The sequence below is a fragment of the Paenibacillus sp. 2TAB23 genome, from assembly GCF_052115165.1.
Lineage (GTDB): Bacteria > Bacillota > Bacilli > Paenibacillales > Paenibacillaceae > Pristimantibacillus.
Genome location: NZ_JBFRGD010000017.1, coordinates 1 through 169,594 on the forward strand (window position 1 = coordinate 1; position 169,594 = coordinate 169,594).

Genomic DNA, 169,594 nt, shown 5'->3' on the forward strand with positions numbered 1-169,594 from the left:
AGGTTACCCACGTGTTACTCACCCGTCCGCCGCTAACCTTGTCCCGAAGGACAAGATCCGCTCGACTTGCATGTATTAGGCACGCCGCCAGCGTTCGTCCTGAGCCAGGATCAAACTCTCCAAATTGGTGTTTGACTTGCTCATTACTTAACTAGCTATTGTAAAACATTATCGGATCGACGTGATCCATTTGTTCAGTTTTCAAAGAACTTGTTTGTCACATTTTGTCGTGACAAGAAATCATACTATCATCTTCACTCGACGCTGTCAACAGCTTGTTTCACTTTTTCAGTAATTCAATCAGTTGTTTTGGTGTGTCTCAGAAGCGACAAGAAATAATATATCACTTGCGCAAACATAAAACAAGTTGAAATATTTTACAAATGCCTAGCAACTCAAATATAACGGCCTCGCACTAATTGATAATCACTCTCAATGACTTTAACATGTTTGAAGAAGCGCAACTATACGATCTGTATTGATATCAACGAAGGGAGTGTAATACCTCTATCGCTCTCCCCTCAAGGTATCGAAAGAGCTTATGGACCATTAATCATCCTTTTGTCTGCTGCTTTAATCATAAGCACTGCACTATACGCGGTTCGCAAGCAAGCGCGCACCCCATTGCTTCATTCAGGCAACAAAATCCTTTTCAACCATATGAACCTTCATATCGCGTCTTAGTGGAGACGAATTCATCGTTTTGCTCGTTGACTCTGAGGCGGAATCCGCCATGCATCACGCAGAGTACATCCGGAATGCAATTGCCAAGCCAAGAAGAAGACCTTTTCGAGACGATTCAAACCATTCTGGCAGAGAACAGGCTGCCTCCGTACCTGCTTGAGCTTGAAATTACAGAAAGCATCGGTCTCCAGGGAACCGATCAGGTCATTCAAAAGCTGACTAAACTGAAAACACTAGGCGTACGTATCGCGATCGATGATTTTGGGACAGGGTATAGCTCGCTTCATTATTTGCAGAAGCTGCCGCTGGATACGTTAAAAATGGATAAGTCGTTCATTAAAGAAATCTCGAATGAAAAAGCAGGAAGTTCCATCGTGCATCCGATTATCGAGCTTGCGCATAGCTTGCAGCTTGACGTGCTTGCCGAAGGCGTAGAAACGGATTCACAGCATCAAAAACTCGTGTTATTTGGCTGCAATCGGCTGCAAGGCTATTTATTCTCACCACCCGTTTCTGCCAAAGAAGCCCAAAGGCTGCTCACTGCCTCCTAACAAAACAAAAAAAGGTCTGATCCTGAGGTCAATCCCTCCGTATCAGACCCTTTTCATTTACTAGAAGCAATCGCTATTACTCGACCGTTTCACCTAACAAACGAAGCAGCTCCGCTTCCTCTTCAATGACTGTAATACCAAGCTCACGCGCCTTCGTCAGCTTACTACCCGCACTTTCGCCAGCAACGACAAAATCCGTTTTCTTCGACACACTGCCGGAAATTTTGGCTCCGCAGGCTTCAAGAAGCTTTGCCGCCTCATCTCTGGACATCGTGGGCAGTGTTCCGGTAAGCACAACGGTTTTCCCGCTGAACACACTGTCGTTTCTGGCTATTAGTTGCTGCTCCGCCTCTGCCTTAACACCAAGCTCACGCATTCTCGCTATGCTGGCCATAATAATCGGATCCTGGAAGAAGCCGACGATGCTCTCTGCCACGATACCTCCAACGTCCGGCAGCGTAATAAGCTCCGATGCCTCAACCTGCATAATGGCATCTAAATTGCCATAATGCTCGGCAAGCATTTTGGTCGTCGCTTTGCCAGTGTTCGGTATCCCAAGCGCAAATAGGAATGAAGCCAGCTCTCTATCCTTGGATTTCTCGAAAGCGGCAAGCAGCTTAAGAGCCTTTTTCTCCCCGAAGCGTTCAAGTTTAATAAGGTCATCATAGGTCAAGGCATATAGATCGGCTGGATCCCGCACCTCGCAATCCTTGTACAGCTGATCTGCTGTCATAACGCTGAACGTATCGATATCCATCGCATCACGCGAAGCAAAGTGTGTGATGCGTCCAATAATTTGCGGTTGGCAGCCTAGTTTATTGTTGCAGAACAGATGAGCACCGCGCTGCTCCAATTCCGTCCCACAGGATGGGCATACCGTTGGAAATACGATCTCTTGCCCCGGCTCTTCGTCCGCTTTCCCGAGAATTTCTGGGATAACGTCATTGGAGCGGCGAATTGTAACTAGCGTCCCCAAAGCGAACTTGAGGTTTTTGCGCTCAATATCGCCTATATTGTTAAGCGTACAGTTCTGAACCGTTACACCCGCAAGCTCGACCGCTTCCACACGTGCCACTGGCGTTATTTTACCCGTACGGCCAACCTCCCACGATACAGCCTCAAGCACCGTTGCCGCTTCCTCCGCTTCAAACTTGAACGCTACTGCCCAGCGAGGAAATTTATCCGTGTATCCCAGCGCCTCTCGCGTCCGCATATCCACTACCTTGATAACAGCACCATCGATCAGGAAATCCAGCTTCTCGCGCTGTTCCGTAACGCGGAGCAGTTCATCCTGCACTTCTTCAATCGTATCCAAATAGGTCACGTAAGGATTTACTTTGAAACGATTATCATTGAGAAACTGCTGCATTTCGCGATGGTTCTCAAACGCAACACCGTCGGCAAAGCCCACGTTATAAAAGAACGCATTTAGCTTTCGCTCCGCCGTAACCTTTGGATTAAGATTGCGCAGCGCTCCAGCTGCTGCATTACGGGCATTCTTAAGCGGCTCAGCAGCAGTCTGATTGTACTTAGCCAGAACAGAAAGCTGCATAATGCCTTCACCCTGTACCTCAACGATGCCATCGTTAAACGGAATGGACAGCGGAATCGACCGAATCGTGCGTACCTGCTGCAAAATGCCTTCACCAACGGTGCCGTTCCCGCGAGTCGCTGCCTGTACAAGTTGCCCGTCTTCATAAGTAAGGTTAAGCGTCAAGCCGTCAAACTTCAGCTCTACGACATACGTTGGCTGGGGCAGCGGCTGTTCATCTGGATTCTTGGCGTTATAATCAGCCACTGCTTTCAGCAGCCGCGTATTCCAGGTAAGAAGATCCTCGACGTTTTGCGCTTTATCGAGACTCCATAAACGGGAACGATGCTTGTAAGGCTCGAACCCTTTCAGCAGATCACCACCTACCCGCTGCGTTGGAGATTCAGGCAGGATCATGCCCAGTTCAGATTCGAGCGCAATCAACTCATCGTAAAGCTTGTCGTAATCCGCATCGTTAATGGATGGCTGGTCCAACGTGTAATACCGATAATTATGGTCTGTAATGACCGCGACAAGCTGTTGCATCCTCTCTAATTGAGCGTTCACGGAATGCTCCTCCTTCTAATCGTTCAGAATAACGGACAAGGCTTATACTTTCGTTATTGGCGCATATCCCGCAAGCAGCCGTTTAATACCGACAGGCGCCGGAAAAGCAATATTAAGCTCCATGTCTTTGCCTGTACCTTTCACCGAGACAATGACGCCGATCCCCCATTTGCCATGGGAAACCCGCTCACCTGAAGCGAAGTCGCCCGAAGCAGCAGTTCCTGCTGCCCCGCCGCTTTGCTGCGCCGTGCGTGCCGCATCCTGCAGCGGCGTGCTTACCCGCACGCCGCCTCGTCCGCCGGCTGCCGGGCTTGCTCCGCGCATGCCGGGTGCTGCAGCACCGGAGCCGCCGACCCCATTGCGACCCGGTGTGCCGCGGCTTCCATTACCAGTGCTTCCCGTTCCGCCCGTAACGCTAACCCCGCTTCGAACACCGCCAGCGCGAGAATATCCACCGCTGCCGCTGGATGCGCCTTCTCTGACGCTCTCCGGTATTTCCTGCAAAAATCTCGAAGGCAGATTCGAGCTCGTTCGGCCAAACAGCGTACGCATGCGAGCACAGGTAAGATACAGCCTTTTCTCGGCACGCGTAATCCCTACATAAGCAAGCCTCCGTTCCTCCTCCAGCTCTTCATTATCGGCAAGCGCCCGGCTGTGCGGAAATACGCTTTCCTCCATTCCGATAATGAACACCACAGGAAACTCTAGTCCTTTGGCGCTGTGCATCGTCATGAGCGTTACGGCATCCTTGTTTTTCTCTGCTTCTTCCTCATCCTTGTTCAAGGAATCAATATCCGCAATGAGAGCTAGGTCGGTTAGAAACGCTACGAGCGTACGATCATCGTTTCTTTTCTCGAAATCCATCGTTACAGATAAAAACTCATCAATATTTTCTAGCCGAGCCTTCGACTCCAGTGTATTTTCCTGATGAAGCTCAAGCCGATATTGAGAAAGCTCAAGCACCTTCTCCGTCAGCTCCGTAACGGACAAATATTCAACCATTCGCGTGAGATTGTCGATGATCTCATAAAACTCCCGCAGCAGCGTGCGCGTGCGTCCGTTAACCTCAACCTCGCCTAGATTGTTCAGCACGCGATATATGGATGTGCCTCTCCGCGCCGCTTCATCCGCCAGCTTGCCGACGGTCGTATCGCCAATTCCCCGCTTCGGCACATTGATGATCCGCACCAGGCTGATATCATCATCCGGGTTCGAAACAAGCTTCAAATAACCGAGCAGGTCCTTGATCTCTTTGCGATCATAGAACTTTATGCCGCCGACGATCTGATAAGGAATATCCGATTTAATCAGTATTTCCTCTATTACCCGTGATTGCGCATTGGTACGATACAAGATCGCATGATCGGCAAATTTATGGCTTTTATTTATGTTCTTACGAATCTCGCCTGTTACGAAATATCCCTCGTCGTGCTCCGTATCCGCTTGGTACAGCGCGATAAGGTCGCCAGCGCCTTGGTCTGTCCACAGCTTCTTCGGCTTGCGGCCGGTATTCAGCTTAATGACCGCATTGGCTGCATCCAAGATATTCGCGGTTGAACGATAGTTTTGCTCAAGCATAATCGTACGCGCTTCGGGATAGTCGCCTTCGAAATTCAAAATATTCGTAATATCCGCACCGCGCCAACGGTATATGGACTGGTCGCTGTCGCCGACAACGCAAATGTTATGATGCTTATCGGCTAGCATCCGCGTCAGCATGTATTGCGCCCTGTTCGTATCCTGATACTCATCCACATGAATATAGCGGAACTTATTCTGGTAGAATTCCAATACCTCGGGCACATCCTTGAACAATTGAATCGTCATCATAATGAGATCATCAAAATCAAGGGAGTTGTTGCTCCTTAGCTTCTTCTGGTATTTCGTAAATACTTGAGCAACGATGCCGTCGAAATAATCGCCAACCTTCTGTTCAAATTGCTCCGGGGAAATCAGTTCATTCTTGGCTCCGCTGATCGCCGCTTGAACAGCCTTTGGCTCGACCTTCTTCGTGTCGATGTTCATATCCTTCATGCAGCCGCGAATTACCGAAAGCTGGTCAGAGGAATCCAGAATGGAGAAGCTAGACGTAAAACCGATCCGATCAATATCTCTGCGAAGAATCCGCACGCACATGGAGTGGAAGGTTGATACCCAAATATCCCGCCCAGATGGGCCTACGAGCGCGCTTACCCGGTCCTGCATTTCACGTGATGCTTTATTCGTAAAGGTAATAGCGAGAATACTCCATGGCGCTACACGCTTCTTTTCGATTAAGTAAGCAATTCGATGCGTCAGTACGCGTGTCTTGCCGCTGCCCGCTCCAGCCATTATCAACAGCGGCCCGTCAGTCGCTTGAACGGCTTCGCGCTGCGGCGGATTCAGCTTCTGTACCGCTTGCTCGATGCTCATAAAATTAAACATGGTCCGACTCCTTTGTTCGCATATGTTCGCCTCTTCTCAGTGTAGACAACGACCATCCCTGTGTCAATTTACAAACGCAAAAAACACCGTCCAAAATCCGTCATTTAAGGGATGAAAAGCCCATCTGATCAGAAGCCCTCGCACCTAAGTGCGCTTAAACAGAAAAATAGCGCCATACCGCATAAGAAAACGATTCTTCCTATACCGTGCAGCACCATTCTTTTCAAAACTGCTATTCATTAGAATCTTCAGGCTACCCTTGCAGACGACTGCTGACAACTTCGCGTACGGCGGACACCGTCGACAACGCTGCAGCTAGGTCGCTGTATACAATATTTCCTACGACAACGGTATGCGCGGCCTCCGCTGCTTGCCGCGCTTTGTCCACACCGTCTATGCCGCCGCCGTAAAAAACCTGGGCATGTACCGCAGTCGTACGCGCACGCTTCACGAGCTGCATATCGCCAAACCTGCCGCTGTATTCCAAATAGATGACCGGCAGCCTCATTAATCGATCCGCCATGCGAACATGGGCAATCAGGTCCGTCTCCGTTAGCCCTGTATGTGCTTCTGTCAGCTTGGCTGCGGTTGCCTCTGCATTCAATATAATATAACCCTGTGCAGCGGTTTCCTCCCAAGGCACGAAGGTGCCGTATTCCTTCAGACCCTCTGTTTGCCAGCCCGTAATCCACTCTGCCCTGCTCGTATTGAGAACAAGGGGGATAAAATAGCCATCAAACCCTGGAACCGCGCCATCGAGCGTTGATACTTCAAGAGCACAGTCCACCTCGTATCTTCGGATCCTCGACATCAAATCAACGGTATTCTCGAACGTTACTCCGCTGGAGCCGCCGACAATGATGGCATCCGTTCCTGAGGTACAAATGGCATCAAGCGCTTCATCGGATATTTCTCGTTCAGGATCAAGCTTAAATACATGCCTCCAGCTCGCGAACCAACTACCATTCATGTAAGACCACGCCTCGCTTCTTCCCCAAAATCGCATGCCGCATATTTGCGTTATCCCTCTATGCTATGACAGGGCGATTAGTGTGTCAAATCCTAGTGATTTCTTTACTTATCCACGTCGAAAAAGAAAACCGCCCTCTCAGCAAAAGAGAAGTCGGTTTAGATTCGTTGCTATGGCATGTCCATCTTTATTTGACAAGCTGTCCTCGCGTAACGCCAAGCTGATTAATTGCCTTAAGGCTGCGCCACACTTGCGTTCCACTAATTCGGCCATCAAGCGCATCACGGTAAAGCCCAAGCACCTCAAGCACCTTTTCAGGTGTTTCCTCTAGAAACTCCACACGGAAATGGGATACGCCCATGCTGACGAAATTACGAATATATTCAGCGCCTGATTGCTCGATCGCATTATATACCGTATTACGGCAGCCCTCATCAACGCGCACAGGATGCGCCATTCCGATACGATCCTGCAAGGATGCGCGCTGCTCCTCGCATGGACGGCCGCAGTTCGTAAAGTCGGTGCCCTCGCTCATGAAGGTGCAATATACGCAATGCTCCGTATGGAACATCGGCAAATGCTGATGAATAACCATCTCCAGCATCGATGTGTCCGAGCTTTCCAGCAAATCAACCATCTGCTGTATATTCAGGTCGTACGACGGCGTAATGAGATCTAGACCCACCTCTGTAAACAGGTTAACCGCCTTATGGTTCGCCACGTTCAGTGAGAAATCACCAATAAGCTTAGGGAAAGGCTTATCCGGATTAGCAGCGCGGGCACGAAGATAATAGTACAGCGCTCCCGTGTTCCGTACGAGGACGGCATCCGGCTGCAGCTTCAGAATGTTCGCGTGATAGCCGTTCTCTCCCGGCATATGAATGCGCGGCGTTGCCAGCGCAATGGGCTTGCCCGCTTCGCGTGCAGCAGCAATTGCAGCAGGGAATTGCTTAATGAATTCAAAATCGGCGTATACGATAGAAACATCGGTTTTGACCGCTGCTTGTACCTGCTCGAGCGTACGGCATAAAGCAATCAGGTTCGCATCCTTGCCGCTTTGCGGTGCCAAAACATCTTTTTTCGGCACATCAGAACGTGCATCTACCGCATGCTTCACGTAGACAGGAGGCTTCGGACGCTCGCCGGACAGCAGCTCTACCGCTTCTCGGCGCAGCCTATTGAGTTCGCGGATAGGAACGATCAAGTCTCCCTGAAGCTCGACTTCCAGCTTCTCAAGCTGATAGACGGTACCGCCTAGTCTACCCAATTGATCCTCAAGCAAAGCTGCGTCCATCGGACGCTTCTGCGCCTGCTCAAGCTCAAGCTCGGTAACGACCTCGATGGTCGTCCCCTTCTGAACATCCGTCCACCATGTGCGCATCGGCTGTCCCAAGGCACCTGTAACCCGAATATGAAGCGGAAATACACGGTAAGGCTTTTCCGTTTCGAAGGATGCTCTCAGGCGCTTATCAAGTGCCGGATCATTTGTCTTCCAAACTCGGTCGCCTACATGTACTTTGCGAAGATCAACGTCATTCCGTCCGGCTACCAGTTCAATCATTGTGCCTTCCTGTGCTTCGCCTTCAATTTTTACGCCTTGGCGCCGGATATCGTAAACGCGGCCGCCCTCTTCCTTCTTCGTTGGATCGCCGGCATCAAATACAATGCCGTCGCCGCGCTTAAGCGGAGCGTCTATCCGCAGCGTAACCGCATCGCGCATCACACGCTCTACACGGCCGAGGTAAACGCCGCGGCTTTTCGGAAACGTGCCCTCTACGAGCATTTTATTGTTCGTTCCCGACAAAAAACCATGCGTAAAGCCGCGCGAGAAGCTTTGCTGAAGCTCGCGCACATCCTCCACCGACGGCTTCGATAGGTCTCCGTCGAAATATTTGTCGATCGCGCGCCGATACTTGCTCACGACATTCGCGACATATTCGGGACTTTTGAGACGTCCCTCAATTTTGAACGACTTCACGCCCGCTTGGATGAGCTCCGGTACAATATCGATTGCCGCCAAATCCTTCGGCGACAACAAATATGCGATGTCTCCCATAGGTTGAATCTCGCCGTCGACCATAAGGTCGTACGGCAGCCGGCATGCCTGCGCGCACTCGCCGCGGTTGGCTGAGCGTCCGCCCCACATTTCGGATGTGAGACACTGCCCTGAATACGATACGCATAACGCGCCATGTACGAAAACTTCCATCGGCAGCTTCGCCTGCTCACCAATCGTACGAATCTGCTTCAAGTTATTTTCGCGCCCCAGCACGACTCGCTCTAGCCCGAAAGGTTTTGTGAACTCGACAGCCTCCGGCGAAGTAATCGTCATCTGCGTTGATCCATGAATCGGAAAATCCGGCGAAAGCTCTCGTATCAGCTTCACCAAACCTAAATCCTGCACGATGACTGCATCCACACCAGCGTCGATGCACATCTCAATCAGCTTCTGCGCATCTCTCAGCTCGTCTTCAAACACCAATATATTAAACGTTAGAAAGCCCTTCACACCGTAAGTATGAAGAAAGGCCATAATTTCCGGCAGCTCCTCGCTGCGGAAGTTATTCGCGCGCGCCCGCGCATTAAACTTCTCTACGCCAAAAAATATCGCATCCGCGCCATTCGCCACAGCCGCTCTCATGCAATCCCAATCGCCAGCCGGAGCCAGCAGCTCTATATCCGATCTTACTATTGTTTCAGTCATATTAACGATCCATTCCTCTCATCCTCGAAACCTGCTCCACCTATTTTAACAAACCGCGGTCATCTATACCACTACACAATACTGGCATCCCGCAAAATAGACCACATTCGCAAAAAAAGACCGGCTCCCTCAATCGGGAACCGGCCCTCCATTTGAAATTTAAATTAAATGAAACGAATCGATTGCGCTACGTCGTTAATCAGCTTCAAGTTACTTTCGGTAGCGTGGACGTCCTCAAGGGAGAAATAAAACACCATCGAACCATCAGCCGTATCAAAAAAATAGAGAATCTCCGTATACGGCAGCATTCCTTTTGGCTTAGCAGCATGCAGCACTACCTTGCGCGCGGTTTTCCCATTGATTGTTACCGTCGTATTTTCTTTAATCGTTATTCCTTCTGTTGTCACCTGGGGTCCGTATGCAAGCTCATTCACTTGAGAAGCTAATTGCTCAGCCGAATCGGTTGACTCGTACGCCTCGAACTCGCCAGCATTAAACGTATAATATACTTCGTCTTCATTAAAGTTATTTTGTTCGCCTGTCCAGAACGCCGGCATCTCGATGGAGTAGCCATAAGTGGCGCTGCGTTTCGTTATTTTTTTGCTGCGGTCTATAAGATCCAACCGATCATCAACCAGTCCAAAGTTCTTCTCAATATACGCCGTATCGATCGTTGCAGAAGCAATGACTTGTTTTAGCGTATCTTTGCTTTTTGCGCTGTTTACTGACGGATGAAGATATACCAGCGAATACCTGTACTCTCCGGAAATAAAAGCAATTTCGTTAAAAGTGATCCAATAATCTTCACCATATGAGATATCATAAGAAAGACTCAATGCCACTCCGTTCTTTAAGTTGACCGGTGCTGTAGCTACATTGCGAATGTTCGAGCCGACGAACTCTTCGCGGAGATTCTTCTCATGTCGTGCTGCCCAGCTTTCAAGCGTATCTCCAGTCAAAAGAGATCCAAAGGAAAACAAGAAGGAATCCGTTTTATTCGCAAACGCGGGAGTAGAGCCGTCAGAATCATCATACCATCCCGCCGGCAGTTTTACGGAGAAGCCATAGTCGGCATCCTTAAACGAAATCATGCCCTCTTGGACCTTTGTAATATTTTTTACGGTGTTATCAGACACATTAAAGGAAGGCACAAAGCTGTTCAACAAGGCATCATAGCCGCCCAGCACAGACTTGTCCGAGCCTTTCACGCCAACCAGGACAATAAAGTATTTATCCGCTTTTTGAACCCCGCGATATTCATAATACATTTTGCTTTGCTTCGTATACGAGACAACCTTTTCGAATTGTTGGCCGCCTACCGTAATCGTACGCTTATCCACCGTTATTTCATCGCCATCGTAATAGCTGTACAGCAGATCACGCTGCTCTTCAACCGTTAGCACATCATCGCCGATCATTTCCGTGAAGACATTCACCTGCGCGGCTACTTTCGACGCGTCGGCAGTATCTGCCCAGCTTACAAAATCACCGCTGTCGCTTTGCGCAACTTGAACAAGGCCAGTCGGGTAATTCAATGACCAACCATAATAACTATCACCGATTTTCGTTTTTCCGTAATCGGAGTCAATTGAGCTGCCGCCCGTTCCGGACGATTGCGCTTTTGCGCCGATGATAACTGTTTCTTTGGTTTTTGCGTCTGTCGTAATTTTCGCTCCGAACGCTTCTACAATAACGCGAAGCGGAACCATTGTCGCGCCTTTCACGACTACAGGGGCTACGGCAACCGTTTTTGCAGCACCATTCACTTTAACCGTTTTGCTTCCGAAGGTCAGAACAACCTTGCGCTCATTGTAGGCCAGAGTGATCACATTGCCGTTCTCCAATTTCAGTCCAGCGCCAAATGCATTGGTAATCACTTTCAACGGCACCATCGTCGTACCCGCTTTGACAAAAGGAGCCTCCACGGTTGTCGCTTGACCATTAATTTTAACCGTTTTGCTGCCTGCCTTCAGACGAACCTCAACCTGGATGCTCGCATCTGCCGCAAAGGCCGCTATCGGAAGCAGCGCCAATACCAAGAGTGCTGGCAGTACAAGCATAATCATTCTTTTCATAACGTTCATTTTCATATATTATTGCTCCTCATAAGTTCGAATGCTTGCTTGTATCCATTCTTGCTCGTTTCTTTCTTAGCCTTCAACTAAAGTTAGCTTCCGCGTTACAAGATCTCCGTCGCTTTGCAGCATGACCTCAACCTGCTGGCCAGGCAGATAACTCTTCAATATCTCATTTAGCTCCACGATTGCAGAAACTTGTTTACCAGCCACTTTATATAACAAATCGCCGTTTTTAATGCCTAGCTTTTGTGCAGAAGCCGACGTAACCGTTTTGACCGTCAACGGGTCTGACGTAGGTATTCCAATGAGTGCTGACCAGCTTTGTTCCAAATCCAGTCCTAGCGACGCTCTTTTGACATGGCCATATTTGAAAAAGTGATTCGTCACATACTGTACCGTATCTGCCGGAATGGAGAATCCCAGATTATCAACTCCAATTTCTACAAACTTCAGAGAATTGATTCCAATAACTTCGCCCTTCATATTCACCAGCGGCCCGCCGCTATTGCCAGGATTAATCGCCGCATCTGTTTGCAGTAGATTGTAGGCAGAGGATATGCTCCGATTCATACCACTTAGTATCCCGCTCGTAGCCGTATTGCGGAGTGAGAACGATACGGGTGTGCCTATCGCTACAACCGTCTCACCAACCTGCACCTTCAGAGGAGACGGTGCGAGCTTCGCAATGGGCAGCTTCGTTGCTTTGATTTTGACCAATGCGAGATCACTTGCTTCATCATGATGCGTGCGAACGGCATCGTACTTTTTACCGTCTGCCGTAACCACGACTAAATTGGTCATTTCTTCTACGACATGAGCATTCGTAACGATCCAGCCATCTGCACGGATAATCACACCCGTTCCATGGGCTAACGCATAGCGAGGATCAGCCGAACCAACGTCTTTGGGCTTGCCTATAATGGCGACAACTGCTGGAGAAACTTTCTTAATGACCGACGGAATATCGACCGGCGTGTAGGCGTACGTGCTGGACTTGGAATCAAAGGTTCCCGTCCCGCCTAACGTATTGGTCAGTGAGCTAGCTTTGACGTATACCTCACCATTCATTTTTTTGGCATTCATGATGTAGGTTCCTGCGCTGGTCGTTCCAGCGGCCCATGCCGTTCCCGCAGTAATTATTGCCCCTAATGCGATAATGCTGCACATGCGGAGCATCTTGCTCTTCATGCCTCCACTCTCCTCTATAGCTCTCTCTAACTCTATGAAACTGGATGGCATAAATCTCCGATTCCAATTATAGTAATCGGGGTCTAATATAGCATATATTCCAATTATTAACAACGAACATCGCGCAATTATATAGTCCAAAAGCATTATGTGTTTCCACGCCTCGTTCTTCATTACGCTAGATTTGCTTTGTTATTATGCGATTGTGTCAAATGTCATTTCGGTTATGTGTTCTGATTACAGAAGTGGTATACTATGTGGGACTACTAAATCAATCCATTCAATGGATTCGGGAGGTAAAGGAACAAATGAAATTAGGAGTATTTAGCGTTCTTTTTGCACAAAAACCATTCGAGGAAGCACTCGACTATATCGCATCCAAAGGGCTTGACGCCATCSAAATCGGAACAGGCGGTTACCCTGGCGACGCGCATTGCGATCTTGACGGATTGCTGGCTGACGAAGGAAAACTGAAAGCGTTTAAACAAGCAGTAGAATCACGAGGGCTGATGATCAGCGCACTTAGCTGTCACGCCAACCCACTGCATCCGCAAAAAGCAATCTCAACGGAGCATGATGAGGTTATTCGCAAAACAATTGAGCTTGCCAATCGCCTTGAAGTGGCTGTTGTCAACACTTTCTCTGGCTGCCCAGGCGACCACGAGGATGCGAAATATCCGAACTGGCCGGTTGCTCCATGGCCGAACGATTTCCAAGATATTTTGAAATGGCAGTGGGAAGCAAAAGTTATTCCATATTGGTCTGAAATCGCTAAGCTTGCAACAGCTGGCGGCGTAAAAATCGGTCTTGAGCTGCACGGCGGATTCTCCGTACATAGCCCGGCTACCCTGCTTCGCCTTCGTGAAGCTGCTGGCAACGCGATTGGCGCTAACCTTGATCCTAGCCATATGTGGTGGCAAGGAATCGATCCTGTACAAGCTGTTCATATTTTGGGACGCGCAGGAGCGATCCATCACTTCCATGCTAAAGATACAACGATTGATCCGATTAACGTTAACCACCATGGTGTTACCGATATGCAATCCTACGCTTTAATGCTGGATCGCGCTTGGCAATTCCGCACCGTTGGCTACGGCCATGACCTGAAAGTGTGGTCGGATATTCTTAGCGCACTTCGTCTTGTCGGTTATGACTATGTGGTTAGCATCGAACACGAGGATGGCTTAATGTCGGTTGACGAGGGCTTCACCAAAGCCGTTCAAAATCTCCAACAAATTCTAATCCGCGAGCCGCTTGGCGAGATGTGGTGGGTTTGATCCATATAGAAACATAGAAAAAGGTCTGCCAGACTTGTCCGGCAGACCTTTTTCCATGCGAAATGCTACGCCATCCAGACTTTCGTGATCATAATAAAGTCGATCAACAAAAACAAGCCTAGTGATACGGCCGTGAAGCCGATCGCGAAAATGTTTTTCTTCGGACGAGCCATCAACAGTCGAACGAATCCGATTGCGATCAATACCGTAAAGGCAAGCATAAACCAATCGAAAGTACCGATTTTACTTGCGGCTTTCGCTGCTTCTTCTGCTAAAAACATGAAGGGACCTCCTTTTTCTCGCACGTAACCTATTTTATTATATGTTAGCTTTTTGTGGCTTCCGACGCAAGCCTGAATCGGGAATCGTAACAAGTTTGTCACGTTTTTTTTGCTGCTATTTTAAATTGTCCTATTAATTGATAATCTATAACGGTAACGCATCAAATGCCAAGCGGTCTCTCATGCAAAAAAACACACTACTCCGCACCTATGTGAAAAGTCGTTTTTATTTATTTTGAACGTTGAGAAATGTTATAATTAATCAAGTTTCCCTTATAAATAAAAACCTGATCTTATTTTTTCTTCTTTTTTATTGCAAATAAACAACTTATTCCAAACGATAGAAGAAGCGAGGAATTAACATGCAGCCTACTGAACAGCAATGGACAAGACTTTATGAAACCGCAATCGCTTTTAAGGCAGCTAAGCCATGGAGCATTCTGGAGAATGGTGATATATTCGCTGTCAAGGATCCTAACTCCAGCTTAACCGGTTATTGCTGCGTAATGGGAGCGGGTGGCGAGCTTTATGGGATGGCCGTGTATTTGGGAAAAAATGGTTTGGATACGTTGCTTGCTATGTTCAATGATGAACTGAACGAGGACCCCATTTTTATTCAACATTGCCTCATGCTCTCTTTTGATGACCGCGAGAATCTCCAGCCTAAGGAAAGAGAAATGATTAAAAAACTCGGTTTTATATTTCGTGGCCGCGGAGCATGGCCGAGCTTCAGATTGCATGAACCTGGATATTATCCTTGGCCGCTTGAGCATGCCCATGACGTGTCCTTTCTATCGGAAGCATTAGAGCAAGCCATACAGGTTGCATCGAAAGTCAGTGAAAATTCTCAATTACTCCATTCGAACAATGACCAACTCCTTCACCGCGTAGGACAACCTCAACCGAACGGTGCATTAGAATGGCATAATGAGTGGCTGCTGCCCGTTGAAGAGGGTGAAATGGAATCCGATCAATCACCGTACGTACCGAATGAGCTGCTCCTAGCCCAGTTGAAGAAAACAGCCAAATCATCCCAAAGCATATGGGAAATCGATCTGTTTTTCATCCCTACGCCCGTCATGGAGAAAGGTAGACCTTATTTCCCGATGGCACTCGTTGTGATGGACCAGGACTCACAGCAGATTATTACCATGCACATGTTTCAGCAATCGGAGGCTTCATTTATCGTTCCGCAAAAGTTTATTGAGCTGCTTCAGATGATCAAACAGCTGCCCGATAAGCTTGTTGCCCCTAAGCCTGAAGTCTTTCCATATTTGTCACCGATATTAGATTTTTTCTCTATAAACTGCTTTACTCACAGAGGCCCTATGCTGCTTGATGAATTTAAACATTCCTTATTTGCACAATTCGGGGGTCGTTGAGCATTTTAAAGAAGTTATAGCCCATATAAATAAAGAAGCAGGCTGAACCTTGTACTGCACCCCAATTGTTAGACACCATCTAACAATCTGGAGGTGCAGTACACCTCAGCCTGCTTTCTTATTCGTGATTACTCTGCCGCGGCAGCAACCTGCTGTTTCTCCTTATGCAAAGCAACGGTACGCGCACGATCCCGCTCTAGAATCGGTTTCAAATACTTTCCTGTATAAGACTGATCTACTTTGATGACCTGCTCAGGCGTTCCGGTAGCAACGATCATGCCGCCGCCGCTGCCGCCCTCTGGTCCAAGATCAATGAGATAATCAGCAGTCTTAATGACATCCAGATTATGTTCAATGACAAGTACAGATTCACCAGAGTCCACTAAACGATGCAGGACATTCAAAAGTCTGTCGATATCATGTACATGCAAGCCCGTTGTCGGCTCATCCAAAATGTAGAGCGTTTTGCCGGTCGAGCGACGATATAGCTCAGCAGCCAGCTTCACGCGCTGCGCTTCTCCGCCGGATAAAGTCGTTCCAGGCTGGCCCAGCTTCATATAGCCTAGTCCAACATCCAACAAAGTCTGTACCTTGCGGAGTATGCGCGGAATATTTTCAAAGAAGGTGCACGCATCCTCGATTGTCATATCCAGTACTTCTGCGACGTTTTTGCCCTTGTATTTCACTTCGAGCGTCTCGCGATTGTATCGCTTGCCTTTGCAAATTTCGCAAGGAACATATACATCTGGAAGGAAATGCATCTCGATTTTGATAATCCCGTCACCGCGACAAGCCTCACAGCGTCCACCTTTAACATTAAAGCTGAATCTGCCCTTCTTATAGCCGCGAACTTTGGATTCCGTTGTGCTTGCGTATAAATCGCGAATATCGTCAAATACACCTGTATACGTCGCCGGGTTTGATCTTGGCGTTCTGCCGATTGGTGACTGGTCAATATCGATAACCTTCTCCAAATGTTCAATCCCGCGAAGCTCTTTGTACTGACCTGGACGCGTCTTCGCCCTATTGAGGTCGCGCGCTAGCGTTTTATACAAAATTTCATTCACGAAAGTCGATTTACCAGAGCCGGAAACGCCCGTTACCGCAGTAAACACCCCAAGTGGAATTTTTACATTAACGTTCCGGAGATTATTTTCCTTCGCACCACGAACCTCTAGCCACTTTTCATTCGTCTTGCGTCGATCCGAAGGTACTTCTATGAATTTGCGCCCGCTTAAATATTGTCCAGTCAACGAATGCTCATTCGCCATTACCTCTTCTGGCGTACCTTCAGCAATGATCATCCCGCCATGAATGCCGGCGCCTGGTCCAACGTCAATGATATAGTCAGCAGCAAGCATCGTATCTTCATCATGCTCAACCACTATTAAAGTGTTCCCAAGATCGCGCATATGCTCTAGCGTCTCGATTAATCGATCATTGTCACGCTGATGCAGCCCAATGCTTGGTTCATCCAGTATATAGAGCACGCCCATTAAGCTGGACCCAATTTGTGTCGCCAGCCTAATCCGCTGCGCTTCGCCGCCTGACAACGTTCCCGCTGCGCGGCTAAGCGACAAATACTCAAGACCTACATTCACAAGAAAGCCTAAACGGCTGTTGATTTCTTTGAGAATCAAGCTTGCGATCGTAAGCTCCTTCTGCGTAAGCTTCAAGGAGTCAAAGTAACGCTGTGCATCTCCGATCGAGAACGAAGTAACCTGCGAAATATGATGAGACTGGATCGTTACGGCCAAGCTTTCCTTGCGCAGTCGCTGTCCCTTGCAGCTTGCACACGGCTTGGCGCTCATATAGTTCTCGATATGCTCGCGCATCATATCGGATGCGGTATCCCTGTAGCGACGCTCCAGATTATGGACGATACCTTCGAATGGAACAAATGCTTCCTTCCGATGGCCAAAGTCATTCTCGTAAAGGAAGCGAACGCGTTCGCCGCCCGTACCGTACAACAGCTTCTTCATCTGTTCGGGCTCAAGCTCCGAAACCGGCACATCCTGACGAATGCCATAGTGGACGCAAACGGCGCTTAAAAACTGCGGATAATAATTTGAGGTACTGCCTGCCCACGCAAGGAAAGCCGCATCCTCAATGGATTTGCTCATATCCGGCACAAGCAAATCAGGATCGACGATCATCTTGACACCTAAGCCGTCGCATTCTGGACATGCCCCGTAAGGACTGTTGAAAGAGAACATCCGCGGCTCCAGCTCTTCAATGCTGAAACCGCACTCTGGACATGCAAGGTTGGAGCTAAAGAGAAGCTCCTCTTGATCCATAATGTCGACAAGCACGCGTCCTTCAGACAGCTTCAGCGCTGTCTCGAGCGAATCAGCCAGCCTTGTCTGAACATCCGATTTCACAACGATACGATCCACTACGACTTCAATGCTGTGCTTTTTGTTTTTTTCCAATTCGATGTTCTCACTCAGCTCGCGCAGCTCGCCGTTCACGCGTACACGAACGAAGCCTTGCTTCTGTATGTCCGCCAACAGCTTCGTATGCTCGCCTTTGCGGCCAGAAATTAATGGCGCCAGAATCTGCAGCTTCGTCTTCTCGGGATACTCCATAATCCGGTCAACCATTTGCTCAACCGTTTGCGAAGTAATTTCTATGCCGTGATCCGGACAATGAGGTTTGCCTACCCGTGCAAAAAGAAGTCTTAAATAATCGTAAATCTCGGTTACCGTGCCTACTGTAGAGCGCGGGTTGCGGCTTGTCGTTTTCTGGTCAATCGAGATGGCCGGCGACAATCCATCTATAGAATCTACGTCCGGCTTCTCCATCTGACCCAAAAATTGACGCGCATAAGCAGATAAGGACTCAACATAGCGACGTTGTCCTTCCGCATAGATCGTATCAAATGCAAGTGAAGACTTACCTGATCCGCTTAACCCCGTCAGTACAACGAATTTATCGCGCGGAATGGTGACGTCGATGTTTTTTAAATTGTGGGCACGTGCGCCCTTGATTACTATTTTATCGCTAGCCAATCGTTTCTCCTCCTACTTAGCCCATCTCGGCACGCAGCTCAAGCAGCGCATCCCGCAATTCAGCAGCTCTCTCAAACTGCAGATTTTTCGCAGCATCCTTCATTTCCGCTTCCAGCCTTTGAAGAAGCGCCAGACGTTCCTTCTTATTCATCTTGCCCGCTCCGACCCCGGTTAAGTAATCAGCCTTCTGCTCGGCTACCTTCGTTGCCTCGATGACGTCATGCACTTTTTTACGAATCGTTTGCGGCGTAACGCCGTGTTTCTCGTTGTATGCCAACTGTATGGTACGCCGACGCTCGGTTTCTTTGAGAGCGCGATCCATAGAATCCGTAATTTTGTCGCCGTACATGATTACGCGGCCCTCGCTGTTCCGTGCCGCGCGCCCAATCGTCTGGATAAGCGCGCGATCCGAGCGGAGGAAACCTTCCTTGTCCGCATCAAGAATCGTAACCAAAGATACCTCGGGCAAATCCAACCCTTCACGAAGGAGGTTGATTCCGATAAGGACATGAAACACGCCAAGCCTGAGATCCCGCAATATAGCAAGCCGTTCCAGCGTCTTGATATCGGAATGGAGATATCTAACCTTTATGCCAATCTCCTTCATGTAATCGGTTAAATCCTCTGACATCTTCTTCGTTAACGTTGTAACAAGAACCCTTTCATCCTTTGCAATCCGATCGCGGATTTCGTTCAAGAGATCATCGATTTGTCCTTTCGTTGGACGAACGTCTATGATCGGATCAATAAGACCCGTAGGACGAATGATTTGCTCAATCATCTTGTCCGTATGTTCAATTTCATATGGTCCTGGCGTCGCAGACACATACACAAGCTGCTTCGCTTTCGCCTCGAACTCTTCAAAACGAAGAGGACGGTTATCCATCGCTGACGGAAGCCTAAACCCGTGATTAACGAGCATTTCCTTGCGCGCGCGGTCACCATTGTACATAGCGCGAATTTGAGGCAGCGATACATGTGACTCATCAATCACGATTACCATGTCATCCGGGAAATAGTCCAGCAGCGTATATGGCGTAGCACCGCGCTCCCTAAAGGTCAACGGACCGGAATAATTCTCAATGCCTGAACAAAATCCCATCTCCGCCATCATTTCCAGGTCATATCTCGTCCGCTGCTCCAGTCTTTGTGCTTCCAGCAGCTTTCCTGCCTCGCGCAGCTCGGCAAGACGCTCCTCGAGCTCTCGTTCAATATTCACGAGCGCGACCTTCATCGTCTCCTCCTGCGTAACGAAGTGAGACGCTGGAAAGATCGCGATATGTTCGCGTTCCCCGATAATTTCGCCTGTAAGCACGTCAATTTCAGAGATACGCTCAATCTCATCCCCGAACAGCTCTACCCGAATAGCTCTTTCATTATTCGCAACAGGGAATATTTCGACAATATCACCGCGAACGCGGAACGTCCCCCTTGTAAAGCTAATGTCATTGCGCTGATATTGAATGTCTACCAATCTATGAAGAATCGCATCACGGGATTTCTCCATACCAACTCGGAGCGAGAACACTAGACCGCCATATTCAGTTGGCGACCCGAGACCGTAGATGCAGGACACGCTGGCTACGATTATAACGTCCCGACGCTCGAACAAGGAACTGGTCGCGGAGTGCCGCAGCTTATCAATCTCGTCGTTAATGCTTGAATCCTTCTCAATAAAGGTGTCGGATGATGGAATATAAGCTTCAGGCTGATAATAATCGTAATAGCTTACGAAATACTCTACCGCATTATCCGGGAAGAAGCTCTTGAACTCGCTGCATAGCTGGGCTGCAAGCGTCTTATTATGTGCAATGACCAGCGTAGGCCGATTCAGCTTCTCGACCATGTTCGCAATGGTATATGTCTTGCCTGTACCCGTTGCGCCGAGCAGCGTTTGATGCCGCTTACCGGCCTTGATACCTTCTAACAGCTGCTCGATCGCTTTAGGCTGGTCACCCTGCGGCGTATAATCCGATTTCAGCTCAAACAGCTTTGCTTCTTTTGCAAGCTCGCTCATTCCAAACCTCCGCTCTGTCATTCGTCATGCTATTGTTTTATCAGTATGGTCAATTATGTGAAATTGTTTTCATTCGATGCCAGGAAATAAGAATGTTTGTTCCCGTTTATTATACCGTTATCTTTTAGCTGACGCAATGTGCCATATACAAAAAAAATACGCGCATCAAAGTCCGAAGTCGGTCTCAGCTGTCGTATTTCTTGAAAGCGGCTGCCTTTCTCAACAAATGTGCTCTTTTCCCATCCTTTGGCTCTGCCACTGCTTGTACCAAGCGCTCACTGGTTCCGCAACCGGCAAACCCAGTTCCTTCTCCATCGTTAATAGTAACCGCTCATAATGAGCAGAAACCTTGTCATAAAAGCCTAATTCATCGTAAAGCTTCATAACAATCAAGCCTTCCGCTTCATTATATGGATCAGCAGCCTGAATTCTTTCAAATAGATTAAGTGCAGCTAAGCGACTCTCGTCGTTTTGAAGAAAGCTTTGAGCAAGGCCCCTTGCGTGGTTCAGCCACAGCTGACGGAGTCGCTCTCTCTCATTTTCAGCCCAAATGTATCCATAGTCCTGCATATAATCGCCTTCATAATCGTCAAGAAGCTGCAAAAGCTTATCTTTATTCTGCTCTGCAAGATCATCTTGTTTTGCAAGCCCCCGCTCCCACATTTCCGTATCCAAAACGACTTGCCCCATGTCGAGAATATAGCCCTCCTGAATACTAGAGTTCTGAATGGCCAGCTCCATCCCCATTTTCTGCAAGCATTGCCTGATTTGATAGATAGCCGTATATAGCTGTGTCATCGCGCGCTTCAATTCCATCTCGGGAAAAAACAATTCCAGCAGCGTAGACTTATGGACAAGCTGCTTGCGGTGGTGCAGCAAATACAAAAACAGCTCCTGTGCCTTTGACGTTCGCCATTTTGGAATCTCTGGAATTAGCCCCTGTGATTGAAAGCGCAGCGTTTTGAAGCAATATATCATTTGTGGCTGATCGATGTCCTGAAACGACTTTATTCGACCGGCCCTCCGTCTTATTAAACGTTCAACCGTCTTCTGAATACGGGATTTCTGTAAGGGCTTGAGCACATAATCTACGGCATTCAGTTCAAATGCATTAATCGCATATTCATCATGCGCGGTTACAAATACAATATCTGCGTCTGGGCAGACCTGCTGGATAAGCTCCGCTGCTTGAAGACCTGATATCTCCGGCATATGGATATCCAGAAATACAACATCAGGCTGCAGCACTTCGGCCTGCTCTACAGCATGCAGCGGGTTCTGGAATGTATCGATTGCAGTAAGTTCAGCTGCCTGGTTTAGCATCCGTTCCAACTGGACAAGCGCCAGTCTTTCATCATCTATTAAAAGCACCTTCAATTGCTTCACTCCCATAACTCATCTGAAACATGTCAAATTTAGAGCTATAACTTTTCATTCTGCCATTTCTTATATCGGCTTATTTCTAATAATCATTTACGTGAATCACACGAAAATATGCCAAACGAACTATATTGTTCAGAAAATGTACAGATGACATCAGTATAGTAATCATGATGCGAATAAAGTCGTGACCTGACGAATGATGACGGTTCAGGACTTTCGTTTGTTCAACATTATTCTTTTCGTGGCCACATTATTCCCCAGGATTCGAGCAGCTTGCTAAATTCGTCAGCACAGGTGAGCGTGCGTGTTTAACCTATCAGGCATTAATTTCCTTGCCGATCAGTGAACCAGCTACTATGATCCTGACATTTTCCAAGCGCCTGCCTATTACTTCTTCGACCACCACCTTCAGAGCAAGCAGGTTGACTTTAATAAGGAGGCTGATCCGGCTAATTCTCGTTCACCTGGAATGATGCGTCATACTGCCACATGCAAAAGTAAAAACAGATCGAAAGGAAGGAAGAAAGAACCATGCTATTTCAGAACATGCGGAAAGGTCGTACTCTCCCCTTGGTTATTCTGTTCGCCTTGCTGTTGCAAACAGCGCTGCTGCCCTTAGCGGCTCCAGTAAAGGCGAGCACGCCAATCGATGGACTTACGATCATAAAAACCGCAGATAAGACAGAGGTAAGCGTGAATGATGAATTCAGTTACTTCATTAATGTAGCGCTTGCCAGCACTGTAGCTTTGGCAAAAGATTTGAAGATCGAGGACATTGTTCCCGCTCCCTTTAACATCCAAGGAGTGACAGGCGCTGGAGCAACCGGAAATACTGTTAGTATTAACCGTCAACTCAATCCCGGAGAATCTCTAGAAATAGAAATCAAGGTCAAGGTGGGCAACACATACACCAACTCCGTTGTTACCAAGTCAAATACGGCAACTGCTACGGAACTCTCTAACGGAAACGTGAGCTCCAGCAGCATTGATGTCAAGATTGCTGCGGATCCAACGACTGTACCTACCAATCCACCAACAGCAACACCAACTCCGACACAATCTACATATGACAAGTGGGCAGCCTTCAAAACCCAAGATTCCGGGTTTACAGGCACTGTACTCAATGTAGGCGGAGCAATAAGCTATAAAGTGGGCATCAAATCGGTACAAAAGGGTAACACCCTTCCTGCCGGCGCGCTTAAAGGTATTACCCTGGTAGATACTTACCCGGCAAACGCAACCGTGACGCTTGCTGATATTCAACATTCAGCTGGTCCTAACGTTACTCCCGTAATCAATATGATCAATCGTACCATTACATGGTCCAATTTTGATTTGGCATCTGGTCAAAATTTCGAGGCTCGCGTCACACTCAAATTCTCAGATCAACTCGGCTGGAATGGACCCATCAACCAAACAAATCGTGTAGAGATGACTCAATACACCATAGAAGGACCCGCCGAAACAGAAGTAACCGATGAAAATGCAGAGGTTATTACCAAATTCGGACCACCTGTATCAGGTGGAGGCGCAATCAGCAAGAACCGTACCTTCCAATACCGTTGGCACGGACAAGAACAAACCTATACCATTGGCGGCATTACGAATACAACTACAGGCGCGAATTCAGAGCTTCGCAATTTGGTTCTGACCGATACGCTTCCGACGGAGCTTTCGTATACGCAATTGAAAATGCCAAACCGTCAATGGACCTCTTTTTCTTATGTATTGAAAAATGGCGGAGTACACTCTTTCACTCCAAACGCCAGCGGCAATGCAATTGAAAAAGCATCGACAGGCAGTACACTAACCATTGGTCCTTCGGGCAATATTATTGTGCCTGCAGGCGACTCTTTAGTCAGTGTATCTTGGACTTTCGCATCGTTGCCTATCAATCAAACCATCGGCGGCATTGAAATCAAAGGTTTGGTTTTAAACACGGCAACTGGCGCTAGATCAAGCGAGAACGCTGCTTGCGGTACGGTAACTTCAAATGCAGACCCTAGCGTCGAGCAGGGAGATATCATCAAAAACTGTGCCGTCATTGCTTATGATGCTTTAACCGAAGTAACGCCTGGCAACTGGGCATATGCTGCCAAAACACCTGGAAAAGCAGCATCGACGTTCCTTATTAATGAGCCGAAGCCTTGGCTTACCGCTTCGAAGGACAGCCAGCCTGGAGGCGCATTTTATGGTCCACTTAGTATCGTTCCATTTACGATTAAAGTGAGCAATAAAATAGACGCGACCGGTCCATGGGTAGATCCTGTCATTTATGACCTTCTGCCTCAGGATTTTAATTACTATACCAATCCGAAACAGATTGATGTACCAACAGCACTAGCCGCGTCCTTTACGATTACCGGCTTGCCCGCTGGCGCAGTACCTCCGAAATTAGAAATACTGCCCGATTTGAATGGCAAAACACTTGCCAAATGGTCATGGCCTGCAGGCATTTCTCTTGATCCAGGTACGCAGTTAACCATTACCTACAGTGGTCAAATCCACGCAGGCGCCCTAGCAACAGGCGGATCGGTTAATTACGTCAATAATCTTTATGCAGCTCCAACTAACCCGACTACACAGTTCTGGCATGATCAGAATAGCAATCCATTTGCTCCTTCCGACTTCCCGGGCTGGGCCTCCGACAATACAGGACGCTCAGGAACAGCTCTTGGGTTTGTCATTAATCCTGCTGACCCTGATGAGCGCTACTATGTCAATGCAAGCGCACCCGTAGTCGTCAGTTTGGCAGCTGTCGTTAAATCAGCAAAATGGAACAAAGGAGATCTCGCGCCCGTATTCGACGTCGCTAACTCTGGCGGCTACAGCGGGGAACCAGCGATTTCATTTACACCTTTTGACCGCGTAGTAGGAGGCTCTGAATATACGGAGTTCCCGAGATTCAGTTCTACCTATGAGGGCGGCTCAGCCGATTACAAGCTGGTTATACAGAACAGCGGTAATACTCGTTTATCCAAGGTTGACGCAATCGATATCCTTCCGTTTATCGGTGACCAATCCGTACTCGGAAACACGGCTCGTGGTTCCGAATGGCGTCCAAACCTTGCTTCAGCTCCGACCTCAGGTACCGGCAAAACATTTACTTATGTCCCTGAGAGTGGCGGCCCAAGCAAAACCGTCACCTACGATCTGAATGTATATTACAGTCTTTCAGCTGACAAAAGCGCCATCGTGAACTTTCCCAATGCGGTTGGCAGCAAGAACGGCTGGATTAATCAAGCAAGCTTCACAAGTGACGACCTAACCGATATTCAATCGCTGTACTTTGAGATCAAAAACATTAAAGGCAGTGACGGTAGCAATGATTTGGCTCCAGGTGACTATATTGTTCTTAGCTGGGACATGAACGCCCCAGTAGGAACTGAAACTGGAAAAGTAGCATGGAACTCCTTTGCTATTCAAGCAACAAGCGCAGCTAGTGGCAGAACGATGCTGCCTGCAGAACCTAACAAAGTCGGATTCCTGGTGCATCCTAACAATCAACATGTTCCGCTTGGCGAAATCGGGAACTTTGTCTGGTTCGACAGCAACCGCAACGGCATTCAGGATGAAGAATATCCTGGGGACAGCGGGCAAGGAGCTGGGATAAACGGTATAAAAGTTAACCTTTATAAGGATGGTTCAAACACTCCATATAAAGAAACGATTACCGGCTATCACCAAAACGGAAGCCCCGGCTACTATTTGTTCCAAGGCCTTCCTACCGGTAAATATGAAGTCGAGTTTGTTCTGCCGGAGAGATATTCCCCGACAACGGCTAACACGCCGGGAGCAGATCTTGAACACAAGGAAGATACCGACTCAAATATAGTCACTAAACTTGCTCCTATCGATACGCATACGCCATATCGTACAGACATCATCACCATTGATGTTTTAGACACGGATAAAATCAAAAACTTCACAATCGATTTAGGTCTTGTAGAAGAGGGTACAGTGGTTCCTTCGTTCCCGTCGGCTTCTTTGGTCAAGACAATTGCAGCTGTAGCTAAAGGTTCTTCAACGGAAGCGCCAAATACTAGCTACGTCGTTGCAGGCAACGACGTGCAATACAAAATTGAATTTACAAACACTTCGTCGGTTACTTTGCACAACATTAAAGTACAGGACACACTTGATCGCAATCAAGCAGGTTTTGCTTTCACGACGCTAACGTACGACGGCTCGTCCATTGCGATAAACGGCAATACGCACTCGCGTCCTGATGTTATTTCAAGCGTAAGCAATTCAGGAACCGAGCCTTATATCGTGATTAAGAAATTAGCCCCTGGCAAGAAAATTGTGCTTGATGGCACTTATTCCGTAACAACAGCTGATTTCGATTTAAGCGATTTGGATAATAAGGCTACTGTTTATTACAATGAAGCTGACAAACCTCTGGAGGATCCAGAAAGCATTCCTACTGCAGGCGTCAAAGTAGTAAAAACAAGCAGCAGAACATCTGCATCAAGTGCCGATGAAGGTGATTGGATCGATTACCTCGTAACGGTCACTAACACAGGCAGCAGCACATTGACGAACATCGTCATTACGGACACGAAGGTTTCTGGCATTCCATCCATTCCTTCATTGGAAGCAGGAAAGTCGATTGAAATTACTTATCCGTATCAATTAACAAATGCTGACGTTAGCGGTGCCTCCATCGTGAATACGGTTAAAGCTGACCCAGCGCAAACGCCTCCTGTAACGGATACGCATGAAATTCCGGTCACAGGCGATCCGCGAGGCTCCATCGGCGACTACGTGTGGTTTGACCTAAACGAAGACGGCATTCAAGATGCAAGCGAGAACGGCATTAACGGCATTACTGTAAAACTGCTTGATGCAGGCAATCACGTCATTGCTACAACGCTTACTCGCGACAAGGATGGAAAAGCTGGTCATTATTCGTTCAAAGGATTGCCTTTTGCAACTTATCACGTACAGTTTGTCGTACCTAACGATTATGATGTAACGAAATCAAATCAAGACACGACAGCCACTGATTCCAATGCGATTGATGCATCGGGTGTAACAGCAGACATTGTGCTTACGGCTCTTGCTCCTGATGATCCAACCATCGACCTTGGATTATACCCTCGAGGAGAAATCGGCAATTATGTATGGCTGGATCGCAACCGTGACGGTATTCAAAACGAGCTTGAAAAGAATGGCATTAACGGAATCATCGTGAAGCTGTTCAAGGATAACCCTAATGGTACGGCAATTGCTACAACGACAACAACGAATGATGGCAGCGGAAACCCTGGCTACTATCTATTCGATCACTTGTTGTCTGGCAACTATTACGTACAATTTATTATTCCTAATGATTACAGCAAAACGGTTGAAGGTTCCGTTCCTGGCTCAGGAACAGATTCTAACACAACAAACAACAGCGGATTTACACAACAAATTGTTATCGGAGGAGCTGCTGGCTGGGTTGATCATACGATTGATTTGGGACTAGTCGGCAAAGGCAGCATCGGTAACTATGTATGGGTAGACCGCGACAACAACGGCAAGCAAGACGAGGAAGAGAAAGACGGCGTTAATGGCATCAAAGTCAAGTTGTACGATCAAAACAAAGTCCTGCTTGAAGAAACCGTAACTGGAAATGACACTGCTGGTGATCCTGGTTATTATTTATTCGAGCATCTAGTTGGCGGGAATTATTATGTCGAATTTGAAGTGCCGAGCATCTTTGGTCTTGCAAAAGCATCAGCAGCTGGCACAACAACGGCAGATGACTCCAATCCGACAACGAATGGCTTCACCCAAGTCATCGAGATCGGCGCATCAGCACCAAATGGCTGGAATGATCTTACGATCGATTTAGGGCTTATCGGAATCGGCAGCTTGGGCGATTATGTGTGGCATGACCGCAACCGTGATGGCATTCAGAATGAGAAAGATTCAGATGGCATTAATGGTGTTGTTGTCAAGCTATACAAAGGTACAGCTAGCGGTACTCCAGTAGCACAAACGACTACAGCCAACGATCCAAGCGGCAAACCGGGCTACTATAGCTTTAAAGAGCTGCTCGAAGGCGACTATTACGTCCAGTTCGTTCTTCCAACCGACTATGAGAAGACCGTAGCGGAAAGCGGCGACAATGACGGAATTGATTCAAATGGAACGAACAGCACCCATACTACTGCAAAAATCGAAATCGGTGAAGCAGCTGGTTGGATCGATGCAAGCATCGATTTGGGACTGATCGCTAAAGGCGAGATCGGCAACTATGTATGGCTGGATCGCAACCGTGACGGCATACAAAACGAGAATGCTGCACAAGGGATTAACGGTATCATTGTCAAGCTGTACAAAGACTCTGCAGCCGGTACACCATATGAAGAAACAACAACGAAAACCGGTCCAGACGGCAAGTCTGGCTACTATCTATTCGATAATCTACGCGAAGGCAACTATTTCGTACAGTTCGTCTATCCGATTGATTATGAAAAGACTGTTGCCGGTGCTGGCTCCAATTTAGCTCTAGATTCGAACCCTACGGATGCCAGTGGAATCACATCCATCATCACGATTGGACACACCGAAGGATGGATTGACCACACGATTGACCTTGGGTTGATTGCCAAAGGTAAAATCGGTAATTATGTATGGTACGATGGCAATTCGAACGGCAAGCAGGACGAAGCGGTTGAAACAGGCTTTAACGATGTCGTTGTTAAGCTATTTGACAAGGATAAAAACTTCCTTGAGCAAACGAAAACGGCTAATGACAACGACGGCAAGCCTGGCTATTATTTGTTTGATCATCTTATAAACGGGCAATATTTTGTGCAGTTTATGGTTCCTGCTGGATATATTCCCACGCAAGCAGAAGTAGATGGCTTCTCTGCTGCCGAGGACTCCAACAAAACACAAGAGGGTTATACAGATATCATTCACATTGGGCAAACCGCGCCAAATGGATGGGAGGATCTGACGATCGATTTGGGCTTGTATAATGCTCCAACACCGCCCGTACTTCCACCTGTTTTGCCACCAGTACTTCCACCTGTAACACCAGGCGGCCCTGATCCTGAAGTTCCGGTAGATCCAACCAATCCGCCAACTACCCCAGGTGAAGAAAAACCACCTGTAGAGCATGAAACAACGGAGCAGGATAAACCAATTGACGGACATGTCGATATACCAAAAGACAGCAAGCCGAGCATTGGCGAGAAGCCAGAGCACGGTACGGTTACAGTCGACGACAAAGGCAATTGGGTTTATACACCTAATCCAGGCTATACAGGCAAGGATCAATTCTCTATTATCGTGAAGGATAAAGACGGCAATGAAGAAGAAATTTTCTTCGAAATCGACGTTGAGGTTCCACAAGGCGGTATTGATTCTGGTACTACGCCACCAGTTACCAACCTTCCAAAAACGGGAGAAGAGAGCTATCTAATGATGCAAATTCTTGGATTAAGCTTGCTTATTCTTGGAGTTGCGCTTCGTTTCAAACGTAAGAAAGCATAAAAAAACAGACTGTATGCGGCTGATTATCATCCGTATGCAGTCTGTTTTCTTATTCAATCGCTTAATGCTTCGCTTCCTTTGCGTGAACCCCTCGTCGATTCGATGCATGATAGCTGCGAAGCAGCTCCACTAAGGAGGCAGGTCCGGCGGATGCGTAGTAGTTAGCTTGCTCATCAGGAGCAAGGATGACACCCAGCTGATGATGCTCGCCAGCGAAACGTGCTCGTTGAGCGAACTTAATTTCCCCATCCAAATTGAGCACCTCAAGCTTGCAAAACGCAGAGTTCTGTACGAGAGCCTCGTACAGGTCCTCCTTCGTCTTCACGCGCACACCATTGACCTTATGCAGGATCTCGCCCGTTGCGAGTCCCATAGCCGCTGCAGGCGTCCCTGGCACGATGCCCAGTATTCGCAAGCCCCGTGAATCATGTACATATAAAGGAGACTGTGCCGCTTCCTTCACTCGGCTTCTCCAAATGATTGCTTCGTGCATCAAAAGCGATGCACCAGCTGCAATCGGCAGCAAAATCGGCTGCCACCATGCTATTAGAGCAGCGCCCGCCAAACAGATGCTGTACAATAGCAAGCCTCTTGCCGCATGCTTCGCTTTCTCGCGAGGCAGTAACGATCTTGTCATTTCCGTGAACCCTATAATCATAGGCAATGCAATGATTGACCAGCCCTGCGACCAATCTGCTCCAAAGAGCGGCGTCCAAGGCAGTGCTGCCGTGGATGCTCCACTTATATTCGCAGGAACTAGCATCAGCAGCGGTACTGGCCAGAAGCCCTGAAGCATATAACCGCCAACAAGCTTGCCTCTTTTTCCTTCCAGAAATAGCGGCGTTGCCAGCCGGTCACCCTGCCAGCGTACGAGTATTGCTTCTGCGAGATGCAGCAGCGCTACTAAAACCAACAGCCCAGCTGCGTCAATGCTTGCCAGCGAAACCGCCATTGAGCCGAGCCAGTCTGTTCTCTCCGCCAATGCGGTGAAGCCCACAACCCACTGTAGAAGGGTAATGAAACCTGCACTATAAGCGAAGCATAAATAACGTATGCGTATGAGCATTAAAATAGCCGCTACTGCCCATAACCATATCACTGCCGTTCCCGTTAATGTTAACCCGACAAAAGCACCCGCTATAGACACAGCTAACCCAATAACCAAGCCAGCGAGCAGCGCTTTCAAAACCAAGCTGGGCCAATTATGCAGTTTAACTGCGAATAATTGCCGTTCCATTCGTATCTGTCTTGTAAATTGTAAAATGATAAACAATACCGCAATATAATAAAATGGCTGTGCAACTAATTGGACAGCCGCTTTCCCGAGCATTTCCAGCAACTCGTTCGCCGTTTCCATAGCTAACACTCCTTCGCTCGTTCCGAATTACCCGCTTGCGCAAAAAAATAAAAGGCCGACTCCGTTAAACAGAGTCAACCTCTTATTCATTCGACACATCCAGATTATTTCCTGCTTACCGCTTTAATTGCTTCATGCAGCTGGGTATCGTTTTTCTCATCCTGAATCCATTTGATAACCGCGGCTTCAAGCGCCTCACCGGTTACCTTATCGACTTGTCCCGTAGCCGGCAGGCTATGCTCAGTCTGGAATTTCTTTACGGCCTCAACCGTTTCTAGGCCATAATAGCCATCTTCCCGCTTCGGTTCATAGCCAAGGCCGTGCAGCATAATTTGTACGCTGCGCACCTGTTCGCCAAGGGTATCCTGCTTCAGCGTCTCTTCAAGTGCCAGCCTAGCTACCTTGTACAAATCAGGAGGCTCTATGGCAATATCCGGCTTGATTCCATTTTCATGGATCCAATTGCCCTTTGGCGTCAACCACTTCGCAATGGTCATCTTCAATAGGCTTCCGTCACCTAGCGCTTTGTTATAGCTAACCTGTACCGTGCCTTTTCCGAAGGACGTTTCGCCAACAAGCTTCGCTCCAGCGCTTTCTTGCAAAGCTCCAGCCAATATTTCCGAGGCGCTTGCGCTTCCGTTATTCATAAGAACGGCAATCGGGTACGTTTTACTCTTGCCCTTAGACAACGTTTTCTCCCGTTTGCCTTCCCGATCCTCTACTTGGACGACCGTTGCCCCTTTATCCAAAAAGGATTGGGCGATATCCACCACAACGGGCAGCACGCCGCCTGGATTGTTGCGCACATCCAGAACGAGGCCCTTCATGCCTTGCTCCTCCAGCTTCGCGAGCTCCTGCTTGAAGCGCTCTGCCGTATGCAGCGAAAACTGCCTGATCTCGATGACCCCTGTTCCATCTTTCCGAAGCTTGCCATATACCGTTTCCACATCAATGTCGTCACGGATCAACACAAGCTGAATCGGGTCAGAGAAGCCTGCGCGCTGCACCTGAATCTTCGCTTTGGTTCCTTTAGGACCGCGAATTTTGGCGACGGCATCCTGCAGATTCAAACCATCAAGCTTGGCGCCATTCACTGAGAGCAGGACGTCCTTCGCAAGCAATCCCGAGCGCTCGGCCGGCGATCCTTTAATTGGCGAAACGACTACGATTTTGCCATTCTCAAGCGTTACTTCCGCACCAATGCCGGTGAACGAGCCCTCGATCGATTCAGAGAAATGCTGCGCGACATCCTTCTCCATATAAACGGAATAAGGATCATCAAGCGAGGACATCATTCCGCTGACCGCGCCGTCCAGCAGCTCATGGCGGTCAACCTTTTGATAATATTTGGTCTCGATTAATTCCAGTACCGCATTTAACTTCGTTAGCTCGTCCTCTTTCAGCCCGAACTGCTCACTCTCGTCACTCGCAGACGCTGTGAGGGCAGGTGCCGAATGCTGATCCGGATTGATCATTTGGTCCGCGATCGTAAGCGTCACGAGCACGGAGGCAATCATCGTCAGCATAACGAACGCGAATACTGTACGTCCTTTGAAATGCACCTGTCTACACCACCTTCTCATCTTCCACGGTCTTAGCTTTAAGACCACCCTAGTATATGACAATTTGCTTGCAATTATTTGTCTTATCCGGCAAAGATGATCATTTCGTCAGGTAAGGGATCAAAATTTCAAACGAGGCAGCCACATGGGCTGCCTCTGAAAATTCGTTATGAATAATTCGCTATGAATAATGCCTATTTTAAATAGCTGCTCGGATTTACCGGCGTCTGGTTTTTACGTACTTCGAAATGCAAATGCGGTCCGGTCGAGTTGCCCGTACTGCCAACCTCGGCGATTTTTTGGCCTTTTTGAACCTTTTCGCCTTTTTCAACCTTAATTCCTCCATTGCGAATATGACCATACAGCGTCCATAAGCCATTTCCATGGTCAATGATGACGCAGTTGCCGTAGCTGCTCCAGCTCTGGGCAACTAACACAACGCCATCCTCGGCGGCATAAATATCTGTACCCTGGGGTGCTGCGAAATCGATTCCTGTATGCGTATGCTTCTTGCCCGAAATCGGATGGACCCGCGTACCAAAGTTTGAGCTAATCCGGTAGTTATCCCTAATCGGCATGCCTAGCTTACCGCCGCTATACGGATTCGAGATATTATTTTTCTCGGCATTTAGCTTGGACACTTTGGCTGCGAGAGCCATAAGCAAATCTTCCTGCTCCTTGCTAATTCCTTCAAGCTCCTCGAGTGTACTGTCTATTTGATGAAGCTTACTGTCTATTTGGTCGAGTTCGCCGTCAAGCTGCTGGATATTGCTGTTGTAGCTCGCAATCATCAACTGCTTCTCTTCTTCTTTCTTAGCCAGATGAGCCTCATACATTTCAAGCTTTTCATAAATCTTAGACATTTCGCCAAATTGCTTCTCTACCTCAACTTTCTTGAGGGCGACAAGCTCCTTTTCTTCCCTTTGCTCTGCCAAAATATCACGGTCCTGCGACAAGATGGATTGAAGAGCATCGAAACGGTCAATGAAATCAGTGAAACTCGTCGCGCTAAGCAATACGTCCATGTATGAAACAAATCCGTTCGTATACATGAGGCGCATGCGGGATTGCAACAGCTCATCACGAGTATTCACCCGCTCCTCAGCTTGGTCTAATTCAAGACCTGTTTGCAGCAGCTCTTCTTCCTTAGCATCACGCTGTGCAAGCGCATTTGTTTTGTTAATGACTACATTATCAATCTCGGCCATGATGTTGTTGATCGAAGCAAGGGCTTCCGCCTTCTTATCCTGGATGGTTCCCTTCTCATTCTCTGCAGCTTCAGCCTGCTTGTGCGCATTCGCAGCCTGCTGCTTCACGCTTGCGGCCTCTCTCTCTGCCTTGGCAGCGCGCTGTTCGGCTGCCCTCATCTCGGCTTTGGCAGCTGCAATCTGTTTCTTAATATCGCTTAGGGAAGCCGCCTCCCCTCCAGTTGGCTGCAATACAAACACCGTGAGCATCATCGTAGCTACAAATAATAGCCATTTTCTCTTCTTCACGTTCATATCCACCTACACTTTCAAATACTTGCGTATCGAAATGGTACTGCCCCAAACACCGATAATCGTGCCAAGACCTATGAGCAACGCTGCCGTCAACAGGCCAGAATCCTCTAACGTAACGAGCTTTATCATCATAAGCGATAATTCCATTTGCGTAATTTTGACCAGCTGCGAGTAACTAAATAAAACGGCTCCCGTTGTGAGAACGGAACTTATAATTCCAATCAACGCACCTTCGATGAAAAATGGCCAGCGTATAAAAGCATTCGTTGCACCAACAAGCTTCATAATGCCGATCTCGCGTCTTCTTGCAATAATCGTCATCTTAATCGTATTGGAAATTAAGAACATCGCCGTCACAGATAATCCAATAACGACCACGATCCCTATGTAACGAACCGCATTCGTAATTTTGAACAAGGTTTCGACCGTTCCTTGCCCGTATTTGACTTTAGCAATCGGAATCAGCTCATCCGCTGCATTTATAGCTTCTATTTGTTTCGCTGCGCTCTCAATAGATTGGGGGTCATATACCTCAACCGTAAACGAATCAGGCAGCGGGTTTTTTTCATTTTCATAACCGTCGAGTAAATCCTTATTGTCTTCGCCCAAGTTTTTTCTCAGCAGCTCAAGTCCCTCTGCTTTGGATACGAATGAAACTTTTTTCACCTCGGTAAGATTGCCGATCTTGTTCTGGACTTCCGTAATCTTCGCCTGTTCCACGTTCAACTGGAGAAAAACACGAATCTGCACCTGGCTTTCAATCTGAGCAGCCATATGGTTGACGTTCAAAGCGAGCAGTAAAAAGATGCCTAATATAAATAACGATATAAATATCGAGCTCATCGACGCGAAGGACATCCAACCATTTCGAATTATGTTTTTGGCGCCCTCTCGAAGATGTCGGGTTACGGTTCTAAGCTTCATAGCCGTACTCCCCTCTAGCCTCATCACGGACAATATTGCCGTTCTCGATTGCAATGACGCGCTTGCGTATGGAGTTCACGATATCTTTGTTATGAGTAGCCATTACGATCGTCGCCCCGCGGAAGTTAATTTCCTCGAGCAGGTTCATAATGCCAAGCGACGTCTCCGGATCCAAATTCCCGGTAGGCTCGTCCGCTACGATAACAGAGGGATTGTTCACGATTGCCCTTGCAATCGATACGCGCTGCTGCTCACCGCCCGATAGCTGAGCTGGAAGGCTGGCATGCTTATGCTTCAGTCCAACGAGGTCGAGCACCTCCATCGTCCGTTTTTTGATCACCCTGGTTGGCGCCTCGATAACCTCCATCGCAAAAGCGACGTTTTCAAATACCGTTAATTTGGGTAATAGTCTAAAGTCCTGGAATATGACGCCTATATTGCGCCTTACGAATGGAATTTTACGCGGCTTCAGCTTGCCTATATTAAAACCGTTCACGGAGAGCTGGCCCTTCGTTGGTACTTCCTCGCGATAAATCAGCTTCATAAATGTGGATTTCCCCGCACCTGACGGTCCTACTAGATAAACAAATTCATTGCGATCTATACGAACAGAGACGCCTCTTAACGCATGCGTTCCGTCGGTGTACGTCTTCCATATGTCTTGCATCTCAATCACATTATCACATCCTGTTTATAGTCAGTACTACTATTTCGACAGTTTGTGCTCAATTCCTTCATGAGAAGCTCGCTTTCCTCATTTTTCACAAATCTCATAAAAAAACGTTTGTCGAATCAGCCGCTATTGCGCGCTAGACAAAATTACAGGGCATGAAGCATATACATGTAAGACTGCCTTGTTTTTCACGCGCAGAAAGGAGTGATTCGTATCGTAAAACGTATCCATATTGGCATTATTGTGCTAGCTTCCCTCCTGCTGGCCGCAGCAGTCTGCTGGGGTTTTGTCTGGAACTATGCGCTTCAAAAGACCGTTCCTAAGCAGGTTGATGCCGGCGGTATCCAAATCGGCGGCTTGGCGCTGCAAGAAGCGCTCAATAAGCTCGATCAATATGAGAAGTCGCTGCTGCAGCGTACAATTACGATCCAATCTTCTGCTGCTGTGGCGAGCGACAGCAAGCAATGGACCGTTTCGGAGCTTGGCTATAAGGCTGCATTCACAGGGGCCCGGGAAGCTCTGGCTAAGCTTGAAAAGGGAGACATATGGGAACGTGCCGTCTATCGGTACCAATTCCAGAAATCCTATGCGCTTATTCAAAGCTGGAATGCTGATGTTTTTGATGCCGCCTTACGCAAGCAGTGGAGCTGGATAGAGAAAAACGAAACCAAAAACGCTACACGAACCATAACGGATGACGACCATGTCGTCTATGAGCCACATGTTGATGCTTACCGACTTGATACTGCCGAGCTTACGGCCCGTGTTGATCAATGGGTTATACTGCCCAAGGAAAAAATCGGATTGCCCGTCGAAATGGCTTTTACAGCTACCCTTCCGATTACAACCATTCACCCCGAGCTTACGCTTGAAAAGCTGAAGGATGAAGGAATCGAACGTAAAATTATTTCGTTCTCTACCGATTTCAAGACAAGCGCAGAGGGTCGTGCCCATAACGTTACGGTTACGGCTGAGGCGCTTGACGGCTGGGAGCTGGCGCCCGGCGAGATCTTTGATTACAACAGTCTCATAGAACATGCGGAGGAACTATACGAATATCGAGAGGCTCCTGTTATCCTAAACGGGAAACTGGTTCCCGGTATCGGCGGCGGAATCTGCCAGGTTTCAAGCACGCTTTATAATGCGGCGCTGCGAGCGGGCCTCGAGATTGTGGAGCGGCGCAACCATTCCCTGCCGGTCGCCTATTTGCCTATTGGTCAGGATGCCACCTATGCCGGTGGTGCCATTAACTTCCGATTTAAAAACACAACGGGCAAGCATTTGATCATTCGAACCCAAGTAGAGGAACGCAAGCTTACGATTAAACTCTTCGGGACCATGAACCCTAACGAGAGCTACGACATCGAATCTGTAACGCTGAAAACCATTGCTCCCTCTGTGCAAGAAAGAAGCAACGCAGGCCTATCTCCCGGTCAAAAGGTGGTTGTGGAGGAAGGCAAGCTGGGCTATGTTGTAGAAACCTTCCGTACGCTTAAGAAGGACGGCAAGCTTGTGAGCCGAGACCGAATTTCGCGTGATACCTACAAAGCGCAGCCTTCCCTGATCGAAGTAGGTCCGCACAAAGGCGGGAATAACCCGGCTGCAACGCCGACGCCTGCTCCGAGCGTGAAAGAGCCGATCTTGGAGGATGGAATCTAAGTTTATGCAACTCTTATGTTCTTAAGCAGCTTCATATGATCAAAAAAAAGCAGTTCGGCTGCTCGCCCGCTTGGGCTACGCCGAACTGCTTTTTATATACAATGCCTGAATGATCAGGCTCCATTATCTGCTGCGTTCCAAATACTCGGTTACCCATGCTGCGGTTTCTGCCAAAGCAGCCTCCGCACGGCCGATTGCATCTTCTACCTGGGTTTTTGCCGTACCGCCGTAAACATTACGCGCATTCACAACCTGCTCTGGTTGGAGCACCGCATAAATACGGTCATCGAACAAAGAGGAGAATTGCTTGAATTCTTCCAACGTAAGATCCAGCAAGTATTTGTTTTGCTCGATACAGTAGAGAACCGTCTTGCCAATAACCTCATGCGCTTGACGGAATGGCAAGCCTTTGCCGACGAGGAAATCCGCAATATCGGTTGCGTTGGAGAAGTCTTGGTTCACAGCTTGGCGCATGCGTTCCTTGTTCACTTTCATCGTCGCGATCATGGGAGCGAACAGCTGAAGCGCGCCTTGCAGCGTCTTCACCGTATCGAACATGCCTTCCTTGTCTTCCTGCATGTCCTTGTTGTACGCAAGCGGCAAGGACTTGAGCACAGTCAACAAGCCGACGAGGTCGCCGTAAACACGGCCTGTTTTTCCGCGCACCAGCTCGGGAACGTCTGGATTTTTCTTCTGCGGCATTATGCTGCTGCCCGTGCAGAAAGCATCATCAAGCTCGACGAAATGAAACTCCGTGCTCGACCATAGAATTAACTCCTCGCTGAGACGCGAAAGATGCATCATGATAATCGAAGCGTCCGCCAGAAACTCAACGATGAAGTCGCGGTCGCTTACCGCATCCAGGCTGTTTTCATAGACGCGATCGAATTTCAACTGGCTCGCTACAAAGTGGCGGTCGATCGGGAACGTCGTTCCCGCAAGCGCCCCCGCTCCAAGCGGCAATACGTTTATACGCTTATAGCTGTCCTGTAGGCGCTCGATATCACGGCCGAACATGGAAACATACGCCATCAAATGATGGGCAAATAGAATCGGCTGCGCGCGCTGCAAATGCGTATACCCCGGCACGATTGTATCGATATTCGCTTTAGCTTGCTCAATAAGTGCGGATTGCAGTTTATAGAGCATATCCACGAACTCGACTACCCGTTTGCGAAGCCACAAGTGCATGTCTGTTGCTACTTGATCGTTCCGGCTGCGTCCTGTATGCAGCTTTCCGCCAACGGAGCCTACATCATCAATGAGAGTCTTCTCGATATTCATATGAATATCTTCGTCTCCGATTGAGAACTCGATATCGTCGCGCTTAATGCGCTGCAATACCCGGTGCAAGCCGTCTTTGATTTTCTCCACGTCGTCGGCCGGCAAGATCCCTTGCTTGCCCAGCATCGTCACATGCGCAATGCTGCCTTGGATATCCTCTTCGGCAAGCTCCTTGTCGAACATAATGGATGCTGTATATTCCTCTACCAATTGGTCCGTTTTTTTCGTAAACCGACCGCCCCATAATTTACTCACTGGTTCGTTACACTCCCTTGTAAAGCTTATTTGTTGCTGACAGCCGAGGAAACCTTCAAGCGCAAAGCGTTCAATCGGATAAAGCCTGTCGCATCGCCTTGATCATATGCTTTGGACGGATCTGCTTCCATCGTTGCGATGTCTGGGTTGTACAAGCTAACCGGGCTTTGTACGCCTGCGCCGATTACGTTGCCTTTATATAGTTTCAAGCGAACAACGCCGCTAACGTTCTTTTGCGATTCTGTTACGAGTGCTTGTAGAGCAAGACGCTCAGGAGCGAACCAGAAGCCGTTGTAGACAAGCTGGCTGTATTTGGCGATTAAGGAATCGCGAAGATGCATCACCTCGCGGTCCATCGTCAGGGATTCCATTTTGCGGTGGGCTGTGAATAGAATCGTTCCGCCTGGTGTCTCATACACGCCGCGGCTCTTCATGCCAACGAAACGGTTCTCCACCATGTCTACACGACCGATGCCATGCTTGCCGCCAAGCTCATTCAGCGTATCCATCACTTCAAGCGGGCTGAGCTCCTTGCCGTTAATAGCCGTACAATTGCCTTCTGCGAGAGTAAGCTCGACATATTCCGCTTTATCAGGCGCGTTCTCTGGCGATACGCTTAGCACGTACATGCTTTCGTTTTCTTCAGAGCTAGGATCAAACCAAGGATCCTCAAGCATTCCGCTCTCAAAGCTAATGTGAAGCAGGTTACGGTCTGTCGAATAAGGCTTAGCCGCGGATGCCGTTACCGGAATATCATGCTTCTCGGCGTATGCGATCATTTCCGCGCGTCCTGGGAATTCCTCGCGGAACGCTTCAAGGCGCCAAGGCGCGATAACGCCGATCTCTGGTGCCAAAGCAGCTGCCGTCAGCTCGAAACGCACTTGGTCGTTTCCTTTGCCTGTTGCTCCGTGGGCAATATACGCAGCGCCTTCTGCACGTGCAATATCAACCATCCGCTTAGCGATAAGCGGACGAGCGATCGATGTGCCCAGCAAATACTGGCCTTCATACAATGTTCCCGCTTGGAACATCGGGTAGATAAAATCCTTGGCGAACTCATCGCGCAGATCATCGATATATACTTTCGATGCGCCAGTAGCTAATGCTTTGGCCTCCAAGCCGTCTAGCTCGTCCTTTTGGCCAATATCAGCCGTGAATGCAATGATTTCCGCGTCGTATGTTTCTTTCAACCATTTGAGGATAACCGAAGTATCCAAGCCGCCGGAATAGGCGAGTACGATTTTTTCTTTTGCCATAATAGTGTTTACTTCCCTTCGAATGAATTCATAACGTTAAGCGGTATGTTAAGACATAATAGCTGCCATGATCGCTTTCTGCGCATGGAGACGGTTCTCCGCCTGGTCGAAAATAATAGAGCTGTCGCCGTCGATTACGCCTTCACTCACTTCTTCGCCGCGATGTGCCGGCAAGCAGTGCATAAAGAGATAATCCTTTTTCGCGTATTTAATCAAAGCCTCGTTTACCTGATACGCGGCAAAAGCAATTTCGCGTTCCTTCTGCTCAGCTTCTTGACCCATGCTCGCCCACACATCCGTGTATACGATATCCGCATCGGCAATCGCTTCCTTAGGATCACGGCAAATGTGGATTTGCGAGCCCGTTTCTGCAGCATGATCCTTCGTTTGCTGAATTATATCCGCATCCGGCTCATAGCCTTCAGGCGTCGCTACGGACATATGAAGACCAAGCTTCGCAGCACCCATCAACAGGGAATGCGTCATATTGTTGCCGTCGCCGATATAGGCAATCTTCAGCCCTTCCAAGCGGCCCTTCTGCTCGAGAATCGTTTGATAATCGGCAAGCGCCTGACAAGGATGAGATAGATCTGTCAACCCGTTAATAACCGGAATGGTAGCTCCACGCGCCAGTTCAACGACTTTACGATGAGCGAACGTACGGATCATGATACCATCCAGGTAACGCGATAGCGTCTGCGCCGTATCCCAGATCGTCTCGCCGCGGCCGATTTGCAAATCATTCCCGCTTAGGAAAAGTCCTTGCCCGCCTAGCTGATACATCCCCACCTCGAATGATACACGCGTGCGAGTAGACGATTTCTCGAAAATCATGCCTAGTGTTTTTCCTTTTAGCACATGATGCGTTTCGCCTGCTTTTTGCTTTTGCTTCAAATCAATGGCTAGATCGATCAAGTAGCGGATTTCCTCCGGCTTGAAGTCAACCAGCATGAGAAAGTCGCGCCCCTTTAAGCTTTGCGCCAACTCCTCTTTTACAATTCCTTGCATGGTGTAGTCCTCCTTCATGTTGGATCTCTAAGCTTGTATTCATTATTAAACAACAGGGCGCTTTTCTTCCAGCAGCTCTGCCAGTATGGCAACAGCCATGTCGATTTCTTCGTCCGTTACTAACAAATTAGGCAATAGGCGAATAACGTTCGGTCCAGCCGAAATAGCGATCAGCCCGCGTCCCTGCGCTTTGTTCAAAACGTCTGCAATCGGCTCTGCGCATTCAATGCCTACGAGCAGCCCAAGACCGCGCACCTCGTTGACAAAAGCATTTCCTGCCAGCTTCGCACGAAGCTGATTCATTAGATATTCGCCTTTTTGTGCCGCACGCTCTGACAAGCCTTCGCCCACAATCGTCTCGACCGTGGCTTTTACGACTGCTGTGGCAATTGGCGTACCGCCGAAGGTTGAACCATGACTGCCCGCTGAGAACCCCTCGCGCAGCTTCTCCTTCGCTGCCATCGCACCGACTGGGAAGCCGCTTCCGAGTCCCTTGGCCATCGTGAAAATATCCGGCTCAATGCCATAGTGCTCATACGCAAACAATTTGCCCGTACGACCCATCCCTGTTTGAATCTCATCGACGATTAACAGAATGCCTTGCTTCTCGCACAATGCGACAAGTGCTTTGAGGTATTCAGGATCAACCGGGTAAATGCCGCCTTCAGCTTGCACCATCTCCAGCATCACAGCCGCTGTCTGATCCGATACAGCCGCCTCAAGGGCAGCAAGATCGTTTAACGGAATTGTCGTAAAGCCGGCTGGCAGCGGCGCAAAGCCTTCTTTCACCTTCGCTTGGCCTGTTGCCGTAAGGGTTGCCAATGTGCGTCCATGGAAGGACTGCTCGAAAGTGATGATTTCAAAACGGCCATTATTCAGCACCTTCTGGTTGTATCGGCGCGCGAGCTTGATTGCCGCTTCGTTCGCTTCCGCTCCCGAATTACAGAAAAAGACGGCATCCGCACAGCTGTTGTCCGTAATAAGCTTGCCCGCTTCCGCTTGGTTCGGAATATGGAACAGGTTAGATACATGCCATAATTCATCGAGCTGCTTGATTAACGCTGCTTTGATTTGTTTAGGAGCATGCCCGAGATTCGTAACCGCAATACCACTCATGAAATCAAGGTATTTATTCCCTTTATCGTCCCACAGCCAGCTTCCTTCGCCCTTTACAAGCGCCATCGGATATCTTGCATAGGTCGGGAACAAAGATTGGTCAACCACAGTCTCTGTTTTTGTATTGCTCATCGGCTCTACACCTGCCCTTCATTCGTTTGAACAATCCGAGTACCTACTCCGCCTTCGCGGACTGCCTTCGTCAATACGCCTGGCTCTTCGCCGCTTACAATAACAACCTCGCGGACTCGGCCTTGTATGCACTGGATCGCTGCGCGTACTTTTGGAATCATGCCGCCATAGATTTCGCCGCTGACAATCATCTCTTCGATTTCTTCTACAGAAACGACAGGCAGCACCTGCTTCTGTCCGTCCACCGTTTTTAGAATGCCCGGCACATCCGTCACCACGATCATACGCTCTACGCCCAAATGGGATGCGACAGCTCCAGCTGCCGTATCGGCATTGATATTGTAGCGCTGCCCTTGATCATCGATTCCGATTGGGGCTATCACCGGAATGTAGCCCATGCCCATTATGCCTTCGATAATGGCTGCATTCACATCAGTAACCTCGCCGACAAAACCAATCTCAGCGGCGTTCGTTACCGGAACAGCTTGAATGAGCTTGCCGTCAACTCCTGAAAGTCCCAATGATTTCGCACCGTTGATTTGAATTTTACGGACGATCTCCTTATTGATGCGGCCTGCTAGCACCATCTCTACCACATCCAGAACCGCATCATTCGTTATCCGTAGTCCATTCACGAATCCCGTCTCGATGCCGAGCTTGCCCAGCGTCTCCGAGATCGCAGGTCCGCCGCCATGCACGATAACCGGCAAAATGCCAGCAAGCTGCAGCTCGCGCAGCTCGTCAAAAAAGCTGTTTGGAAGCGCCGCGAGCGTGCTGCCGCCGCATTTCATTACAAATCGTTGCTCCGTCACTGATTCATTACCTCCATGCATGTTCTTTGCTTACGTCCGATACGCCGCATTGATGCGAACGTAATCATAGGTCAGATCACAGCCCCATGCCGTTGCCTTTCCTTCACCGTTATGTAGATCAACGCGTATCACAACCGTATCGCCTTTCAAATATTCCAAGGCAATCTCCTCATCGAATACGACAGGACGGGACTGCTCTAATGTCCAAATATCGCCTAGACGGATATCTACCGTGTCAGGATTGACGGGCTGGCCTGCGCGGCCTACTGCCGCAATAATACGGCCCCAGTTCGCGTCAGCTCCAAACACGGCGGATTTAACAAGCGAGGATCCGATTACCGTTTTCGCAATCGCTTGTGCAGAATCGTCACTGACAGCGCCGTTTACCTGTACCTCAACCAGCTTAGTTGCTCCTTCACCATCACGTGCAATCGCCTTCGCGAGCACCTCGCACACATAACGAATTGCCGCTGCGAAAGCAGCCCAGCCCTCGTGAGCCTCCGTCAGCTCATTATTCCCTGCAAGCCCACTTGCCATCGCAACCAGCATGTCGTTCGTGCTTGTATCGCCATCAACCGTAATCATATTAAAAGTCAAATCAGTCGCTTGACGCAGCAATTGCTGAAGCGCCTCGCTGCCGATCGCTGCATCCGTTGTGACGAAGCCAAGCATCGTTGCCATATTCGGATGAATCATGCCTGAGCCTTTCGCCGCACCGGCAACGGACACGCGTTTGCCATCCAGCTCAAGCTCGACACAAACCATTTTCTGTACTAGATCCGTTGTCAGAATAGCTTGGCAGAAATCATCCGCGCCTGCCCGTGAGCCGTTCAGTCTAGCCGGCAGGCCATCAATGCCATTACGCACATTATCCATCTTAAGCAGCTCGCCAATGACGCCCGTTGAAGCAACTGCAACCTGATCCTTTGAAACACCTATCGATTCTGCGAATCTAGCGCTCATCTCGTAGGCATCGGCTTCACCCTGTTTGCCTGTGCAAGCATTCGCATTGCCACTGTTCACCAACACCGCACGGAGCTTGCCGCCAGCGGCGATGCTCTCACGGGTTACTTGCAGCGGAGCGGCTTGAAACGCATTCGTCGTATAAACGCCCGCCGCAGTTGCAGGGACCTCGCATACGATTGCGCCAAGGTCATGACGCGTCGTTTTTTTGAGACCGCAGTGCAGTCCGCCTGCCGTAAAGCCTTGAGGCGTTGTGATCGAGCCGTCCGAGACGACTGTGAACAAAGCTGTCGTATTATCCTGTACCATCGTAAAATCGTTTCTCCTTCACCTGTATGAATAGGAATATAAGTTCAAAAATGATTTAAGTCTGCTTAAGGATAAACGGGAACGAATTGCAAGCCTAGCGTCTCATCCCAGCCCATCATGAGGTTCAGGTTTTGAATCGCTTGCCCTGCCGCTCCTTTAACTAGGTTGTCAATGACGGACACGATGGTTACCCGGCCCGTACGCTCGTCAACCGCAAAGCCGATATCGCAATAGTTCGAGCCCCATACTTCCTTCGTCGTCGGCCATTGGCCTTCTGAGCGAATACGTACAAATTTGCGGCCTTCATAGTAGGAACGGTAAAGCTCTACGAAGTCGGCTGAGCTCCGCTCGCCTTGCACAGCAGCATACATCGTCGACATAATACCGCGCGTCATCGGTACGAGATGTGTCGTAAAGGTCGTCACGACCGGTTTGCTCGCCGCGTCCGACAGCACCATTTCAATCTCTGGGATATGCTGATGCTGGTTTAATTTATAAGCCTTCAGGTTTTCGTTCAGCTCGGAATAATGTGTGCCTAAAGATGCGCCGCGCCCTGCCCCGGATACCCCGGACTTAGCATCAATAATAATAGTGGAGGGATCAATCCATCCCGCTTTAACTGCCGGAATGAGGCCTAGCAGAGTTGCTGTCGGATAACATCCGGGATTCGAAATGAATGGAGCGTTCAGCACTTGGTCTCCATAAATTTCGGCCAAGCCGAATACCGCCTGCTTCAAGTAAGCTTCATCCGCTGCAGGCTTTTTATACCATTGCTCATACAATGCAGGCGACTTCAATCGGAAATCACCGGACAAGTCCACAATTTTCAGACCTGCCTCAAGCAACGCTGGCACTAGCTTCGCTGCTACACCGGCTGGCGTTGCCAAAAACACAACATCTGCTTTAGCCTTGATTGCTGCCGGATCTACATCATCTAGTAGCTCCTCGCGAATACCGGTCAGATGCGGATATCCTTCCGTGATTGGCGTACCTGCGCTAGAAGACGAAATGACCGATGTCACCTCTGCAAGCGGGTGGGAAGCCAGCAAACGGATAAGCTCTACGCCGCCATAGCCGGTTGATCCAATAATTGCTACTTTCACTTTTGTGCCCATATTGATCTCTCCTCGAAACGAAATGCCGCTGGCTCAATAATAACCGCGCCGCAGCTGTATCTATTGCTCTTTCCGCAAGCGAAAAGGTTGTCTTCTTCTTCAACTTATAATTGTACAACATTCGGCAGTTGATGGAAATATGCATGTTTATTCGTATTATTATACATTTCAATTCATAATAATACAACGAACAATTGTGGCTATTTTTTATCCAATATTCAACTTTAAAAGGATAAATATATTCATAAAACAGAACAAATGTTCTCATTTTTATGTTATCATACGAGTAGCAGAAATGATATACTAATTTCAACGAGAGAAAAATGGACGGCGCCACACCAAGCTAAACAGCTATTCATTTAAAATGGAGGTGACTTAAGTATGGGAGAGAACATTTTGCAGCAAATTCTAAATGAGTTAAGCTCATTGAGAGACGGACAGCAGAACATGGAGCGTACATTAAGCGAGGTCAAAGAAGAGCAGCAGAGCATGCGGCATACACTCAGCGATTTAAAGGTCGAGCAGCAAACAACTAACCAACGTCTGCATCAAATCGAAGCACTCGTCGTTGATATTCCTCTGATTCGTCAGGCTGCGCTGGAAACGCTCGAGATTTCAAAACGACTCGATTCCGGACAGGCAAGCTTCGAGCGCAAAGTAACAGCTGAATTGAATACGCACAGCTTCGGGATTGATATTCTGAATCGAGAGCAGCTTAATCTTAAAACGGAAATTGAAAAACTAAAACGAAAGTAATCGAATACTTGAGATCCTATGAGGATACAAGCCCGTCTTGCCATTCAACGGCAGCCATTTCTTGTATCCTTTATATTCTCTTTCACCGCTACCGCTCCATCTTAGCTAGTTCTCCAGTTTAAAGCCCTGCCCCAATACCTCAGCCGTATTGCTAATGATAACGAAAGCACCAGGATCAATCGCTCTTACCAGCTGCTTCAGCTTTGGAACCTCGTTCTGCCCCACCACTACCATAAGAACAGTACGCTCTGCACCCGTATACCCGCCATGGCCGTCTAACCTCGTCAAGCCACGATCCAAATCATTCAGTATGGCAGTACTAACCTCTTCCGAATAATCGCTTATGATGAACGCCACCTTGGACAGCTGCAGCCCGCTTTGCACGAAATCAATCGTCTTGCTCGTCACGAACAAGCCAATCAATGCGTATAAGGCGACCTCAGGCGATATGATGAAACCTGCAGCTACAATCACGCAGCCATCGAAGCACACAATGGCTAAGCTCAGTGGCAAGCCCGTATAGCGATGCAATATTTGTGCCGCTAGGTCCAGACCGCCCGTTGAGGCGCCCCCGCGAAAGACAAGACCGAGGCCAAGCCCAACTCCAATGCCGCCATAAATAGCCGCTAGCAGCGGATTATCGGTCGGAGACTGGAATCCGTCTGTCAGTAAAACAAACAAAGGCAATATGATGGAACCAAGCGCTGTTTTCGCACCAAACCGTTTACCGAGCAGCCAGAGACCTGCGATAAACAATGGAATATTGATCGCCCATTGCGTAATGGCAGGCGTGATATTCGCTATTCGTTGAACCAGTATCGAAACGCCGGATACGCCTCCCGAAGCAATGCCGTTGGGAACCATAAACATATTGAAGCTGATCGCCACAATAATAGAACCGATCAGAAGCTGGGCAATGCTCCATACCGATTGGGCGCGCGGGCTCATCCTCGGCCCGTTTTTTCTTCTTTTCACTGTACTAGCGCTCATGCCATATATCTCCTCGCAAGCTGATTTTCGCAAAAAGAAGAGCTCCACACGCAGAACGTGTCGGAACTCTTCCCCTAATCCTATTCTTTAATCATGACGAATCTGATGGCGCAAATAACCGTCAATAAACGCATCTATATCTCCATCCATCACGGCGCCAACATTGCCTGTCTCAACCGACGTCCGGTGGTCCTTGACCATGCTGTAAGGATGGAATACGTAAGAACGGATTTGACTGCCCCAAGCAATCTCAGACTGATCACCGCGAATTTCGGCAAGATGCTTCATCTGCTCCTCGATTTTTCGATCATACAGCTTGGAGCGCAGCATCTTCATCGCCCTCTCCCGGTTCTGAATCTGCGAGCGTTCCTGCTGGCACGCTACCACTATTCCAGAAGGAATATGCGTGATGCGGATAGCTGATTCTGTCTTATTGACGTGCTGGCCGCCCGCTCCACTCGCACGGTACGTATCTACCTTCAAATCCTCCGAGCGAATCTCAATCTCGATGCTGTCGTCGATTTCAGGAACGACATCGCATGAAGCGAATGACGTATGACGTCGGCCAGCGGAATCGAATGGCGAAATGCGAACAAGCCTGTGCACGCCTTTTTCCGCTTTTAAATACCCATAGGCATTGAAGCCTTTAACCAGTATTGTGACGCTCTTGATTCCAGCCTCGTCACCAGGCAGATAGTCAAGCAGTTCTACCTTGAAACCGCTTTTCTCTGCCCAGCGCGTGTACATGCGGTACAGCATCAGTCCCCAGTCTTGCGACTCGGTCCCGCCCGCGCCAGGATGCAGCTCAAGAATGGCATTGAGCTTGTCATACGGCTGGTTAAGAAGCAATTGCAGCTCGAATTCGCTGATCTTGCGCATAAGCTTCTCTACGCCGCTTACAACGTCCGCAGCCAGCGACTCATCGCTTTCCTCTTCCGCCAACTCCAGCATCATTTGCAGGTCTTCTTGCTCACCATTCAGCCCATCATAATGGTCTACGACTGACTTCACTGCATTTAACTCCGCAATGACGCCTTGCGCTTTCTCATTATCATCCCAGAAATCAGGAAGCGTCATTTTCTCCTCGAAATTGGCGATGATCTCTTGTTTAAGATCTAAGTCAAAGAGACCCCCTGAGCTCTTGGAGCCGCTTAGCCATTTCACGCAGGTCTTGTTTAACCGTTATGTCTATCATAGCGTCCGCTTCACCTCAAAATAATTGTTCGTTCTCTACACTATGCCGTGCCTTCGAACGCCGTTCCTTACTTGCCGTGGCAAAGCTTATACTTCTTGCCGCTGCCGCAAGGGCAAACATCGTTACGTCCAACGCGCTCCTCGCGCTTAGCCGGACGTTTCTCCATTGCCTCTCCGCCGCCGCTTGTCGTCGTCGTTTGGCCCTGAGCAACCTCTTGGCGCTCTAAATTGCTCTCTACGCGTGCCTTCATGATATATCTCGCAACTTCCTCTTGGATGCTCTCGATCATTTCCTTGAACATCTCGAAGCCTTCGAACTGGTATTCGCGAAGCGGATCCGTGCCGCCGTATGCACGCAAATGGATACCTTGGCGAAGCTGATCCATCGCATCGATGTGATCCATCCACTTGCTGTCTACTGCGCGCAGCACGACAACCTTCTCGAATTCACGCATCGTTTCCGCGCCAAGCTCTTCCTCACGTTCATCGTATGAAGCTACGACCTCAGCAAGGATATACTCAACGATTTCTTCCTTTTCTTTGCCCCAAATCTCTTCCTTGGTCAAAGATCCCTCGTTCAGGAATGTCGCATGCGCATAATCCACGATTGCTTGAAGATCCCACTCCTCCGGAATATCCTCCGAGCAATGCGCTTCTACGATGCGCTCAATAACAGGCTTAAGCATATCCATCACTTCTTGGCGGATGTTCTCCGAACCCAGAATATCGCGGCGCTGTTTATAGATAACCTCACGCTGTTGGTTCATAACATCATCATATTGAAGGACAACCTTACGAATGTCGAAGTTATTGCCCTCAACGCGTTTCTGTGCGGATTCGATCGCTCTTGAGATCATACGGCTTTCGATCGGCTGATCCTCATCAAGGCCCAGCTTATCCATCATGCCCATTATGTTCTCAGAGCCGAAGCGGCGCATAAGCTCATCTTCAAGCGATAGGTAGAACTGCGAGGAACCTGGATCGCCTTGACGTCCGGCACGGCCGCGCAGCTGGTTATCGATCCGACGGCTCTCATGGCGTTCCGTACCGATAATATGCAAGCCTCCAAGATCAGCAACCTGATCGCCAAGCAAAATATCCGTACCACGGCCGGCCATGTTCGTTGCGATCGTCACGGAGCCCGCTTGTCCCGCGCGCGAAATAATTTCCGCTTCCTCCGCATGGAACTTCGCGTTAAGCACCTTATGCGTAACGCCGCGGCGTTTCAGCATATCGGATAGCTTCTCCGAGTTCTCGATAGAGATTGTACCGACCAGCACCGGTTGGTTCTTGCTGTGGCGCTCGACAATTTCTTCAACAACTGCTTTAAACTTGCCGTTCTCGGACTTGTAGACAACGTCGGCTATGTCCTTACGGATCATGGAACGGTTCGTAGGCACTTGAATAACGTCAAGACCGTAAATACGCTTGAACTCTTCTTCCTCTGTTTTCGCCGTACCTGTCATGCCCGCAAGCTTGCGGTACATACGGAAATAGTTCTGGAACGTAATCGTCGCAAGCGTCATGCTCTCGTTCTGAACCTTCAGCTGTTCCTTTGCCTCAATCGCTTGATGCAAGCCGTCGCTGTAACGGCGTCCAGACATCAGACGGCCCGTAAACTCATCGACGATGACAACCTCTTCTTCCTCCACAACGTAATCCACGTCGCGCTTCATAATGAAGTTGGCTTTGAGTGCCTGCTGAACATGGTGGTTTAGCGTAACATTCGCATGGTCGAATAAGTTCTCAATTTGGAACGCCTTCTCTGTCTTCTCAACGCCTGATTCCGTCAGCATAACGCTGCGCAGCTTAATATCAATCGTGAAGTCCTCTTCAGGCTTCAAGCGGCCAATAAAGCGGTCTGCGGCAAAATAAAGCTCAGTCGATTTCGCGGCTTGACCGGATATAATAAGCGGTGTCCGCGCTTCGTCGACCAAGATGGAATCCACTTCATCGATAATGGCAAAATAAAGCGGACGCTGTACCATTTGTTCCTTGTACAACACCATGTTGTCTCGCAAATAGTCGAATCCGAACTCATTGTTCGTTCCGTACGTAATGTCGCAAGCATAAGCCTCTTGCTTCTCGTCATGCGACAAGCCGTGAAGATTGCAGCCGACCGTCATACCTAGGAAGCCGTAAAGCTGGCCCATCAGCTCACTATCGCGCTGTGCCAAGTAATTATTGACGGTAATGACGTGTACGCCTTTGCCGAGCAGCGCGTTCAGATAGACCGGCAGCGTAGCTACCAGCGTTTTACCTTCACCCGTTCTCATCTCCGCGATCTTGCCTTCATGAAGAACCATTCCGCCTAGCAGCTGTACATCGAAGTGACGCATACCAAGCGTACGCTTGGAAGCCTCTCTAACCGTTGCAAAAGCTTCTGGCAGAATCTTGTCCAGTGTCTCACCTTTTTCAATTCTCGCTTTAAATTCTTCTGTCTTTGCGCGCAGCGCTTCATCGGATAAAGCCGTGTACTTCGACTCTATCGCATTTATTTCATCAACCGTCCGCTGGAGCCGTTTTACCTCGCGCTCGTTATGGTCACCAAATATCTTCTTCACTAATCCGAGCATGGAATTCCCCTTTCGTAATTACGCCTCTTTGCATTAAATTGTATCAGTTTGTCGACACCGCCGCAACGAGGATACGTGTAAAAGAAAAAGCCTCTCTCCTTATCGGAGAAAAGGCCCTTCGATGTTAAGTATAATGGCGCTTAGCCTTGCTCAATTAATCCATATTTGCCATCGCTTCTTTTGTATACAACACTGATTTCCTTGTTGTCTACATTGGAGAAGACGAAGAAGCTATGTCCTACCATATTCATCTGTAAAATCGCTTCCTCCACATCCATCGGCTTGAGCGCGAAGCGTTTGGTCCGTACCAGCTCCAAATCATCCTCTTCCTCAAGAATGCCCACTGCTGAGCCTTCTTCCTTAAACAGTGCGCGAACCCCGCTGCCTTGGCGGAATTTACGATTTACTTTCGTTTTATGTTTGCGAATTTGTCGTTCGAGTTTGTCCGCAACGACGTCAATCGATGCGTACATATCCTCGCTTTTCTCCTCGGCTCTTAGCATAACGCCGGTGAGCGGAATGGTCACCTCAACTGCATGCTTACCTTTGGTGACCGATAGTGTCACATTAATGTCGGAGGTGATTGGTGCTTCAAAATATTTATCCAATCGGCTGAGTTTTTTTTCGACGTAGTCTCTCAATGCGTCTGTCACTTGAAAGTGTTGACCTCGAATGTTGTAGTTCATGGGGAACTCCTCCTTTACATGGTCTTATTATAGCATATGCAAACGCTGAGATCAAAATAGTTTTTGTTTTATTTCGAATTTTCAGATAAATAGTATTATGGAACTAATAGATTGATGTATCCAAAGTAATGCCTTGCTTAAAAGATTCTGAATCGCCCGACCAGGCACAAAAAAAAGCCCCGGTTACCCGGAGCTGACGTTAAATGCATATGTGATGATCCAAAATATAAGTTGGCTGGATCAGCCGAATGATTACAGTTTAACTACGTTAGCTGCTTGTGGTCCACGAGCGCCTTCAACAATATCGAACTCCACGGATTGGCCTTCTTCGAGTGTTTTGAAACCTTCGGTTTGGATAGCGGAGAAATGAACAAATACGTCGCCGCCTTGCTCAGTCTCGATAAATCCATAACCCTTTTCTGCGTTAAACCATTTAACTTTACCTTGCATGTGCAAACATTCCCTTCATCTTCAAATACTGTGAGGCATCTCTTCGTATAACCCACAATTTGACTATAACACCGACTTCACGGAATTGTCAAACAATTTGTTGTAAGCGGATTCACTCCAATGTTTTAGCTAATGTACATGATATAGCTCTTAAAAACACAGTCGCACTTTCATCCTACAATATTCGATAATGGTCATAGTAAATCTTGATTCGTTGCTGATCCTCAAACGCTTTTCATACTTCTGCTAAATATCGCCCTTATCTATATCCTTCGACATGATCGACAATAAAATCTCTTCCTTTTAGTGAGTGAGAAAAAATTGTATATAGAAAAAAGCCATGCCAACATTCGACATTTAACGTTCCGCGATCGCTTTGCTGGCACTACTCTCAAGTAAGATTTCACACATACGGAAATCTGTTAAGGTGTCAATATCGATGGATCTTTCAGTCGGCATAACATAGGCTACCGTCTCTTCCGTCAAAAACGATTCTGTCTGCTTCAATTGCTCGATACTAGAAATATAAATAGCACCATTAAGAGAAAAAACTTTAGGTAAGTTCTGCCTCGGTACGACTATTGACTCGCCCATTAAAGGTTTCATTCTATTTTCTTCATTTAATTCAAACATCCAGTAAGGACTCTTCTCTTGCTTAGTCACCGATACAGCTGCTGTGGCGGCAGAAGCAACAAACAACTCAATGCATTCATCAATGTCATTGTAATTCCTAAGAGGTGACGTAGGCTGTAGGAGAACAACATAGTCATAACCAGGGATTTGATCGATGGCGTGCAGAATCGGTGAGATTCCGGACGTATCATCTTGTGCCAAGCTTGCTGGACGAATAAAAGGGACATCTCCTCCATATGCGACGGCTGCTTGTATAATGGCATCATCATCAGAAGAAACAATGGCTCGATCTATGTAAACCGATTTATTGGCCTCTTCGATCGTCCATGCTATAAGTGGTTTTCCAGCAAGGTTATGAATATTTTTACCAGGAACCCCCTTTGAGCCTCCTCTAGCAGGAATAATGGCCAAAACCTTTTTCTCATTTATCATATTAAAAGATCCCTTCTAAATATTCGCTATTCGCTCGTTCAAAGTCATCCAATCTGCCGATATCCATCCAATATTCTCGAATCGGAAATGCTGAAGTTGGTGCATTAAGCTGCAGCAGCTTTTCGAACAATGAAGGCATATCATAAAAGGTTTGCTCAGGAATATACTGCAGCACCTCAGGAGAAATCACATAGATTCCACCGCTAATAAAAAATTGTTGAACGGGCTTCTCTTCTATGCTTTGAAGTCTATAATTATCCACCTTCACAACACCATAAGGTACTTGAAACTCGTATTCCCTGACACACATTGTAGCTTTTGCCCTTGTATCTAAATGAAAATCAAGTAATTGTTGAAAATTGACTTTCGTCAGTAAATCGCCATTCATTACAAGTATAGGCTTGTCTGGTATGAACGGTAGCAAGCTTAACGCCCCTGCAGTACCTAACCGTTTATTCTCCTGCAGATATATAATTTCAACGCCCCACTTCAATCCATTTCCGAAATACTCCATAATCATATCTGCTTTATAGTTAACCGATATAATAAACCGGTAGAACCCGTTTGAGATGAAGTTCTCCAATATTACTTCAAGAATCGGCTTGCTGCCAACTTTTAATAACGGCTTAGGACAGTCCCTAGTTAATTCGCCCAGCCTTGTCCCTAACCCGCCAGCCATTAATACAACCCAGTTGTCGCTGCGTTCAAGCTTAATGATCTCACCCAGCAATTCTAAGCGCAAGATCTTCCCATTCGCATCAGTTATCGGTATTTGTTTTAAGTTATAGTTCTTCATCTTTGCAAAAACAATATCTTTACTGTCCGCCTCAAGCGAGGTGATTGGATCTGTTTTCATAATTAGATTTACTTCGCTATTTAAATCGATTCCCCTTAATATCCCCCTGCGGATATCACCATCTGTTATCGTTCCAATCAGACGTCTATCGGTATCAACAACAAGTGCAATTTGAACGGTGCCTTTATCAATAATATGTAGAGCCTCCAATATGGAGGCGTGTGGTGAAATTAATAGTTTATCAATCTGTTTCATTTTTAGTCCCCCTCTTAGCCCTAGCCTGTACTCTATATATCGGTAAGCGCTCGTTATAAAATAAGAAAAACCGCAAGAATATAGCTCATTGCGGTTTGGTAAATCATTCTATAATTTAATGCAAAAGCCCTATTAAGCGTGATTTTAATCAATTAAATCATCCGCATTATACGCTCTGCTCGCCTGTTTGCCAAGCAAACTCCAGTACGCGGATGGAGGCAAACCATTGCCTGGCCTTTTTAAAGTAAGATTGGCTTCTGTCATTTTTTCCCCAATGGCAATCGGCAGTGCGGCAACTATACTTTTACGGACTGGATTCACGTTGCGCAGCTCCGATGCCGCCGGGATTTTATTAGATATTCCCATCGCCAACTCTACATTGCGAATTTGGCTAACTAATCCGCGCAGCTCTTCAGGCTCCATTGATGCCAAATGGTCAGGACCTTCCATCATTTTATCTAACGTGAAGTGCTTTTCAATGACAGTAGCTCCTAATGCAACAGCGGATACCGATACCTCTGCACCAATGGTGTGATCAGAATATCCTGTAAGTAGACCAAATGCTTGGCGCAAGGTAATCATTTTGTTCAAGTGAACATCACCATATGCAGTTGGATAATCTGTTGTGCAATGTAGAAGGGTCACTTTCTTGCGCAGCAACACCTGTCCTTCCTCTGAACAATAAGCCTCCCTGAAACCAAGTAACGAAGGGGGGGTCACATTTCCCAAATAAGCAAAAGCCAAAGCACCTAACGCCTCTTCGATCTCCCCGAGTATTGATATTCCGGTAGATAATATAACGTTGGCACCGCTTTTGCCTGCTTGATGTAGAAGAGGAAGGTTTGTAATATCTCCTGAAGATATTTTTAATGTTCGCAAGCCTAATTGCTCTGTCAGCAGCTTGAGACTCGATAAATCAAACGGTGTCGACAAAAATTCAATCCCGGCCATTTGACACTCATTCATAAGCTCTACGTGATCTTCCGCAGACAACTCGAGCCTGCGTATCATCTCCAGTTGCGATTCTTCCGCATCCGTCGTTTTTTGCTGGTAGTCCGCTTTGGCTGCATGTCTGCTGACGAGTTTATCTGCCTGAAAGGTTTGAAACTTCACAGCATCCGCACCAGCTGCAGCCGCTGCATGAACGAGTTTCTTAGCCAATTGAAGCGAACCGTTATGATTAACGCCAGCCTCAGCAATAATATAAACACTCATTCAATTACCTCCTTTAACTTCTTGCGCATATGGATTATGATGCGATACTTCACTCTACGTTACGCATTCAAACTTCTGTTATAGATTAAAGAATGTATCCAGTCCATGGAGTACACTGCTCACAACAAATCAAAACGATTGTTGGCTTCCATTTTACAATTCAACCTCATAAAACTTTTTGTTAATTATTCCGTCTATATCGACATGCCTCAAAACGTGTTTCACTTTCTTGGCAGTCATTCCATCCCCATATAAGGACACGGCCTCTTCAACATTTGATTTTAAAAAGAGTGGATCGAGTGCTTGTGATATTGACTTAATAATATCTGCACTCTGCTCTGAGGTTTCTATTATTGTTGATCCCTTTAGTCTACCTTTTTGCCGGTTACCAATATCGATTGTTGGCTTTTTAAACATAGGGACTTCAATAATCCCGCTAGAAGAGTTCCCAATTACAACATCAACATATTGCAATGCGCTCAAATATCTTAGTTTACCAAGTGACTGGAAACTTACGGTACGCCCAATGTTTTTTTGAGTGTAATCATCTATCATATGGCCAATAATTCTACCATTTGTATCCGCATTCGGTTTAGTGAAAATGATATTGGCATGTTTAAAATAGTCTAAAGCCTCTAACAAGGCTGTTGTCAGCTCCTCAGAGCTTGCTTGCTTGAGCGTTAGTGGATGATAGGTAACTAAAAAGTTCACGGCTCCCAATTTAAAATCAATTGAAGCTTCAAACTCTTTTCGGGAAAGCAATTTTAATTGCCGAACATTATCTAGCCCTATAGCGCCCACGTTATAAACGCGATCTGGGTGCTCCCCTAGTTGTATGACTCTATTACGATATTTTTCTGTTGAAACAAAATGCAGATGTGACATCTTTGTAATCGAGTGTCTAATGGCTTCATCCACAACCCCCTCCGTGCTTTCTCCCCCATGGAGATGAGCAATAGGGATGTTAGCGATCATCGCGGCTTGTGCAGCTACCATTGTTTCAAAGCGATCACCGAGCAGCACAACGATATCCGGATTTAAACGGTTGAGCACATCAGCAAAGCCAATCAGACCTAAACCCATTGATTTGGTAACCCCGACTCGCGTATCGCTAGATAGTAACATCTCAACCTTTTCATCAATATGAAAACCATCATCCAAAATCTCTTTGTATGTGTTCCCAAACTCTGGAGCCAGATGCATGCCTGTTACGGCTAGCTGCAGTTTCAGATCCGGATCTGCCTCTATCTCTTTCAATAGGGGATATAGTAAGCCGTATTCAGCGCGAGAGCCTGTAACAACGCATATTTTCCTCACTTTGTTTTCTCCCTCACTCCATTAATGTCACACCGCTTGGAATATTAATGACTCGCATTTCCAACTCTTCAGTGGTGCTCAAATCCATCCGGGGGCAATCCTGATACATTTGCAAACGGTGCATGGGAGTCCATATTGGCCGAGTCATAATGCCCGCTTCGTTCGTCGCATCCAGAATTTGGTTTCTTAATCGCTCATCAGACTGATCCAGTACAATGGCATTCAGCCAGTAATTGCTTGAAACATGATTCTGTTCTTCGAACCACCTTACACCGTCTACTTGCAGCAACGATTCTTTATACCGCTGTGCAAGCTTACGTTTTCTTGTTAGAAAATCTGGCAGCTGTTCTAATTGTGCACAGCCCAAAGCGGCATTCAAATTAGGCATCCGCATATTAAATGCTGTCTCGTCATGCTGAAAAGCCCAACGATGCGGAATTTTGGCGGTTGTCGTCAAATGCTTTACTCTTTTCGCTATCCCTTCATCCGCTGTAAGAACAGCGCCGCCGCCACCGGTTGTAATAATTTTATTGCCATTAAAGCTCAATGCCGCCAATTTGCCATAGGTCCCTGTATGGCGGCCTTTATAGTAAGAGCCAAGTGATTCTGCCGCGTCTTCGACCATCACCAGCCGATATCTTTCGCACACCTCTACTAGAGCATCTAATTCAACCGGGTGCCCAAACGTGTGCATGGGAACCACTACTGAGATTCTACGTCCCGTTTGCCTGTTATAAGCAAATCCATCCGTTTTAACATGTACAATCTCTTGCAAATACTGGTCCAACTTAACTGGATCTAAACCCATTGTTTCACTTGCTACGTCAATGAGATGGGGAATAGCATTGCAATAAGAGACTGCATTTGCAGTTGCAACGAAGGTTAAGGATGGAATAAGCACCTCATCATTAGCCTGAACGCCTGCCAGTAGCAAGCTGATATGCAGAGCCGAGGTACCATTCATGACAGCAATAGCATAAGGTGAGCCTGTATATTCTGCGAGCTCACGCTCGAATTGGTCAACGTATTTCCCTACGGAGGATACCCATCCAGTATCTAGACATGCCTTTACATATTCCCATTCACTTCCCTGGAACGTCGGCTCATGCAGAGCCGTAAAGTTTTTGGGATTAGAAAGTACTTGCTGAAGAGTCTCCAAGATTACCGTTGGCAAATGTTCATTACTCATTGCAAGGCCTCCTATCTTATATCTATATATTATATTGGTCGGCCTTGTATCTCGACAAATTGTTATGATCCGTAAACCATTGCACCGTTTTTTCGATTCCTTGCCGAAAGCCTTGAAGCCCTCCGAATTCAGGGGTCCAGTCTAGAAGACGTTCAGCTTTCGAATTGTCAGCCCATAACCGTTCCACTTCGCTTTTCTCAGGCCTAAATCGCGCTTCTTCGCTTACAATCTCAATATTCTTGTTCATGACCTCGCTGATGAGTTTAGCCGTATCGCCTATGGAAATTTCATAATTGCTGCCGATATTAATTTCCTCTCCGATACTGTTATTCGACTCTAGCATTGCAATAAAGCCATTTACTGTGTCCAGAACATAATTGAAATCCCTGGTTGGATGAATGGTTCCCAATTTAATTTGTTTATAGCCCGATGCAATCTGAGTAATAATAGTTGGAATAACGGCTCTCGCAGACTGACGGGGCCCGTATGTATTAAAAGGTCTTATAATGCCCACAGGCGTTTGAAAGGAGCGATAGAAAGACAAAGCTAGCTGATCTGCGGCAATCTTTGTTGCGCTATATGGCGATTGTCCCTGCAAAGGATGCTCCTCTGTAATCGGTACGAATCTTGCCGTACCATAAACCTCGCTTGTGGAGGTGTGAATAATTTTAGAAACGTGTAGTTCACGGCCTGCCTGTAATACATTTAAAGTACCCTTGATGTTCGTATCTATGTAAGTGTCTGGGGAATGATAGGAGTAGGGAATGGCTATAAGTGCCGCTAAATGCAGTACTGCATCGCAGCCTTTCATCGCCTCCTTAACACCATAAGGATCACGGATATCACCTGCAAATACTTCAAATTTCCCGCGAACATCTTCTGCACACTGATCCAGCCATCCCCACGTATTGAAAGAATTGTACATGGTAAAGGCACGAACCTCGTACCCGCGACGAATCAATGCTTCTGTCAAATGTGATCCAATAAAACCATCTGCCCCTGTTACCAAAACTTTGCGATAGCTGCTCATAGTTTGCTCCTTATCCGTCTTATCATGTCAATTGTTTATAACCGTTTCTATTCTTTGCTTCGATTCCATAACGATATCCATCAGCTCCGCACTTCTGTCGATCATCGTTTTTATAAGAGGCTCCATACTATTACGATAAAAAATAACTTGATCCCTCAGCGTTGTATCTGCATTCAGCTTCGACAATTCACCTTCAAATTGTTTTAGTTCGCCTCTACACGCCCTCATGTATAACCCCTTAAATGGATTGCTGGTAGAAACGGTTTCCCACTGTCTATCAATTTCAGTAATCGTGGACAAACATTTCTTTACATTCGTTCTACTTAGCCCTGTGAGAAGACCAATTTGGCTAACAATTTTTCTACATTGATTCTCACATATCTTCAATTGCTCGGGTAGTTGAGCTATACCTTCATAAATTTCCAAGACCTGCTTTTTACTATAGCTTTGTAGACCAACCAATGCCTTGATGAAGAAATCCTCTTGTATAACCCGATTATCCAGCCGCTGTAAAACATCGCCCATTGGCTCCCAGCTTGTGTGCTTGATTTTTGCACCCAATTGTGTCGTATTAACAAAACGGATTCCAGGATACTTCGACAGGAGCTCCTCTAAATCGTACATCATAGCTTTCATTCCGTTACTCGTCCGATTCATGGCTCCTTGTACATTTTCTACTGGAAGCGTCGCTTCCCTAATTCTCGTATCATTTTGTTCTGCAGATAAATGCTTTGCTCCACTCGCATACACCTGCTTACCGGAATACGATAGATCCTGTCCTGCAAATACAATTTCCTTACAGCCCATATAAATAGCCGCTTGGACGGCAGTTCCTGTCACGGAATGTGTTGTTCTGAATATCACGCTTTCCGCACCGCAATTGTCCATAAAATGCTCAATTGTCGAATCACTCTTAAGATGCACATGTAACAAGCGGCTCTCCCGATGTTCGATGATGCGATAATCGATCATCGCTGCATATAACAGCGGAATATGATTGATATCAAKGGGTTGGAAAGCTTTATAATTTCCCTCTGACCCATCAATGGAAACAATCAGATGCGGTTGTATCCCATAATGAAGCAAGGTTTGGATCGCTGTACCTGCAGCAATAATGAAAGCATGCTCCTTAAGCTTTCGCAAGTATTCAATATCTGCTTCTACGGATGGACCTGCTCCGACGATAACAGCGGTCACTCCCTCTAGTTTATTCTCCAGTGCCACAATTGATGGAGAAGACAGGAGTGATTTGATGTTATACATGCTATTCTTGGTCCACAGGAGTCCAAATTTCTTGAAATTATAAATACCATTATTATGGTCCATAATCGCTTTTTCTGCATAGCTATAAATCACGTTAAGCTCTTCCGCTTTGATCTTGCGATATACGGGAAGAACAACAATATTAGACCTATCATTGCTGAATTGGTTAATACTCTTCAGCATATCATCTACAACATCCTTCGAAGTGCCGACGGCAAAACCGATTATATTCAAGCTTTCAAATAGGCGCTCTATGTCTATAACGCTCATTGCCGCGAGGAGCACCTGTACGTCGGGTTCATAAAGAAATAGACTGTGCTCGGAGAAGAATGCTGCATACTCTTTAGCATGGTATCCATATCCGAAACCATACATCAGAACCTTCGACTTCTCTCGCGCGGTACCCGCCATTTTATTGATCCATGTTTTAGCCTCGTTCTCCGGATTAAATTGACTGTATACCTGCAATGGCTTACCATTAGCGGCGGATATGCTTAGTGTAGGCATTCCATTTCTTGCGTAAGCAATATGGTAATGGCGATGATCGATCAACTGTATATGGATCTGCGAATATACCTTGGGGTAGCTGCTCTTTAGATATTGCATATTGGCAGCAAAACGTTGTTCCCGCTTACTATTTACATCTCCAAACTCAGCAGCAAGCTGCTGAAATATGGGAATTAACTCGAATCGTATACATTCACCGGCACCCATGTAATCATCTTGGTCCATGCTCAGGTTCATGACTCCAAACTTAGCCTTTATAGTGGCAAGTGCACGAATCACGCAATCATGCATAGGATGGTAGCTTGCTTCATCATCTAGCTCTACGTGAATGTCATTCAATGTTTTATAGAGATCATCCATTCCTTCGACCATGTCGCCGAACTGAGCCCACGATTGCTCCGTCATGGGGGCATAAAGCAGCTCCTCAACTTCCACACAAACCTCAATAAGTTTAGGTAAAAAAAGTCTTATATCCTCTATAATTTCGTCTATCGGATATGAAGTGTTAGTCATTCGTCGAGCCTCCTGTCATTCTACCCTATATATCGGTTTAATAGAAAAATATAATAATAAAAACCGTCAGGAAATAATATCCCTAACGGCTCTATAGACCATCACTTGTATACTTTCTGACTACTATTCACACTTTCCTCTACTCTGCGTTTAGCTTCTTTAACAACTTCAAATAATTGTGGAGAGTAGCTAATTAGCTTTTGAATCAGAGGCTGCATGATTTCTTGAATCAGCTTCGATTTAATAACCACATTTAGTTCATTCGCCAGCTCAGGCAGGTCACGCTCGAATCGGTTCAGATCATTTTTGAAAATCATAAAATAGAACGCCTTAAACGGACTGCTGTTTATAATGGCTTTCCATTCCGTATCAATTAAGTTAAACATCTCATAGCATTTCTTCTGGTTAGTCCTGCTTAGTCCGGATAGCTTCCCTATGGTATCATCAATGCGTTTCAAACGTTTCTCATTCAATAGCATTTCGTTTGGCAACTGTGCAATATGAGTACGGATTTTATTTACACGATTTTCATCATAGCCCTTTGCCTGTTGCAGCTCTTTGATGAAAACCGTATCCTCAAGAGTCTTTCCTTGTAGTCGGAACAGAACTTCCTCCATTGTGCTCCATACTGTATGCTTGATCTTAGCGCCCATTTGGGTAGTATTGATAAAACGCGCGTCTGAAGCATGCTTCAACGTCATCCCTTCAATATCCAATAAGGTTAAGCTCATGGCATGGCTTGTTCGATTCTGTGTTCCTTGCACATTCTCTACGGTTACACCCATAGCTTTAATTGCATTGATGACTAATTCATTTCTCTGCTTCGACATATGCCGAGCGCCAGGAGAATATGTATTTTCACTCGGATAAGATAAATCCTGTCCTGTGAACACAATCTCTTTGCAGCCCAAGTATACGGCTGCTTGTATGGCTGTACCAGTTACCGAATGGTTCGAATTAAAAATAGGATCCGGCTCTTTCAGTCCCATAAAATGTATAGTAGGCGAGTCATTAACAAAATGAACATGGCATAGGTTTTCATTTTTTTCGTCAAGAATACGATACTTGAGCATAGGGGTAAACAGTAATGGTATATGCTGTATATCTAAGCCGTTAAACGCACTGTAATTCGCCTCGGATCCATCCATCGAAACAATTAAATGCGGCTCAATTCCAAAATGAAGCAGCGATTGAATCGTTGAACCTGCCGCGATAATAATCGCATGGTCTTTGAGCTTCCGCAGACACTCGATGTCCGCTTCTAATGAAGGCCCTGCTCCTGCAATAACGGCCGTCATTCCCGCGAACTTATTTTTTAGATGCAGGATAGAGGGAGTAGACAACGTTTTCCCCAAATTATACATACTATTTGTAGCCCATTCCATACCATATTTCTCATACATACGAACGGTGCTGTCATAATTTAATATGGCTGTTTGGGCATCCTGAGAAAATTCTGTTACATTCACACTTTTTATACGATCATAGATAGGAATTGAGATGATTTCCGGGTCTCCCTTCATAAATTTCAGAAATCTGAAAAACAATTTATCCCTATCTGCTTTATTTGGTCCTACAACAAAATCCGTTATATTCAACTGATTGAATAAATCCTTCAGATCAATGATACTCATGGCAGCCAGTAATAATTGTTCATCCGGCTCATAAATAGAAAGCTTCTGATTCGGATATAATTTCGCGTAGCTTCGTGCATGATATCCTAATCCTAAACCAAACATGATGATTTCTGATTTATGTTCAACTTTTTCTGCAAGTGATTTCGCCCACCGTTCAGTCGCAAAGGCCGGATCATATTGACTATACAAATAAATAGGTGCTTCTCCGTCTGTAGCCATGCATAAATTAGGTAAACCATTTCGGGCAAATGCCTGTTGATAATCGTTTCTGTCTATAACAACTTTGCTCAATTGCGTATGCAGCTTTGGGTATTTTTGCTGTAAAAAAGTCATGTTGGCTGCAAAACGTTGAGCCGATACTCCCTTAGAATCTCCAAGCTTAATCGCAAGCTGTTGAATGAGTGGCGTTAACTCATACTTGATGTAGTCACTTGCTGTAATAAAATCTTCAGCATCCATACTTGCATTCATTGCTTGGAATTTCTCGGGTAATTTACTTAACACGACATTTATCGAAGCTTTCAACACATCAAAGCGGTCCAATCCCTCAATCTCTTTATCAATTGAGGTTAGTGCTTTAAACAGGTCGTCCAAGCCTTCTATTAAATCTCCAAATTGCTGCCATGTCTGTTCCGTCATCGGTTCATATAACACTTCGATGACTGCTTCAGATGCATGAATGAGCCGAGGCAAAAAAAGTTTTATCTCTTCAATGGTTTCTTCTACATACTGCCGACTTTCCATTTTTTCTCCTCCTAGCTTCTATTTATTATATCGGAGTTTCAATTCCTCAAAATAATATGAACCGCCAGATTATATATCTAGCGGTCCATGTATAATTTTCCTTTTCAACTTAAAAGCAATTATTTTTTTTGATCAATGAAATAGCTTTCAGAGGGTGAATTAGAATCGTAGCTGTTTTTTTGTATTCGTGTCTTATTGACCTTAATGATCATCGCTGCCGCTTCTTCTTTTAACTCATTCATTCGAGCAACCATAACCTCGTCATAATCTACAATTATCCGCAGCATACGCTTTTCTTCTTCCTCTAATGCAGGTCGAAGCTGTAGGACTGGAATGACCTCATCTCTCAACTGAATGAGATCCATCCATTCATCCATGCTCGTATCCTCCAACCGCTTCGCCAGTTCCAATGTGGTTTCGTACAATTCAATTAATGTACTACTCACCTTAAACTATCCCCGATTGAACATTTCCTGGCACGCTTTTTATGGCCTGCTTCCATGCATCACGGAGCTCCATCAGATGCCCAAGCACTTCGTTCGCCATTCTTGCATCTTTTTTGAAGTTCGATTGAATGAGCAAATTCAACATGTATTCATAGATACGAACCAAGTCTTTCGATATCTCATATTCATGGTCGAGCGAAGCAATCAGTTCATTGATAATCGCCTGCGATTTCATCAAGTACGTATTTGCCATCTCTAAGTTGCGTTTTTCAATTCCTTCTATGGCCGTTTTAGTAAATCTTATTGCTCCTTCATACAGCATAATAATAAGCTGACCTGGTGCCGCTGTCTGAACAGAAGACTGTTGATATACTTTGTATGGCGAATTAAGCAAAGCTTCTCACTCCTTTAACTACGAATAAAAGCTACCCAAAGATGAGGATTGGCTATTGTATTTATTAATAGCCGATTCCATCGCACTAAATTGCTTATAATATTGCTCTTCCATCCGATCGAGGCGGGTAAGAAGACTGCTTTCTCTCGTTTTCATGTTTCTGATCTGTGTACTTAATGCTGAGTTATCCTTAAAGCTTGCATTCAAATCCGTGCTAACTAGCGAAGTACCTGCCTTTTTGGATAGGCTGTTCAATGCTGTCATAGACGATTTGGACATTTTACTAAAAACACCAGTACTCCCCATAAACAAAGCCGTTACCTCGTCGGGACTGGATTCTAACGCGGTTCTCAGCTTGGTTTCATCTAATACGAGTTTACCTTTTTCGGTATAACCGCCTGTTGTGATTCCAATTGAAAGCTTCTTACCGTTTCCATCGACAATTCCGCCTATTAACGATGTGACCGTTGTTCTCAAATCAGAAACAAGCTGGGAAAGTGTACCGTCATTACGAAGTGTGCCGCTCCTTGCCTTCGCTTCCCATTGCTCAATTTCTTTATCCGACATTTCTTTCTTCTCTTCACTCGTTAATGGGGCGAAGCTGCGATTTCTCGCCTCTGACAACTCTGTATTAACGGAGTTTATCAAATTGTTATATTCCGTAACAAACGACTTAATGGTTTCCATCGTTTTATTTGTATCCTGTGTGGTTGCAATCGCGGTTGAACTGTTTGCTGCCGTCTTCGCTTTGACCGTAAAATCGATACCGCCAACCACAAAGCGGTTGTTAGCCTGATTATATTCGATTCCATTAATTTGAACCTTAGCATTTTTACCATCGGTAAAATTTTCAGTTGCATTCGTTGCAGTAAAGCCATTAACCGCTAACCCAGTTACCGTTGCCCCATTAGTATCCAATTCCGTAGCACCCGTTTTCGACGCCGTTATAGAGAAGGAACCTGAAGAAGCATCATATAAGGCCGTCGCTTTAACAGAACCACTTACCGCATTAATTTGCTTCGCAAGCGTACTGAGCGTATCTGATCCATTTGCAGTGATGATAACGTTGTTGATCTCAATGACAGCAAGATTACCGCTTGTAAGGTCGAAGCCTAATTCGCTTAACGTTTTATCCGCTCCACCACCGTTCACTGTCCCACCACTGAATTTAAACACCGTATTCGCAGCTTTGGCTACTTCGTCTACACGAACATCTAGAGAACCCAGCGCTGTTGGAGAAGTAGAATTAACCGTTAGTGCAGCAGTGTCGCCACTAACCTCTGAAGTCTTTGCACTCATTGCATTCGACAAATTAAAAGCGCTAAGCTTATTATTTCGGAAATCAACAATCTTTGTGCTAATCGAACGATAGTCCTCCTGCTGCCACTCGACCTTTGTCCGATTTTTAATCATGGTATCATACGAGCTTCTTTTCGCTTTCATCAACTCTTTAACCATTGCATCAATGTCTAACCCAGAAGCAAATCCCGAAAGCCGCATCTGTCATTACCTCCCTTATTTAAACCCTCTCGTCAATGAGGATGCCTGTCAGTTCCATAAGCAGTGCAGCCGCATCGAGCAGCTTCTCTTCAGGAATTTCACGAATGACTTCCCCGCTTTCCTTATCCTTCACCTTGTAAACAATATGATTCGTTGCTTCATGTACAGAACGTTCAATGGTCGTGTCCGATCCTTGAACAGCTTCTATTAGGCGTTTCATACTTCTTTTCAAATTCGAATCCTCAACATTCGAAGCCGAAATTTTCTGTTCGTTTACCGGCAACTGGTCATTATTGGGCACTGCATTAACTACTGCGGTTTCCTTCTCAGGTCCGTTACTCATTTTCTTATCTGTCAAATAGCCCGCCGTGGTGTGTGCAGATGAAATATTCATCATCAATTTTCCCACCTTGATTTCATTTATCTTCTTATTATAATATCGGCCTTATCTAGCGTCTTTGTTAGCGTAATTAATAGAAATATACTAATAAAATAATTGTTTTCCATGAAAATATATAAAAAAAAGCCCTTAGAATAGCTAAGGGCTCTCTTTTCTTTAAAAAAATTATTGCAGCAAGGACAATACGCCTTGTGGCTGCGAGTTCGCTTGAGCAAGCATGGATTGAGAAGCTTGTAGAAGAATGTTGTTCTTCGTAAGGTTAACCATCTCTTTCGCCATATCTGTATCACGGATACGGGACTCAGCTGCTGTAAGGTTCTCTACAGTCGTACCCAAGTTGTTCGAAGTGTACTCTAGACGGTTTTGTACAGCACCTAGCTTAGCGCGCTCTGTGGAAACCGACTCAATCGCTGTTTCAACATCTGAAAGTGAGCTATCCTTGTCAAGGGCATTAAATGAGGATGTAGTAATGGAACCGATAGAAATCGATTGCGATGCATCATCGGATTGGATAAATGCGCCAGAAGTAATGTTCTTGCCATTGAATTTCGTATCGCTCATGATGTTGCCGATTTGCGAACCAAGCTCATTAAGCTCAACGTTGATGTTCGAAATATCGCCAGCTGTGTATGTACCGCTGTTCARCTTCTGAACGTTCAATTCTTTCATACGGCTAAGCATGGAGCTTACTTCGTTCATTGCGCCCTCAGCTGTTTGTACGAAGGATACTCCGTCTTGTACGTTCTTTTGAGCTTGCTCAAGACCGCGGATTTGGCCGCGCATTTTTTCGGAAACAGCAAGACCTGCAGCATCGTCAGCCGCACGGTTGATACGAAGACCGGAAGATAGTTTCTCCATCGATTTACCGGCAGCGGCGTTGTTAAGGCCCATGTTACGGTGCGTGTTCAAAGCTGTAATATTGTGGTTAATACGCATTGTAATTTCCTCCCTGAAATGGTTATTTAGTCCCACATCCATGTGGTAAGCTTTATTTAGTTGCCCGAATAAGCTCTATATTTAATATCGGCGTTATTCCGCAATTGTTTATAGCTGGATTAATCTTTTTTCTTTTTTTGTACTGATGAATGAGTTCGCTGGCAGTCATGCTTGATTTCTATGCAATTGATTCATGCTCTCTACTGAAACTTACATACTAAAAAAAGAGACCTTAGAATATCTAAGGCCCCTTTCTTTAATGAAAAAATTATTGCAGCAAAGACAATACACCTTGCGGCTGCGAGTTCGCTTGAGCAAGCATGGATTGTGAAGCCTGTAGAAGAATGTTATTCTTCGTAAGGTTAACCATCTCTTTTGCCATATCTGTATCACGGATACGGGACTCAGCTGCTGTAAGGTTCTCTACAGTCGTACCCAAGTTGTTCGAAGTGTATTCTAGACGGTTTTGTACAGCACCTAGTTTAGCGCGCTCTGTGGAGACCGCTTCAATCGCTGTTTCAACAGCTGAAAGGTCGCTAGTGCTGGAAAGACCACTGAAACTACCAGTAGAAATCGAACCGATAGAAATGGATTGCGATGCATCATCGGATTGGATAAATGCGCCGGAAGTAATGTTCTTACCATTGAATTTCGTATCGTTCATGATGTTGCCGATTTGCGAACCTAGCTCATTTAGCTCAACGTTGATGTTCGAAATGTCGCCAGCTGTGTAAGTTCCGCTGTTCAACTTCTGAACGTTCAATTCTTTCATACGGCTAAGCATGGAGCTTACTTCGTTCATTGCGCCCTCAGCTGTTTGTACGAAGGATACTCCGTCTTGTACGTTCTTTTGAGCTTGCTCAAGACCACGGATTTGGCCGCGCATTTTCTCGGAAACAGCAAGACCTGCAGCATCGTCAGCCGCACGGTTGATACGAAGACCAGAAGATAGTTTCTCCATCGATTTACCAGCAGCGGCGTTGTTAAGGCCCATGTTGCGGTGAGTGTTCAAAGCTGTAATATTGTGGTTAATACGCATTGTAATTTCCTCCCTGAAATGGTTATTTAGTCCCACATCCATGTGGTAAGCTTTATTTAGTTGCCTCAATAAGCCCTATGTCTATTATCGGTGTTATTCCGTAATTGTTTATAGCTGGATTTAATCTTTTTTCATTTTTTTGAACTGATTGATGAGCTCGCTGGCCGTAATACTCGATTTCTCTGCGTTTTGATTCATGCCCTCCACTGAAACATAAAGCTCCTTACGCAATATACCCACTTCTCCAGGTGCCTTTATCCCAATCTTCACCGTATCGCCCGTTAACTCCAATATGCTTATTTCAATATCATCCCCTACAAGCACTGCTTCGCCCTTTTTTCTCGACAATACAAGCATTTCATTCTCCCCCTGCCGATTCATGCTTTGAGAACAACGGTTGATGAATAGAATAACCGCCATTCGGCAATATATACTGCATGCCTGTACGATCCGTTGTATTAATAATAATAGGCGCAGCTAAATTCATCGTTGCAGCAGCCAACTCACCTTGGACATTGACTATGTTATAAACCTGAATCTGTTCCTTGTTTTGTAGATTCATTGCTTCTTTCAATTGTTCTGGCAGATCAAACTCATATTCACGGAAAAAATCAAAAGGAGAAGCGATAATAAAAGCCAAGTTGCCCTCCTCCACTGACTGCAGATAATGGAACGGACTCTCCTCTATAACGACTATCGTATAATTCTGATATTTTTTAAAGCCTGGCATGCCTCCCGAGAAGGTAATAACCTTGTCTTCTTCATATTCCAATAAACCAAATCTGCTTGTTTCGAATATCATGGTGTTCACGCTCCAATTAAGTATTTACTAATAGAAGAAGCTACAGCATCGTTACCGATTCCATAGCTTCATTATATACCCTATCGTTGTTTCATCTATTTGAGCCGCTTATGCTACCGTAAAAAATCGACCAGGGATTTACTGATGACCTTTGCGCCCACGGAAAGCGAAGCCTCGTAAATCGTTTGGCTCGTTGTAGAGTCAATCAGCACCTGCTCCAAATCAGCATCCTCAACCTTCGATTGCATATCCGTTAAGCTAAGCTTGAAATCCGCTATTCTGGCTTGCATCAATTCAACGCGATTTGCCTTGGCTCCGATTTGTGCACGGCCATTTAACATCCTATCGTAGCTGCTCTCAATATTCGGAATCTCTGAAGAAATACCATTGTAATTTCCATTATTTAATTGAGTGGTAATACGGTCAATAACTGCAAATACATTATCCGCGGCATTAGCGGCGCCGAATACATCATTGCCAGTAAGGCTAATTCCTATCTTCACGTTAGTACCGACTGAATAATTAACAGATGTATTATCGGTTACGATCGCTTTCGCATCAAATAACGGATTAGTAGTATCATAAGGTATTCTATCGAACATTTCTCCGTTAAATATATATTTTCCGTTCATTTTACTATTGGCTATATCAATCATTTGATTTTTCAGCTCTGCAACTTCACTTTTAACAGCATCGAGCGCTTCTTGCGGATTGGTACCGTTAGAAGCCTGAGTTGTTAAATCCTTCAACCGCTGCATGATATCCCCGGCCTGGTTAATAACCGTATCCGTAAAATCAAGCCACGAAGCCGCCTGACCCGTATTTTTCTCAAATTGCTCGTTGCTTGCCAGCTCAGAACGATAACGCAAGGAATACGTAATGCCTACCGGATCATCCGATGCTTTGTTCAGCTTAAGTCCTGATGATGCTTGCTGCTGAATCGAAGCCATCGATTTTAAGTTCGAGTTGATGTTGCGGGAAAGCTGCGAGTGCATCATTCCCTGCGTAATTCTAAGCGCCATAACGAAGCCTCCTGTTTTAAGATATATAATCGTATATTATAAAATAAACTCGTCATATGCTCATAAATAAGTTAACGACCTACCGTACCGGTTCCATTAATTAATTTATCCAACATTTCGTCAAACGTGGTCATAAAGCGAGCCGCTGCCGTATATGCATATTGATATTTAATCATATCTGACATCTCCTCATCCAAAGAAACGCCGCTGATCGACATCCTACTGCTGTCTACTTGAGCCAATTGCGCTTCTGCATTCGCGTTGTCCCGCGTGGCTGCTTGGCTTTTAACGCCCAAAGCGCCTACGACGGCGCTATAGAAATCGCCAACTGTAGCAATCTTCACCGTTCCGCCTGATGCTGTCTCATCGAATGAAAACTTCGAATCCGATAGTTGTCCCATTAGAAGCGCTAAGCTATTATTGCCTTTTACTACAGTGGTTACGCCATTCACCGCAGTTGTTCTCATCGAAGAAGCAATTTTGTTGGAATCCACTGCAATATTGGCATTAAGCTGTATGCTGGCAGCCGTAATCGTAGTCGAACCATTCTTTATTGTGAAAATATCTTCGCCTACCGTCGTTGGATCCGTAAGCGTGTAGCCAAGCTTGTGGAGACCATTAATACCTTTCACGATCATTACTTGATCCGTTGCTGTAGGAGTCGTTGTTCCCGGAAGAACAGAACCAGCAGGTATCGTAACTTCGACGTCGCCATTGGCAATGGTATTCGCTAGCGTGTCCAACTGCTGCAAAAACTCGCCTACATCATTCAAGGAGGTATACATGCCGTGAATTTTACCGCCTGTTAACGTACCGCCGGCGAAAGCCGTTGCAAGCGTCGCAGGAGTAAGTGCCGTGGATGCCCCTCCCTCGACTAGTGGAGCTCCCCCCATTGTAATCGTATATCCATCAGCCGTTTCTGAAACATTAACGTTCACAAGACTGGAGAGCTGATCGGTGAGATAATCGCGTTGATCCCGCAAGTCATTTGCATTATCGCCGAGCGACTCAATTTTTTTAATTTGTGCATTAAGCGACGCGATTGAGTTTGATAACGTATTCGCTTCCGCAGCTGTTGCATCTATATTCGAATTCAGGTCATCTTGCAAGTCGGTTAACTGACCGCTCAAGCTATTGAACGTATCCGTCAGTGCCTGCGTCCGTTCTACCAATATCTCTCGGGCAGTCACGTTCTCTGGATCTTTACTTAGATCAGACCATGCGTCCCAGAAACCAGATAGCACCGTTCGAATGCTTGTTTCCGATGGCTCGTTAACAAACGACTCAAGCTTGCTTAAGGTGTCCGCTTGTATGGCTGTGCTTCCTGCAATATCGGATTGCTCACGATATTGAGCGTCCAAAAAAGCGTCCCGAATACGTGTTATCGACGTATATTCCACACCTGTTCCCAATTGCCCTGGTGCGTTGGATTTAGACATGCCATACGCTTCTATTGGCCTAGTAGCTACCATGGTCACCTTTTGTCTGGTGTATCCTGGTGTGTTCGCATTGGATATGTTATGGCTAAGCGTGCTTAAAGCTACCTGTTGGGTAATCAAGCTCCGCTTAGATGTTTCCAAGGAATGAAATGTTGAGGTCATCGACTTGCCTCCTTCTTAAGCTCTGCTGTCAAACATTTTATTCCTTCTGGTGCCGCCTTGTTGATGCATGGGATGCTTGTATACGAGATCCTCGTTCGGATCATCGACCATTAAACCAATCGAGAAGTCCAAGAAATCAAGAGATTGCTGAATGAGCTGTTGATTCAAATCATTAGCATGTTTTAAATCAGTCAGCACGCTGGTGAGTTTCCCGTGCATAAGAGTGAGCTCCTCTTTCTCGTAAGGGTTAGTCACCGCTTTGATAAGTTCGGACAGCACCCCGCTCCGAATTCGAAACCCAATCTCTTTTATATAACGCACTGTTAAAAGCACTCTCTGCTGCTCCAGCTTCTCCGCATTCGCAGCCAGCAGCTTTTCCTTTTGAGTAAGCACATTTAGAGCAAGGACTTCGTTATTCATGATCAAAGCCTTTTTCTTTAGCTCAATATCAAGAAGCTGCTCATAGAGCTTGTGTTGCTGCTGAAGAGTATCAATAATCTGGGAAACAGACATTCTTTTTCACCCGTTCTATTCTGATTGTTTGTTTCCGAGATACGGAAGCAGCTTCTCAGCAATTTTACCTGCCTCTACGTGATACGTCCCCGATGCCACCGAATTTTTCAATTCTTCGATATGCTTGGTTCTGTCTGCTCCGCTTGCCTTGCTCGTCGTCAGCAGCTCCTTGGCTGCAGCAGAAATTTGGACCTCATCCTTCTGCTTCGCTTTATCTGCAGCCCCTATTCGTGCATCCTTTTGCTTCTGGTAAGGATTAACTCCACCGATCCGATTCGTGTCATTTATTTTCATCTTATCCACCTCGTTTATCTACAGGAACTAAAAAAGCCGATTACCTTTACAAGTATTATCGGCTTCAGTCAAGTGAAATTTTATAGGCAAGGAAATATTAGCAAAAACTCATTTATTATCTTTATATCTGTCGAGCCCTTTATATACGCCAGTCGGATTATAGGCGCCCTTAAGATCTTCTTTTCTTGCGATATCCTGAAACATCTGCTTTTTGTCTTTCTCAATACGCTGGCGGCAGTTTTCGCAAAGGTTTTGCTCCCGAATCAAGTTACCACATGACTCACACGGGTACGACATATTCGGTGCGTTCATAATGGAGATACGGCCTTCGCGTATAAACTTCGTGATTTGCTTAACAGATACGCCCGTCGCGTCTGCTACCTCAGTTATAATCGAACCTTTAAACTCACGTAAATAGTTTGCGCATAATTCGTATTCTTTATCAATGTCACGCATGCAAGCTGGGCATACGTCTCTAAAGTTTTTGGCAAAAAGCTTTCCGCAGCGAGGACAATTATCCAAGTTCATCGCTCTGAGCCCTCCTTTTTTGGTCAAACAAATCAGTTATTACCATTATTCTAATCGAAAGCGCCAACATTTTCACTATGAATCTATTACACTCTTTTGAGCCATCATATATTCAGGAGCGTGCCCATGTCAAAACATAGATCTCCATCGGCCAAACAGCAGACTTTAACAAGGCTTGCGAACACGCTTCTGCCGTGCTTCCGGTCGTATAGATGTCGTCTATCAAAAGAATCCGAATTTCGCTGCGGCTTTGAGCGGTCCTTTTTTCAGAGAGGTCTTTGGGCTTCTGAATAATTGCCATTCCAGCTGCTTGCGCATTAAAAAGAGATCGTGTGTCGCGCTGCCTTTCTATACGTGTTTTGAAGCTTTGTTTCTCCGTATGGCGCGAACGAACCAACAGCTGCAAGAGCGGGAGATTATAATGTCTAGCTATCCCGCCTGCTAGCTGCTCTGCCTGATTAAAGCCTCGCTCGATCTCCCGCTCCGAGCTGACCGGTACATAAGTAACAGCATCCCAGCAATCGGTGAACCTTGTTTTAGACTTTTTATTAGGGCTTTGGACAATACTTGTCCGCTGAATGATTTCAACCGTCATTGCTTCAAAAGCGGGCAGAAGCATGTCGGTAAGCAGCGGGGCTAGCCGTTCATTCCCGCGATATTTATATAAAGCGAGCATTTCTCTCATCGCAGGGCTGTAATGAACCGCGCTGCGGTTGAACTTAAAAGCGCCATGCGGACTGCGGATGCAGTCCTCGCATGGGACTCCCCGCCCGCAACGAGTACAGGCGATTCGGGTAAGCCATGGAATTGCGGAGAGGCATGCTCCGCAAAGGGACTGCCGAAGCTGAGGCGTCAGCTTCGCTTGGTCTGCGCTGCCCGCGCCGCGAGCCGCGTATTGCGGTTTGCCGCATAGGAGACATGCGGCAGACGTTGGCGCGAGCAGCTGCGCGCCTGCGGCGAAGGCGGATTGCAGCCGCCTGAGCCAATCTAGAGGCGAGACGGTCATCGATGCGAGCCTCCTTTGCCGCTGGGGAGCAGGTAGCCCTGCTTGCGAGCCATGCGGTTCATGGTTTGGATGTGGCTGACGGCTTGCTGCTGCGGGCGATTGCGTTCCCGGCTGCAGAAGTATACGCTGCCGCAAGGATCATCCGCCGATCTGCCCGCCCTGCCCGCCATCTGCACCAATGAAGCTTCGTCGAACAGACTTCCGTCCGCATCGAGGATGTAGACATCGCTTTTGGGAATCGTAACCCCTCTCTCCAGAATAGTAGTCGTAACAAGTACTCGGATCTCTCTAGCGCGGAAACGCTGTACTTTTTCCGTCCGCTCCGCGTCCTGTGAAGACGTTGCCGCTACCGCTGAGCAGGACAAAGTGGCGCGCAGCAGCGCTGCCATCGGTTCTGTTTGTGAAATCTGCTGAACGAATACGAATAGCTGAGCTCCGCGCGAAAGCGAGGATTGCAAGGCAGTTAACAGCTTTGCAGGCAGCTTCTTCTGCTGCAGCATTTGCTTCACTGCCGGCGTCTGGAGCAGCTTAGGCACTGGCAGCGGATGGCGATGATAGCGCACTGGGACTCTTGCATGCGGCAGCCTGCCCCGTTTGGCTGCACGCTGCAGCTCGCTCGGAGGGGTTGCGGACAGCAGCAGCCGAGCGGCTCCAGGCGCGCAGCTTTTGTCGGCAGCATAATGCAGCAGTGGATCGCCGGCAAAAGGAAATGCATCTAATTCATCGACTACGACTAGATCAAAGCCCTGATAAAAGCGAAGCAGCTGATGCGTAGTAGCCAGCGTTATTTCGCCGCATTCCCAGCGTTGCTCGCTGCCGCCGTATAACGTAACCACAGTTGAGCTTGGGAACGCTTTGCGTATTCGGGGATCGAGCTCGATGACGACATCGCGGCGCGGCGTTGCAATGAGCGCCTTGCCACCCCGGAGCAGGACGGACTCGACCAGAGGAAAAATCATTTCGGTTTTGCCCGCTCCTGTCACGGCCCACAGAAGAAACTCTCTCGGTCCCTCTTCACTCCCTTCCGGCTTATTATCCCTGCCCGCATATGGCGCCTCTACAAACTGCAAAGCTTTCGCTGCCGCGGCCGTCTGCGCAGGACTAAGCTGCCATCTCGCTAACCGCTGCTCATGGGACAGCACCTTGCGCCCCCTCGCCTCGCTTCTCTCCGCTCCATGAAGACCCGAGCGCTGCCCCGTAACCAGCAGCTCGCATTCCCGGCTCCGCCCCATCCCAATGCACGCCGTGCAATAGGCGCACACCCTCCCGCACGCGGCGCATGCCGTGCGGTGCATGGCCGCCTCACCGCTCCCGCAGCGCAGACATCTGCGCTCGCGCCTGCGGCGTCCCTGCGCACCCGATCGCCCGCCATCCGCGGCGGCGATCGATCCGCCCAGGCGCACCTGCCCGAGCAGCGCGGCAAGCTGCAGCATTTCGCTCCAGCCTGCCGCGGCGCCGGGTCCGCCCGCGCCGGACAACAGGGCGTGCGCTTCGCTACGGAGCAGCGCACGTCCCTGAAGCATAGCCGCGGCGCGCTGCGCCCCCGCCGCGATTCCCTCCAGTTCCGCTCGGCAATGTACCGCTTCACTCCTCTCCATCCACACCTCCCCACCGCTCACGGCTCCCTGCTCCCGTCGTTCCGCCCACTCACTCCCCGCTCCTCGTTCTGTTCGCCTTACCAATCCGTCGCCTTCTTCCGCCTCCTTCCTCCAACTCGCCTCCCCATCGCTCACAGCTCCCTGCTCCCGTCGTTCCGCCCACTCACTCCCCGCTTCTCGTTCTGTTCGCCTTACCATCCCCTCGCCTTCTTCCGCCTCCTTCCTCCAACTCGCCTCCCTACCGCTCACGACTCCCCGCTCCCGTCGTTCCGCCCACTCACTCCCCGCTCCTCGTTCTGTTCGCCTCACGAACCCGTCTCCTTCTTCCGTCTCTCCCTCCCAGCCACTCATTTCTTTCCGCTCCCACCGTTCCGCTAAACGCAACAACCTATCCTCTCCCAGCTTCGCAAGCTTCTTTTGCTTACTCCCGAACCGCAGCCAGCGCCCGAGCCCTACGTTCTCTTTTCCCTCCTGTGCTATTCGTTTAGCCTGCTCGGCACAAGCAACGAGGATCTCTATCGCTTCATAGCCATCCGTAGAGCTCGCTTCCATTCTCACCTTTACCGCTTCTGTCATTCGCTTGTCTTGTTGATCCACAGCAGCTTTCACACCGCTCCGTTTAAGCACGACAGACTCCCACAGCTCAACAGCCAAACAAGCATCGCCAAGCGGCAGCTCCTCCCGCAGCAGCCAGCCCCTTTCTCCCTTATCCATGTTCAGGCGACCAGCCCCGCCATAATGTCCATCCATCCAAAAATGCCTATCGATCGCAGCATGGATAGACATCTCTGCCTGCCAGCCTTCGCGTGTCTTAACCACATAGATCTGAGCCTTCATCCCTGATCTCCCCCTTCGCTTTTCGGATGAGCATTCAGCGTCTTTTCCATCCATTAAGGCTCATCCACGCGCCTATAGCGAACAAAAAAAGCACACCCGATGACGCGCAGCGCGTCATCGGGTGTGCTTCACCCTGAATATTCATTTGCAAAAATTATATCCTAAAATGGCATTTTGGACAAATCCGCCGGGTTCTGCAAATCAATCAACACCGCATGATCCGCTTGCGATACGATGCCTTCGGCTTGCAGCAGCCACAATAGCTGAGTGCCATCGACATCCTTCGCCTGTGAGCGCTTACGATCTGTATTTTCGCTATCTGAGCCCGTTGCCTTGCTATGCACCTGAACCTCTTTGCCGTCTCTGGAGAAGCGCTCGACAATGGCCAGCGTTTCATCGCTTATCCCCTGATCAACAATGGTAAGCCGTACATCCTTGCCCATTCTCCTCGAAAAAGAAAACAACGACCGCATATACCATTCCATATTATTTTGCCGAACGCCCGCCACCAGCACAAAATGCTTGCTAGCCCGCTGCCTTCCTCGCCAAATGCGAAAAGCCAGATGCACAGACAAAGCACCCAAAGCATAGCAGCCAATGACCAAAAGTAAAACCTCCAACATGGCGGCCACCTCCTCTTGGTGACACTATATGCCGGGAAGAGCCCACTGGTTCCGCTAAAAAGGACAAGATTGAAAAATGGGCGCAGCGCCTCAAAAGTCCTACTCTCACGGTTATTAATAGTCAAATTCCGACAAAGAAACACCCTTGAGCAATTTACAATATATGTTATCATTTTATTACGTAGACTTGCATATATAAGATATGCGTGAATATGGAAAGGAAGCGGTGATTGACGCTTATTAGATTATCCAGGGAAGCGATGAAGTATAGTCTGTATGTGGACACTTGGATTATATGGAGCGAGTAGTGTAACCGGCCCTCTTAGACCCCTACCACTTATCTAAGAGGAGAGTGAATCATGCGTTATTTTAAAAAACAAATATCTTTAAGCTTAGCCTTTTTATTGATTTTTTCGCTTGCACTAGGTTCTATTGCCATGGCAGAAGGAGACAGCAGCGGCAGCCCTTCCGGAGAAGAGCCTTCCACGGAGAACAGCTGTCAAACCTACTCCTCAGATAGAGAGCATATTATCGCCAGCCATGCCAGCATCGTTGACAATGGCAACGGTACGGCGACAGCGACTTTTACCACAACGCAGGATTGCGTACGAGTTAGCTTCTCCTCCTATGCTGGTCCGGCGGATTGGAAACCAGGCCCAGGTGAAACAACTATACCTTATAACAAGCAAGTCCATTTCGATGGGCAATCCATCATATATCCGAAAGCAGGAACGTATACCATTACGGTCAATCTACCCGCTTGCCAGCCTTACCAGCTTGATATCTACAGCGGGGACCTGCTCACCCAGCTAGGAGTAGGCGCACACGGCAACAAGATTAAAGCTTGGAAGCTGAAGCTCTCCAGCACCTGCGCTGGCAGCCTTATTATCAATAAGCATATCAATAACATTGAAGGTGCGCCTCATGCCGGCATCACCTTCGAGCTATGGAGCAATGACTCTCTATTCCGAACAGGAACGACAGACGCAAGCGGCATACTGGAGTTCAAGGATCTGCCGATTGGATCTTACGTCCTTAAGGAATTAACGTTAACCGGATTCACAACCGATTTGACCGCGAGCCAGCAAATTGAGGTTACGGCTGCTTCCAGCGCGCTGAAAGTAGTCATCAATACGCCGAAGCTGAAGCTAGATACTGCCTGCTCGGCCGATCCAGAAGCTACAAGAAGCTGGATCGTAACGAATGAAAGCAATATCGAGGTGCCGTTCATATGGGAAGTTCCCGGCTCGAATCAGACAGGTGAAGGCAAAATTCCAGGCAACACCTCGGTAACCCTATCCACTTACGCGGTTCAGTCCCAGCCAGAAACGTTTCTCAAAGCCGCCAGCACGAATCCGAATACGCTAACCATTTCGTGGGGCAATGAAAAGGAGCTATCACTCGTAAACGATGGCGAGGTTTGCACAACGCCGACACCAACACCGTCGACGTCTCCTACTCCTACGCCTACTATAACACCAACGCCTACAGCTTCAGCGACTCCAGATACTTCGCCGACACCATTCTCGACACCTGAGACTACTCCGACCGTAACGCCTTCTTCAACGACAACACCGACGGTATCTCCAACGCCTGAGGAAACGGATATTATCGAAATCGAAGATGACGAGCCGCCAGTTGGTGGAGTGGACGATGGTCAGGAAGTTGACTCCGCTACCGATACTATTGTTGATGTGAATGATGAACAAGTTCCGCTTGATACGTTACCGAAGACAGGCGACACTAGTCCAATTCCGTATTATCTTATCGGCGCATTTGCATTGACAGCTGGATTCATCTCCATACGCAAACAAAAGCAAAGTAAATAACGCTTATTCGTAACCTATCTTGCTGTCAGCTCATTAGACACAGAAACCCCCGCAATCGAGAAGATTGCGGGGGTTTTCTCTACATGTAAATCTAATTGCGATTAAAGCTACAACGTAACCCACCCATATTTAATCGACTGAATAACGGCTTGCGTGCGATCATCAACTTCCATCTTTTGCAAAATGCTGCTCACATGGTTTTTGACTGTTTTCTCGCTGATAAACAAAAATTCGCCGATTAGCTTGTTGCTTTTGCCTTCCGCCATTAACCTTAGTACCTCTGCCTCTCGGCGTGTTAACGGGCTCTCATCGCCAGCAACGAATTTCACGCCCGGCTCTTGGGCTGCTGCTGCGCCTGAAACGATTCCCATCTCGTCCAAGTAAGTCATGCGGCGAAGCTGGTTAATAAGCTTGCCCGTTACTTTAGGATGGATATAGGCATGGCCTTGAACGACGGAGCGAATAGCGTTAATAAGCGATTCTGCCTCCATATCCTTTAACAAATAGCCGGTAGCCCCTTTTCGAAGCGTTTCAAACACATAGCTCTCATCATCGTGAATAGATAGAATAATAACCTTTACATCGGGAAACAAGCTCTTCAATCGCTCAGTCGTCACGACTCCGTTCTCGATTGGCATATTGATATCCATCAAAACAATCTCAGGAATCGTATGATTGCAAAACTCCATAACTTGAATGCCGTCCCCGCACTCGCCGATAACTTCAAGATCGTCTTCCATATTTAGAATTCGTTTAAGTCCTTCGCGAAATAGCTGGTGGTCATCCGCAAGTAAAATTTTGATAGTATTCATACTGCTTGCAGGTCTCTGGATCATCAACATCTTACTCCTTTCTAGATTCGGCAGTAGTAGGTATATCTATTACAATCTTCGTCCCTCTACCAGGATTTGAGTCTATATCCATCCTTCCCTCAATCAGCTCAATCCGCTCTCTCATTCCAACCAATCCAAAATGTGCGTTTCGGGTGGCGTCCTGCTCGATTAACTCACTGTGAAACCCAACGCCGTTGTCTTGTATAATGAGCGAAATATGCTGTGGCTGATAGTTAATCTCGAGCTTAATGTGAGAAGCGCTAGCGTGCTTCAACGCATTCGTGAAAGCTTCTTGTACCAATCGGTATATCGCTGCTTCCATTGCGGAGGGCATTCGAGCGTCTTTGCCAATCAACTCGAATACGGTATGTATTTTCGTTTTCTCTTCAAAATCCTGTGTAAACTTTCGCAGCGTCGGAACAAGTCCCAGATCATCCAAAGCCATCGGACGCAAATTGAAAATGATTTTGCGAATTTCCTCCAGCCCGGAGCGAACCTGTCCTTTCAAATCTACTAATTCTTCCTGCACCATCACAAATTCCTGCTTGATAAGCATTCGTTCTGCAATTTCTGTTCGAAGCACGATATTGGCGAGTGATTGAGCTGGTCCATCATGAATCTCTCTAGCAATGCGTTTGCGCTCTTCCTCTTGGGCCAATATGATCTTCAACCCTAGCAGCTGCCTGGTTTTGGCTGACTCGATGATTCGGGTAACCTGGTTCAAATCTCCCGCTAAATACTCAAGCACGACATTTATTTGCGATGCAATCGTTTCTGCGCGCTCAATGGAGTTTTCTACATTGCGAACTCGCTTCTGCAAATCATCCCGCCTTGCCTTCAGATACGATTCCTTCTCGCGGTATACCATCAGATCAAGCTGAATTTGCGTTGCCTTCTCATAGGCTGACTTAATGTCATCTTCCTTGTAGCGTACAAAATCGCGGCTGACCTCCGTCAGCCTTATCCGCGCACGGCGATAGTCTTGCTCGAGCTGATCAACCTTATCGATCGTCTTCACTGTTTCTTGAAGCACGATTTCAAGCTCCTGCTCCAGCGATTCTAATTCCGTGCGCGCCGATTCACATATTTCATAAATTTGATATTTGCTGTCTTCCATGACTTCGATTGCATTTTTAATGACTCGATTTATATCGCCTGTAAGGTGGTCCACTGTAGATCGGCAACCTTTCTGTATTAAAGGTTAATCTACTCTATCATACCACAGATGGGATATCTTTCGTCCATCGTTAATCGATGGTAATCTTTTTCGTTTTCCCGTCATAGCCCACCTTTAGACCTAGTTTTTCCGAAAATAGGCGTACCGGTATCAAGGTGCGATTATTCCGAACAATTGGCGTCACCTCTGAGGTTTGCTTCATGCCATTTAGAATGAGATCCTTTTTACCTAGTGTCATCTCCATCAGTTTATTGCCGCGAAGCACCGTTACCTGACCCGTTTGTCCGTTGAACAGAAGCTGGGAGCCCATAGCGTCTGACACAAATCGAACAGGCACATAAGTAATCCCGTTAAGCACGAGCGGTGCAGAGTCCAGCTTCAACGTTTTGCCATTAACAGCAGCCGTCGTATTGCCTACAGTCATTTCGACCTTTGTCTTCGTATCAACCGTTACTGAAGGCGGATATTGGAGCTTCATATTATCTAGTCCAATTGAACCTACCGGCAGCCGCTCATCTTGGCCTTCCGCAATGGTAACCACATAAATTCGCTTAAGCTTTACGGGAAATTTCATTCCGGCCGATGATAAATTCACCTTAACGTTTTTCCATCCCGTGAAGTCCAGCTGCTTGGCTAAGTCTAGTAGATGTGCTTTTCCATCTGCATCAATGAATTCTGCGCGCACCCAGTTCAGGCTGTTGTCACCGAAAAGATCGACTGTCATGGAGGTAGGCGAGCCCTCTATTGCACGGCCATTAGTATTAAAAACAGCGTACGATGCTTTCGTTCCCGAGCCATTCGTGAAATCGTAATCCACTCGCAAAGCTTTGGCCGAGGTTTGTCCTGCGAAGTCGGAGACAAGCTTCACGCCGCCTACCGTCGTATCCACAGGAGTGACTTGGGACGTGATCGGATATACCGTTTTTTCGAAATCCTCGAAGGTGCTTACCGCTTCCCCTTGCGTAAACGGAATCATAGCCGGATACCCGTCATAGCGGGCAATTGCATAACCGGTTGTTGTTCCGGCATTTACCGATTGTACGGTTATGTTGTCTCCAGCAACCGCTGCGGTAAATCCAATAAACTCCCATTTCACGGAGTCAGCGCTGAGCTTATGCGTACTTCCGTTTTTCAGCTTAATGGTCAGCGGAGCTGTAATGGTCGCTCCTTTTGCCAATACGCCTGCCGTTGTGTCAATGGAGAGAGATGCGATTTGTTCCTGACCAATCACTTCAATTTCCTGCTTAGTTGTAATCGCACCGGCCCTCACGCTAAGTGTCGCCTTGCCCGCTTTCGCAGCCGTAAACTCGTTGCCATTGAAAGTGCCGACGGCCTTATCAGAAGTCCATACCGCCGATGAATTGTCTACATCATACGGATTGTAATAAGTATCATATCCCTTCAGCGAATAAGACGACTTTTGACCTATAAGCATCACGTCTGCGCCGCTGACATTTATCCCTTTTAGTGTGCCTTTTGGAGCAGAAGTAAAGACGCCAATTCCGTTAGCGACACTTCTTTGCGTGGAACCGTATTGCGTAGAATGGGCAAGCTGTAAGGCATAATTGCCTAGCGGCCGTTCAATCATCGTCGTTGAGCCGCCGCCGTCCAGATTGACCCCTTTAAAAACACCCAGCTGCAGCATGACTTGCTGAAGCTCCTTTAAGCTTAATCCGGTATTGCCGTTAAAACGCTCGCTGGTGATCAGATATACTTTAGATCCATCCTTTGAGTAGCCAACGCCTGATCTGGAAGTATATGACGATCCGCTAACGCCTGTAATATCACGTGAGAATGGTGCTGCTGCACCTGCATTAACGAGAAGCGTATGGCCGCCTGCCATCATCTCAAAAGAGGCCGGATCCGCCTTCGCTCCCGTTGTCTGGGATACGAGTGAGTAATCTGCTTTAATCGGTTGACCGATTTGCAAATGCTCCTTCACGTAAGTCGCGGCAGTGCCGTGCGTGCGAAGGATGTAGCCGTCTTCAGGCGCTTTGCCTGCGATTGCTGCGTCAATGGATATCTCTTCAATTATTCCGTTGCGTACCAGGACTTCCGTCGGCGTAGAGCCCGAATTTTTGGGGCGCTCGGTTCCTCCCCATGCACTCGTATAGATATACATCTTATTCACATGGCTGTAGCTCGAGCCTGATGTCTCAGGAACATACGCTGACTGGTTTACCCCCTCCAGCAGGAAGGTAGAGCCATCCGCCGCCGTAACCATGCCTTCGAAGGAATAGTTGTCGATCATCGGCTTCCGTTCCTTTGATACCGAGAACGCGTACATCCCCTTCAGCTTGGATGGGCTTGACATAAACATGCCGCTTGCGATTTGGCCTCCCATCGGCGCGCCTTCATTGCCCATGACGAATACATCCGCATTGATGGCTGCGACCGCTCCGTTTTCCTTTGCCATATTGAGTATCGTATTGACTTGTCCAATGCTATTGTTTTTTCCGCTTATCGCATTTAAGGATACGTACGGATTCGATAGATCGATTTCAATGACATGCACGTCGGTTTGAACCTTGGAGCTGCCTCGTGTTGTATGGAATACGTAGTCTAAACGTTTGGCTCCTGCCGTAACAAACGATTGCTGTGACAATTTAAGTATTGGATCGCTGGCTGCAGCCGATGTAGTTGCTATTACGGACTTTTGCCAGCCTCTTGGCAGTAATGAAGCAATTGGCTGCACCAGCAGCGCTCCGCCTAACATAACGATAATAATCCGTTTCCCCAATCCTTCTGACTGCCGTTCTTTGTTCTTTTGAGCCTTAACCATTAGATTTGCAACTCTCCCATCCATTAATCTAATAGTTATAGACTACAAGAATGATAGAAAAGTTACGTCTGATAGAAGACTGCTATCGCTTTTTCTTGACTGATAGATATATGCTATGTAAAAAAGATACAAAAAAGCTCCATTCATCCGATCGATGAATGGAGCTTCCTCGCTTTGTTATGGAGTCAAAAAATTCACTTTCTGAAGAAGACGCATAATCATTATGGTACCCTCTGCCCGTGTTGCATTTGTTTGCGGGCTTATCGTTGTTGCTGTTTTTCCACCAATAATACCAAGGTGGATCGACTTCGCAACGTCTTCCTTCGCCCACGCGCCTACCTTGCCGCGATCTGAAAACTTTTGCAAATACGAGGCGCTGGATTGTGGAAGCTGTACGGTAAGACCAGCTACTTTAGCTGCTCTGATCATCATTACCGCCATTTCTTGGCGCGTGATCGGACTGTTTGGCTTGAAAGTGCCATCTGTATTGCCTGCTATAATGCCTGCAGCCGATGCGGCACCAATGTAAGCACCCATGACGGTATTGGTGTTTACATCCTTGAACTTGCCTGCTGCAGAGCGGTTGCCGCTGAGACCGAGGCCCTTCGCGATATACGTGGCGAATTCGCCACGAGTAATGTTTTTGCCTGGCTCAAACTTCGTGGCTGAGCGACCTTCGACAATGAATTTGCGCGACATGATATAAATAGAGCTTGCTGCCCAGTGCTTGGACAGGTCCGAGAAGCTAGCAGCGTTCGATACAAGCGCATAAGCGCTGTTGCCTTTGCGCTTGAACGAGGCTGTAGTCAGACCGGCATTCGTCGTTAGAACCGTAGGTACATAGGATATCCCGCCCGTAACCGGATCGAACCAGACGACCGCCGTTTTACCAGATTCGATATTTTGATACGTTTGAATGGTACGCGTAACGTACCCATTAAAGTCATTAACGCTCTTCTGCACCGAGCCGCTTATTGCGGTAACGTCATAATGATAAGGACCTGATATCAGCGTAGTGTTCGAACTATTGATTTTGGAACTTATATTTCCAGTTAATGTAGATAAGCCTTGATCAATTCGAACTAACAAATATCCATTTGCACTACTGCCGCTTAACAATGTATTAATTGTGGAAAAATCGGTTCCATTAAGTTTTAGCTCATAAGTAGTATCTCCGAATTGTACAGCGAAAACGGAATTCGCATTAAGACGATAAGCAGTGTCCAAGCCGCTAATTGGCACAGCAACAATAGCTGCACGCTCAGAAGCCGGAACCTTGAATGCTACTCGCGGTACTGCCAATCCCGCTGTTCGGGCCGTCTGGAACGCTGTAAGCAATTTCTCACCGGATACTGTATAACGGTTCGCTTGTACTCCCGCTGGTGAAACATCCGATGTCATAGAAGCTGCTGTCGTTTTCAAGCCAACTCCCCCACCGTCAGATGACTCATAGTCTCCGGATAAACCGTCTAATACAGTCGTTTGATTGGCTGCACTAATATTCGTGAAGCTATTGATAGCCGCGCCGCTATTCGCACGTAAACCCGAAGAAGTCGCATAGTAAGTAACATTAACTGCTTCCCCTACCAAGAATGAGGAGGACATTGTTAAAATAACGGATGACCCACTAATATCTACTCTTGTTATTGTTTTCGATACATCGTTACCTCTTACAAGAAATTGAACAGTAGACGGCACATAGCTGCTGTTTAGCGACTCTGCAAAGTTTATGGTCAGCGTCGTACCTTTGGCTATTACGCCGTATATGTTACCGTTCTGCCCGCCGCCTGAAGAGCCCCCTGACAGCGCGTTATTAAATGATGAAGCTGCATTTCCTGCCAAATCCGCAATCAAATTTACAGAAGCAAGATAAGATACAGAAATAATTTGCCCTGCATTTACAGCTGACGATAAGGTCAATAATACCGAATCACCTGAAATCCTTACTTGTAGGACGGATCGTGCGATGTTGTCAACCAAAACACCAAATTGTCCGACTGAAGGAACGCTTTGTGTATTTAGAGCTTTATTGTATTTTAATGTCACGATAGAACCATTGAAACTTACCGACTGCAAAGTCGGCAGCCCCGTATCCGGTACACTGTAGATGCTATAGCTCTGTATGGCAGCCAAATAGTTCCCAGCCATATCCCTTACAGGGTATGAACCAGGCGTATACGACACATACACGGTTTGATAGTTTTGAATGGTGCCGTTAATAGTCAGCAGAATGTTGCTGCCTTTGCTTGATATCGAGGTTGCATTATATTTGACTCCGCCTACATTTACCGAGAATTGCAAGTAAGCATAACTGTTTACGCTCGCTAGCTCCTTATCAAAGGAAAGCGTCAATGCTGTTCCCGATGCGCTGCCGCTCACCAGGACAGGAGGATTCGTATCCTTGGCCCCTGACACATCCTGATTAGCTACACTCAAGGCTTCGTTTCCTGAAAGATCCTGAATGAGTCCTACAGGTGCTTTAGAGTAGGAAAGTTTAACTACTTGTCCAGCAACCACGGGGTTGGATAAAGACAAATATACGGCTTCCCCCCTCACCTGTACCCCAATAACCGAACGCGGTGCTCCGTTAACCGTCACATAGAAGCTGCCCGTTGATGGAGCTAGGTAAGGATTCAGGTCCTCGTTATAGCTCATCGTAATGGTAGATCCGCTCCACTCAAGCTTTCCCAGCAGAGGCGCTGTCGTATCAGAGCCAAAGGTATGGAATGTCCATTGATACTCATTCAGAATACCGGCGAATGTATTACCTGCCAGATCTGTAACTGCACTGGCATCGATGGTTACATAATAACTGGTGTTGGCGCTTAATGCCTGCGTTGGCGTAATGATCAATGTATTCGAATAAGTAGCGTCAACGTAATAAGATGCTGGAATCGTTGGAAGTGCGTTGTTCCCTACTGGATTAAAAGTAATCGCACCCGTTGCGCCCTTCTTGATCGATTCGCTGAAAGTCGCGGTAAACACTTGATTCAGACCAACAGAAACCGCGTTGTTAAGCGGATTCAGTAAAGAGAGTGTCGGTCTGGTCGTATCCTGAGATACAGTGAATGTCCAACTATTTGAAGAGTCTATGCCGATATAATGATTGCCTGCGGCATCCCTTATGGCACGATTGCCGATTGTAACATAATACTTCGTATTATTCACAAATGCTTTTTCTGCTTCACCGGGAATCGCCTTATTCGCATCAATCGTTAACTGATAAGTGCCGCCACCAGTCACGCGTTCAGATGTGATTGGAATTGATCGGAACAGGCTGCCCGTTGACGAATCTCGGATTTCAATGTTACCGCTGCTCGGAAATACCGGTTCGTTAAACGTAATCTGCAACAAAGAGTTGAGACTTGTAATTGAGCTGCCTGATGCAGGCGCTACGACCGTTGCGGAAGGCGGCGTAGTCTCATTGCCTGGATCGGTACTGAAGTTCCACACAGACGCTCCTGAAATGCCGTGGTACCATTGGTCGCCGCTTGGATCTGTCTGGGTGAAGGCACCTGCATCAATTAATACATAATAAGCCGTATTGGCTTCCAGATTAGTGCTTGGAGTAATTTTAACTGTATTGTTCACAACCACGACTCTGGAAGAAAGCGCGCTAAAGCGCTCGAATGTCGTATTATTGCTAATTCGACGGATTTCGACATATTTATTTGCGCGAGCTTGCACGTTTTTATCGAATGTTATCGAGAGCGCTGATTGAATAGGCACTGAAGTTGCGTTATCAGCAGGCACGAATGGCGCTGCGACATTCACTGGTGCTGCAGCTGTCGTAAAGTTCCATGAAGCACCATTGTAAAGATTGCCGGCCGCATCTTGGAAAGCCGTGTTTGGAACCACAATCGTATATGTAGTGTTCGGTTGTAGCGCTGAAGGAGGCTGTATCACGATCTGATTGGTCCCGCTACCTCTTACTGCGTTGGAAGTAACGGCAATCGTTCGATTGTCTTCCGCCGAGTTGATCAATACACTCCCGCTTGATACATAGATGGATTCATCGAATGTGATGATAATCGGTGTAGTAATGGCTGCCGAAGTTCCCGTTGGAACGAGCCCCGTATGATTAGGCCTTGTCGTATCAACAGCCGCAACGGTTCTAAAGTTCCAGCTGCTCGCGCTAATGATTCCTGCGAAGCCTGCGCCATTCGATTGATTTACGAATGCTCCTGCGTCAACCAAGATATAGTAATTCGTATTTAAGGCAAAATGATTAGTTGGGTCTATAGTGACGACACGTTGAGATGAATCAATTGATATGCGGTTTGAGGATAATGGTATGCTCTCCACTAGATTGCTCGTTGCATAATCATAAATAGAAATAGCCGTTGAGCCTGAGCCTTTACTGACATTTTCATCAAAAGTCATCTTAAGGTCGCCTGAGATGGATACATTAATTAAATCATCTGCCGGGCTGAGGCTTATAACGGCCGGACCAGTTGTCGCGGCGGATACTTGCTGCGGTGCTGAACCCCAGCCTGCTAGACTTAGTTGGAGCAGCAGCATAATGACAATAAATGATGAAAGCTTGCTCGTTCGATTCATTTCAATTCACTCCTCAAAAAATTACACTCGTACCTTATTTGTCGGTTACTTCACATGAAAAATTTAGGTTAAACTACTTTTTGTACCGCATGAAAATAAAAAAGCCGTTTACAAAGCAGACTAGCTACTTTGTAAACGGCTCCTAACGACTGTGAAGGCAATATAATGATAATCCTGCTTATACGCCGCTTTGAACGCCAGCGTCTGCTTTAAGCTTCTCTGCTTTGTCTACGCGCTCCCAAGGGAGATCGATATCCGTACGGCCAAAATGTCCGTAAGCAGCAGTTTGTCTGTAAATTGGACGACGAAGGTCAAGCATTTTGATAATGCCTGCAGGACGAAGGTCAAAATTGCTTGTAATCAAGTCTACAAGCTTGTCTTCGCCGATTTTTCCTGTGCCGTACGTGTCCACATTGATGGATACCGGTTGAGCAACACCAATGGCATAAGCCAATTGGATTTCACATTTGTCAGCAAGACCGGCAGCAACGATGTTTTTAGCTACATAACGCGCCGCGTAAGCCGCTGAACGGTCAACCTTTGTAGGATCCTTGCCGGAGAACGCGCCGCCGCCATGACGAGCATAACCGCCATACGTGTCAACGATGATCTTACGGCCAGTTAGACCAGCATCGCCTTGTGGTCCGCCAATAACGAAACGGCCAGTCGGGTTAATGAAATATTTGGTTTCTGCATCAAGCCATTCAACTGGAACGACCGGTTTAATGACATGCTCAAGAATATCCTGTTGGATTTGCTCCAACGTAATTTCTTCCGCATGCTGCGTAGAAACAACGATCGTATCTACACGCAATGGCTTACCATCGGCATATTCAATCGTAACTTGCGTTTTACCATCTGGACGAAGATATGCAAGCGTCTCGTTTTTACGAACTTCTGACAAGCGACGAGCAATACGATGTGAAAGCGCGATTGGAAGCGGCATAAGCTCAGGTGTTTCATTAGTTGCAAAACCAAACATAAGTCCTTGGTCGCCTGCACCGATATCTTCGTTTTCTTGCTTCATGTCTTTGCCATCACGAGTCTCAAGCGCTGCGTTAACACCTTGCGCGATGTCAGCAGACTGCTCGTTAAGCGATGTCAATACTGCACATGTGCTGGAGTCAAAGCCGTATTTGGCACGTGTATAGCCAATTTCTTTGATTGTGCGGCGTGCAATAGCTGAAATATCAACATAATCCGCGCGGCTGCTAATTTCACCAATAACTAAAACAAGTCCTGTTGCTACTGAAACCTCACATGCAACACGTGCATGAGGATCTGCTTCAAGGAATGCATCCAAAACAGCATCGGAGATCTGGTCACAGATCTTATCCGGGTGGCCTTCAGTAACGGATTCCGATGTGAACAAGTGGCGTCCTTTAACCGACATTCGTATCAACCTCCTAAAACCTTAGTATGAAATAAGTGCGGACATTCTACACAAAAAATGAACCTTTTCCCGAAGGAAAAGGTTGTTTGACAACTCTTCTAAAACAGTATGATACCGAAAATGTCGCTTTGTGTCAATGGACGCCACATATTTAACCAGTTATTGGTATCCATTTAATACAGATTCAGCTTGGGCGATCAACCGTTTTGTAATCTCGCCTCCGACAGAACCTGCTTGACGAGTAGATAGAGCAGACCAATGTACGCTATGTCCGCCGCCAGTGCCCGCTTGGGCTCCCAGTTCTCCAGCAAATTCTGTATCAGCTCCGGTACCTGCGTAGGCTCCCGAGGTTAACCCAAATTCTGCGGCAATTTCATATTTTAATTGGTTTAATGCAGCTTTGCTTGTTGGAACAACTACTTTATTCGAACGACTCATGAATAACACCTCCAAATGAATATGAACACAATCCTATTGTGTGCCAACTCCATGTTTTGAAGCGTATAATCTATTGTCAGTTCGGGTAAAATGTAGTCTAATCATCCATATTATTGCAACGTATAGCTGCCTTTAACCAATACGGTCAGACCATTTTTTTGATTCGGGTCTGGCAATATGCCCCGTCCCGCGCGAGGAAAGAGCAGCAAGTGGTTAGTTGGAACCGCTTTGCCTTTTGTTAGATCTGTACCGCCTGTCAAATCTGCTATACCGCTTGCATCAGAGCTATACGCTATCGCTTTCCCAACGCGCACAATGACTTCTGTGCCTTGACCAGCCATTAATGTCTTTCCAGCAGGTACTGTTACGACTTCTAGCTGGGAATCGACAGCAGGCGTTGTTCCGCCTCCCGTCGAGCCTCCGTTATTATTACCAAGCAATGCATCTACATAGCTCTTTGTGACAACTGGGTCCTCCGCTGAGCCTGGAGTGAGCGCATTGGATTCTGCTTCAAGAGGCGAAGCAAAATTCACGCCGACCCACACTCCAGCTCCTACCAATACAGCTGCTACAATTCCACGTGCTACATTCTTTTTCACTAGTAACTCTCCTCTCTCTTTCAAGTGTCTCCTAATAGGATACTAGATTGAAGTAGGAGAAACCAGTTTTATCTCAATTATTGGTGAGTTCCGTCAAGCCAGTTTGTAACAGGTGAAAATGTTATTGGCATAGTAGCTAGCTTTTTGCGATTTCCATTAAACTCTTCGTAAACATTTAATTGATATGCATCCCAAAGTAATGTTTCTCCCATTTCTTTATATAGATCGTTATAATTGCTACCAATCTTCCATTTCAAACTATTTTCCGCTTTGGCTTCTAAATCTATTATTTGTGAATAGATCACTTGTTTCGTCGCTTCATACTCAAGTTCGAATACAAATTTTGATTGGGTATAGCCATCATAATTTAAATCCTTTTGAACATCAGCACCAATTTTAATTCCTAATCTCGACCCATTTAACCAGACATTAAAGTAATTCATATCTACAGTATATGGTCCAACCTTAAGATCTCTGAAGCTCGTACTAACGGCTTTCTCTTCAGGCAATACAAATTGTGCTGCACGCAAGAAGCCTTTCGCTGCTGCTGTACCTTGAAGAAGTCCATTATCATCAAACGCTTCGCCTACTAAAAGCTGGATGTTTGATCGATCAACGTTTTGCGGCAGTTCTGTCCAAACGATAAGTTGATCCTTGCTCTCTGACTTTATTGTGTTTGTTGCTCTCGTGAATTTTGCTTCGTATAGATTACCGTCAGCCGTTTTAAAATAACCAGCTAATAGTGGGAGGGAAGCAATTCTTTTTTGCTTATTTGTCATTTCAACATATACTGCGTACACATCTGCTTTCTCACCGCTGTATGTTTTCACATCAGTTACAAGTGCATGATAAGGAGCTCCATTATTTTGCTGCATAAATACTGCGCCTAGTTCAACTTTCTTAACAGGTACGATCGTTGATCGTGTAAGTTCACCAATCTCCGTCACTGTTTCTCCAGCTTTCTGAGAAAGACTTAGTTTGAATTTTTTCCAAGTGTAGTTATAAGGGATTGCTCCCACATAACTAATCGTCGTTGAGGCGCCTGGTGCTAAACCAATGTCGCCTACTTTCTTAATTGCTTTGCCTTGCAGCTTAATATTATCATCAACAATGAGCAATCCTGTTAAATCAGGTATAGGTAAATATACTGAACCATTATTTTTTACGACTAAATCGGCGATTATATTATCATTATTATTCCAAGGCAATCTTTGAATAGCACCCAGCTCTACTTCATAAGTGCCATCGTCGTTCRTAAAAGTTGTTTTAGTCGATATGGCTGTCGTTGTAGTCACTTTAAAAGGGATATCAAAAATGGCTACTGGCAATTCAACTTTATTCGTTTCTGCACCGACATTATTCGTGACTATTAGCTTCCATCCATTTGTTGCAACTGTTAGCGGAATAGATCCCGTTAATTGAATTGCGTTCAGTACAGAAGGTTCTAACGTTAATGTTTCATCCGTTTTATTTCTTAAGGATAACTTATATAATCCTTTAGCGGTTTGGGCATAATAATTATATTGAGGCAATGCAACGCCAAACTTCCCTGTATTTCGAGCAACATACGTTAAATTGAAGTTGTAGTTTTTAGCAGATTTGGTAACGTTAATTTGATCAATTCTAAAATTAACTACTGAGTTATTTGCCAATACACCCTTAAAGCCGCCTGATTTCACAAAATTCGAGTACCCTTTTGGAAATGTAAACTGTCCAATCGTTTTCTCATAACCAGACACACTAAAATCAAACTTAATAAGATTAACGACAAGCTGATCCAACGTAATCTTCGAACCGACTTCACTGTAGTAAGTTAAGGTTGTCGTAGTTTTAGGGAGAACTTTCTTCTTTTTATCTGCGTCCAGTAAAGACAAAGTATATTTTGTTCCACCTGTGGTTTTTAGCCGGGCCCAATAATCAACTAAATTGATAGCACTACTGTCACCATTATAGATGGAAAAAGTAAAACTAGCTGTTGCACCACTTGCGCTTGGAATTAAGTTGGCATCCGTTAATTGTATGTAAGATGCCTTAGTAATACTAACCTTCTTAAAAACATTTGCTGCAGCTGCGACAGTCTGCGGTACAGGAATAGCGCTTACTAGTAACGCTAATGTAAGGAAGAACGGTAATAGGATAGGCATTCTTCTAAAACTCATTTGCATTTTCATTTCACTCCGTATCTTTTGGTATACCTATCTAGACGCAAACTATAATCAAGAAGTTTCGAATAAAGCAAAATTAATTACACATCCCCTTTCTTCAAGTAAATATGATATCGCTACTACTATATCTTTTATTTATGAACTATGTATGAACAAAAAAAAGGCTGAGGAACTAGCCCTCAGCCTTTCTCCATCATGCAAGCATGATTACTATTTTCTTTTTACAACGATTACAGCCGCTTCTTGGAAGCCAGCGATGTTGCTGCCAGTTCCAGCTACAGTTACGCTAGAAACTGAAGCGTTAGGAACTGCACCGTTTTGTTCTTTAACATCTGTGTAGTTACCTACATAGATTGTGTTACCATCTGCGGAAATTACATAAACAGCAGTTTTTCCAGAGATGATGTAGTTGCCATTGCTGCTACCAAATGTGTTAGCAGTTTGGTTGTTAGCAATAGTTACTGAAGTTAGGCTAGTACCTACTACAGCTGCAGTGTCATACTCTTTGCTGGAGTTAGCAGCATCAGTCAATGCAACTACAACGTTTTTCTCAGTACCAACGATATCGTTGTAAGCTGCAGCAACTACTGGAGTAGTAACGCTTTGACCAGCTACATTCAATGTAATGCTGTAAGTTGAAGTAGTTGTTGTAGCACTTTGTTTGTCAGCAGATACGAACAAGCCGTAGATTGCTGCGCCAGTTTCTGCATTTGCATCAGTATCAGATTTCAATACGATGTAATCAGCAGTAGCACCATTAGTGCTTACATAAACTTTATCCGCTTTTGTTACTTGAGCTAGTGTACCTACAGACAATTTTTTGTCAGCAAGTTCAGTTGTAGGTCCGCCAAGTTTAGTAGCATCGACTACAACAGTGTTGGAATCAATTAGGTAAGTAACTGGACCAGCAAGGTCGATTTGAGTAGTTGTTACTTTCTCAACATTAAGACCTGCGCCTGCTACGCCTACTTTATCAGTAGCACCAGTAAGTTTGGAATCAGTGAATACCAATTCAGCTACATGGTTTTCAAGAGCATCGAAAGTCGCAAGAAGTGCAGCATCAGTGTATTTCACTTCGTTTTTGTTAGCTTTGATGTCGAAGTAAGTTACTTTTGTTTTTGTAACAAACTCTTCGTTTTCAAGCTGTTGTGCTGCTTTAGCTTCAAGAATTACAACGTATGGTTTGTTAACAGCTGCTTCTGGAGCAGATGCTTTAACGATTTTGCCGTCTGCGTTGAGTAGAAGAGTAAACTCTTTACCAATGTTTGCAGCGATCAAAGTGTTAGTGTCAGCAGCTACTGCATTTGCAGTTTTTTCGTAAACTTTACCACCAATTGTGTATTTAGGAGTTCCGTTTGAGCTACCTACAAGCTCAAGTTTACCTGTAGCAGTGTTACGAACTACAGCAACTTTAACAGCTACGCTACCGGATTTTGAAACAGCGCTAATTACATCGTCTTTTTTCAGGTCAGCAACTTTAGCCGCTTTACCATCGATAGTTACGGATGTAGCATCGTTAATGAACGCGCTGATTTGGTTCGTGTTAACACGAGCATCACGGTAAGCATTTTTCTCTTCAACCGAAGTTACAAGAGCGTCCTTGATGGACCATTTTTCAGCAGTTGCAACGCGAACTTGATCGTTAACCAAGTACAATGTTACATTGTCGCCTGTGCTTGCATTGGAAAGTGCAACTTCTTCACCGTTTACGAAGTAAACTGCGTTAGTTACAGTTGTTTTAGTTTTAACTTCTGTTCCAACTTTGATTTTCACGGAACCAGCAACTTGGCCAGCTTCCAAAGTACCTGTCAAAGTAGCAGCAGAATCTTGTGAATCAGTAATTGCAAGAACTTGACCAGCTTTGTTTTTAACAATTGTTACGTTGTGACCAAGCAAATCAACTAGTGTTTTGCCGCCAGTAACGATGAAGTTAGAAGCTGTAGCAATGGATTGAGTTTTCACTTCATCAACGCCTGCAGTGTTTTTCTCAGTCCAACGAAGTTTAACTTTACCGTCAGAAAGTGAAGCTGCAAGAAGTTCCGCTGAAGATGTGTTACCCAGTTTCGAAATCAATGTGCTGCCGGAAAGTACTTCGTTGCCGTCAACATTGTACGAAACCAATTTAGCGTTAAGCGTGTTAGAAGTTAGTTGTGCTACAACACCGCGAAGTGCTTTGCCACCAACATTCAGATCAACGCCGTTGAACAAGTTAACGTCTTGAGCTTTCAATAGAACGTTATAAGGCCATACGCCTGACAACTTGTTCTCTTTGTAACCAAGGGAACGAACCAATACCGCTACTACTTCTTCAAATTTAACTGGGTCGCTTGGGCGGAAGTTGCCGTTGTAACCTTGAATGAAGCCTTTAGTAGCAGCTGCATTAATGTAACCAGTGTACCAAACATTTGCTTTAACATCTTTAAATGTTGGTTTTACTGATTGCATCAAGTTTGCAGCGCCTTCGTTACCGGAACCGATAACGATAATTTTTGCTAGCTCAGCGCGAGTAATTGTGTTTTCAGGTTTGAATGTACCATCTTCATATCCTGCAATAACGCCAAGAGCTGTTAATTCTTCAACCGCTGATTGTACTGGTTTACCCACTACATCAGATGGTGTTGCTGCGAAAGCTGGAACAGATAATGGAAGCACTAGAGCTGTTGCTAGTGCAAATGCTGCTATTTTTTTCTTCATAACCTTTATTTCTCCTCCTCTAAATACGTGCGGTTGTTGAGAGTTTTGTTTAAATAGTGAATTGCTCTTTTCCCTCATAGCCGATTCACCCCCTTTCCAGAGTTGAGCATAGATTTGATATAAATGATGTCTACGTTCATGATAAACCCATTTGTAAAATCATGTCGTAGAAACTTGTAAAATAAAGTTGGAAATTGCTAGAGTCACGCCACCACTATAATATTATACAATGGGTGGGCCGTACCGTAAAGAGGAAGTTGTGAATTCATTCCAATTCTTTCCCAGCAGCAGTAGGTCTAGCGTATCAATTCGGTTGTTTGTTACAACGTCATGTATTTAAACGCACGTTGTAACGAAAAGTTGCGATGTTGCGAAAAATAATTAAAAATTTATTTTTGCGGGGATTGTAACCAATTGGCCCTAATGTCCGTGCCTATTGAGCACTTCGTTAGTATAGCTTGTTTTCATAGATATCGTCGATGTTAAACATTTTCCATGGATAATGTTTCACTTATACTGAGAAATGTAGTCATACAGAAGAAATAAAAAGGGTTGCAGAACGTTCTGCAACCCTTTTTAAGGTTAGTCTTTCCAATTATCCAATGCTCGGGAGCTTCTTCAAATCAGCTAAAATTCTTGCCACAATAATTGCTGCATCGGAACGGAGTAGATTAGATCTTGGTTCGAATACAGAACCAGCCTTTGGATCGTTTGGATCTATAGGAGAGCCAATAATGTATTTTTTCTTCGCGATAGCGAGTACGGAGCTTTTCGCGTAGAAATTTACGTTTGCTGCATCCTTAAATGTTTTCTCTAGATCTTTGTTAATCTTGGTTGTATCTGTCGCCAGCTTCATATCAAGCGCTCTGCCGATAATAACGGATGCTTCTTCCCTAGTCAAATTAGAACTAGGTTGGAACGTTCTTGGACCTGTACCGCGGATAATGCCTTCGCGGGCAGCCGTTTCGACGTAGCGATAATCCCATAATGCATCAGGGTTGATTATTGCCGGTACGTCATCGAAATGGGGCTTGCTAAGCTCGTAGTTAAGCGGAATATCAAGTGCTTTTACCATCATACGTGCAAATTCACCACGTGAGATATAGATATTAGAGCCGAAATCATCGAATCCAGCAGCATTCATGATTCCTTTAGAGAAAATGGCTTCCAAATAGTTTCTAGCGTAAGGATGCGACGTCATATCGGTAAACGAATAAACCATTTTACCAACGACATAGTAACCAAACTTACTAAAGGGAACGGTAATAGTGTTTTTCTTTACATCCACCATGCCGCCGATATTCTCCCAATACTTCGCTTTCACATCATAACGGTATACGGTAATGATTGTGCCTACGCTATCTTTCATATTCGGATCGAAAGCGAGCGTCAAGCTGCCCGTTTTTGAAGTAACAAGCTCACGATTGTCTGGTCGCTCGTCATAGGTCGGTATTTTGGTACCGCCTGTCCCTGTCGCATTCGGGAATTGATACGGATCTACACCTCTAGATAATGGGTCGTATGCAGCCGTTGCCGGATCATCGGCTAATCCCGCATCGATCCAGTAAACAGGACTTGCTTTAGTAAACCGTGTTGGATAGGACAGTCTGAATCGCGTTCCAAAGCTCTCCAAAATAATATTGAAGTTTGGCGGTAGTGTTTCAAGCTCGCGACGATCGACGACACCATCCTCCGAGTTGGCAATCGAGAACAACAAATTATGACCTGTAAACACCTGGTTTTTCAGAGCAGCCGGAACGTTAAAGTCCGTTCTGATCAATGTTGTCCCTTTTTCAAACTTCAAATTAAGCGCTCCATCAAAAACCTTATGACTGCTTGCCATGGTTTGAAGGTTCTGAGCTCCTGGAATGTTGGTCGGCGCATACGTCACTTCAATACTGCTTTGTACCTTGTCGTTTGCGCTTGTAATAATGAAATCGATTTTATTTTTGCCCACTTTTAAATTATTAACGAAAACGCGGTACGTATTCTTATAAAATTGCTCTACGGTTGCCGGATTGTTGTCGGAATCAAAATCAATTTTTTCTGCAATCTGTTTATTAATTGTGATCGATTGAGCACCAGGTGCATCAATAATGACTTCTATATAATTTTGGTTCACGATGCTCTTAGCAGGCAAGAACGGGCGAAGTACTTTGTATGGAAGAGACGTAGGGTCGACTTCCAAGCGGTACGATGCTTTTGGACCTGTCTCCCCGTTGTTAAACACCGTAAAGGTATAAACACTGGAGCTGCCATCAGGGTTTAATTCTCGTCCTGTCAAAATAAACGAGAAGGTTTTTGTAAGAATATCGTAGCGAACGGCAAGATTGGCTACTTCATTGGCTGCGCCGTTATTTACAGTACCAAGAACCGTTGTTCCCCGCATAATGAACAGTTTCTTTCCCAAATCCCATGAAATCGGATTAGTCAAATTACTGCTTTCAATTTTCAAGATATATTTGCTTGGATCAGTCAATCCGTTAGCAACAACCTTCATTTGATCGATTTTCGCTTGAATGTTCGTGATAATATCTGCATCCGTAGCACCCGAAGCAATAAAATCGATAAAGTCGAAGGTTCCATATACGTTCATGAACGCTTCGTTTGTTGTGTAGATACTTCCACGACTCACAAAGTTAGGATCGTTCGGAACAGGCTCGCTGTACTGAGCGCCATAAGGATAAATGGTTGTTCCTTCAACTGGTATGACTGGAATGTTCGTCGGAATCATATACAGCTTGATCTTTTTTTCATATGAATTTTTGCTGCCTTGGAAAACGAATTTTATTTCGTTCTCACCGCTAAATAACGAATCGAATGCTTTCGTGCGTTCCGCAGTCGAATTCTCTATGGTGAAGCTGGTTAAGCCGCTTGCACCTTGCACAAGTCTAATCGGCGTGTTGTTTACATAGAAGAATACGGTTTGAGCTGCCGTTCCATTAAAATCATATCGAATTTCAGACGTATTGTTGATATTGTTTAGAATACCTTTGAAATCACTAAGTGTACCCGAGATAGCATCTGCGATGCGGTCAGCTTTAAGCTTATTCGTATCGTCGTATACGGTCATGTTGTCGAATACGCTTGTATAGCTTACATATGGACCAAACAGCATCGTGAACTTTACAGTCTTTGTCACTCCGCCAATGTCCAATGTTACCGTCTGAGTGCCCTCAAATGGAAGCTTCTTGAATACGATAATCTCTCGCTTGTACACTTTACCATTAACGTTGACATGCTTATTCGCAAGGCTGGCAGACATATTCTCGATGTTGGCGACGTTATTGTATAAGTAACTGGCAGGTGCGGAAGTACCAGATACATTTTTAATATCCGTAACGGTGACTAAGCCAGTGGTGTCGCTCAGATTCGGGTTGCCAACAAGAACTTCCATAGCAAAAGGTACACTGTATAGATTAGCGCCTTCCAGCGGTGTACCTGTCAAAGCCTCGCCGTTACCTGTGCGGTAACCGCTCAAGTAATTAATAGTTTCAATAAACTTTTTGCTAGCATCTTTCAAAGAAAAGCCCATAAGTCCCGTACCTTCATCGGCTGGTTGACCGAGTGCATCTTTTCTAGCATTTTCCGCCGTAATTTGAATATTATAGGACTTATCAGTTACTAAAGCGTGACTAGCACCGATAGGAGTAGTAAATTGGTAAATAAAGAATGCTTCATTGCCTGTGTAGGTACCTACAGGCGTAGCCTGTGATGCAGCCGGTTGTGTATAATTAATGCCGCCACTCGCCGTAATCGTATACTTAATCGGGATGGGTGCGCTAGGATTAGGGTGCGGCTCTAGCGTACCGTTAGGCGGAACAGTATCATCTTTTAAATAGTTAGGAACGATAATTTTACCTGTAACCGTCGTTGAATTTGTATTGGATACGAGCAAGTTAGGGTTGTACTCAAGCGGCTCGGATGTAGCAACCGAGTTAGCTATCCCATTCAGGTTCACATCATAAAACGTAACCTCGCCATTATAGAATGCTACCTCACGTGTCGTTTCAACCGTTTGGTTGGCGTTCTTTACCTTAATGGTAACGAGGTTCTTACCCTTTTGCAGGGTAATGGGTGATGCCGCAAATTGATAGCTATTAGAACTGTTAACGGAATACGTTTTACTGCTTCCGTTCACGTCTACCGTCACTTGCTGAGCGTTAGGCGCGAAACCCGTTATGCTAATATCAGCAGATTGACGGCCTGCAGATGCAGCTGAGTGAACGACTGTCGTTCCTGCCTCTTCAATATTGAATTTGTTTCCGTCGAGCTGTGCGACCAAGTCATAGAAAACAGGGCCATTGTGATATTCAATATAAATGGAGTTGGTTACTTCTCCGCCGCCTTGTACACCTCTAAATGTAATGCGGTTAAGCCCTGGGAATAACTCAACGTTATACACTTGGATAGAGAAACCGTTGATGTAGATATTACTCGTGATGTTCTCACGCTTCGAGCCAAGTTGGTCATCGGAAGGGTTGTCATTCCCTTTATTGTTGATGATTTGCGTTACGCTATATGACACGGAGGATGGATCCACCCCCGTAATGGAGCCAGTAAGCGTTAAACTTGGGTCTGTAGTAACCCTAGCTTGTGTGGACAAGTCCTTCTCCGTCGGAAAGCTGAAGCTGCCCGTTGCGGCATTCGCCACCTGCGACGAGCCGAACGGCGGCAACAATGTAATCAACAATGCCAGCGTTAATGCTAATGAAAGTAATCTTTTCAAAACAATGTTCCTCCTTTATGTATATAACGAGCATGGGTATTTGAATGATAGTTGGACTGACGACTTAGCGGCTTACTTGTGAATAAACCTTCCTCCCTTTTCCTCTTTAGCCAGTTATCGTATGCTTTGCAGTTAGACGCGCTGACCGCAGAAAAGTTCTGTATTGTTGTTATCGGCTTCCAAGTCCCATTTTTTTAGTGAAATGAGCATTTAGACGCAAAAAAAGAGCTCCGTTTCCCATTAGGGATTCGGAGCTCTTTTTTATTTGGAACGGGATTCGGCATCAAGCTTCAGCCTGAGCCTCATTCGGCTTAAGAAATTGATAAGCGGCCTGCGCGTCTTGTCTACGATTCCAGTTACCTCGGCACCGATCTGCAGGAAAAACATCAGCATGCAGATGACGGCGAACGTAATCCAGTTGGCAGCACTTGATTGCACGACAGCCGATTGGACAATGGCAAGCGCGCCAAAGATGGCCGCTACTCCCCAGATAATCAGAACCGTACGGCGATGGCTGAAGCCTAAATCGCGAAGCCTATGATGCAAGTGGCCTCTGTCCGGCGCGAATATCGGCTTCTTGTTCACCCAGCGGCGAACGATTGCGAAGAACGTATCCGAAAGCGGTACTCCGATAATAAGCAGCGGCGTTACGAACGAAACGATCGTTACTTGCTTGAAGCCAAGCATCGATAGCGTCGCAAGGCTGAAGCCGAGAAATAACGAGCCTGAATCTCCCATGAAGATTTTGGCTGGATGGAAGTTGAACACGAGAAACCCGACAATTCCTCCAAGAAGAAGCGTGCTAAGCAGAATTACAGGCTGGAAACCCATCAGCGAAGCCATGACAACGATTGTCGCTATCGCGATGCCGGATACGCCTGCGGCAAGCCCGTCCAAGCCGTCAATCAAATTGATGGCGTTCGTTACGCCTACGATCCAAAGAATCGTAAGCGGAATGCTGATCCAGCCGGCAATCGGCTGCATCGTTTCGCCGAACGGAATGTTCAACAGGTCGATCTTCACATCGAAGACGAAGACGACCACGCAGGCTGCGGCGATTTGTCCGAGCAGCTTCACTTTCGCTGACAGCTCGAAGCGATCATCGAACGCTCCTAGAATAATAATCATCGTACCGCCCACAAGAAGAGCGTTAATCATATTTGAATCTTGCGGCCTTAGCAAGCCGTCCGGGATAAATGGCGATAAGAGAAAAAATGCGCCCACAAATGCAATATAAATAGCTAGACCGCCAAGACGCGGCATAATGCGCGTATGTACTTTGCGGTGGTTTGGTTTGTCTATCGCGCCAACTTTAAATGCAAACTTCTTAACAAGCGGCGTCATCGCAATGGCTAGAACAAGAGCGATTATGAACCCAATTGAATACAGCAAGCCTACCGGCATGTGTGCAACTCCCCTTTTCTTTCTACCGAAGTGAATTATACTCCGATTGAAAAAGAAACTCCAACCCCGTTTTCAACCAATTTAGCCGATTTTAACGAGAATATCACGGTGTAATCCGAGGTTTTGTTACGTTTTCTTTGTCGCGGAGCACTTTCACTACGAATTTCGGCAAAACAAGCATTCTTTTGTAGCGTTTCGGCTCTTGTGCCAAGCGGTAAAACCACTCCAAGCGAAGCTTTTGAAAAACCATCGGAGCTCGCTTTAGCTTGCCTGAAACGACGTCAAAGCTGCCGCCGACGCCCATAATTAGCGGCACGCCGAGCTTTTGCTTGAATTTTACGATCCATGGCTCTTGCGTATCCGCGCCCCGCGCCACGAACAATAAATCAGGCGCTGCCTCGCGAATCTCCGCTACCACTTCCTCGTCCTGCTCTGGACCAAAAAAACCGTTCCGATAACCAACAATTTTCACCTGAGGGTATTGCAGCTGGAGCTTTTCGGCCGCGGCTTCAATAACCTCTTGCGAAGTACCCAGCAAATAGGCCTTCCATCTACGCTTCTCGCCTTGCTCAAGCAAACGGTGCATCAGGTCAAATCCTGTGACCCGCTCGGCAACCGGGGTTCCAACGTATTTGGCGGCCCATACAACTCCGGCTCCGTCGGGCACGATGAGATCGGCCCGCCGGATCATAGCGCTATAGGACGCACTCTCTACTGCTGACATAATCATGATCGGGTTAGCGGTGATCACATGCGTGATCTGTCTTCCCTCAATCGCTTCTGTTAAATATTGAACCGTTTCGTCCATGCTCGCCTTGGAGAATGGTATGCCGTATATCGGCACAGTAGGTAATTGTTTCGACAAGAGGAACTCACCTCGATAAAGTTTGACGCAGATAGCCAACGATTTGTTGCGCCGGTTTTTGCGATTGTTGTCTCAATAGGTCGATCGCTGGTCCATGCTTCGCCTGCCATCCAGCTTTATCTGCAAGGAGCAGGCTTGCCGCTTCTGCAAATGACTCCGGATCAAGCTGCTCCGTAGAGCCGATTGCCTTAAGTCCCAATCGATTAAGAAACTGATCGATTTTGGGATCGTAGGAGAGGCCAAGCATGGGAACCATCTGGCCAGCGGCGTAGATGAGCGCATGGAGGCGCATGCCGAGCAAAGCGTCGCACCGGCTGACCTCAAGCAGCATCTGCTGCGGGTCGTCGCCGGGCGCGGCCAGCTCGGCGGTGGAACCGTTGCCGAGCCGGCCGCGCAGCCATTCCATCACCTGCTCCGACGTTTGCGTGTCGGAGGGGGTGTGGAACGGCAGGAAGCGCAGCCGCACAGGCATGCGCTTCGACAGCGCGACTAGCGCTTCGGCGGCGCGGGCCATATCGGCGCCGTCGCTGCGCCAGTGGCGCAGCGATACGCCGACGACCGGCGGCTGAGAATCAGCTTGTCCCGCCGTAGATGCGTGTGAGCCAGTAGGAAGCGGCAAGCCCATAACCGGATCGGGCACGATGTCAATCTTATCGGCCTGCACGCCAATTCGCTCAAGCAGCGCCGCAGACTCGGCATCCCGCACCGAAACATATGCGCTTTTTCTCATGACGCCTTTGATCATCGGATCCATCCAACGGCGATTCACGGGCCCGATTCCTTGCGCATACGCAAAGGTCGGTTTGCCGAGCAGTTGTGCCAGCTTCATGACTCCCGTGTAATAGGGAATCGTCTTCGTTCCCGTCGCATCCTGCAGCAGGCTACCTCCACCGCTAATCAAGCCATCACTGCTCTTAATCGCGTTCCATAAATCGGCAGGGTGCATGCGGCGCACGCTTTCGACGCCGTACATGCTGCTTGTCAACGCCGGGTCAGCCGACAATACGATCGGCTGGATCTTGATTCCTTGAGCCGAGCCTTGCTCCTCTAACGCAAGCAATATCGACCTGAGCACCGCTTCATCACCGCTATTGCGAAAACCGTAATAACCAGATATCACTAAGCGACGAACTTGCGGATGATTGCCGGTGCCCATTTACGAATTGCTCCTTCCACTAGCTGCCATGCTAAGATCAAAATACATCCGATAATCATACCTGTACCCAAACCAAGCAGTACGCGAATCATGGAAATGTAGAGCGGCGTATGAAGATGCGCGAACGTATCGACCATCGAAAGCTGCCCAATTGAGCCCACAATTATAAGCAGCCATGCAGCGCGGTAACGAAGCGACAAGAACAACCCGAGCAGCAGCAATGGATGAGCCAGTAAAAACTCTTTGAATCTTGGTCGCACCCCGAAGGTGGACTCCAAGAAATGTCGAATGACCAGCTCTAGCGAAGACACCTGACCGCCATTACCTGTACGCGACAGGTAGTAGTAGCCAATGATGCCGATCACGCCTGCAAGTATAATCCAAGTCAGCGTAATTGGCTTCGAGAGCAACGATTTCACTCTGCCCACCGACATTTGGCTGTTGTAGAGCAGAACGTAGACTGCCACCAGCGCAATTGGCGCAAGATGAAGCAGACTTACACCGCGGAACTGCTCCAATACTAAATTGTAAGTAATGTTATTCAACAAGCCGAATACAATAGGTACGGCCGTAAGCGATATTAGTGTCGCCACAATAAACCAATTCAGTGCGAGGCCGAAACGACGGCCGGTAGATAAAGTCGGGAACAGCCACTTCATACGGCTAGCGCTCTCATATACAGCACCTGGCTGCTGAGGCGTCTGGCCTTGCTTGCTGCGGCCAATCGACCAATTTGCACCCCCAACCACGCGGCGATCACCGACGGTGCGGGAGTATATCCGATTCATAACCCAAACGAGCGCAAGGGTTGGAGCAGCTATAGCCGCGCCTAGAGCAAGTCCCTGCTCCATTAGCGAGCTGTTCAGCTTGTATAAACCGGCGCTTCCGAATAGTCCAATAATAAAGACAGGAATATAAATACCCGGAAGAAACGCTCCGATTAATAATGCAATCAATGCGATAGCACCAGCAGCAACGATCGCTCTAACCGGTTTATTCCAGGACGGCTGTTCATAATCGAATGCTTTAGGCGTGCCGGGATTGAAGCCTGCCTCGGAAAGCCGTTCGACTATGCCGTTTTTCTCGTTCATCGCTTCAGCAAGCCTGTCCAGGGAATGGACGATTTTGGCTTTATCCGTATTCGACTGCGTCGTGCCATTCAAGAAAAACATGCGAATATTGCGATCCTTCGCTGCCAATAGGAATCGATCGGCAATGGCCTCCGGGGTCATCGTCATGCCGTCGTTCTCTGACAAGGAATAGAGTCTGACTACATTATAATCCGTAATATAAGCTAATTTATTTAAGCCTTCCTGCGGTTTTTTCAAATTTTCTATCGCCGCAAGGCCAAGATCGTATTTTTTGAGAAGCTCGCCGAATTGATACAAGCTGTTATCCATTGCCTGATCCGATGCGCCTTTTACTTTATCGCCATCGAACAGAACACGATTCACGCCGTACGACTTCAATCTCGCAAGCACAGCATCCGTTGCATCTTGATCATAAGGCTTCACACGATCTGAGTAACGCGGCAGTATGCCCAAGCCTGCATCATGTATAGCTTGCAGGGACATCGGGTCAAAATCCATCGTTTTCATAATCGCTTCGGCGATTGGAATCTCAACAACCATGCCGTTGCGACCGCCATATGACCAATCACTGTACACAGCCTCGGAACGATCCAGCGCCTCGCGCACGATCGGACCAATCATCTTTTCCTCTTTAGGACCACTAAATAAAATATAAGTAAAGTTCTGACCTACCTGCTCGAACTTGCCTTGCAGAAGCGCAGCATCCCGAGAGCTGTAAAAGGTTAGCCTGCCGGACAATTGCAGCTCTTTGAGCGAGCTTTCATATACCGCCATCGTCGTGATTCCCGATTCCTTCAGCATCGCAAGCTTCTCCTGCAAAAAGGCCTGAGGCCTTGCCTGCCTTTCAGAAACCTCTACGATATCCCGGTAATCAAACACATACTCCACTTGCTTAGACGACTTCTCCATTTCCATCCGAACGGCGCCGAGCGGCAAAGCTGCCGCCACCCCTAGTAATGCAATGATCCAAAGTACGAACCTTGCTCGCCGATTCCATTGCTGCCAACGTAAAAACACGTCATTCCTCCGTTCTAAACAGGTTGATTATCGTTCTATTCGCTACGGTCTACCCGTTCCATTACGGAGGCTTTCAACGTTTCCAGCGCAGCAGCGGCAGATTCCTTCGACTCGCCTTTCACCGCGAAATAAACTTTGATTTTGGGCTCTGTGCCAGAAGGACGCAAGCAGAACCACGAGCCGTCTTCACGCAAATATTTCAATACATTCTCCGGACGCAAGCCGTCATGGCCTTTGCCGTAATCGAGTACCTGCGTCACCTTGACGCCGCCGATTTCGGTTGGGGGATTAAGGCGCCAATCATCCATAATCGCTCCGATTTTTTGAACCCCGTCGAAGCCCTTTAGCGTACGCGACTCCAAGCCCTCCAAATAAAAACCGAAATCCGCATATAGCTCCAGCAAAACATCGTACAATGTTTTTCCTTGACTGCTATAGTATGCCGCAGCTTCGGCAATCAATAACGCAGCGACGATCGCATCTTTGTCCCGCGCATAAGTGCCTGTTAAATACCCGTAGCTTTCTTCATAGCCAAACAAGAATGAATGCTCGCCTGTCTGTTCGTAGCTGGTCATTTTTTCACCGATGTATTTGAAGCCAGTGAGCGTATTTTCCACCGCAACGCCGAAAGAGCGCGCAATATCGGCACCCAGCTCGCTTGTTACGATTGTTTTGATAACAACTCCATTATCAGGCAGCTGTCCGCGCTCCTTTAATTGGCTAAGCACGTAATGCACCATTAACGCTCCGGACTGGTTGCCCGTGAGTACGACATATTCACCATCGTTGTTTTTGACTACAGCGCCCATACGGTCCGCGTCAGGGTCCGTACCGATAATAATATCCGCATTCACCTGCTGGGCAAGCTTAATCGCGAGCGTAAACGCTTCGCGTTCCTCAGGGTTAGGCGACTTTACCGTGCTGAAGTAACCATCCGGCTGCTCTTGCTCCGGTACGATATGAACATTCTTGAAGCCAACCTTCTTCAGCACCTCACGGACTGGCATATTGCCTGTCCCATGCAGTGGAGTGAACACAACGCTAATCTTTTCGCCGATTTCGCTTTGAATGAGCTCCGCATTCAGGCTCTGAGCCACCACGGTATCGATAAATTGTTGATCCGCTTCATCCCCGAGCCAGCGCAGCAAGCCCTTTGCCTCTGCTTCTTCACGGCTAATTGTCTTTACTTCATCAAAACCTGCAATCCGGCCGATCGCAGCAATCACTTGCTCCGCTTCTTCCGGGATAAGCTGGCAGCCATCTGCGCCATAAGCTTTGTATCCATTATATTCAGGCGGGTTATGGCTTGCCGTAATGACAATTCCGCTTGACGCATTCAACGAACGAACCGCAAAGGAAAGCTGAGGTGTCGGACGAAGCGCCTTGAACAAATACGTTGTAACGCCATTCCCTGCAAGCACAAGAGCCGCATCAAGCGCAAACTCAGGCGAGTTATTCCGGGAATCATGAGCGATGACTACCGAAGGAGCTTCCCCTCCGTCTTTGGCGCCGGCTAGCAGCCAATTCGCAAGCCCTTGTGTCGCTTTACCAACCGTGTAAGCGTTCAGCCGATTCGTTCCTGCGCCCATGACGCCACGCAAGCCGCCTGTACCGAATTCAAGATCACGGTAGAAACGGTCCGTCACTTCCTTTTCATCGCCCGCAATTTCGCGAAGCTCTTCCTTCGTTGCAGCGTCAATAAGCGGATCACTAAGCCAAGCCTCATATTTTGCAGTTACAGCAGCATTAGTTGATTGGGTCATATGTATCAGCCTCTTTCATTCATGAATTTTATTGTAGCAAGGAATTTATGAAGGATTAGATAAAGCAAACATGAGCTCGCCTTCGGCAACGATTTGATCGCCAACTCTTGCTGTCCCTTGCCCTTTGCCGATCGAGCCCTTCAGCCGCGTGATTTGCACTTCAAGTGTCAGAGTATCGCCAGGCTTTACTTGTCCCCGAAAACGGAAGCCGTCAATGCCTGCAAAAAAGCCAAGCTTGCCTTTGTTCGCTTCAATCATTAGCATCGCTACCGTTCCTACCTGTGCCAGCGCTTCAACAATAAGCACGCCTGGCATAACAGGATAGCCGGGGAAATGTCCTACGAAATAAGGTTCGTTCATCGTTACGTTTTTGAGACCGACAGCTCTTACGCCCGGTTCCACCTCTAGAATGCGATCGATCAACAGAAACGGAGGGCGGTGTGGAATAATTTCTTGGATTTGATTAATGTCCAGCATGGCAAAAAAAGCCCCTTTCGATTAGTAAAGTAGTATAAAAAGTGCCATTATGTACGACACTATACATATCCATCATAAAACTGCAGTTTATGAAGGTTAAGATAAGAGGCTTGGCTGCTTGGACCCGAAGTGTCCTCCGCCAAGCCTCTTTGTTCGTATATAAGCATTTATACGGGTACACTTATAAATGTACTTATATATGTCCGCGAAACGAGCTATCGCCGCCGTAGGTAGGTACACCCGGTTACGCATGATATGTAGTTGCCTCAGAAGTTTACGAATGTCCGACAGGCGTTTCTGCCAGCGGCTTATTCAATGACTTAAACATTGCGATATAGACAATGGAAGTCACGAATGAGAACGCAATTACCGCCCACAAATAAGAATGCGCATGTGGTGCCTCGAAGAAAATAAGCATGATCGCCGCGTAAAACAACACGGTAGTCAGTTTGCCCATCCAGTTGGCTGGCACGGTCTTTTTCCCACGAAAATGAAAAAACATTCCCCCAGCTATCATGCCCAAGTCGCGCAAAAACATCGCTGCAGCGGCAGCCCATGAAATATGGCCGGAAATCAGCAACGATACGATAACTGTAATGAGCATCAGCTTGTCAGCGAGCGGATCAAGCATAATTCCGACCATTGTGACCTGGCCGCTTCTACGTGCGATGTAACCGTCCAGAATATCAGTCACACCCGCGGCAACCATAATCAGAAAGGCAGGAATCATATGTCCTTTTATGAACACCGCTATGTAGACGGGGATCAAGACAAAACGCAATGATGTTAAGAGATTCGGCAGATTCAAACTTCCACGCTCCTCTACCTGTAACGAACTGTCCACCATGGTTCCCAACTATTATACAACTACCATCCGTAAAAATAAAACCATCCTTGCGCCGCAAATGCCGAGCTTCCTTTAAAACGGACTTCTTTCCTATCGGTTTACAAAAATTAAAATAACAGTTTTTCCCTTTGTTATTCATTTTCCCCCTCTGATTTCCGTTATTAATAGAATAACATTTACTTTAAATCAGAAAGGACAGGGATGTAGTGAATTTAAGTTTACGCTTTAACATGTCGTTCAAAGAAACTCGCAGGTGGCTGGCAGCCGCGCTTGCATTTGCCATGATTATGACCTCGGCAGCAGGCGTCGCGTATGCAGCTGAAGATACGGTAACGAGCATAGAATTCTCTTACGATTCCGACGATTATGACAACAATACATCGTCACTAAAAACATTCGTTGAGGATGACAAAGTTTATTTAACCGTATTCGCCAACATTTCCGGCAATTCCAACAAGAAGGAAGTTACTTCAGACGTAACCTGGAAATCATCCAATACTGCGCTCGTGAAAGTAGAGAAAGGCGTATTAACCGGCGTTGGCAAGGGAACCGCGACGATTAGCGCTACTTATAAAGGCTTTACCATTTCGATTAAAGCAGCATCTGATTATGTGTATGATTCCATTACACTTATGCAGAACGACGGAATTACCGCTCCCGTGTCCAAGGACATCGAGATCGGCCAGCCGCTTGCCTTTGCATTGAACGGAACCAAAGGCTCCGATACCAAAACGGTTACCACCGATGCTGTATGGTCAACCTCGAACTCTGCGGTTGCAACTGCAGATGAAGGCGTTATTACCTTGTTAGGTGTGGGATCAACGACGATTACTGCCAAGCTAAAAGGCAAATCTGATTCGATTACACTTAATGTTACTTCGCCTTATAAATCCATAACCATTGATTCCGGAGTTAACGGCAATCTGGTTCAGCTCGAAATCGGCAGTGACGACACCGTATTAACCGCCTCTGCCGCTCCAAAAATCGGCGGTACAGAACCGGTTACGGACTTAGCCAAATGGGTAAGCGCCAACGATAAAATCGCAACCGTCAAAAAAGGGGTTGTAACACCGGTCAGCGCCGGAAAAACGACGATCACTGTCTCCTACAAAGGCGTGTCAGCAACGATTGATGTTGTCGTTCGTGCAGCTTATCAATCGATTAAGCTGTCGCCGGAGAAGGAATATCACATGCTGCTTCAGGATTCGCCTCTTCAAATCAAAGCGGAGGTTCAAGGCAATGACAGTACGGTCTCAACTGTGACTGACCTAGCAGAATGGACGTCCTCGAACGTCGTTGTTGCTACTGTTTCTAAAGGGCTGGTAACGCCTAAGGCAGTAGGCACAACGAAAATAACGGCAAGCCATAAAGGCGTTAGCCGCAGCATTGAAATTACCGTCTATCCTAGCGTTTCCGAGCTAAGCATAGAAACGGAAACGATTGATGGCTATAACGGCATCAGCGGAGACCTTCCTAAAGTGATGGCAACGATCTTTGACGGAACGAAGATCGACGTCTCCAAAATCGTAACTTGGACTTCCTCAAGCGAGAATGTCGCAACGATCAAAGACGGTCAGTGGACAGCAAAAGCACTGGGCGATGCTACTCTTAAAGCTTCACTGCAAGGCTATAAAGCGGAAGTGAAGCTTACTGTTCACGTGAAGCCGCTCAAGCTGATCGCAGACGTGAAGGACCTAAGCATTATTTTAGGAAAAGATACACCGCTTCCTACCGTAAAAGTGATCAACGAAGATGGTGAAGAAGAAGACGTCTCCAGCAATATCAAATGGAAAACGACTTCAGAGGATATTGTCATTAAAGAAACCACGATGAAGGGATTGGATGTAGCGAGCCTCACGTTAACCGCCACATACCTAACCAAAAGCGTGTCCGTCAAAATTAAAGTCGAAGAAGAAATCATTAAGCTTGTTGTCGATCCCATCTCCATCGAATTGTATCCAGGCAAAACCAAATCGGTGAAGGTCACAGGCTACTATAAAAGCGGCAAGCAGATTTCACTCGGCTCCAAAATGAATTGGGAAGTCGGCAATTCGGGCGTTGCAACCGTCAGCACTACGTCTGTAAAAGGCGTTGCAGTCGGAACAACTAAAATTACCGGCTCTTATCAAGGAAAAGTTGTTACTGTACCCGTCGTTGTCGTGCCGAAGCTCAAATCTCTGCTTCTTTCCAGCAAATCGGTGCAGCTGAGCGCAGGCGGAACCTATTCCGCTAAGCTGCAGGCTAACTTCACGACCGGAAATCCGGCCAACGTTACGGAAAACGCGGTTTGGACCTCCTCCAAGGCAAGTGTCGCTACCGTCATTGATGGGAAGATCACAGCAGTCAGCAAAGGCTCAGCCTCGATTAAAGCCACTTACGCAGGCAAGAGCGTAACGATACGAGTAACCGTTAAATAATGAACAAGGGCTATCCCTGGGCGCTGAATGCAGCCTCGCGCCTATGGGATAGCCCTTGCTTATGAAATAAGGGTCATCCTTGAGGCGGACTTTGCCGCTTCAGGGATGACCCTTTTCAAGATTAAGATTCAGCAAATATTAAATCATAAAGATGCTGCCACGTTGCCCAGCTGAATACATCCGCCTCCGCTTGTTTGCCGACGACGACATAACCAATATAGAGGCCTGCCACCAGCATAATAACCATAATGACTGGGACGATGCTTTTACGCAAAATCCACAGCAGTATACTCAAGCCTTTGGAGCGTTGCTTCTTTTCAGAGCTTTTGTCCGCCTTCACGCGAGTTTCACGCTTTTTTCTGCCGGACCTGCCCTCTTCCGCTGTACTCTTGAACCCGCTTTGCTCGCGGTCCATTCGTTCATCGGCCATACTCATCACCATCATCCTATCTTTATGCGCGAAGCCCGTTCGTAAGGCTCATCATCGTATCGCTTGACGATAACGCTCTGGCTGCCAATTGATAAGCGCGCTGCACATTAATAAGCTCGGTCATCTCATCCGTCAGCTGAACATTCGATTGCTCCAGATATCCTTGGCGCAATACGATGTTATTCTCCGAATCCGGCACGATCTGCTGGACGACATCTCCAGCGTTAATACCGCCGGCGACAACAAACAAGTTATCGGAGACTGCAGTCAATGCTGCTGGACGGGATGCTTGAAGCAGCTTGATGCTGCCGAGTTCAATCGTTCGTTCTGAAGAAACGCCAAGTACGGTTCCGTCCGAGTTAACACGAAGGTTATAGCCCTGCGGCACTACAATATTGCCTTCTGTTACGTTGCCCGTCAGAGGATCACGTACGTTAGCCACAACCGGATAACCGTCTTCCGTTGCCAAAATCGTATCACCGTTTGCCCCTATCGTCAACTGAAACGCCCCATTGCGCGTGTAAGCGCGGTTGCCCGCATCGTCTACTTCCACCTCAAACAAGGCATTGCCTTCGATGGCAATGTCTGCATCCCGTTCCGTCAATTGCATCGGCCCTTGGGATAAATTGGGCTGTACCATCGTCATGCGAGAGCCCCAGCCTTGTGTGAAATCCATCGGCGTTTTCCGCCCTGGCTGATTGAATGCATCCGGTTGGGTCCTAAGGTTTGTCAGCAAGTCCTCAAAAGTAGCTTCCTTACGTTTGTAGCCTACCGTATTCACGTTCGCTATATTATCGGCTAGAAGATCAAGCTTTTGCTGGAGTCCGTTCATCGACACCATCGCGTTAATCATTGAACTGTTCATGTATTACACCTCCGCTGCTTAACCTGTTGTTACACGCGACCTACATCGTTCACAGCCTTGCTTAAACTTTGATCATAGAATTGTATGACCTTCTGATTCGCTTCATACGCACGGAGCGCAGACATTAAATCCACTGCTGCTTGAGCAGCATCTACGTTCGAGCGCTCGATGTAGCCCTGCCTCACTTCGATACGCTCCCCAGGAGCGATTGCGACCGCTTCGCCTTCTTCATCCCCGAAGCGGAAGCTGCCGTTCCCTTCGCGGATCAGCTGATTCGGATTGTCCACGCGGCTGATTAGCAGCTGCACGCCAATGTCCTGTCCGTCTGCATCCACGAAGCGCTGATCGCTGGTCAGCATCAACCGATCCAGCCCTACGCCCGCAGGCATCTGGATGGGCTGTCCATCCGTGCCGAGCACGCTGGATCCGTCGCTGCCCATGAGAAAACCTTCTTCTGTGAGCGTAAATTTACCGCCGCGCGTGTAACGCACTTCGCCGTTTTGATCCTGCAAAGTAAAGAAGGCTTGCGGCTGATACGTGACCTCGCCATTCGCATCCACATATTTGCCGGAAGCGTCGAATGACAGACCATTCAGCTCAATGTTGGAAAGAAGCGCAAAGTCGGATGAGTTGTTCGTCTGCGTCAGATCGCCTTGCAAATGAATGGACAAGCTTTCCTCAGCAAAAACGCCGTTTGTCAATTTACCGATTTGCTTGTAATTCTCTTGTCCCGCTCCCGTTAATGACAGCATCATTTCCGGAAACGAACGAGTTACCGCATTCGTCTGTTTATAACCAGGCGTATTTATATTAGAAATATTATTCGTTACCGTATCATGTCTGCGCTGCTGTGAAATCATACCTGATGCAGCTGTATACAAGCCTCTTAACATCGCTGTTACCTCCCCAAATGCTTCCAAACGAACCTACTATATATGTTATCGGTTGGAAGCAAGGCTGCCTGAATAGCTTGTCCATGCGACCTATGACTCATTTACGCCTCGGCTGCGCCCCCCTAAGGCTCCCTACCCGCGCAAATGGTATAGTTTTCGGTCGCTTCTACCTTTGCTTCTTCCCGAGCTTGTCCAAGTTATCGAGTAAAATGCCCGTACCTTTTACCACACAGTGCATAGGATCCTCGGCAATAAGCACCGGCACCTTTAATTCCTCTGCAAGAAGCGCATCGAGGCCACCTAGCAAAGCCCCTCCGCCGGTCAGAATAACCCCGCGGTCAATAATATCAGCCGACAGCTCCGGCGGTGTGCGTTCAAGCACGGCTTTGGCTGCGGATACGATCGTCATAACGGAGTCCCATAGTGCTTCACGCACTTCTCCCGAGCGAATTGTAAGCGTGAGAGGAAGACCCGACACCATGTCACGACCGCGAATATCAATCTCTTCCTGACGACCGCCCTCAAGGACTGTGCCAATCTTGATTTTAATATCCTCGCTCGTTCTCTCGCCAATAAGCAGCTTGTACTTATTTTTGATAAACTTCATGATCGCATCGTCGAACTTGTCCCCTGCAACTTTAATGGAGGAGGAAGTAACAACGTCGCCCATTGACAACACGGCTACGTCCGTTGTTCCTCCGCCAATGTCAACAACCATATTGCCGCTAGGCTGGAAAATATCCATGCCAGCCCCGATAGCGGCAGCTTTAGGCTCATCCTCAAGAAACACTTCCTTCGCGCCGCTGCGCTCTGCAGCTTCACGAATCGCTTTTTGCTCAACTGACGTAATGTTGGTTGGCGCACAAATAAGAATACGGGGACGGCTAAACCACTTCCGTCCCTCAACACGATCAATAAACGCCTTCAACATAATTTCCGTTATCTCAAAATCGGCAATAACACCGTCGCGCAATGGACGAATCGCTATGATATTGCCTGGCGTACGCCCCACCATGCGATGCGCTTCTTCACCTACGGCAAGCACGCGTTTCGAATCGCTTTCAATCGCTACAACTGAAGGCTCATCCAGCACAACGCCTCTACCTTTCACATGAATAGACACATTGGCCGTTCCAAGATCAATCCCAATATCCTTGCTCAACATAAGGCTTAAGTCCCCCAACGAATAATAATTGCAAACGCACGTTTGGTTCCCTTGACACAGAAACCGCTAACGTTTATTATTCGCCAAAAAAGACAAATTTCCTCTATATTTCGAGAAAAAACTTCATAACTTCCCAGCAGCTAGCACTTCCCGCTTCTTCGTGCTCGTTTTTTTGTATTTGATCTTAGTTGCTTCTCCTCCCCTCAAATGCCGAATCGATTTGTGGTACTCGAGAATGTGCTTAACCTGATCGGCCAAATCGGGGTTTATTTCAGGAAGCCGCTCAGTCAAGTCCTTGTGTACCGTGCTTTTGGACACACCGAACTCTTTTGCGATCGTTCGCACCGTGTGCTTCGTTTCTACGATGCAGCGGCCTATTTTAATGGTTCGCTCCTTAATGTAATCGTGCACGTTCCCGCCTCCCTACTCGAGATAGTTTGGTACATTATATGAGTGGGCCGGGTATATATTCGTTGTGGTCAAGCCTGACAGGCCGGAATGTGAAAAAATTTTCATAAAAACGTAAAACAGGCAGGGATTTGCTCCCTGCCTGTACGACTAAAGTCCTATTTTTCAAAAATTCTATTCTGCAATCAAGGAGCTTGGGTTAATCGGCTTGCCATTGTTACGTGTTTCGTAATGAAGGTGGATACCAAGGTCGCGCTCAAGGTCGTTCCGACCAGCTTTGGCAATGACAGTGCCTTGCGTAACATCATCGCCTTCTTCAACAGCAATCTCGGTTACGCTCTGGTAAACAGTCACCAGACCGCCTTCGTGCGTAATTTCAATGACATTCCCATTGGTCGGTTCTGTTTTCACATAAGTAACCTTGCCGGAGAGTGCCGCAAGCACGTCGAAGGTTTTGCCGCTTGGATCAACGAAGTCAACGCCCATATGCGGAGTGAATGTATCTCCGATCTGTACGAGTGCTGCCTCGCGTTCTTCATCAGTTGCTTTCTCATCATAGAACGGCAGCTCTACCTGCAGCGCCTCTATGCTTGCAACTGGCCATTTGATAGCCTCGTTGCCTGCGATAACCTCAACAGCCTCGTCACCTTTGCCTTGCGTTTCAGTCGTACCCTCTTGCGAAACTTCAGTAGAATCGGCTTTACCTGTTGTAGGAGTCGTTTGATCCGTTCCCTGATAGATCCACATTAAGGTTACAATAATTGCTGCCGCGGCCATGAAGATTGCTGGAGAAACCCATCGCTTTGCAAAAAGGTTCTTCCATCCACTGCTAGATTTGGCGGCAGACGCTCCTCCCAGATTCGTTTTGGGAGTTTCTTCTGGTCTTTGCTTCGGTTTGCTTTGATTTTGATCATTCATTTTCTATCACCTCACTAGCCATTGTTGCCAGATCTGCTAGGTTTATACGTGAGGCAAACATGAAATATTGAAAGAGTTCAAATTAGAAGCGGCCCGCGAGTATTTCCGAGAATTTGGTTACTTGCTCTACTTGAACGCTAGAATAGTAATGTGCCACAATTTCATCATCACTCGCGCCTGCTTTGGCCATACCATTGGCTCCCCATTGGCTCATCCCAACGCCGTGCCCATAGCCGTAAGTCGTAATTGCAATAGAGCCGTCTTCCATACGCCATGTAAATTGAGAGGATGCAAGGCCTAGCTTCTCTCTTACTTCCCGTCCCGTGAAGGTCGTTCCCCCTATGACGATTTTGCTAATCCGCTTGCCCGCCGTCTTCTCTGCTATACGAATGGCCGATTTAGCAGAGCCGTTTTTGGCAAGTCCAAGCTTGCGATAGAATTCATCTAAGCTGAAATTGACCGTTTCCTTGTATCTTGGAGATATCGTTTCATCCCACGGGCTTGCCACGCTTCGCAGGTAGGGAATTTCTTGGTTCCAGTAGTCTTCCGAATTTTCGGTATACCCGTTGCTCGTGGAGAAGAAAGCTGCATCAATGGGGTCGCCTTTATAGGTAATCACTTTCCCTCGCGTCTGAGCAATGACAGAATTGAGCTTCTGCATGTGCTTTTTAAGATCTGCTTCAGGCCATTTCTGCGCCAGCTCCGCAAGCGAAACATAAACCTGATGATCGGTCGTATCCGTCACGTCTGCACCCTTTGCAGGCACCCCGCTATTATCCCCGTGAACCATTCTTCTCATGATATATGTCCGTGCAGCAATGGCCTGCGCCTTCAACGCCTCAAGCTCGAACTCGATAGGCATTTCCGCTGCTACGACCCCTCTGACATACGTTTCCAACGGCACATTTTCTACTCGCTTTTCCTTAGCCAAATAGACGTGCACAACGAGTCCGTCAAGTGTGCTTAAATCTTCCGATTGCTCATTACTGTCAGCGGCAAGATCCGGCTTCTGTGATTTAACTTCATTAGAAGGGAAATGATTACCTTCCGCTTCTAACGGTTTCGGAGCAGGCAGCTCCGCTTTCAATCCCTGTTGTACAGCAGCAGCAGCTTGCATCCCCGGAGCTGCGCGCGCGTCCTGCAGTTCAAGCAGCGAGAGCCTTATTAAAAGAACGGAAGCACCTAACATAGCGCCAATTGCAAATAAAGCCAGCCACCTGCTTGTCCGTAATCGATTGACTGCGGAAACTATTGAAATCCTCCCTATCCTTCGCTTCATGAGCTCTCCTTCCATTTTGACCGGCAAGAATAGATAGGAAAGGAACAGCCATCCCCTCTCTCTCAAACCGACCCTAATGGTTTATTCTATGAGTGCGAATGATAGGGTAGAACTCCCAAACGTCTAATCATGGCGAAGGGCGTCAACAGGCCGCAAGCCTGCCGCTTTATTTGCTGGCAAATAACCGAATATGACACCGACAAACGCAGAGAAGACGAATGCCAGCCAGACCGTATCTATCGGAACCTCCGTCTCCGTTTTCATCACCATTCCTATAATAAAAGAAGCGATGTAGCCAAGCCCGATGCCGAGTGCTCCTCCAAGACCGCTTATGCATACGGCCTCGACGAGAAATTGGAATAATATATCCCTTTTTTTCGCCCCTAACGACTTGCGTATGCCGATCTCTCTCGTTCGCTCCGTAACGGATACGAGCATAATATTCATGATGCCTATACCACCGACAATTAACGAAATAATAGCTACATAGATGAGCTGCCTATTCATCGTCTCATTCACCGAATTAAGCGTCTCCATTGCTTCCTCTTGATTAAGCACCCGGTAAGCATTCTCATTTCCTCTGAACTTCTCATAGAGAACCGCTTCAACTGCAGTAACCGTACGATCCATGAGGCTCGTTTCCATTACGGTTAAATTAATGGTAGATACGCCGCTTGTTTGAAATACTTTTTGCGCGGTTGTTACGGGAATTAGAATCTTCTCGTCGTTCGAGCCTGTCAACGAGCTGCCCTGCGATTCGAGCAATCCGACAATGGTAAAATTGTACCCGTTGATCGTAATTTTTTTGCCAACTGCGGCAGAAGGATCCTCGCCCTCATCCTCGAACAGATCCGTTGCAGTAGCCACGCCGATCAGCGCTACCTTCGAATTGTTCTTAATATCTGGAGAAGCAATATATCTCCCGTCCTGGACAGGGAAATCCTTAACCTCCTCATACGCCGCAGTAATGCCCTCTACGGTCACGGACACTTGCGTTTTCCCATACTTCGCGTAGCCAGTCGCGCTAGTTACAGGAGCAACGCCCGCTATATTCGAAACGTCGCCAAGATCATTTGCCTCATCGACAGATAGTGTCGTAACCGTGCCGCGGCCAAGAATCGTAACGGAAAGCGAATTCGGGCTGCCCAGAGAAGATACCTGTTTGGCTACTTCATTGGAGGATGCCTTTCCCATTGCCACCAAAGCGATAACCGTTGCAACGCCAATCAGTATGCCCAGCATGGACAAGATCGTTCTAAGCTTGTTGGACAATACGCTCTTGACTGCCATCTTGAAGCCTTGCGTAAGTTTCATCGCTGCTCCTCCTCTCTTGCACCTGCTCGGTCAACACCCCGTCTCTTATAATAACCGTACGGCTAGCCAGCTTTGCCACTTCCATATCATGAGTAATAAGCACAATGGTCTGTCCTGCCCGGTTCAGCTCCTCCATCATGCTAAGCACTTCCATGCCTGTCTTCGAATCCAGTGCCCCTGTCGGCTCGTCTGCCAGCAGCATAGGCGGGTTGGTCGCCAGCGCCCGCGCGATGGCAACCCTTTGCTGCTGACCTCCGGATAACTCACTCTGGCGATGGTGCATGCGCTGCCCAAGCCCGACACGCTCTAGCGCATCCATCGCTCGCAGCCTGCGCTCCTTGCCCGAAAGCCCTCGATAGATTAACGGAAGCTCGCAATTTTCAAGCGCCGTAAGCTTCGGAAGCAAATGATAGCCTTGAAAAATAAAACCGATCTTTTTATTGCGCATTTCCGTTAGCTTGTTATCACTTTGCCCGGTTACTTCAAGCCCTTCCAGCTTGTAGCTGCCCTCAGTCGGCAAATCCAGGCAGCCGATAATATTCATTAATGTCGACTTTCCCGACCCCGACGGCCCCACGATAGCCAAAAAATCACCATGGGCAACCTTGAGCGACACCTCATGCAGCACCGTTGTCTTCTCGCGTGCCATAACGTAGGACTTCGTTATATTGGACATCTCGATTAGGGGAATGTTTGCAGCCGTACTCATCGCGAACCACCGCCAGTTGTACTTCGCATGCCGCCACCGCCGCTCATTCCTCCACCGCCCATGCCCATTCCGCCTCCGCCGCTCGGGAAAGCCATGCCTCCGCCAGGGAAGCCGCCTTGCTGCATCGTTTCCTCTGCATCGGAACCCATACCCGCTGCACCTTGCGCAATTGGAACGAGCACGCTGTCGCCTTCCTCCAGCCCTTTGACAATTTCGACAAAGCTTTCATCACTTAACCCCGTGGTCACCTCAACTAGTTGGCCTTCAAGCCCGCCCATCATTCTTCCTCCGCCTGTACGCCCTCCAGCTGCAAAACCGCCGCTGCCGGCTGCGCCCATGCCTTGGCCTCCCTGCTGCCGCCCTCCAGCTGCTCCTTCTGTTTGACCAGACGGTACAGTCCCTTGCTGGCCGCCTGTTGCATCTCCTGATTGTCCTGACGGTACAGTCTCTTGCTGGCCACCTGCTGCTCCTCCTGTTTGACCGGACGGTGCAGTCCCTTGCTGGCCGCCAGCTGCATCACCCGTTCCTCGGCCTGCTTGTGCTTGCGTACGCCCTCCTGGCGCACTGCCCGCTTGGTCAGACGGAGCTGTTCCTTGCTGTCCGCCAGTCGTTGCAGACGCTTCGCCATTCTCGCTTGGTACGCGAACGAACGATTTGGTACCCATTTCGACAACCGCGTTCACGGGAACGAGTACAACATTTTCCTTCGCCGCAATCGTAATCGCTGCTTCGCCCGACATCCCCGCCTTCACGCCTTCTATATCCTTAAGGAGAATATTCACATCAAAGGCGGAAGAACCATTGCTTGAGGTTCCCTCCATCGCAATTTTGGATACCGTTGCAGCAACCGTATGATCCGTAATCGCACTCAATGACAGATCGACGGCTTGACCCACCTCAACTAACGAAATATCAAGCTCATCTACAGAAGTAACAAACTCCAGCTTCGTATAATCTACGATTGTCGCTACTGTCGTGTTTGCGTTAACCTCATCCCCTACTTCGATCGTCATTTCGGTAACCTCCCCAGCAATGGAGGCCGATACAACCTTTTCTTCTTTCGCCTGCTCTTCGTAAATTTCTTGCAATTCATCCTCGTAATCTTCAATTTCCGTATTCGCAGCCTCCATGCTTTTTTGAAGGGCTTGTTTTGTCGCCTCTTCATTTTCCGTTCCTGTCGCTTCTTTATAACTTTCCTGATAGCCCTCTATGGATTCCTTCAGCTTTGTTATGCTTTTTTCAATCGACGTTATTTTATCTTCATTATCTTCAGCCGCTTCGAACGTTACGAGCACTTGGCCGGCTTTGATCTTATCCCCTACCTTCACATTGACAGTAGCGATCGTCCCGCTTTTCCCTGCCGTGACCGTTTCACGCGAATTCGCCGCAACGGAGCCTGTTCCGCTGATCTGCTTTAGAATCGAGCCTTTTGTTGCAGCTACCGTTTGCGAAGTTGGCGTGACGCTCGCTGTAGCTTTTTCTTGTGCAAAATAAAAATAATAGGCCCCTGCACCTGCAGCCGCCAAAATCATTACGATGCTGATTCCTATCGTCCATTTCTTCATTCGCTTGCATCCACCCTCCATTGGTCTAAGTAAGTTAGAATATAGCATCCTAAAATGAACGGAAGATGAACAAGTCCACGAAAGGTGAAACGGCTGTCGCCGTCCTTTGGCGATACTTTCCTATATTTTAAGAAGAGACGGCTTCGCCGTCCTCAGCAAGAGGAGGGTACCCATTTCTCGTAGAAATAGAAGAATACTTGATCGTGTGAAACCTATAAGGCTTATATTTCAAAAAAACACGGCTCCCTCTTCTAGACAAAGAAGAAACCATGCTGATCCGTTCCTTATAATCGAGCATCAATATGAGCATTCGCCATTCAAGCACCATATATAAAAAGAAGCTGTTTCAGATAGGCCTGCTAAGGCTTATTTGAAACAGCTTCTTTGATTGTTTGCACCGATGCGGACTTTTACGCCCAGGTAGGCTGAATCTTGAGGACAGCTACCTCTTTCTCACGCTTAAATGGCACTGTAGCTTCGACCTCTGATACAGCTGTCGAGATCGCGACTGCAGGAGTAATCTCGCGAGCGAACGATGCCGCAGGAGCGTGCTCCTCTTCTATCTCCACACGATTAATATCCGCGCCTAGAGCAGCCAGCTTGCCGGTAATGTCGACATACCCGCGGTCTACGTGGTGCAGACCTGTTACTTCCGTTTCGCCATCTGCGCGCAAAGCTGCACAAATCAGCGCCGCGCCTGCACGCAAGTCAGTCGCGCATACTTTCGCTCCTGAAAGCGGCAAACCTCCGCTGACAATAGCTGTTCGTCCATCGACCTTTATTTGGGCGTTCATTTTCTGAAACTCATCCACATGCATGAAACGATTCTCAAATACCGTTTCCGTCACTACGCTTGTGCCTTCCGACACGAGCAGAAGCGCCATCATCTGCGATTGCATATCCGTTGGAAATCCAGGATGCGGCAGCGTTTTTACATCGACCGATTTCAATACAGGACCTGCTTGCACACGAATGCCGTTATCGCTCTCCGTAATCTCTACGCCCATTTCTTGAAGCTTGGAGATCACTGGGGTCAAATGGTCCGCAATGGCACCTTCAACGAATACGTCACCGCCTGTAATAGCAGCAGCTATCATATAGGTGCCCGCCTCAACGCGGTCAGGTATGACATTATGAACAGCTCCATACATATGGTCCACGCCTTCGATACGAATAACACCCGTACCTGCGCCGCGCACCTTGCCGCCCATAGCATTAATATAATTGGCTAGATCAACGATTTCCGGCTCTTTAGCAGCATTCTCAAGAATGGTTGTGCCATCAGCCAGAGCAGCGGCCATCATAATATTTTCGGTCGCGCCTACACTGGCCACATCCAAATAAATTTTGGCGCCTTTAAGACGGTTTTTCGCACTGGCTTCAATGAATCCATGGCCAAGCGTAATCTCCGCCCCCATCGCCTCAAAGCCCTTCAAATGCTGGTCGATCGGACGAGTCCCAATTGCGCAGCCTCCAGGCAGTGAAATTCTTACTTTCCCGATACGGCCAAGAAGCGGACCCATGACGAGAAAGGATGCGCGCATTTTGCGAATAAGCTCATAAGGAGCTTCAAAGGACGTAATAGCCTGCGCGGTAATGCGCATGGTTTCATTATTATAGGATAATTGTGCACCTAAAGAGGCTAGCACTTTCTGAATCGTCATAACGTCGTCGAGGAGGGGTACGTCATGGATGACGCTGTCTCCTTCTGTCGCCAATAATGAGGCCGCTAAAATGGGGAGTACTGCATTTTTTGCTCCGCTGACACGGACCGTTCCCTTCAAACGCTGGCCTCCGCGGACGATAATTTTGGTCATCTTATGGTTCCCTCCGCGAACTGCAATTTCTATTACATATTCGTGTATTTTCTAGAATAGCTCATTTTACCCAAACTTCATCTTATCACTCAACTACATGAAACGACAAGGTTTAAATTTTTAACATTTTTTGTACGCGCTTCCCTCGGCAATTAACGATCTTTTACAACAGAAAAGGCATAATCTAGAGCAAAAAATTACCGTTTTCATTTCAATTAGGCCCTAATTCATATCTATTCGTGCGCTTTTCGTTTTTTTAGTCCGTCATGTATTACCCATTGTTGACATATTTCGCATTTGTTATTCGACAAAGCTTTTGAGAAGCACGGTGTAACCCCAATATTCCAAAATGAATTTCGCTAATAAATGGCCCATTATGATCGCTACCAGCACTTGAAACATCCGGGCTTTCGGACTGCGCGGAAACCGGAAAAAGGTTTCCCATTTAATCTCCTGCACGACAAACCAAACAAATATGATGCTGAGAATGACAATGACGATGGAAAATAACCCCGTTATGCCCGTGTAGGTTTGTACGCTTCTATACAGCTCATTGTCTACGTTCATACTGCCTCCCCGGCTTCCCTTCTCAAGGGTTAAAGGCAACTTCCGCTTACAACTGAAAATATAAAGACATGATCTTTTCCGATGTTTGCCGCCTATCCTTCAAACGAATATAGAAGCCCAATTGTTTTATGAAAATTTTAGGTCATCACACGATGCAGGAGCACAGTGAAGTCCGCACGGCTTGCTTGCTGCTTCGGCTTAAAGCTGCTTGAATTCACACCTTCAAGCTGGCCGTTCACCTTCATCGCAAACAGCATAGGAGCCGACCAATGCGCTCTAGATACATCAATAAAAGGATCTGCTATCGGCAGCCTAGGCTTTACTCCATCCGCATAGCCGATAATTAGCGCCATCTCTGCCCGGGTAATGGGCTGGTCCGGCTTGAACGAGCCGCCTGGGAAGCCTTTTACCCAGCCTTGGCCGACCGCGCTCATAACTGCGGCATACGCCCAATGATTAACTGGCACATCGGCAAACTGTTTTGTATTCACCGAACCTTTAGGGATCGGCTTGTAAGCTTTCACGACCATGGCGACAGCTTCGGCCCGCGTTATCGCCCGTTTTGGCTCAAAACGATTGTTGCCCGTTCCGTTAATGATACCTTTTTTGTTCATCGCCACGATCTCATTTTGCGCCCAATGCCCTCTGATATCCTTAAAGCCAGCTATCAGCTCTTCAGCCTGAAGCTTCAGCCGATAATACTGCTTGTCGAAGGGGGCATCCGCTTGAAGCTTTGCATAATAAACACCGGGCTGCAGCAGCTGCTCATTCGTCTGAAACTTGCCAAGCTTGCCTGTGCTTGCCGTCATTATTTGTTTCATACGTTTGTCAAACAGCTGCAGCTTCAAATTAATATCAATAGGAACCCCTGATACGGCAAAGCCAATCATACTAGGTGCCGCAACGCGGTACTGAAACCAATCCACATCAGAGCTGCTGCTTATCACACCCAAATATTCCGTGCCAGGATTAATCATAAACGCTTCATAGGACTTACCGTTTGGTTCATTCGGATCGTCGTATTTGGGCGTATAATCCATTCGAAGCGTGTAAGTGCCGAGTGTCGGGCTCGCTTCGGAAGAGATCGCATTATGAACACGAATATAATATTTGCCAGGAGTCACTGTTATGACTGGAGACTTCTCCGTCTCCCCTTCAGATTCGTCATCATACACCATGAGCTGCTGACCGGCCTTCTGAAGGGCAAGACCCGGATCTATTCTTGCCGTATTCGTGCTGAGCGAGAGGCTCAGCTTGCCGCTCTGAGAGAAGGTTACGGCAAACCAATCCCGATCGGCAAGCTGATGAAAGTTGCCCGTAATCGTCTGGGATCGAGGCTGCAGCGTCGAAGCCTCGTATGATTTATCGTTTTGCTCGTAGTCGTCCGGCTTCATGGTAAAGGCCGACGTGAGCAGGTAAGGCAGCTTTTCGCTGCTGTTTTGGTTAATAAGCTCCAAATGAATAAGATGCTGGCCTTTTTTCACATCGAGCTCAATGGAACGACTAGCCAGCTTCGTGTCATTTGTGCTCTGCCGCGCACCGTTCGTATATTGACTGATCCGAACCGGCGGCACAATCTTGCCGCTGGCTACCAAACCCTCGTACTGAAGCGTAAGCTTCCCGTCATAAGGCGTGTCGATCCGGTACCAATCATGATCCGCCGTTCCGCTCAGCAAACCGGAAATCTGTGTGTCAAGCGGAAATCTCGCAGCTGTCTTTTGGCTTTCGTTCGGCTCGAACCGATCGGTCTCCAGCGCAGCGCTGACAGCTTGATCAATCTGCAATACACCATAGCCTGAGGAGCTGTCAGCTCCGGCAGTGCCGATATCCTTGGCCGTTTGCCGCAGCAGCTCGCGAACCTGATAAGGCTTTAACGTCTTATAGCGCGCCCATATAAGCGCTGCAGCAGCGGCTGCTTGCGGAGCCGCCATTGACGTTCCTTCCTCTTTCTTATACGAGCCGCCTACTGCCGTGGTATATACATGCCAAGGGGCAACCAGATCGAGCTCGGTACCGCGATTGGATCTGGCATCAACGACGTTGTTCGTCTTTACGCCGCCTACCGCAAGTACGGTTGGATAAGCAGCCGGGTACTTCACCGCGGCTTTCTCGCCCATCGCCACGCCGTCATTGCCTGCTGCTGCCACAAGCAGTACGCTTTTGCTCTCCGCATACTGCACAATATCGAGCATGTATGGCGAATAGCGATGCAAGCCTACCGACAGCACGATAATTTTAGCGCCGGCGCGAACCGCATACAATATCGCCTCGCCCAGCTCCTGCTCCGTACCGTCACCACGGTGATCTAATGCTTTTATCGGCATAATCTTGGCTCTCCATAAGATGCCCGAAACACCGATTCCGTTATTGCCTTCAGCTGCGATAACGCCGGCGACGCTTGTGCCATGCCCATTATCGTCATCCGGCGGCTCGCCCGGTTCAACTAAATTTGCGCCCGGAACGAGATTATCAACTAAATCAGGATGGTTAAGATCTACGCCGGTGTCCACGATCGCTATCGTCAGCTCACGCTGCTCACGCACCGTTTCCCACGCCTTCTTCGCTCCGATCTGACCCAGATATAGCTGCTTAGGCAGCTCAGGGTCATTCGCAGTCAGCGATGCAGCAGGTGATGCAGCTGCCGCTGCGACCCTCGCTGCTGGATCGGCTGCCGCATCCGCTGGCTGCTGCGCTTCAGTGGAGGGAGCGCCGGCATCAGCTTCATCAGCCGGCATGGAGAGCATGTGCACCGAGCCATTCGGGTGCACATATTCCACGCCCGGCAGGCTCTGCAGCCGGCGGAGCCATTCCTGTACGTCCGTGTCCTTGTCGGCCGGACGTATCAGCATGACCGCCGCCTCATCCTGGCGGCGGAGCACCTGTGTCCCGCGCAGCTCAGTGCTAAGCGCGGGGCTGCGCYATTTGAGCAGCCAGCTTTGCGGCTGCTCGGTGCCCTTGCCAGCCGCGCTAGCAGCGGCGGCGAGCGCCGCAGGCGCCGCTCCGGGAGCGAGCCCTGCGGGGGCTATGCCCCCGAGGGTGACGCTCCCGAGCAGCAACGCGAGCAGCGCCTGGCGGAGCAGGCTGCGCGCGGCGCGCGTGCCCTTTAAGGCGCCTGCATGCTTGCGCAGGCGCTTGGCTTCGGCCGGGACCGCTAGCTCCCGTGCCTCCAGTCCCACAGTTCCAGCTACCCTCAGTTCCGCATTTTCAATTGCCTTCTGTGCCGCTTCTTCTGCTTCCTTCAAGCTTGAAGCATCATTATGTTCTATTCGTTTAATCATCACATTCTGCCTTTGCATATTGAATCCGTTATGGGTAGTACCTGCTTTCAATTGAAAAATGCCACTCTTTACAATTCTCTTTCAGGCTAACGAATCCCTTGTAGCCCATGGACAAAAGGACAAAAGACCTACATTTCCCTTGCTGCCACATATCCAATAAGGCGATATCCGGCTCCTTCTATTATTTCCCGGTAAATATGTACTAGAATAATGACCAGTTATGAATGTTCCTCACGTCTCAAAGACTACTGAAATGAACCATTCCTCCCCTGCTGCTCATTACCCATATCAATTATGAATGAAACAATCGCAATTTTTACTGGCTCAGCCAACAAATGATCTATCCTTACAGCCGGTTAGCCAAACAAACTGTAAAGTTTATGCGAAGGGCTATCAAATATACATCCTGATTACCATTCAATATTCGCTCATCCCGTGATTCAACTGCCACATGCTGACCTAGCCCCATCTATTTCTTCCAAAAAAGGATTGCCCCGCGGCACCGAATGCATGACCGCTTGAGCAATCCCTAACCATAACAGCAATGCAGCGGCAAGCTGCTTAGCTTGCCCTATCGCTAACTGTTGATCATCAAATCACCTTGCAGCGAGAAGACCGCGTTGATCCATTCCATAACGGGACCAGGGAACAAGCCGAGCGCAAGCGTCGCCGCCGCGCATGCCCAAATGACGATCCCCGTCTCGGCCGAAACCCGGATCTCCCCTTGCTCGCTGCCGCTCCGCATGAACATCTGCCGCACAAAGCCGAAGTAAAAGTAATAAGAGATTACGCTGCTAAGGACGATGACCCCGACCAGCCAATATGCCTTTGCATTCGCGGCCCCCAGTAGAATAAACAGCTTGCCGAAAAACCCGCCCGAAACGGGTAAGCCCGAGAGCGACAAAACAAACACAACCATAGCCGCCGCAGTCCAGGGAGCACGGTAATACATCCCCGCGAAGCTTTTAAGCTCCTCGTTTCCGGAAGAACGACTTACCGTACTGACGACAGCGAATGCTCCAATCGTCATAAATAAGTAAGCGATTAAATAATAGATAAATTCGGAAAAATTACTGCTATGGACGACCGACAGTGAAATTCCAATAGGAACGAGCATGTAACCCGCATTCGCTACACCCGAGAGTGCAAGCAGACGTTTTGTATTCTTCTGTCTAAGCGCAGCCGTCGCGCCGACTAGCATGGCTGCAGCAGCCAGAACAAGAAGAGCAAGCCAGATGTCCTTGGACACAATGGCGTCCTCGTCTTGCAGCATTAATAGCGTACTGTAAAAGATTCTAAACACAGCCGCGAGCGCTGCGCCTTTGGCAATAACAGCTAGAAAGGCAGATATAGGAGTCGGTGCACCTTGGTATACGTCCGGCGCCCATGCATGAAACGGAGCAGCGGCAATTTTAATGCCGAAGCCGGCGATCATGAAGAAGAAGCCTACATATGCAAGCGCCTTGAAATCAACAAGGGCAGCCGGCAATGCCTCTGCAATGCTTCCGAGATCGACAGAGCCTGTTATTCCGTACAGATACGACATGCCGAACAATATCATAGCGGAGGATATCCCTCCTGTTACTACGTACTTGAAGGCAGCTTCTGCCGATAAGCCGGATTTTCTCCTCATGCCCACCAGCACGTAGCTCGTCAGGCTAAGAAGCTCCAATCCGATATACAGCGTCACCAAATTTCCTGACGAAGCCATCATCATAGCCCCGATGAGTGCAGGCAGCAGCATGTAGTAATATTCTGCACGATCCGTAATGGCTTCGTCATCCCGGACAGAACCAAGCGCAAGCAGTACAATGAGCCCCGTTCCGGTTAAAAACACAATTTTCAGCAGGCTGGCGAAATCATCGATCCGATAGCTGTTGGCAAGCAGCCTGATCGCCTCGCTCGAGACGCCGCCCTCGTTCATGTCCAGCATTCGCAGCAGCACTAGCAGCAGCGAAGCAGCAATCCCGGCAAGCGTTAACCAACCTATTGTCTGCCGCGTTATCCGTTTTGGCAGAAGCAAATCCAGGAGAACAAGAACAATGAACACCGCCGCCAGCAAAAACTCCGGGGCAAGATAGAGCATATCCGTCCATGTCAGCGGCACGAATGAAACGCCTTCGTACATGATCTAACCCCCCGCCCTAGTTGCAAGTAATTGATCGAGCAGGCCATCCATGCCAAGCTGTACCGTATCCGTCAGTACCGACGGGAAGCAGCCAAGCAGCAGAATGAACGCCAGCAGCACAATCATCGGAATCGCTTCGATGAGTCTCGCGTCCTTAAGTGCGGCATAGTCGTCCCGCTGCGGTCCAAATGTGATTTTCAAAACCGCTCGAAGCATATAAACAGCGGTCAAAATAATGCCGAGCGCCGCTGCCGCAGTCAGCCACCGCTGAGTCTCGAACAGCCCCAGCAAAGAGAGAAACTCGCCTATGAAGCCGGATAAGCCCGGCAAGCCGAGAGATGCGAGTCCAGCCGTAAGCAATACCCCGCTAATGAACGGCATCGAGCGGGCCAAGCCGCCTAGCTCGCCAATCTCGGTCGTTCCCGTTCGCTCATAAATGCTGCCTACGATCAAGAACAGCAGTGCGGACACAAGGCCATGCGAGACGAGCTGGAAGACTGCTCCCTGCAAGCCAAGCTCGTTCATCGCAGCCAAGCCCAGCAGGACAATTCCCATATGGCTGATTGAGGAATAAGCCAGGACAAGCTTTAGCTCCTGCTGCCTCAAGGCAAGCATTGCCCCATACAACAGGTTAATGACTCCGAACGCCGCAAGCGGAATCGCGAATGCGCGCGCCTGCTCAGGGAAAAGCAGCAGGCCATATCGCAGCAAGCCGTATGCCCCCATTTTAAGCAGCAAGCCAGAATGGATCATTACGATAGAGGTTGGTGCTTCTGTATGCACCTTAAGCATCCACGTATGGAAAGGAAAAATGGGCAGCTTAATGCCAAACGCCACGAGCAGCATAATGAATAGTGTCCATTGCATCGTATCCGACATCAGAAAAGGATTGATTGTGCCGGTCTGCTCGGGAGCAAGGTTCACCCATGCCTCTGGATTCGACAAATTGCTGAATATGTCCATGTAGCTTCCGCTGTATATAAAGCTAACCTGGTCTCCGATCTGGTCGATACGGAAGCCGGCGGTATTAACGAGAATAACGAATGCGGTCAGCATAATAGCCGAGCCGATTCCATTGTAGATCAAAAACTGGTTGGCCGCCCGTTCGCGATTAAAGTAGCCCCAAATTCCGATTAGGAAATACATCGCAATAAGCGTAATCTCGAATAAAATAAAAAACAAAAAGAGGTCGCGGGCCAGGAACACGCCGAGGATGCCCATCTCCAGCAACAGAAACCATATAAAAAATGACTTCCATCTTTTTTTGACTTGAATCGCCGCAAGTGATGCCATTGCCGAGACAAGTGTGGTTAGCAGCAGCAGCGGAATGGACAACCCATCCACGCCTAGCTCGTATTGGAACGAAAACTTGAATTCAGAAAGCCCAGTCGCCTGCGTCTCCTTGTTCAGCGGAATCTCCGCCCAGCTCTGCCGCTCATCGAATGCCGCTCCGCCCTGCTGCTGGTCGTACTCCGCGTAAAGCCAGAACGATAGAATAAGAGGGATCAGCGTAGCGATAACGACCGTCTTCTTCAACCAGTTGCTTCGATGCTGCGGGAGCGCCAGCAGCACAATAACGCCTAACAGCGGCGAAAATAAAATAATCGACAAGATAGGAATATCGTTTAGGATGCTCATGGCAGGAACCTCCTTCCAACGATGGCAACCACAATAATAACAAATCCGATAATGGCTGCTAAACCATAGGTTTGCACTTGGCCGTTCTGCAGCCTCGCTGCCGTACGGCCGGCTGTGCTGACGGCAGCTCCCGCAAGGCGGACGACTCCGCCTACAACGTGAGTATCGAATGCAAGCAGCGTAGTGCTAAGCAGCTTTAAAGGTTTGACAAATAGGGCAGCATACAGCTCATCGATATACCAGCCTCTTTCCAGCATCTTAACAAACCACGGTTTTTTCTCTTGCCACGCTGTAAAGCTGAGGCTTTTTTTTCCATAAACAAGCCAGCCAATGTATAGGCCGAGCAGGCCTACAGCTACAGAGCCGGCTATAACAGCGCCGCTGGCATGTACTTCTTCCGGTCCGTCCGTAAGCCACTTACCGAACCAGCCGTTCCACGGAGTCTCAATAAACCCGGATGCAGCAGCGAAAACGGCGAGCACGATCAAGGGGATCGTCATCACAGCCGGGGATTCACTAGCGCTGGCTGAAGCCGCGTTTGGCTTCCCTCTAAAAACAAGAATGAATAGACGGGACATATAAAGAGCCGTGATGAAAGCAGTCGCCAACCCGACAACGAATAGAAGCGGATTGGTTTCCCAAGCAGCCGCCAGGATTACATCCTTTGACCAGAAGCCGGAAAACGGCGGAATGCCCGATAGCGCTAAAGCGCCAATCGCAAAGGTCCATGTCGTCACACGCATTTTCGAGCTTAATCCGCCCATTTCATTGATGTTCTGAGTATGTACGGCGTGAATGACGCTTCCCGCTCCCAGAAACAACAGGGCTTTGAAGAAGGCGTGCGTAATTAAATGAAAGATTCCGCCTGTTAGAGAGCCTAAACCAAGCGCCATCATCATATAGCCAAGCTGACTCACGGTCGAATAGGCAAGGATTCGCTTCAGATCATTTTGAGCCAAGGCAACCGTCGCAGCAAATATAGCGGTGAATCCGCCTACATAAGCGATCGTTTCCATCGCCGCAGCTGAATCTTGGAAAATATCAAAAGTCCGGGCAATAAGAAATACGCCTGCCGCGACCATAGTCGCGGCATGGATGAGCGCACTGATCGGCGTCGGTCCTTCCATCGCGTCGGGGAGCCAAACATGGAGCGGGAATTGGCCTGATTTGCCGATGGCGCCTACAAATATAAGCAATGCGATAAGCGTTGTAATCCCGTTCGTAATAGCGCCCGACTGCCCGTCGAAAACACTCTGGATCGTTGTGAAATCCAGTGCATGCTCCGGCATGTACCAGAACAGCAGCAGAATAGCGAGCAGCAGGCCGACATCACCGATCCGCGTTACGATGAAAGCCTTTTTGGCCGCTGCGCGTGCCTTGGGCAGCGTAAACCAAAAGCCGATAAGCAGGAACGAGCAAACACCGACCAGCTCCCAGAAAATATAAAGCGACAAAAGGTTATCGGACAGCACGAGACCCAGCATCGAGAAGGTGAATAAAGAAACATAACCATAAAACACCGTAATCCGTTCATCATTCTTCATATAACCTGCCGAATACAGCTGAACGAGGAAGCTGATAAACGCAACAACTGACAGCATCAATGATGTAAGATTCGTGATTTCGAATCCGATCCGAAGCGAGTAGCTCCCGATGGCAAGCCACTCAAAGGATTTGTTGTAATCCAATGGGCTGTTCGCTAATCGATCTACCAATATGAATAAGGAGTACGCAAAGGCTGCAAGAGAGCCTAAAGAGCCTATTATTACGCCGGCACGTCGATAGCTTCTGCCGAGCGCCGTCAAAATGAGGAAAGCGATCAGCGGAAACAGCGGGATGAGCCATGCCGTTTGTGTTAATTTATCCATACGCTGCGCTACCTCCTCATTTTGTCAAATTCGTCGACATTAACCGTTCCACGCATGCGGAACAATGCAATTAGTATGGCAACGCCAATAGCCGCTTCGGCTGCTGCAACTGTAATCGTGAACAACGAGAATATTTGCCCCGTCAAGGAAGGGACAACGCCATACTTCGAGAAGGCAACTAAATTCAAGTTCACTGCGTTTAGCATAAGCTCGAGCGAGAGAAGGACCACCACAGCGTTTCGCTTTACTAAAGCCCCATAAAGCCCAATACAAAATAAAATCGCCGCCATTGTTAAATAGGAGGGTAGCATGCTTTCAATCCGCCTCCTTTTTGGCTATTACGATCGCCCCAATGAATGCAACCGTCAAGAGCACCGATAGAAGCTCGAAAGGGATAACATAACCTGTATATAATAGCTCCCCAATTGCCATCGTATTGTCTTCGCTTTGCTGAAACGCTGCCGGCTCAGGAAATGTAGTCGTACGTATCGCATAAAACAAAACGCCGAATAGGCTGAGCGCGGCAATCGCCGCTAGCGTTTGATGAATCGGCTTTGCAGGCTCAGTCTCGCCTGCATGGTGCTTCGTCATCATGATGCCGAATATCATGAGGATCGACACTGCCCCTGCATAAATCAGCACCTGCACGAAGGCAACGAATTCCGCTTCGAGCAGCACGAACATTCCCGCGAGCCCCAGAAAAACCGCTGCCATAGATATAACCATATGGACAATCTTATCCAAGCTGATCATCAGCACGGCTCCGCAAATCATGATCGCCGAGAAAACGAAAAAAGCAGCAAATTCGCCCGTGAAAGCTATGTTGAACAACTATTTCGCGCCCCCTTTGGCCGGCGCTCCTATGTTGTTGTTATCCTGCCGGGTAAGCGTATTGTTGTCGGTGAGCCATTGCGCATCCTTAAACAAGTCATCGCGGCTGAATGTCGCCAGCTCAAAGTGGTTGGACATGACAATGGCTTCTGTCGGACAAACCTCTGTGCAAAGATCGCATAAAATGCAAATCTCAAAATTAATATCGAACGTATCGATGACCTTGCCTTTTTTGTCAGGATCGGGATTCGGCTTGCCTGTCAGCGTGATGCAGTCCGTTGGGCAAATACGTGCGCATTGATTGCATACGATGCATAGCTCCGGTATAAAATGCTGGATCCCGCGAAAGCGATCCGGCATGACAAACGGCATGTCAGGATAGGAAGTGGTCACTTTTGGAGCCGTCATCGATTTGAGCGTTACGCCCAGTCCTTGCAGCATTCCTTTCATTTCCTTCTCCCCTTTGCTAGTTCTTAATAAACAATTCCAAATAAATGGCCGTCAGGAATACATTGAGCAGGGATATAGGCAGCAGTACCTTCCAGCCAAGCCCCATCAGCTGATCTACGCGAATTCTCGGCAGCGTGGCACGAATCCAGAACAGAAAAAACACGATAAACGCAAACTTGAGCAGAAACCAAATGATGCCCGGCACAAAATCAAGGAAAGGAGCAGGCGCATGCCAGCCGCCTAGGAATAGTACAGTGGTTAACGCCGCAATCGCATACACGTATACATACTCGGAAAGCATGAAAAACGCGAAGCGAAAACCGCTGTATTCAACATGATAGCCTGCCACGAGCTCCGACTCCGCTTCAGGCAGATCGAATGGTGTTCGATTCAGCTCCGATACCGCTGCAATGATAAAGATAATGAAGCCGATAATCTGAGGAATGAAATTCCAATCCCAGAACCAGCCTCCGCTTTGCGCCGCTACGATATCACGGAGATTCAAGCTGCCGCTCAGCAGAATAACGCCAACAACCGAAATGACTAGCGGTACTTCATAGCTTATCATTTGCGCCGCCGAACGCATACCCCCAAGAAGCGCATACTTGTTATTGGATGCCCAGCCGCCGAGCACGATTGCCAGTGTTGAAATGCCTGACAACGCGACGTAGTAGAGCAGCCCCACATTCAAGTCCGCGAAGTATAGATTTTGCGTATAGGGCAGTACCGCAAGCACGGAAAAGGCGGGGATGTAAGCCAGTACAGGCGCAAGAATGAACAGTGCGCGGTCAGCTTTGCGCGGAATGGTATCTTCCTTAATGAGCAGCTTAAAGATATCCGCAACTGTCTGCAGCATTCCGAACGGCCCAACGCGATTGGGACCGATTCGCAGCTGCATCCAGCCGATTACTTTTCGCTCGAAATAAATGGCATAGGTGACAAACCCCAGAACGATGAACAGGAACACGAGTGCCCACAGGAACAGTACGAGCGTACTTCCCCATGTTAGCGGCTGGTTAAGCCAAGACTGCATCAGCAATCGACCTCCCCGACGACAATATCAATGCCGCCTAATATCGTAATGAGGTTCGTCATGGTCTCTCCTACAAGCAGCTTCGGCAATATTTGCAAATTCACGAAGGATGGCCGCCTGAATTTGAGCCGGTATGGCTCTGCTTTGCCTTTGGAAACGATATGGCATCCGATTTCGCCGCGCGGCGACTCGATTCTCACATATACCTCGCCGGCAGGCGGACGAATCACGCGGGGAACCTTCCCCATCGTATCCCCGCCTTCTGGGAATTGCTCCATAGCCTGCTTTAGAATACGCAGGCTCTGACGTATCTCCTCCAGACGTATACGGTAACGGTCATGGCAGTCGCCTGTTTTGCCGAGCGGCACGTCAAACTCGAATTTGGAGTAGAGGCTGTACGGCTCAGCCTTGCGAATGTCGAAATCAACGCCGGTACAACGTAAATTAGCACCTGTAAGTCCATAATCTATAGCGGTCTTGGCATCATATGCCCCGACTCCTTTGATACGGGCAAGAAAAATTTCGTTCCCGCTAACAAGCTTGTCGTACTCTTGGAGCTTATTCTCCATGTACGGAATAAAGGCGCGCACTTTATCCAGCCAGCCTGGAGGCGCATCCCACTTGACCCCGCCGACTCTCATATAGTTATATGTGAGCCTAGCACCGCATAGCTCATTGAATAGATCAATAATCATTTCCCGATCGCGGAAGGCATATAGAAACGGGCTCATTGCTCCGATATCAAGCAAATAAGTCCCCCACCATACCAAATGGCTTGCTACGCGTTGAAGCTCCATGACGACTAGCCTAAGATATTCCGCGCGCTGAGGCACTTCGAGTCCCATCATCGTCTCAACCGCGTGCACGAGCACATAATTATTCGTCATGGCGGAGACGTAATCCATTCGGTCCGTATAAGGGATAATTTGCGTAAAATTCAGGTTTTCAGCAATCTTCTCAGTACCCCGGTGCAAATAACCCATTACGGGTGTCGCCTCCGTAATGACTTCACCGTCAAGCTTGACGATAATACGGAATACCCCATGCGTGCTTGGATGCTGGGGTCCTACGTTTAGAAGCAGTTCTTCTGTTCGGATCAAGGCTGCCTACACCTCCGGGTCTATCGGTTCGTAATCTTTGCGCAGCGGATGCCCTACCCAATCGTCAGGCATCATGATCCGCCGCATATCCGGATGTCCTGGGAAATCGATCCCAAGCAGATCATAGATTTCACGCTCGTTCCAATTAGCCGTTGCCCATACCGGCGTCGCGGAGAACACGGCTGCCCCTTCCCGTTCAGTCTTGATTTTGACCGCTGCCTCTCGCTTGGTGCCAAGAGAAAACAGATGATAGACGACCTCCATATGCGTCTCATAGTCGACTCCTGATACATTGCGCAGGTAATTGAACTGCAGCTCGTCATGTTCCTTCAACAGCCTCGATACTTCACGCCAATAGCTATTATTTATGATTAAGACAGGCATATCGCCGTTCAATTCATTCAAATACGCATCCTCAACCGCGGATTCCGCAACCTCGCTCTTTAACAAGGCAGCCAGTCTATCCAACTCCGGCTGCCTTGGAGAAGGCGGCTTTGGCACTTCTGGCGCCGCTTCCCCAGCCTCTGCTTCCGCCTTTTCCTTCGCGGCTGCTCTTGCTGCGCGAGCTTCGGCTGCAGCCTTCAGCTTCGCTTCCCGCTCCGCATCGACAGGAGTCTCGCGGACGACGGGCTTTTCCCCGTCCTTGCCTTGCTCCTCGCTCATCGTCCGGTCACCCGCTTCCCGGTTTTCGCCTCGTATCGGATCTTTTCCTGAAGCTTATTGATTCCGTAAATCAGCGCAGCAGGGTTCGGCGGGCAGCCCGGTATATACACGTCCACCGGAACGATTTGATCAACGCCCTTAATGACCGAATAGGATTTAATATAGGGACCGCCGGCTGTCGCGCAGGAGCCCATCGCAATTACCCATTTAGGCTCAGGCATTTGATCGTACAATCTTCTGAGCAGAGGGCCCATTTTTTTAGTCACCGTGCCTGCCACAATCATGACGTCCGACTGCCTTGGAGAAGTGCGGAACATGACGCCGAAACGATCCAAATCGTAATGCGACGCGCCCGTCCCCATCATTTCAATTGCGCAGCAAGCCAGCCCGAAGGTTAGAGGCCATAGTGAATTGCTTCTTGCCCATGCTTTCAGCTGCTCCAAGGTTCCCATGAATACATTGCGTTCCAGTTCTTTGCGTTCCTCTATTGAAATTGACTCTAAACTGAATTCCATTTCAGCACCTTCTTTTTCCAGGCATATAGAAGACCAATCAGCAGCATTCCCGCAAAAATCAACATTTCGACTAGCACAAATAAGCCGAGCTTATTATATGCAACGGCCCACGGGTATAAGAAAACGGTTTCCACATCAAAGATGACAAACATTAGAGCGAATAAGTAATAGCGGATGTTGAAACGGACCTGTCCTTCACCTACAGGCTCATTGCCGCTTTCATAGGTGGTTTGCTTGAGCGCATTCGGCTTATTCGGTCGAAGCAGCCTGCCCACAGTCAATGCAACAACTGGCAGCAAGATGCCAAGCACGATAAAAACAGCCACGACGACATAGTTATTGGCGTAGTTTTCCACTCAATCGCCTCCGTCAATTCGTTAGGTACGGACCGTTGCCGCTTGGTCAATTTTCCTCACAATTATAACAAATGCTTCCACTGTCGTCTATGACGGAGTTATGCCTTCACTGGCTCCTGATCGGGTGTCCCAATCTGCTCAGTTGTCATATCGGACTGCTGAACACCCTGGGATTTCTCCGGTTTTATTTCCTGGAAGCCTCCGGCACTGCTGTCCCTTTTCTTCCTCATCATCGCTATCATAAGAAGCAATAAGGGCAGTAGAAAGCCATGAAAGAGACTGTATATCGTCCACACTCCCATGGCAAAAACTCTGGAATGCGCGACGTTGCGATAGGCAATTAAGGAGAGCGGAACGATTATAAACGCATACGGAACGATCAGTGTACGATAGGTAGATAAATTCAGCATTTGAGCCGTAAGCACCGCCAATACATATACGCATAACGCGAGCTTCATAAACACGGTTCCGATCCAGACCATGGCAACCAATATCTCGACGCGCACCAATATTTCTTCGATATTAATATTTTTGGCCATATCGTACACAGCAAACGGACTTCTGCTCGTCTCAGATACTCCCATTACCCCAACCAGAAACACTGTAATTAAAACGCTCAATAGCGTGATTAGCAAAGCTGATATTTTCAACGATTTTCTTAGCTTTTTACGGTCCTGCTGCCGTACTAAGGGAAGGATAGCCGTTATGAACACAAACTCGCCGATCGGAAAGCCTAATATCGGATATACCCCTTTAAGCGGTCTTAGGATACCATCATATAAAAAGGGCTCGAAATTACGGAAATCGAATTGATTAAACAGCGAGAAAATGATGATGATGATGACCAGCATTCCCCAGCCGAACAAAATCTCCCCTGTTCGTGCGATCGTCTCAATACCAAGGAACACGCCATAAATAACGACAAGCATGAACGTACTATCGATGAACCACTCCGGCGTCAACGGCAATACGGACAGACTCATAAAGTCCGAGATGTTGCGGAGCACCAGTGCGCTTAATAGGAGAAAAAATAGAATATAGATCAACGTAAGCGCCTTTCCGCTCCATTTCCCGACAATTTTTTCGGCATACTGCGCAAGAGACATGTTCGGAAAACGGTCGGCCAATGCCAGATATACAATCAATATGAAATAATTAAACGGGCCTGCCATCAACATTGAAAGCCATCCGTCTTGCTTGGCAATTGCCGTAACGGCCGATGGCAATATTAACGCGGCACTGCCCAGAGCAAACAAGATCAATATTTTCGCTGCTTGCCCTGATGTAATTTCCGCATTGTTGATTCCTGCAAATTTACTCATACGCGTTACATTCCTTCCTCAATCCATGCTAAGATCGGTTTATAGATGGGTGCAAGTATAGCCGAGATCCAATCAGTCGGATTGGGGATAGGCATATTCATCAGTACAGCCAAGCTAAACAAAGCGCCAATGGCTAATATAAGCAAAGACCAGCCTCTTTCGCGATAACGTCCATTTTCCCCATTATGCCTCCAGATAATAACGCCAGTAGCAATGGAGAACAATATCAGAATGATTGGCCCCAACATGCTGATCACTCACTTCACAATAGATTCTCCACGAATTCCTGAGCCAAGTATGATCGTATTGCACTCGATTTCACTTTTCACAGAAGGAAATTGGGCTTCCCAATCTTTTCCCATTCGTTTCCAGATGCCTGGCTCCTGCAAATAGATTTCCTTTCCCCACCCAAGCGCATCAATACGAAGCTTCTTCTGCAGCCTGTTGATTGTCTCCTCTATTTCATCCTTCACGGCAAGACTCGTCATCATGCCAATCTCATTCAAAACCTTCTCATCGCCCACATCGACATTCGGGCACATAATTTCTTGGATGCTTCCCGTTATCCGGACGCTCACCTTGATAATAGGAAGCCCTTCTTCATTGCGTTTGACCTTATATTTGATTGCTGAATCCTGCACCTCAACGATCAGCTTACCCTCGGATTCCGGACAGGACAGCTTAACTACTGTGCTTTTTATTTTGTGATGAAGCCATGACAGCCCTCTTGACTCCTTAGGCTTTAAATAATCAACCAATTTACCTTCGCGAAACACAGCCATCGTCGACAGCACAGGAATCGCAGCAGCCGGGATGCTATTCACATTCTCATTCGAATGGCCTAATGCTTTATCTCCCTCAATCCGAATGGATGGAAGAACAGCTTGTTGTTTTCCTTCACCTCTCATTCTCGTCAACTGCTTGACCTTCACACCGAAATTGGTGCCATATGCAGCCTGGTTAACTTGAATAATTTCATGGATTTGGTTAATGGGGATCGGTTCCAGCTGGGTCGTCAATTGCAGCAGCTGTTCCGCTTTCATTCCCCGGGTAATGATAACGGATATATCGGTGCGGATATCTGGATTTCGTTCGATCAGGTCCACTAACGGAAATATCCCCTTTCTCGCCATTGATTCCCCGATAACAAGCATCTGTGTATGCGAGAAAAAGAGCCTTCTCGATGTTTTTGCCGTCATTTTTCGAATGGCTTCAAATATCGTATCTCCCGTTTCGGTAAAGCTGGTTACTGCCGTACCTCCTAACCCGCCCTTGCTTTCAGCAGCGACGTTTTGGGGGAGAACCACCTGCACGGTCAACTGCAGCTTCTGCTTACCGCTCGGATCATCATCTACCCCTAGCGCGAGCACCACACCCAGCTTGTCCAAGTACCGCAGGTCCCAGCAGCCGCTTAACACAATGAGCATACACGCAGTCCACACAAGAAAACCTTTACGCCACAAGAAGAGACGGCATCGCCGTCCTCTGCAAGAGGAGGGTGTCCGTTTCTCGTAGAAATAGAAGAATATCTTAACGCGTGTAACATATACATTCTTATATTTTAATAAACGCGGTTTGTTCTGACGCTTGCGATCTTGTATGCGGCTCATTGTTCTGGCTCCTTTCTAAGCTCCGGTTCAATGTCCTGCCTTACTATATTCTGATTGCCCAAATTCTGCGGCCGTTCTCGCATCAGCCACAATGGCGCACGGACTAGCGTATCCTTCACATCTCTAAGATAGAATGGAGCAAAAGGTTTAATATACGGCATTCCGAACGATCTAATATTGCTTAAATGCAAAATAATCATCAGCACAACAATGCCTATACCATAAAAACCTAATGTGGATGCTGCAAGCAGGAGAATAAACCTCAATAGTCGCGCTGCAATACCCAAGCTATAGGTAGGCGAAACGAAGCTGGCAATCGCGGTGAAAGAAACGACGATAACGACTGCAGGCGAAACGATGCCCGCCTCCACCACGGATTGGCCGATAACTAAACCGCCTACAATAGAGATCGTGTTCCCCGCGGCGCTAGGCATTCGAACGACCGCTTCTCGCAGGATTTCAAATACAAATTCCATTATAAAAGCTTCTAGATACGCCGGAAATGGTACGCCTTCCCTTTGTGCAGCCAGCTTCAACAGCAGCTGTGTCGGAATCATTTCCTGATGATAGCCTACGATAGCCACATAAATGGATGGCATTAACAGCGCAATCAAAAACGATACAAATCGCAGCATTCTTAAAAAGGTCGCAATATCAAATCGTTGATAATAATCCTCGGATGCTTGAAAGAACATATTTAATATTGCCGGTATAACAAGAACAAACGGTGTGCCATCGACTAGAATCGCAATTCTGCCCTCAAGCAAGTTTCCGGCAACCGCATCTGGGCGCTCATTGCTTAATATGGTTGGGAACGGTGACCATTTCTGATCCGCAATTAATTCTTCGATATATCCAGACTCCAAAATACCGTCGATTCGGATAGATTCCAGCCGCTCACGCAAATCTTTCAGTACATTCTCGTCAGCTAGCCCTTTCACGTACATAATGCTAACCGGCGTTTGCGAAATTTCCCCGATTGTCCACTGCTCCATCCACAGCTTTGGGCTCCGTATTCTCCTCCTAATCAAGGACGTATTCGTCCGGATAGATTCCGTAAATCCCTCCCTTGGGCCTCGAATCGCCATCTCGGTTTTGGGTTCCTCAATGCCTCTTCTAGCTCCACCAATGACATTAGCACCAACAGCCTGATCCGAGCCCTCGACGAATAAAATGCCGTAGCCCATGAACAGCTTCTGGAATAAAAGCTTCCAATCGCAAATATCCACTACAATGCCAGTGGATAAAATGTTAGCCTTGATCACTGCCAGCAGCTCTTTAGGCTCTACCCGCTCATCGAGCGGAAATCGCTCTCTGTGCAAAGGCTGAATGATGAATTCTTCCATTCGTTCATCGTCAACCATACCCTGCACATACACAATAAGTGCTTTTGTTTGGCTTCGATCCACAAGTGTCAGCTCACGGAAAATAATATCTTGGCTTTCTCCCAGCTCCGTTTTAATGCTCTCCATATTATCCGATAGCGATAGCGAGAGAGGCTTGTTCTCATAAGGATCAAGCTGCTCCTTCTCATGCTTCTCTGCACGAGGCGAGCTTTTCATCGCCTTTTTCCCTGCTTTGCTTTTGCCTTGTGAGCCTGGTCCGAACATATGCCCCTCTCCTTCCAGTCATTCATAGCATGCCGTCTTAGGATAACTATTCCATGGCATAATTATGTATCGGGCATTTTTAAATCCTTTACGCGCATCCCATTATCTGACTGCACGCCAAAAAGCTGCATACACCCGTATCTAAACGGCTGCATGCAGCTTTCCTTGATTCCAAACTATCGAATTCTTGATTCCGTCAGTTTAAATTGACCGACCAGTTGCTGTAGGAGTGTCGTAATCGACTCCACACTTTGCGAGGTTTGCCGAACGTTTGTCATTTCGCAAATAAGCTCCTGCACCTTGCTCTCCACATCGGAGGAGACTTTGCGATTTTCTCTGCTGACGAGCGCGATCTTCTCCATCAACTGGACTACCTCATCAACGACTTGCGATTTCCGCAAATCCTCAGCGTGCGCATTCGACAATGTATTCGCGGCTGCGGCAACGAGCTGATTGCCTTCCTCGACCACTCTTGTCCCCTCATCCATAGAAGCATAGGCCTGCTTGGCCTCATCATAAATATGGCGGGTAATGACATGTACTTCTTCCGTCGATTTCTTGGTCATATCGGCAAGCTTGCGGATTTCCGAAGCCACCACAGCAAAGCCTCGTCCTTGCTCGCCAACTCTTGCAGCTTCAATGGAAGCGTTGAGTGCCAACAGATTCGTCTGCGCCGATATTTCTTCGATAACGTGCAGCACGCCTTGAATCTCCTGGACGGTATCCATAAACTTATGAATCGTATGGTTCGACTCCCCCACCTTGAGAGAGATATGTTGCATCTTCTCCCCGATACGATCAACCTCGGATTTTGCAACGGCTATCTGCTCTGCAGCTTGTTCTTCGAGCTGGTTCAACGTTGTACGCATATCGCCTGCCGCATCCTTAGCCATATCGATATCCTTAAGCTGCAGCCTGATACTGCCGATCATGTCCGTTACCTTCCCGCTCACACGTTCGGTTGACGCCGATGTCACTGCTGCTGATTCATTCAGCACATGCTGACTGGATAAAACGTCTGAGGAAGCAAGCTTAACTTGCAGCATAATGCCTTCTAACGAGTCGATCATATTATTGATCCATTTCGCTAACTCCTTCGACTCGTCATTATCGAATTCATTCAGCGTCAGCCGCTGCGTCAAGTCGCCTTTTCCTTCTGCATTGATGCGGATAAAACGATTGATTCGGCGCAAATGCGTTACGACTCGCTCTGATTCTTTCTTCTGGAACACTCCGCTGTAGATTAAACCGAATAGAAGATTAAAGACGCCTGCTGCTGTTGCCGTCACCCATACGGGAGCGCTTGCTGCAATAAATACAATTAACAGCGCTGTCATTATGCTCAAGCTCGCAATCGAGATAAGCTGAAGCTTTCTTTGTCTCCAACCGACGCTTCGGATCCGGTAGACCTCTTCCAAATCGCCTTCGCACATCATTCCCCATTGATCCGGACAATATGGAAGCTGAAAAGTCACGCCTTTGCCAATAACAGAGATATGCCTATAGTCTGAATAACCCGGAAACTCCACAAATAGATTATTGCCGTTGCGAATGGTATTCGCTACCCCGGGATGCAGTTGTCCGGTTGCAGGATCGGTAAATACAATTTCGAGCTCGGTGTGTTCTTTAATGGAGACCACACCCCATTCAGTCGTTACTCCGTCCTTCAGGTTTTCTCCGTGGGTAAAGGTACGATCCTCAAATCGGCTCCGCGAAAGAGCAGTACCCGGTGCAATCTGCGTATTCAAACCAGCCTTCGCCATAAATAAGTAGTTATCACCGGAATCGGGATACACATGCCCAGATTCCCTTTGAATCAAATCTCCCAGCACATCATTGGGAACGCGTCCGCATAAGGTACCTGCAACTTTTCCATTCCATGCAATTGGCACCATAAACAGTAATGTCATTTTGTCATGAAACGAAGACGAACGCGCACCCAGCTTTAATGTGATCGGATCACTGAAAGGTCCGAACAAGCATTTCCGCGGACTGCTGGTTTCTTTGGTATAGGCAAGCCCTTGCTGCAGATGGCTTTCTAACGGATAGGCAGTACCGATATGAGCCTTATAGGTCGAACTGACTACCGTCTGATTTTCATCTAGGAAGAATAACTCAGTGAAGTCAATCGCTCTAGCATATGTTCGGTCAAATAATCTTTCTATTTGTGACTGTACAGTAGATGTAGTAGATTGCTCGGATTGACTGAGCACCGCTGTCATTTGCTCGCTTAATCGGTCTAAATGCGTCCAATAGTCGGCCGCCCATGTGGTGAGCAGCTCTTTTCGCGTCTCAGCAATACCTTCAAAGCTATGCTCGACGTCCGTTTTCAGCTGTTTGTTCAATTGCCAAGATACCCAGAGCGGAAATCCTACCTTCATCCCTAACCAGTCAAACATATGACTCTCCCCCTGCTTGCTCTATCATTTCTAATGTTAACTATATTAACATATATTATAGGGAAATTCATACAAAATATTAGCGTTTTTGTCGAAATAACTGTTTTTCTTGGATATATAACATCAATTCCACTTGCAAACACGAATATTAGATAAAATCTAACATCAAATTCGGCTTATACGAGACTTCCTTCCCGAACTAAAAAAGCATCATCCACGCCCGTGAGGGTGTGAATGATGCTTTAGTCTTACACGTCTATTTATGCTTAATGTTCAGACGGTTCATTGCACGCTGCAAAGCAAGCTCCGCACGACGGAAATCAACCTGATCCTGTTTAGCAGAAAGACGCTGCTGGGCACGCTGTTTAGCGGCTTCAGCACGTTCAATGTTAATATCGGTCGCAAGCTCTGCGCTCTCAGCAAGAATAACGATCTTATCCCTGCGTACCTCGATAAAGCCTCCGTTAACCGCTATTACATCAACCTTATTGTTATCACGTTTGATAGTAACAGGAGCGATACGAAGCGGCGTTACTAGTGGAATGTGGTTTGGCAGTATGCCAAGCTCGCCTTCAACACCAGTTACGCTAACCATATTCGCCGTCTCTGCATACACCTTACGCTCTGGTGTTACGATCTCTACCAAAAAAGAACTCATGTGGATTCCTCCCGCCTTTCGCTATACTAGCGTTTTGGCTTTCTCCACGGCTTCTTCAATCACACCAACATATCGGAAAGCTTCTTCCGGAAGGTCGTCATGTTTGCCCTCGAGAATTTCTTTAAAGCTGCGTACGGATTCTTTAACAGGAACGTATTTACCTTTCGTACCTGTGAACGGCTCCGCAACGTGGAACGGCTGAGATAGGAAAAGCTGAATTTTACGTGCGCGAGACACGGTCAATTTATCTTCCTCGCTAAGCTCATCCATACCAAGGATTGCGATAATATCTTGAAGCTCTTTGTAGCGTTGAAGAATTTTCTTAACGCCTTGAGCGACATTGTAATGCTCTTCGCCCAGAACAGACGGGCTAAGGATACGTGAAGAAGATGCAAGTGGATCAACCGCTGGGAAGATACCCATCTCGGAGATTTTACGCTCCAGGTTTGTCGTTGCGTCCAAGTGGGCAAACGTCGTAGCAGGAGCCGGATCCGTATAGTCATCGGCAGGTACATAGATCGCTTGGATCGAAGTAACCGAACCTTTTTTCGTAGACGTGATACGCTCTTGCAGTTGACCCATTTCAGTTGCCAGCGTTGGCTGGTAACCTACCGCGGAAGGCATACGGCCTAGAAGGGCCGATACCTCGGAGCCTGCTTGCGTGAAACGGAAGATGTTGTCGACGAACAATAGTACGTCTTTTCCTTCTTCATCACGGAAATACTCAGCCATTGTCAAACCAGTCAAAGCAACGCGTTGACGCGCGCCTGGAGGCTCATTCATTTGACCGAATACCATTGCTGTTTTGCTTAGTACGCCGGAATCCTTCATCTCGTGGTAAAGGTCATTACCTTCACGAGTACGCTCACCAACACCTGCGAATACGGAGATACCGCCGTGCTCTTGTGCGATGTTATTGATAAGCTCTTGGATCGTAACCGTTTTACCAACGCCTGCGCCGCCGAAAAGACCGATTTTACCACCTTTTGCGTATGGTGCAAGCAGATCGATTACTTTAATTCCTGTTTCGAGAATTTCCGCTTGCGTGGACAATTCGTCGAAAGCAGGTGCCGGACGGTGAATCGGAAGATTGATGCTTGAAGTCACATCGCCAGCTTCATCGATTGGTTGGCCAAGTACGTTAAATACACGGCCAAGTGTTGGCGCGCCAACGGGAATCGTAATAGCTGCGCCAGTATCAACAGCAATCATACCGCGTACAAGACCGTCTGTCGTACTCATAGCTACGGCACGTACCTTATTGTCACCGAGGTGAACGGCAACTTCAAGCGTCAAGTTAATATCAATGCCGCCTGCTTCGCCCTTTTGCTCGATTTTGACAGCGTTCAAAATTTCCGGCAAATTGCCGCGTTCGAACTCTAAGTCTACGACCGGACCCATGACGGATACAACATGTCCTTTTTTCATGGTTTTCCCTCCTGGTTCCTTCTTGTTACTGCATGCCGGTCAGCTTATCGCAAGCGACTGGCCCATGCAGAGCATATATTAAGATTGGGCGTTTGCCCCTGCAACGATTTCAGAAATTTCCTGCGTAATCGCAGCTTGACGCGCTCTATTGTAAGTGAGCGTCAATTGGTTAATGATTTTCGATGCATTTTTCGTTGCGCTTCCCATGGCTGTCATACGCGCGCCGAACTCACTCGCTTTGCCGTCAAGAACTGCGCTGTAAATGAGCGTTTCCGCGTATTTAGGCAGCAGCACTTCAAGCACGCCTTCCGGTGATGGCTCGTACTCATATGATGTTACAGCAGTGTTCCCGCCCACTTCTTCAAGCGGCAGCAAACGAACGGCTGTCGGGATTTGCGTAATTGCATTGACGAATTCGTTGTAGTAGAGGTATAGCTCATCGTAAGAGCCCTCTGAGAAGTTCTTCACTGCGGAATAAGCCACCGACTTAATATCAGCGAAAGTCGGAGCGTCCGGCAAGCCGATAACTTCCTCAACGATCGGCATGTTGCGACGGCGGAAATAATCACGGCCTTTCCGTCCAATCACGAACAGCACGTATTCATCGCTTGATTTATGGTTCTCACGAATGGTTTGCGTTACTTTACGAAGAATATTCGCATTGTAACCGCCTGCTAGACCACGATCCGACGTAATTACGAGATAACCCGTTTTCTTTACCGGTCGGTTCTCCAGCATCGGATGCTTAACATCCTTGGTGCCGGCAGCGATGCTTGCTACAACTTCCTTAAGCTTCTCAGCATAAGGACGAGCTGCCTGCGCAGCCTCCTGAGCTCTTCTCAGCCTGGAAGCGGCAACCATTTCCATCGCCTTGGTGATCTGCTTCGTGTTTTGTTTACTCTTGATTTCGCGTTTAATATCGCGCATACCTTTTGCCATTTGGTTTCACCCGCCTTTGTTGCTTTGGACCTGCTCCAAAGCCTGGTGTTGGTGGAGTAAGAGCAGCCTTAGCCCGGACTAATGCGAACGGGCATCGGCTATATATTTGTTATGCCGTTACGGCAAAGCTTTTCTTAAATTTATTGAGTGCGTCAACAAGAGCTTTCTCGTTGTCAGCAACGATGTCCTTCGTATCACGGATCGATTGGCCGATTTCAGGGCTGTTTGAATCCAGGTACGCGTGGAACTCTTTCTCGAAGCGAAGGATATCGCCAACTGGAATTTCATCCAAGTGGCCTTTAACCGCGGAGAAGATAGAGATAACTTGCTTCTCAACCGGCATCGGCTTGTTAACGTCTTGTTTGAGGATTTCCATTGTGCGTGCACCGCGGTTAAGACGGGCAAGCGTTGATTTATCAAGGTCGGAACCGAATTGCGAGAACGCTTGAAGCTCACGGTAAGCCGCAAGGTCAAGACGTAGTGTACCGGCAACCTTTTTCATCGCTTTAATTTGAGCGGATCCGCCTACACGGGATACGGAGATACCAACGTTAACCGCTGGACGTTGACCGGAGTAGAATAGATCTGCTTCTAGGAATATTTGACCGTCCGTAATCGAGATTACGTTCGTAGGAATGTAAGCCGATACGTCGGATGCTTGCGTCTCAATGAATGGCAATGCCGTCATGGAACCGCCGCCTCTAGCGTCGCTAAGCTTAGCTGCACGCTCAAGCAAACGGGAGTGCAAGTAGAATACGTCACCTGGGTATGCTTCACGACCCGGTGGACGGCGAAGCAAGAGTGAAAGCTCACGATAAGCTGCTGCTTGTTTCGATAGATCATCATAAATAACGAGAACGTGCTCGCCTTTGTACATGAAGTACTCACCCATTGTGCAGCCCGCGTAAGGAGCTAGGAACAGCAATGGAGCAGGCTCGGAAGCACCAGCTGTTACAACGATTGTGTACTCAAGCGCGCCGTGGCGGCGAAGCGTTTCAACAACGTTAGCAACAGTGGATTGTTTTTGGCCTACAGCAACGTAAATACATTTTACGCCGTTGCCTTTTTGGTTGATGATTGCATCAATTGCAATCGCCGTTTTACCGGTTTGACGGTCACCGATGATAAGCTCACGTTGTCCGCGGCCTACGGGTACCATCGCGTCGATTGCTTTAATTCCCGTTTGCATAGGCTCATGAACCGATTTACGGTCGATAACGCCTGGCGCTGGAGATTCAATCGCGCGGAATTGAGTTGTATTGATTGGTCCTTTGCCGTCAAGCGGCTGACCAAGCGGGTTTACGACGCGGCCAAGCAGCTCATCGCCGACTGGTACTTCCATGATGCGTCCCGTACGTTTTACTTGATCGCCTTCACGGATATCCGTGTATGGTCCAAGGATAACGACACCGACGTTGCTTTCTTCCAAGTTCAAAGCCATACCGACAACACCGTTGGAGAATTCGAGCAATTCGCCCTGCATCGCATTTTCCAAACCGTGTACGCGGGCGATACCGTCACCGACATTGATTACGGTGCCGACGTCTACGACTTGAATTTCGGATTTATATTGTTCGATCTGTTGTTTAATCAGCGTGCTGATTTCATCAGGTCTGATACTCAATTCGTTCACCCCTATCTACAGTGCATTAGATTTTAAACGATTTTTGTAAACGTTCCAGCTTGCCGGACAAGCTTCCGTCATAAAGACGATCGCCAATGCGCACTTGTACGCCTCCGAGCAAGGATGGCTCAACGACTTGCTGCGCAATAATCGTCTTGCCGGTTAATTGTCCGAACTGTGCCGCCACTCCCGCAAGCTCTGCATCAGACAACGCTTGAGCGGAATATACGGTCGCGTGGGCTTGGCCAAGCGCATCGCCTGCGACTTTGGTATATGCTGTATATACCTCAGCAATAGCATCCTGACGACGGCGAGAAATTAAGATTTGCACCGTGTTAAGCACGAGTGCGGATATACGGTCACCGAATGCCGCTTTCAGCACGGCAATCTTTTTTTCCGGATCGATGCTAGGAAGAGAAAGAAATTTTTGAATGTCTGCGTCTTGCTCAAGTGCCTGTACGATCAGCTTAAGCTGCTCTTCCACCTCAGAAACTACCTTCTGATTCTCAGCTACCTCGAACAATGCTTTAGCGTAGCGCTTCGCTACGACCGCATCGCGGCTCATTTATTTCCAACTTCTTTCAAGTATTGACCTACCAATTGCTCTTGCGATTTCTCATCCACTTGCTTCTCAATAATTTTCGACGCGATTTTCACGGAAATGCCGCCAACTTCTGTGCGAAGAGCTGCAATTGCTTTGTTTTTCTCGCTTTCGATATCTTTGAGAGCATCGTCCTTCAGACGGGATGCTTCCGATTTCGCTGTTTGAACGATCTCTTCCGCTTGCTTCGAGCTCGTCGTTCTGGATTGCTCAATAATTTCGTATGCTTCCTTGCGTGCTTGCTGGAGTGCGGCTTTCTGCTCTTCCATCTGCTGCTCAGCTGCCTTACGGCTGCTTTCAGCTGTGTTCATTTGTTCAAGGACAAGCTGTCTGCGCTTCTCCATTACTTCGAACAATGGACCAAAAGCATACTTGCTTAGCAACCAGTACAAAAGACCAAACGCGACCATCGCGATTACTGTCGATTCCCAATGCCATCCCATAGATGCCACTCCTTTCTCACCACAATATTGTCTTAATCATAACGAAGGCGAAGAGGGCTAAGGCCTTCCCCGCCAATTTCAGTTATTATGCTTGGAAGAAAGCCAAGAAACCGATAACTACGCCGATAATAGGCACAACTTCGACGATACCTACACCGATGAACATAGTTGTTTGCAATTTACCTTGAAGTTCAGGCTGACGAGCGATACCTTCAACTGTTTTACTAACGATCATACCGTTACCTACGCCTGCGCCAACTGCGCCCAAACCTACTGCCAAAGCTGCTGCTAATAATTCCATTTTTAAAATCCTCCTCGAAAATTGTTGTTTTTTGTTTGTATAGCCAACCTCAGTACTTAGAAACAAGCCGAGGCATAAAGCGATGATTAATGCTCTTCATCGTGGATAGCCGCCTGCGAGATATACACCATCGTGAGAATCGTGAACAAGAAGGCTTGAATACCGCCGACGAAAAGACTGAATGCTTGCCATGCCGCAAGGAATGGCGTACCATACCAGCCAAGCATCAGGATGGTTGCGATTAGCACCTCACCCGCAAAGATGTTGGCGAACAACCGAAGCGCGAGTGTAACCGGCTTCGAAATCGTCTCAATGATGTTGACCGGGAAGAAAACCGGAAAAGGATGGAAATAATGCTTCAAGTAGTGCTTACGATTCAGCTTCAGACCAAGGAAATGGACGATTACGAAAACGATAAGCGCTAAACCTGCAGTTACTGAAATGTCGGCAGTTGGTGATTTCCACCACGCAAGCTCAACATGTCCGCCTTTTTCATCCAACAGTTCCTGAGTAATACCCAGATTCTCGTGAGCATGGTGGGTTTCAGTAACGATACCGAAAGGCAAGCCTAACAGGTTGGAGATGAAGATGAACATAATGAGCGTCATCCCTAGAGATATAAAGGGCTTGACTCGATTTGCCGGCATTGTGCTTGAAATGAAGTTTTGTACGAAATCGACAACCCATTCCAAAAAGTTCTGCATCTTCGACGGGTTGTCCACCGAAAGATTGCGAACAGCCAGCTTCGCGATCAAGAACGTCACAATGACGGAAACCAAAATTGCTACCGTGGTCGAAATATCAATATTAAACGGCCCCAGTGGCATCACCGGAAATTCATGCATCTAAAATTTTCACCCCTTTCCGCTAAGATGTCGTTTATTGTGGATATATGCTGCTACCAATAGAACAAACGGCATGACCATACAGCCAGCTAAAGCGGCCGGCATGTTCAGATCCTCCGGAAAACGATAGGCGATCATGGCAACCAGCAGCACTGTTGCGATACGGTTTCCAAGACCAAGACCTCTCTTGCGCGGGCCAACCCCTGCTGCTCCTAGGGTGACCATTTCGACTCTGCGTCTCAGTAAAAACGCATTCATGGAACTTGCTGCCAGTCCCACAAGAAGGCCGAGAGACACCGTACGCCATTCCGGAAGGAAAGCCCATACAATTAGGCATACCGCCATTGCATAAACAAGCGTACGTAATGCTGTCTTCATTATTTTATCCATCGGCGTCCTCCATAACCTTCTTAACAAGCAGAATGGCTGAGAGTAGTCCGACAGCCAGACCGACCAGTATGCCACCTAGCGTCCATCCCTTCGGATCGCCAAAGCGGCTCCCGAGCGATGAGCCGATCCAATAGCCTAAAAAGATACATACAGCGACTTGCACTCCGAGTGCGCCGACAAGTCCAGCCGCATACAGCGGATTGTCCCTTCTGCTCTTTTTATTCATGGTTCATACCCCTGTCAATCCTCATTTATTTTATCCAAGCGGCAACATGTTTGTCAATTGAATTAACTACAAACTTTTGGTGAACAGATCGACCAAAACCCTTGATACATATGGTATTGTGACCCCCGAAAACCGTACAGTACTACTGTATGCTGTACATTCGGCGTTCAGCCTTCTGCCCAAGTCGAATCTATGAACGTTGTGTGAACGAATCAGGACGTTCCTTCAGCCTTCCAAAATGATGCAGAATCGCGTCTACAATCCGCTCTGAAGCGTGTCCATCGCCATATGGATTCGCTGACTGACTCATGCGCGCATACAGCTGCGAATCGGTTAACAGCGCCTTTGCACGCCCGTACACGAGCTCTTCATCCGTGCCCACGAGCTCAAGCGTTCCAGCCTCGATGCCTTCTGGACGTTCTGTCGTATCGCGAAGCACAAGGGTTGGAACGCCAAATGATGGAGCCTCCTCCTGCAAACCGCCTGAATCCGTCATTATCATGTGCGCATGCGGATAAAAGTTATGGAATTCAAAAACATCAAGCGGATCAATCAAGCGAATGCGCGGATGATCGCCAAGAATCTCATTGGCTGGCTCGCGAACCGCAGGATTCGGGTGTACCGCATAGACTACCACGACGTCCTCATGCTCGTCTGCAATGCGTTTGACCGCACGGAATATGTTCCGATGAGGCTCGCCCAGCGCTTCCCGGCGATGAGCCGTCATGAGAATCATCCGTTTTCCTTTTGCCCAGTCAATGACAGGATGAGAGAAAGATTCATCCACCGTATACTGGAACACATCGGTAGCGGTATTGCCAGTCACATAAATGGCAGCATCCGATTTGTTTTCCTTGCGCAGGTTGTTCGCCGACCATTCTGTCGGGGCAAAATGCACATCAGCAAGCACGCCGGCAAGCTGCCGATTCATTTCCTCCGGGTATGGAGACAATTTATTCCAAGTGCGAAGCCCCGCTTCAACATGACCGACTTGAATCTGCTTGAGAAACGCTGCATAGCTCGCAAGAAACGTCGTCTGCGTATCGCCATGCACGAGTACGATATCCGGTTTTGCCTGCGTAAGCACGGGATCAAGACCTTCCAGCACGCGAACGGTGGTCTCTGTCAGCGTCTGGCGATCCTTCATGACATTCAAATCATAGTTCGGATGAATTTCAAAAAAATCGAGAACCTGATCCAGCATTTGGCGATGCTGGGCCGTGACGCAGACGATTGATTCGATTTCATCCTCGCGCTTCTGCAGCTCGAGTACAAGCGGAGCCATCTTAACKGCCTCCGGACGTGTTCCGAATATGGTCATTACCTTCAGTTTAGACAAAATCTTTCACTCCTATTATCAATTCATGGCATCTGGAACTAATTTGTTCCAAACATGCGATCCCCGGCATCTCCAAGACCAGGAACAATATAGCCTTTTTCATTGAGATGGTCATCCAGCGCAGCGATATAGATATCAACATCCGGATGTGCTTCCTGCACAGCCTTCACACCTTCTGGTGCAGCAATAAGACACATAAGTTTGATTTGATCGCATTTATGGTTTTTTAGCGAGTTAATCGCCGCAATCGCGGAGCCGCCCGTTGCGAGCATCGGATCGATCACGATGAGCAACCGGTTAGGCGCATCAGTCGGCAGATTAATATAGTATTCCTTCGGCTGCAGCGTCTCGTGGTCGCGGGCGAGACCGATATGGCCTACTTTCGCGGATGGGATTAGCTTCAGTATGCCGTCCACCATGCCGAGTCCGGCACGCAGAATAGGAACGAGTCCCAGCATTCTTCCCGAGACGACCTTGGCATCCGTCTCAGCAACCGGCGTCTGTACTTTGATCGTATCAAGCGGAATTTCTCTCGTAATTTCGTATGACATTAATGTGGCTACTTCATCAACCAATTCCCGAAAATCTTTTGTATTCGTCTCTTTATTCCGAATAAAAGTCAGCTTGTGCTGAATTAACGGATGGTCGCAAATGATTAATTTGCTCATGGAGCGGTATTCCTCCCGTACATTGTTGTTATTGTTCTAGTCGATGTAAGCCCTGACACAATCCCGTATATTATAGCATTGTAAACAAGTCGTTGCATCTTGTGTTTTGCAGACGCGCAAATAGAGGCCGGCGCCTCTGCATGAGCTAGGTGCCGGCCTCTTAAGATCTAATGTGCTTCGCAATTAACTGCTGCTGCAGCCGCCGCCGCAGGAGGAGCCGCAAGACGAGCCGCCGCTGTCTCCGCCGTTGCCGCAGGAGGAATCACCGCCGCCAGAGCCACCGCCGTCATCTCCGCCGGAATGATCCCTGCCGTCGTCCGAGGAGCCGCTGCATGCGTAAGTCGAGTCGCCGCTGCCGTTTGCTTTTCGCTGCTCCTCATTTTGTACCTGATCCATTTGCTGCACAAAGTCATTCGGATTCGTCATCGAATGATAGATGAGCATGCCCGAAAGCAAGCCTGTCGCGCCAAGGATAGGGTCGTAACCATAACCGCTGTCGTTTCTCGCCTCTTTACGGCCGCTGCCTGCATCATCCATTTCTGCCTTAGCCCGATCGATTAAATAATCCACAGTGCTGCTCAGGTCTGCAAACCGGGAAGCTGCCTTCGCATTAAACCACTGCGCGCGGAGCGTATCCTTGCTAAACTCCTTAATCTCATCAAGCTTATGTTCCGGCATCCGGGTCCGATAGAAAGCCCCCCAAAGCCTGCCGCTAGCAGGTGCCTGCGCAAACAGCTCGCCATACAGCCAATCGAACATCGCCCGCTCGCCCGGCTGCGGCAATGCGCCCGGCGCATGCGGAGCGTGATGAATCATCTCGCCGCAGAAGCCTGTGCAGAACTCCTCGTACTCTCTCGTGAACATAAGCATTTCATGCCACACCGCGTCTACTTGCCGGCTGTACATCGGCACGTTTCGCATGATCCCGCACATTAAGAAGTAGCGCTTAAGCTCGAACCAAGTCCACGCCCACTCTTTATCTGACATTCTCGGAGATTCCTTTAACACACGATCCTTTACGCGACTCTCGAAAAACAAAGTCAGCGATGCTTCCAGACGCTCTGCAGCCGTTCTCGCAGGATGGCCGTAAGGCACGCCTAGAGCATCAGGCGGCTCGGCGCTCGGCCAAGGCGCGAAGACGTTCGTTCTACCGATGAAGGCTCTGCCTCCGCGGAACGATTGACTTCGCATCATCGAAATATTCGCTCTTACGATTACTCGCATAAGAAGGAATAGTGCTACTACAATGAATAAGATCACGGCAAATAGAGCCATTTCAGCCTCCTAAGCATTTTTGTCGTACCCATATATTAACACATTCGAACCCTCTCAGGCTTACAACGCTCTAATTTCATATAAAGTATTCAATGCCTTCATATGCTTCTTATTTAAAAAACTATGCACAGATATATCCCCAACTTGTCCACATTTATCCACAACCTGTTGACACAACTGTGTATAACTCGAAAAAGAGGTTAAAACAGCTCATTCGAGCTGCTCTAACCTCTATCTTTTTCAATCAATTATTCAAAAGCCACTCTTTAGCCTGTGCATATCTTACACAGATGCATAATGACATGCGGCAAAATGTCCTTTTCTCACTTCAAGCAGCGCAGGCTCGTCCACCTTGCACTTATCGGTCGCGATCGGGCAGCGCGTATGGAACTGGCAGCCAGACGGCGGATTGATCGGGCTTGGCAAATCGCCAGTCAATACAATCCGCTCACGGTTCTCCTCCACTTCGGGATCCGGAATCGGAATTGCCGACAACAGCGCCCGTGTATAAGGATGCGCCGGGCTCGCGTAGAGCTCGCTGCTTTCCGCCAGCTCGACGATTTTACCCAAATACATAACCGCGACGCGGTCACTGATGTGTTTAACCATAGACAGGTCATGCGCAATGAACAAATAGGTAAGACCCATTTTGCGCTGCAAATCCTGCATCAGATTGACGACCTGCGCTTGAATCGATACGTCAAGCGCTGAGATCGGCTCATCCGCGATAATGAACCGCGGATCGACCGCCAGCGCACGAGCGATGCCGATACGCTGACGCTGGCCTCCGGAGAACTCATGCGGATAACGAGTCGCATGGTCCGGATTAAGGCCGACTACATCGAGCAGGTTCTCCACGCGATGCTTGCGTTCTTTCTTGCTCGCTACCAGCTTGTGGATATCCAGAGCCTCGCCGATAATATCCATGACCGTCATACGCGGATTCAATGAAGCGTACGGATCCTGAAAAATCATCTGCATATCGCGGCGCAGTGCTTTTAGACCGGCACCTTTAAGCTTGTAGATGTCTTGCCCGTCAAAGGTTACGCCGCCGCTTGTCGGCTCATACAGCCTCATGATTGTACGGCCGGCCGTTGATTTCCCGCAGCCGGACTCGCCTACAACACCAACGGTTTCTCCTTTTTGGATGGAGAAGCTTATCTCATTCACTGCGCGGAGAGTTGCACCCCCGCCCAGATTGAAAAACTTGCGCAAATTGTTTATCTCAATTAATGGCGCGCTCATACGGACACCTCCCGATTTGCGTAAGGGTGTGCAAGCCAGCATGCCGATGCATGCGATTCATTGCCGTCTACCGGGAGCAGCTCAGGATCATTGTCGACGCATACCTTCATTGCATCATCGCAGCGCGCGCAGAAGCTGCAGCCCGCTGGCGGTTTAATCAAATCCGGCGGCATGCCATATATCGGAACAAGCGGCTCTTCCTTCTTCTGATCGAGACGCGGAAGCGACCGAAGAAGCCCTCTTGTGTAAGGATGCTTAGGGTTTTTGAATATTTCCCATTTCGTGCCGGTCTCTACTACTTTGCCGGCATACATAACGATAACGCGATCACACATATCGGCTACTACGCCGAGGTCATGAGTTATAAGAATAATAGAAGTGCCAAGTTTTTGCTGCAGGTCCTTCATCACTCGCATAATTTGAGCTTGAATCGTCACATCGAGCGCAGTAGTCGGCTCATCCGCAATCAGCAGCGACGGGTTGCAGGCGAGTGCAATCGCGATCATTGCCCGCTGGCGCATACCGCCTGAGAACTGATGCGGATACTGGTTAACGCGTGACGATGCATTAGGAATGCCAACCAAATTCAACATTTCGATCGCGCGCTCCGTCGCTTTCGTTCCGCTAATGCCTTGATGCTTGATCAAGCCCTCCGTTATCTGGCGGCCGATAGTCAGCGTAGGGTTAAGCGAGGTCATCGGATCCTGGAAGATCATCCCCATTTCTTTCCCGCGGATATTCTCCATTTGACCACTTGTCATGCTCAAAATTTCTTTATCCTTAAACATAATCGAGCCGCTAGTCTCTGCCGGAGGAGATGGAATCAGGCGCATAAGCGACTGAGCGGTAACGCTCTTGCCGCAGCCGGATTCCCCAACGATTGCTACTGCCTCGCCTTTATTTACATGAAAGTTAACGCCGCGAACCGCCTTCACGATCCCGCCGCGAACTTTAAAATTCACACGAAGGTTTTTTACTTCAAGTAATTTCTCCATCCTTGTCCACCTCCTACTTTTTCATTTTCGGATCAAGCGCATCTCTTAGACCGTCGCCAAAAATATTAAAGCAAAGCATTGTAATACTGATGACCGCAGCCGGGAAAATCATTCTCCACGGATAAAGCGTAAACGCTTTGAGCGCATCGTTGATCATCGTACCCAAAGATGCAGCCGGAGATTGTACCCCTAGGCCGAGGAAGCTAAGAAAGGCTTCAGCAAATATCGCACTAGGAACAGTAAGTGTTAGCGTTACTATAATAGGCCCCATCGCGTTCGGAATAAGGTGACGGAACAGAATCCGCCCCGTACTAGCACCGAGCGCCTGAGCAGCCATGACATACTCTTGGTTTTTGAGCTGCATGATTTGCCCTCGAACAATCCATGCCATGCTTACCCAACCCGTAATACTGAGTGCTACGACTATCGTAAGCATGCTTGGCTTAAAGATAACGATAAGCAGGATAATGATAAGCATGCTTGGAATCGAGTAAATAATTTCACAGAAGCGGTTCAAAATCTCGTCTACGCGACCGCCGAAATAGCCCATGATTCCGCCGATAATGACGCCGAGAATCAAATCTGCAAGCGCCGCATATAGGCCAACCTGCAAGGATATGCCTGCTCCCATCCAGGTGCGCGTAAAGAGGTCGCGCCCAAGGTCGTCTGTACCGAACCAATAGGTCCCGTTCGGTCCAAGGTTCTTTTCTTTCAAGTGATTCGTTTGGAAATCCTGTTCCGAAATAATCGGCCCAAAGATGGCCATTAGAGAAACGATAACTAATATAACAAGGCTGGCCATCGCCATCTTATTCGAGCACAGCCGCAGCCAAGCATCCTTCCAGGCGGAGATGCTCTCGCGAACGACAACCTCCGTATGCTTCTCGTCCTTATTGAGCTTGGCGAATTGGTCCGGTGTAAAGGCGTTGTCTTTCATCATTTGCCCCCTCCTCTTGAAAGCTTAATACGAGGATCGACAAAACCGTAGGCAATGTCAGTCAGAAACCGCGCAGCCATTAGGATAATGCCATAAAATAAAGTAAGCCCCATTATGAGCGTGTAGTCGCGGTTAGTGATGCTTTGTACGAAATATTTGCCGATGCCGCCGATACCGAAAATTTGCTCGACAACGACAGAACCGGTAATGATGTTCGCAGTCATTGGTCCGATATACGTAACGACCGGCAAGATCGCATTGCGAAGCGCATGACGCACCAAGATGACGCGGCCGCTTAAGCCTTTGGCACGGGCGGTCTTAATGTAATCTGCAGACAGCACCTCCAGCATCGTTGAGCGTGTCAGACGCGCAATGAATGCCGCCGGAAGGAAAGAAAGCGCTAGAACCGGCATAATGAAATCCGTTGGGTCATTGAGACCGGATACACTAAGCCATTGCAGCTTGCTGCCGAACACATACTGCAGAATAGACGCGGCAAGAAAGTTGGGAATGGATACCCCGAGTACCGCAATGATAATCGTTACGCTATCCAGCCATTTGCGATGATTGAGTGCGGCAATAATACCTAAGATAAGACCTACCGCCAAGGAAACGAATACGGCAAACAGTCCAATTTGAGCAGAATAAATAAAGCTTTCCTTGATGATCCGGGATACCGACATATATTGCTGCTTCATCGACATTCCCAAGTCGCCGTGCAGCAGATTGTTCAAATACATCAAATATTGCTTCCAGAGAGGCTGATCAAGTCCGTACATGGCAAATAGATGCTCTCTAATTTTTTCCGGTATGGCTTTCTCCCTTACAAAGGGATCGCCCGGAATGATTTTCATGAGAAAAAAAGTAGCTGTGGCAAGGACAAACAACGACACAAACATCGACACAAACTTCTTGAATACATATTTAATCAACGCTTTGGACACCTCCTTACAGAATATAAACAAGAGGAATTACTATGTGCTAGAGTCTGAATAAGTCAATAAGAAAGGGATATATGCGGACTCTCCGCATATATCCCTACCTTCAGGTAAATGAAGGATGACTATTGGGCTTCGTAATAACCTCTTGTGTAGTCGATGTCACCTTTGTAATCCAAGAAAATGTTTTTGAAGCCTGGTTTCAGCATGTAAACGTTGCTGTAGTAGTAGATCGGCATGATAGGCATTTGATCCATAAGGATTTTTTCTGCTTCTTTCATCGCTTCAATACGTTCAGCTTGGTCGCCGCTTGCATATGCTTTTTTGATCAAAGCATCGTATTCAGGAGATGCAAAACCTGTATTGTTCTGACCGCCGCCCGTAACGAACATATCCATGTACGTCATCGGGTCATTGTAGTCAGCTCCCCAGCCTGCGCGGGAAATTTGGTAGTTCATCGCCGTACGGTTTTTCAGCAATACGGAGAACTCTTCGTTTTTGGCACCTACCACGATACCAAGGTTTTGACGCCACATTTCAACGATTGCTTCAGCAATCTTTTTGTGGCCGTCGCTTGTGTTGAATGTCAATGTTGCTTCTGGGAACTTAGCAAGCTTAAGCTCGGCAAGACCTTCTGCAAGCAATTTTTTCGCCTCTTCAACATCCTCTGTGAAGAAATCGTCTTTCACTTCATTACGGTAGTCTTCTTTCACGCCGATAATGCCCGGTGGCACGAATCCGAAGGAAGGAACCTCGCCGGCCATTGTTACGCTCTCTACGATCGCTTGGCGGTCAATCGCCATTGCAAGCGCTTTGCGCACTTTTACGTTGTTGAAAGGAACTTCCTCTGTGTTGAACATGTAGTAGTACGAGCTTGCGATTCCTTTTGTAACGATCTCATCCTTTTTCGATTCTTTTAGAACCGGGATTTGCTCAGCAGGAATTTCACCAGTTGGTTTGCCTGTGTAATCAAGCTTGTCCGTTTCATAGTTAGCAAGCTCAGTTGCAGAGTCAGCGATCATTGTGAAGTCAACGCCTGCAAATTTCACTTGGTCTTTGTCATAATAGTTGTCGTTTTTAACAAGCTTGATGGACGTGTTGTGCTGCCATTCGCTCATTTTGAAAGGACCGTTACCAATGATTGTCTTAGCATCCGCAGCCCAAGCTTCGTTGTCTTTGACGGATTGGTGAACCGGGTTGTATACGTAGAAAGAAGTCAGGCTCAAGAAATAAGGCGTAGGCGCCGCCAATTTCACTTCAAGTGTTTGAGCGTCAATTGCTTTGATGCCTACAGCATCAGCATTCGTAGTTTTGCCTTCGTTGTAATCTTGTGCGCCAACAATGTAATAGAATTGGTAAGCGTATGTTGAACCGGTAGCAGGATCAAGCGCGCGTTTCCAAGAGAATTCATAATCATTAGCAGTGACAGGGTCACCGTTGCTCCACTTCGCGTCTTTGCGAATCGTGAATGTGTAAGTTAGGCCATCTTCCGACTGTACCCATTTCTCAGCAGTAGCTGGGACGGATTCGCCGTTTTCGTTCTTGCGAGTCAAACCTTCGTAAATACCTGTTGCGAGTGTACCGGATACGTTGTCTTCCATTAGTGCAGGATCAAGCGTTGAAGGCTCGGAGTGGATATTCATTCTGAATACCTTAGCGTCAGTTGTTTCGCCCGCTCCTCCGTTGTTGCTAGTTCCGTTGTTGGTTGCGCCGTTATTGCCGGTCTCTTCTTTCGGCGTACAGCCTACCGCGATAATAGCAAGAATGAGTAAAGCAGCGATAAATGAAAAAGCAGACTTTCTAGTTCTCATAATTACCCTCCCGTTTTTTTCTCTACCTCGTTCAGTAGTGGGTAGTATCGTCCACCTTACTCGCCTTATATACAAACATTTAAAACCGGCTTAAAGGCTTGTCCAGTCCAAATGCGCATATCGAACTTGAGCTAATGTTATACACTCTTCCCATCCAAACATAGAGATTGATATTTACTAATAATTTTCACTATACATCCATGTTAATTATTTATCAACAATATGTAAGCTGTAAATTCATGTATTAAATGACTTTAAACAGCTATACTTTAGCACTTTGACGCGTTTATTCAATTAATTAATCTGTTACTTTAATGCTGTACAGCGTTTATTCAGTTAATTATTCTGTTACTTTAACGCTTTGAAGCAGTTACAAGTAATAATTACCAAAAATAGTTCAAATTTAAAGAAATACACAAAACATTTAATCTTCTTTTAATTTCCATTTTTAATTATTATTAATTGGATTATTGAATTCTTTTCGAGTAAAAACCAAAATAATATTGTGGTATTTTATATTTATTAGATCGTGTAAATTCCGTATTTCTAATGGCATGATTACTATCTGAATTTTCAGTTTTACTAAAATTCATGTCTAACGACGTCTTTTTATACTAATACGGCTTTCTACTCGACATAGTATTTTATAACGCTAAATGTTTTATGCATCGCTGCATACAAAAAAGACCTATTCGTGTATAAACACCGAATAGGTCTTCTGAAACAATCCTGAAGCAATGAATTAGTAAGTCATACCAGGATATAGCGGATATTGAGCAGTCAAATCACGGACCAAGCCGCGGGCTTTGGCTAGAACCTCTTGATCTTCCGGGCTGTTGAGCACAAGAGCGATAACTTCTGCGATCACTTTCATTGCATTCTCTTCCATACCGCGAGCTGTTGCTGCCGGCGTACCGATGCGAATGCCTGAAGTAACGAACGGGCTTGTCGGATCAAATGGGATCGCGTTTTTGTTAACCGTAATGCCCACCTCATCAAGTACATGCTCAGCAACTTTACCTGTAATATTCAGGCTGCGAGTGTCAAGCAGCATCAAGTGGTTGTCTGTTCCGCCAGAAACAATGTTGAAGCCTTTTGCAACAAGCTCTTCAGAAAGCACTTTTGCGTTTTTGACAACTTGTGTTGCATATTGCTTGAATTCAGGCTTAAGCGCCTCTCCGAACGCAACGGCTTTGGCAGCGATGATATGCATCAACGGACCGCCTTGCGAACCAGGGAAAACAGCTTTGTCGATAGCCGCTGCCCAAGGCTGACGGCAAAGAATCATACCGCCGCGCGGTCCGCGAAGCGTTTTGTGTGTAGTCGTTGTTACGAAATGCGCATGAGGTACTGGGCTCGGGTGAAGACCCGCAGCAACCAAACCGGCAATATGTGCCATATCGACCATGAACAATGCGCCTACGTCGTTAGCGATTTTACCTAGTTTCTCGAAATCAATCGTACGCGGGTAAGCACTAGCGCCTGCTACGATCAAGCGAGGACGGTGTTTGAAAGCAAGCTTGCGCACTTCTTCATAATCGATCGTGAAGGAATCTTCTTGCACGCCGTATGCCACGAAGTTGTAAAGCAAGCCGGATGCGTTAACCGGGCTGCCATGCGTCAAATGTCCGCCGTGAGCCAGGTTCATCCCGAGAACCGTATCGCCAGGCTGCAAGGCTGCAAGGTAAACTGCCATGTTTGCTTGGGCGCCGGAGTGAGGCTGAACGTTCGCATGCTCAGCACCGAACAATTCTTTGGCACGGTTGCGCGCAATATCTTCTACGATATCAACATGCTCGCAGCCGCCGTAGAAACGCTTGTTTGGGTAGCCTTCTGCATATTTATTCGTTAGCACGCTTCCCATCGCTTCCAAAACCGCTTCACTGACAATGTTCTCAGAAGCGATAAGCTCGATGTTGTCACGTTGACGAGTAAGCTCAAGGCCTAATGCTTTCAATACTTCCGGATCTTGTTTGCGCAAATTTTCCATTTCGATATTCCTCCTCAAATTAGACAGCTCTATTTAAAATGGTTTATTCAATAAGTTCACGCTCGGCACATGCTCGTTAATCACATGTGCCGGCAGATTGCTCAGCCGTTATGGCATCAGCAGGCTGCTCATACACAGCTCGCGAGCCCCCGATCAGCTTGGGCCGCGTAACCGCCATCGTCACATGGGCTTCCCCGATGCTTCGAATGGACGGACGGACCGGAACGGCTACCCGCTTCAAATGCATCCCGATGAATGTATCTCCAATATCGATGCCCGCATGTGCTTGTACAGTTTCGACAAGGCACGGCTCCTGTAAGCTGCGGTAGGCGTATGCCGCCATAGATCCGCCAGCTTTGGGCACCGGTACCGCCCCGACAATCTCCAAGCCATAACGGTCAGCAGCAGCACGGTCTATCACAAGCGCACGGTTCAAATGTTCGCAGCACTGGTACACCGGAATGAAACCAAGCTCGGCTCTTGCAGCTTCCACGCCGGCAAATATTTGCGCAGCTGTCTCGACTGTGCCTGCCGTGCCAATCCGCTCGCCGAGCACTTCACTAGTACTTACACCGATAACCAGCAGCTGACTCATTCCTAAATTCCCTGCAGCCGCCAGCTCGCGCACAATCGTTTCTACCTGCTGGGCAATGACTTCAAGCTGTGCATGTTCTTGTATGCTCATCGCGATGGCCCCCAATTAGGACTGGCTGATAGTCTGTTTTTCGATTTCCATCACTTTGTTTACTCTTCCAACATGGCGCTCACCATTCGAGAACGGTGTATCCAGCCATATTCGAATAATCTCAAGCGCAATGCCAGGGCCAATAACGCGTTCGCCAAGCGCCAATACGTTCGTATCGTTATGCTCCCGTGTTGCTTTGGCTGAGAACATGTCATTGACAAGCGCGCAGCGGATGCCGCGTACTTTGTTGGCCGCAATGGACATGCCAATTCCCGTTCCGCAAATCAGTATACCGCGCTCCGCTTTGCCGCTCGTAACTAGGTCACATACGGGTAATGCATAGTCCGGGTAATCAACCGATTGGTCGCAGCTGCAACCGACATCTTCAATTTCATGGCCAAGCGACTGAAGAAAAGGGACAACCTCATCCTTCAAGCGATAGCCCGCATGATCGGCACCAATAGCAATTTTCAACGTAAAAGACCTCCTTCGGAATGAAACATTACAGTGCTAGTATACCTATTTTTGCAGAAAAAGACGAAAAAAGAGCAAGACATGCTAATTAGCATGCTGCTCTTTGCCCAGGCGACCGGCCGTATATTCCGATGCTCCACCGTGGTTAGCCCACTTCCGTCGCCAGTTACATCGGAAACCGTATATTGTCTTTTCATAATAGCTGATACGGCTGCAAAAATCAATCTATAATACGGGTTGCATCCGCGGAATTATCTTTTGGAAAGCTTGTCCAGAAGCTTCACGAGCGCATCTTCGATTTCGTTTGCACTGCTGTTATAAATAGATAATGAGCCGCCAAATGGATCCACGATGTCGAAGCTTGGAATTTTGCGTTCAAGCTCTAGCAGCCGGCTTCTCTCCTGCGATGTAAGCTGCTGGCCTAACGCCTGCTTCATATGCATCTCCGAATACAGCCGCTCCAGCTCTTCGATATCAGCAAGCACCTGCGCATCGCGATTCGCATACTCCTTCAGCGTATAAGTCTTATCAACCGCTTCGGGATACCATTGCAGCAAGCCCCGTTTGTGGTTGGACGTCATGGTCAAAATAATGTCGGCCCAGCCGACAGCCTCGCCTGTCAGTGCCAGTGAGGTACTCTTATGGTCGATATCACGCTGTCTTAGCGTTTCTACCGCATTCGCCGACACAGGCAAGCCGTCAATCGTCGATATGCCCGCTGAGCGAACAGCTACTGTAATGCCTCTCAGAGCAGCCATACGGCGCAGCATAGCCTCCGCCATCGGAGAGCGGCACGTATTGCCGGTACAAACAAACAATATACGTTTCACACTGCCAACTCCTTTTCACCCTCAATTCAAGCTGCCTAGCCATTAGAAAATAAATAAAATGCCGAAAACAAACAAAATGCCGCCGCCGATTGCCTCGCCATATTCCCCAAGGTTCCCGCTGACCTTACGGCCAAGCAATAGACCGCACACGGACATAAGACCGCCCAGTACGCCGATCATCAGTACGGTCGTCCACATGTTGGCCGCGAACATGCCTAGCGTAATACCAACAGAGAACGAATCGATGCTGACGCTTAGCGAGAGCACCAGCAATCCCCACAACGATTTGTGATCGAAGGATTGCACCGCATCTCCCCGCAGTGAGCTGTATATCATATGCCCGCCGAGCAGCACCAGCAATACGCCAGCCGCGGTAGTGGCTACAGATCCAAGCAGAACACCTACATATTGTCCCGTATATATGCCGGCAAGCGGCATTATAACATGGAACAGCGCAATAACGACGCCCAGCTTTAAAATATCACGCAGCCGAATTCCCTTCAGACCGATTCCCAGTCCGAGCGAAAAAGCGTCCAGCCCAAGCGCTAATGCAATAATGAGCAGTGTCAGCAGCTGACCAGCTTGCAATTGTGCCTCAACCAAAGTCTATCTCCCCCATGTCCGCCTGTTTTCTATACCAAACATATGCGGACATAAGGACAAACATACTACTTTGAGCATTACCTATTCCAAATCCAGGCTATACGCGAACGACTCGATTACCTGCAGCCTTTGCCAGACGGTTCATCAGGGCAGCCCCAATCCCTTGTTCGCCGCTGCTCTCCGACCATATGCGCTGCACGCCGCCTTCGTCGAACGCGCGGAGCGCCGCGTATAGGCGATGAGCCGCTGTTGCCAGCTCGGCTTCGCTGCCTAACGATAATACGCGGTCAGCCTTATAACCTTGCAACCGCTCTTCGAATGCCAGAACGCCGGTCGTCTCGCCGCTGCTGGCAGCCCGCTCGACCTGCCGATGTATATACGCAGTCACCGCATCCGGAGCGCCTTGGACAAGGATCAGCTCACCCTGCGGCGCATAATGCGTATACTTCATTCCGGGCGATCGAGGAGCCGACTCCGGTTCCTCTAGCGAAGCGCTGTCGATGGTTGCATACGGTGCCGCTATCCGCAGCGCTTCCAGCGTTATGCCGCCTGGACGCAAGATGCGGATCATTTGTTCACCAACCAACTCGACGACGGTTGATTCCAGGCCGACGCCTGTAGCCCCATCATCCACAAGCCCATCAATGCGGCCATCCAAGTCCTCCAGCACATGCCGTGCCAGCGTCGGACTTGGCCTTCCGGAGCGATTCGCGCTTGGCGCGGCAACCGGGCAGCCAGCCAGCTCGAGGAGCGTTAGAGCCGCCCTGTGGTCCGGGATGCGGATGCCTACCGAGGCCAGTCCTGCAGTAACGAGCGGCGACAGCACATCGGGTCGTGCCGGCAGCACGATCGTCAGCGGTCCCGGCCAGAAGCTGTCCATCAAAGCCGAAGCTAGCTGCGGATACGGAAGCACAAGCTCGTCCAGCTGCTGCCGGTTTGCGATATGCACAATTAACGGGTTATCCGATGGACGTCCCTTTGCGCTGAATATGCGGCCCACAGCAGAGGAGCTTCTTGCATCCGCTCCTAGCCCATATACCGTCTCTGTCGGGAAAGCGATAAGACCGCCGTCCCTCAGTTGCGCGGCGGCTGCCGCAAGCTCGGGCCCGAGCTTTTCATCAGGGAGCTGCTCCACGCTCCACACATTCGTTGTTATCATCTCTATCCTTCAATCCTTGCTCTTAAATTAAATGAATCATGCTTCCGTTATTATAGCACATGCATCCTAAAACAAGCAGAAACGGCAGCGGCGTCTTAGCTAACAAGGCGCCGCTGCCGCTTCTTATGCGAACAATGATTTGATCCAATTAATAAACGACTGTATCATCTCTAGCAAGAAAAATTTCGCTTCAGGCGCCTCGCCGCTTGATGATTTATCCTCTTCTTGATCAAGTGCGGCTGCCGATACTGACGCATCGTCCGCTTGAAGCGCAGTTGTCTGAGCTTGACCATCTACAGATGCCGACGCAGCAGCTTCGCCGCTCGCCGCATCGATGAAGCATAGCGGCGGGAACAGCACGCACCACCAGTTTTGGCCGCCGCCCTCGCCAAGCGTAATTCGGAGCGCTTCGTAGTCGCCAGCGGGATAAACCTCATTGCCGTACATTTTAGTTGGGAAGGGCACGATGCCTAATTCGGCTGAAGCGCCGTATGCAAAGCCCCGGCTTTGCAAAACATTAGCTGTGATGCGTTCGATTTCAGGCATATGGTCCAGAATAGACTGGCGAGCTTCCTCTATGGTTTGAGGACCCGTTGCCCAGCTGCTCATTGCTTTCACGATTTCATCGCGTACCAGGCGCTTGACGACTTGGTCAGCCGGACGATCGGAATTGGCTAATATGCGAAGACGGATCGCTTCCTGCGGAATTTGGCCGCCCGCGACCGCTGCGTCCATTTGCTGGGCTTCCCAGCTCATAATTAATAGAATGATAGCAAATACGATAAAACCATAGGATTTGCGGTATGAATATTTGTTAGCCGCCACCGATTTGGAAGCTGCGGATTCCTCAACATTGGAATAAGAATGAATAGATAAATGGTTAGACATACAACACAAGCTCCTCTCGTCGCACCCGTCAGTGCGTCTGCTTGCGTTCCGGAACGTATCTATCCGTCAGTATGTCCCCGTTTGGAATATATAAACCTAGCAGCTAGCATTTTCTTCAAAAGCTAGATTACATAGCCGCTTGCACGCTGCATCCAGCCCCGGCTCAACACCTTTTCACGCATGCATGAGTATTGAAAAAAACGAATCATGCGGTACTATAGAAGTGGAGTAATTGAAACCGATATGGGAATAAGAAAGGATACCAAAATGGATTTCAATAAGGCTTATACCGTTTACCGACCGCTGCTCCATTCCATCGCCTACCGCATGCTCGGCTCGTTCAGCGAGGCGGAAGATCTCGTACAGGATGTTTTTGCCGATTACAGTCAACTAACCGATGCAGATATACACAATGAAAAAGCCTATCTCGTAAAGATGGTTACGAACCGCTCCATTAATCTCAGCCAATCCGCGCGCAAGCGGCGCGAGGTATACGTCGGCGAATGGCTTCCCGAACCGGATATGAGTCATGCCATGCCGGACCCCGCCGAGCTGTTCGTTCAGCATGAATCCATTTCCTATGCGCTGCTTGTCATGCTGGAGAAGCTGACCGCAGTGGAACGTGCCGTCTTCATCCTGCGGGAATCGCTTGCCTTTGACTATGATGAGATTGCCGCATGTTTGCAGAAGTCGGAGGCGAACTGCCGAAAAATATTTAGCCGCGCCAAAGAAAGGCTTCATAAAGAACGCCAGCTTCTCCCTGAAAACATGGATCAAGCTCAGCCCCTCGTGGAAACCTTCATAGAAGCTGCGGCTTCCGGAGATTTCAATAAGCTGATTGCCATGCTCACCGAGGAAGCCATGCTTGTCTCCGATGGCGGCGGCAAGGTGCGTGCTGCCATTAATGCGATAATCAGCAGAGCCCGCGTAATCGCTTTTCTACAAGGCGTCATTCCCAAAACCTTCCTTGGGGACGGCCATCGATTCGCAGTGGTGAATGGCCAGGCAGGCATTATCATTACGCTGGACGGCAAACCCAGAAGCGTAATCAACTTTCAGATCAATGCGGAAGGCAACCAGATCGAGCGGATTTTCGTGATGCTCAATCCTGATAAGCTGAAGCATATACGGCTCGATTAGTTTTATTTTTGATTATTTTTTCTCTTCCTGTCACAAACTTGTGCAAGACTTTGTCTTAGATGACGAAGACATGCAGCACGGCCGATTGGCCAACAAATTGGATGATAGAGGAGAATGAATATCATGACTGAAAGAACCGTTATCGCCAAAGAAATACCCGCCGCTTACCAAGCCATGTTCGGACTTGAGAAATATTTGGGCACGACCAGCATCAGCAAAACGTTAAAGGAGCTTATCAAAATCCGTGCTTCGCAAATAAACGGCTGTGCTTACTGCATCAATATGCACACCAAAGAAGCTAGGGAGCTAGGTGAAACCGAGCAGCGGATCTATGCACTCAGCGCTTGGCGCGATACGCGCTTTTTCTCCGACGCAGAACGGGCAGTCCTTGCATTAACGGAATCCATAACCGTGATTACGAAAGAGCATGTTCCTGACGCCGTCTACGAGGAAGTCGCTCGCCATTTCGACAGCAAGCAGATTGGAGAAATCATTATGGCCATTACGACGATTAACGCCTGGAACCGGATCGCAATCAGCACGAATATGATGCCGGAATAAATCAAGCGGCAGAATCGCCACCCTGCCTGCTGGCAGCCGGATAGCATGGCCGGATTGCAAAGGCCGGATTGCAAGGCCGGATTGCAAGGCCGGTTAGCAAGGCCGGTTAGCAAGGCCGGTTAGCAAGGCCGGTTAGCAAGGCCGGTTAGCAAGGCCGGATAGCAAGGCCGGATAGCAAGGCCGGATAGCAAGGCCGGATAGCAAGGCCGGATAGCAAGGCCGGATAGCAAGGCCGGACAGCAAGGCCGGTTAGCAAGGCCGGTTAGCAAGGCCGGTTAGCAAGGCCGGTTAGCAAGGCCGGTTAGCAAGGCCGGTTAGCAAGGCCGGWTAGCAAGGCCGGWTAGCAAGGCCGGACAGCAAGGCCGGACAGCAAGGCCGGACAGCAAGGCCGGACAGCAAGGCCGGACAGCAAGGCCGGACAGCAAGGCCGGACAGCAAGGCCG

The 169,594-nt window shown here is 47.8% G+C and carries 132 protein-coding genes, 1 rRNA gene and 2 riboswitches; of the genes, 10 read left to right on the forward strand and 123 right to left on the reverse strand.

All coding sequences use genetic code 11. The features are described from left to right. Window positions 1-126, reverse strand: a 16S ribosomal RNA gene (locus AB4Z29_RS21850); the annotation flags it as partial. Window positions 127-758: 632 nt separating this feature from the next. Here AB4Z29_RS21850 and AB4Z29_RS21855 point away from each other — a divergent pair. Further along, window positions 759-1,235 (forward strand): EAL domain-containing protein, encoded by a 477-nt coding sequence (locus AB4Z29_RS21855; RefSeq protein ID WP_441945114.1) that lies wholly within the window; start codon window positions 759-761, stop codon window positions 1,233-1,235. A gap of 76 nt (window positions 1,236-1,311) precedes the next feature. Here the strand turns inward: AB4Z29_RS21855 and ligA are convergent, their stop codons facing one another. From ligA to AB4Z29_RS21885, 6 genes are all read right to left on the reverse strand, one after another. Further along, window positions 1,312-3,312 (reverse strand): NAD-dependent DNA ligase LigA, encoded by a 2,001-nt coding sequence (gene ligA / locus AB4Z29_RS21860; protein ID WP_441945225.1) that lies wholly within the window; start codon window positions 3,310-3,312, stop codon window positions 1,312-1,314. Between the two features lie 63 nt (window positions 3,313-3,375). Continuing rightward, window positions 3,376-5,757, reverse strand: a complete 2,382-nt coding sequence (gene pcrA / locus AB4Z29_RS21865; RefSeq protein ID WP_441945115.1) for a DNA helicase PcrA — start codon at window positions 5,755-5,757, stop codon at window positions 3,376-3,378. Between the two features lie 253 nt (window positions 5,758-6,010). Beyond that, the gene (locus AB4Z29_RS21870; protein ID WP_441945116.1) at window positions 6,011-6,727 is read right to left on the reverse strand and encodes a heptaprenylglyceryl phosphate synthase; all 717 of its coding nucleotides are present in this window, start codon (window positions 6,725-6,727) and stop codon (window positions 6,011-6,013) included. 187 nt (window positions 6,728-6,914) lie between these two features. Further along, window positions 6,915-9,431, reverse strand: coding sequence for a DUF3656 domain-containing U32 family peptidase (locus tag AB4Z29_RS21875; RefSeq protein ID WP_441945117.1), 2,517 nt, complete (start codon window positions 9,429-9,431; stop codon window positions 6,915-6,917). Window positions 9,432-9,595: 164 nt separating this feature from the next. Beyond that, window positions 9,596-11,521, reverse strand: a complete 1,926-nt coding sequence (locus AB4Z29_RS21880) for a copper amine oxidase N-terminal domain-containing protein (protein WP_441945118.1) — start codon at window positions 11,519-11,521, stop codon at window positions 9,596-9,598. 60 nt (window positions 11,522-11,581) lie between these two features. Continuing rightward, window positions 11,582-12,697, reverse strand: coding sequence for a S1C family serine protease (locus tag AB4Z29_RS21885; protein ID WP_441945119.1), 1,116 nt, complete (start codon window positions 12,695-12,697; stop codon window positions 11,582-11,584). 308 nt (window positions 12,698-13,005) lie between these two features. On the opposite strand from AB4Z29_RS21885, the gene AB4Z29_RS21890 reads away from it, so the two are divergent. Further along, the gene (locus AB4Z29_RS21890) at window positions 13,006-13,974 is read left to right on the forward strand and encodes a sugar phosphate isomerase/epimerase family protein (RefSeq protein WP_441945120.1); all 969 of its coding nucleotides are present in this window, start codon (window positions 13,006-13,008) and stop codon (window positions 13,972-13,974) included. Between the two features lie 65 nt (window positions 13,975-14,039). On the opposite strand, the gene AB4Z29_RS21895 is transcribed toward AB4Z29_RS21890, so the two are convergent. After that, the gene (locus AB4Z29_RS21895; protein ID WP_441945121.1) at window positions 14,040-14,255 is read right to left on the reverse strand and encodes a hypothetical protein; all 216 of its coding nucleotides are present in this window, start codon (window positions 14,253-14,255) and stop codon (window positions 14,040-14,042) included. A gap of 362 nt (window positions 14,256-14,617) precedes the next feature. Between AB4Z29_RS21895 and AB4Z29_RS21900 the strand changes: the two genes are divergently transcribed. Then, window positions 14,618-15,637: a DUF7309 domain-containing protein gene (locus AB4Z29_RS21900; RefSeq protein WP_441945122.1), complete on the forward strand. Its 1,020-nt coding sequence runs from the start codon at window positions 14,618-14,620 to the stop codon at window positions 15,635-15,637. 128 nt (window positions 15,638-15,765) lie between these two features. On the opposite strand, the gene uvrA is transcribed toward AB4Z29_RS21900, so the two are convergent. From uvrA to AB4Z29_RS21915, 3 genes are all read right to left on the reverse strand, one after another. Beyond that, window positions 15,766-18,648, reverse strand: a complete 2,883-nt coding sequence (gene uvrA, locus AB4Z29_RS21905) for an excinuclease ABC subunit UvrA (RefSeq protein ID WP_441945123.1) — start codon at window positions 18,646-18,648, stop codon at window positions 15,766-15,768. A gap of 16 nt (window positions 18,649-18,664) precedes the next feature. Next, a complete protein-coding gene (gene uvrB, locus AB4Z29_RS21910; RefSeq protein WP_441945124.1) occupies window positions 18,665-20,665 on the reverse strand; it encodes an excinuclease ABC subunit UvrB in 2,001 nt (666 codons plus the stop codon). A gap of 219 nt (window positions 20,666-20,884) precedes the next feature. Next, window positions 20,885-22,036: a response regulator gene (locus AB4Z29_RS21915; RefSeq protein ID WP_441945226.1), complete on the reverse strand. Its 1,152-nt coding sequence runs from the start codon at window positions 22,034-22,036 to the stop codon at window positions 20,885-20,887. Between the two features lie 543 nt (window positions 22,037-22,579). On the opposite strand from AB4Z29_RS21915, the gene AB4Z29_RS21920 reads away from it, so the two are divergent. Then, window positions 22,580-29,542 (forward strand): SdrD B-like domain-containing protein, encoded by a 6,963-nt coding sequence (locus tag AB4Z29_RS21920; RefSeq protein ID WP_441945125.1) that lies wholly within the window; start codon window positions 22,580-22,582, stop codon window positions 29,540-29,542. A 61-nt stretch (window positions 29,543-29,603) separates the two neighbouring features. On the opposite strand, the gene AB4Z29_RS21925 is transcribed toward AB4Z29_RS21920, so the two are convergent. The 5 genes from AB4Z29_RS21925 to ftsE form a co-directional block, all read right to left on the reverse strand. Beyond that, a complete protein-coding gene (locus AB4Z29_RS21925) occupies window positions 29,604-30,899 on the reverse strand; it encodes a PDZ domain-containing protein (protein WP_441945126.1) in 1,296 nt (431 codons plus the stop codon). Window positions 30,900-31,003: 104 nt separating this feature from the next. Further along, a complete protein-coding gene (locus tag AB4Z29_RS21930; RefSeq protein ID WP_441945127.1) occupies window positions 31,004-32,461 on the reverse strand; it encodes a S41 family peptidase in 1,458 nt (485 codons plus the stop codon). A gap of 194 nt (window positions 32,462-32,655) precedes the next feature. Continuing rightward, window positions 32,656-33,963: a murein hydrolase activator EnvC family protein gene (locus AB4Z29_RS21935; protein WP_441945128.1), complete on the reverse strand. Its 1,308-nt coding sequence runs from the start codon at window positions 33,961-33,963 to the stop codon at window positions 32,656-32,658. A gap of 6 nt (window positions 33,964-33,969) precedes the next feature. Next, entirely contained in the window at window positions 33,970-34,887 is a 918-nt protein-coding gene (gene ftsX, locus AB4Z29_RS21940) for a permease-like cell division protein FtsX (RefSeq protein WP_441945129.1), read from the reverse strand. Continuing rightward, a complete protein-coding gene (gene ftsE, locus AB4Z29_RS21945; protein WP_183568472.1) occupies window positions 34,877-35,563 on the reverse strand; it encodes a cell division ATP-binding protein FtsE in 687 nt (228 codons plus the stop codon). Before ftsE ends, ftsX begins: the two co-directional genes overlap by 11 nt. Window positions 35,564-35,764: 201 nt before the next feature. On the opposite strand from ftsE, the gene AB4Z29_RS21950 reads away from it, so the two are divergent. Continuing rightward, window positions 35,765-37,219, forward strand: a complete 1,455-nt coding sequence (locus AB4Z29_RS21950) for a VanW family protein (RefSeq protein ID WP_441945130.1) — start codon at window positions 35,765-35,767, stop codon at window positions 37,217-37,219. A gap of 123 nt (window positions 37,220-37,342) precedes the next feature. Here the strand turns inward: AB4Z29_RS21950 and argH are convergent, their stop codons facing one another. The 7 genes from argH to argC all read right to left on the reverse strand — a co-directional run bounded on the left by argH (window position 37,343) and on the right by argC (window position 45,469). Next, window positions 37,343-38,758, reverse strand: a complete 1,416-nt coding sequence (gene argH / locus AB4Z29_RS21955; protein ID WP_441945131.1) for an argininosuccinate lyase — start codon at window positions 38,756-38,758, stop codon at window positions 37,343-37,345. Window positions 38,759-38,784: 26 nt separating this feature from the next. Next, window positions 38,785-40,014 (reverse strand): argininosuccinate synthase, encoded by a 1,230-nt coding sequence (locus tag AB4Z29_RS21960; RefSeq protein ID WP_441945132.1) that lies wholly within the window; start codon window positions 40,012-40,014, stop codon window positions 38,785-38,787. A gap of 48 nt (window positions 40,015-40,062) precedes the next feature. Next, on the reverse strand, window positions 40,063-41,022 hold the full coding sequence (argF, locus tag AB4Z29_RS21965; RefSeq protein WP_441945133.1) for an ornithine carbamoyltransferase: 960 nt from the start codon (window positions 41,020-41,022) through the stop codon (window positions 40,063-40,065). A 45-nt stretch (window positions 41,023-41,067) separates the two neighbouring features. Next, entirely contained in the window at window positions 41,068-42,270 is a 1,203-nt protein-coding gene (locus AB4Z29_RS21970; protein WP_441945134.1) for an acetylornithine transaminase, read from the reverse strand. A 5-nt stretch (window positions 42,271-42,275) separates the two neighbouring features. Next, window positions 42,276-43,061, reverse strand: a complete 786-nt coding sequence (gene argB / locus AB4Z29_RS21975; RefSeq protein WP_441945227.1) for an acetylglutamate kinase — start codon at window positions 43,059-43,061, stop codon at window positions 42,276-42,278. A gap of 51 nt (window positions 43,062-43,112) precedes the next feature. Then, window positions 43,113-44,354, reverse strand: a complete 1,242-nt coding sequence (argJ, locus tag AB4Z29_RS21980; protein WP_441945135.1) for a bifunctional ornithine acetyltransferase/N-acetylglutamate synthase — start codon at window positions 44,352-44,354, stop codon at window positions 43,113-43,115. 65 nt (window positions 44,355-44,419) lie between these two features. Further along, on the reverse strand, window positions 44,420-45,469 hold the full coding sequence (gene argC, locus AB4Z29_RS21985) for an N-acetyl-gamma-glutamyl-phosphate reductase (RefSeq protein ID WP_441945136.1): 1,050 nt from the start codon (window positions 45,467-45,469) through the stop codon (window positions 44,420-44,422). A 381-nt stretch (window positions 45,470-45,850) separates the two neighbouring features. Here argC and AB4Z29_RS21990 point away from each other — a divergent pair, with 381 nt between their 5' ends. Beyond that, window positions 45,851-46,225: a hypothetical protein gene (locus AB4Z29_RS21990; protein WP_441945137.1), complete on the forward strand. Its 375-nt coding sequence runs from the start codon at window positions 45,851-45,853 to the stop codon at window positions 46,223-46,225. A gap of 105 nt (window positions 46,226-46,330) precedes the next feature. Here AB4Z29_RS21990 and AB4Z29_RS21995 read toward each other — a convergent pair whose 3' ends face one another. The 29 genes from AB4Z29_RS21995 to AB4Z29_RS22135 all read right to left on the reverse strand — a co-directional run bounded on the left by AB4Z29_RS21995 (window position 46,331) and on the right by AB4Z29_RS22135 (window position 77,191). Next, window positions 46,331-47,215: a YitT family protein gene (locus AB4Z29_RS21995; RefSeq protein WP_441945138.1), complete on the reverse strand. Its 885-nt coding sequence runs from the start codon at window positions 47,213-47,215 to the stop codon at window positions 46,331-46,333. Between the two features lie 87 nt (window positions 47,216-47,302). After that, a protein-coding gene (prfB, locus tag AB4Z29_RS22000) for a peptide chain release factor 2 (protein ID WP_441945139.1) occupies window positions 47,303-48,410 on the reverse strand; the annotation gives its coding sequence in 2 pieces (ribosomal slippage) (window positions 47,303-48,337 and window positions 48,339-48,410; 1,107 coding nt in all). 67 nt (window positions 48,411-48,477) lie between these two features. Continuing rightward, a complete protein-coding gene (secA, locus tag AB4Z29_RS22005) occupies window positions 48,478-50,985 on the reverse strand; it encodes a preprotein translocase subunit SecA (RefSeq protein ID WP_441945140.1) in 2,508 nt (835 codons plus the stop codon). A 140-nt stretch (window positions 50,986-51,125) separates the two neighbouring features. Next, window positions 51,126-51,671, reverse strand: coding sequence for a ribosome hibernation-promoting factor, HPF/YfiA family (gene hpf / locus AB4Z29_RS22010; RefSeq protein ID WP_441945141.1), 546 nt, complete (start codon window positions 51,669-51,671; stop codon window positions 51,126-51,128). Between the two features lie 252 nt (window positions 51,672-51,923). Next, window positions 51,924-52,121 (reverse strand): cold-shock protein, encoded by a 198-nt coding sequence (locus AB4Z29_RS22015; protein ID WP_028608231.1) that lies wholly within the window; start codon window positions 52,119-52,121, stop codon window positions 51,924-51,926. A gap of 357 nt (window positions 52,122-52,478) precedes the next feature. Continuing rightward, window positions 52,479-53,186, reverse strand: coding sequence for an acylneuraminate cytidylyltransferase family protein (locus AB4Z29_RS22020; RefSeq protein ID WP_441945142.1), 708 nt, complete (start codon window positions 53,184-53,186; stop codon window positions 52,479-52,481). Between the two features lies 1 nt (window position 53,187). After that, window positions 53,188-54,237 (reverse strand): nucleotidyltransferase family protein, encoded by a 1,050-nt coding sequence (locus AB4Z29_RS22025; protein WP_441945143.1) that lies wholly within the window; start codon window positions 54,235-54,237, stop codon window positions 53,188-53,190. A gap of 144 nt (window positions 54,238-54,381) precedes the next feature. Beyond that, the gene (neuB, locus tag AB4Z29_RS22030) at window positions 54,382-55,452 is read right to left on the reverse strand and encodes an N-acetylneuraminate synthase (RefSeq protein WP_441945144.1); all 1,071 of its coding nucleotides are present in this window, start codon (window positions 55,450-55,452) and stop codon (window positions 54,382-54,384) included. A gap of 153 nt (window positions 55,453-55,605) precedes the next feature. Beyond that, window positions 55,606-56,769 carry a UDP-N-acetylglucosamine 2-epimerase gene (gene neuC / locus AB4Z29_RS22035; protein ID WP_441945145.1) on the reverse strand — a complete coding sequence of 388 codons (1,164 nt, stop codon included), beginning with the start codon at window positions 56,767-56,769 and terminating at the stop codon, window positions 55,606-55,608. Window positions 56,770-56,782: 13 nt separating this feature from the next. Continuing rightward, window positions 56,783-57,958 (reverse strand): LegC family aminotransferase, encoded by a 1,176-nt coding sequence (locus AB4Z29_RS22040; RefSeq protein WP_441945146.1) that lies wholly within the window; start codon window positions 57,956-57,958, stop codon window positions 56,783-56,785. 22 nt (window positions 57,959-57,980) lie between these two features. After that, window positions 57,981-58,988 (reverse strand): NAD-dependent 4,6-dehydratase LegB, encoded by a 1,008-nt coding sequence (locus AB4Z29_RS22045; protein ID WP_441945147.1) that lies wholly within the window; start codon window positions 58,986-58,988, stop codon window positions 57,981-57,983. Window positions 58,989-59,015: 27 nt separating this feature from the next. Then, window positions 59,016-61,271 (reverse strand): motility associated factor glycosyltransferase family protein, encoded by a 2,256-nt coding sequence (locus tag AB4Z29_RS22050; RefSeq protein ID WP_441945148.1) that lies wholly within the window; start codon window positions 61,269-61,271, stop codon window positions 59,016-59,018. Between the two features lie 101 nt (window positions 61,272-61,372). Next, on the reverse strand, window positions 61,373-63,652 hold the full coding sequence (locus tag AB4Z29_RS22055) for a motility associated factor glycosyltransferase family protein (RefSeq protein WP_441945149.1): 2,280 nt from the start codon (window positions 63,650-63,652) through the stop codon (window positions 61,373-61,375). Between the two features lie 119 nt (window positions 63,653-63,771). Beyond that, the gene (locus tag AB4Z29_RS22060) at window positions 63,772-64,029 is read right to left on the reverse strand and encodes a hypothetical protein (RefSeq protein WP_441945150.1); all 258 of its coding nucleotides are present in this window, start codon (window positions 64,027-64,029) and stop codon (window positions 63,772-63,774) included. A 70-nt stretch (window positions 64,030-64,099) separates the two neighbouring features. Further along, on the reverse strand, window positions 64,100-64,492 hold the full coding sequence (gene fliS / locus AB4Z29_RS22065; protein ID WP_441945151.1) for a flagellar export chaperone FliS: 393 nt from the start codon (window positions 64,490-64,492) through the stop codon (window positions 64,100-64,102). Window positions 64,493-64,510: 18 nt separating this feature from the next. Then, window positions 64,511-65,992, reverse strand: a complete 1,482-nt coding sequence (fliD, locus tag AB4Z29_RS22070) for a flagellar filament capping protein FliD (protein ID WP_441945152.1) — start codon at window positions 65,990-65,992, stop codon at window positions 64,511-64,513. A gap of 19 nt (window positions 65,993-66,011) precedes the next feature. After that, complete coding sequence (locus tag AB4Z29_RS22075; protein WP_441945153.1) at window positions 66,012-66,389, reverse strand: flagellar protein FlaG; 378 nt, start codon at window positions 66,387-66,389, stop codon at window positions 66,012-66,014. A 168-nt stretch (window positions 66,390-66,557) separates the two neighbouring features. Next, window positions 66,558-67,328 (reverse strand): flagellin N-terminal helical domain-containing protein, encoded by a 771-nt coding sequence (locus tag AB4Z29_RS22080; RefSeq protein WP_441945154.1) that lies wholly within the window; start codon window positions 67,326-67,328, stop codon window positions 66,558-66,560. A 268-nt stretch (window positions 67,329-67,596) separates the two neighbouring features. Next, a complete protein-coding gene (locus AB4Z29_RS22085) occupies window positions 67,597-68,367 on the reverse strand; it encodes a flagellin N-terminal helical domain-containing protein (protein ID WP_138753696.1) in 771 nt (256 codons plus the stop codon). Between the two features lie 120 nt (window positions 68,368-68,487). After that, the gene (gene csrA / locus AB4Z29_RS22090; protein ID WP_441945155.1) at window positions 68,488-68,724 is read right to left on the reverse strand and encodes a carbon storage regulator CsrA; all 237 of its coding nucleotides are present in this window, start codon (window positions 68,722-68,724) and stop codon (window positions 68,488-68,490) included. 1 nt (window position 68,725) lies between these two features. Next, on the reverse strand, window positions 68,726-69,169 hold the full coding sequence (gene fliW / locus AB4Z29_RS22095; RefSeq protein ID WP_441945156.1) for a flagellar assembly protein FliW: 444 nt from the start codon (window positions 69,167-69,169) through the stop codon (window positions 68,726-68,728). A gap of 113 nt (window positions 69,170-69,282) precedes the next feature. Then, a complete protein-coding gene (flgL, locus tag AB4Z29_RS22100; protein ID WP_441945157.1) occupies window positions 69,283-70,191 on the reverse strand; it encodes a flagellar hook-associated protein FlgL in 909 nt (302 codons plus the stop codon). Between the two features lie 71 nt (window positions 70,192-70,262). Beyond that, window positions 70,263-71,792 (reverse strand): flagellar hook-associated protein FlgK, encoded by a 1,530-nt coding sequence (flgK, locus tag AB4Z29_RS22105; protein WP_441945158.1) that lies wholly within the window; start codon window positions 71,790-71,792, stop codon window positions 70,263-70,265. Between the two features lie 15 nt (window positions 71,793-71,807). Continuing rightward, the gene (locus AB4Z29_RS22110; RefSeq protein ID WP_441945159.1) at window positions 71,808-72,305 is read right to left on the reverse strand and encodes a flagellar protein FlgN; all 498 of its coding nucleotides are present in this window, start codon (window positions 72,303-72,305) and stop codon (window positions 71,808-71,810) included. 15 nt (window positions 72,306-72,320) lie between these two features. Beyond that, complete coding sequence (flgM, locus tag AB4Z29_RS22115; RefSeq protein WP_441945160.1) at window positions 72,321-72,599, reverse strand: flagellar biosynthesis anti-sigma factor FlgM; 279 nt, start codon at window positions 72,597-72,599, stop codon at window positions 72,321-72,323. 108 nt (window positions 72,600-72,707) lie between these two features. After that, complete coding sequence (locus AB4Z29_RS22120; protein WP_441945161.1) at window positions 72,708-73,127, reverse strand: TIGR03826 family flagellar region protein; 420 nt, start codon at window positions 73,125-73,127, stop codon at window positions 72,708-72,710. 112 nt (window positions 73,128-73,239) lie between these two features. After that, on the reverse strand, window positions 73,240-74,133 hold the full coding sequence (locus AB4Z29_RS22125; protein WP_441945162.1) for a ComF family protein: 894 nt from the start codon (window positions 74,131-74,133) through the stop codon (window positions 73,240-73,242). After that, on the reverse strand, window positions 74,130-76,568 hold the full coding sequence (locus tag AB4Z29_RS22130; RefSeq protein WP_441945163.1) for a DEAD/DEAH box helicase: 2,439 nt from the start codon (window positions 76,566-76,568) through the stop codon (window positions 74,130-74,132). Before AB4Z29_RS22130 ends, AB4Z29_RS22125 begins: the two co-directional genes overlap by 4 nt. Window positions 76,569-76,729: 161 nt before the next feature. Beyond that, a complete protein-coding gene (locus AB4Z29_RS22135; protein WP_441945164.1) occupies window positions 76,730-77,191 on the reverse strand; it encodes a hypothetical protein in 462 nt (153 codons plus the stop codon). 244 nt (window positions 77,192-77,435) lie between these two features. Next, a riboswitch (cyclic di-GMP riboswitch) is annotated at window positions 77,436-77,519 on the forward strand. Window positions 77,520-77,550: 31 nt separating this feature from the next. On the opposite strand from AB4Z29_RS22135, the gene AB4Z29_RS22140 reads away from it, so the two are divergent. Further along, the gene (locus AB4Z29_RS22140; RefSeq protein WP_441945165.1) at window positions 77,551-79,020 is read left to right on the forward strand and encodes a SpaA isopeptide-forming pilin-related protein; all 1,470 of its coding nucleotides are present in this window, start codon (window positions 77,551-77,553) and stop codon (window positions 79,018-79,020) included. Between the two features lie 107 nt (window positions 79,021-79,127). Here AB4Z29_RS22140 and AB4Z29_RS22145 read toward each other — a convergent pair whose 3' ends face one another. The 17 genes from AB4Z29_RS22145 to AB4Z29_RS22225 form a co-directional block, all read right to left on the reverse strand. After that, window positions 79,128-79,856 carry a response regulator gene (locus tag AB4Z29_RS22145; protein ID WP_281379167.1) on the reverse strand — a complete coding sequence of 243 codons (729 nt, stop codon included), beginning with the start codon at window positions 79,854-79,856 and terminating at the stop codon, window positions 79,128-79,130. Window positions 79,857-79,863: 7 nt separating this feature from the next. Further along, the gene (locus AB4Z29_RS22150) at window positions 79,864-81,024 is read right to left on the reverse strand and encodes a sensor histidine kinase (protein ID WP_441945166.1); all 1,161 of its coding nucleotides are present in this window, start codon (window positions 81,022-81,024) and stop codon (window positions 79,864-79,866) included. A gap of 76 nt (window positions 81,025-81,100) precedes the next feature. Then, on the reverse strand, window positions 81,101-83,812 hold the full coding sequence (locus AB4Z29_RS22155; protein ID WP_441945167.1) for a stalk domain-containing protein: 2,712 nt from the start codon (window positions 83,810-83,812) through the stop codon (window positions 81,101-81,103). Between the two features lie 177 nt (window positions 83,813-83,989). Beyond that, window positions 83,990-88,372 (reverse strand): Ig-like domain-containing protein, encoded by a 4,383-nt coding sequence (locus AB4Z29_RS22160; protein WP_441945168.1) that lies wholly within the window; start codon window positions 88,370-88,372, stop codon window positions 83,990-83,992. A gap of 178 nt (window positions 88,373-88,550) precedes the next feature. Beyond that, window positions 88,551-89,765: a methionine adenosyltransferase gene (gene metK, locus AB4Z29_RS22165; protein ID WP_441945169.1), complete on the reverse strand. Its 1,215-nt coding sequence runs from the start codon at window positions 89,763-89,765 to the stop codon at window positions 88,551-88,553. A gap of 159 nt (window positions 89,766-89,924) precedes the next feature. Next, window positions 89,925-90,203, reverse strand: a complete 279-nt coding sequence (locus AB4Z29_RS22170; RefSeq protein ID WP_441945170.1) for a small, acid-soluble spore protein, alpha/beta type — start codon at window positions 90,201-90,203, stop codon at window positions 89,925-89,927. Window positions 90,204-90,313: 110 nt separating this feature from the next. Next, window positions 90,314-90,802, reverse strand: coding sequence for a hypothetical protein (locus tag AB4Z29_RS22175; protein ID WP_441945171.1), 489 nt, complete (start codon window positions 90,800-90,802; stop codon window positions 90,314-90,316). A 77-nt stretch (window positions 90,803-90,879) separates the two neighbouring features. After that, window positions 90,880-92,973: a hypothetical protein gene (locus AB4Z29_RS22180; RefSeq protein ID WP_441945172.1), complete on the reverse strand. Its 2,094-nt coding sequence runs from the start codon at window positions 92,971-92,973 to the stop codon at window positions 90,880-90,882. Window positions 92,974-93,177: 204 nt separating this feature from the next. Beyond that, complete coding sequence (locus tag AB4Z29_RS22185) at window positions 93,178-95,739, reverse strand: S-layer homology domain-containing protein (RefSeq protein WP_441945173.1); 2,562 nt, start codon at window positions 95,737-95,739, stop codon at window positions 93,178-93,180. Between the two features lie 517 nt (window positions 95,740-96,256). Continuing rightward, window positions 96,257-100,390, reverse strand: a complete 4,134-nt coding sequence (locus AB4Z29_RS22190) for an S-layer homology domain-containing protein (RefSeq protein WP_441945174.1) — start codon at window positions 100,388-100,390, stop codon at window positions 96,257-96,259. 261 nt (window positions 100,391-100,651) lie between these two features. Then, window positions 100,652-101,794, reverse strand: a complete 1,143-nt coding sequence (locus AB4Z29_RS22195) for a glycosyltransferase family 4 protein (RefSeq protein ID WP_441945175.1) — start codon at window positions 101,792-101,794, stop codon at window positions 100,652-100,654. A 103-nt stretch (window positions 101,795-101,897) separates the two neighbouring features. Continuing rightward, window positions 101,898-102,602, reverse strand: coding sequence for a WecB/TagA/CpsF family glycosyltransferase (locus AB4Z29_RS22200; protein ID WP_441945228.1), 705 nt, complete (start codon window positions 102,600-102,602; stop codon window positions 101,898-101,900). 64 nt (window positions 102,603-102,666) lie between these two features. Beyond that, window positions 102,667-103,815: a polysaccharide pyruvyl transferase CsaB gene (gene csaB, locus AB4Z29_RS22205; protein WP_441945176.1), complete on the reverse strand. Its 1,149-nt coding sequence runs from the start codon at window positions 103,813-103,815 to the stop codon at window positions 102,667-102,669. Continuing rightward, a complete protein-coding gene (locus AB4Z29_RS22210; protein WP_441945177.1) occupies window positions 103,779-105,923 on the reverse strand; it encodes a DUF5693 family protein in 2,145 nt (714 codons plus the stop codon). The genes csaB and AB4Z29_RS22210 overlap by 37 nt, the downstream gene beginning before the upstream one ends. A 35-nt stretch (window positions 105,924-105,958) precedes the next feature. Then, window positions 105,959-107,686, reverse strand: coding sequence for a phospho-sugar mutase (locus AB4Z29_RS22215; RefSeq protein WP_441945178.1), 1,728 nt, complete (start codon window positions 107,684-107,686; stop codon window positions 105,959-105,961). A gap of 45 nt (window positions 107,687-107,731) precedes the next feature. Next, the gene (gene fabZ, locus AB4Z29_RS22220) at window positions 107,732-108,163 is read right to left on the reverse strand and encodes a 3-hydroxyacyl-ACP dehydratase FabZ (protein ID WP_138753720.1); all 432 of its coding nucleotides are present in this window, start codon (window positions 108,161-108,163) and stop codon (window positions 107,732-107,734) included. 274 nt (window positions 108,164-108,437) lie between these two features. Beyond that, a complete protein-coding gene (locus tag AB4Z29_RS22225; protein ID WP_441945179.1) occupies window positions 108,438-108,971 on the reverse strand; it encodes a CDP-alcohol phosphatidyltransferase family protein in 534 nt (177 codons plus the stop codon). Between the two features lie 245 nt (window positions 108,972-109,216). On the opposite strand from AB4Z29_RS22225, the gene AB4Z29_RS22230 reads away from it, so the two are divergent. Further along, window positions 109,217-111,427 carry an Ig-like domain-containing protein gene (locus tag AB4Z29_RS22230; RefSeq protein ID WP_441945180.1) on the forward strand — a complete coding sequence of 737 codons (2,211 nt, stop codon included), beginning with the start codon at window positions 109,217-109,219 and terminating at the stop codon, window positions 111,425-111,427. 121 nt (window positions 111,428-111,548) lie between these two features. Here AB4Z29_RS22230 and AB4Z29_RS22235 read toward each other — a convergent pair whose 3' ends face one another. The 54 genes from AB4Z29_RS22235 to spoIIR form a co-directional block, all read right to left on the reverse strand. After that, on the reverse strand, window positions 111,549-111,863 hold the full coding sequence (locus AB4Z29_RS22235) for a DNA-directed RNA polymerase subunit beta (protein ID WP_441945181.1): 315 nt from the start codon (window positions 111,861-111,863) through the stop codon (window positions 111,549-111,551). Between the two features lie 16 nt (window positions 111,864-111,879). Next, window positions 111,880-112,722, reverse strand: a complete 843-nt coding sequence (locus AB4Z29_RS22240; protein ID WP_441945182.1) for a flagellar hook-basal body protein — start codon at window positions 112,720-112,722, stop codon at window positions 111,880-111,882. Window positions 112,723-112,751: 29 nt separating this feature from the next. Further along, window positions 112,752-113,615: a flagellar hook-basal body protein gene (locus tag AB4Z29_RS22245; RefSeq protein WP_441945183.1), complete on the reverse strand. Its 864-nt coding sequence runs from the start codon at window positions 113,613-113,615 to the stop codon at window positions 112,752-112,754. A 166-nt stretch (window positions 113,616-113,781) separates the two neighbouring features. Next, window positions 113,782-114,780 (reverse strand): rod shape-determining protein MreB, encoded by a 999-nt coding sequence (gene mreB, locus AB4Z29_RS22250; RefSeq protein ID WP_441945184.1) that lies wholly within the window; start codon window positions 114,778-114,780, stop codon window positions 113,782-113,784. A 123-nt stretch (window positions 114,781-114,903) separates the two neighbouring features. Continuing rightward, complete coding sequence (spoIIID, locus tag AB4Z29_RS22255; RefSeq protein ID WP_053373789.1) at window positions 114,904-115,191, reverse strand: sporulation transcriptional regulator SpoIIID; 288 nt, start codon at window positions 115,189-115,191, stop codon at window positions 114,904-114,906. A gap of 171 nt (window positions 115,192-115,362) precedes the next feature. Next, a complete protein-coding gene (locus tag AB4Z29_RS22260) occupies window positions 115,363-116,106 on the reverse strand; it encodes a peptidoglycan DD-metalloendopeptidase family protein (protein ID WP_441945185.1) in 744 nt (247 codons plus the stop codon). An 82-nt stretch (window positions 116,107-116,188) separates the two neighbouring features. Next, on the reverse strand, window positions 116,189-117,385 hold the full coding sequence (spoIID, locus tag AB4Z29_RS22265; protein WP_441945186.1) for a stage II sporulation protein D: 1,197 nt from the start codon (window positions 117,383-117,385) through the stop codon (window positions 116,189-116,191). A gap of 123 nt (window positions 117,386-117,508) precedes the next feature. Next, entirely contained in the window at window positions 117,509-118,699 is a 1,191-nt protein-coding gene (locus AB4Z29_RS22270) for an ABC transporter permease (protein ID WP_441945187.1), read from the reverse strand. Continuing rightward, the gene (locus AB4Z29_RS22275; RefSeq protein WP_441945188.1) at window positions 118,641-119,408 is read right to left on the reverse strand and encodes an ABC transporter ATP-binding protein; all 768 of its coding nucleotides are present in this window, start codon (window positions 119,406-119,408) and stop codon (window positions 118,641-118,643) included. Before AB4Z29_RS22275 ends, AB4Z29_RS22270 begins: the two co-directional genes overlap by 59 nt. Next, window positions 119,405-120,973 carry an efflux RND transporter periplasmic adaptor subunit gene (locus tag AB4Z29_RS22280; protein WP_441945189.1) on the reverse strand — a complete coding sequence of 523 codons (1,569 nt, stop codon included), beginning with the start codon at window positions 120,971-120,973 and terminating at the stop codon, window positions 119,405-119,407. Before AB4Z29_RS22280 ends, AB4Z29_RS22275 begins: the two co-directional genes overlap by 4 nt. A gap of 410 nt (window positions 120,974-121,383) precedes the next feature. Further along, window positions 121,384-122,790, reverse strand: coding sequence for a UDP-N-acetylglucosamine 1-carboxyvinyltransferase (gene murA, locus AB4Z29_RS22285; protein ID WP_441945190.1), 1,407 nt, complete (start codon window positions 122,788-122,790; stop codon window positions 121,384-121,386). Window positions 122,791-123,090: 300 nt separating this feature from the next. Next, on the reverse strand, window positions 123,091-123,357 hold the full coding sequence (locus tag AB4Z29_RS22290; protein WP_441945191.1) for a DUF1146 family protein: 267 nt from the start codon (window positions 123,355-123,357) through the stop codon (window positions 123,091-123,093). 137 nt (window positions 123,358-123,494) lie between these two features. Next, window positions 123,495-126,635, reverse strand: a complete 3,141-nt coding sequence (locus AB4Z29_RS22295) for a S8 family serine peptidase (RefSeq protein WP_441945192.1) — start codon at window positions 126,633-126,635, stop codon at window positions 123,495-123,497. Window positions 126,636-127,212: 577 nt separating this feature from the next. Beyond that, window positions 127,213-128,763: an NADH-quinone oxidoreductase subunit N gene (locus tag AB4Z29_RS22300; RefSeq protein WP_441945193.1), complete on the reverse strand. Its 1,551-nt coding sequence runs from the start codon at window positions 128,761-128,763 to the stop codon at window positions 127,213-127,215. A gap of 3 nt (window positions 128,764-128,766) precedes the next feature. Next, window positions 128,767-130,401 carry a complex I subunit 4 family protein gene (locus tag AB4Z29_RS22305; protein ID WP_441945194.1) on the reverse strand — a complete coding sequence of 545 codons (1,635 nt, stop codon included), beginning with the start codon at window positions 130,399-130,401 and terminating at the stop codon, window positions 128,767-128,769. Further along, window positions 130,398-132,269, reverse strand: a complete 1,872-nt coding sequence (nuoL, locus tag AB4Z29_RS22310; protein ID WP_441945195.1) for an NADH-quinone oxidoreductase subunit L — start codon at window positions 132,267-132,269, stop codon at window positions 130,398-130,400. The genes AB4Z29_RS22305 and nuoL overlap by 4 nt, the downstream gene beginning before the upstream one ends. Window positions 132,270-132,277: 8 nt before the next feature. Continuing rightward, a complete protein-coding gene (gene nuoK / locus AB4Z29_RS22315; RefSeq protein WP_441945196.1) occupies window positions 132,278-132,580 on the reverse strand; it encodes an NADH-quinone oxidoreductase subunit NuoK in 303 nt (100 codons plus the stop codon). A gap of 4 nt (window positions 132,581-132,584) precedes the next feature. Beyond that, window positions 132,585-133,100, reverse strand: a complete 516-nt coding sequence (locus AB4Z29_RS22320) for an NADH-quinone oxidoreductase subunit J (protein ID WP_441945197.1) — start codon at window positions 133,098-133,100, stop codon at window positions 132,585-132,587. Continuing rightward, window positions 133,101-133,550 carry an NADH-quinone oxidoreductase subunit NuoI gene (nuoI, locus tag AB4Z29_RS22325; protein WP_441945198.1) on the reverse strand — a complete coding sequence of 150 codons (450 nt, stop codon included), beginning with the start codon at window positions 133,548-133,550 and terminating at the stop codon, window positions 133,101-133,103. 16 nt (window positions 133,551-133,566) lie between these two features. Further along, window positions 133,567-134,583, reverse strand: a complete 1,017-nt coding sequence (nuoH, locus tag AB4Z29_RS22330) for an NADH-quinone oxidoreductase subunit NuoH (RefSeq protein WP_441945199.1) — start codon at window positions 134,581-134,583, stop codon at window positions 133,567-133,569. Beyond that, complete coding sequence (locus AB4Z29_RS22335; protein ID WP_441945200.1) at window positions 134,583-135,683, reverse strand: NADH-quinone oxidoreductase subunit D; 1,101 nt, start codon at window positions 135,681-135,683, stop codon at window positions 134,583-134,585. Before AB4Z29_RS22335 ends, nuoH begins: the two co-directional genes overlap by 1 nt. Window positions 135,684-135,689: 6 nt before the next feature. Then, on the reverse strand, window positions 135,690-136,346 hold the full coding sequence (locus tag AB4Z29_RS22340) for an NADH-quinone oxidoreductase subunit C (RefSeq protein WP_441945201.1): 657 nt from the start codon (window positions 136,344-136,346) through the stop codon (window positions 135,690-135,692). Beyond that, window positions 136,343-136,861, reverse strand: a complete 519-nt coding sequence (locus tag AB4Z29_RS22345; protein WP_169084508.1) for a NuoB/complex I 20 kDa subunit family protein — start codon at window positions 136,859-136,861, stop codon at window positions 136,343-136,345. The genes AB4Z29_RS22340 and AB4Z29_RS22345 overlap by 4 nt, the downstream gene beginning before the upstream one ends. Further along, on the reverse strand, window positions 136,846-137,217 hold the full coding sequence (locus AB4Z29_RS22350; protein ID WP_183568270.1) for an NADH-quinone oxidoreductase subunit A: 372 nt from the start codon (window positions 137,215-137,217) through the stop codon (window positions 136,846-136,848). Before AB4Z29_RS22350 ends, AB4Z29_RS22345 begins: the two co-directional genes overlap by 16 nt. 98 nt (window positions 137,218-137,315) lie before the next feature. After that, on the reverse strand, window positions 137,316-138,539 hold the full coding sequence (locus AB4Z29_RS22355; protein ID WP_441945202.1) for a GerAB/ArcD/ProY family transporter: 1,224 nt from the start codon (window positions 138,537-138,539) through the stop codon (window positions 137,316-137,318). Window positions 138,540-138,544: 5 nt separating this feature from the next. Beyond that, window positions 138,545-138,787: a hypothetical protein gene (locus tag AB4Z29_RS22360; RefSeq protein WP_441945203.1), complete on the reverse strand. Its 243-nt coding sequence runs from the start codon at window positions 138,785-138,787 to the stop codon at window positions 138,545-138,547. Window positions 138,788-138,796: 9 nt separating this feature from the next. Next, a complete protein-coding gene (locus AB4Z29_RS22365; protein WP_441945204.1) occupies window positions 138,797-140,149 on the reverse strand; it encodes a Ger(x)C family spore germination protein in 1,353 nt (450 codons plus the stop codon). Beyond that, on the reverse strand, window positions 140,146-141,759 hold the full coding sequence (locus AB4Z29_RS22370; protein ID WP_441945205.1) for a spore germination protein: 1,614 nt from the start codon (window positions 141,757-141,759) through the stop codon (window positions 140,146-140,148). Before AB4Z29_RS22370 ends, AB4Z29_RS22365 begins: the two co-directional genes overlap by 4 nt. Before the next feature lie 176 nt (window positions 141,760-141,935). Beyond that, entirely contained in the window at window positions 141,936-144,158 is a 2,223-nt protein-coding gene (locus AB4Z29_RS22375) for a methyl-accepting chemotaxis protein (RefSeq protein ID WP_441945206.1), read from the reverse strand. Between the two features lie 256 nt (window positions 144,159-144,414). Next, entirely contained in the window at window positions 144,415-144,816 is a 402-nt protein-coding gene (locus tag AB4Z29_RS22380; protein WP_183568258.1) for a F0F1 ATP synthase subunit epsilon, read from the reverse strand. Window positions 144,817-144,837: 21 nt separating this feature from the next. Then, on the reverse strand, window positions 144,838-146,244 hold the full coding sequence (gene atpD / locus AB4Z29_RS22385) for a F0F1 ATP synthase subunit beta (protein ID WP_183568255.1): 1,407 nt from the start codon (window positions 146,242-146,244) through the stop codon (window positions 144,838-144,840). Window positions 146,245-146,322: 78 nt separating this feature from the next. After that, window positions 146,323-147,183: an ATP synthase F1 subunit gamma gene (atpG, locus tag AB4Z29_RS22390; protein WP_183568252.1), complete on the reverse strand. Its 861-nt coding sequence runs from the start codon at window positions 147,181-147,183 to the stop codon at window positions 146,323-146,325. A 109-nt stretch (window positions 147,184-147,292) separates the two neighbouring features. Next, window positions 147,293-148,807: a F0F1 ATP synthase subunit alpha gene (atpA, locus tag AB4Z29_RS22395; protein WP_183568249.1), complete on the reverse strand. Its 1,515-nt coding sequence runs from the start codon at window positions 148,805-148,807 to the stop codon at window positions 147,293-147,295. Window positions 148,808-148,832: 25 nt separating this feature from the next. After that, window positions 148,833-149,372 (reverse strand): F0F1 ATP synthase subunit delta, encoded by a 540-nt coding sequence (locus tag AB4Z29_RS22400; RefSeq protein WP_441945207.1) that lies wholly within the window; start codon window positions 149,370-149,372, stop codon window positions 148,833-148,835. Continuing rightward, complete coding sequence (atpF, locus tag AB4Z29_RS22405; RefSeq protein ID WP_183568243.1) at window positions 149,369-149,851, reverse strand: F0F1 ATP synthase subunit B; 483 nt, start codon at window positions 149,849-149,851, stop codon at window positions 149,369-149,371. The genes AB4Z29_RS22400 and atpF overlap by 4 nt, the downstream gene beginning before the upstream one ends. Before the next feature lie 85 nt (window positions 149,852-149,936). Next, a complete protein-coding gene (gene atpE / locus AB4Z29_RS22410) occupies window positions 149,937-150,152 on the reverse strand; it encodes a F0F1 ATP synthase subunit C (RefSeq protein WP_053373757.1) in 216 nt (71 codons plus the stop codon). An 86-nt stretch (window positions 150,153-150,238) separates the two neighbouring features. Next, complete coding sequence (gene atpB / locus AB4Z29_RS22415; protein ID WP_183568240.1) at window positions 150,239-150,997, reverse strand: F0F1 ATP synthase subunit A; 759 nt, start codon at window positions 150,995-150,997, stop codon at window positions 150,239-150,241. Window positions 150,998-151,006: 9 nt separating this feature from the next. Continuing rightward, window positions 151,007-151,387, reverse strand: a complete 381-nt coding sequence (locus tag AB4Z29_RS22420) for an ATP synthase subunit I (protein WP_441945208.1) — start codon at window positions 151,385-151,387, stop codon at window positions 151,007-151,009. Beyond that, window positions 151,380-151,613: an AtpZ/AtpI family protein gene (locus AB4Z29_RS22425; protein ID WP_183568234.1), complete on the reverse strand. Its 234-nt coding sequence runs from the start codon at window positions 151,611-151,613 to the stop codon at window positions 151,380-151,382. Before AB4Z29_RS22425 ends, AB4Z29_RS22420 begins: the two co-directional genes overlap by 8 nt. A gap of 190 nt (window positions 151,614-151,803) precedes the next feature. Further along, complete coding sequence (gene wecB / locus AB4Z29_RS22430) at window positions 151,804-152,952, reverse strand: non-hydrolyzing UDP-N-acetylglucosamine 2-epimerase (RefSeq protein ID WP_441945209.1); 1,149 nt, start codon at window positions 152,950-152,952, stop codon at window positions 151,804-151,806. A gap of 38 nt (window positions 152,953-152,990) precedes the next feature. Next, window positions 152,991-153,620 (reverse strand): uracil phosphoribosyltransferase, encoded by a 630-nt coding sequence (upp, locus tag AB4Z29_RS22435; RefSeq protein WP_183568231.1) that lies wholly within the window; start codon window positions 153,618-153,620, stop codon window positions 152,991-152,993. A gap of 183 nt (window positions 153,621-153,803) precedes the next feature. Further along, complete coding sequence (locus AB4Z29_RS22440) at window positions 153,804-154,895, reverse strand: hypothetical protein (RefSeq protein ID WP_441945210.1); 1,092 nt, start codon at window positions 154,893-154,895, stop codon at window positions 153,804-153,806. Window positions 154,896-155,177: 282 nt separating this feature from the next. Beyond that, a complete protein-coding gene (locus AB4Z29_RS22445; protein ID WP_441945211.1) occupies window positions 155,178-156,140 on the reverse strand; it encodes an ABC transporter ATP-binding protein in 963 nt (320 codons plus the stop codon). Continuing rightward, window positions 156,137-157,135, reverse strand: a complete 999-nt coding sequence (locus AB4Z29_RS22450) for an ABC transporter ATP-binding protein (protein WP_441945212.1) — start codon at window positions 157,133-157,135, stop codon at window positions 156,137-156,139. The genes AB4Z29_RS22445 and AB4Z29_RS22450 overlap by 4 nt, the downstream gene beginning before the upstream one ends. Window positions 157,136-157,148: 13 nt before the next feature. Beyond that, a complete protein-coding gene (locus tag AB4Z29_RS22455) occupies window positions 157,149-158,075 on the reverse strand; it encodes an ABC transporter permease (RefSeq protein WP_441945213.1) in 927 nt (308 codons plus the stop codon). Further along, window positions 158,072-159,004 carry an ABC transporter permease gene (locus AB4Z29_RS22460; RefSeq protein WP_441945214.1) on the reverse strand — a complete coding sequence of 311 codons (933 nt, stop codon included), beginning with the start codon at window positions 159,002-159,004 and terminating at the stop codon, window positions 158,072-158,074. The genes AB4Z29_RS22455 and AB4Z29_RS22460 overlap by 4 nt, the downstream gene beginning before the upstream one ends. Before the next feature lie 131 nt (window positions 159,005-159,135). Then, complete coding sequence (locus AB4Z29_RS22465) at window positions 159,136-160,821, reverse strand: peptide ABC transporter substrate-binding protein (RefSeq protein WP_441945215.1); 1,686 nt, start codon at window positions 160,819-160,821, stop codon at window positions 159,136-159,138. A gap of 742 nt (window positions 160,822-161,563) precedes the next feature. Then, window positions 161,564-162,811 (reverse strand): serine hydroxymethyltransferase, encoded by a 1,248-nt coding sequence (glyA, locus tag AB4Z29_RS22470; RefSeq protein WP_441945216.1) that lies wholly within the window; start codon window positions 162,809-162,811, stop codon window positions 161,564-161,566. 76 nt (window positions 162,812-162,887) lie between these two features. Beyond that, a complete protein-coding gene (locus AB4Z29_RS22475) occupies window positions 162,888-163,496 on the reverse strand; it encodes a TIGR01440 family protein (protein ID WP_441945217.1) in 609 nt (202 codons plus the stop codon). 15 nt (window positions 163,497-163,511) lie between these two features. Next, on the reverse strand, window positions 163,512-163,970 hold the full coding sequence (gene rpiB / locus AB4Z29_RS22480; protein WP_441945218.1) for a ribose 5-phosphate isomerase B: 459 nt from the start codon (window positions 163,968-163,970) through the stop codon (window positions 163,512-163,514). A 98-nt stretch (window positions 163,971-164,068) separates the two neighbouring features. Next, window positions 164,069-164,150: riboswitch (ZMP/ZTP riboswitch) on the reverse strand. Between the two features lie 71 nt (window positions 164,151-164,221). After that, window positions 164,222-164,800: a low molecular weight protein arginine phosphatase gene (locus AB4Z29_RS22485; RefSeq protein ID WP_441945219.1), complete on the reverse strand. Its 579-nt coding sequence runs from the start codon at window positions 164,798-164,800 to the stop codon at window positions 164,222-164,224. A gap of 42 nt (window positions 164,801-164,842) precedes the next feature. After that, entirely contained in the window at window positions 164,843-165,403 is a 561-nt protein-coding gene (locus AB4Z29_RS22490) for a manganese efflux pump MntP (protein ID WP_441945220.1), read from the reverse strand. Window positions 165,404-165,500: 97 nt separating this feature from the next. Then, the gene (locus AB4Z29_RS22495; RefSeq protein WP_441945221.1) at window positions 165,501-166,562 is read right to left on the reverse strand and encodes an L-threonylcarbamoyladenylate synthase; all 1,062 of its coding nucleotides are present in this window, start codon (window positions 166,560-166,562) and stop codon (window positions 165,501-165,503) included. Between the two features lie 123 nt (window positions 166,563-166,685). Further along, window positions 166,686-167,450: a stage II sporulation protein R gene (spoIIR, locus tag AB4Z29_RS22500; protein ID WP_441945222.1), complete on the reverse strand. Its 765-nt coding sequence runs from the start codon at window positions 167,448-167,450 to the stop codon at window positions 166,686-166,688. Window positions 167,451-167,693: 243 nt separating this feature from the next. Between spoIIR and AB4Z29_RS22505 the strand changes: the two genes are divergently transcribed. Both AB4Z29_RS22505 and AB4Z29_RS22510 read left to right on the forward strand, forming a co-directional pair. Next, window positions 167,694-168,590 carry an RNA polymerase sigma-70 factor gene (locus AB4Z29_RS22505; RefSeq protein ID WP_441945223.1) on the forward strand — a complete coding sequence of 299 codons (897 nt, stop codon included), beginning with the start codon at window positions 167,694-167,696 and terminating at the stop codon, window positions 168,588-168,590. A gap of 123 nt (window positions 168,591-168,713) precedes the next feature. Further along, a complete protein-coding gene (locus AB4Z29_RS22510) occupies window positions 168,714-169,151 on the forward strand; it encodes a carboxymuconolactone decarboxylase family protein (protein ID WP_441945224.1) in 438 nt (145 codons plus the stop codon). Window positions 169,152-169,594 lie beyond the last annotated feature (443 nt).

Coding starts and splice junctions, on each gene's coding strand:
- AB4Z29_RS21855 (WP_441945114.1), top strand. CDS start 759: ATGCAATTGCCAAGCCAAGAAGAAGACCTTTTCGAGACGATTCAAACC.
- ligA (WP_441945225.1), bottom strand. CDS start 3,312: ATGCAACAGCTTGTCGCGGTCATTACAGACCATAATTATCGGTATTAC.
- pcrA (WP_441945115.1), bottom strand. CDS start 5,757: ATGTTTAATTTTATGAGCATCGAGCAAGCGGTACAGAAGCTGAATCCG.
- AB4Z29_RS21870 (WP_441945116.1), bottom strand. CDS start 6,727: ATGAATGGTAGTTGGTTCGCGAGCTGGAGGCATGTATTTAAGCTTGAT.
- AB4Z29_RS21875 (WP_441945117.1), bottom strand. CDS start 9,431: ATGACTGAAACAATAGTAAGATCGGATATAGAGCTGCTGGCTCCGGCT.
- AB4Z29_RS21880 (WP_441945118.1), bottom strand. CDS start 11,521: ATGAAAATGAACGTTATGAAAAGAATGATTATGCTTGTACTGCCAGCA.
- AB4Z29_RS21885 (WP_441945119.1), bottom strand. CDS start 12,697: ATGAAGAGCAAGATGCTCCGCATGTGCAGCATTATCGCATTAGGGGCA.
- AB4Z29_RS21895 (WP_441945121.1), bottom strand. CDS start 14,255: ATGTTTTTAGCAGAAGAAGCAGCGAAAGCCGCAAGTAAAATCGGTACT.
- AB4Z29_RS21900 (WP_441945122.1), top strand. CDS start 14,618: ATGCAGCCTACTGAACAGCAATGGACAAGACTTTATGAAACCGCAATC.
- uvrB (WP_441945124.1), bottom strand. CDS start 20,665: ATGAGCGAGCTTGCAAAAGAAGCAAAGCTGTTTGAGCTGAAATCGGAT.
- AB4Z29_RS21920 (WP_441945125.1), top strand. CDS start 22,580: ATGCTATTTCAGAACATGCGGAAAGGTCGTACTCTCCCCTTGGTTATT.
- AB4Z29_RS21925 (WP_441945126.1), bottom strand. CDS start 30,899: ATGGAAACGGCGAACGAGTTGCTGGAAATGCTCGGGAAAGCGGCTGTC.
- AB4Z29_RS21935 (WP_441945128.1), bottom strand. CDS start 33,963: ATGAACGTGAAGAAGAGAAAATGGCTATTATTTGTAGCTACGATGATG.
- ftsX (WP_441945129.1), bottom strand. CDS start 34,887: ATGAAGCTTAGAACCGTAACCCGACATCTTCGAGAGGGCGCCAAAAAC.
- AB4Z29_RS21960 (WP_441945132.1), bottom strand. CDS start 40,014: ATGGCAAAAGAAAAAATCGTACTCGCCTATTCCGGCGGCTTGGATACT.
- argF (WP_441945133.1), bottom strand. CDS start 41,022: ATGCAAGGAATTGTAAAAGAGGAGTTGGCGCAAAGCTTAAAGGGGCGC.
- AB4Z29_RS21970 (WP_441945134.1), bottom strand. CDS start 42,270: ATGAGCAATACAAAAACAGAGACTGTGGTTGACCAATCTTTGTTCCCG.
- argB (WP_441945227.1), bottom strand. CDS start 43,061: ATGAAATGCGGCGGCAGCACGCTCGCGGCGCTTCCAAACAGCTTTTTT.
- argJ (WP_441945135.1), bottom strand. CDS start 44,354: ATGGTACAGGATAATACGACAGCTTTGTTCACAGTCGTCTCGGACGGC.
- argC (WP_441945136.1), bottom strand. CDS start 45,469: ATGGGCACAAAAGTGAAAGTAGCAATTATTGGATCAACCGGCTATGGC.
- AB4Z29_RS21990 (WP_441945137.1), top strand. CDS start 45,851: ATGGGAGAGAACATTTTGCAGCAAATTCTAAATGAGTTAAGCTCATTG.
- AB4Z29_RS21995 (WP_441945138.1), bottom strand. CDS start 47,215: ATGAGCGCTAGTACAGTGAAAAGAAGAAAAAACGGGCCGAGGATGAGC.
- secA (WP_441945140.1), bottom strand. CDS start 50,985: ATGCTCGGATTAGTGAAGAAGATATTTGGTGACCATAACGAGCGCGAG.
- hpf (WP_441945141.1), bottom strand. CDS start 51,671: ATGAACTACAACATTCGAGGTCAACACTTTCAAGTGACAGACGCATTG.
- AB4Z29_RS22015 (WP_028608231.1), bottom strand. CDS start 52,121: ATGCAAGGTAAAGTTAAATGGTTTAACGCAGAAAAGGGTTATGGATTT.
- AB4Z29_RS22020 (WP_441945142.1), bottom strand. CDS start 53,186: ATGATAAATGAGAAAAAGGTTTTGGCCATTATTCCTGCTAGAGGAGGC.
- AB4Z29_RS22025 (WP_441945143.1), bottom strand. CDS start 54,237: ATGAAACAGATTGATAAACTATTAATTTCACCACACGCCTCCATATTG.
- neuB (WP_441945144.1), bottom strand. CDS start 55,452: ATGAGTGTTTATATTATTGCTGAGGCTGGCGTTAATCATAACGGTTCG.
- AB4Z29_RS22040 (WP_441945146.1), bottom strand. CDS start 57,958: ATGAGTAATGAACATTTGCCAACGGTAATCTTGGAGACTCTTCAGCAA.
- AB4Z29_RS22045 (WP_441945147.1), bottom strand. CDS start 58,988: ATGAGCAGCTATCGCAAAGTTTTGGTAACAGGGGCAGATGGTTTTATT.
- AB4Z29_RS22055 (WP_441945149.1), bottom strand. CDS start 63,652: ATGGAAAGTCGGCAGTATGTAGAAGAAACCATTGAAGAGATAAAACTT.
- AB4Z29_RS22060 (WP_441945150.1), bottom strand. CDS start 64,029: ATGGATGAATGGATGGATCTCATTCAGTTGAGAGATGAGGTCATTCCA.
- fliD (WP_441945152.1), bottom strand. CDS start 65,992: ATGCGGCTTTCGGGATTTGCTTCTGGGTTAGACATTGATGCAATGGTT.
- AB4Z29_RS22075 (WP_441945153.1), bottom strand. CDS start 66,389: ATGATGAATATTTCATCTGCACACACCACGGCGGGCTATTTGACAGAT.
- AB4Z29_RS22085 (WP_138753696.1), bottom strand. CDS start 68,367: ATGCGTATTAACCACAATATTACAGCTTTGAACACTCACCGCAACATG.
- csrA (WP_441945155.1), bottom strand. CDS start 68,724: ATGCTTGTATTGTCGAGAAAAAAGGGCGAAGCAGTGCTTGTAGGGGAT.
- fliW (WP_441945156.1), bottom strand. CDS start 69,169: ATGATATTCGAAACAAGCAGATTTGGTTTATTGGAATATGAAGAAGAC.
- flgL (WP_441945157.1), bottom strand. CDS start 70,191: ATGGCGCTTAGAATTACGCAGGGAATGATGCACTCGCAGCTTTCCCGC.
- flgK (WP_441945158.1), bottom strand. CDS start 71,792: ATGACCTCAACATTTCATTCCTTGGAAACATCTAAGCGGAGCTTGATT.
- AB4Z29_RS22110 (WP_441945159.1), bottom strand. CDS start 72,305: ATGTCTGTTTCCCAGATTATTGATACTCTTCAGCAGCAACACAAGCTC.
- flgM (WP_441945160.1), bottom strand. CDS start 72,599: ATGAAAATAAATGACACGAATCGGATCGGTGGAGTTAATCCTTACCAG.
- AB4Z29_RS22120 (WP_441945161.1), bottom strand. CDS start 73,127: ATGAACTTGGATAATTGTCCTCGCTGCGGAAAGCTTTTTGCCAAAAAC.
- AB4Z29_RS22125 (WP_441945162.1), bottom strand. CDS start 74,133: ATGACCGTCTCGCCTCTAGATTGGCTCAGGCGGCTGCAATCCGCCTTC.
- AB4Z29_RS22130 (WP_441945163.1), bottom strand. CDS start 76,568: ATGAAGGCTCAGATCTATGTGGTTAAGACACGCGAAGGCTGGCAGGCA.
- AB4Z29_RS22135 (WP_441945164.1), bottom strand. CDS start 77,191: ATGTTGGAGGTTTTACTTTTGGTCATTGGCTGCTATGCTTTGGGTGCT.
- AB4Z29_RS22140 (WP_441945165.1), top strand. CDS start 77,551: ATGCGTTATTTTAAAAAACAAATATCTTTAAGCTTAGCCTTTTTATTG.
- AB4Z29_RS22145 (WP_281379167.1), bottom strand. CDS start 79,856: ATGATCCAGAGACCTGCAAGCAGTATGAATACTATCAAAATTTTACTT.
- AB4Z29_RS22155 (WP_441945167.1), bottom strand. CDS start 83,812: ATGGTTAAGGCTCAAAAGAACAAAGAACGGCAGTCAGAAGGATTGGGG.
- AB4Z29_RS22160 (WP_441945168.1), bottom strand. CDS start 88,372: ATGAATCGAACGAGCAAGCTTTCATCATTTATTGTCATTATGCTGCTG.
- metK (WP_441945169.1), bottom strand. CDS start 89,765: ATGTCGGTTAAAGGACGCCACTTGTTCACATCGGAATCCGTTACTGAA.
- AB4Z29_RS22170 (WP_441945170.1), bottom strand. CDS start 90,203: ATGAGTCGTTCGAATAAAGTAGTTGTTCCAACAAGCAAAGCTGCATTA.
- AB4Z29_RS22185 (WP_441945173.1), bottom strand. CDS start 95,739: ATGAGGGAAAAGAGCAATTCACTATTTAAACAAAACTCTCAACAACCG.
- AB4Z29_RS22195 (WP_441945175.1), bottom strand. CDS start 101,794: ATGCCGGTAGGCTTGCTGTATTCAATTGGGTTCATAATCGCTCTTGTT.
- AB4Z29_RS22200 (WP_441945228.1), bottom strand. CDS start 102,602: ATGGACGAAACGGTTCAATATTTAACAGAAGCGATTGAGGGAAGACAG.
- csaB (WP_441945176.1), bottom strand. CDS start 103,815: ATGGGCACCGGCAATCATCCGCAAGTTCGTCGCTTAGTGATATCTGGT.
- AB4Z29_RS22215 (WP_441945178.1), bottom strand. CDS start 107,686: ATGACCCAATCAACTAATGCTGCTGTAACTGCAAAATATGAGGCTTGG.
- fabZ (WP_138753720.1), bottom strand. CDS start 108,163: ATGCTGGACATTAATCAAATCCAAGAAATTATTCCACACCGCCCTCCG.
- AB4Z29_RS22235 (WP_441945181.1), bottom strand. CDS start 111,863: ATGAGTATGGCCGATGAACGAATGGACCGCGAGCAAAGCGGGTTCAAG.
- AB4Z29_RS22240 (WP_441945182.1), bottom strand. CDS start 112,722: ATGAACAGTTCAATGATTAACGCGATGGTGTCGATGAACGGACTCCAG.
- AB4Z29_RS22245 (WP_441945183.1), bottom strand. CDS start 113,615: ATGTTAAGAGGCTTGTATACAGCTGCATCAGGTATGATTTCACAGCAG.
- mreB (WP_441945184.1), bottom strand. CDS start 114,780: ATGTTGAGCAAGGATATTGGGATTGATCTTGGAACGGCCAATGTGTCT.
- AB4Z29_RS22260 (WP_441945185.1), bottom strand. CDS start 116,106: ATGAATGATCAAAATCAAAGCAAACCGAAGCAAAGACCAGAAGAAACT.
- spoIID (WP_441945186.1), bottom strand. CDS start 117,385: ATGAAGCGAAGGATAGGGAGGATTTCAATAGTTTCCGCAGTCAATCGA.
- AB4Z29_RS22270 (WP_441945187.1), bottom strand. CDS start 118,699: ATGAAACTTACGCAAGGCTTCAAGATGGCAGTCAAGAGCGTATTGTCC.
- AB4Z29_RS22275 (WP_441945188.1), bottom strand. CDS start 119,408: ATGAGTACGGCTGCAAACATTCCCCTAATCGAGATGTCCAATATAACG.
- AB4Z29_RS22280 (WP_441945189.1), bottom strand. CDS start 120,973: ATGAAGAAATGGACGATAGGAATCAGCATCGTAATGATTTTGGCGGCT.
- murA (WP_441945190.1), bottom strand. CDS start 122,790: ATGACCAAAATTATCGTCCGCGGAGGCCAGCGTTTGAAGGGAACGGTC.
- AB4Z29_RS22290 (WP_441945191.1), bottom strand. CDS start 123,357: ATGAACGTAGACAATGAGCTGTATAGAAGCGTACAAACCTACACGGGC.
- AB4Z29_RS22300 (WP_441945193.1), bottom strand. CDS start 128,763: ATGTACGAAGGCGTTTCATTCGTGCCGCTGACATGGACGGATATGCTC.
- AB4Z29_RS22305 (WP_441945194.1), bottom strand. CDS start 130,401: ATGAGCATCCTAAACGATATTCCTATCTTGTCGATTATTTTATTTTCG.
- nuoL (WP_441945195.1), bottom strand. CDS start 132,269: ATGGATAAATTAACACAAACGGCATGGCTCATCCCGCTGTTTCCGCTG.
- nuoK (WP_441945196.1), bottom strand. CDS start 132,580: ATGCTACCCTCCTATTTAACAATGGCGGCGATTTTATTTTGTATTGGG.
- nuoI (WP_441945198.1), bottom strand. CDS start 133,550: ATGAAAGGAATGCTGCAAGGACTGGGCGTAACGCTCAAATCGATGACG.
- nuoH (WP_441945199.1), bottom strand. CDS start 134,583: ATGCAGTCTTGGCTTAACCAGCCGCTAACATGGGGAAGTACGCTCGTA.
- AB4Z29_RS22340 (WP_441945201.1), bottom strand. CDS start 136,346: ATGAGCGAGGAGCAAGGCAAGGACGGGGAAAAGCCCGTCGTCCGCGAG.
- AB4Z29_RS22345 (WP_169084508.1), bottom strand. CDS start 136,861: ATGGAATTCAGTTTAGAGTCAATTTCAATAGAGGAACGCAAAGAACTG.
- AB4Z29_RS22355 (WP_441945202.1), bottom strand. CDS start 138,539: ATGAGTAAATTTGCAGGAATCAACAATGCGGAAATTACATCAGGGCAA.
- AB4Z29_RS22360 (WP_441945203.1), bottom strand. CDS start 138,787: ATGTTGGGGCCAATCATTCTGATATTGTTCTCCATTGCTACTGGCGTT.
- AB4Z29_RS22365 (WP_441945204.1), bottom strand. CDS start 140,149: ATGAGCCGCATACAAGATCGCAAGCGTCAGAACAAACCGCGTTTATTA.
- AB4Z29_RS22370 (WP_441945205.1), bottom strand. CDS start 141,759: ATGTTCGGACCAGGCTCACAAGGCAAAAGCAAAGCAGGGAAAAAGGCG.
- AB4Z29_RS22375 (WP_441945206.1), bottom strand. CDS start 144,158: ATGTTTGACTGGTTAGGGATGAAGGTAGGATTTCCGCTCTGGGTATCT.
- AB4Z29_RS22380 (WP_183568258.1), bottom strand. CDS start 144,816: ATGAGTTCTTTTTTGGTAGAGATCGTAACACCAGAGCGTAAGGTGTAT.
- atpD (WP_183568255.1), bottom strand. CDS start 146,244: ATGAAAAAAGGACATGTTGTATCCGTCATGGGTCCGGTCGTAGACTTA.
- atpG (WP_183568252.1), bottom strand. CDS start 147,183: ATGGCAAAAGGTATGCGCGATATTAAACGCGAAATCAAGAGTAAACAA.
- AB4Z29_RS22400 (WP_441945207.1), bottom strand. CDS start 149,372: ATGAGCCGCGATGCGGTCGTAGCGAAGCGCTACGCTAAAGCATTGTTC.
- atpF (WP_183568243.1), bottom strand. CDS start 149,851: ATGGGATGGCATTGGGAATCGACAGTAATCGCGATGGTCGCGTTTGGT.
- atpE (WP_053373757.1), bottom strand. CDS start 150,152: ATGGAATTATTAGCAGCAGCTTTGGCAGTAGGTTTGGGCGCAGTTGGC.
- atpB (WP_183568240.1), bottom strand. CDS start 150,997: ATGCATGAATTTCCGGTGATGCCACTGGGGCCGTTTAATATTGATATT.
- AB4Z29_RS22420 (WP_441945208.1), bottom strand. CDS start 151,387: ATGGATAAAATAATGAAGACAGCATTACGTACGCTTGTTTATGCAATG.
- AB4Z29_RS22425 (WP_183568234.1), bottom strand. CDS start 151,613: ATGAATAAAAAGAGCAGAAGGGACAATCCGCTGTATGCGGCTGGACTT.
- upp (WP_183568231.1), bottom strand. CDS start 153,620: ATGAGCAAATTAATCATTTGCGACCATCCGTTAATTCAGCACAAGCTG.
- AB4Z29_RS22440 (WP_441945210.1), bottom strand. CDS start 154,895: ATGGCTCTATTTGCCGTGATCTTATTCATTGTAGTAGCACTATTCCTT.
- AB4Z29_RS22445 (WP_441945211.1), bottom strand. CDS start 156,140: ATGAGCGCGCCATTAATTGAGATAAACAATTTGCGCAAGTTTTTCAAT.
- AB4Z29_RS22450 (WP_441945212.1), bottom strand. CDS start 157,135: ATGGAGAAATTACTTGAAGTAAAAAACCTTCGTGTGAATTTTAAAGTT.
- AB4Z29_RS22455 (WP_441945213.1), bottom strand. CDS start 158,075: ATGATGAAAGACAACGCCTTTACACCGGACCAATTCGCCAAGCTCAAT.
- AB4Z29_RS22465 (WP_441945215.1), bottom strand. CDS start 160,821: ATGAGAACTAGAAAGTCTGCTTTTTCATTTATCGCTGCTTTACTCATT.
- glyA (WP_441945216.1), bottom strand. CDS start 162,811: ATGGAAAATTTGCGCAAACAAGATCCGGAAGTATTGAAAGCATTAGGC.
- AB4Z29_RS22475 (WP_441945217.1), bottom strand. CDS start 163,496: ATGAGCATACAAGAACATGCACAGCTTGAAGTCATTGCCCAGCAGGTA.
- AB4Z29_RS22495 (WP_441945221.1), bottom strand. CDS start 166,562: ATGATAACAACGAATGTGTGGAGCGTGGAGCAGCTCCCTGATGAAAAG.
- spoIIR (WP_441945222.1), bottom strand. CDS start 167,450: ATGTCTAACCATTTATCTATTCATTCTTATTCCAATGTTGAGGAATCC.
- AB4Z29_RS22505 (WP_441945223.1), top strand. CDS start 167,694: ATGGGAATAAGAAAGGATACCAAAATGGATTTCAATAAGGCTTATACC.
- AB4Z29_RS22510 (WP_441945224.1), top strand. CDS start 168,714: ATGACTGAAAGAACCGTTATCGCCAAAGAAATACCCGCCGCTTACCAA.